166 protein-coding genes, 7 tRNA genes and 52 pseudogenes (1 of these 225 cut by a window edge) are annotated in these 230,686 nt (G+C 43.4%); 131 read left to right on the forward strand and 94 right to left on the reverse strand.

The window, feature by feature from the left end; all coding sequences use genetic code 11:
- From G7Y90_RS04925 to G7Y90_RS18865, 4 genes and pseudogenes are all read left to right on the forward strand, one after another.
- Nucleotides 1-84: the 3' end of a YggT family protein gene (locus G7Y90_RS04925; RefSeq protein ID WP_250163553.1), read on the forward strand. 483 nt of this gene lie to the left of the window's left edge; 84 of the gene's 567 nt are visible here — the last part of the coding sequence; its start codon lies off the left edge, out of view; it ends in the stop codon at nucleotides 82-84.
- 112 nt (nucleotides 85-196) lie between these two features.
- Entirely contained in the window at nucleotides 197-715 is a 519-nt protein-coding gene (locus tag G7Y90_RS04930) for a helix-turn-helix domain-containing protein (protein ID WP_250163554.1), read from the forward strand.
- Nucleotides 700-1,356: pseudogene (locus tag G7Y90_RS04935) on the forward strand (IS3 family transposase); the annotation flags it as partial. The gene G7Y90_RS04930 and the pseudogene G7Y90_RS04935, both read left to right, overlap by 16 nt.
- 43 nt (nucleotides 1,357-1,399) lie before the next feature.
- The gene (locus G7Y90_RS18865) at nucleotides 1,400-1,540 is read left to right on the forward strand and encodes an IS3 family transposase (RefSeq protein ID WP_502937417.1); all 141 of its coding nucleotides are present in this window, start codon (nucleotides 1,400-1,402) and stop codon (nucleotides 1,538-1,540) included.
- A gap of 69 nt (nucleotides 1,541-1,609) precedes the next feature.
- Here G7Y90_RS18865 and G7Y90_RS04940 read toward each other — a convergent pair.
- Nucleotides 1,610-2,413: pseudogene (locus G7Y90_RS04940) on the reverse strand (hydroxymethylpyrimidine/phosphomethylpyrimidine kinase).
- A 348-nt stretch (nucleotides 2,414-2,761) separates the two neighbouring features.
- Here G7Y90_RS04940 and G7Y90_RS04945 point away from each other — a divergent pair.
- The 3 genes from G7Y90_RS04945 to G7Y90_RS04955 all read left to right on the forward strand — a co-directional run bounded on the left by G7Y90_RS04945 (nucleotide 2,762) and on the right by G7Y90_RS04955 (nucleotide 3,997).
- A tRNA-Ser gene (locus tag G7Y90_RS04945) sits at nucleotides 2,762-2,851 on the forward strand.
- A 187-nt stretch (nucleotides 2,852-3,038) separates the two neighbouring features.
- Nucleotides 3,039-3,115 (forward strand) — tRNA-Arg (locus G7Y90_RS04950).
- 228 nt (nucleotides 3,116-3,343) lie between these two features.
- Nucleotides 3,344-3,997 (forward strand): RDD family protein, encoded by a 654-nt coding sequence (locus tag G7Y90_RS04955; protein WP_250163555.1) that lies wholly within the window; start codon nucleotides 3,344-3,346, stop codon nucleotides 3,995-3,997.
- Nucleotides 3,998-4,059: 62 nt separating this feature from the next.
- Here the strand turns inward: G7Y90_RS04955 and G7Y90_RS04960 are convergent.
- From G7Y90_RS04960 to G7Y90_RS05010, 11 genes and pseudogenes are all read right to left on the reverse strand, one after another.
- Nucleotides 4,060-5,039 (reverse strand): annotated as a pseudogene (locus G7Y90_RS04960) (calcium/sodium antiporter).
- A 295-nt stretch (nucleotides 5,040-5,334) separates the two neighbouring features.
- Nucleotides 5,335-5,715 (reverse strand): aspartate 1-decarboxylase, encoded by a 381-nt coding sequence (gene panD, locus G7Y90_RS04965; RefSeq protein WP_045443274.1) that lies wholly within the window; start codon nucleotides 5,713-5,715, stop codon nucleotides 5,335-5,337.
- A gap of 100 nt (nucleotides 5,716-5,815) precedes the next feature.
- The gene (pth, locus tag G7Y90_RS04970) at nucleotides 5,816-6,397 is read right to left on the reverse strand and encodes an aminoacyl-tRNA hydrolase (RefSeq protein WP_045443276.1); all 582 of its coding nucleotides are present in this window, start codon (nucleotides 6,395-6,397) and stop codon (nucleotides 5,816-5,818) included.
- Nucleotides 6,398-6,593: 196 nt separating this feature from the next.
- Entirely contained in the window at nucleotides 6,594-7,268 is a 675-nt protein-coding gene (locus G7Y90_RS04975; RefSeq protein ID WP_045443278.1) for a 50S ribosomal protein L25/general stress protein Ctc, read from the reverse strand.
- Between the two features lie 422 nt (nucleotides 7,269-7,690).
- Entirely contained in the window at nucleotides 7,691-8,638 is a 948-nt protein-coding gene (locus tag G7Y90_RS04980; protein ID WP_045452669.1) for a ribose-phosphate pyrophosphokinase, read from the reverse strand.
- A 106-nt stretch (nucleotides 8,639-8,744) separates the two neighbouring features.
- Nucleotides 8,745-8,820: transfer RNA gene (locus tag G7Y90_RS04985), tRNA-Gln, on the reverse strand.
- Nucleotides 8,821-9,063: 243 nt separating this feature from the next.
- Nucleotides 9,064-9,139, reverse strand: a tRNA-Gln gene (locus G7Y90_RS04990).
- A 165-nt stretch (nucleotides 9,140-9,304) separates the two neighbouring features.
- A complete protein-coding gene (gene ispE / locus G7Y90_RS04995) occupies nucleotides 9,305-10,195 on the reverse strand; it encodes a 4-(cytidine 5'-diphospho)-2-C-methyl-D-erythritol kinase (protein ID WP_250163556.1) in 891 nt (296 codons plus the stop codon).
- Between the two features lie 137 nt (nucleotides 10,196-10,332).
- A pseudogene (lolB, locus tag G7Y90_RS05000) lies at nucleotides 10,333-10,967 on the reverse strand (lipoprotein insertase outer membrane protein LolB).
- Between the two features lie 156 nt (nucleotides 10,968-11,123).
- Nucleotides 11,124-11,816, reverse strand: a complete 693-nt coding sequence (locus G7Y90_RS05005; protein WP_250163557.1) for a tetratricopeptide repeat protein — start codon at nucleotides 11,814-11,816, stop codon at nucleotides 11,124-11,126.
- Nucleotides 11,810-13,033: a tetratricopeptide repeat protein gene (locus G7Y90_RS05010; protein ID WP_250163558.1), complete on the reverse strand. Its 1,224-nt coding sequence runs from the start codon at nucleotides 13,031-13,033 to the stop codon at nucleotides 11,810-11,812. The genes G7Y90_RS05005 and G7Y90_RS05010 overlap by 7 nt, the downstream gene beginning before the upstream one ends.
- Before the next feature lie 584 nt (nucleotides 13,034-13,617).
- On the opposite strand from G7Y90_RS05010, the gene hemA reads away from it, so the two are divergent.
- From hemA to G7Y90_RS05030, 4 genes and pseudogenes are all read left to right on the forward strand, one after another.
- Nucleotides 13,618-14,973: a glutamyl-tRNA reductase gene (gene hemA / locus G7Y90_RS05015; RefSeq protein ID WP_201580773.1), complete on the forward strand. Its 1,356-nt coding sequence runs from the start codon at nucleotides 13,618-13,620 to the stop codon at nucleotides 14,971-14,973.
- A gap of 661 nt (nucleotides 14,974-15,634) precedes the next feature.
- Nucleotides 15,635-16,766: pseudogene (locus G7Y90_RS05020) on the forward strand (aminotransferase class V-fold PLP-dependent enzyme).
- Between the two features lie 160 nt (nucleotides 16,767-16,926).
- The gene (locus tag G7Y90_RS05025; RefSeq protein WP_055123579.1) at nucleotides 16,927-17,364 is read left to right on the forward strand and encodes a YeeE/YedE family protein; all 438 of its coding nucleotides are present in this window, start codon (nucleotides 16,927-16,929) and stop codon (nucleotides 17,362-17,364) included.
- 92 nt (nucleotides 17,365-17,456) lie between these two features.
- On the forward strand, nucleotides 17,457-17,876 hold the full coding sequence (locus G7Y90_RS05030) for a DUF6691 family protein (protein WP_250163559.1): 420 nt from the start codon (nucleotides 17,457-17,459) through the stop codon (nucleotides 17,874-17,876).
- 127 nt (nucleotides 17,877-18,003) lie between these two features.
- Here G7Y90_RS05030 and G7Y90_RS05035 read toward each other — a convergent pair.
- A pseudogene (locus G7Y90_RS05035) lies at nucleotides 18,004-19,667 on the reverse strand (AMP-binding protein).
- 432 nt (nucleotides 19,668-20,099) lie between these two features.
- Here G7Y90_RS05035 and G7Y90_RS05040 point away from each other — a divergent pair.
- Together G7Y90_RS05040 and G7Y90_RS05045 are read left to right on the forward strand one after the other, a co-directional pair.
- Nucleotides 20,100-22,235, forward strand: a complete 2,136-nt coding sequence (locus G7Y90_RS05040; RefSeq protein ID WP_193009237.1) for an NADPH-dependent 2,4-dienoyl-CoA reductase — start codon at nucleotides 20,100-20,102, stop codon at nucleotides 22,233-22,235.
- Between the two features lie 528 nt (nucleotides 22,236-22,763).
- On the forward strand, nucleotides 22,764-23,069 hold the full coding sequence (locus G7Y90_RS05045; protein WP_250163560.1) for a hypothetical protein: 306 nt from the start codon (nucleotides 22,764-22,766) through the stop codon (nucleotides 23,067-23,069).
- Between the two features lie 375 nt (nucleotides 23,070-23,444).
- Here the strand turns inward: G7Y90_RS05045 and G7Y90_RS05050 are convergent, their stop codons facing one another.
- The 6 genes and pseudogenes from G7Y90_RS05050 to lplA form a co-directional block, all read right to left on the reverse strand.
- Complete coding sequence (locus tag G7Y90_RS05050) at nucleotides 23,445-24,146, reverse strand: tetratricopeptide repeat protein (RefSeq protein ID WP_250163561.1); 702 nt, start codon at nucleotides 24,144-24,146, stop codon at nucleotides 23,445-23,447.
- Between the two features lie 416 nt (nucleotides 24,147-24,562).
- The gene (locus G7Y90_RS05055) at nucleotides 24,563-24,925 is read right to left on the reverse strand and encodes a hypothetical protein (protein WP_250163562.1); all 363 of its coding nucleotides are present in this window, start codon (nucleotides 24,923-24,925) and stop codon (nucleotides 24,563-24,565) included.
- On the reverse strand, nucleotides 24,925-25,677 hold the full coding sequence (locus G7Y90_RS05060; RefSeq protein ID WP_060490284.1) for a hypothetical protein: 753 nt from the start codon (nucleotides 25,675-25,677) through the stop codon (nucleotides 24,925-24,927). Before G7Y90_RS05060 ends, G7Y90_RS05055 begins: the two co-directional genes overlap by 1 nt.
- A 21-nt stretch (nucleotides 25,678-25,698) precedes the next feature.
- Nucleotides 25,699-25,899 carry a hypothetical protein gene (locus G7Y90_RS05065; RefSeq protein WP_250164040.1) on the reverse strand — a complete coding sequence of 67 codons (201 nt, stop codon included), beginning with the start codon at nucleotides 25,897-25,899 and terminating at the stop codon, nucleotides 25,699-25,701.
- A gap of 141 nt (nucleotides 25,900-26,040) precedes the next feature.
- Nucleotides 26,041-26,214, reverse strand: a pseudogene (locus G7Y90_RS05070) (PAAR domain-containing protein); the annotation flags it as partial.
- Nucleotides 26,215-26,434: 220 nt separating this feature from the next.
- Nucleotides 26,435-27,454 carry a lipoate--protein ligase gene (gene lplA, locus G7Y90_RS05075; RefSeq protein WP_250163563.1) on the reverse strand — a complete coding sequence of 340 codons (1,020 nt, stop codon included), beginning with the start codon at nucleotides 27,452-27,454 and terminating at the stop codon, nucleotides 26,435-26,437.
- A gap of 250 nt (nucleotides 27,455-27,704) precedes the next feature.
- Here lplA and G7Y90_RS05080 point away from each other — a divergent pair, with 250 nt between their 5' ends.
- On the forward strand, nucleotides 27,705-28,508 hold the full coding sequence (locus G7Y90_RS05080) for a DUF3592 domain-containing protein (protein ID WP_250163564.1): 804 nt from the start codon (nucleotides 27,705-27,707) through the stop codon (nucleotides 28,506-28,508).
- A gap of 132 nt (nucleotides 28,509-28,640) precedes the next feature.
- Here the strand turns inward: G7Y90_RS05080 and G7Y90_RS05085 are convergent, their stop codons facing one another.
- On the reverse strand, nucleotides 28,641-30,239 hold the full coding sequence (locus G7Y90_RS05085; RefSeq protein ID WP_250163565.1) for a GMC oxidoreductase: 1,599 nt from the start codon (nucleotides 30,237-30,239) through the stop codon (nucleotides 28,641-28,643).
- A 392-nt stretch (nucleotides 30,240-30,631) separates the two neighbouring features.
- On the opposite strand from G7Y90_RS05085, the pseudogene trpB reads away from it, so the two are divergent.
- The 3 genes and pseudogenes from trpB to G7Y90_RS05100 all read left to right on the forward strand — a co-directional run bounded on the left by trpB (nucleotide 30,632) and on the right by G7Y90_RS05100 (nucleotide 34,418).
- Nucleotides 30,632-31,856: pseudogene (gene trpB, locus G7Y90_RS05090) on the forward strand (tryptophan synthase subunit beta).
- A 217-nt stretch (nucleotides 31,857-32,073) separates the two neighbouring features.
- Nucleotides 32,074-32,916: a DMT family transporter gene (locus G7Y90_RS05095; RefSeq protein ID WP_250163566.1), complete on the forward strand. Its 843-nt coding sequence runs from the start codon at nucleotides 32,074-32,076 to the stop codon at nucleotides 32,914-32,916.
- A 398-nt stretch (nucleotides 32,917-33,314) separates the two neighbouring features.
- On the forward strand, nucleotides 33,315-34,418 hold the full coding sequence (locus G7Y90_RS05100; RefSeq protein ID WP_250163567.1) for an alkene reductase: 1,104 nt from the start codon (nucleotides 33,315-33,317) through the stop codon (nucleotides 34,416-34,418).
- Nucleotides 34,419-34,556: 138 nt separating this feature from the next.
- Here G7Y90_RS05100 and G7Y90_RS05105 read toward each other — a convergent pair whose 3' ends face one another.
- The 3 genes and pseudogenes from G7Y90_RS05105 to G7Y90_RS05125 form a co-directional block, all read right to left on the reverse strand.
- Entirely contained in the window at nucleotides 34,557-35,525 is a 969-nt protein-coding gene (locus tag G7Y90_RS05105; RefSeq protein ID WP_250163568.1) for a pirin family protein, read from the reverse strand.
- 266 nt (nucleotides 35,526-35,791) lie between these two features.
- Nucleotides 35,792-37,090 (reverse strand): annotated as a pseudogene (locus tag G7Y90_RS05110) (BaiN/RdsA family NAD(P)/FAD-dependent oxidoreductase).
- Nucleotides 37,091-37,312: 222 nt separating this feature from the next.
- Nucleotides 37,313-37,459: a hypothetical protein gene (locus tag G7Y90_RS05125; RefSeq protein ID WP_250163570.1), complete on the reverse strand. Its 147-nt coding sequence runs from the start codon at nucleotides 37,457-37,459 to the stop codon at nucleotides 37,313-37,315.
- A gap of 190 nt (nucleotides 37,460-37,649) precedes the next feature.
- Between G7Y90_RS05125 and acs the strand changes: the two genes are divergently transcribed.
- The 7 genes from acs (at nucleotide 37,650) to G7Y90_RS05160 (ending at nucleotide 45,030) form a co-directional block, all read left to right on the forward strand.
- Nucleotides 37,650-39,611 (forward strand): acetate--CoA ligase, encoded by a 1,962-nt coding sequence (gene acs / locus G7Y90_RS05130; protein WP_060490294.1) that lies wholly within the window; start codon nucleotides 37,650-37,652, stop codon nucleotides 39,609-39,611.
- A gap of 228 nt (nucleotides 39,612-39,839) precedes the next feature.
- Nucleotides 39,840-41,033 (forward strand): NAD(P)/FAD-dependent oxidoreductase, encoded by a 1,194-nt coding sequence (locus G7Y90_RS05135; protein ID WP_250163571.1) that lies wholly within the window; start codon nucleotides 39,840-39,842, stop codon nucleotides 41,031-41,033.
- A gap of 78 nt (nucleotides 41,034-41,111) precedes the next feature.
- Entirely contained in the window at nucleotides 41,112-41,537 is a 426-nt protein-coding gene (locus tag G7Y90_RS05140) for an MgtC/SapB family protein (protein WP_250163572.1), read from the forward strand.
- Nucleotides 41,538-41,670: 133 nt separating this feature from the next.
- Nucleotides 41,671-41,922 carry a hypothetical protein gene (locus G7Y90_RS05145; RefSeq protein WP_250163573.1) on the forward strand — a complete coding sequence of 84 codons (252 nt, stop codon included), beginning with the start codon at nucleotides 41,671-41,673 and terminating at the stop codon, nucleotides 41,920-41,922.
- Nucleotides 41,923-42,124: 202 nt separating this feature from the next.
- The gene (locus tag G7Y90_RS05150; RefSeq protein ID WP_250163574.1) at nucleotides 42,125-42,289 is read left to right on the forward strand and encodes a hypothetical protein; all 165 of its coding nucleotides are present in this window, start codon (nucleotides 42,125-42,127) and stop codon (nucleotides 42,287-42,289) included.
- Between the two features lie 810 nt (nucleotides 42,290-43,099).
- Complete coding sequence (gene pgsA / locus G7Y90_RS05155) at nucleotides 43,100-43,771, forward strand: CDP-diacylglycerol--glycerol-3-phosphate 3-phosphatidyltransferase (RefSeq protein WP_250163575.1); 672 nt, start codon at nucleotides 43,100-43,102, stop codon at nucleotides 43,769-43,771.
- A gap of 485 nt (nucleotides 43,772-44,256) precedes the next feature.
- Nucleotides 44,257-45,030, forward strand: a complete 774-nt coding sequence (locus tag G7Y90_RS05160) for a hypothetical protein (protein ID WP_250163576.1) — start codon at nucleotides 44,257-44,259, stop codon at nucleotides 45,028-45,030.
- A 92-nt stretch (nucleotides 45,031-45,122) separates the two neighbouring features.
- On the opposite strand, the gene G7Y90_RS05165 is transcribed toward G7Y90_RS05160, so the two are convergent.
- Entirely contained in the window at nucleotides 45,123-45,617 is a 495-nt protein-coding gene (locus tag G7Y90_RS05165; protein WP_193009253.1) for a pyridoxamine 5'-phosphate oxidase family protein, read from the reverse strand.
- Nucleotides 45,618-46,064: 447 nt separating this feature from the next.
- Between G7Y90_RS05165 and purL the strand changes: the two are divergent.
- Nucleotides 46,065-50,059, forward strand: a pseudogene (gene purL / locus G7Y90_RS05170) (phosphoribosylformylglycinamidine synthase).
- A 666-nt stretch (nucleotides 50,060-50,725) separates the two neighbouring features.
- On the opposite strand, the gene G7Y90_RS05175 reads toward purL, so the two are convergent.
- On the reverse strand, nucleotides 50,726-51,001 hold the full coding sequence (locus G7Y90_RS05175; RefSeq protein WP_250163577.1) for a hypothetical protein: 276 nt from the start codon (nucleotides 50,999-51,001) through the stop codon (nucleotides 50,726-50,728).
- A gap of 184 nt (nucleotides 51,002-51,185) precedes the next feature.
- The gene (locus G7Y90_RS05180; protein WP_193009257.1) at nucleotides 51,186-51,590 is read right to left on the reverse strand and encodes a hypothetical protein; all 405 of its coding nucleotides are present in this window, start codon (nucleotides 51,588-51,590) and stop codon (nucleotides 51,186-51,188) included.
- A gap of 348 nt (nucleotides 51,591-51,938) precedes the next feature.
- Here G7Y90_RS05180 and G7Y90_RS05185 point away from each other — a divergent pair, with 348 nt between their 5' ends.
- On the forward strand, nucleotides 51,939-52,883 hold the full coding sequence (locus G7Y90_RS05185) for an abortive infection family protein (RefSeq protein WP_193009258.1): 945 nt from the start codon (nucleotides 51,939-51,941) through the stop codon (nucleotides 52,881-52,883).
- A 138-nt stretch (nucleotides 52,884-53,021) separates the two neighbouring features.
- Here G7Y90_RS05185 and G7Y90_RS05190 read toward each other — a convergent pair whose 3' ends face one another.
- From G7Y90_RS05190 to G7Y90_RS05235, 10 genes and pseudogenes are all read right to left on the reverse strand, one after another.
- Nucleotides 53,022-53,198 (reverse strand): hypothetical protein, encoded by a 177-nt coding sequence (locus G7Y90_RS05190; protein ID WP_193009259.1) that lies wholly within the window; start codon nucleotides 53,196-53,198, stop codon nucleotides 53,022-53,024.
- 118 nt (nucleotides 53,199-53,316) lie between these two features.
- Complete coding sequence (tdh, locus tag G7Y90_RS05195) at nucleotides 53,317-54,297, reverse strand: L-threonine 3-dehydrogenase (protein WP_250163578.1); 981 nt, start codon at nucleotides 54,295-54,297, stop codon at nucleotides 53,317-53,319.
- Between the two features lie 107 nt (nucleotides 54,298-54,404).
- Nucleotides 54,405-55,595: a glycine C-acetyltransferase gene (gene kbl / locus G7Y90_RS05200; protein ID WP_250163579.1), complete on the reverse strand. Its 1,191-nt coding sequence runs from the start codon at nucleotides 55,593-55,595 to the stop codon at nucleotides 54,405-54,407.
- A 92-nt stretch (nucleotides 55,596-55,687) separates the two neighbouring features.
- Entirely contained in the window at nucleotides 55,688-56,434 is a 747-nt protein-coding gene (locus G7Y90_RS05205; RefSeq protein WP_250163580.1) for a pyridoxine 5'-phosphate synthase, read from the reverse strand.
- 47 nt (nucleotides 56,435-56,481) lie between these two features.
- Nucleotides 56,482-57,357 carry an N-acetylmuramoyl-L-alanine amidase gene (locus G7Y90_RS05210; protein ID WP_250163581.1) on the reverse strand — a complete coding sequence of 292 codons (876 nt, stop codon included), beginning with the start codon at nucleotides 57,355-57,357 and terminating at the stop codon, nucleotides 56,482-56,484.
- A gap of 202 nt (nucleotides 57,358-57,559) precedes the next feature.
- Nucleotides 57,560-58,342 (reverse strand): MOSC domain-containing protein, encoded by a 783-nt coding sequence (locus tag G7Y90_RS05215; protein WP_250163582.1) that lies wholly within the window; start codon nucleotides 58,340-58,342, stop codon nucleotides 57,560-57,562.
- A gap of 225 nt (nucleotides 58,343-58,567) precedes the next feature.
- Entirely contained in the window at nucleotides 58,568-58,981 is a 414-nt protein-coding gene (gene rsfS, locus G7Y90_RS05220) for a ribosome silencing factor (protein ID WP_250163583.1), read from the reverse strand.
- Between the two features lie 141 nt (nucleotides 58,982-59,122).
- The gene (locus G7Y90_RS05225) at nucleotides 59,123-60,037 is read right to left on the reverse strand and encodes a nicotinate-nicotinamide nucleotide adenylyltransferase (RefSeq protein WP_250163584.1); all 915 of its coding nucleotides are present in this window, start codon (nucleotides 60,035-60,037) and stop codon (nucleotides 59,123-59,125) included.
- A gap of 281 nt (nucleotides 60,038-60,318) precedes the next feature.
- Nucleotides 60,319-62,474 (reverse strand): annotated as a pseudogene (gene pta, locus G7Y90_RS05230) (phosphate acetyltransferase).
- A 215-nt stretch (nucleotides 62,475-62,689) separates the two neighbouring features.
- Nucleotides 62,690-63,922 (reverse strand): acetate/propionate family kinase, encoded by a 1,233-nt coding sequence (locus G7Y90_RS05235; RefSeq protein WP_055123535.1) that lies wholly within the window; start codon nucleotides 63,920-63,922, stop codon nucleotides 62,690-62,692.
- A 671-nt stretch (nucleotides 63,923-64,593) separates the two neighbouring features.
- On the opposite strand from G7Y90_RS05235, the gene lptM reads away from it, so the two are divergent.
- The 4 genes and pseudogenes from lptM (at nucleotide 64,594) to G7Y90_RS05255 (ending at nucleotide 68,525) form a co-directional block, all read left to right on the forward strand.
- The gene (gene lptM / locus G7Y90_RS05240) at nucleotides 64,594-64,878 is read left to right on the forward strand and encodes an LPS translocon maturation chaperone LptM (protein ID WP_250163585.1); all 285 of its coding nucleotides are present in this window, start codon (nucleotides 64,594-64,596) and stop codon (nucleotides 64,876-64,878) included.
- A 93-nt stretch (nucleotides 64,879-64,971) separates the two neighbouring features.
- Nucleotides 64,972-66,327, forward strand: a complete 1,356-nt coding sequence (lysA, locus tag G7Y90_RS05245) for a diaminopimelate decarboxylase (protein ID WP_250163586.1) — start codon at nucleotides 64,972-64,974, stop codon at nucleotides 66,325-66,327.
- A gap of 262 nt (nucleotides 66,328-66,589) precedes the next feature.
- Nucleotides 66,590-67,476: pseudogene (gene dapF, locus G7Y90_RS05250) on the forward strand (diaminopimelate epimerase).
- 14 nt (nucleotides 67,477-67,490) lie between these two features.
- Complete coding sequence (locus G7Y90_RS05255; protein ID WP_502937400.1) at nucleotides 67,491-68,525, forward strand: tyrosine recombinase XerC; 1,035 nt, start codon at nucleotides 67,491-67,493, stop codon at nucleotides 68,523-68,525.
- A gap of 41 nt (nucleotides 68,526-68,566) precedes the next feature.
- Here G7Y90_RS05255 and G7Y90_RS05260 read toward each other — a convergent pair.
- Nucleotides 68,567-69,467 (reverse strand): annotated as a pseudogene (locus G7Y90_RS05260) (nitrilase-related carbon-nitrogen hydrolase).
- Nucleotides 69,468-69,776: 309 nt separating this feature from the next.
- Here G7Y90_RS05260 and G7Y90_RS05265 point away from each other — a divergent pair.
- Together G7Y90_RS05265 and hpf are read left to right on the forward strand one after the other, a co-directional pair.
- Nucleotides 69,777-71,432 carry an RNA polymerase factor sigma-54 gene (locus tag G7Y90_RS05265; protein WP_250163587.1) on the forward strand — a complete coding sequence of 552 codons (1,656 nt, stop codon included), beginning with the start codon at nucleotides 69,777-69,779 and terminating at the stop codon, nucleotides 71,430-71,432.
- A gap of 428 nt (nucleotides 71,433-71,860) precedes the next feature.
- A complete protein-coding gene (gene hpf, locus G7Y90_RS05270) occupies nucleotides 71,861-72,229 on the forward strand; it encodes a ribosome hibernation-promoting factor, HPF/YfiA family (protein ID WP_045443369.1) in 369 nt (122 codons plus the stop codon).
- Between the two features lie 237 nt (nucleotides 72,230-72,466).
- On the opposite strand, the gene thiS is transcribed toward hpf, so the two are convergent.
- The 4 genes and pseudogenes from thiS to G7Y90_RS05290 all read right to left on the reverse strand — a co-directional run bounded on the left by thiS (nucleotide 72,467) and on the right by G7Y90_RS05290 (nucleotide 74,804).
- Nucleotides 72,467-72,667 carry a sulfur carrier protein ThiS gene (gene thiS / locus G7Y90_RS05275; RefSeq protein ID WP_250163588.1) on the reverse strand — a complete coding sequence of 67 codons (201 nt, stop codon included), beginning with the start codon at nucleotides 72,665-72,667 and terminating at the stop codon, nucleotides 72,467-72,469.
- Nucleotides 72,668-72,804: 137 nt separating this feature from the next.
- Nucleotides 72,805-73,181: pseudogene (locus G7Y90_RS05280) on the reverse strand (DUF423 domain-containing protein).
- A 63-nt stretch (nucleotides 73,182-73,244) separates the two neighbouring features.
- Nucleotides 73,245-74,109 (reverse strand): annotated as a pseudogene (gene rpoH / locus G7Y90_RS05285) (RNA polymerase sigma factor RpoH).
- A 239-nt stretch (nucleotides 74,110-74,348) separates the two neighbouring features.
- Complete coding sequence (locus tag G7Y90_RS05290) at nucleotides 74,349-74,804, reverse strand: sulfurtransferase TusA family protein (RefSeq protein ID WP_201603862.1); 456 nt, start codon at nucleotides 74,802-74,804, stop codon at nucleotides 74,349-74,351.
- A gap of 508 nt (nucleotides 74,805-75,312) precedes the next feature.
- Between G7Y90_RS05290 and G7Y90_RS05295 the strand changes: the two genes are divergently transcribed.
- Together G7Y90_RS05295 and G7Y90_RS05300 are read left to right on the forward strand one after the other, a co-directional pair.
- Nucleotides 75,313-76,104 carry a M48 family metalloprotease gene (locus G7Y90_RS05295; protein WP_250163589.1) on the forward strand — a complete coding sequence of 264 codons (792 nt, stop codon included), beginning with the start codon at nucleotides 75,313-75,315 and terminating at the stop codon, nucleotides 76,102-76,104.
- A gap of 10 nt (nucleotides 76,105-76,114) precedes the next feature.
- On the forward strand, nucleotides 76,115-76,978 hold the full coding sequence (locus G7Y90_RS05300; protein WP_250163590.1) for a tetratricopeptide repeat protein: 864 nt from the start codon (nucleotides 76,115-76,117) through the stop codon (nucleotides 76,976-76,978).
- 44 nt (nucleotides 76,979-77,022) lie between these two features.
- Here G7Y90_RS05300 and G7Y90_RS05305 read toward each other — a convergent pair whose 3' ends face one another.
- Together G7Y90_RS05305 and rpsU are read right to left on the reverse strand one after the other, a co-directional pair.
- Entirely contained in the window at nucleotides 77,023-77,478 is a 456-nt protein-coding gene (locus G7Y90_RS05305; protein ID WP_250163591.1) for a GatB/YqeY domain-containing protein, read from the reverse strand.
- Nucleotides 77,479-77,885: 407 nt separating this feature from the next.
- Nucleotides 77,886-78,098: pseudogene (gene rpsU, locus G7Y90_RS05310) on the reverse strand (30S ribosomal protein S21).
- Between the two features lie 408 nt (nucleotides 78,099-78,506).
- On the opposite strand from rpsU, the gene G7Y90_RS05315 reads away from it, so the two are divergent.
- From G7Y90_RS05315 to G7Y90_RS05340, 6 genes are all read left to right on the forward strand, one after another.
- Nucleotides 78,507-78,905 carry a hypothetical protein gene (locus G7Y90_RS05315; protein ID WP_250163592.1) on the forward strand — a complete coding sequence of 133 codons (399 nt, stop codon included), beginning with the start codon at nucleotides 78,507-78,509 and terminating at the stop codon, nucleotides 78,903-78,905.
- 84 nt (nucleotides 78,906-78,989) lie between these two features.
- A complete protein-coding gene (locus G7Y90_RS05320) occupies nucleotides 78,990-79,499 on the forward strand; it encodes a c-type cytochrome (protein ID WP_109591187.1) in 510 nt (169 codons plus the stop codon).
- Between the two features lie 331 nt (nucleotides 79,500-79,830).
- Nucleotides 79,831-80,889, forward strand: a complete 1,059-nt coding sequence (tsaD, locus tag G7Y90_RS05325; protein WP_250163593.1) for a tRNA (adenosine(37)-N6)-threonylcarbamoyltransferase complex transferase subunit TsaD — start codon at nucleotides 79,831-79,833, stop codon at nucleotides 80,887-80,889.
- Nucleotides 80,890-80,944: 55 nt separating this feature from the next.
- A complete protein-coding gene (locus tag G7Y90_RS05330) occupies nucleotides 80,945-81,301 on the forward strand; it encodes a CrcB family protein (protein WP_250163594.1) in 357 nt (118 codons plus the stop codon).
- Nucleotides 81,302-81,859: 558 nt separating this feature from the next.
- Nucleotides 81,860-82,057, forward strand: coding sequence for a hypothetical protein (locus G7Y90_RS05335; RefSeq protein ID WP_250163595.1), 198 nt, complete (start codon nucleotides 81,860-81,862; stop codon nucleotides 82,055-82,057).
- 253 nt (nucleotides 82,058-82,310) lie between these two features.
- Complete coding sequence (locus tag G7Y90_RS05340) at nucleotides 82,311-82,505, forward strand: hypothetical protein (RefSeq protein ID WP_250163596.1); 195 nt, start codon at nucleotides 82,311-82,313, stop codon at nucleotides 82,503-82,505.
- A 380-nt stretch (nucleotides 82,506-82,885) separates the two neighbouring features.
- Here the strand turns inward: G7Y90_RS05340 and G7Y90_RS05345 are convergent.
- From G7Y90_RS05345 to G7Y90_RS05370, 8 genes and pseudogenes are all read right to left on the reverse strand, one after another.
- Nucleotides 82,886-83,831, reverse strand: a pseudogene (locus G7Y90_RS05345) (LysR family transcriptional regulator).
- 108 nt (nucleotides 83,832-83,939) lie between these two features.
- Nucleotides 83,940-84,293, reverse strand: coding sequence for an ABC transporter permease subunit (locus tag G7Y90_RS18870; RefSeq protein WP_502937401.1), 354 nt, complete (start codon nucleotides 84,291-84,293; stop codon nucleotides 83,940-83,942).
- Nucleotides 84,278-84,655, reverse strand: coding sequence for a hypothetical protein (locus G7Y90_RS18875; protein WP_502937402.1), 378 nt, complete (start codon nucleotides 84,653-84,655; stop codon nucleotides 84,278-84,280). Before G7Y90_RS18875 ends, G7Y90_RS18870 begins: the two co-directional genes overlap by 16 nt.
- A 102-nt stretch (nucleotides 84,656-84,757) precedes the next feature.
- Entirely contained in the window at nucleotides 84,758-85,030 is a 273-nt protein-coding gene (locus G7Y90_RS05355) for an ABC transporter permease (RefSeq protein WP_250163597.1), read from the reverse strand.
- A gap of 59 nt (nucleotides 85,031-85,089) precedes the next feature.
- Complete coding sequence (locus G7Y90_RS05360) at nucleotides 85,090-85,518, reverse strand: ABC transporter permease (protein ID WP_250163598.1); 429 nt, start codon at nucleotides 85,516-85,518, stop codon at nucleotides 85,090-85,092.
- Nucleotides 85,515-85,637 (reverse strand): hypothetical protein, encoded by a 123-nt coding sequence (locus G7Y90_RS17740; RefSeq protein ID WP_284143834.1) that lies wholly within the window; start codon nucleotides 85,635-85,637, stop codon nucleotides 85,515-85,517. Before G7Y90_RS17740 ends, G7Y90_RS05360 begins: the two co-directional genes overlap by 4 nt.
- Nucleotides 85,638-85,877: 240 nt before the next feature.
- Complete coding sequence (locus tag G7Y90_RS05365) at nucleotides 85,878-86,249, reverse strand: ATP-binding cassette domain-containing protein (RefSeq protein WP_250163599.1); 372 nt, start codon at nucleotides 86,247-86,249, stop codon at nucleotides 85,878-85,880.
- Nucleotides 86,228-86,893: pseudogene (locus G7Y90_RS05370) on the reverse strand (ATP-binding cassette domain-containing protein). Before G7Y90_RS05370 ends, G7Y90_RS05365 begins: the two are co-directional and overlap by 22 nt.
- 491 nt (nucleotides 86,894-87,384) lie before the next feature.
- On the opposite strand from G7Y90_RS05370, the gene G7Y90_RS05375 reads away from it, so the two are divergent.
- The 3 genes and pseudogenes from G7Y90_RS05375 to G7Y90_RS18425 all read left to right on the forward strand — a co-directional run bounded on the left by G7Y90_RS05375 (nucleotide 87,385) and on the right by G7Y90_RS18425 (nucleotide 89,854).
- Nucleotides 87,385-88,023, forward strand: a complete 639-nt coding sequence (locus G7Y90_RS05375) for a carbonic anhydrase (protein ID WP_045443399.1) — start codon at nucleotides 87,385-87,387, stop codon at nucleotides 88,021-88,023.
- A gap of 150 nt (nucleotides 88,024-88,173) precedes the next feature.
- Nucleotides 88,174-88,754: pseudogene (gloA, locus tag G7Y90_RS05380) on the forward strand (lactoylglutathione lyase).
- Between the two features lie 115 nt (nucleotides 88,755-88,869).
- Nucleotides 88,870-89,854, forward strand: a pseudogene (locus G7Y90_RS18425) (mechanosensitive ion channel family protein).
- Between the two features lie 112 nt (nucleotides 89,855-89,966).
- On the opposite strand, the gene G7Y90_RS05395 reads toward G7Y90_RS18425, so the two are convergent.
- From G7Y90_RS05395 to ribA, 3 genes and pseudogenes are all read right to left on the reverse strand, one after another.
- Nucleotides 89,967-90,437, reverse strand: a complete 471-nt coding sequence (locus tag G7Y90_RS05395; protein ID WP_045452554.1) for a c-type cytochrome — start codon at nucleotides 90,435-90,437, stop codon at nucleotides 89,967-89,969.
- Nucleotides 90,438-90,858: 421 nt separating this feature from the next.
- Nucleotides 90,859-91,860, reverse strand: coding sequence for an oxygen-dependent coproporphyrinogen oxidase (hemF, locus tag G7Y90_RS05400; protein WP_250163601.1), 1,002 nt, complete (start codon nucleotides 91,858-91,860; stop codon nucleotides 90,859-90,861).
- A 30-nt stretch (nucleotides 91,861-91,890) separates the two neighbouring features.
- A pseudogene (gene ribA / locus G7Y90_RS05405) lies at nucleotides 91,891-92,560 on the reverse strand (GTP cyclohydrolase II).
- A 554-nt stretch (nucleotides 92,561-93,114) separates the two neighbouring features.
- Between ribA and dxs the strand changes: the two are divergent.
- Nucleotides 93,115-95,172, forward strand: a complete 2,058-nt coding sequence (gene dxs, locus G7Y90_RS05410; RefSeq protein ID WP_250163602.1) for a 1-deoxy-D-xylulose-5-phosphate synthase — start codon at nucleotides 93,115-93,117, stop codon at nucleotides 95,170-95,172.
- Nucleotides 95,173-95,520: 348 nt separating this feature from the next.
- Entirely contained in the window at nucleotides 95,521-96,348 is an 828-nt protein-coding gene (locus G7Y90_RS05415) for an inositol monophosphatase family protein (protein ID WP_250163603.1), read from the forward strand.
- Between the two features lie 53 nt (nucleotides 96,349-96,401).
- Here the strand turns inward: G7Y90_RS05415 and G7Y90_RS05420 are convergent, their stop codons facing one another.
- Nucleotides 96,402-97,841 carry a WS/DGAT/MGAT family O-acyltransferase gene (locus G7Y90_RS05420; RefSeq protein ID WP_250163604.1) on the reverse strand — a complete coding sequence of 480 codons (1,440 nt, stop codon included), beginning with the start codon at nucleotides 97,839-97,841 and terminating at the stop codon, nucleotides 96,402-96,404.
- A gap of 113 nt (nucleotides 97,842-97,954) precedes the next feature.
- Nucleotides 97,955-98,771, reverse strand: a pseudogene (locus G7Y90_RS05425) (thiazole synthase).
- A 161-nt stretch (nucleotides 98,772-98,932) separates the two neighbouring features.
- Between G7Y90_RS05425 and gspE the strand changes: the two are divergent.
- The gene (gene gspE / locus G7Y90_RS05430; protein WP_198329571.1) at nucleotides 98,933-100,486 is read left to right on the forward strand and encodes a type II secretion system ATPase GspE; all 1,554 of its coding nucleotides are present in this window, start codon (nucleotides 98,933-98,935) and stop codon (nucleotides 100,484-100,486) included.
- Nucleotides 100,487-100,662: 176 nt separating this feature from the next.
- On the opposite strand, the gene G7Y90_RS05435 is transcribed toward gspE, so the two are convergent.
- The 4 genes and pseudogenes from G7Y90_RS05435 to G7Y90_RS05450 form a co-directional block, all read right to left on the reverse strand.
- On the reverse strand, nucleotides 100,663-100,755 hold the full coding sequence (locus tag G7Y90_RS05435) for a RidA family protein (protein WP_250164042.1): 93 nt from the start codon (nucleotides 100,753-100,755) through the stop codon (nucleotides 100,663-100,665).
- Nucleotides 100,756-100,802: 47 nt separating this feature from the next.
- Nucleotides 100,803-100,922 (reverse strand): annotated as a pseudogene (locus G7Y90_RS05440) (hypothetical protein); the annotation flags it as partial.
- Nucleotides 100,873-101,148 carry a Rid family hydrolase gene (locus G7Y90_RS05445; RefSeq protein ID WP_250163605.1) on the reverse strand — a complete coding sequence of 92 codons (276 nt, stop codon included), beginning with the start codon at nucleotides 101,146-101,148 and terminating at the stop codon, nucleotides 100,873-100,875. The gene G7Y90_RS05445 and the pseudogene G7Y90_RS05440, both read right to left, overlap by 50 nt.
- A gap of 118 nt (nucleotides 101,149-101,266) precedes the next feature.
- Entirely contained in the window at nucleotides 101,267-101,968 is a 702-nt protein-coding gene (locus tag G7Y90_RS05450; protein WP_201580827.1) for a DUF4442 domain-containing protein, read from the reverse strand.
- A gap of 345 nt (nucleotides 101,969-102,313) precedes the next feature.
- Here G7Y90_RS05450 and G7Y90_RS05455 point away from each other — a divergent pair, with 345 nt between their 5' ends.
- The 29 genes and pseudogenes from G7Y90_RS05455 to G7Y90_RS17750 all read left to right on the forward strand — a co-directional run bounded on the left by G7Y90_RS05455 (nucleotide 102,314) and on the right by G7Y90_RS17750 (nucleotide 128,428).
- On the forward strand, nucleotides 102,314-102,991 hold the full coding sequence (locus G7Y90_RS05455; protein ID WP_250163606.1) for a hypothetical protein: 678 nt from the start codon (nucleotides 102,314-102,316) through the stop codon (nucleotides 102,989-102,991).
- 211 nt (nucleotides 102,992-103,202) lie between these two features.
- The gene (locus G7Y90_RS05460; protein WP_250163607.1) at nucleotides 103,203-103,442 is read left to right on the forward strand and encodes a hypothetical protein; all 240 of its coding nucleotides are present in this window, start codon (nucleotides 103,203-103,205) and stop codon (nucleotides 103,440-103,442) included.
- A gap of 82 nt (nucleotides 103,443-103,524) precedes the next feature.
- Nucleotides 103,525-103,770 carry a hypothetical protein gene (locus G7Y90_RS05465; RefSeq protein WP_250163608.1) on the forward strand — a complete coding sequence of 82 codons (246 nt, stop codon included), beginning with the start codon at nucleotides 103,525-103,527 and terminating at the stop codon, nucleotides 103,768-103,770.
- A 12-nt stretch (nucleotides 103,771-103,782) separates the two neighbouring features.
- A complete protein-coding gene (locus tag G7Y90_RS05470; protein ID WP_250163609.1) occupies nucleotides 103,783-105,378 on the forward strand; it encodes an McrC family protein in 1,596 nt (531 codons plus the stop codon).
- A 243-nt stretch (nucleotides 105,379-105,621) separates the two neighbouring features.
- Nucleotides 105,622-105,698, forward strand: a tRNA-Pro gene (locus G7Y90_RS05475).
- A 96-nt stretch (nucleotides 105,699-105,794) separates the two neighbouring features.
- A tRNA-Arg gene (locus G7Y90_RS05480) sits at nucleotides 105,795-105,871 on the forward strand.
- 39 nt (nucleotides 105,872-105,910) lie between these two features.
- Nucleotides 105,911-105,986, forward strand: a tRNA-His gene (locus tag G7Y90_RS05485).
- Nucleotides 105,987-106,518: 532 nt separating this feature from the next.
- Nucleotides 106,519-107,454, forward strand: a complete 936-nt coding sequence (locus G7Y90_RS05490) for an AraC family transcriptional regulator (RefSeq protein WP_045452534.1) — start codon at nucleotides 106,519-106,521, stop codon at nucleotides 107,452-107,454.
- Between the two features lie 290 nt (nucleotides 107,455-107,744).
- Complete coding sequence (locus G7Y90_RS05495) at nucleotides 107,745-108,812, forward strand: hypothetical protein (protein ID WP_250163610.1); 1,068 nt, start codon at nucleotides 107,745-107,747, stop codon at nucleotides 108,810-108,812.
- An 81-nt stretch (nucleotides 108,813-108,893) separates the two neighbouring features.
- Nucleotides 108,894-110,095: pseudogene (gene gspF / locus G7Y90_RS05500) on the forward strand (type II secretion system inner membrane protein GspF).
- A 797-nt stretch (nucleotides 110,096-110,892) separates the two neighbouring features.
- Nucleotides 110,893-111,310 (forward strand): annotated as a pseudogene (gspG, locus tag G7Y90_RS05505) (type II secretion system major pseudopilin GspG).
- 338 nt (nucleotides 111,311-111,648) lie between these two features.
- Nucleotides 111,649-112,134, forward strand: a complete 486-nt coding sequence (locus G7Y90_RS05510; protein WP_250163611.1) for a protein-disulfide reductase DsbD domain-containing protein — start codon at nucleotides 111,649-111,651, stop codon at nucleotides 112,132-112,134.
- A gap of 67 nt (nucleotides 112,135-112,201) precedes the next feature.
- Nucleotides 112,202-112,828, forward strand: coding sequence for a protein-disulfide reductase DsbD N-terminal domain-containing protein (locus tag G7Y90_RS05515; RefSeq protein WP_250163612.1), 627 nt, complete (start codon nucleotides 112,202-112,204; stop codon nucleotides 112,826-112,828).
- An 80-nt stretch (nucleotides 112,829-112,908) separates the two neighbouring features.
- Nucleotides 112,909-114,333, forward strand: a complete 1,425-nt coding sequence (locus G7Y90_RS05520) for a protein-disulfide reductase DsbD family protein (protein WP_250163613.1) — start codon at nucleotides 112,909-112,911, stop codon at nucleotides 114,331-114,333.
- A 460-nt stretch (nucleotides 114,334-114,793) separates the two neighbouring features.
- Nucleotides 114,794-116,140, forward strand: coding sequence for a phospholipase A (locus G7Y90_RS05525; RefSeq protein WP_250163614.1), 1,347 nt, complete (start codon nucleotides 114,794-114,796; stop codon nucleotides 116,138-116,140).
- Between the two features lie 95 nt (nucleotides 116,141-116,235).
- A complete protein-coding gene (locus G7Y90_RS05530; RefSeq protein WP_250163615.1) occupies nucleotides 116,236-117,018 on the forward strand; it encodes a ComF family protein in 783 nt (260 codons plus the stop codon).
- 364 nt (nucleotides 117,019-117,382) lie between these two features.
- A complete protein-coding gene (locus tag G7Y90_RS05535) occupies nucleotides 117,383-117,874 on the forward strand; it encodes a GspH/FimT family pseudopilin (protein WP_250163616.1) in 492 nt (163 codons plus the stop codon).
- Nucleotides 117,874-118,374: a type IV pilus modification protein PilV gene (pilV, locus tag G7Y90_RS05540; RefSeq protein WP_087814583.1), complete on the forward strand. Its 501-nt coding sequence runs from the start codon at nucleotides 117,874-117,876 to the stop codon at nucleotides 118,372-118,374. The genes G7Y90_RS05535 and pilV overlap by 1 nt, the downstream gene beginning before the upstream one ends.
- 11 nt (nucleotides 118,375-118,385) lie before the next feature.
- Complete coding sequence (locus tag G7Y90_RS05545; protein ID WP_250163617.1) at nucleotides 118,386-119,351, forward strand: prepilin-type N-terminal cleavage/methylation domain-containing protein; 966 nt, start codon at nucleotides 118,386-118,388, stop codon at nucleotides 119,349-119,351.
- 54 nt (nucleotides 119,352-119,405) lie between these two features.
- Nucleotides 119,406-120,098: a PilX N-terminal domain-containing pilus assembly protein gene (locus G7Y90_RS05550; protein ID WP_250163618.1), complete on the forward strand. Its 693-nt coding sequence runs from the start codon at nucleotides 119,406-119,408 to the stop codon at nucleotides 120,096-120,098.
- Nucleotides 120,085-120,222: a hypothetical protein gene (locus G7Y90_RS05555; RefSeq protein WP_250163619.1), complete on the forward strand. Its 138-nt coding sequence runs from the start codon at nucleotides 120,085-120,087 to the stop codon at nucleotides 120,220-120,222. The genes G7Y90_RS05550 and G7Y90_RS05555 overlap by 14 nt, the downstream gene beginning before the upstream one ends.
- Nucleotides 120,223-120,348: 126 nt before the next feature.
- Nucleotides 120,349-121,564, forward strand: a pseudogene (locus G7Y90_RS05560) (IS256 family transposase).
- 88 nt (nucleotides 121,565-121,652) lie between these two features.
- Nucleotides 121,653-122,705: a hypothetical protein gene (locus tag G7Y90_RS05565; RefSeq protein WP_250163620.1), complete on the forward strand. Its 1,053-nt coding sequence runs from the start codon at nucleotides 121,653-121,655 to the stop codon at nucleotides 122,703-122,705.
- Between the two features lie 554 nt (nucleotides 122,706-123,259).
- The gene (locus tag G7Y90_RS05570) at nucleotides 123,260-124,942 is read left to right on the forward strand and encodes a pilus assembly protein (RefSeq protein WP_250163621.1); all 1,683 of its coding nucleotides are present in this window, start codon (nucleotides 123,260-123,262) and stop codon (nucleotides 124,940-124,942) included.
- A complete protein-coding gene (locus G7Y90_RS05575) occupies nucleotides 124,896-126,131 on the forward strand; it encodes a pilus assembly protein (protein WP_250163622.1) in 1,236 nt (411 codons plus the stop codon). The genes G7Y90_RS05570 and G7Y90_RS05575 overlap by 47 nt, the downstream gene beginning before the upstream one ends.
- Nucleotides 126,131-126,685, forward strand: a complete 555-nt coding sequence (locus G7Y90_RS05585; protein WP_284143836.1) for a type IV pilin protein — start codon at nucleotides 126,131-126,133, stop codon at nucleotides 126,683-126,685. Before G7Y90_RS05575 ends, G7Y90_RS05585 begins: the two co-directional genes overlap by 1 nt.
- On the forward strand, nucleotides 126,685-127,131 hold the full coding sequence (locus tag G7Y90_RS05590; protein ID WP_250163623.1) for a type IV pilin protein: 447 nt from the start codon (nucleotides 126,685-126,687) through the stop codon (nucleotides 127,129-127,131). The genes G7Y90_RS05585 and G7Y90_RS05590 overlap by 1 nt, the downstream gene beginning before the upstream one ends.
- 325 nt (nucleotides 127,132-127,456) lie before the next feature.
- The gene (locus G7Y90_RS05595) at nucleotides 127,457-127,900 is read left to right on the forward strand and encodes a pilin (protein ID WP_250163624.1); all 444 of its coding nucleotides are present in this window, start codon (nucleotides 127,457-127,459) and stop codon (nucleotides 127,898-127,900) included.
- 114 nt (nucleotides 127,901-128,014) lie between these two features.
- Nucleotides 128,015-128,428 carry a pilin gene (locus G7Y90_RS17750; protein ID WP_284143837.1) on the forward strand — a complete coding sequence of 138 codons (414 nt, stop codon included), beginning with the start codon at nucleotides 128,015-128,017 and terminating at the stop codon, nucleotides 128,426-128,428.
- 109 nt (nucleotides 128,429-128,537) lie between these two features.
- Here G7Y90_RS17750 and fdxA read toward each other — a convergent pair whose 3' ends face one another.
- Both fdxA and mutS read right to left on the reverse strand, forming a co-directional pair.
- Nucleotides 128,538-128,861, reverse strand: a complete 324-nt coding sequence (gene fdxA, locus G7Y90_RS05605; protein ID WP_011279554.1) for a ferredoxin FdxA — start codon at nucleotides 128,859-128,861, stop codon at nucleotides 128,538-128,540.
- A gap of 206 nt (nucleotides 128,862-129,067) precedes the next feature.
- Nucleotides 129,068-132,208: a DNA mismatch repair protein MutS gene (gene mutS / locus G7Y90_RS05610; RefSeq protein WP_250163625.1), complete on the reverse strand. Its 3,141-nt coding sequence runs from the start codon at nucleotides 132,206-132,208 to the stop codon at nucleotides 129,068-129,070.
- Between the two features lie 505 nt (nucleotides 132,209-132,713).
- Between mutS and secA the strand changes: the two are divergent.
- Nucleotides 132,714-135,482, forward strand: a pseudogene (gene secA / locus G7Y90_RS05615) (preprotein translocase subunit SecA).
- A 287-nt stretch (nucleotides 135,483-135,769) separates the two neighbouring features.
- Nucleotides 135,770-136,303 carry a hypothetical protein gene (locus tag G7Y90_RS05620; RefSeq protein ID WP_250163626.1) on the forward strand — a complete coding sequence of 178 codons (534 nt, stop codon included), beginning with the start codon at nucleotides 135,770-135,772 and terminating at the stop codon, nucleotides 136,301-136,303.
- A gap of 72 nt (nucleotides 136,304-136,375) precedes the next feature.
- Here the strand turns inward: G7Y90_RS05620 and G7Y90_RS05625 are convergent, their stop codons facing one another.
- The 5 genes and pseudogenes from G7Y90_RS05625 to G7Y90_RS05645 all read right to left on the reverse strand — a co-directional run bounded on the left by G7Y90_RS05625 (nucleotide 136,376) and on the right by G7Y90_RS05645 (nucleotide 142,282).
- Nucleotides 136,376-136,843, reverse strand: coding sequence for a YsnF/AvaK domain-containing protein (locus G7Y90_RS05625; RefSeq protein ID WP_250163627.1), 468 nt, complete (start codon nucleotides 136,841-136,843; stop codon nucleotides 136,376-136,378).
- Nucleotides 136,844-137,305: 462 nt separating this feature from the next.
- Nucleotides 137,306-138,152: pseudogene (locus tag G7Y90_RS05630) on the reverse strand (DUF2382 domain-containing protein).
- A gap of 437 nt (nucleotides 138,153-138,589) precedes the next feature.
- Complete coding sequence (locus tag G7Y90_RS05635) at nucleotides 138,590-139,771, reverse strand: thiolase family protein (protein ID WP_060490355.1); 1,182 nt, start codon at nucleotides 139,769-139,771, stop codon at nucleotides 138,590-138,592.
- A gap of 96 nt (nucleotides 139,772-139,867) precedes the next feature.
- Nucleotides 139,868-141,226, reverse strand: a complete 1,359-nt coding sequence (locus G7Y90_RS05640; protein ID WP_087814861.1) for a homoserine dehydrogenase — start codon at nucleotides 141,224-141,226, stop codon at nucleotides 139,868-139,870.
- Between the two features lie 270 nt (nucleotides 141,227-141,496).
- Complete coding sequence (locus G7Y90_RS05645; protein WP_250163628.1) at nucleotides 141,497-142,282, reverse strand: DsbC family protein; 786 nt, start codon at nucleotides 142,280-142,282, stop codon at nucleotides 141,497-141,499.
- Between the two features lie 481 nt (nucleotides 142,283-142,763).
- On the opposite strand from G7Y90_RS05645, the gene G7Y90_RS05650 reads away from it, so the two are divergent.
- Nucleotides 142,764-143,693: a DUF808 domain-containing protein gene (locus G7Y90_RS05650; RefSeq protein ID WP_250163629.1), complete on the forward strand. Its 930-nt coding sequence runs from the start codon at nucleotides 142,764-142,766 to the stop codon at nucleotides 143,691-143,693.
- Between the two features lie 104 nt (nucleotides 143,694-143,797).
- On the opposite strand, the pseudogene G7Y90_RS18880 reads toward G7Y90_RS05650, so the two are convergent.
- Nucleotides 143,798-148,112: pseudogene (locus G7Y90_RS18880) on the reverse strand (Rne/Rng family ribonuclease).
- A 1,207-nt stretch (nucleotides 148,113-149,319) separates the two neighbouring features.
- Between G7Y90_RS18880 and G7Y90_RS05665 the strand changes: the two are divergent.
- A pseudogene (locus G7Y90_RS05665) lies at nucleotides 149,320-150,328 on the forward strand (RluA family pseudouridine synthase).
- 232 nt (nucleotides 150,329-150,560) lie between these two features.
- The gene (locus G7Y90_RS05670) at nucleotides 150,561-151,160 is read left to right on the forward strand and encodes an HAD-IA family hydrolase (RefSeq protein ID WP_250163632.1); all 600 of its coding nucleotides are present in this window, start codon (nucleotides 150,561-150,563) and stop codon (nucleotides 151,158-151,160) included.
- A 147-nt stretch (nucleotides 151,161-151,307) separates the two neighbouring features.
- On the opposite strand, the gene yihA is transcribed toward G7Y90_RS05670, so the two are convergent.
- Complete coding sequence (gene yihA, locus G7Y90_RS05675; RefSeq protein ID WP_250163633.1) at nucleotides 151,308-152,096, reverse strand: ribosome biogenesis GTP-binding protein YihA/YsxC; 789 nt, start codon at nucleotides 152,094-152,096, stop codon at nucleotides 151,308-151,310.
- Between the two features lie 407 nt (nucleotides 152,097-152,503).
- On the opposite strand from yihA, the gene G7Y90_RS05680 reads away from it, so the two are divergent.
- The 4 genes from G7Y90_RS05680 (at nucleotide 152,504) to G7Y90_RS05695 (ending at nucleotide 155,801) form a co-directional block, all read left to right on the forward strand.
- The gene (locus G7Y90_RS05680) at nucleotides 152,504-152,839 is read left to right on the forward strand and encodes a c-type cytochrome (RefSeq protein WP_109592356.1); all 336 of its coding nucleotides are present in this window, start codon (nucleotides 152,504-152,506) and stop codon (nucleotides 152,837-152,839) included.
- A 338-nt stretch (nucleotides 152,840-153,177) separates the two neighbouring features.
- Entirely contained in the window at nucleotides 153,178-153,846 is a 669-nt protein-coding gene (locus G7Y90_RS05685) for a c-type cytochrome (protein WP_045443487.1), read from the forward strand.
- Between the two features lie 446 nt (nucleotides 153,847-154,292).
- On the forward strand, nucleotides 154,293-155,303 hold the full coding sequence (locus tag G7Y90_RS05690) for a hypothetical protein (protein WP_250163634.1): 1,011 nt from the start codon (nucleotides 154,293-154,295) through the stop codon (nucleotides 155,301-155,303).
- A gap of 48 nt (nucleotides 155,304-155,351) precedes the next feature.
- Nucleotides 155,352-155,801, forward strand: coding sequence for an RnfH family protein (locus tag G7Y90_RS05695; protein ID WP_250163635.1), 450 nt, complete (start codon nucleotides 155,352-155,354; stop codon nucleotides 155,799-155,801).
- A 44-nt stretch (nucleotides 155,802-155,845) separates the two neighbouring features.
- Here the strand turns inward: G7Y90_RS05695 and G7Y90_RS05700 are convergent, their stop codons facing one another.
- A complete protein-coding gene (locus G7Y90_RS05700) occupies nucleotides 155,846-156,265 on the reverse strand; it encodes an outer membrane protein assembly factor BamE (protein WP_045455336.1) in 420 nt (139 codons plus the stop codon).
- Between the two features lie 327 nt (nucleotides 156,266-156,592).
- Between G7Y90_RS05700 and fur the strand changes: the two genes are divergently transcribed.
- On the forward strand, nucleotides 156,593-157,027 hold the full coding sequence (gene fur, locus G7Y90_RS05705) for a ferric iron uptake transcriptional regulator (RefSeq protein WP_055123484.1): 435 nt from the start codon (nucleotides 156,593-156,595) through the stop codon (nucleotides 157,025-157,027).
- 149 nt (nucleotides 157,028-157,176) lie between these two features.
- On the opposite strand, the gene G7Y90_RS05710 is transcribed toward fur, so the two are convergent.
- Together G7Y90_RS05710 and G7Y90_RS05715 are read right to left on the reverse strand one after the other, a co-directional pair.
- Entirely contained in the window at nucleotides 157,177-158,298 is a 1,122-nt protein-coding gene (locus G7Y90_RS05710) for a PilT/PilU family type 4a pilus ATPase (RefSeq protein ID WP_250163636.1), read from the reverse strand.
- Between the two features lie 168 nt (nucleotides 158,299-158,466).
- Nucleotides 158,467-159,521 (reverse strand): annotated as a pseudogene (locus tag G7Y90_RS05715) (type IV pilus twitching motility protein PilT).
- Between the two features lie 401 nt (nucleotides 159,522-159,922).
- Here G7Y90_RS05715 and G7Y90_RS05720 point away from each other — a divergent pair.
- Nucleotides 159,923-160,638, forward strand: a pseudogene (locus G7Y90_RS05720) (YggS family pyridoxal phosphate-dependent enzyme).
- An 11-nt stretch (nucleotides 160,639-160,649) separates the two neighbouring features.
- Here the strand turns inward: G7Y90_RS05720 and G7Y90_RS05725 are convergent.
- From G7Y90_RS05725 to G7Y90_RS05740, 4 genes and pseudogenes are all read right to left on the reverse strand, one after another.
- The gene (locus G7Y90_RS05725; protein WP_250163637.1) at nucleotides 160,650-161,384 is read right to left on the reverse strand and encodes a hemolysin family protein; all 735 of its coding nucleotides are present in this window, start codon (nucleotides 161,382-161,384) and stop codon (nucleotides 160,650-160,652) included.
- Nucleotides 161,323-161,769, reverse strand: a complete 447-nt coding sequence (locus G7Y90_RS05730) for a CNNM domain-containing protein (protein ID WP_250163638.1) — start codon at nucleotides 161,767-161,769, stop codon at nucleotides 161,323-161,325. The genes G7Y90_RS05725 and G7Y90_RS05730 overlap by 62 nt, the downstream gene beginning before the upstream one ends.
- A gap of 10 nt (nucleotides 161,770-161,779) precedes the next feature.
- Nucleotides 161,780-161,920 carry a CNNM domain-containing protein gene (locus G7Y90_RS05735; protein WP_250163639.1) on the reverse strand — a complete coding sequence of 47 codons (141 nt, stop codon included), beginning with the start codon at nucleotides 161,918-161,920 and terminating at the stop codon, nucleotides 161,780-161,782.
- 242 nt (nucleotides 161,921-162,162) lie between these two features.
- Nucleotides 162,163-163,822 (reverse strand): annotated as a pseudogene (locus tag G7Y90_RS05740) (NAD+ synthase).
- 827 nt (nucleotides 163,823-164,649) lie between these two features.
- Here G7Y90_RS05740 and G7Y90_RS05745 point away from each other — a divergent pair.
- From G7Y90_RS05745 to epmA, 3 genes and pseudogenes are all read left to right on the forward strand, one after another.
- Nucleotides 164,650-165,763, forward strand: a pseudogene (locus tag G7Y90_RS05745) (AI-2E family transporter).
- Between the two features lie 70 nt (nucleotides 165,764-165,833).
- Nucleotides 165,834-166,946 (forward strand): 4-phosphoerythronate dehydrogenase, encoded by a 1,113-nt coding sequence (locus tag G7Y90_RS05750; protein ID WP_250163942.1) that lies wholly within the window; start codon nucleotides 165,834-165,836, stop codon nucleotides 166,944-166,946.
- A gap of 72 nt (nucleotides 166,947-167,018) precedes the next feature.
- Nucleotides 167,019-168,044: an EF-P lysine aminoacylase EpmA gene (gene epmA / locus G7Y90_RS05755; protein ID WP_250163640.1), complete on the forward strand. Its 1,026-nt coding sequence runs from the start codon at nucleotides 167,019-167,021 to the stop codon at nucleotides 168,042-168,044.
- Between the two features lie 120 nt (nucleotides 168,045-168,164).
- On the opposite strand, the gene G7Y90_RS05760 is transcribed toward epmA, so the two are convergent.
- The 6 genes and pseudogenes from G7Y90_RS05760 to G7Y90_RS05785 all read right to left on the reverse strand — a co-directional run bounded on the left by G7Y90_RS05760 (nucleotide 168,165) and on the right by G7Y90_RS05785 (nucleotide 173,361).
- Nucleotides 168,165-168,803, reverse strand: coding sequence for an NAD(P)H-binding protein (locus tag G7Y90_RS05760; RefSeq protein WP_250163641.1), 639 nt, complete (start codon nucleotides 168,801-168,803; stop codon nucleotides 168,165-168,167).
- A gap of 174 nt (nucleotides 168,804-168,977) precedes the next feature.
- Nucleotides 168,978-169,427 carry a YaiI/YqxD family protein gene (locus G7Y90_RS05765; RefSeq protein WP_250163642.1) on the reverse strand — a complete coding sequence of 150 codons (450 nt, stop codon included), beginning with the start codon at nucleotides 169,425-169,427 and terminating at the stop codon, nucleotides 168,978-168,980.
- Nucleotides 169,427-170,783 (reverse strand): annotated as a pseudogene (locus tag G7Y90_RS05770) (5-(carboxyamino)imidazole ribonucleotide synthase). Before G7Y90_RS05770 ends, G7Y90_RS05765 begins: the two are co-directional and overlap by 1 nt.
- Nucleotides 170,784-170,973: 190 nt before the next feature.
- A complete protein-coding gene (gene purE, locus G7Y90_RS05775) occupies nucleotides 170,974-171,534 on the reverse strand; it encodes a 5-(carboxyamino)imidazole ribonucleotide mutase (protein WP_250163643.1) in 561 nt (186 codons plus the stop codon).
- Between the two features lie 96 nt (nucleotides 171,535-171,630).
- A pseudogene (locus G7Y90_RS05780) lies at nucleotides 171,631-172,596 on the reverse strand (metallophosphoesterase).
- Between the two features lie 157 nt (nucleotides 172,597-172,753).
- Nucleotides 172,754-173,361, reverse strand: a pseudogene (locus G7Y90_RS05785) (rhomboid family intramembrane serine protease).
- 374 nt (nucleotides 173,362-173,735) lie between these two features.
- On the opposite strand from G7Y90_RS05785, the gene G7Y90_RS05790 reads away from it, so the two are divergent.
- From G7Y90_RS05790 to G7Y90_RS05805, 4 genes are all read left to right on the forward strand, one after another.
- Nucleotides 173,736-175,361: a hypothetical protein gene (locus G7Y90_RS05790; RefSeq protein WP_250163644.1), complete on the forward strand. Its 1,626-nt coding sequence runs from the start codon at nucleotides 173,736-173,738 to the stop codon at nucleotides 175,359-175,361.
- Nucleotides 175,362-175,825: 464 nt separating this feature from the next.
- Nucleotides 175,826-176,374 carry a hypothetical protein gene (locus tag G7Y90_RS05795; protein WP_250163645.1) on the forward strand — a complete coding sequence of 183 codons (549 nt, stop codon included), beginning with the start codon at nucleotides 175,826-175,828 and terminating at the stop codon, nucleotides 176,372-176,374.
- Between the two features lie 5 nt (nucleotides 176,375-176,379).
- Complete coding sequence (locus G7Y90_RS05800) at nucleotides 176,380-176,553, forward strand: hypothetical protein (RefSeq protein ID WP_250163646.1); 174 nt, start codon at nucleotides 176,380-176,382, stop codon at nucleotides 176,551-176,553.
- Nucleotides 176,505-177,416, forward strand: a complete 912-nt coding sequence (locus tag G7Y90_RS05805) for an OmpA family protein (RefSeq protein ID WP_250163647.1) — start codon at nucleotides 176,505-176,507, stop codon at nucleotides 177,414-177,416. The genes G7Y90_RS05800 and G7Y90_RS05805 overlap by 49 nt, the downstream gene beginning before the upstream one ends.
- 123 nt (nucleotides 177,417-177,539) lie before the next feature.
- Here the strand turns inward: G7Y90_RS05805 and nagZ are convergent, their stop codons facing one another.
- A complete protein-coding gene (gene nagZ / locus G7Y90_RS05810; protein ID WP_250163648.1) occupies nucleotides 177,540-178,625 on the reverse strand; it encodes a beta-N-acetylhexosaminidase in 1,086 nt (361 codons plus the stop codon).
- A 575-nt stretch (nucleotides 178,626-179,200) separates the two neighbouring features.
- On the opposite strand from nagZ, the pseudogene G7Y90_RS05815 reads away from it, so the two are divergent.
- A pseudogene (locus tag G7Y90_RS05815) lies at nucleotides 179,201-181,365 on the forward strand (carboxy terminal-processing peptidase).
- A 563-nt stretch (nucleotides 181,366-181,928) separates the two neighbouring features.
- On the opposite strand, the gene G7Y90_RS05820 reads toward G7Y90_RS05815, so the two are convergent.
- Nucleotides 181,929-182,414, reverse strand: a complete 486-nt coding sequence (locus tag G7Y90_RS05820) for an FKBP-type peptidyl-prolyl cis-trans isomerase (RefSeq protein ID WP_045443514.1) — start codon at nucleotides 182,412-182,414, stop codon at nucleotides 181,929-181,931.
- Nucleotides 182,415-182,878: 464 nt separating this feature from the next.
- Here G7Y90_RS05820 and G7Y90_RS05825 point away from each other — a divergent pair, with 464 nt between their 5' ends.
- Together G7Y90_RS05825 and G7Y90_RS05830 are read left to right on the forward strand one after the other, a co-directional pair.
- Nucleotides 182,879-184,399, forward strand: coding sequence for a M61 family metallopeptidase (locus G7Y90_RS05825; protein WP_250163649.1), 1,521 nt, complete (start codon nucleotides 182,879-182,881; stop codon nucleotides 184,397-184,399).
- 101 nt (nucleotides 184,400-184,500) lie between these two features.
- A complete protein-coding gene (locus G7Y90_RS05830; RefSeq protein ID WP_250163650.1) occupies nucleotides 184,501-184,722 on the forward strand; it encodes a hypothetical protein in 222 nt (73 codons plus the stop codon).
- Nucleotides 184,723-184,901: 179 nt separating this feature from the next.
- Here G7Y90_RS05830 and copM read toward each other — a convergent pair whose 3' ends face one another.
- The 3 genes from copM to G7Y90_RS05845 all read right to left on the reverse strand — a co-directional run bounded on the left by copM (nucleotide 184,902) and on the right by G7Y90_RS05845 (nucleotide 186,598).
- Nucleotides 184,902-185,402 (reverse strand): CopM family metallochaperone, encoded by a 501-nt coding sequence (copM, locus tag G7Y90_RS05835; RefSeq protein WP_250163651.1) that lies wholly within the window; start codon nucleotides 185,400-185,402, stop codon nucleotides 184,902-184,904.
- Nucleotides 185,375-185,587, reverse strand: coding sequence for a hypothetical protein (locus G7Y90_RS05840; RefSeq protein WP_250163652.1), 213 nt, complete (start codon nucleotides 185,585-185,587; stop codon nucleotides 185,375-185,377). The genes copM and G7Y90_RS05840 overlap by 28 nt, the downstream gene beginning before the upstream one ends.
- Before the next feature lie 384 nt (nucleotides 185,588-185,971).
- A complete protein-coding gene (locus G7Y90_RS05845) occupies nucleotides 185,972-186,598 on the reverse strand; it encodes a pseudouridine synthase (RefSeq protein ID WP_250163653.1) in 627 nt (208 codons plus the stop codon).
- Nucleotides 186,599-187,043: 445 nt separating this feature from the next.
- Here G7Y90_RS05845 and icd point away from each other — a divergent pair.
- A pseudogene (gene icd, locus G7Y90_RS05850) lies at nucleotides 187,044-188,299 on the forward strand (NADP-dependent isocitrate dehydrogenase).
- A gap of 325 nt (nucleotides 188,300-188,624) precedes the next feature.
- On the opposite strand, the gene G7Y90_RS05855 reads toward icd, so the two are convergent.
- Nucleotides 188,625-190,844, reverse strand: coding sequence for an NADP-dependent isocitrate dehydrogenase (locus G7Y90_RS05855; protein ID WP_109592386.1), 2,220 nt, complete (start codon nucleotides 190,842-190,844; stop codon nucleotides 188,625-188,627).
- Nucleotides 190,845-191,578: 734 nt separating this feature from the next.
- On the opposite strand from G7Y90_RS05855, the pseudogene G7Y90_RS05860 reads away from it, so the two are divergent.
- The 5 genes and pseudogenes from G7Y90_RS05860 to G7Y90_RS05885 all read left to right on the forward strand — a co-directional run bounded on the left by G7Y90_RS05860 (nucleotide 191,579) and on the right by G7Y90_RS05885 (nucleotide 196,761).
- Nucleotides 191,579-192,960: pseudogene (locus tag G7Y90_RS05860) on the forward strand (GNAT family N-acetyltransferase).
- 61 nt (nucleotides 192,961-193,021) lie between these two features.
- Nucleotides 193,022-193,523 (forward strand): annotated as a pseudogene (locus tag G7Y90_RS18885) (chorismate--pyruvate lyase family protein).
- A 458-nt stretch (nucleotides 193,524-193,981) separates the two neighbouring features.
- A pseudogene (gene glyA / locus G7Y90_RS05875) lies at nucleotides 193,982-195,236 on the forward strand (serine hydroxymethyltransferase).
- Between the two features lie 90 nt (nucleotides 195,237-195,326).
- The gene (locus tag G7Y90_RS05880; protein ID WP_045455371.1) at nucleotides 195,327-196,067 is read left to right on the forward strand and encodes a type 1 glutamine amidotransferase; all 741 of its coding nucleotides are present in this window, start codon (nucleotides 195,327-195,329) and stop codon (nucleotides 196,065-196,067) included.
- Nucleotides 196,068-196,365: 298 nt separating this feature from the next.
- The gene (locus G7Y90_RS05885; RefSeq protein ID WP_045455374.1) at nucleotides 196,366-196,761 is read left to right on the forward strand and encodes a hypothetical protein; all 396 of its coding nucleotides are present in this window, start codon (nucleotides 196,366-196,368) and stop codon (nucleotides 196,759-196,761) included.
- A gap of 204 nt (nucleotides 196,762-196,965) precedes the next feature.
- Here the strand turns inward: G7Y90_RS05885 and G7Y90_RS05890 are convergent, their stop codons facing one another.
- The 5 genes and pseudogenes from G7Y90_RS05890 to G7Y90_RS05910 all read right to left on the reverse strand — a co-directional run bounded on the left by G7Y90_RS05890 (nucleotide 196,966) and on the right by G7Y90_RS05910 (nucleotide 201,333).
- Entirely contained in the window at nucleotides 196,966-197,139 is a 174-nt protein-coding gene (locus tag G7Y90_RS05890) for a DUF2164 family protein (RefSeq protein ID WP_250163656.1), read from the reverse strand.
- Nucleotides 197,140-197,322: 183 nt separating this feature from the next.
- Nucleotides 197,323-198,626, reverse strand: a pseudogene (gltS, locus tag G7Y90_RS05895) (sodium/glutamate symporter).
- An 89-nt stretch (nucleotides 198,627-198,715) separates the two neighbouring features.
- Nucleotides 198,716-198,904: pseudogene (locus G7Y90_RS05900) on the reverse strand (barstar family protein); the annotation flags it as partial.
- 177 nt (nucleotides 198,905-199,081) lie between these two features.
- Entirely contained in the window at nucleotides 199,082-199,762 is a 681-nt protein-coding gene (locus G7Y90_RS05905; RefSeq protein ID WP_250163657.1) for a guanyl-specific ribonuclease, read from the reverse strand.
- A 269-nt stretch (nucleotides 199,763-200,031) separates the two neighbouring features.
- Nucleotides 200,032-201,333, reverse strand: coding sequence for a glutamate-5-semialdehyde dehydrogenase (locus G7Y90_RS05910; RefSeq protein ID WP_201604682.1), 1,302 nt, complete (start codon nucleotides 201,331-201,333; stop codon nucleotides 200,032-200,034).
- 449 nt (nucleotides 201,334-201,782) lie between these two features.
- Here G7Y90_RS05910 and G7Y90_RS05915 point away from each other — a divergent pair, with 449 nt between their 5' ends.
- From G7Y90_RS05915 to G7Y90_RS05970, 14 genes and pseudogenes are all read left to right on the forward strand, one after another.
- The gene (locus tag G7Y90_RS05915; RefSeq protein WP_250163658.1) at nucleotides 201,783-202,106 is read left to right on the forward strand and encodes a hypothetical protein; all 324 of its coding nucleotides are present in this window, start codon (nucleotides 201,783-201,785) and stop codon (nucleotides 202,104-202,106) included.
- Nucleotides 202,107-202,488: 382 nt separating this feature from the next.
- The gene (locus G7Y90_RS05920; protein WP_045443533.1) at nucleotides 202,489-203,286 is read left to right on the forward strand and encodes an ABC transporter ATP-binding protein; all 798 of its coding nucleotides are present in this window, start codon (nucleotides 202,489-202,491) and stop codon (nucleotides 203,284-203,286) included.
- A gap of 311 nt (nucleotides 203,287-203,597) precedes the next feature.
- Nucleotides 203,598-204,398: a transporter substrate-binding domain-containing protein gene (locus G7Y90_RS05925; protein ID WP_173936682.1), complete on the forward strand. Its 801-nt coding sequence runs from the start codon at nucleotides 203,598-203,600 to the stop codon at nucleotides 204,396-204,398.
- 32 nt (nucleotides 204,399-204,430) lie between these two features.
- A complete protein-coding gene (locus tag G7Y90_RS05930; protein ID WP_109590919.1) occupies nucleotides 204,431-205,357 on the forward strand; it encodes a transporter substrate-binding domain-containing protein in 927 nt (308 codons plus the stop codon).
- Between the two features lie 159 nt (nucleotides 205,358-205,516).
- Nucleotides 205,517-206,366 (forward strand): annotated as a pseudogene (locus tag G7Y90_RS05935) (transporter substrate-binding domain-containing protein).
- A gap of 457 nt (nucleotides 206,367-206,823) precedes the next feature.
- Nucleotides 206,824-207,558, forward strand: coding sequence for an ABC transporter permease (locus G7Y90_RS05940; protein ID WP_045453595.1), 735 nt, complete (start codon nucleotides 206,824-206,826; stop codon nucleotides 207,556-207,558).
- Between the two features lie 12 nt (nucleotides 207,559-207,570).
- Nucleotides 207,571-208,295, forward strand: a pseudogene (locus G7Y90_RS05945) (ABC transporter permease).
- A 272-nt stretch (nucleotides 208,296-208,567) separates the two neighbouring features.
- Nucleotides 208,568-209,212: a fumarylacetoacetate hydrolase family protein gene (locus G7Y90_RS05950; protein ID WP_227697625.1), complete on the forward strand. Its 645-nt coding sequence runs from the start codon at nucleotides 208,568-208,570 to the stop codon at nucleotides 209,210-209,212.
- Between the two features lie 248 nt (nucleotides 209,213-209,460).
- A complete protein-coding gene (locus tag G7Y90_RS18890; protein ID WP_502937403.1) occupies nucleotides 209,461-209,841 on the forward strand; it encodes a hypothetical protein in 381 nt (126 codons plus the stop codon).
- Nucleotides 209,834-210,076, forward strand: coding sequence for an alkaline phosphatase PhoX (locus tag G7Y90_RS18895; protein WP_502937418.1), 243 nt, complete (start codon nucleotides 209,834-209,836; stop codon nucleotides 210,074-210,076). Before G7Y90_RS18890 ends, G7Y90_RS18895 begins: the two co-directional genes overlap by 8 nt.
- A 4-nt stretch (nucleotides 210,077-210,080) precedes the next feature.
- Entirely contained in the window at nucleotides 210,081-211,661 is a 1,581-nt protein-coding gene (locus G7Y90_RS05955) for a PhoX family protein (protein WP_502937404.1), read from the forward strand.
- A gap of 225 nt (nucleotides 211,662-211,886) precedes the next feature.
- Nucleotides 211,887-212,156, forward strand: a complete 270-nt coding sequence (locus tag G7Y90_RS05960; RefSeq protein ID WP_250163659.1) for a hypothetical protein — start codon at nucleotides 211,887-211,889, stop codon at nucleotides 212,154-212,156.
- Complete coding sequence (locus tag G7Y90_RS05965) at nucleotides 212,117-212,383, forward strand: hypothetical protein (protein WP_250163660.1); 267 nt, start codon at nucleotides 212,117-212,119, stop codon at nucleotides 212,381-212,383. The genes G7Y90_RS05960 and G7Y90_RS05965 overlap by 40 nt, the downstream gene beginning before the upstream one ends.
- Complete coding sequence (locus tag G7Y90_RS05970; protein ID WP_250163661.1) at nucleotides 212,368-213,279, forward strand: esterase/lipase family protein; 912 nt, start codon at nucleotides 212,368-212,370, stop codon at nucleotides 213,277-213,279. The genes G7Y90_RS05965 and G7Y90_RS05970 overlap by 16 nt, the downstream gene beginning before the upstream one ends.
- Nucleotides 213,280-213,472: 193 nt before the next feature.
- Here the strand turns inward: G7Y90_RS05970 and hslO are convergent, their stop codons facing one another.
- A complete protein-coding gene (hslO, locus tag G7Y90_RS05975; protein WP_055123454.1) occupies nucleotides 213,473-214,453 on the reverse strand; it encodes an Hsp33 family molecular chaperone HslO in 981 nt (326 codons plus the stop codon).
- Between the two features lie 323 nt (nucleotides 214,454-214,776).
- Here hslO and G7Y90_RS05980 point away from each other — a divergent pair.
- The 15 genes and pseudogenes from G7Y90_RS05980 (at nucleotide 214,777) to G7Y90_RS06050 (ending at nucleotide 230,541) form a co-directional block, all read left to right on the forward strand.
- Nucleotides 214,777-215,760, forward strand: a pseudogene (locus G7Y90_RS05980) (glutamate/aspartate ABC transporter substrate-binding protein).
- Nucleotides 215,761-215,856: 96 nt separating this feature from the next.
- Nucleotides 215,857-216,599, forward strand: a pseudogene (locus G7Y90_RS05985) (amino acid ABC transporter permease).
- Nucleotides 216,596-217,267 (forward strand): ABC transporter permease subunit, encoded by a 672-nt coding sequence (locus G7Y90_RS05990; RefSeq protein ID WP_060490392.1) that lies wholly within the window; start codon nucleotides 216,596-216,598, stop codon nucleotides 217,265-217,267. The pseudogene G7Y90_RS05985 and the gene G7Y90_RS05990 overlap by 4 nt, the downstream one beginning before the upstream one ends.
- Before the next feature lie 182 nt (nucleotides 217,268-217,449).
- Nucleotides 217,450-218,181 (forward strand): amino acid ABC transporter ATP-binding protein, encoded by a 732-nt coding sequence (locus tag G7Y90_RS05995; RefSeq protein ID WP_045443837.1) that lies wholly within the window; start codon nucleotides 217,450-217,452, stop codon nucleotides 218,179-218,181.
- 354 nt (nucleotides 218,182-218,535) lie between these two features.
- A complete protein-coding gene (locus G7Y90_RS06000; RefSeq protein ID WP_250163662.1) occupies nucleotides 218,536-219,135 on the forward strand; it encodes a DJ-1/PfpI family protein in 600 nt (199 codons plus the stop codon).
- A gap of 194 nt (nucleotides 219,136-219,329) precedes the next feature.
- Complete coding sequence (locus G7Y90_RS06005; RefSeq protein WP_250163663.1) at nucleotides 219,330-220,340, forward strand: FAD-dependent oxidoreductase; 1,011 nt, start codon at nucleotides 219,330-219,332, stop codon at nucleotides 220,338-220,340.
- Nucleotides 220,262-220,552 (forward strand): hypothetical protein, encoded by a 291-nt coding sequence (locus G7Y90_RS06010; RefSeq protein ID WP_250163664.1) that lies wholly within the window; start codon nucleotides 220,262-220,264, stop codon nucleotides 220,550-220,552. Before G7Y90_RS06005 ends, G7Y90_RS06010 begins: the two co-directional genes overlap by 79 nt.
- A 316-nt stretch (nucleotides 220,553-220,868) precedes the next feature.
- Complete coding sequence (locus tag G7Y90_RS17755; RefSeq protein WP_284143838.1) at nucleotides 220,869-221,315, forward strand: AMP-binding protein; 447 nt, start codon at nucleotides 220,869-220,871, stop codon at nucleotides 221,313-221,315.
- Between the two features lie 158 nt (nucleotides 221,316-221,473).
- Nucleotides 221,474-222,406: pseudogene (locus tag G7Y90_RS17760) on the forward strand (AMP-binding protein).
- Nucleotides 222,381-222,623 carry an AMP-binding enzyme gene (locus tag G7Y90_RS06025; protein ID WP_250163666.1) on the forward strand — a complete coding sequence of 81 codons (243 nt, stop codon included), beginning with the start codon at nucleotides 222,381-222,383 and terminating at the stop codon, nucleotides 222,621-222,623. Before G7Y90_RS17760 ends, G7Y90_RS06025 begins: the two are co-directional and overlap by 26 nt.
- A gap of 351 nt (nucleotides 222,624-222,974) precedes the next feature.
- Nucleotides 222,975-224,673 (forward strand): annotated as a pseudogene (locus G7Y90_RS06030) (AMP-binding protein).
- Nucleotides 224,674-224,808: 135 nt separating this feature from the next.
- Nucleotides 224,809-226,417, forward strand: a pseudogene (locus G7Y90_RS06035) (carboxyl transferase domain-containing protein).
- Between the two features lie 151 nt (nucleotides 226,418-226,568).
- A pseudogene (locus G7Y90_RS06040) lies at nucleotides 226,569-227,373 on the forward strand (enoyl-CoA hydratase/isomerase family protein).
- Between the two features lie 69 nt (nucleotides 227,374-227,442).
- Nucleotides 227,443-229,560, forward strand: a complete 2,118-nt coding sequence (locus G7Y90_RS06045; protein ID WP_250163667.1) for an acetyl/propionyl/methylcrotonyl-CoA carboxylase subunit alpha — start codon at nucleotides 227,443-227,445, stop codon at nucleotides 229,558-229,560.
- Nucleotides 229,561-229,605: 45 nt separating this feature from the next.
- The gene (locus G7Y90_RS06050) at nucleotides 229,606-230,541 is read left to right on the forward strand and encodes a hydroxymethylglutaryl-CoA lyase (protein ID WP_238048840.1); all 936 of its coding nucleotides are present in this window, start codon (nucleotides 229,606-229,608) and stop codon (nucleotides 230,539-230,541) included.
- The last annotated feature ends 145 nt before the right edge of the window (nucleotides 230,542-230,686 follow it).

The raw sequence follows: 230,686 nt of genomic DNA on the forward strand, positions 1-230,686 counted from the left end.
TCCAATGGTCGCCTTCATTGCTTTTATTTGCTTGAGATGTTTATTGGTGGCTTTGCTGCGAGCTTCATGCCGATGTTGGGTTGAGCTGGATTAATGGTCACTTGAAAGCCGCTATCTAAAATTACCAATAGCTATCTAAAAAAGGGCGCTCTTGAACTGAACCCCATAAGTTGGACACAACTTATGGGGTATTTTTATGCGTTACGATCTAGACTTTAAGATGCAAGTCATCGCATACTATCGGCAAGGCCATAGTAGTCACGCCACCGCTAAGAAGTTTAACGTCAATCCAGAGTTTGTACTCAAATGGGTTAAGCAATACCAAAGCGGTGGCATAAATGCCATTAAGCCAAAGACAAGTAAGGCCAAATACAGCAGTGAGTTTAAACATCACGTGATTACGACCATGCTTAAAGAAGATTTAAGTCAATCTGAGGTGGCACTGAAGTTTAACATCAGCTCACCGGCGCTCATTAGTCATTGGCACAAAGCTTATCGACTACAGGGTATGTCTGGACTCGTATCTAAACCTAAAGGTAGAACCGCCATGAGCAAAACCATTTATCACACGACACCAGATGATGAAAAGAGCTTAGCAGAGCTTAAGCGTGAGAATGAGTATCTACGTGGAGCGCGACTACCAAAAAAGCTAGATGCCTTGCTCAAACAGAAGAAGAAACAAGCTTTGAAAAAGCAAGGCTCATCGAAGGACTAAGAGAGCGCTGCTGTTTATCTGACTTACTTAAAGCCGCTGGTATGCCCAAAAGTGTCTTTTACTATCATAGAGCAAGACTTGAGCGTGATGACAAATACACTGAATTAAAACAGCGTATTGCTAAGCTGTATCATCAGCACAAAGGCAGGTATGGCTATCGCAGAATCACTGAGGCTCTAAAGCAGTTAGGTAGTCATTACAACCACAAGCTCATCGCTAAGCTGATGCGTAACATGAAGCTTAGCGCCAAGATAAGACGTCAGAAGTACCGCTCTTATAAAGGACAACAAGGTAAGATTGCAAAGAACTATTTAAAGCGCCAGTTTACTGCAGATAAACCGAACACACGCTGGCTCACCGATATTACTGAGTTTAAGGTGGGTGATCATAAGCTGTATTTATCACCCATACTCGATTGTTATAACAATGAGATCATCAGCTATACGCTCTCAAAGAGACCCACTTATGACTTAGTTGGTAAGATGCTAGCTAGTGCTTTAGATAAGACAAAGGCGTGCCGTGGTAAGAGATTAATGCTGCATTCAGATCAAGGGTGGCATTATCAAATGAAACCGTTTAGCACGACGCTTAAACAGCATGGAATTAAGCAAAGTATGAGCAAAAGGCAACTGCTTAGATAATGCACTGATAGAGGGGTTCTTCGGTACGCTGAAGTGCGAGACGATTTATATTGAGAAACCGAAGACTATTGAGCAGTTAGAACAACAGATTCATGAGTATATACATTATTATAATCATGAGCGTATTCAACTTAAATTAAAAGGACTGAGTCCTGTGCAATACAGAACTCAGTCCTTGTTATAAACTAAACCGTCCAACATTTGGGGGTCAGTTCATCTACGAGATATAGAGCGCCCTTTTTTTATTGCTTATTTAGAGGTTATGCTGAAAGTCTATAAAACGATTGGGTATTAATTGGGCTTGCTCATTATTAGGGTGCGGTGCATCAGCGGCTCGCAGCGTCTGGGTAATCCAGCTGTCTGCTGCTCTTACTGCATCGATAAGCGCATCACCCATTGCTAAGCGCCCAGCGATAAAGCTGGCAAGTGAACAGCCAGAGCCATGAAACTCGCCCGTTAAGCGCGGCAAGGTGCTTTATGTACCATCTCACCCTTTATGTACAAATACTGCTCTATATCGCCACTATCAAAGTCGTGTGAGGTTTACCAATACAGCATAGGTGCCTTGGGCGCATAGTTTTTGCGCGCCAATATGTAAGTCTTGCTCACCGCTTAATGCGCGTAGCTCATGAGTATTCGGTGTGATGAGGGTCGCGTATGGTAACAGTTCCCTAAATGCGCTAACGAGCGTCTTTTCATCGCCCAAACTGCCACCACTATTGGCAACCAATACGGGATCTAATACAAATGGCGTATCAGCGGTGATAAGGCGCTCGGCAAAAAACTGAGTCAGCATAGCGATATTATCAGTCGTACCCAACATACCTGACTTAATAACTGCAACAGGCAAATCATCGAGCACTGCGGTGGCCTGATCCTTTACCAAACTTGCTGCACAAGCTTCAAAACCAAAGACTTGCTGCGAGTTTTGTATGGTAATAGCTGTACAAGCAATGGCAGCATGCGCACCTGCTTGACCGATGGCTTCAATATCCGCTTGTAATCCAGCGCCGCCTGAAGGGTCTAATCCTGAAAAACACAGTACCACTGGTCGCATAAAAATTCCTTTGACATAATCTACAATGAGTAACAAATACTATAGACACCCACTGCTAAAAAAGCCATAGTAGGTGAGAGATGGTACATAGACAATCCATCAATTAATTAACAACAACCTAAAGCGTGCTGACTAACTTAAACATCGTTTTTACTGGTTTTTATTGATATTTGGGTTGCTCAAGAGGCTATGAAACCATATAAACACATAAATATGATAAAAAATGCATTAAATTTGTAGACAGTGCTTGCAATTCGTTTTGGCTTTGCTATAATAATCGCCCACGGGATAAGACGTATTATCAGCAATAATACTATTTTTTAGAACTTAAAAAGTCTTACGTCGTTTGGTGAAGTGGGTGAGTGGCTGAAACCAGTTCCCTGCTAAGGAACCATACGTTTGCGCGTATCGAGGGTTCGAATCCCTCCTTCACCTCCATTTATTCGGTTTTTAGTAGAGTAGTGACGCGATATAAAAGCGTTAATAATCTTCTGTTTTATTAAAGCAAAAAATAATTTGATTTTGATAAAAAAAGATGTTGACACAAGCGAAATTATCTATATAATAACCAACCTAATTTGCTGCAATTGTTTATTAACAACGCAGTAAATGATATGCAAAGTACGCGCTTGTAGCTCAGTTGGATAGAGCACTTGGCTACGAACTAAGGGGTCGGGAGTTCGAATCTCTCCAAGCGCACCATTTGCATTATCACTTCTTTAACCCAGTTAAAGAAACCTTAAAATAATCGCCTGTCTTATGACAATTTGGCGGTTTTTTTATGTCTGCAATTTCTGTGTGATAGTCTGATGAGTTGATGAGTCATACCACATTGTTATATGACTTACGGCATCTTAGGATAATGTACGATAAGACAGTGAATTACGGTACAATAGAGTCACTATTCACTGCTTGCTATGAGCTTGTACCATGTCAAAGAGTTTACCTAAACGACCTACCAAATCTGCTGCTAAAACTAAAGCATCAGCATACCCTGCCTCTGACGTTGAAGAGCTAACGATTGCTAAACCTGGCACCCGTATGGCAGCCATTCTCTATGATGGCATGTTAATTTTAGCGTTGTTGTTTTTGGTCGGTACCCTGCTAACCGTGATTGGTACATTGCTGACCATGAATACCGGTACAGACTCTTCTCAAGCGCAGTCGCTGCCAACGTGGTATCAAAACGTGATTATGACGCCGTCTTTTATACTGACGTTAGTAGGATTCTATGGGATATTTTGGCGTCGCGGTGGACAGACATTAGGTATGCAGACTTGGCGGTTAAAGACGGTCAATAGTAATGGTCATTTGCTAACGTGGGGACAGTCATTTAAGCGGATTTTAGCGGCCAGTATTATGCCACTTATATTTGGTATCATTGGTAGTGTCATCGATGGCTCGCGTGCTGTTTTATTGACCAGTGCCTTTTTGGGCTTTGTCTTTAACTATGCTTTTTGCCTCTTTAACCCACGTGGTCTCGCAGTGCAAGATATGCTATCGAATACCATTACCTTAAAAATGCCAAAAACAGAGAATGAAGGACTATGGCGGGTGATTAGAAATCGCAAGCAAGGAAAATAAACCATATTATCATCGCCATAGTCTGTTCATACATTTTGAGGTCTGTTAATACACTTTAAGCGTTACAGGTTGACGGTTTGTATCAGCCATAAAGTATAGCCGACAAAGAATAAGACCAAAGTCGACCCAGAAGTGCGACCGAATGGACGCTTACTCATAAAGGCAAACCCGCACAATACCAAGAGTAACAAGGTGACCAATCCCATCGCCACTATATCGCGTGATAAGATAATTGGGCTGACTGTGATTGGCGCTATAAGCGCTGCGAGACCAACGACGCCCAAGGTGTTAAATATATTAGAGCCAATAATATTACCCAGTGCCATGTCGTGTTCGCCTTTACGGGCGGCTGATAGGCTCGATACCAGCTCAGGTAACGATGTACCCACAGCAACAATCGTCAATCCAATCACCAGTTCGCTCACGCCCCACAGCGTTGCCAATTCTACTGCACCCCAAACTATAGCCCGCGAGCTAATGACCAGTAAAAGCATGCCGATAACTAAGCTGATGAGTCCCCGTGTTAGGGTTTGCTCGATATGTTCAGCATCGACGCTTTCTGCTATGGGTTCTCCTTCGTGCTCATGGTTGCCTTCACGTAAGCTTAGTACAATCTGAATGCCTAAAGTCACGACCAGCAGCGCTATCAACACAATCGCATCTGCTTGGTCTAATTGCCCATCACGCAGATGCCATGCGGCGACCATAGTAATCAATACCAATAGAGGTAAATCACGCTTGATGATGCCCTTACGAATGATAATAGGGCTAATCAATACGGTTGCACCCAATACCAGCGCAATATTGATGATGTTTGAGCCATAAGCGTTGCCTAATGCCAAATCAGGGCTGCCTTCTAGTGCCGCCAATACTGACACGACCATCTCAGGAGCGGATGTACCCACACCCAAAATCAACACACCTATTAAGAAACTAGGGACGTTGAATTTTTTTGCTAAGGCAGTGGCGCCATCAACAAAAGGTCTGCACTCCAAACAAGAATAGCTAGTCCGATCAATACTGCAATAACTGCCAACCACATCAGTTTGTTTCCTTATTAGTGTTAATACCAAACCTAAAAATACGCTTAGCCGTGTCAAACTCATTTAGCCTAAAAACTTAGCACTGACATTTATTTTTCTGACGACTTCATCTTTTAAGAGTGGTATAAAATGTGAATTTGCCATATAAAAATGGCATAAAAAAAAGCTGAATCAGAATGGAGATTCAGCTCTCATATTAGCATAGCGGTTTTGGTTGGATAATAAGAATAACTTCAACAGCTTAGTCGATTATTTATCCTTGCTTTATCCAAAAATCTTCGATGTTCCGGTGCTTTAAGCCACTTGTACCGGAATGATGTTTGCTGTGTCTTTTACGGTGTTATCTTCGTTGCAATACACCAGTTTTGGCTGATAGGTTGCCGCTTCTACTTCATCAAAATGAGCATAGGCACAGATGATAACGATATCGCCTAAATCTGCCATGTGAGCCGCCGCACCATTTAGCGAGATGATACCAGAACCCGCTTCAGCGCGGATAGCGTAGGTGCGAAAGCGCTTGCCATTGGTCACATTGTAGATATCGATAGACTCATTTTCGCGCAGACCAGCAAGATCCAATAAATCACCATCGATACCGCATGAGCCTTCGTAATGAAGTTCGGCATGGGTGACGCGAGCACGGTGTAATTTGCATTTAAGCATATTAAGTAGCATAGGTTGCTTCCTTAGCGTAACTGAGATTAATGATTCAAATCAAAAGGTTAATGGGGGATAACTTGCTAAAATAAAAGGCTGTTATAGTTAAAGCATGATTTTATTCTGGCAGTTTGAAGCCATTAATTTGTGAACGTGCTTTTTCAATATCGCCATTTAGTAATAATGGCAGCGCCTCAAACGCTGCTGTCAGAGCGCTATCAATGGCAATCTGTTCATCGGGCGCAGCTTTTGAGAGCACATGACCACTAACTTTAGACTTATGACCAGGATGACCAATACCAATACGCAAACGATGGAAGTCGTTGCCGATATGAGGGGTGATATCACGCAGACCATTATGACCGCCATGACCACCATTCGTCTTAAGTTTGATACTGCCAGCTGGAATATCGAGCTCATCATGAGCAATCAGTAACTCATCATTTTCAATGCCATAAAATTTCACCATCGGCACCACTGACTGACCAGACTTATTCATAAAGGTGAGCGGCATCAATAGACGTACGTCATGCCCATGAATCTGCCCACGTCCTGTGATTCCATGAAACTTTTTATCATGAGAGAGGGTAATGTTGAACTGCTGAGCCAAGTGATGGACAAACCAAAACCCTGCATTATGACGTGTAAACATATACTGCTGACCAGGATTACCAAGACCGACAATAAGCTTTATGGCCATAAAAACACCCTGCTTAAATTGAATAAATGAGGCATAAGGTTTGCGATTATGCTATTTATTCATAGCATATCTATTATTTTTCAAACCTTACTTACAAAAACAGCAGGAGATATTTATCACCTGCTGTTTTTTGACTAAACAAACCTTGTATTACATAGCAGACGCTAGATTGCGTGCTCTATGTAACCGTGGTTTATTATTCGCCGTCTTTGTCTTCAGTACCTTGCTCAGTAGCAGGTACGTCAGCAGCATCAACTTCTTCAGCGTCTGCGTCAACTTCTTCAACCGTTGGTGGCTGCATGTTAACGATAGTACGGTCGTGAGCATCTTCCATGTCAAGATCAAAGATGATAACGCCTTCAGGTAGTTTGATGTCTGATAGACGGAATAGATCACCGATTTCCATGCCTGATACGTCAATTTCTAGGTATTCAGGTAATTGTGATGGTAGGCAAACGATTTCGATATCAGATACTAGTGTTGATAGAACACCACCAGCTTTAGTACCAGGCGCTTCTTCACGACCAGCAAAATGCACAGGAACGTTCATGTTGATTTTCTGACCTTTTACAACGCGCTGGAAATCAGCATGCATTGGGAAGCCTTTAGCTGGATGGCGTTGCAAGTCTTTGATAACCGCTTGATGCTCTACGCCATCAACATTGATTGTCAAAATGTGTGAGAAGAAAGCTTCGAATTCAAGTGACTTTACTAGCTCGTTGATCTTGATTGAGATAGACGTTGGCTCTTCGTTACCACCATAGATGATAGCAGGAACTAGGTTCTGCTTACGTAGGCGGCGGCTCGCACCTTTACCTTGTTGCTCAGCAGAACGATCAACAGCGTTTAGTTCAAAATGATTAATGCTCATGGATATAATCCTATAAAAAGAATGATGAAGTGTCTGGTCATAAAAAAGTGGATTTGCGACCAATCCACTAATACGTGATGATAGCCAACATTTATGATTGCTAACAAAATTCACAATTGCTAAATGTAGCCATTTGCTCATCATAACGATTTTTTGGATAGTCATTATCATGACAATCGTTACTTTTGGGCATGATCAGCACTTTTGAGAATGCCAACCTAATTAAATCGAACAAATGGTTGGCACAGGCGCGCATTATACGTGATTTTGTAGTAATAATAAAGACCTACGCAAAATGACTGTGCAACACCAATAGGCAAAAAAAGCGTCAAGTAAAGATACTTGACGCTTTTTTTTAAACTTAAGCAGTGTTTTATAACGAGCATTGCCAACAGAAAGTAGAGCGAGTGCTCATTAAAAGTCTAAGCGTCAAACATGGCGCTGATAGATTCTTCGTTATTGATACGGCGTAAGCTTTCAGCAAGCATCGGTGCGATACTCACTTGGCGGATTTTGCTACAGGCTTTTGCCGCTTCAGACAATGGAATCGTATCGGTAACAACGACTTCGTCTAGCGCAGATTCGCTGATATTTTGTAGTGCGTTGCCTGATAGGACAGGGTGCGTAATATAAGCCAATACGCGACGTGCACCGTTTGCTTTCAATGCTTCAGCTGCTTTACATAGCGTACCTGCGGTATCAACCATGTCATCAACGATGACGCAATCACGATCACGCACGTCACCGATGATGTGCATGACTTGCGACTCATTGGCACGGGCACGGCGTTTATCGATAATCGCCATGTCAGTATCGCCCAACTGTTTAGCCATAGCACGCGCACGCACCACGCCGCCCACATCAGGTGAAACAACCATGATGTTGTCGTAATCTTGTTTTTGTAGGTCGTTAAGCAATACAGGCGTGCCGTAGATATTGTCTACAGGAATGTCAAAGAAGCCTTGAATCTGATCTGAGTGCAAATCAACCGTCATCACGCGATCGATACTGACGATGTTTAGCATGTCAGCGACGACTTTAGCAGAGATAGGTACACGAGCTGAACGAGGGCGACGGTCTTGACGGGCATAACCGAAGTAGGGCATGACTGCTGTGATGCGACCCGCACTAGAGCGACGCAAAGCGTCCGCCATCATCATGATTTCCATCAAATTGTCATTGGTTGGTGCACAAGTTGGCTGCATGATAAACACGTCTTTACCGCGCACGTGTTCTTTGATTTCTACGGCGATTTCGCCATCAGAAAAACGCGTGATATCAGCTTTACCAAGAGGTATATGGAGATGATCGGCTACGGTTTTTGCTAATTCAGGGTGGGCATTACCCGTAAAAATCGCCAAATAAGGCATGACAGAAGTCCTTGATTGACTCAAGCAGCGACCGCTAAGCAGTGTCAACTGCTCAAATTCAGAAAAGAGTGGTGAAAAGTTTGATGACTACTATTACAGTAAAAAATGGCAGGGGTAGCTGGACTCGAACCAACGGATGTCAGGATCAAAACCTGATGCCTTACCAACTTGGCTATACCCCTGTAATGTCTAGGCTGTGTACGTCGATATCTAAAAGCAACTTTTAATAAAAGTCATTGTTAGAATAGCGTCACGACCTGTTCGCTATATTATAAACGGATAAACCATTTAAAACATAACTTTCCCTAGCGGTGTCCATTGCGAACTATACCGAAACTGGGATAACGTTGTCAATGTCAATAAGATAAGCGGCTATTTATAAACCACCTATGATCACTGCATATTAAACGCTTCGTACTAAAAAATGGCAGGGGTAGCTGGACTCGAACCAACGGATGTCAGGATCAAAACCTGATGCCTTACCAACTTGGCTATACCCCTATTGAGGCGACCTATTATAATTAAATTTTCAGAATTTGCAAGTCATTTGCGCCTTTTTATGGCGTTTATTGAAAAATAGGTCAAAAACAACGAATATCGGGTCAATAAAACGCTTTACGTTGTATTTATAATCATTTTATTTGCACACTGCAGCTCAAACCTAACTCATAGATTACGAACTAAATAGGCAGAACAAGGCGCCTCTTCAATCCACTTTGCTAAAAGTGCTTTGTCAGTAGCCACGCTTGCATCCAAAGGCAAGAACACCGCGCTACCAGAGCCCGTCATTCGTGCTGTGCCGAGTGCTTGCGCCTCTAACCCTTGTAAGTAACGTAATGCTTCGCTGACGGCAGGAGCAAGACTGGTTACCACTGGCGTAAAGACATTTTGATAGGGCGTGGTCAGAGTTTGTACATAGTCGGCTTGTTTATTTTTAATTGTCTCAACCGATAGCACAGCGATATCACGTTGTAATTTAGGATGCGCGAACAGCTGGGCAGTATTAACGTGAGCATTGGGCGTCAATACTAAATATTGCTGGTCGGGCAACTTGATTGCGGTTAACTGCTCTCCAATACCCATCGCAATCGCATCTTGCCCAAAGATAAAAATCGGCACATCTGCGCCAATAGCGGCAGCAATTTTTATAAGCGTATCTTGATCAAAATTAAGCTGCCAAATTTCATTAAGTGTCATCAATGTCGTTGCGGCATTGGATGAGCCGCCACCCAAGCCTGCACCCATCGGCAAATGCTTATCTAAAGCGATATGCACCTGTGCTAACTGCTCAGGTAAGGTGTCTGACTGTATGGCAGACGCTATCAATGCACGCGCTGCTTTAAAAATTAAGTTGTCTTCTATATCGGCAGTTATAGTCTCTGCACCAGCCAATATTATAAGTTGGTGACAGAGCTCATTGGCATCTAAGGCATTATCTACCGTAGAAATCACCACATCATCCGTGACTGAAAAATGCAAATAATCGCCCCAATCGAGCAAGCGAAAAACGGTTGTTTTAATTATGATAGCCGTCAGCCCGTTGCCAGTAATGTGCAAAACAAGTTGATTTTTGCTGGCGATAAGCGAGAAATAGAAGAAGCAGGCAACACAGCTAAGTTCTTAATCATAAGTTTCAGTCATAAACGGCTATAGTAATCAATAATCAGCAATTTTCATCGTATTTACGTGACTAATCAATGATTGATCGTCATTACTACCTTATTGCCTCTTGTGGCAGTACGGCACTGATTTTATTTGGTAACTTGTCGGATCCTTTATAGGTGAAGCTTGCGGTCCATTCACCATTGACTGAGCTGATTAAACGATTTTGATCATCGAGCTGTGGTGCGCTATCGGAAGGCGCTGGGCGACCAGATATCCAATAGGGCATTTGTGAAATAGGCGCTTGCCACCCTGTGGCCTTTTTGAGCAAAGTCTCAGGATCATCAGCAGTTAAGGTACCTGTTTTTTCGCTGACTAAAGTGGCGGTTTGACCATTATACTCGATGTTGGTTTTACCAATGCCGAGCGCGCCGATCAGCTCAATGGCAAAGCGATCATTCTGCTGCCCCCATGCATAGAACGCACTGCCACCTTGAGTGCCTGTGGTGTCATTGGCGGGCATCGTTACACCGATTTTGCCAGTGATATTAAAGTTCTCAAGCTTTTGCGGTGGCTCAGCGTTTTGACCTTGTAAGGTCGCGCTGGGTTGGTTAGTAGCGTTTGCTGTTTTTAGTGATTGACAACCAGACGTGATGACGAGCGCGGTTGTCACGGCAGCGAATAGCGCCAATTTATTAGGCTTATTAGCATTGACCAATACTGACATGATGTTTCCTCAAAAATAGACAAATTTACGAAATCATTGTTTCGAAAATAGATTAGCTTAATGGTTGTATGTTACTCAGTTATGCGTGGCTGTTAGCATCTTATGAGTGCCTTGTAATCATAGCACGCAACGATTTGTCCACTATAAAACGGCGGGTCAGTAAAGTTGTATACGGTCATTGATATTGTGTTGCCCAAATGAGAAGCGCTGCTGCAAGTCTGCGAGTAATGCCTCGACTTTTTCATTGTTGCCTAAACCTTGATAAGCGCGTAGTAGTAAGCTGCCAGAGCGCAAGGTAGGAAACACATCGTAAGGGGTTTGCAGGTAGTCGATGACTTGTTGATAGTTTTCATTGGCCAATGCATTGCCAGCCAGCACATTCAGCGCTTGCAGGTGCAGCTCATTGTCATAACGTGGGTCATCATAGCGAATTTGAATGATGGCGGTGGCCAATGCCAATCCTTGTTCCGAACTGCGTTCATTGGCTAGCAATAGCTGCGCATAACTGAGCTGGTAGGAGAGGTTGGTTGGGTCAAGTGTTTGCAGATGATTGAGCAAGGTGCGCTTAACGATATAGTCGTCTTTGTCGTCAAGGAGCTGGGCGCGTGCAAACAAGAGCATTTCATTATCAGGATATTTGCGAGCAGCTTTGGTTAGTAGGCGCAGGGCTTCTTCGGACTCATTTTGCTGCCATAAAATATCGGCTTGTAGCACAAAGGTATCTGGCGCAAAGACGTTAAAGTCTTTACGCAGTTTTTCTAAAGTAGCAATCGCCGCATCTACATCGCCGTTAAGCAATTCAAAAGCCACTACTTTTCTACGAGCCTCTAATACCAAGTCTTCTAGCATGACACCATTAAGATAGTATTTGGCTTGGTCAAAGTGCTGCTGACGCTCGGCACTGATACCAAGATAATATAAGCTTGATCAAGGTAAGCGGGGTTTTTTGCGAGCATGTTGAGTAGCTCATCGGCACTGTTATATTCTTCGATATCTAAGCTCACCAACGCAGCCAACAAAGTAATCTCGGCATCATCAGCAAAGCGACCATGGGCATCCAGCAATAATTGCCACGCTTCTTGGCTTTGCTTTAAGTCAAGCAAGTAGCGAATCTCGTACAGATAGAGACTTTTACTATCGGGATTACGCAGGCGCGCTTGGCTCACATAATTGACGACGGTTTCAGCCGTGACGATTTTGCGCAGTATGTCTGCCTTTAGTGTAATAAAAGGTACATAGTCAGGCTGGCGTTCTAGCGCCCGATTGATATGGACAATGGCAATCTCAGGCTCGTTAAATTGGTAAAGCAACCCTGCTTTCAATACCGACAATGAGGCATTCTGCTCGCTATCTAGTGGTTGCAAAGCGGCAAGTAATTCACGTTTGTCTTCATCATTGTTTGGATAGATACCGATAAGGATTTCGCTTAAGTCCGCTCGAGGGTCATAAAGCAGAATACGATTCAAGGTTTCGCCAGCTAACAGATAATCGTGAGCTCGCAGAGCCAAATGCGCCACATAAAACCAAGCAGGCACGTGATCCGGATTTTGGTCTTGCCATGACTTGGCAAATTGTAACGATTTCTCAACCCTTTCGGTGCGTAAAGAAAGGCTGAGTGCTCTTTCAAACACGGCAGTTGCATCTTCTTTAAATGCTTGCTGCTTATAGATAGTAATCGCTCGTTGTCTATCACCGCGATCTGCTGCGAATTCTGCATCAAGCAGCGCATACAGGCTAGGCTCTTTGAGCTCAGGTTGCCATAAGGTAGTTGGCGCTAACCCATTAATATTGGCGACATTTTCTATTGGTTGTGTATTGGTAGGAGTAGTTGCTGATAGCGTTGAGCTATTATCAATGCCGTCGCTACTGAATGCCTTGTCGTTCTTATCAGCAATGGATAGTTTGGGTACATGGGCTTCGAGCGAGATATCAGGATGACTGGCATGAACGGAAGACGATCCTAAGCATAGGCAAAAGGCCAACGACAAGGTTAGCTTATAACGCTGGCACAGACGTTCGATAACCGCATGCAATAGAGCACGTAGATTAGATTGGTCGTCATGCACAAGTTGTGATCGAAATAATGACCCAAAAAAAATCATAGATAACCGTATTCGCCCATTGTTCATCTATATCGATAAGACAATTTTATTTTAATCATTTCAAACTAACTATTGGTAACGAGTACCCATGCCTGACATAAAAGCAGACTGATGCGATAAACAATAGTGCCCGTGTTACTCCGTTATTAATAGCAGCCGCTCTACCAAATCTTTGCTAACAAAGTAGGATTGGCTGATAACCTGTATCAACGGGGTCTTTCATTGGTTGTAAATCTTAGCTTAAATATTGTGAAAATATAACAAGTTAACGTCAAGTAAGCGAATGATTTCTATCCATTTCTATAAGCGCTCGCTAAAACATAGATATTGGTTTTAACAATCGTATCGGTAGTTGATTTGTTACTCATGTGCCCAGATACAAGCAAATAGCTATCATCGATAGCTGAGTGTTAATTAAAGCTGGCAATAATGATATAATAGGCGGCTTTTAGAGTCTTCCTTTCAGCGCTGTCGCCTACAACTGTCTTTTAAAAATAATGAGATAGCGTGGGCTGGCAGGTGAGCGTCATGTTTATGGTCTATCAATAATGAGATTAGTGGTCATTGGGGTCAATCACAAAACTGCACCAGTCGCTCTGAGAGAGCGCTTGGCGCTTGTGGGTGACGATGTGAATATCGCTCTCAAACAATTAGAGGCCTTTACTGATGGCAGTGTGATTGTTTCTACTTGCAATCGTACGGAAATCTATGCGCTTGTGCCGCAGCTAGCAGAGCCGCAAGATGTTCCCTCTATGTCTGCTAATGGCGCGGTCGGTGCTCAGACATCTTCGGCGGCTATTAGTGCTCATATCTTAAAAATTAAAGCGTGGCTTGCTGACTTTAAGCAGTTGTCACTGTCTGAGATTGATCCTTATCTTTATGTGCACCGTGACACTCACGCGCTGACCCATTGGCTTAGAGTTGCCGCAGGGCTTGACTCTATGATATTGGGTGAGCCGCAGATACTCGGTCAAATCAAGCGCTCAGTACAGCTCGCGCAAGAACAAAAAGCGCTGAGTAATCAGCTTGGCTGGATTATCGATCAAGTATTTGCTGCTGCCAAACGCGTCCGTAACGAGACCCAAGTAGGTGCTCAAGCAGTATCGCTTAGCTATGCGGCTGCCAAATTGGTGACGCAAATATTTGATGATTTGCCCAGTCGCACATTGCTGGTGGTCGCGGCAGGTGAGATGAACCGTTTGGTTGCCACCCACATTGCTGGGCTTGGTGTAGGTCGCGTGATTATTTGCAACCGCAACCCTGAGCGCGCTGAAGCGCTGGCAGTGGAGCTGCGCCGCGCAGGTCACTTGGTAGAAGTCAGACCCTTGCAAGAGTTACCACAAGTTTTAGCAGAAGCCGATATCGTTAGTAGCTGTAGCGGTAGTATGGACGTGTTGATTGATAAAACCATGACTTTGCGGGCGCTGAAACATCGTCGTTATCAGCCCATGTTGATGATTGACTTAGCCGTGCCGCGCGATATTGACTCGACCATTAGTCGTATTGATGATGTTTATCTCTACTCTGTCGATGATTTACAACACGTGATCGCTGGCAATATCGAACAGCGTAGGCAAGCGGCAGTCGATGCTGAACTGCTCGTTAGCCAATTAGTCGTTGAGATGGATCGCAGCTTTCAAGTGCGCCAAGTTGGTAAAGACATTCAGCAGTATCGCACGCATACGCAGGACCAAGTAGATAAACTCCTGCATGAATCCATTGCCAAGCTACAACAGGATAATGCCAGTCCTGAAGATATTATCATTGAGCTGTCACGCCGCCTGACACAGACGCTAACCCACGCACCATCGAAGCTCATGCGCAAGGCTGCCCGTGAAGGGGATAGTGAACTGCTAGACTTTGTGGTGTCTGGGCTGCAAGAGGCTCATCGCGGACGTCGATAGTCATTATTGACTGATCAAAAAAACGTAAGTGGCGCAAACCTTATTATTGCGCAAACATATCGTTGTCAACCTGCATTATCAGTGCTAATATCAAGCTGTTATGAGTATATTAAGCGATGATAATCTTTTGTTATACGCGAGCGGTTATTTTCTAAAAACCTTAGTGTATATGTTCTCGCTTGATGCCTATTCATCTCATCAGTTGTTAGTGACCATTATTAGCCTACCACCGCGTAGCCCCTATAGTGGCGCACCTGTTCTGTACGACTTTGTCTAAAATCAATAAAAACACGGCGTGCAAAACACAATCACCAACGGCAATAGCGCTAGGATAAAGTGCTATATCGTCAACCCTGCGTCATCTCGACTATTACCCCACATTAATATTCAGTTAATACTACCCATAGTAGTATCTAGCTGCTATGCAATCTAACGACTATGCTATTGGTCAGCAATGCTATTTGACAGCCATATTATTTAAAAAACGTTATTTGACAACAATGTTATCTAATAGAAGTATTATTTGGCTAAGTTGGCGAACAGTAGGTGTCTAGATTGGTTAGCGTTATTAAGGCAGGTTGGTTTAAGAGAGTATCTGGATTTTGCTATAGCCAATGCTTGAGAAAAATTAAACTATCTAACTATAAACTAGGAGCTTCCTATGACTGCATTACGTCAAGATATTGATCCAAACGGCTTATTAGAATACTCAGTGGTCTATACTGACCGCGCCTTAAACCACATGTCAAAAGTCTTTCAGCAAGTGATGAATGACTTATCTAGCGACCTAAAATCTGTATATAACGCCGAAGCAGTGGTCATTGTACCTGGTGCTGGTACTTATGGAATGGAAGCCGTTGCGCGCCAATTGGCCAATGATGAAGATTGCCTCATTATTCGTAACGGTTGGTTTAGCTATCGCTGGACGCAAATTTTAGAAAAAGGCAAAATCGCCAAGTCGTCTACGGTATTGACGGCACATCGTGAAGAGGGTGAGTTACCAAAACCATTTGCCCCTGTTGATATCGATGAAGCGGTTGCTAAAATTAAAGCAGAGAAACCAGCAGTAGTCTTTGCGCCGCACGTCGAAACCTCATCGGGTATTTTTATCATCAGACTATCTCAAAGCGCTAAGCGAGGCTGTACATAGCGTTGGCGGTTTATTGGTCATTGATTGTATCGCTTCAGGTTGTGTGTGGTTGGACATGAAAGACTTGGGTATTGATGTTCTCATCAGCGCCCCGCAAAAAGGGTGGAGCAGCACTCCGTGTGCAGGCTTAGTCATGTTAAGCGCTGCGGCAATCGAAAAAGTAGACAATACAGAATCAGATAGCTTTAGCTTAGACTTAAAGCAGTGGTTAAATGTCATGCGCGCCTATGAAAACGGTGGTCACGCTTATCATGCCACCATGCCAACCGATAGCTTACGTCAGTTCCGCGATACTATTTTAGAATCAAAAGAGATTGGCTTTGATAAATTGCGTGATGCGCAGTGGCAATTGGGCAACCGTATTCGTGAAGTATTAGCCGCTAAAGGAATTGAAAGCGTGGCGGCGAAAGGTTTTGAAGCGCCAGGCGTTGTGGTTGCTTATACCGATCGCGATGATATGCATAAAGGCAGTGCGTTTGCCGAAACAGGCATGCAAATCGCTGCTGGTGTACCGCTAAAAGTTGGTGAGCCAGATAACTTTAAAACGTTCCGCTTAGGTTTATTTGGTCTAGATAAATTGACTGATGTAGACGGAGCGGTACAGCGTTTTGAAACTGCACTTGATGAAGTATTGGCAAAATAATATCTTTATCTCGTAAGATGTTCTTTAAGTAAAAAGAAACTGAGCCCTTGTAACGAGGGTTCAGTATTTTTTTACCTATTTATTATATTTTATAATATAATGTATTTATATAAAACGACATCCAAAACTGTTTTGATAAAAATTGGCTTAGGTAAATATTATGAGTATACAAATAGATTGGCAGGCCTTTACGCCAATTTCCTTGGTAGGCGGTCTGATGCTAGGCGTTGCAACGGTCATCTTGCTATTGGGCATTGGTCGTATTGCGGGTATTAGTGGTATTTTCTCAAGTCTTCTTAAACCCAAGCGCGTCGAGATGTGGCAGGTGTTATTCATACTTGGTCTTGTTATCTCGCCATTACTTTATGGTCTGGTAAAACCGTTGCCCGATATAGAGATTAGTAGCTCTTTGCCACTGCTTATCGGGGCAGGATTACTGGTTGGTTTTGGGACACGTTTGGGTTCAGGTTGCACCAGTGGGCATGGTATCTGCGGTAATGCGCGACTGTCGCCACGATCGATGGCGGCGACGGTTACCTTTATGTTGTTTGGTATTGTGACCGTTTATATTGGTCGTCATGTCTTGGGTTTGATTTAATAGATTGTTTAGTCATTAAAATGCTAAAACTGTATTAAACACGACTTATAAAAGAAAAGTTTAGATTAACCAATGAAGTGCGAGACATAATAATGCTAAAAAATATGATTGGATTGTTTGCAGGATTGCTCTTTGGGGTTGGGCTATTAATCTCAGGTATGACCGATCCTGTTAAAGTACAAGGCTTTTTGGACGTCTTTGGTGCATGGGATATTTCTCTGGCACTGGTAATGGGTGGCGGTCTAATGGTGGCGATAGTTGGCGTGCAGTTGGCTAAGCGTCAAAAGACCAGTTGGATTGGGTCATCAATTGAGATGCCAACCAAAACTACCATTAATAAAAAACTACTGATTGGCGCGATGCTATTCGGTATCGGTTGGGGCTTAGTCGGTATTTGCCCAGGTCCCGGTATTGTGCTGCTTGGTACAGGACAATGGCAGGCTTATGTCTTTATCCCAGCGATGATAGTCGGGATGTTGGTGTATCAGTGGCTAGAACCTAAGCTTAATTAACATTGGCTTGGTTTTTTTAGCGCAATAAAAGGGTCAGTCTAATTCAATTAGGCTGACCTTTTTTTATCAATGATTTTTCATTAATATTAATGATACTTCCGTATTATTAAGGCTTAATGATAAAGTCTTACTTGGCGCTAGCCGTTACTTTTGGCGTTTCGTGTGCCAATGATTTAGCCGCTTGACGCAGCTCAAATTTCTGCACTTTACCGGTGCTGGTTTTTGGAATTTCAGCAAAGATAATATATTTGGGCACTTTAAAACCCGCCAAATGCTGCTTGCAGTGCTCCATCACATGGTCGCGCTGCAAGGTGCTGCCTTCGTGAATCTCGATAAAGGCGACAGGTACTTCGCCCCATTTATCATGCGGCGCGGCGACGACCGCACAGCTTTGGATTTCTGGCATTTTATATAAGACGTTTTCGACTTCGATACTAGAGATGTTTTCGCCACCTGAAATGATGATGTCTTTGAGCCTGTCCATGATTTTTATATAACCATCAGGATATTTAATGCCTAAATCACCAGTACGGAACCAACCATCAGCAAAGGCTTCTTCGGTGGCTTTACGGCTTTTTAGATAACCTTTCATCACCATATTGCCGCGCAATGCTAGCTCGCCCATTTCTTCGCCATCCGCGGCAACTGGCTCCGTGGTGCCTTGTTTAAATAGCTCAAAGCCAGTCATCAAATGTGACGTTACGCCCTGACGTGATTTTTTTGTGCACGAGTAGCGACATCCAGTTCATCCCATTCTGCTTGTTCCGCGCAGACGGTGACTGGACCATAGACTTCGGTAAGACCGTAAACGTGCGAGATATGAAAGCCCATAGCTTCCATGGCGGCGAGCATGGTTTCAGACGGCGGCGCACCAGCGACCCAGCCTTTGACTTCATGATTGATGGCGTCTTTATATTCAGCTTTGCCGCCAGCAATCATATTATGCACCACAGGCGCTGAGCAATAATGGCTGACTTTATGCTTGGCAATCAGTTGCAAAATCAAATCAGCATCAATCTTGCGCAAGCAGACGTTGACGCCCGCACGTTCGGCAATCGTCCACGGAAAGCACCAACCATTACAGTGAAATAATGGCAGCGTCCATAGATACATCGGGTGCTTGGGCATATCCCAATCTAAAATATTGGAGACGGCATTGAGTGTCGCGCCGCGGTGATGATAGACCACGCCTTTAGGCTTGCCAGTGGTGCCAGAGGTATAGTTGAGGGCGATAGCATCCCATTCATCTAATGGTTTTTCCCAATTATCCAAACTGTCTGCGCTGGCGATTAATGCTTCGTAGCTCATTTGCCCAAAGCGCTCAATATCGAGCGCTGCATCGGTCGCATGAATAACGATAAGATTAGGAAACGCTTCATCGATAATCTCAGCATGCTCAGCAAACTCGCTGTCTAAAATCAACACTTTGGCTTCTGAGTGTTGCAGACAGAAGGTCAGGGCATTGATATCGAGACGGGTGTTCAGTGTACAAAGCACACCGCCTGACATGGGCACCCCAAAAGCGCATTCGACCATCGCTGGCGTGTTCGGCATCATGACCGCCACCGTGTCATTTTTATCGATGCCTAATTTACGTAGACCATCAGCCAGTTGTCTGCAACGATCGTAAGTCTGTTGCCATGTTTGGGTCAGATTATTATGTTCAAGATCGTCATAGATAATAGCGGTTCTGTTAGGATAGACCTGAGCGCTGCGGATAATGAAGTCAATAGGGGTAAGCGGTTGATGGTTGGCAGCATTTTTGCCGAGACCTGTGTGGAAGTCTGTCATGGGGATAGTCCTTTATCTTGCTGTTATAATTCGGTGAATACGCTACAAACCTGCTATAAAGTTGGCTTCGTTATTTATCACTGCTTGCTAAGCTATTAATATTTTGCTGACCTTCCTTGTAGCAACTCGCCGATAGGTGACTCACGGTAAATATTTGTTCGTCCATTATAGACAATGCTCTGTGAAAAGCGAGTATGTTTTTAGCGCTTGCTTATATTGGATGGCATGATCAGTTAGCCTAATTCACATAGTGTTCACTCATCAGTCGCTTGTCTGCATAGCTGATGATAATAGCGGTGTGTTACGATACCAGTGATGTTAAATCCTATCGCTTAACTATTTCTAAAAGCCTCATTTTTAAAAATCTTAACTTTTAAAAAGCCCAGCCAGCTTTAACAAGCATTTCCACAAACCATTCATAAGGAAAATGATATGTCCGCCAGCCGCACTGCCAATACCATCGAAACTGCTAGCACCAATGAACACTACCCACATTTATTTGAGCCATTAGATTTGGGCTTTACGACGCTTAAAAACCGCATGGTGATGGGCTCAATGCATACTGGGCTTGAAGACCGTTTTTATAACTACGGTAAACTGGCGGCGTATTTTGCAGAACGTGCCAAAGGTGGCGTAGCGATGATGATTACCGGCGGTATCTCGCCCAATCGTGAAGGTTGGTTGCTGCCTGCTGGCGGTACCATGAATACGCGTGCTGACGTCATTAACCATCAGCGTGTGACCCGTGCGGCGCATAAATATGACAGCAAAATCATCATGCAAATTTTGCACAGCGGTCGTTACGGCTATCATCCGTTTGTCGTCTCCTCTAGTCCAATAAAATCACCAATTTCACCCTTTAAGCCGCGTAAGATGAGCATTAAAAACATCGAACAAACGGTAAAGGATTATGCCCGTTCGGCTAAACTTGCCAAGCAAGCGGGTTATGACGGTGTGGAAATCATGGGCTCAGAAGGTTATTTGCTCAATCAGTTTTTATCGCGTCATGTAAATCAACGTACCGATGAATATGGCGGTGATATTCAAGGTCGTATGAAGCTGGCGGTCGATGTCGTCAAAGCCGTACGCGAAGCTGCTGGTGAAGATTTTATTATTTTATTCCGCTTGTCAGTGATTGATCTGGTCAAAGACGGCAACGTGATGGACGAAGTTATTACCGTTGCCAAAGCGCTAGAAGAAGCGGGCGTGACCATCATGAATACTGGTATCGGCTGGCATGAAGCGCGTGTTCCGACGATTGTCACCAGCGTACCGCGTGCCGCTTTTGTTGATTTCACCGCTGAGATTAAAAAGCATATCAGCATCCCCATGATGGCGGCCAACCGTATCAATATGCCAGAAACGGCAGAAGAAATCGTGGCTAGTGGTCAGGCGGATATGATTCAAATGGCGCGTCCATTTTTAGCCGATGCCCATTGGGTCAATAAAGCCAAAGATGGTCAAGCCGATCGTATTAATACCTGTATCGCCTGTAACCAAGCCTGCCTCGACCATACCTTTGAAAACAAACGCTCGACTTGTCTGGTCAATCCACAAGCGTGTTATGAGACAGAATTGGTTTATAAGAAAACCAAGAAACCTAAAAAAGTCGCCGTCATCGGTGGCGGTGTTGCTGGTATGTCAGCGGCGCACGTTGCTGCCTTGCGTGGTCATGAGGTAACCTTGTTTGAAGCAAAAGATATCTTGGGCGGGCAGTTTAACTACGCCAAAGTTATCCCTGGTAAAGAAGAGTTCTTTGAAACCATTCGCTACTATATCAACGAGCTTGAGCATTTAGGCGTTGAGATTAAACTTAATACCAAAGTCGATAAAGCCATGCTTGAGAAAGCCAAATTCCACCATGTCATCGTTGCAACTGGTGTTGTTCCTAGAAGCCTTGCTGGCAAACTGGAAGGCGCGGATTTGCCACAAGTGATGAGCTATGCTGAACTGCTCTCTGGTGAAAAATCCGTCGGTGATACGGTTGCCGTCATCGGTGCTGGCGGTATCGGTTTTGATGTCAGTGAATATCTGACCGCCAAACATGGTCAGCCGCTTGATGAGCTGGGCCCTGAGCTGCTAAAAGACCCAAGCTATCGTCCAAAAGCGCAGTCTATCGAAGAGTGGCGTGAAGAGTGGGGCGTGACTAATGATACTAACTATCAAACTGAGGGTGGACTTATTAAGCCTGAAGCTATCAAACCTATCCGCCAAGTGTACTTGATGCAGCGTACCAAAGGTCGCTTGGGCAGTGGGCTGAATAAAACGTCGGGCTGGGTACATCGTGCCCATGTCAAATCACACGGTGTCATCCAAGTATCAGGTGCTCAGTACGATAAGATCACTAATGAAGGCATTTGGATCACCAATAACCAAGGTCAAAGCCAGTTGCTACGTGTTGATAGCGTCGTGGTCTGTGCTGGTCAAGAGTCAGTGGTTGAGCTGATGCCAAACGTCGGTGATGCACCTGACGCGCAATATCATCTAATCGGTGGCGCTAAGCTTGCTGCTGAGCTAGATGCTAAACGTGCTATAAGAGATGGTGCTGAGGTTGCGGCAGCGATTTAGGGTTTAGTTCAGAAGTAATGAGAGCGGCAAGATAGATTATCTTGCCGCTTTTTTGTTAGATAATATAGACTTGCTCAGTGTATAGATGATCGGAAAAAGCTATAAGTATCTTTAAATTACTATTTGGATAAAGGCTAAGAGGTATGAGAAGGAACACTTTCAATTTGGTGACGTAAATTTTAAATGGGGTGATAAGTTATCTGATATAAAAGCTCAGCTTCCTGAAAAAGATACGGTAACGCATTCTTATGAAGAAAGCTATATGCCTGAAACAGTCACTATAAAACTGTCTGAAATGTGGTCTCTTAAAGTTGCTTACTGTCATTTTAGTGCAGCAGATGATGACCGATTGATAGATTCAATATGGATCAACATCCCAGCACAACTATTTAATAGACAACCAATGATTAAAAAGCTAATAGCATATTTAGGATCAGAGTCAAACTACTCCTCCGATAGCCATTACTGTAGTGGTAACGTAGTAGAACACTGTGAATGGATATTTGATATTGTGTCATTGGCGTTAGCATGTATGGCGGCGTACGAGAGGAAGACGACGAAAGAATTATTGGCTGTTTATCTATATCATTAAGTGATGTAGAGCTTTTAGATTCATTGTATTCAAAGCCTATACGTGATGTAGAGTATAAAATGGCTGACGAGGTTGATATCAGCACTATCCAACTTTTTCAGACACAGCAAGCACAGAGTATGCGACGGTCAAGGGAAAGAGAAAAGTTTCCGAACCATCCTGCTGCTTTCGTCATCCGAGCATTCGATGGGCTGCACAAAGACATGCTTTTTCAAACCCCATTACTTGTTAGCTCAACATAACTGAATCTGAAGTTTGCACGTGGCAATCTATGACAGGAGATTAATTTATCGAACTATTGGCAAACTGTAAAACTAGAGAATAATATTTCATCTAAGTGGACTAATCTTACCCACTAAGTCTTTTGGTGTCTGCTATGTTCGATAGGAGGTCTGCTAATTATTGACGAAGATAGTAGACCTGAGACAAAAGTATTTGTTGAGCATATTGAAAAAAAATTAAGTCTAAGATAGCGTATTACGAACATATAACTGTTAGGTTACCTAAGTTAATATCTGGCTCATCATTATCATTGGCTCATGTTTTCAATATCACCTAATGTGAGACCAGTTCTTGGGTGCTATAAATAACGATACCTTCATCGTCAATTTTACCATTCATGACCAATTACCGATGCGATTGCTGGCTTCTTGATTGCCTTGGTCGGCGGCCTTTTGTACATTCAAAGCTTCGTCATAGTCTTGCGGCACGCCATAGCCATTCTCGTAGAGACCACCAATATTAAGTTGTGCCACATCTAACCCTTGGTCAGCCGCTTTGGCATACCACTCAAAAGCTTTGTCATAGTCTTGCGTCACACCATAACCGTATTCGTAAAAATTACCAATATTATTTTGAGCGTCAAAAGATCCATTGTTAGCTGCTAGTAGATACCACTGCATTGCTTTTTGATAATCTTGCTCAATACCAATACTCTCATGATACATAATTCCGAGATTGAATTGAGCATCAGAATCTCCTTGGTTAGCAGCTTGCTTAACCCATTCAAATGCTTTTTGATAATTTTGATCTACGCCTAAACCTTCATAATACATAATACCTAGATAATGTTTAGCAGGGGCATAGCCTTGATTGGCAGCTTTTTCAAATAGTTCAAAAGCTTTGTCATCATCTTCAGGGACTGAGTCACCTTCATAGTAGGCTAGTCCGAGTTTATATATTTCAGCAGGAGTGCTTTGATTTGACAGTATCTCTGTATTTGATGACTCTGCTGAGCAAGCAGCAGCCATCAAGCCACTAGAGAATAACGTGACCAGTAATAAAGACTGAATTAAAGGGGTGATTTTTCTTTGATACATCAAAACCTCATTAGGAAACTTTATTTAATTGGCTGATTCGGACTCACTTGCTCATAAGTTTTACCCTGTGGTACGGGTATGCAATCGACCTTTTTTTGCGATTGATCAATCAAGACATGGCTTTATAATTGAAACATCAGCTGAGTCACCTTCAAAATCAAGTTTCTGATTTAAACATTCAATTTTGCTAATCAACTGTTGTTCTTGTTCTTTACTTAGACTCTGTTCATCGTTGTAGTCTTTCTTAGGGTAGCGGTTGAAATCAAGTGCTAAACCATATTCTCTTCTAATAATATACTGCAAGTAATCTAACTGAAAATTTTTTCTTCTTATGTCTTCTGGTAAATCATTACTATCACAATCACATATAGTTTCATACCTATTTAGAATAAGTACCTGTGCGTCACCAGCTTTTACTAGTACTTTAGGCGAAGGATAGTAAATAGAAGCCGTACTATATCTATTCCATGCTGTACCATAGTTCTGCTGAGCAAACTCAATGTCTCCCTTTTTTCAAGATTAAGCAAAAATTGATAGCTTTCTTCTTTTTTAGCGAGGCTTTTAGGAGCTTTCCATCCATCAACGACATGACGTAAAATGGCTTCAGAATCTTCATATTCGTAAACTGTCGAATTTTCTGATGATGAGAGCTCGCTGTCTATTATGGACTTGTCATGGTCTTGAGAAACAATACGTGTCTGCTCATGATCAATATCATCGTTAGAGGTACATGAGGCAAGCGTTATTAGTACGCATAAAGTGAAGGCGACTTTTATCATTATATTTTCCTAATTATCAGCTTGCCTACGTATCTTAGATCAGTTCGACGATGACTTATTAAATAATCGTATATTTGATTCCATAACTTAAGATCTAGTACAGTAACGCAACCTTCAGAGATAGCACCTACATGTACGTAACGGTTATTAGTCTGATATTCTATAGGGAACCATACTTGATGACACTTTAAAGCAGGGTACGCAGGTTTATATTGTTCTGTATACTCTTTATCATGAGGAACATCAGGGACTAATATATTGTATGTTCCCTCGGGCAAAGGATTCAGTGAATCAGCTCCTATAGTAGTCAACGAAACGGTTGCTGTATTTCCCGTAAAACTTAAACGTGCAGGAATTTGCCTGATATCTTTACGAATTACAGAATATATGGTACGTTCTTTGCCCGAATATATAACTTCTATCACAGCACCAGAAGAGGATATGGTAGGTTTTTCTCCTGAAAGGTATAGCTTCGCATTTCCATCAGTAAGTGAAGCTAACTTACCCTTAAAACTCCCATCCATTATTCTAAAGTAAGTTCTTCCTTCTTTACTGTTAGTAATCTGAATTTTTGTTCTTTCACAAAGAGATGCAGATTTTGAATTATCCAATCTAACACGAAGCCAGCCACTATCAGTCCCGTCACTTTCCTTAGTGGATTTAATAAATCTTACTGGACTTACCTGCTGTCTAGAACCAGTATTAGTATTAGTCTTTGCTCTAATACCTAAAGTTTTTAAAAGCCCATCCATAATTAATCCCTACTTAAAATATTAAATAAAAATAATATTTATACTTTTTCCGATGTCAGTACTTACGCGTTTAGTCAAGCCTTCTGAATCGGTTGTACCAGTAGCCAAAACTTCTTGCGTTTCAGTGTCAAGAACTTGATAGTCCACGTTAGATATAGGTTGATCATTTTCGTCTAAAACTTGAAATTGTTCGTCATATTGTTCTTCGGAGGAATTACTCATATCCGACTTCGGAAACACCAAAGGCGCTGCCTGCGCAATACTGCCTACATCAAAACCTGACTCCGCAAATGACTGCTGAATAGCAATCAGCTTAGCGCCGCAGCTAGTAACATCGCCGCCACGTGCAATAGGCGCACCATCGACAATAAAGGATGCATCACCACTAAGAATGGTGGTGACCTTTTTGCATTTTTACATATAACTTTATCCGCCTTTACGCGCGACAGGGATACCGTTATGAGTGGTGTGCGCTGAGCCGGAGATGACCGTCCCACCGTGAGAGGTCTTTGCGCCGACGGTGATATAGGCTGCCATAGTGCTACCTTGCTTAAACGTTTAAAGTTTGGACTTTTATAGCGGATCTATTATTTGCATCACATTATAGATGGCTAAAGCGTAAAATATCAAACTTAAGTTTATCTAAGAGTATGATCTAGACAGAAAGACTAATCCGTGCAAAGTATAAAGGCGATTGAAATACTGACTGCAATAAGAGATTGAGCCTCTTTATTCATTATTAATAACAAGCAAAAATCTAACCTTCCATTTCCCTAAGCAGCCACACAGACACGTCATCAATCTGCGCTGCCAAATCAGAATGAGCCTTACCTAATTCGTCCAACTTGGCTTTAATAGGTTCTTTATTATATTTAACGCCAGTCAGGGCATCTTTTAACTGGTCAATCAGTTCAACGTTTAGCGCATCAGAGAAGATACCACATCGCGTATCACTGCTTGCTTCCACATCAAGGTGCAAGTCAATAATACCCCAATCAAAGCGTGTCTCAATATGATGGGAAAATTCAGGTGTTTTGCCAAAGCGCCAACCCCAATCTGCCATTTGCTGATAATATTTATTGAGTGTCGGCTGCTGCGCGAGACTGGCTTCATCCAATTCTTCTACTGGCGTAGTGTCGCCATAATCTTTGTCGCGATAGTATTCACAAAACGCTTCGATAATCGCATCTGATAAGCTCTCGTGATTAATCGACTCGTTAAACTCAACCAAGTTTGCGACGCGAGCGCGGACGGATTTAATACCTTTGGCTTTTAGTTTTAGCGGATGTGGATTCAGATAATCGCCCAGCTTTTGCATATTGGCATTGACCAATAATGTCCCGTGATGAAAGCTACGATCCGCCGCATGTTTAAAAGCGCTACCTGATATTTTCTTATCGCCGACCTGCATGTCGTTACGACCAGATAAATCCGCGTCTATGCCTAACTTTTTTAGCGCATTAATAATAATGGTGAAGTTCGCTGCTTGATCGTAGTCGGCTTTGGGCGATAAAAAGGTAAAGTTGGTATTGCCCAAATCATGAAACACCGCGCCACCGCCACTCTGACGCCGCGCCAAAAACACATTGTCGGCTTCCATCTTATCGATTTTGCATTCAACCCATGGGTTTTGCGAGCGCCCAATGACAACGGTTTCGCTATTGCGCCATAAGAACAGTGTGTGTGAGTCGGGATTAAGGGTATTAAATATCCAATCCTCGGTGGCGAGGTTAAACCAAGGGTTGGTCACGGCAGATTTTAAGATGCGCAGTTTCATGTTTGTCCTTTTTTAAGGTATGAGTTTAAGAGTTTTAAAATTAACAACTATTTTATACGGGTTAAAATAACAAAAAAAAGTTGGCAAAAAAATCTATAACTTTTACTGACTTTATGGAGTGACTAGGTATAATGCTACCTAACATAAGTTTGAGCGATTTTATATTGGATTAATGCCTACTAAAATGGTTTTTTATAACGTAGTAGAATCGCCCATAAAATACTCATTATTAAAATAGTGACACTCAAAAATGAATAGTACACCAAGGAAAGTCAAGTTCTCTACTATCATGAGCCTTCTAAAAAAGCCAATTGCACTGTTTTTTGGCTTACTATTTTCTTTTTTTGCCTTGCTGATGTTCGTTATTTTTACCCTGATATTCTCTTTTACGGGTAATGACAGTCCAAAAATAGACTATGAGTTAATCGACTCTCAAGGTATAGAAACGAGCGCTGAAGTCACTGATATTGAGGTCGAAAGCAACGTAACCATAAACGATGTTCATCCGACAATCATCTCATACCAATACTTCAAGAATAATGAGGCAGTTAGATCTAAATACAAAGTTCTGGAAGGTGAAAGGATCGAAGCGCTCCAAGTTGGCGATAATCTCGCTATTAAAGAACTAAATGGTCAATCAATCATACAGAATTTGAAGCCTTACCGCTTTCCAGTGGCGTTACTTTTTTTGATACCTATACCGTTTATGCTATTTGGCCTGCCATTTTTAATGTATTTATTTATTAGCACCAGAAAAGAGCTAAAGCTCTACAAGTACGGGCAAGTTGCTACGGCACGTATCGTTTCTATGATGCCAAAATACGCCATTCCTATTATCAATTTAGGACAAGGTGTCATCGTGCATTATGAATATGAAACGAGAAGTGGCAATAAAGTGATAGGAGAGTCGTTAACCACGGACTTCTCCATTATAAGTGATAAAAGAACAGGGGATGAGGTTTCTATCTTTGTAGCGACGAACAATGAGGCTCAGTCATGCCTCATTCCCAAGCTAGAATCGCTTCGCAATAACTGGGATATAGTCCCTGTGTAGGTTGGATAAATGAGCTACTGCTATGTTTAGCTATGCGGGGTTAGAGAATATTGGCTCCAATAAATCTAACAATAAAAAACGCTCATCAAGAGCGTTGTTTTATCTAACCCAGCTTTATAAACTTTCAACACCCTACCCAAAATCCTCTTTCAAAATACTCGCCAAATTACGCTCCGCAAGTCCCGTGATAAACACATATGGATTGACGCCAGCGCTACCGGGGATTAACGCGCCATCTTGCACGTAGATATTTTCGTGCCCTTTGACTCGTCCCACTTCATCAGTCGCTTTGCCTAATACGCAGCCGCCAAGCGGGTGATAGCAGAAATCATCGCCGAAGCCTTTGGTAAACAGTAAGCTTGAAGTCGAGCCACCATTTACTTTGGCGAGTTTTTCGATCAGCTCTTTGGCAGCATTTACTGAGTACTCGTTTTGCTCACGTTTCCAGTTGAGTTTGACGGTTTTGGTGGTCTTATCATAGTAATAGTTGCCGCGTTCTGGATTGTCAGTGATGGCGAGATATAGCGTCGTCCACGTCTCAAGTCCTAACGGTAATGGCGCGAGTTCGGCAAAGATTTTGTACTTCGAGCCGTCTCTATCACCGTCCCACATATTGATGCCTTTGACCGGAATGGTAGATTGGGTGGTGCCAGCCGCGTGGACGAAATTGCGTCCCGTCATGATGTTACCGTTGGGTCCCCAATGCTGTCCAATATGCTCGTTTAAGTTATTAAGCTTGCCTTCCGCTTGGCTTTTAAGCAGTAACTCTGAGGTGCCCGTACTGCCAGCATTAAGGAAGAGCTTATCGCAAGTGTAATGCTCCACTTCATCCACGCCGCGAGTTTTATTGATGACATGGACTTCTAAACGCAGTTGGTCGTTATCGAGCGCTTGAATGCTATTAACTTTGCGCAAGGTTTTGACCGTGACATTGCCTGTGGCTTCAGCGTTTTTTAGGTAGGTTAAATCCAGTGAAAATTTGCCCGCATTGTTGCCATAGATGACTTCACCGCCGAGCGCGGATTTATACACTTCGCCGCGGGCTTCTTTTTGCATATAGTCAAAATCGTAGCTATTACCGAAAAACTCTGTTTTTAGTCCCGCTTTTTCGGCTTGGCGTTCAGCCGAACGAGTAAATTCGTAGTGCTCGGATTGATTAAAAAATGACTCCGGAATTTGGCTGACTTTTAATTCTCGCATAGCACGCGGGAAGTAAGTGTCGTACATCTCATCAGCATCAATCCAAGGGAACGTTTCTTCAAAGTGCGAGCGTCTGGGCTGAATGGCAATCGCGCCATTGACGATAGAGCCGCCACCATAAGCACGCCCTGCGAAGACTTTCATATCGTCGTATTCGATTAAATCCAACACCCCAGGATATTTCCTGATTGGAATTGGAATCGGGATAGGAGCGTTTGGCATATTGCTAAACCAGCTTGAGCGTTTATCAGCGTTAATCATTTTGCAAAAGGTATCGTGTTTGGGGCTTCTATCCCAGCGCATCCCCATCTCAAGGATTAAAACCTTGTGACCTTTTTCGCTCAATCGCAGCGCCGATACCGCACCGCCATAGCCACTACCAACGATGATATTAGGAAAATGCCCAGCTTGAGTAATTTTGCTTGGTAGCTTTGGCTGCTTGGCAAGCGTTTGGCAACCACTCACCGCAGCGGAGGTGCTGATAGCGCCTAAGCTTAAACCCATGGCTTTAATCAGTTGGCGTCGTTGCATGGTGTATCCTAATTTGATATTTAAGCTAAAAAGCCCGTATGAAATAATATTAGCTTTTGACCGCAGAGATGCGCTAAGCCAAGCGATCATCATATTAGCAAACATAGGTTGCGTTATTATTTCAGTCACGCGATTGCTGTAATACTTATAGGCAAATCGGGCTTTCATTCAACGATTATTCTTGCCAGCTTTTAGTCAATGTCTTATCCAGTCACTTAGTCAATTGTTTTTAGAGTGACGTGTAAACTTGACCGAATAGAGAATTTCGCTTATCATCTTGTTTCAATGTACTAGAACACAAATACATTAAAATATTTTCATTACTAAAAATGCTAAATAATTCGGCAAAAATGCCAATACTAATACTCCATTTAAAATAACAAGGGTTAACTATGACAACGCAAAATACCACTACTGGCTACGGTTTACATCAATCAATTTTGCCCAATGACGATGGTTTATACGGAGAGTTTGGTGGCAAAATTGGTCATCCTGAGCTTGCCAAAGCCATGGCAGAAATCGAAGTAGGCTTTCGTGAAATCATTAAAAATGACGATTTTATCGCTGAGATGAAGCGCTTGCGTGAGACCTATGTTGGTCGTCCAAGTCCTATTTATCATGCGCAGCGTTTGACGAAGCATTGCGGCGGCGCGCAGATTTATTTTAAGCGTGAAGATTTAAACCATACGGGCGCGCATAAGATTAATCACTGTTTGGGTGAAGTATTATTGGCCAAGAAATTAGGCAAAACCAAAGTAATTGCCGAAACGGGTGCGGGGCAACATGGCGTAGCATTAGCGACGGCAGCGGCCTTGATGGGTATGGAGTGTGAGATTCACATGGGTGTGGTCGATATTAAAAAGGAGCATCCAAACGTCAGTCGTATGAAGATTTTGGGTGCCAATATCGTACCAGTCTCGCGTGGCGCGGGTACGCTAAAAGAAGCAGTCGATAGCGCCTTTGAAACCTATCTTAATGAGCTCGATACCAGTATGTTTGCGATTGGCTCGGCACTGGGACCTGCGCCCTATCCTGAAATGGTCAGCTATTTTCAGTCAGTGGTCGGACATGAAGCACGGTCGCAGTTTTTAACGACGACGGGTAAGCTACCTAATAAAGTGGTCGCTTGTATTGGCGGCGGCTCTAATGCTATCGGTATGTTTAGCGGCTTTTTTGATGATAAAAATGTAGAAAAAAGGCGTGGAACCCGCAGGTGAGGGCCTAGATACGCCCAATCATGCGGCGACGATGTCGCTCGGCGTCAAAGGCGAAATTCATGGTTTTAAATGCTACGTGCTGCTCGATGAAAAAGGCGAGCCAGCTCCCGTACATTCGATTGCCTCCGGTCTTGATTATCCTGGGGTTGGACCACAGCACTCGCATCTAAGAGATTTGCAACTCGCCACTTATGAGTCAGCGACTGACGCTGAATGTCTAGAGGCGTTTATGGCATTGTCACGCCTTGAGGGTATTATTCCTGCCTTAGAGTCGGCACATGCCATTGCTTATGCGATGAAAATTGCCAAGGATATGTCAGCGGATGAGACGATTTTGGTCAATTTGTCAGGGCGCGGCGATAAGGATATTGACTTTATTTTGGATAAAGTAAATTTGTAGAAGAAATCAGTGATAAATACAGAAAATACAACATCAATCGAGCAATTAAAAAGTTATCATCGAGGTTTTTTTATCACACGATACTTTTTACGAATGAGCCTTTTATAACTGCGCTTTTATGATGAATGTCTGCTAATAATCATTTCATAACGAGAAGTTCATAAATAGCCATTTTATAAGTAAGGAGCAATCGTCTAACGCTTGATAGGATCACCCCATGTCTAACCGCGACCTCATTATTTTTATCACCTTATCCTTTATGTGGTCGCTGTCTTTTATTTTTTATCGTATCGGCGTGCCTGAATTTGGCTCGTTAGCTTTTGCGAGCCTTCGTGTGGTCTTGGCTGGACTGACCATGCTGGTTTTTGTTTTGATCAGCCCAAAAAACAGAGAGGGTATACGGGATAATTGGAAAGTGTTGACGCTGGTTGGATTATTTTCTGCGGCTATTCCCTTTATCCTGTTTGCATTTTCAGCGCGCTCGGTAAACGCAGGGGTGTTGGCGGTGCTTAATGCGTCTGTGCCGATGATGAGCGGTTTCATCGCCAGTACCTTTTTTAAAGACAGGCTGTCAAGAACACAAATTCTCGGTTTAGTCATCGGTGTTATCGGTGTGATTATTTTGATGAGTGAAAACTTATTTGGCGGTAGCGGGCAGGGCGCTGAGTCAAGTTCAGGGTTGCTACCAATGGGCTATGCGTTATTGGCCTGTGTCGGTTATGCCGTCGGTGCCAATATCACCAGAAACTACTTATACAATGTCTCACCAGTCGCTATTACCGCAGGTTCGCTCATCATTGCCAGTATTATCATGTTGCCGATAGCAGTCTACGAATTCCCATATGGTAAAAGCATTAGCCTTACTGCTTGGGTTTCAGTCATTTGTATTGGCGTATTTTCAACAGCCATTGCCTTGATTTTTATGAATCAATTGATAAAAAGTATTGGTCCTATGCGTGCAACCAGCATTACCTTGGTGATTCCGATTTTTGCGATTATATTGGGTTACTTATTGCTTGGTGAAGCATTGGACCGCCTGCGATCATCGGCTCGATGGTGATATTGTTTGGCACTTACTTGTCTTTAGAGTTGTCCATTAAAAAGATGCTCAAGTTGTAAAAATCTCGATTGGGTCATCGTTCAACATGCTCCAAGTAGACTTTTGACTAAAAGGTTATGAGTACAGGTTATTGATAAAATATTATTTTTCTATTTATGTTTTTAAATGATTAAAGCCATTCGCTTAATAGGCTAATAAGAGGCGTTGAATAATGAGTATTATCAATACCGATATCATGCCATATTGATATTTTTGTTGGTCATTTTTCCTTGGAATTATCATGTTTGCCCCCTATAAAGACTACGGATTATAAATAGCGTATTGAAAAACGAGCGCGCTATTTATTCATTAATAACAAACCAATCATTATGGTTTTATAACAACAAATAAGGCTTTTTATGGCACACGATAATTTATTTGAACCCGTAGAAATGGGTACGCAAACCCTAAAAAACCGCATCATCATGGCACCGTTGACACGTCTGCGTTCGATCGAACCTGGTGATGTACCGACGGCACTTGCTGGAGAGTATTATTCACAGCGTGCGAGTGCGGGGCTTGTTATTACTGAAGCGACGCAGGTATCTTTTCAGGCAAAGGGCTATGCTGGCGCGCCGGGTATCCATACCCAAGATCAAATCACTGCGTGGAAAACCATCGTTGATAATGTCCATGCCAAAGGTGGCAAAATTGTCGTACAGCTATGGCACACAGGATTGGTCGCGCATGAAAGCGTGCAGCCTGATGGCAAAGCGCCGATCTCAGCGTCTGATGTGCATGTCGGTGTGCGTACGTCATTGCGTGATAGCAATAACCACGCCATTCGCGTTGAAGCGACCACGCCACGTCCAGCGACACTTGATGAGATTAAGCAAGTCATCGCTGATTTTGCCCAAGCGACCAAAAATGCTAAAGAAGCAGGCTTTGATGGAGTAGAGATTCATGGTGCGCATGGTTATCTATTGCATCAGTTTTGGGTTGAGCAAACCAATCAGCGTGATGATGAGTATGGCGGTAGCCGTGAGAATCGTGCGCGTCTGACCCTTGATGTCATTGATGCTTGTGTTGATGCGTGGGATGCTGATCATGTGGGTATTCGTATCTCGCCACTTGGCACGTTTAACAATGTAGAAGCAGGCTACAACGAAGACGAAAACATCTGGCTAGTTGAACAGATCAACAAGCGTGGTCTGATGTATTTGCATCTCTCTGAGCCTGATTGGGCAGGTGGTACGCCTTATAGTGATGCATTCCGTCAGCGTGTCCGTGATGCTTTTGATAATATGATTATCGCTGCTGGTGGCTATACGGCTGAAAAAGCGGAGAAAAATATCAAGGAAGGCTATATCGATGCGGTTGCTTTTGGCCGTGATTATATCGCCAATCCTGATTTGGTTGAGCGTATCCGAGAAGGGGCGGCGCTCAATGAGCAGCACCCAGAGAGTTTTTATGGTGGTGGTACTGAAGGCTATACCGATTATCCATTCCTGAATCAAGCATAATGGATAATCAGCTGCCTTTATGATTAGCTAACCTTAAGGTATGTTAAAAACACCCTCACCGTTAGCCGATACATAAGCACATAATAAAAAGCCACCTGACGAAGACCGTCAGGTGGCTTTTTGATGCCTGTATTTTAACTATTTAACAAAGTTGCCCGTTTGGTAATCCCGAAACGTTTGGCGGAGCTCTTCTTGGGTGTTCATTACAAAGGGGCCATAACCTGCGACTGGTTCGCCGATAGGTTCGCCGCTCAATAGTAAAAGCTTGACTGGTGCTTGCTCGTCATTTTCGGTAGCAGGATAATGCAGCTCAATGTTATCAGTAGCCAGTGTTTGCTGAGCTTGCCCATCAGTGCGGTGCTGAGTTGGCGCATCAAATTGAATCAAATTACCGGCACTGACTGACGTACCATTGACCAGTAGTTCACCTTCTTGTACCAGCAGTAGCGTATTGTGGGTGTTGGGCACTTTTAACGTCGTCGCACCCGCAGTATGCAGTTCAATATCCCATAAGTTAATCGGAGTAAAGGTATTTGCCGCGCCTGTGATTTCTTGCCATGCACCAGCAATGATAGCCGCCTTACCAATCGTCGTTTGGTGGTTAGGGGTGCTGCTGTCGATCAGCTCAACGATAGGCAGATCTGCCCGTTTGATGCTTTGATAGTTTGGGTCGGTCAGTTTGTGCGCACTTGGTAAGTTAACCCACAGTTGCACCATACTAAAGACGCCACCGCGTTGACCGAAAGCCTCGGAATGAAACTCTTCGTGCATGATGCCACGACCTGCGGTCATCCATTGCACATCGCCTTTTTGAATAATCCCTTGCCCGCCTACTGAATCGGCATGACTGATTTCACCTTCGTAGGCGATAGTGACGGTTTCAAAGCCTTTGTGTGGATGCTGTCCGACTCCATGCGGCTGTGTTTTATAATTGGGGTTCGGATCAAAGGTCGTCGGTTTGCCATAATCGAATAACAAGAACGGGTCAGTATGGCTATAATTAAAATGAGGGTTGTCGTCAAGATGGTTGATTAAGGTCTTTACATAAAAACCGTCACCTACCCAGTGCGGCGCTTTATCACCATGAATATTTTTAATAGGACGCATTTATTACCTAGTCAGACAAAACGTATTTTTAATAAAAAAGTTCTGTTAAGTTACGCTACATTTATAGCTACCTATTGTGTTTATTTTAATAATTTATCAAGGGCTAATATAGATAAAAGGCAACTTAAGTAGAATAAAAATAGGGATATCTCATTAGGGCGTGGTGGGCGTTTAGCCATGGCACTGTTTATAAGTGCTGTCTGTAAACACTGCTGATAAGCACTGTTTATGATTAAGCAATGCCAAATCGTTATGATTAAATGAGGTTAAACCACTTCACCGCAGACAAAGCCACTGGCCCATGCCCATTGGAAGTTATAACCGCCAAGCCAACCAGTAACATCTAGCACTTCACCGATAAAGTATAAGCCCTCTTGCATGTTGCTTTGCATGGTCTTTGAGGAGACTTCATCAGTTTTTACGCCGCCGCGGGTCACCTCAGCGGTACGATAGCCTTCTGTACCAGAGGGTTTGAGCTGCCAGCCATTCAAAGTCGCGCCAAGTTCCGTCAGCCGCTCATCTTTAATATTGGCAAGTTCGGTGTCTTTGATATCGTCCCAAAGATGGGTCTGTAATGCTGCCAGTAGTTTTTTTGGTAGTGCATTGTCTGTGTTTTCTGCCAATACAGTACGGATCAGCTGTCGCGGATGTAATTTTTTGCGTGCAAGCAAAATATCGGTGACATCTACCTCGGGCAGCAGGTTAATACTAATGCTCTCTCCCGTATGCCAATAGTTCGATAGCTGTAGCATAGCAGGGCCTGACAGTCCGCGATGGGTAAACAACATGGGCAATTTAAAAGAGATGCGCTCATTGCTAGCGATGACTGGCAAACTAATACCAGCCAAAGATCGGATAAGCTCACCCGTTTTATCCGTAAAGGTAAAAGGCACTAAGCTGGCATCGGTTGCAATCAGCGTGTGCCCAAATTGCTGCGCCAATTCATATCCTAAACCACTGGCTCCCATCGTTGGAATAGACAGTCCGCCCGTGGCGACCACGAGTGACTCGCAGCGGTAACCTGTTTGCGGCAGTTTGGTTTGATTGGCGGATTCTTTTCTCCTTGCTTTTCTTTTTTGCTAAGCTGCTTGCTGGTCAGTAATTCAAATTTGGCGTTCTTGTCATTTTCGATAGCTTGTACACTGTCAATCTGCGCATTCAGCTTTACTTGTTACGCCAGCTGCCGTACATTCCGCGAGGAGCATGGTCAAAATATCTTGCGCTGAATCATCACAAAATAGCTGACCGTGTTCGCGCTCATGGTAAGGGATGTTATGTGCTGCCACCATACCGATAAATTCCCAGCTGGGATAACGATGAGCGCGGATTTACAGAAATGTTGATTGGCACCGATAAAGTGCTCAGGCTCGACATAGTAATTGGTAAAGTTGCAGCGTCCGCCACCTGACATGAGGATTTTTTTGCCCGCTTATTGGCATGGTATATACCAGTACGCGGCGACCACGGCGACCGCGCTGAGATCGCACAGTATAGCCCTGACGCGCCAGGCCGATGATGATGACATCATAGTGGGTGTATTGTGATGCATTGCGGTGATTGCTCATGGTAGTCTCATAAAATAATAGGTTTAAAAACCAGCCACCAAATCCGTCATCGAATCAACAACGCCGATTGCTTATCTTTATAGCAGCAGGTCAATAAGAGGGTTTGGTGAATGGTGTATTTTGGCGTCGTATCTCGCGTGTAGCTATTGTCCATATTTCATACAAGGTTACAAGGGTTAAATGTCATATCATTATCTGATATCTGGACGGTGATGTCTTTGTTTATGCCAAAATCAAAATTTGTGCCAAAATCAAAAAATGTTTTAAATTGGTCAATACCAATACCAATACCAATACCAATACCAATACCAATACCAATAGTAAAAGCGAGTAGATGCAAAACCACACCTCGTCAATAAATTTTATCATGGGTGATCAAGTATACCGCTATATAGGCATATTGTTATGAATGGCTGTTGATACCTTGCAACCGTTCTGCTTATTTGTCAAACTAACCGTGAGTGTCACACATTATGGAAGATGACCCTTATCACCTGTACAGGCAGTCGTTTTCGACCGTTATGCGTGCAGGTCATAATAATTAAAAAGGACAAATACGATGACTCAAAAATCATTCCCCATTGCAGCCGAATTTATCGCTGCTGCCAATACTACCGCTGAACAATATCGCGAAGACTACGAAAAATCTATCGAATCACCTCAGGCTAATGATGCTTTTTGGGCGAAGCGTGCCGAGCTGATCGATTGGATAAAAAAACCGACCAAAATCAGCGACGTTAACTATGATTTGGATGATTTTCGCATAAAATGGTTTGAGGACGGCGAGTTGAATATCTCTGTTAACTGTCTCGACCGACATGTCAAAAAAAATCCTTACAAGCCTGCCATTATTTGGGAGGGTGATCACCCTTCACTGCACAAAATCATCTCCTTTAAAGAGCTACATCAAGCGGTCTGTCGCTTGGGTAATTCCATGCGTAAGCTTGGGGTCAAAAAAGGCGATCGCGTGACCCTATATATGCCGATGATACCTGAAGCAATGATAGCGATGCTGGCATGTACACGTATTGGCGCTGTACATTCCGTGGTCTTTGGTGGCTTTTCTGCTGAGAGCTTGGGCAATCGCCTGATAGACAGCCGCTCAAAAATCATCATTACGGCTGATGAAGGCTTACGTGGTAATAAGCATACGCCGCTCAAAGCCAATGTCGATCGGGCACTAGATATGGATGGCACTGACAGCGTCACCAACGTCATAGTCGTTCATCGTACGGGCAATTCTGTACCGATGAGTGGTCGCCGTGATGTTTGGTATCATAACTTGGTCGATGGCGAGTCAGAACATTGCGAGCCAGAAGTTATGAATGCCGAAGACCCGCTATTTTTATTGTATACCTCTGGCTCTACTGGCAAACCTAAAGGTGTGCTGCATACCACGGGCGGCTATATCACCTATGCTCTCTCTACTTTTCGAGATGTGTTCGATATTAAAGACGATGACGTCTACTGGTGTACTGCGGACGTAGGCTGGATCACAGGTCATACTTATGCAACCTACGCACCGCTTGCCAATGGTACGACGACGGTGATGTTCGAGGGTGTACCAGAATATCCCACATGGGCACGCATCGGTCATATTATCGATAAGCACGATGTGACCATTCTGTACACTGCACCGACGGCGATTCGAGCGATGATGAAGGAGGGCGATGTCTTTGTGCGGGAGTCTGATCGTTCAAGTTTGCGGCTACTCGGAACAGTCGGCGAGCCGATCAATCCAGAAGCATGGGACTGGTATTATCATGTCGTCGGCGGTGGCAAGTGTCCGATTGTAGATACTTGGTGGCAAACTGAGACAGGCGGCATCCTCATGGCACCGATACCAGGCACGGTCGCCCTCAAGCCGGGTGCAGCGATGAATCCTTTGTACGGTATCAAACCAGAGATTGTTGATAGTGACGGTACTATGCTAGAAGGCTCTGCTGAAGGAAACCTAGCAATTAACAGCAGTTGGCCGGGACAAATGCGTACCATTTATAATGACCATGAGCGTTTTTTACAGACGTACTTTAGTGAGTATCCCGGTTATTATTTCACTGGTGATGGGGCGCAGCGTGACGAAGATGGACATTACTGGATCACGGGTCGCGTCGATGATGTGCTTAACGTCGCAGGGCATCGTCTGGGAACAGCAGAAATTGAGAGCGCCGTGGTCGCGCATCCTGCGACAGCGGAGGCCGCCATTGTCGGGATGCCGCACGAGATTCGCGGCATGGGCGTTTGTGCCTTCATTATTCTAAAATCGGGTGAAAAAGAGACAGAAGCGCTAAAGGCTGAGCTGAATCGACATGTTCGCGCTGAGATTGGTCCGATTGCCAATTTGGATGCTATTCATATCGTTGAAGCGTTACCCAAAACCCGCTCGGGCAAAATCATGCGCCGTATTTTACGTAACCTTGCGGCAGGGCAATATGTTGGTTTGGGTGATTTGTCTACTCTTGCGGATAGCTCGGTGATTAATCAGCTGGTTGAGGTAGTCAAAGCTGCGCGAGGAGAGTAGGCTAAATTATCGATTAAAAGCACGTTCAGTAAATAGATGATTAGCGTTCAGAAAAGTCATGTTATGAAAACTAGCATGGCTTTTTTACGCAGACGATATTGATATCAACAAAATTTAAAGGTTCAATACTTTCTATAACCATCTTATCTAACGATAACCACATTATCTAAAACATTTCTACTATTATCACTCCCTTTTTTATCAAATTATATGAGGCCTGCTGTCATTATGACCAATCACTCTTTGCCCGCTGTCGCTACAGAATCACCAAAAATCGCTATCATTGGTGGTGGTTTGACAGGGCTGTTGACCACTACTCTATTAGAGCGTACCTTTGCTCAAAACATAGCACAAGATAGTGCGAAAACACCCTTACCGCAAATCACTGTCTTTGAAAAGTCACGTAGCGTAGGGCGTTTAGCCACTCGATATCGTACTGATAGCCACACTGGCAAAAACTGGCAATGGGCATTTGGGGCACAGTTTTTTACGGCTAAGACGGCAAGTTTTAAGCAATTCATTACGCCTTGGTTAGAGACGGGATTGCTACAGCCATGGTGCGCGCAGGTGATCGATTTAACACCAGCGAATAATGATACTCAATCGCCTGATATTCAAGCGCCCGATGTTCAGAGTAAGGAGCAATGGAACACCACGCAAGCCCGCTATATTAGTACGCCAAAAATGACCAGTTGGGGGCGTACACTGGCTGATGAGTTGCAGTACAGCACCATAAAATTTAAAACCCGCGTTGCGCCATTGGCTCAATTTGACAGGTCTATAGCGGAAAAGGTTGATAAAAAAACTGAGCTATTTGACGAGACTGGTGCGAGTCTAGGTCACTTTGACTGGGTGATATGTACCGCGCCAAACGGTCAGACCATAGAGCTAATGGCAGAGAGCGGCTTTACTGAGCAAGCCAAGATTTCTAAGTCAACAATGCTGGCGTGCTATACGCTGATGCTGGGTTGGGATAATTTTGATACATTACCAAAAATGTTAAGCGCTCAAGCAGAGCCACGCTGGGATGTGGCTTATCTCAATCACTCTATACTCGATAGAATATTTATCGAGCACCAAAAACCTGCTCGCGATGACCTGCTACCCAGTGTCACTATTCATGCGCGCAACGACTGGTCAGAGCAGCATGTCGATGACGATATGGAGAGGATCAAAGCGCAGTTATTAACAGCTGCCAAGCAAGCATTGAATTGGAATGATGACCATGCTCCTAGCCAAATAGATTGCCATCGTTGGCGTTATGCCGCCACTGTCACTGATAGTGATAAAGAAGCATTAGGCATTTTGATAGACGAGTCTCATCAATGGATTGTCAGTGGTGATTGGTGCGGACAAGGCAATATCGAAAGTTGCTATCAAATGGCGCAACAGACGGTTGAGGCAATCAACAAAGCAAAATAATGGCCAAGTTTACTTAGCGACTGCGCTATCCGAAACTGGACTTTAAGGGTGTTTTCTTAATATGAAAAGGTGATAACGATGTTTGGATTCGACATAGATTTAGAGCTGATGGGCTATCATTTTTTCCAGTTGGGCATCGCCTTTATATTGTCATTACCGATTGCCCTTAATCGTGAGATGAAAGACAATGGCGCGGGGTTAAGGACGTTTCCACTGGTAACCATTGCGTCATGCGCGTTCATGTTGGTTGGTATGGATATTTATGATGCTACTGGTGAAGCGAGAATCATGTATGCCATCATCACAGGTATGGGATTTATTGGTGGTGGGGCGATTTTTAAAAATGAAAAAGGCTCAAAAGGTACTGCCACGGCAGCGAGCTTATGGAATACAGGTGCCATCGGTATTTCGGTGGCTTACGGTCGTTATGAGATTGCCATTATATCGGTCGTTGGCTTTTTGATTTTGCAATTCTCAGAGCCCTTTAAAGTTAAAAAACACTAAGCGATGGGTACGATGAGTTAACCTGCATATACACTTAAATACTAAAGAGACTATAAATCAATACTATATAGTATTGATTTATCTATATGATATAGCAAGAAATCTATAAATTGTTGAAAATAAAGGATAGTTTATGAGTACCAGATTGAGAGGAAGTGGGCTGACTTGTGCCATGCTCGCACGAGGGGATAAGCAGGTTTTATGCGCGGTCAGTAATGAGAGCGACGAGCAAGCGATGGATAGTATCGATAGCGCTGAATATGATTTGCCAAGGCACATTATTTCTTTTGAAAATGATCAATTCTCCTGTAAAGAAGGCATTGAATGGCAATGCGCCATACCAGTAAAAAAAGTAGAACTTTTTTATGATGATATAAATCTATAGCTGCTTATAACTGAAAGTTTGTATATTAATTTGTAATACTTTAATTGAAAATAAAGCTGTCCAAATTGCTAAGAAACAGTTATATTCGTATAACATAATATACAAAATAGTACGAAGTTAGAGGTGAATATAGTGCTTAGAGGAAGTGAGCTGACTCGTTTAATGCTTGAGCATGGCTGCCATGAGATATGGTGTGCGGTAGATGATAAGTGATGAAGAAGCTATGTGTGATCAAGATTCAAACGATTTTACTGCGCAAATCGTGTCTTATCATAACAACAGATTCTATTGTACTGCTGGTACTGCGTGGCTATTCGCTGTGCCAATCAAAATAACGGCGATGACATTGAGTGATGTAAAGCTCTGAATATTTTTATTTGTCTTATTAAGCCATTGCCGACTCATCATTTGTATTATAAAAAACCCACCTTATGGTGGGTTTTTTATAATAAGCAATATGCCATTTTTTGAGATTAGTGATCAAACGATAAAGATTTTTGCAGATAGTCATACTTGTATATAACAAAAACCTTTAACTAACCATGAATTACAGGCAAAAAAAGAGCCCACAGAGGAGGAACTGTGGGCCGAGGAAAACTGATCGTGTAAAGGAACTACAGAGGCAGTGGTTGTGACCTATTGTTATTATGAGTTTTTCTATATTAACTAATATTAGGGTGGTGGTGATTAATTCAATAACTGCATATTTACTTACATATTTAAGTGTACAAGTGTTTTTGTCAGAATCGCTATCATAGCGCAATTAGCAGCGGTTTGGCTATTTTGGTTACATGACATTACGTTTAGAGCTCATGAGAGAGAAAATTAACGTCGTATTGTATCTCCAGTAGATGAGTCTTTTAGTCGTGTCATATCTAACATTGAAAAATGCGTATCAAAGTTTTGTAGTTGTATATGAAAGATTGATTAATTTTAATAGTCATTCCACTATAAAAATATTACTGCGTTAACCTCGCTTGAAATAGTAAAGATACATCTACACTCGGATGTCTTGTACTACTTTTAAATTCAACTGACTACTTTTAAATTCAACTGACTACTTTTAAATTCAACCGACTATATCGATAACTGAATAGCTAAAGAGATGGCATGACGACCTGCGTGAAAAATGCTAAGCTATCTACCATTAATATGTCTATATAAAACTGGGTTTGCCATGACTGAGAATACGCATTTGCATACGCAGGAGCCGCAAAATACCAAGAGTATTTTTAACTTGCCTAATAACCTTACTATCGCGCGGATTTTAATGATTCCGCTATTTGTCGCGATTGCTTATTGGCCACCTGCTATGGGAATTGGCATGCCTGCCATCTCAGACAATGTGATTGCGCGGGTCGGCATGAGCGAATTTAGTGATAGCTTGTTACGCCCTTTACTTTTGACTAGCGTCTTTATTATTGCAGCGATTACTGATTGGCTTGATGGATATTTTGCCCGTAAGCTTAATGTCATGTCAGCCTTTGGTCGTTTTTTAGACCCCGTCGCTGATAAGTTAATGGTGGCGGCGGCGCTTATTATCTTGGTGCAATGGCATCCCAATATTATTATGGCAATCGCCGCGATTGTGATTATCTCGCGTGAGATTGCGGTATCAGCGCTGCGTGAATGGATGGCAGAGCTGGGCAAAAGCACCAGTGTGGCGGTGTCGTATGTCGGCAAGCTAAAAACGACGTTTCAAATGGTGGCTATTACGGTACTCTTATTAAACTGGGAGTCGCTCGAAACGATCGGTTATGTGCTGATGGTTGCTGCTGTTATTTTGACACTATGGTCGATGATGATTTATCTGAGAGCTGCTTGGCCGTACCTAAAGCAAAGCGGGTAAATATATAACGCAGATATGGTCAACAAACAACATAGACAACAAAAAACGCCAGTCGCATTAGCCACTGGCGTTTTTTATGGTCTGTTTGAAATACGGCTGATGTTGCCTATTTGTCTTAGACATTGTTTGTATGGTTGATATATACTCAAAATTATTAGGGTCTGTTGAACATTCAAATATTAGGGCTGCTGATTGCTAAAATTGCACCAAACTAGGCGCAAACCGATGATAATGTCGAGACCTTAGCTAGGCTTGCAACAACGTTTGGGGTAATTTTAGCATCAGCCTTTCAGGGCAATACTCTTTTTTGCCAATATATGGCGAAATTGTTTAACCTAGAATGACTAGGCATCAAAAATTTCACTGCATATTGTCTAAAAAATAATGACTGCCAGCACCACATTTGAATTTTCAACAGACCCTGAACAAAATACAAGAAAACTGATCGAGTTATCATGAAACGGCATTCAAATAAGGAAATAAGCATGACATTACATCAGACACAGTCGGGCGTTGCCGTATTATTGTTGGCATTATTAACGGGGTGTTCTTCTGGCTCAAACATGCAGGAAGAGACCACTTCAACCATTCAGCGAGAAAAATCTATCCAAACAGACGCTACTGCAGAACGTTCCACTCAGGACGCGGCAGAATCGGAGCGTTTGGGCACAAAGTGGGGCGATGACGTCGACTCAAAAGTGACGACTGTTGATCTGCGCCGTACGAGCAGTGAGCCTATCGAGCAGATGCAAGTCCGTTATGCTGATAAGTCTTATAATGGACGTGCGGTTAATAGCATATCACTACTGGCGGGCAAGGTTGATTTTTCGATGGAAACGGACACAGATACGTTATCGATTTATCGAGATTCGGGTAATTACTACGTCCAAGGTCAAGCCGGTCAGGCTTACCGTTTGGTGTATCATAATAACAGCGACAACACTTATGAAATCGTCGCTAGTGTCGATGGAATAAATGTCCTCAATGGCAGCGCTGCCAGTCGCTATGACAGTGGATATGTGCTAAATCCAAATGATAATTTGGTGATTGAAGGCTTCCGTAAGAGCCAAAGCTCAGTAGCATCCTTTATATTTAGCAAGCCAGAGAGTGCTTATGCTGCCAATACCAGCTCAGGCTCTATCAATAACACAGGTGTAATAGGTACAGCAGTTTATGGCCTATATGATCCATCTAAGCCGAAGCCTCAACAGCCGCAAGCTTACCCTGCGGACAATGGTTATGCGAAACCACCGCAGTAATGCCTATCGATAGAAAATAGATAACGCGTAAAGAAACGCCAGTCGCATCAGCCACTGGCGTTTTTGTTTTTGCTATTTCTGCTTTAGATAACTTATAACGTCACAGAGTTATTTTCACCCAAATTGGTCGCTTTTTTGCCGTCCATTACGGCAGCAGTAGTCATCTTAAACATATTGACGACTGAGCTACCACTGAGCCAGTACTCTGCGCCGTGTGGTACGACTTTAATCAGCTGTACATTTGGATCTTCTTTACCTTGCTCATAAAAAGCATTGTAGATCGGCGACCATAGCTCATCTAATTTCTCTTGGTCTTCAACCAGTTCCGCTTTACCATTAATTGAGACATAATTTTTGGCATCTTGACTGACATAAGCCAAGTTTACTTGCGGATCTTTCTCAATGTCACTCACGGTTTCGGTACTCTTGTCACCGATGAACCAAATCTCTTTTGCACCGATGCTCGTCTCGCTCGTTGTCATTGGGCAGGCATGCAAATGACCTTCGTGAGTACGAGTTGTCATCATGGCAAACTTGATGTCTTTTACCAATTCTTGCACTTTATTGATATGGTCTTGTCTACTCATAGTAAATTTCCCTTTCTGTATTTTGATTAAGTCGTAGTGATCAAATAGTTGATTGTTTATAGTAGTTTTTATTCAGGCTAAGCGTTTTCCAAGTATCGAAAACTAGATGAATTTAGAAAAACAATCGTCGCCTTAACAACTGAAACTAGAATACCTAGTTGTGACCTTGTGTTTATAGGTTGCCCGTAAGGCGATGTGAGGGTTTGTAAGGATTATAAGCTTTAGGTAAAAATTGTGACGACATCGCTGTTAAGTTTCTGTGGTGAAAGTAGCCTGTTGTAAAAGTAACAAGGGTTTCAACGATGGCGAAGATTTCACTATTATTGAATAGCAACCATCAGCAATTTATCTTGGTTTTGACCTGCTTATTACAGGGCTTCTTGTTATAATACCCAGACCATTTACTTTGCATGGCAGAGATGCCTTGATCTTACGGATTATGCCTTTATGATGACCATCGCCGGACAACCGTTTCTTACCGATTTTCAGACGCAGCAACTCATCAGTCAGTTCCAGCAAAAAACCGAGCTAAATGTCAGCCAAATCCATACCCAGCAAGTGTATGTGTTATCACGAGAACTAGAAGGTGATGAGCATAAAAAAGCGCTAGACTTACTTGCTGTCGATAGTAGCACTGTCCTTGAAGCCCCAAAAAGCAATCAATTACAAGTCATCGTAGGTCCACGTTTTGGCACGATTTCGCCATGGGCAAGTAAAGCGACCGATATTTTTAATAACTGTGAAATTGCGATCAATCGCGTTGAGCGTGTCGTTGTTTATACCCTAACAATCGATGGTGAAGTCAGTGAAAAGCTGTCTACTGCCGCTGAGCAAGTATTGTTTGACCGTATGACGCAGAGCTTGGTCTATGACTTGAGTGATGTCAGTAAATTGTTCGACGATCAAGCGCCAGCATCACTGAATCATATCGATGTCATCGGACAAGGTCAGTCAGCGTTAGAATTAGCCAACACCCAGTTTGGTTTTGCGCTATCTGTCGAAGATATTGATTATTTGATGAATGCTTACGTCAATGAGCTAAAGCGTAATCCAACGGACGTTGAGCTAATGATGTTTGCACAGGCAAACTCAGAGCATTGCCGTCATAAGATTTTTAACGCTGAGTGGACGGTTGATGGCATTGTGGCGCCAAAGTCACTGTTCCAAATGATTAAGAATACTTATAAAGCCAATCCACAAGGTATCTTGTCAGCGTATAAAGACAACGCTGCTGTGATGGCAGGGTCTGAGGGTATGCGTTTTTATCCTATCCCGACTGACGCGATGGATGCTAATTCAATTCATCCTTATGACTTTCATCAAGAAGAAATCGATATTTTAATGAAAGTCGAAACCCATAACCATCCAACCGCGATTGCTCCTTATTCTGGTGCAGCGACGGGTGCTGGTGGCGAGATTCGTGATGAAGGCGCGACTGGTCGTGGCGGTAAGCCAAAAGCAGGTCTGACAGGCTTTCACGTATCACACCTACATATCCCAGAGCTCGCTGAGAAGTGGGAGCAGTCAGGTCAGTTGAGTACTCAGGCTTATGGCACGCCAGATCGTATGGCAACCAGTCTTGAGATTATGACTGAAGCGCCTCTCGGTTCAGCCAACTTCTCAAACGAGTTTGGTCGTCCTAATCTATGCGGTTATTTCCGTAGTTTTCAGCTTGATACCTCAGCGGCGAAAGACGGTAGCCAAATGCGCGGCTATCATAAGCCAATCATGCTGGCAGGTGGTTACGGCAATATCAAACGCAACTTGATTGAAAAAAATGCCATTCAACAAGGTGACCTGCTTATCGTCCTTGGCGGCCCTGCGATGCAAATCGGTTTGGGCGGCGGAGCAGCCTCTTCGGTTGATAGTGGTGACCTTGATGAAGGCTTGGACTTTGCCTCAGTGCAGCGTGATAACGCTGAGATGGAGCGTCGTTGCCAAGAAGTGATGGATCGCTGCTGGGCACTAGCAGGTAATGATGTCGATGCCAGCAATAATGGCAAAGACGGTAACCCAATCGTCTCATTGCATGATGTTGGTGCAGGTGGTTTATCGAATGCCATGCCAGAACTGGTCAATGACCACGAGATGGGCGCGGTACTAAATCTGCGCAAAATCCCATCGTTAGAAGCGGGCATGTCACCAATGGCGATTTGGTCAAACGAAGCGCAAGAGCGTTATGTCCTCGCGATTCGTCCAGAAAGCGAAGCCCAATTCGATGCAATCTGTGCCCGTGAGCGCTGCCCGTATGCCATCTTGGGATCAGCCACAGATGTGCGTCAGCTAGTCGTTGACGATACCTTGCTCGCTGAGCAGCCAGTTGATATGCCGATGCAAGTATTGCTCGGTGGTACACCAAAGATGAAGCGTAGCTTTGACCGTCATGACACCAGCTTACCTGCATTAGAGTTAGGTGAGGTCAATTTAGCTGAGTCAATCAAAGACGTGTTGCGTCACCCAACGGTCGCTAGCAAATCATTCTTGATTAGCATTGGTGACCGTTCTATCACTGGTATGGTCGTGCGTGACCAGTATGTTGGTCGCTATCAAGTGCCTGTATCTGATTGTGCAGTGACAGCGTCAGGCTTGATTGCGCTAGATGGTCAGGTGATGAGCGGTGAAGCCATGAGTATCGGCGAGCGTACGCCAGTTGCCCTAATCAGCCCTCAAGCTTCAGCACGACTTGCCATTGGCGAAGCGATTACCAACATTGCTGGTGCACGTATTGCTCAGTTGTCTGATATCACCATGTCAGCGAACTGGATGGCAGCTTGCGGTGATGATGCAGAAGATGCAGCATTATTCGACGCGGTATATACCGTCGGCGAAGAGCTGTGCCCAGCATTAGGTATCGCGATTCCAGTTGGTAAAGACTCGCTATCGATGCGTGCCAACTGGACTGACAGTAGTGAAGCAGGTGAGACGGATAAATCAGTTGTGTCACCAATGAGCCTTGTGATTACCGCGTTTGCTCCTGTGGTTGACGTGGCAAAAACGCTAACCCCTGAGCTAATCAATGGCGATAGCGCGTTCTACCGTATTGATTTGTCTAAAGGCAAGTTACGTCTAGGTGGTTCAATCCTTGCGCAAACGCTGAGCCAATTGGGTAACGACTGCCCAGATTTGGCGCAGCCAAGCGACTTGGTCGACTTCTTTAACTTTGTCCAAGCGGGCAACGCGCAAGGTGTCATCAGCGCTTATCACGATATCGGTGATGGCGGTCTATTGGCAACTATCGCTGAGATGCAATTCACCAGTCGTCAAGGTATCAAACTGTCATTGACTGATGATAACTTACTCGGTCAATTGTTCAGCGAAGAATTGGGCGCGGTCATCCAAGTGTTACCAGAAAACGTCGCCGCATTGATGCAATTGGCAGAAGAGTTTAATGTTGCTGATATGCTCAGCCTCGTCGGTCAAAGCTCAGAAGAAGACAGCCTCATTATCCAAACGCCAACGCTTATGGGTGATGATACTCTCAGCTTTAGCCGTACTGAATTACAGCAAGCGTGGACTCAGGTCAGCTATCAAATCGCGCGTCGCCGTGATAACCCAGCGTGCGTACAGCAAGAGTATGACTTAATCGCTGATGCAAGCCATCAAGGTCTCATCGCTGCGCCGAATTTTGATTTGAATCAGAAGGTTGAAGAACCATATTTAGCCAGTCGCGAGAATAAACCAAGAGTCGCTATCTTGCGCGAGCAAGGCGTCAATGGTCAGACAGAGATGGCAGCAGGCTTTACCCAAGCTGGCTTTGAAGCGGTCGATGTACACATGAGCGATCTACTGAGTGGTCGTATCAATCTACGTGACTTCGACGGTCTGGTCGCTTGTGGTGGCTTTAGTTATGGTGATGTATTGGGCGCAGGCTCTGGCTGGCGAACTCTATCTTGTTCCATGATGAGTTACGCATGCAGTTTGTCCGCTTCTTTGCCCGTCCTGAGACCTTCTCACTAGGTGTCTGTAACGGTTGTCAGATGATGGCTCAGCTAAAAGACCTCATCCCAGGTGCAGATAACTTCCCACGCTTCATCGCTAACGAGTCGGCTCGTTTTGAAGCGCGTACGGTCAATGTGAAAATCGAGCGTACCAAGTCTATCCTATTCAAAGGTATGCAAGACAGCATCTTGCCAATCGCTGTGGCACATGGTGAAGGCTATGCCACGCTAGACAACACAGGGATTGACGGTATGGCCAAACACGGTCAGCTTGCGATGCGTTATGTCGATAGCCAAGGTCATCCAACTGAGACGTATCCGCTCAATCCAAACGGTTCTGTCGGCGGTGTCACGGGTCTGTGCACTGATGGTCGTGTGACGATTATGATGCCGCATCCTGAGCGTAACCTAAAAGCTTATAACCACAGCTGGAAACCAGAAGAGTGGGATGAGGACGGTGCGTGGATGCGTATGTTCCGTAATGCTCGCGCTTGGTTGCGCTAGTCGCAAACCTAGATGCTTGATTAGCTTCGTCAAACTTGCTGAGCCTACGACATGTAGTGCTTGCGCATGTTTTCCTCGCTACTCAAACCTCTAGCAATTGCTTATAGTTTCAGACAGCTGTTTTTAAAATAAAAAGGTGGGCTTAGGCTCACCTTTTTTTGCGTTTGGAGTTTGGGTGTTTTTAAGAGTAGGGGAGCTATTTCCTGAGAAGCGTTAAAAAATTGCACTGCAATTTTAGCTTCGCAAGTGAAAATTTCTTAAAGGGAATTTTCTGTTCCACTTGTATCTGCCAGTCTGGGCGCGGCGCTGGCTACGGTTTGGGTCGTCGCTTGCTTCGCGTCGCCACCCCAAAACCTAGCCATCGCAACTTGCCCAAACTAGCAGGATACCGCTACAGTCGGGGCTAAAAAGCGCCTTCGAATAATCGTTTCATGATAAGTCAGTCTGAGCATTAACGTCAGTCTTACCGGTGGACTGGGTGAACCTTACGTAGTGTACTGTTATAGGAGGTTTTATTAAGTTACCACAAGACTGATACGGGTTATTTTTCCCAATCTTTTTCTATTTCTATATCATGCAGTTTTTTATCCAATCCTCTCGAAATACTAAGAATTTCTTTTTGAATGAAGTCACTCAAGTGTCCGAGAGGAATGTATTGGTTACGTACTATATCGGCTTTTGAAATTCAGGCAGATTTGATATGATTGAAAGGTATTCTTTGAGTTGCTCTGGGTGCGTTGTAGAGCGTTGTAACCGCTTCACGAAAGTAGAGGAAAAAGCTTTGATAGCCTTTTCATTATCATCATCATTTAATTCTAAATAAATTTTTTCAGCAAGTTTTTTTTGAGACCAACCAAGTCGTTCGCAAACTCTCTTAATTTCTAAGATTAATTGCTTACTCTCTTCCCATTTTCCTGTCCTATTTTCGCTTGTTGTCCTCATTTGTCTTTTTCCATTAGTTAATATGGTTTTGTCCTCAAGGACATCTACTTAATTTAAAGGAGTAATAACTATGTTGAAATTTACTAATGTACAAGCAGCAAGCAATACGCCACCAAACGGCCCAAGCACTACAGGTAATCCTTCTGGTGGTGGTCGTGGTAACAATTCACCGCGTGGCAAATAGTTAGTAGCAAGCAGCAATATTTTCCCTAAAACGAGAAACAAATTGTTTCTCGTTTCCTCCAATGTCACTTTGACTGATATCATCCATTGTTTTTTCTAATGCACATATGCACAGAGCAGTCTTTTCTTTAACAGAATCGCGAGATAATGCATGGAGTCGACCAGAAGAGCATGCATTAATTAACTCATATTCTGTTGCCACTGGGTATCGATCATCTGATATAAATTTTCCAACTTCATACCCTCCAAATGCAGATAAAGAGATAACGAAAGAGGTTAATATAATTGGCTTTTTAAAACGTTTATAAAAGTATCCTTCTAGTGTGTTTTTACAACTCGCACATGCTATGTTATTTTCATGCTCTAGTTGATTAATCTCTTTACAAGCAGGACACTCGATCTGCATGTTTTTTCCTTGTACTGGTTTGATATCTAAAAAATAGACTTTAGACAAAATGAATTGAGTAAGATATAAAGCTTCTTGACACTTTTAGTTGCTTCATTAAGAGCGACTAAGTTCGTTTAGAATACTATTCTTGATAGCTATTTTTTAAAATAAAAAGGTGAGCACTAAGCTCACCTTTTTTTTAAAGTAAAAATCTAATAGTTTAAGACAAAAATATAATCTTCCATACTACAGCTTCAAAAAAAGTCTACTATTGAGTTTAAAGTATAATACTATCTATGACTTTCAAATTTTGTAATATAGCGACTAAATACTACTGATATTGAAAATTACCATAAGAGAAAATATATGGCTATAACAGATTTATATTTTAAGCGCCGCATGCGTGAACGAGGTGAGTATGGTGATGTTTATCAGTATGAGAAACTGCCTCAAAAATTTAGAGTACAGATTGTTCATATTTGGAAAGAAACGATAGAACCTGACCCATCAATAATTCATAATAATACTAAAAGGTTGGTAGGTAGAGATATAGGTTCAAGACGAGCGTATGAAGAAATACATAGGATCTTGTTAAAAGAGCTAGGACTGTTCGAATTACCTATTAAGCATGAAACTTATGATAGTCATTTTCGTAAAATATCAAAATATTTTTTGAATGTAGATGATATCGAATTGGCTTTAACTGTATTAGAATTAATGTGCCAAGCGATACTATCATACCAAGGTAAAGATTTTGTAGATTATGATGAATCTACGGCAATTGAAGAGACGAATATTAGGTTTAAAGAAAATGGTATCGGTTATCAGTATGAAAATGGACAAATTATACGAGTAGATTCACAGCTAATTCATGCTGAAGTGGTAAAACCTGCTTTAGAGTTACTCAATAAATCGATGTATAAAGGAGCGCAAGAAGAATTTTTGAAAGCTCACGAGCATTATAGACATGGTGATTACGGAAACGTATTAAGCGAATGTTTAAAAGCTTTTGAAAGTACTATGTTAATCATCTGCGATACTCAAGGGTGGGAATACGATAAAAAAGCTACGGCTAATACTCTTGTTAATATTTGCATGGATAATAACTTGATCCCCGATTTTTGGCAAAGCCACTTTAATTCCCTTAAAAGTCTATTAACATCTAGTATAGCAACACCTCGCAATAAGCTTGGTAGCCATGGCAAAGGCAATGATGAGAAGGTAATTCCAGAGTATTTAGCAAGTTATATACTTCATATGACAGCATCTACAATATTATTTCTTGCAAAAGCGGAACAAGCTTTAGAGTGACTCCTTGGAAAGGAAGGTTATATTCTTGCGTGTAAATAATACGAAGAAGACATAGCATTTGGTTGCTGAACCCTTGCTTTTGGCCAGTACAAACATATTACTGGAATCCAGTGAAATAGTAGTTTTGCAATAAAACTACTACTTATCCTCTGAACGCTTTTTAGCCTCAGCAATCAACTCATGAATTTTAGCGCTTTCCTTTAGCACACAAGCATCATAGGCAGAGAGCGGCTCAGACGCTTGCTCTTTTTCCTGATCTTGTTTGGCTTTTTCTGCTAAATAACTTTCAAGTTTTTCGGCTTCAGAATCGCCCATAGTTTATCCCTCATATGATTTTTACCATAAAAAAACGGCACTGAAATCAGTGCCGTTTTATCAGTCGTGAGAATGTAAATCCTAATCACGACTCATCAAATACTGACGCACTACGTTATCAATCCCAGCTTAAAATCACCTTACCGCATTGCCCACTTTCCATGATATCAAAGCCTTCTTGAAAGTCATCAATGTGCATGCGATGGGTAATGATAGGCGATAGATCAATACCACTAATCAGCATTTGCTCCATCTGATACCACGTCTCCCACATCTCACGGCCATAAATACCTTTTAGGGTTAGCGCCTTAAAAATAATCTTGCTCCAATCTACCGTGGTGGTGTTAGGCAAAATGCCCAAGAGAGAGATTTTAGAGCCGTTATACATGTTACTCATTGAATCAAAAGCCTGAGGCGAGCCTGACATCTCCAGCCCAATATCAAAGCCGTGCATTTTTAACTCAGCAATGGCGCCTTCGATGGTTTCACCTTTGGCTGGGTTGACGGTCATCGTCGCGCCCATTTTTTTGGCAAGTTCCAAGCGATAATCACTGATATCACTCGCCACAATATTACGCGCCCCTGCGAATCGGCAAATCGCCGTTGCCATGGAACCAATTAGCCCCGCACCTGTAATCAGCACGTCCTCGCCAAGTAGAGGAAATGAAAGGGCAGTATGAGTGGCGTTGCCAAAGGGGTCCATAATGGCTGCCATCTCATCGCTGATACGCTCATCGAGTTTCATAGCATTATCGGCAGGTATCACCAAATATTCGGCAAATGCGCCATCGCGATCAACGCCCACGCCGATGGTGTTTTCGCAGACATGCAGCTTACCACGGCGGCAGTTACGGCAATGCCCGCAAGCGATATGTCCTTCGCCAGTGACTCGATCACCCACTTCAAAATGCTTCACGCCATCGCCCATTTCGCTAATGATACCGACGTATTCATGTCCGATAATCATCGGTGTCTTTATGGTTTTTTGTGACCACTCATCCCACTTATAAATGTGCAAATCTGTACCACAAATGGCGGTTTTTTTAATTTTAATTTTAACGTCATTGATGCCGACTGTAGGTTCTGGCACGTCTTGCATCCAGATACCTTTTTGGCATGGGCTTTAACCAGTGCTTTCATACTTTTCTCTTATTTAACGGTGTTGTACTTAATGGTTGAATCTAGCGAGTGAATATCGAACGACGCTTAATCAATCACCTTCATTTGCTTGGCGACTTTGATAAAGGCGGTGATACACTGGTCTAGCTGCTCGCGAGTATGGGCAGCAGAGAGCTGAACACGGATGCGAGCCTCGTCTTTGGGTACGACAGGGTAGAAGAAGCCAATCACATAAATGCCTTCTTTAAGCAGCTCATCTGCCATTTGCTGCGAGACATTGGCATCATAAAGCATGACCGCACAAATTGCCGATTCGGTAGGCTTGATATCGAAGCCCGCATCTTGCATTTTCTTCACAAAATAGGCGGTATTTTCATGCAATTTATCTTGTAGGATATTGTCTTGCGACAGCATCTCAAATGCTTTTACCCCAGCCGCCGCCACCATAGGAGGAATGGAGTTTGAAAACAGATACGGGCGTGAGCGCTGACGCAACATCTCAACGATTTCTTTTTTACCCGTGGTAAAGCCGCCAATAGCACCGCCAAATGCCTTGCCCAAAGTGCCAGTGATCAGCTCAATATCACCACGTAGATCAAACAATTCAGTCACGCCGCCACCAGTGTGACCGACCACGCCTGCTGAATGCGACTCATCAATCATCACCATGGCATCATATTTTTGTGCCAACGCATAAATCTCATCCATTGGCGCGACATTACCATCCATCGAAAACACACCATCGGTGACAATTAAACGAAAACGCTGTGCTTGCGCCGCTTGTAGTTGCGTCTCTAAATCTTGCATATCCGCATTGGCATAGCGATAACGTGCCGCTTTACACAGGCGCACACCATCGATGATTGAGGCATGGTTTAACGAATCAGAAATAATGGCATCTTCACTGGTCAGTAGTGGCTCAAAGGCACCGCCATTGGCATCGAAACAGGCCGCATAAAGAATCGTATCTTCGGTATTAAAAAACTTAGAAATCGCTGCTTCTAATTGCTTATGCAAATCTTGCGTCCCACAAATAAAACGCACCGATGACATGCCATAGCCTGAGTTTTCGATAGCCTCGATAGCCGCCTTTTTAATCTCAGGGTGGTCAGACAATCCAAGGTAATTATTGGCGCAAAAATTAAGCACTTCACGGCCATCAGTAATCTTGATGAGTGCATCTTGTGGAGAGGTGATCACGCGCTCGTTTTTATACAGTCCTGCTGAGCGTATGTCGCTGATTTCTTGTTGTAGGTGTTTCTGAAAGTCTTGATACATAAAGATTCCTTTTTAATATTATTGGCGTTTGCATTGATAATGCAGATATTAGGACTGCTGATAGAACCAAACTATTTGCTCATTGGTACGGACTAAGCACAGATGTCTAAATACTGACGCACGACATTATCCATGCCTTGCTCCAGTGATTCAATCGTAAATGCATGACCAATCGACACTTCAGCGATATCACTAAGCGCGAGCAAGTCAGCCAAATTATCCAAATTCAAATCATGACCCGCATTGACGCGGATACCGTTTTGATTGGCTAGGGTGATACAGTCGCTAAAGCGTTGCTTAACCTCATCGAACTCAATATTGTCATCGCTCTTAACATTACTGTAAGCGCGCGCCCATTCTTCGGTATACATCTCGATCGTCTGTACATCACTCTCGATGACTGCTTTGATTTGTTCGATATCAGGGTCGATGAATACCGCACAGCGCGTACCGAACGCTTCCAGCTCTTTGCTTAACGTTGATAAAAACTCATGATGAGTGATGATATCAAAGCCGTGATCGGAGGTCAGTTGATCGTCACTGTCTGGCACGAGCGTGCATTGATGCGGTTTTACTTCACGGATAATCTTTAAGAACTGCTCGTTTGGATTGCCTTCGATATTGAACTCAATCTCTGGGTAGTCCTTTAAGAATGCACTGATATCATAGACATCTTGGTATCTGATATGACGCTCATCGGGTCTCGGGTGTACAGTAAAGCCTTTAACCCCTAGGTCAATCAGCTTCTTCACAAAGTACAACAGGTTAGGGTAGTCAGTACCGCGCGAGTTACGGATTAAAGCCAATTTATTCAAATTTACGCTAAACAATGTGCTCATAGTATTTCCTTTTTCATTGTTATGGATAGATTTTTGGTGGTTAATGGCTAATAAAAATCGTCGCTATCAGCATACTTCTTATTCAATGCCTTTAAAATAGCATAAGTCTCTAAGTCTACCGTTCCTGTTGGGTTACGGGGTCTAAAGTGCAGCTGAAACGCATAGATGACATCGCGACTGGCTTTGTCCCACTCGTCGCTACTGTTAATCTGATAGCCATAGTCACGAAACTGCTGCTTGATCTCAGGTATCGTGGCTGCCGCAAACGCTTCTATGTCCGTAAACGCAAATTTATCAGCGTTATCATACCAAGCACCGATGCCATATTGCTTATACAGTTGCTCCCAAGGGAACTTGGCACCGGGGTCTATTTTGCGCGAGGGTGCCATATCAGAATGACCGATGATATTCTTTGGTGAAATGTCATATCTCGCCGTGATATCTTGCACCAACTCCGCGACCTTTTTAATCTGCAACTCATTAAATGGCACATAATGCTCATAAGGATGATACGCCAACTTGCCATCTTTTAGTGTATTTTGATACTCAGGCGCAATCCCTGCATTGACAATTTCGATGCCGATAGAGGTATCGTTCAGGATGGTTCTACCCGCAAAGCCGCCATCACCTGCATGCCAAGCGCGCTCGTTTTCTGGTACTAGATTATAGATTTTATCATCGTCATTATCTAACACTAAATAGTGTGCGCTGACCTTGCCTGTGGTCAGTGTTTTGATCGATCTGTCATTGTCTGAAACTGTATAGTGCAGCACAATGGTTTTGATGCGTTCGCTTTTGCCAGTGGCTTGATATGTCGTGCTATCCACGATGTAGTTCTCAGTACTTGCCACTGGAGAGGTCGTGGTCACGCAGCCAATCAAGGGCAGTGTTAAGCCAAACGCTAAAAAGATATTTTTTACCATGAAATGCTCTGTGTGAATAAAGGTGAGCTTTGATATAGTCGTTTCAATATAATTTGGATACAAGGAAGGCGAGCGAAAGTACTACAAATAGTAGACTAAGCGAGCCTGACACCGTATCTGATTTATATAGGATTGACTATACTTGCCTTTATTTTTTTATTGATAGTAGGTAGATGAGGTCGAGATATCTTTGAAAGCTTTTTTAATTCTTGCGAATCTTCTTCGCCAACACCTTTTTCCAACTCTCTTCCAAGCACTCAATCGACAGCCACGGCTCAATTACTTCGGCATCATATTTCTCTTTAGCATTAGCCAGTTGCCATAACTTTTCAAGCGTGGCAAACGGATAGGGACGTTCGATTAAATAGACGGGCCAATCAGCGCTAATCATGCCATCACGCACCACTTTGAAGTACCAACCAGCGATACCTTGTTTGCTGACCCATGCCGCGATATTTGGCACTCTGGTAAATTGTCCGATTTGGTCGTTGATTTTGTAGCAGGGGCGTCGCGGTTGAACGATACGCAGTTGTAAATTATCAACATCATCCGTACTAGTAGCCGTATCACCATATTCAAAAACGTCACCAATACAAACGGTGGACTCAGTCATTTCAGGTAGACCATTAACGGCTTCGGTCGTGAGGTTTTCGCCCAGCGTACCAACGCGGACTTTTAGACCAAATTCTGTATTGATCCTCTCATAAGTTGCAGGTGCCAGTTGATGCACAGCTTTTAGTGGGCCGCCATGATGCTTGCGATCGGCTTGCTCATCAGTGATCAGTCCCATGAAATTGACCGCGACAGGTGCGTTAATTGGCGCTTTATCGATGGCACTTAGTTGCTCACGGGTGAATGGCATGGCTTTGCCAGCGCGGACGCAGGTTAGATTGGCGATATGTAGCGGCAGGGTTTGGTTAAAGTCGGCTACATTTTTTGGGGTAGAAGATGTTAGCGTTGCTATATTTATAGGTTCTAAGCTCATAGGTTTTCCTAATCTATAGGGATTTATTAGGGGAGAGGCTACTTTAATACTGGTATTAATAATGCGTATTATCTTAGCTTAATCATTCATCTAATGCTAAGCATTCAGCCGCTTAAAATTTAGCAGTAGGTGAAAGGGTATTAGAACGGTAAATTTTAGACAAAAAAAGACCAGAATAGATATCTGGTCTTTTTGGTTTTCACAGCGTTATAAAAATAAATAAAATTATTTATTTTTATTGCGGCGACCAGCGGTTTTCTTTTCACGCGGTACAGCGACCAGCTCAGCCAATTGCTCAGGTGATGACCATAGACTTTCTAAGTCATAGAACTCACGGGCTTGCGGCGTCATTACATGCACGACGACAGCGCCCAGATCAATCAATGTCCAGTCAGAGTCGATACCGCCTTCGCGACCAAGTGGCATAAAGCCCGCTTGCTTCGCTTCAGCGCCGACATTGTCAGCCATCGCGCGTACATGGCGCTTAGAAGTACCGTCAGCGATAACGATGCGTTCGGTTACGTCAGTCAAATCTTCTACATTCATTACGGTGATGTTCTTCGCTTTCATATCATCTAGAGCGGTCTCAACAACGGCTAAGCATTCTTTTAAGCGTTCTTCAGTCATGGTGTTGGTCATAAATTTTGATCTCTTGAATCGTCAATATTAAAAATAAAAAGGTAAATCGTCAATTTGCATGCGTTGGCATTGTCGAATGGACTAGATGTCGCCAGTCAGCTGTAGAGACTGGATGGGCAAAATGACAAAGATAAGGCGATTTTAACGGAATTGAGCAGCAGAATATAGCTGATGGGCGATAATATATTGATAAACAGCAGGATTTAGCCATTTAGCTAATGGATTGGGTGCAGTATTGTCTATGATATCATTTATTGGTGCGATAGATGTCATTTGCCTTGCCGCTGCGGACATTATATTCGATCGATTTTCCGTCGGCTGCAACTGTTGGCGTATCTGTGTACTGGATATCGTGGCGATAGGATGCGAGTCTATATAAATGTGGCCTTGATGGGTGTTTTTCAAGAGACGGCTATTGGTCGATGCTTGAGAGGTGGGCGGTAATAAATCAATAGGCGCATCGATGCGTAAAGATTGCAGCTGCGCAGGTAATTGGATGTGCAAGTTCATCGTATCCTGCGTGCCTAACGTTTTGTTCGCGCAATGAGACGTGGTTGCCAACAGGCGATTATTTTTATTATTAATATCAGACAAGTCATCACGATTAAACACCCAAAGATTGACGTAATCCGTAAGCTCTAAACCGTTTTTCCATTTGCTCAAACTCAGCGCGCTATCCATACCGATAATGAATATTAGACTGTCATACGGATAACGCTGGCGCAACGTGCGTACACTATCGATGGTATAAACAGGCGGTGTTTGCCACAGCTCAAGCTCATTAATTTGTAGCGGTGTGTTGAGTGTCGCAAGCTTTAACATCGCCAGACGGTGTTTAGGATCTGTACTTTTTTCTTTAAAGGGAGAGCGCGCATTGGGCAATAGTGACACGTGCAGCGTGCGCTGTTGCTGCTTGGCTATCGGTAGCAAACGTTGATAAACAGTCATCGCCATTTGCAGATGACCATCATGTACGGGATCAAATGAGCCGCCAAGATAAGCACGAATGGCTGGCGCAGGTGTATTTTTTTGAGGATTTTTGCTGGTATTTGGCATAAATAAATGCGTAAAAATAGATAAGAGGCACGTTGTCGTTGATGCATTTTACCCTTTTATCAGCTGACCTTTTTAGGTTAAATGCTTCAATGGTAGCGCTATTGTAGAGGGCAAGCGAGCATCTGTCATTAAAAGCGCTGAAATACTAGGTAAAATGAGTGCTTAACTATCCGTAAGGAAAACGTTTTAAAAAGTCAGTCATGAACATAGCCAATAAAAAACCGACCATCATGTTGATAGTCGGTTACCTATAGCGCAATTAGTCCTACATTTTAATGCAATTAAATCGCGTCGCTATGAGCTTGAATAGCGGTAAGGGCGATGGTGTAGATAATATCATCGACCAAGGCTCCGCGAGACAAGTCGTTTACTGGCTTATTCAAACCTTGCAGCATTGGGCCAACACTCACTACATTGGCGCTACGTTGTACGGCTTTATAAGTGGTATTGCCCGTATTGAGGTCTGGGAAAATAAAGACATTGGCTTGCCCAGCAACCGGTGAGTCAGGCGCTTTTTGCTTGCCGACGCTCATGACAGAAGCGGCGTCATACTGTAGCGGCCCATCGACTTTTAGGTGTGGCGCACGCTCGCGGACGATTTGGGTCGCACGAGTGACTTTTTCGACATCTGCGCCAGTTCCTGATGAGCCTGTAGAATAGCTAATCATCGCGACTTTTGGATCAATACCGAAGGCAGCAGCAGACTGTGCTGATTGAATGGCAATCTCAGCCAGTTCTTCGGCATTTGGATCAGGATTAATGGCACAGTCACCGTAGACCACCACTTGCTCAGGCAGCAGCATAAAAAATACTGATGATACGAGCGAGTATTGCGGTGCGGTCTTAATCAACTGAAACGCTGGACGGACAGTATTGGCAGTGGTATGAATCGCGCCAGAAACGAGGCCGTCGACTTCGTCCATCTGTAGCATGGTCGTGCCTAGATATACGGTGTCTTTTAAGTATTCAGCCGCGACTTCTGCGCTGGTTTTACCTTTACGGCGTTCGACCACTGCAGCGATATACTTGCTCATATCAAGCGTGTCGGGGTCAATTATTTCAAGACCTTCAGGTAAAACTAAGTCGAGATTTTTAGCCACTTGCTCGACATCGCTACGCTTAGCGAGTAGTACACAGTTGGCGATACCGCGGCTTTGACAGATACAAGCGGCTTCAACGGTACGCGGCTCAGAACCCTCTGGTAGCACGATGCGTTTTTTGGCGTCTTGTGCTTTTTTAACCACTTGATGACGGAATGCAGATGGTGAGAGGCGCGGCTCATGATTTTGACTAAAATAGTCTTTAATCCAGCTAAGATTTAAATGGGCGGCGACATAACGAGCCACTTCTTCAGCACGTTCAGTATCATCACTTGGAATCTCTGCGCTCATGTGCATGAGGCTCTGTACGGTCTCATAGCTGTCGCTTTCGACACTCATGACAGGGATGCCTGTTTTGAGGGCAGATTGCCATAGCTCAGCGACGGTTGCACTCGGCTCGACGCCGCCAGTTAATACCAATCCTGCCAGCGGGATACCGTTGATACAAGCCAAACCTGCTGCTAATAGTAAATCATCTCGATCGCCCGGTACGACGATAAGGGTGCCACGTTTAAACACCTCATCGACGCGTGCGACCGAGCGTGCGGTTAGGCTAATGCGGTTAATACGGCGTGACTTAGCTTCACCGACATTAAGCCATTTGGCATCCAGCTCAGTGGCGATATCCCACGTACGAGGCACGGACAGTGAATCACTGAATGGCACCACCCCGATTAAACGGAACGCATCAGTATTAAAATGCGGTGATAGGCGCTGGACTTCTTGCATAAAGCCGTCATCTAAACTCACAACCGCTTCACCAGGGGCAACGATTTGATTTTCTACAGTGCTTTGCGCATTTGGCAAGTCATGTACACGCATCAAAATCGCGCCGAGCGTACGCTCATGGGCGATGCCGCCAAACTCACGAGCGTGAACGTCAAGCTTATCAGCCAGATAGGCTGGTTTACTGGTATCAGCGGTGCTAACAAAGATGATTCTAGCATCTAACGCATGAGCAATCGCACGGTTGATTTGTGGGCATAAGAGGTTTCTGTGGTCGGTACTAAGCCTTCACAGATCACCACATCATAATCATCGCCAAGAGTATGATAATTGACGACCACTTCTTCCATCAAGTCATCAAGGTTACCATCACCGATCATACGCTCAACACGCTGCCGACTGATAGATTTAGGTGGCGTCAGACCAAAAGCATGCATTGCTAACGCGCTTGAGCTGTCTAAACTGTTTTGCTTATCAAGTGTATCATCTTGCAAAAATGGCTTCATAAAGCCCGCTTTGATACCGTTGTAATCAAGAGCGCGAATCAATCCAAGCGCTGCTGACGTTACGCCGATACCACGGCTGATGGGAACTAGTAAAATGGTTTGCATAAAGTATCCTACGGTTTATTATATTTTTAAAGCTCACTTCATCCTTGCTGGAATGAGTAAAACGTCGCGCTTCTCATCATAGGCTATGTATAAGAAGCGCTGGGCAAAAAAATAACTTAACACGTCTAATGAATAAAAGCTTATAAGACGACTAAAAGCTTATGAGAAAATCACAAGTAACTTATAATATAAGCAACTTATAAAAAGCATTGAGCTTAGAGTAAGCCCAATGCTTCACGTGTTTCTTGAGCAATACGGCACTCTTCATCAGTTGGCACAACCCATAGCTCAATGCTGCTATCGTCTGCGTGGAAGCTGCCTTCGCTACCACCAAACAAGCTCGCATTTTTGTCAGCGTCTACTTTTATGCCGAAATGACGCATCACTTCTAAGATACTGGTACGGGTGGTGACTGAGTTTTCGCCGATACCGCCCGTAAAGACAATGCCTGTGAATTCTGGTAACGCGCAGCTTAAGCTGGCAAGATATTTACCGACGCGGTAACAGAACATCTCGATAGCGAGCTTGGCATCTGCGTGACCTTCGTTCGCCGCTTGTTCGACGGTACGTAAATCATTGGACAAGCCTGAGACACCCAATAGACCACTTTCATTATTGAGCATGGCATCAATCTCTTCCAAGCTCATACCGAGCTGGCGCTTTAGGTGTATGTGTAGACTTGGGTCAACATCACCACTACGCGTACCCATCATGAGCCCTTCAAGCGGGGTCAGACCCATGCTGGTATCGAAACTTTTGCCATCATAAACGGCAGTCGCCGAGCAGCCGTTGCCCAGATGCGCTGTAAGCCAACCATGTGGGCCTTTAGACTCAGTAATTTCACTGGCACGCTCTGAGACATAGGCATGAGACGTACCATGAAAGCCATAACGGCGGATTTTGTGTTCTTCGTATAGGGCTTTTGGTAGTGGGTAGCGAAAAGCAACAGGAGGCATGGTTTGGTGAAAGGCTGTATCAAAGACGACGACTTGAGGAATATCAGGATAAATCGCCTGTACCGCTTCGATACCTAAAGCATGGGCAGGGTTATGCAGGGGCGCGAGTATTTTTAAGCGTTTTACTTCGTCCAGTACATGCTCATCGACACGGACCGCTGCAGAGTACTCACGGCCACCATGAACCACACGATGACCAACGGCGATGAAATGATACTGTTCTAATAGCTCAAGAATTTTTTGTAATGCTAACTGATGACGACCACCTGAGATAGAGATTTCCAGCTTATCACCATTCAACGTCGTGTGTTTGATACGAGCAGTATCGAGTCCTAAGTTTTCGGCCAAACCAGTGATACGAATAGAATTGTCTTCGCTAATCAGCGCGTATTTGATAGATGAGGAACCGCAGTTGAGGACTAAAGTGGGATTGATTAGGTTCGATGTTTCGGTATTTTTGTCATCAAAAGTGGTGGTTAGGCTGGCGCTCATACTCTGTCCTTAGATTGTATTTTGTAAAGGGTGACTCATCACAGACGAGTACCGGTTGAATAAACAAAAACCAGCCGCATCCATGCCGACATAGGTCAAGCAAGTACATTGCTGATTCTGGTCACTCTTGGGCTGGCACTATTGATCAGTGCTTGTTAAGTCGCATGCTAGCGCCTCAACACAGTCGCAAGGTCTACACATAATGTACCATAGTTTTATGGCTATACCACGATAACTATAAGGGTTAAATCAAGAGAATGTGGTATAGACAATACAACTGTACACCGAGTGTCGCTAGGGTTTGTCGGCTGCTACAGCCAAATATAATAGCTCATAATAAATTGTAAGAAAATTTGTCTAAGTAAATATAATGGGCTGTTTTACCATTATAGCGATACATTAAGACCACTAGTATCAACGCTCGCTTAGTAAATGGCAGTCGCACAGTCTAGTAAAGCTTAGCAAAACCAAACTCGTCCAAATTTATTGATTAGGGATATTCAGTATGCACACACATATTAATAATGCTATTATCCAAAGCAGTAATATTGTCATTTTTTAGCGATGGCGATAGCTTTTGTTTAGCTGTCTATAGGGTTTGATCTATCGCCTTTATGACTCGTGTTTTTTATCATCCTCATGCCATTGCAAAGTCACAGGTTCTCTATTCTATGTTTACTATTAACCGCTTTTCGAAAACTGAGTACACTAATGTCGCTGATCTTGGTCGCCGTGTTATCTCCACTTTTATTATCAGTGGGGTGATGATGCTGGGTTTGACGGGTTGCGGTCAAAAAGGCAATCTATACCTCGCCGACGCTAGTAGCCAGACGGTTCAAGGAGCTACGGATAGCGCTGACATACAGGGTAGTACCTATTCGACACAAGATGATGATCATCAAGAAATGGATGGTTTTAAGCTACCGGAACCCAGTGAAGACCCTAATGATTATTGATTTTTATTAAAAACTCAATGCCGTCAACGAGATTTCGGTGTGTACCCTAAGATTTTTTAACTTTGATAACCTGATGAAATTAGAGATGTTTATATGAGTCATTCTGAGCAACAAACTGGCGAATCTGTCACGATCCAAACTGAGCAAGGCTTGTATGTTAATCCTCAAGCTTTAACCGCCCATTTACCCGCGCTAGATTATCGCGATGGTGCATTGTATATGGAGCAGGTGAGTATTGATGATGTGGTTAAACACTATGGTACGCCTTGTTATGTCTACTCAAAACAAGCCATTTTGGATGTCTATCAAGCTTATAGCGATAGCTTTGCCAGTTTAACGCACCAGATTTGTTATGCTGTAAAAGCCAATTCTAATCTTGCGGTACTTGGTATATTGGCGCAAGCAGGGGCAGGATTTGACATCGTCTCTCGTGGCGAGCTCATGCGCGTATTGGCGGCAGGTGGTGCTGCTTCGCGTGTGGTATTCTCAGGCGTCGGCAAAACCTATAGCGATATTGAATATGCGCTTAACCAAGGTATTGGTTGTTTTAACGTTGAGTCAATCAGCGAGCTGACTTTGATTAATGATGTGGCACAGAAATTGGATAAACCTGCGCCAATTTCATTACGGGTTAATCCTAATGTCGATGCCAAGACGCATCCGTATATCTCAACAGGGTTAAAAGACAATAAATTTGGTATCACCCACGAAGACGCGGTTGCCGTCTATGAGCAAGCGGCGCAGTTATCCCATATTGATATCGTCGGTATTGACTGTCATATTGGCTCGCAGTTGACTGAAGTTGCGCCATTTGTAGCAGCTTTAGATAAAGTGATTGAGCTGATACACAACCTACGTGATAAAGGTATTGAGCTGCGTCATATCGATTTGGGCGGTGGTTTGGGTGTGCGTTATATCGATGAGACGCCAGTATCTATCGACGAGTTTGCCCAAGCTTTATTACCGAAACTTAGCGAGCTTGGCTTAACGGTATTCTTTGAGCCGGGTCGCAGTATTGTGGCAAATGCTGGGATATTATTGACCAAGGTTGATGTACTCAAACCAACGGAACATAAGAACTTTGCCATTGTTGACGCAGCAATGAATGACTTGATTCGTCCGGCGTTATATCAAGCTGAAATGGCAGTCATTCCAAGTGTCTTGCCTGATAATGGCATCGACACTGATGGCACACAGCCATGGGATATCGTTGGCGCTATTTGCGAAACGGGTGATTTTTTAGCGAAAGACCGTTTATTGTCGCTCGCGGCAGGCGATGTTTTAGCAATCACAGGCGCTGGTGCGTACGGCTTTACCATGAGTAGCAATTATAATTCACGCCCGCGTGCTAGTGAAGTAATGGTCGCCGATGATAACCATCAACTGATTCGCAAACGCGAAATTATTGAAGCGTTATATGCAGACGAAGTATTGTGGCAAGGTAAATAAATCGATGACCAACAGATTTAGCCATTTTTAGCCCATTTAGGCGTTTTCGTTTAGATTGAGGGCATGCCCTAAATAAAAAGCCCATTGTCTTTATGATGATGGGCTTTTTTATGGCCTGCTCTAATGAGAGATATCAGTTTGGCTGTACAAGGTGGATTTAGCATCGTGTTAACTTAGTATTTGATAGCGGTGATAGTTATGATTGTATCTGACAGCGTGCTAAGATAAGCCATACATAAAAATAGGATAGGATAACAAGGATATGCTAATAGAATTTACGAAGATGCATGGTCTGGGCAATGATTTTATGGTCATCGATTTGGTGACTCAGCGCTTAGATTTGACCAAGGATTTGGTACAGTTACTGGGTGACCGTCATTTGGGTATTGGCTTTGATCAGCTGCTCGTCGTTGAGCCACCGATGCGTCCTGACGTTGATTTTAGTTATCGCATTTTTAATGCTGATGGGTCAGAAGTTGAGCAGTGCGGTAATGGTGCGCGCTGTTTTGCCCGTTTTGTGCAAGCGCGTAAACTTTCATTTAAACAGCGTTTGCGTGTTGAAACGGCAAGCGGCATCATTTCATTGACCACTGATCGTTATGGCTGGGTCGAAGTCGATATGGGTAAGCCGAAATTTGAACCAAGCGAGATTCCTTTTACCCCCAGAGCCACAACCAAAATCCAAAACGCCTATCATCTCGATGTAAATGGCACTCCTGTACAGCTTTATGTTGCCAATATGGGTAACCCGCATGCGGTTATCAAAGTTGATAACGTGCTCGATGCCGACGTTGAACCTTGGGCAAAGCCATCGAATCGCATCCCGCCTTTCCCGACCGCGTCAATGTCGGCTTTATGCAAGTGATGAACCAGCGTCACATTCGTCTGCGTGTCTATGAGCGCGGTGTCGGCGAGACACAAGCCTGTGGTACTGGCGCTTGTGCCGCAGTAGCGGTTGGTATCCGTGAGGGCTGGCTCGATGAAGGCGAAGACGTGCGTGCGCAGCTTTATGGTGGCAGTATGATCATCAAATGGCAGCCGGGTTATTCAGTGATGATGACCGGTCCGACCGCCTTTGTTTACGAAGGCGTATTTAGCCCAGATGGTCTGATGGCACAAGCGGGCATCAAGCCCAATCCAGAAGGCTAATGGATAATAGGGCTATGTCCAATAAAAACAATCATACGATGGAGCCTACCTCAGATTCTGAGGCAAAAGCATGGCTATCAGTCGAGCACGCCGCGGCTATAGAGTCGGATGCTGCATTACGTGATTTGTTAGCGCCCGTGCATCGTTGGCTTAATGTCTTGTCGGTGCGCAATCACTCGCCGCATACGTTGACCGCTTATTTTGCAGGACTGAACCAATTGGCGCTATTTTTACGTGGGAAATGCCTGACGTGGACGCGCTGCGATAAGCGCCAATTAGCCCAGCATATCAGCCAACGCTTGGATGAAGACAAGCTCGCACTTGCTAGCGTCCAGCAAGAGCTGTCAGCCATTCGCCATTTTTATGGCTGGTTGATAGAAGAGAACTTGGCACGTATTAACCCAACGACTGGCTATCAGCTCAAACGTAGTCCTCGACCGCTGCCGTCTATTGCTGATGTTGATTTGCTCACTCAGCTGCTTGACCAAGAGATGCCTGACACACCCGAACAAGCGCGCCTATGGCTACGTGATAAAGCGATGTTTGAATTACTATACAGCAGCGGTCTGCGCGTAGGTGAGTTGGTCGCGTTGGATATGGTCGATGTGGATTTGTCAGACCTGCGCGTGCGTGTGACAGGTAAGGGTAATAAAACGCGTTTGGTGCCGTTAGGTGTCAAGGCAGCAGAAGCGATTAGCCGTTATCTACCGCATCGTAATCTGTGGGTGGAGCAAATGGACAGCGCATTATTTATTAGTGAAAAACTAGGTACGCGTTTATCAACACGGGCAGTGCAGCAGCGTCTCAAAGTTGCGGCTACCCGTGCCGGCATCGCACAAAATATGTATCCGCATCTATTGCGTCATTGTTTTGCCTCGCACATGCTGTCGGGCAGTGGTGATTTGCGCGCGGTGCAAGAAATGCTTGGGCATAGCGATATCAGTACCACGCAAATTTATACTCATGTCGATTTTGCTAAACTCACACAAGTCTATGATCGCGCTCATCCGCGCGCGACTCATACACGGACTGAAAAAAATACTACCTAACATTCGATATTCAATACTTACTATTCAGTATTGAAACTGACTTACGCCAAACGATGACAATCAAAAATAGGCATTTTTTGGCGGCCTTGCTGTTGATTTTGTTTATCTAAGGTTGCCAATACCATAGCATAATCTTGGTTTTTTTCGTTACCCGTGGTTTTATCTAGTGCACTTGCATCATAGCTGTTAATAATTGTGCCATCAAAAGCTGTGATAGTGGTATGCCCCCACGTTTGGCGGATATCACCGTTTTTATAAACATGGTCGCCGCCTTGTGCTGAGCCAACGACCATGCACTGACTGTCTAACGCCCGCGCGCGAAGTAACAGCGACCAGTGTGCTTGCCCCGTTAAATAAGTAAATGCCGATGGCGCACTTAATAGATCAGCGCCTGCTTGACGTAAGCGCTGTGCCAATGCGGGAAAACGCAAATCAAAGCAAATCATCATACCGAGCTGATAGGCAGCATGATCACTCTCTACTGTTGCAACTACAGTCTGTGTGCCGGGCTCAAACGTCGCCGCTTCATTATAGCTGCCATGTTTATCTGCTACCGTCGCCGTGAATAGGTGAATTTTGTCATAGCGTGCCACTCGCGTGCCATCAGGGGCAAATAGTTGGACTGACTTGGCGCAGTCTGCCATCAGGCACGATGACGCCATCAGGGCGATAAAGGCAGGGCAGTGAGCCTGCCAGCACATAGACACCGTAAGTACTGGCATAGTTTGCTATCGTCGCTGATAGCGCATCAAAGCGCTCTGCGGTGGCAAATTGCTCGCCCATGCTACAGCAGTTTTCAGGTAAGACAACAAGGTGAGCACCTTGATGACTGGCATCGCTGATGGCAGATTTTATAGCCGCTACGTTTTTTTCGATGTCTTGCTGGCTATTCATTTGAATCGCAGCAGTGACAAGGTGCGGTTTATTTGCTTGGTCATTCATCGTATTATTCTCGGTTAATGTTAAGAGTGATTCAATTGGCTCGAAGGTTTTGGATCATGTACCTTGTGTTTTTTATATAGCCTTATTATTATCAACAAGATTTGTTTGTTGTTTAGCGGTTCATGCTAAAACGGTCAAATTTATAGGGTTTTATAAGTAGAGAGCAATAAACGTATTTGGCCGTCTATAAATTATCATAGCAAAATTGCCACGAAAAATGCTATCGTCATGTCCTGATAACGTTAACTCGCTACTTTAAGTGGCAACATATATAGACTATCACCAGTATCGGAGTGTAATAAGCCACCCATGAGTATGTCTTTCGGATTGGCGACCACGCTGAGCACCTCACAAAAACTGACCCCGCAAATGCAGCAAGCCATTAAATTGCTGCAACTCTCTAGTCTTGAGCTTGCGCAAGAAGTTCAGGCCAAGCTGGATAGTAATCCATTGCTTGAACGTATTGAGGATGATGAAGATGAATACGATTATGGCAGCGGCGATAGAGTAGATGAGTCATTGACACTTGATAGCTGGAACCAGAGTACTGATATTGACTCATTTAGCGTAACCTCTGAGAGTAATACCCATACCTCTGAACCAGATGAAGACTTTAGTGACAGCTTGGACAAATTACAGCAAGCCAGTATCGATGATGGTGCCATAGACAATCATACGATGGATAGTGACGACTATAGTAGCTTTGAAAATAGTGTTGATAGCAGCAACTATGCATCTACGCCGAGCAGTTCGGGGAGCAAAAGTGACGAGGATTTTGATAGTTATCAAGGCGGCACTTCTGCCACCATACAAGACCATGTGCGCTGGCAGCTGAACTTTAAGCATCTCTCAGAAGCGGACATGTTGATTGCAACCTATCTGATGGATTCTATGGATGACATGGGTTTTGTGCGGCTTGATATCGATGAGCTGTTGCAAAGCTTCGATACGATGGCAAGTTTTTATCAATGGGAAGAGTCTGTTGAGCACGATGAAGTCATGGCTGTTTTACGTGTTATTCAGTCTTGCGATCCGCTGGGTGTCGGGGCGCGAAATCTCAGTGAGTGCCTAGTGATTCAGTTGTCCAAGCTCGATGCAAATACTGACCATCTAAAAGAAGCGCAAGCATTATTGTCAGCCAGTGAGCATTTGGTGAGCAATAACATTAAAGCATTGACTGAGCGGACTGGACTCGCGCCTACACAGATTACCCCCGCGCTTAACTTGCTGCGTACCTTGAATCCGTCACCTGGATTGCTGTTTCAAAGCAGTCAACCAGACTATACTCAGTCGCCAGCCAGCTATGATATTCCTGATGTTTTGGTCACGCCTATACGTCACCATCAGAGTCAGACGAGTTCAGATACATCGACGCATGAGGACGGCTGGTATGTGCGCCTCAATCCTGACACCATGCCAAAGCTAAGAGTCAATCAAGAATATGCCAATTTGGTGAAGCGCGGTGATGACAGCCCCGACAATCAATATCTGCGTGAAAACCTCACCGATGCCCGCTTGTTTATTCGTAGTATTGAAGAGCGCAATCAAAACTTATTAAAAGTGGCAACCAGTATCGTGCGTTATCAGCAAGAGTTCTTGCAGCATGGCGCGACTGCCATGCAACCGCTCATCCTAAAAGCCATTGCGGAAGAAGTGGATTTGCACGAATCGACCGTCTCGCGTCTAACCACCAGTAAAACAATTTTGACGCCGCAGGGATTATTTTCACTCAAACATTTCTTTTCATCTCATGTCAGCAGTACCGACGGCGATATTTCATCGACTGCCATTAGCGCCATGATTAAGCAATTGATAGCCGATGAAAATGCCAAAAAGCCATTATCTGATAGTCGCATAAAAGATTGTTTATTATCCGAAGGTATCGATATTGCCAGAAGAACCGTGGCCAAATATCGTGAAGCAATGAATATTGGCTCGTCTACTCAGCGTAAACAGAAATATTAAATGTCACAATTCAATGAGTTAAGAGAAAAATAGTGCTATCGCTAATATATTTCTTGATAAATATAAAAAATAAAATTTTCTGATTATATAGAAACATTGAGGAAACAACCGTTTTTATTACATTTAATTACACTTTACTGTCTTGCTACTATTCGATATTCATGACAAATTAGAGTCATACCAACAACGAAATCTAAGTGTCGATTTAGCGTATTTACTTATCTCATTAATCAAAATGACAACGAAAGGACACGTTCGATTTTTGCTAAAAGTATCGATTACTAAAGGCGCTGATCAATAAAGACACACCATTCATTGTTGGTAAGGCAGGGTGAAAAAGCAGGAATGCTGGCTCATCTGTTGATTGTAAGTAACAACGCAAGCAACAACGTAGGCAACAATGTAAGTCATAATAAAAGGACAACAATATGAATGTTTCTATCAGTGGTCACCATATCAGTGTTACCGACGCTATGAACGCAGCTGTTCAAGAAAAACTTGATAAAATTGGTCGTCATTTTGATCAAATTCAAAGTATTCAAGTCATTTTATCATTAGATAACAGCGGTGCTATAAAGAGCCATAAGGCTGAAGCGATTATGCGAGTCTCGGGTAAAGAGATGTTTGTCCAAGCGCTTGACGATGATATGTATAAAGCCATTAACGAGATGGCAGACAAACTTGATAGACAAGTACGCAAGTACAAAACCAAGTTGGAGAGCAAAAAGACTCAGGGTGCTGGGCGTGATGGACGCTATGAAGAGCTGATGACAGACGATGCTGCTCCAGCAGTTTAATGTTATAGAGTTTAGGGTATTTAAAGGTTAATGATTACTGGCTGATGAAATAATAAATAGTATAAGTAGCCACATTTTTAGAGATCTCTAAATGACATTGCCTAAAACGGAAAAAGACCTCGAACGTTTGCTACGTTGAGGTCTTTTTTATGAGCAATTATTTTTTAAGAACTCATCTTTAAATACATTTCTTTAAGCACATTCATTTTCAAATCAACAGATCATTATTTTGGCTAATTAGCCACCACCGACTGCTTGTACCACTTCGATATTCATACCTTCAGCGATACTTAATTGAGCAAGCTCACTCTTTGGAATCAGTTCACCATCGACTTCTACTGCATAACGACCTTGGCTAAGACCAAGCTCATTGATGACCAATTGCACGGTCTGATGGGTAGTCTGTAGTTTCTTACCATTAACGATAACGGTACTCATAAAATATACTCCTTAATAATTTTTTATCCTTTTGTGCGTATTAATTGTGCGTACTAAGGCGTATCCTCATTTTTAGCTCCATTTTCAAAATGAGGATACGCTATAGAGTGCAACTTACTTATTGTTTGATCGATTGGTTATTTTGCGACCAATTTGTTCATCTTAAATGATGACACTGCTAGCCATAGCCAACCTGCAATCATTAGTACGCCTCCAATAGGCGTGATCGCGCCAAACCAAAGTGGTGCGCCAAGTGTCATCGCATATAAGCTACCAGCAAATATGATAATGCCAATTTGTAATAGCCATGCAGTGATTTAGTAGCATATTTCATGCGAATAAACAGACCAACCAGTAATAAACCCAGCGCATGTATAAACAAATAAAGTGTTGCAGTGTGCCACCATTCGAGTTGTTGAGCACTGGCGATGTTTTTTAGCCCATGCGCCCCAAACGCCCCTAAAGCGACGGCGATGGCCATATTGATCGCCGAAATACCTATCCAATTTAACATGACAAACTCGTATTATCTAAAAACTACCGCTGGTGAAAGACAGGCACTACTGATAGGTAATTGCTACTGAATATCATCTGGCAATATAACGCTATCAATGGTCATTGCCTCGCGGATTTTGTCCATGGCATTTTTTTCGATTTGGCGCACGCGTTCTGCTGAGATAGAGTAGACGGCTGCCAATTCGTGTAAGGTTGATTTTTGCTCAGAGAGCCAGCGCTGCTCCACGATATCGCGTGAGCGCTCATCAAGGGTATCCATTGCCGCGATCAATGCAGATGAGTTACTTTCTTCCCAATCTGCTTCTTCTAACTGCTCGGCAGGATCGATACCATCTTCCAAAAATAGCTGCGGCGCATAACGTCCATCGTCGTCATCGCTAGATTGCGCTTCAAACGAGGCGTCATAAGAGGTAAGCCGCGATTCCATTTCTAACACCTGCTTGCGTGTGACATTTAAGTCCTTGGCAATGGCATCAGCCTCTTCTAGCGTTAGCTGGTTGTTGGTTTTTTTGAGACTACGTAAGTTAAAGAATAATTTACGGTGAGCTTTGGTGGTCGCGACTTTGACAATGCGCCAGTTACGACACATCAAATTCATGAATTTCTGCTTTAATCCAATGCACTGCAAATGACACCAAACGCACGCCCTTATTCGGGTCAAAGCGTTTTACAGCCTTCATTAGTCCCAGATTGCCCTCTTGGATTAAGTCTGCTTGCGGCAAACCATAACCCGAGTAGCTACGGGCAATATGAATCACAAAACGCAGGTGCGACATCACGAGCAGACGCGCCGCTTCTACATCGCCTTCATCATAATAACGATGTGCCAGCTCTTGCTCTTGGATTGGTGTCAAAATTGGGATTTGGTGCACCGTGTTGATATAAGCGCCCAAATTGACCCCAGGCGCTGACAAATGAGTCGGCATCGCTGGCACTAAGTCACGGGTGCTAGTGTCGCCTAAGGCGCTAGCATCATAAGGTGGACGTTGGGCGGCAGCTTTTAATGCGGCATCACGTGCTTCGTTTTTATAGGAGCTGCCTCATCTTTTTATTCGTTTTTGCCGTATCAGTAGAATTATTAGCCATATTCTTGACCTTGATTAAATAGTGACGCAAATAGTCAGATAAAAATCTTTATAGTTGTAATTGTAAAGGATAGCGACACTTAGTTGCTATCAGTTTTAGTAATGATGAAGTGATATATTGTATCGAAACGCTGTGCTGATAAGCTATCCGCTGATGGCTGATCCGTCATGCTATTAACGATTAATCGCAGTTGACTTGCGGCATTTGCTTGCTGGCTTTGTTGACAAAAAGCGGTGATATCAGCCTGTGAGTTGGCATCAGTTGCGACCACATATAATGAACCGCCAGCTGTGACGTCACGTAGTGCCACTTTGGTTTTTAACAGTGGCATTGGACAAGCAAGTCCGCGACCATCGACGAAACGTTGGACATGAATAGGCTGCGTTTCATTCGCCTCATGATCTGTAGTGACAGTATGCGCTAGTAACAAGTCTAACAGGTTGTTGATGTCTTGCTGCTCAGTATCAGACAAATCTGCTGATAAGTTTATAGAATAAGGCGAATATACGGTGGTTGACTGACGATCAGCAGACATAAAATAAACCTTATAAATATTTTGGTTTGTACTAGATTGTATTGAACATTCGCAAACACGCAATGACAGTGCCTGTTCTTCATAAAAGACACTCGGCAGTGACCAGACCCTATAGTCATGAAATGTCATTATATCAAATAGCCGATATGTATTTGAAGTTGAATATAATCAACGTCACATTCAGTTCATTAGAATCACATATAGTCTGTCAAGATAATTTAGATAGAAGGAAGGCGAGCAAAAGTACTAAAAATAGTAGACTGAGCGCGCCTGACACCATATCCATTTTATATGGGATTGACTAAAGACATGTTGCACAATAGTGACGGGCAGCTGAGTTATTGGTAGTCGAATGCAGACTAGAATTGACCTTATATCAGCAAGCTCGTATAGTCGAAAAACGTTTAGTCAAAAAATCAGTCGAAAAAACCTTACTTCAAAAATATCTTATTTCAAAAACACCTTATTTCAAAAACAGTATCATTACTCACTTGCATAGGATACGCACTTGAACCATTTTAATAGACAATCGATACTTGGTAATGCGCCCATGACTCAGGGAAAAAAATGTAAAAGTGCCGCGTGTTCGATGGCATTATCGAGCGCTATTAAATTGGCGTTGTCGGCGGTACTAATGACGATGACCACTGCTGCCATGAGTGAGGATAGTTTTAATAATGCTAATACGAGCAGCAAAGCGAAGGCATCCAATTATAATTCATGGCAAACCACCGGCTCAGAAGAGCTAAATCTGCCCAATTTACGCGGACAAGGCTTGAGCTTCGCTGAGCAATATCAAAATAAATTGCTCGGCGAATGGTCGTTACGGAATGTCAATGGTCGTATCAAAATGGAGCATGATCCTTGGATTCAAGAAACGGTCAAAGACATGACTTGGCGTCTCAATGCGCAAGCAAGGCAGCAAGCGCCGATGGGTTTGGTTATCATTGATAACCCAAGTATCAATGCCTTTGCAGCACCAGGCGGTGTCATTGGACTTAATACAGGGACGATTCTGGCCGCTAGCAGTATGGATGAGCTTGCCAGTGTGGTGGCGCATGAAGTTGCTCACATCAGTCAGCGCCATTACGAAAGTGGTGCTGATGAGCGCAAAAAGGCCTTGCTGATGCAGATAGGCGGTATGCTGGCAGCGATTGCAGCATCAGCGGTCGATGGTGATGCAGCGGCGGCAGTGATGATGGGTAGCCAAACGGCAACGATGAACAGCACGATGGCATTTAGTCGAAATAATGAGCGCGAGGCCGATCGGGTGGGCATGCAAATAATGACCCAGCTATGACCCAAGGGCGATGCCGCGATTCTTTGCCACAATGAATCAACGCAGCCAGCTCAACCAAGTTGAAAATCGATTTTTACCAAGCTTCGTACGCTCGCATCCACTCAGTAACGAGCGCTTAAGTGAAGCACAAAGTCGTGCCCAGCATTATCCCTCATTGTCACTAAATCAGCAGCAACGCCATCAGGCTTTATTTGATCTGCTCTACTGGCGTGTCCAAAGTACGGGTAAACATGCCTCAGAGACAGTGCTAATGACGGCTGCTAAAAATAGCGTAGGTGCCAAATTGGCTCTGATGAACTGGTATGGCGAACAGCAACGCTTTACAGAGGCAAGCGATTTACTGGCTGAAATCAATCGACTGCCGCCTACGCAGCGCCAAAATTTAGAGCCTTTACTATCGATTACTCATAGCCAAATTCTAACGGAGCAGAATAAATGGTCACAAGCGGCGGACGTATTAGCCAGCCAGCAGCGTGTTTATCCTGAGCGTCGTGATCTGCGTCTTTATTTGGCAGAAGCGCTCACCAATAGCAATCAGCCAATCAGAGCCCAAGCATTACTCAAACCACTGACCGAGCAGCAGCCAAGCGACCGTTATGCTTGGCAAAGTCTGCAACTGGCCAATGAAAAACTGGCAAAAACGACCGACTCTGCGTCCCTGAAAAATATTGCCACCATTAACGCGCTACGCTATCGCAGTCATGACCAACTATGGAGTAGTCGTTACGAGAGTGCGTTGACGTCACTCACCCAAGCCAAACAACTGGCGGAAAAACTACAAACCACGGCTCAAGCCAGTAGCGCCCGTCCATTGCTTGCCAATATCAATGCAGAAATCAAAGCAGTAAAAACCGCCAAAGACTTTGAGCCTTAGGCGGTTATTTTTACACTGTCTTCATTAGCTTTTGATGACACTAATTACTGGCCTTGTAGCGCATCTTTCACCAGCTTAGAGATGAGCGCAGGGTCTGCGCGTCCTGCGGTTTTGTTCTTTAATACACCCATCACACTGCCCATGTCACGCATAGAGGTTGCGCCTTGTGCCGCGATTTCCGCATTGACCAAAGCCGCAAGTTCAGCATCATCCATTTGTTTTGGCATAAACTCATTGATGATATCAATCTCAATCAAATGCTCTTTGGTTGCCAGATCATCACGATTGTTTTCTGTAAAAATAGTCAATGACTCATGGCGTTGTTTTAGCTGCTTTTGCAATATATCTAAGACTTGAGCATCATCAAGCTCTATTTGACGGTCAATCTCAATTTGCTTGATAACCGCTTGCACGTTACGCAGTACTTTGACACGCTCAAGCTCACGCGCTTTCATAGACACTTTGACATTGTCTGATAAAGTCTGTTTAAGTTGGCTCATTGTTATTATCCTTATTTGTTAAGAGGTATTTATTCAAATGTTGAGTAGGGTCTGTTTGATGTTCAAACATTAGGGCTGCTGATCGCTAAAATTGCACCAAACTAGGCGAAAACTGACGATAATGTCGAGACCTTAGCTAGGTTTTTAACAACGTTTGGAGCGGTTTTAGCATCAGCCTTTCAGGGCAGTACTCTTTTTTGACAATATATGGCGAAATTGTTTAACCTAGAACGACTAGGCATCAAAAATTTCACTGCATATTGTCTAAAAAATAGTAACTGCCAGCACCACGTTTGAATATCAAACAGACCCTAATAATAAAAATTGTAGCATAAAAAACGCCACTGATATCAATGGATAACAGTGGCGTTAATGTAGCACTTGTACTTAATTAATCGAATTATCGATTAGTACATACGAGTGGTACGAATAGTTTCGCGTTGTAATTTTTCTTATAACGCTTTACGGCAGCAGCTTTTTTACGCTTACGTACTTGCGTTGGTTTTTCATAAAACTCACGCTTACGTACGTCTGATAATACGCCAGCTTTTTCAAGCACGCTTGAAACGACGGATAGCGATGTCAACTGGTTCGTTTTCTTTAACCTTAACTGCAGGCATGAAGACTCCTCGATTAGGATGAGATATAAGGGCATTAGTTTGGCTGTGTATTAGTATTTAGCCGTAATATCTCAAGATTACAGGCATCAGCTCAAACTAGGATAATCTTGCGCATGAGCACAAGGGCAAGCATTTTAATAAAAATGTCAGTTAAGTCAATGATTTTAGCACATTAATCCATATTTATCATTAAGTTGCAAGGTGCAATGCGCAGAGACAATTCTAAAAGTAGTTAGAACGCAGGTTTTTGCTCCAGCTTTAATGAAACTATAAATGCAAAGTATAAAATTACTATGAATAAAAAACCCTACTGTCTATAACGGTTTGGTTGGAGTTTATGCTATGATAATTTGCATATAATAGTCAGCATATTAACCATTTTATGTGTATTTTATTGAGGATGTTGGAATGAAAAAAACAGGACTAAATACAGCGCTAAGCACCGCATTTATCATTGCTCTTGGCTTTGGCATTAGCGCTTGTAGTGGTGAGAAAGAAGGCGAATCACACGAAGTATTGGCAAAAGATCGCGTTGATGAAGCCGCTGAGCTGGCTCGCAAAAACGCACCTGAAGCTGAAAAAATGGAGTTCCCAGAGACGGCTCCAGCGCCAGTAACTGAAGCTGATGGCACCGTAGATGGTGCTGCAACTGCTGAAGCAGGGACGACTGCTACTGATATGACAGATGCAACGGATAGCGATGCTGCTGTCGCTGACAGTGCAGATATGCCAGCTAGTAGTGCAGATGCGCCAGCTGCTGATACGGCGGCAACGCCTACTGCTGACGCTGAAACAGCTACGAACTAATCACGGTTTGTGTGTTGATAGGTTTTGAATTTATGCGCTGTCATAAACAGTCGCTAACATGAAATATCGAATAGAGGTGTGATCATGATAAGTAAACAGCAGCGTATGAATAAACTGGTCTTATCTGCCATTAGTTTAAGTGCGCTATTAGCAATCACTGCTTGTAGTGGTGACAATGCAGCGGTTGAAGAGCCTGCTGTTGTCAATGAATCTGCCGATACAACGGCAGTGGTAGAAGACGCACCTATAGTCGAACCTGAAGTCGTTACACCTGAACCTGTGGCAGATACCGAGACGACGGTCATTGAAGATAAGCCAGTGCAGGAAATCTCCGCGGAGCCTGAAGTGTTGGCTGCGGATGCAGGCGCCAAGCTTTATGAGACCAACTGCAAGGTTTGTCATGAAGGAGGGCTGCTGAACGCGCCGAAATACGGTGATAAAGCCGCGTGGGAGCCGCGACTGGCTAAAGGCACAGAGACGCTGCACATGCATTCGGCAAAAGGCTTTAATAAGATGCCAGCACAAGCCACCGATAAGGTCAGTGAAGCCCAAGTTTACGCGGCTGTAGATTACATGATTGAAGCAGTTAGCTGATCTGATATATTAAGAGATATTGACCATTGAAATTTGTTAAACTGACCGTCATTGTGACTGACAATGGCGGTTTTTTTTATGCACGTTTTTTAGCAGATACGAGGGCGTGTCCTCAATTCAATCGATTAACCTCTAAATAGGCTAGAAATGGCTAAACATTGTCAAACATTGTCAAATAGCTTATTAATATCTCGATAGTATTTACGCTGCTTTCCTTGTTTGACGGCAATTTATCTCATTTTTATCACCATTTTTAAAAAGAGGACACGACCTAAAAGATAGCAACGTTGTAAAAATAATACGCATACCAAAGTATGATAAAGGCAAAAATATGAAAGTATTGGGTTTAGAGACTTCTTGTGATGAGACAGGTCTGGCGATTTTTGACAGTGAGCAGATGAATAGTGACAATCAAGGGCTGGTTGGACAAGTCCTGTATTCACAAATAGAGCTGCACGCACTATATGGCGGCGTTGTGCCTGAGCTTGCCAGCCGCGATCATATTCGTAAGTTGGTGCCTTTGCTTAATGAGTTGTTAGAGCAGTGCAATGTGAAGAAAAGCGAGATTGATGCCATTGCTTATACTAAGGGACCCGGACTCATTGGCGCTTTGATGACGGGCGCATTATTTGGGCGCAGTTTAGCATATGGTTTGGATATACCAGCGATTGGTATTCATCATATGGAAGGGCATCTGCTCGCACCGCTGATGGGTGCCAATCCACCCGCCTTTCCGTTTGTTTCGTTATTGGTCTCAGGTGGGCATACATTACTTATCGCCGCACGTGGTGTCGGGCAATATGAGATATTGGGTGAGTCGATCGATGATGCCGCAGGTGAGTGCTTTGATAAAGCCGCCAAAATGCTAGGCTTGCCTTATCCGGGTGGTCCCAATATTGCCAAATTGGCTGAAACAGGCAACCCAACTGCTTACAATTTGCCAAGACCCATGCTACATCGCGGATTAGATTTTTCTTTTAGCGGTATGAAAACCGCCGTGCATAACCTTATTAAAGACACCGATGGTTCAGGTGGCTCAGGGAATAATGCGGATAGCGATCCGCAAGTTCGCGCCGATATCGCCGCCAGCTTTCAGCATGCAGTCGTCGATACGCTGGTGAGAAAGTGCGTGAAAGCACTGAAGCAAGTAGAGATGAGTCGATTGGTGATTGCAGGCGGTGTCAGTGCCAACACTCATTTGCGTGAAACTTTGGAGAGCGAGCTTGCTAAGATAAATGCCACTGTGCATTATGCGCCGCCTGCATTATGTACCGATAATGGGGCGATGATTGCTTATGCCGGTTATGAGCGCCTGCATACAGGGCAGTCTGATGATTTAGCGGTGAGCTGTGTGCCGCGTTGGCCGATGACTGAGCTACCAGCAGTGTAAAGACGGCTTTGCTCAATACTATTTCCGTTAACCTTTATTAACCTAAGGATGAACTATGCAGTGGCTTGCTATTGGACTAGGGGCTGCCATTGGGGCTTGCCTGCGGGCATGGTTGGCTCGCTTTAATCCGCTGCATCACTGGATACCCCTTGGGACGCTTGGTGCCAATGTATTGGGTGGACTATTAATAGGGTTGGCACTGGTGTGGTTTGAGCGCGTGGGCAGCAGTTTATCGCCCAATGTCCGACTATTTGTGATTACCGGTTTTTTGGGCGGATTGACCACCTTTAGTACTTTTAGTGCAGAAGTTTTTACCTTTATCAACGCTGGTAAATTATTAGCAGGTTTGGGATTGGGGACTACATCTGGGACTGACGTTGCTAGCAACGGCTACCGGATTTTACTTCTTTAAGCTGGTTTTATAAGCTTTGATAGATGTCATTCGCATAATGGTCTAATATAGTGGTTCCATTATACCAGTCTGTTTTAAGTGGTCTATTAATAGGTTTTCGAGACTTTTTAGCTGGTTCCCTTGGGGTATACTTTTAGTTACCTTCGATCTTGTCCATATTATTAGTCCCAATCACTTCGATTGGTTTGGTCGCTATGCGGCAAAAATGGTAAAAGTGAATTCCGTGTCGGTTATCGCCGTATTATTAGTATTATGTATGGTATATAAGTGCCATATTATGAAGCCGCATCTCTCTTTTATCATTACAAAACCAAACCCTCATTCACCTATTACCTATATTTAACGAGACATTATCAAACAGGTAATAAGTACGCGCTATTCAGCCACAGTCGTTACTCTTCTTTAACTTTCATAAATCTACGTAACACCATAATCCGTTATCATTTCCTTTGTCGACAGAACGAAGTTTGATCATACTGTTTGAGCGTCTTTCTCTCAAAAAAGATGGATAACAAAAACTAAGATTTATAGCCAGTGTCAATTAAAAAGGAAATAACGATGAAAATTATTATGTTTAAAAAAATCGCCGTAGGCTCAGTATTAGCAATCTCTACCTGCCTAGCCATGGTTGGTCAGGCACACGCGGCACCGTCTAACCCTACTCACTATGGAATGAATGTAAATGATGGTCCATTGTCTAAACTGAACCTAACCAAAAAAAAGCCAAATTCAAGCGATTCAAAAATCAAATCATAACAATGGTAAAAACGGTTATAAAAATAACCATGCGGCAATCTCAAAAGTACTGACCGTATCACAGCGTAATCAGTTAGAAAAAATGAGAGCTGGAAATAGAGCAAAACGTGGTCAATAAAATGGTCACAACCAAGGTAAATATAATCAAAATCAGAACCACAACCGTCATCGTTAATTAAAAAAGACAGGTTTGGCTTAAAATATGTTTTATCAGCATTATGATGAGCAATGGTATATATAAAGGATCGCGCTCATGAAGAATAATTTGGTTCGTATAAAATCCCAAGTATTATTTAGCTTAACATTATTTATTTTAGCCATGGTGCCTGTCACCTCTACTTTTGCCATCCTGCCCATGGCATCGGAAATTTTTCAATCTGAGTCATCTTTCACTGCGTTTAATGATGAAAAAACCCTAACGGCTGATGATTTTTTCTACCGAAAATAGTAAACAATTGAAAATCATAGGATTATTGCTTCTAGTGAGAGAGCAACATCCTCAAATTCCATTAATGAGTATAAGCATAAATCTGACCTTAAAAAGCAGTCAAATTTTATGAAGTATGATTGAGTTTGTAGAATAGTCGCAAGCGGTAATCACCCACGATAATAAGAACCCTTATAAAAGGTGTCCCTATCGCTGACTTGTGTTAATGCTTAAATGAAATTTCGCACACTCTTTATAATAAGTACTTTATTGTAGATACAGCCTTAAACTGTTCAGAAAGTACACTGCCACTATTTAGATAACTAAATTCGTTACCATCATTAGCCTACAGCCAAAGGTTCAAGTCCTCACTAGGGTACCGTTATTTACCATAACGCTCGTCATAGCGTAAGAAAGCGGATGATATTTCTCAACTGGAATAATTTAGTAGATAGTGAAATACTACAACTACACACAATACCTTCTAACAAATTCGCAAAACCTTGCATATAAGCGGTATCTTGGCTCGATGTGCGCGTCGCTGCATATAGCTGACAATGCACACCCGTACCCAATGGACGCGAGACGACCCAGCCTTTTTTCTCATATTCAGCAACCACCCAATCAGGTAACGCCGCCACACCGCGTTCACTAGCAACCAATTGAATCAGCATCGCCGTCAACTCTGTAGTGCGAATACTATCAAAGCTTACCTGCGCGGGGGTCATAAAGTTGGCAATAATATCGAGACGCTTGGCTTCCACTGGATACGCAATCAGGGTTTCATTGGTTAAATCATCTGGCTCAATAAATTCTGCGCCGCCAAATCATGCGTTGGTGATAGCACCAAGCGACTTTCATACTCAAATAACGGCTGATAGCTGATACCGTCTATCGGTAAATCGCTGGTGGTAATGAGTAAATCGATATCACCTTCCATCAATAAGTGGTGCGGCTCTGGCTCAAAACCTGTCGCAAAATCTAGCTCTACATCAGACCATTCGCGGCGGTAATGATTGAGTATCGGCATTAGCCAATCGAAGCAACTGTGACATTCAGAGGCTAGCCGTAATCTACCCGCTTGACCGTGAGCTAAGCGTTTAAGATTGGATTTGGTACGAGTGACCTGCGGCATGATGCTATCTGCCAATGCCAGTACCGTTTTACCTGCTGGCGTAAAAGCGGGCGTGTTCGGCGATTGACCAAGCTGATATCGTAATAATTCTCTAGCTCTTTTAACTGATGCGAGACCGCGGAAGCCGTGACGTGCAATTCATCGGCAGCCGCCGCCAATGAGCCATGCGCTCGTAGCGCGGTTAAGGTATTGAGATGACGAAGCTCTAACATAAGACAACCTAACCGCTAAAGTGAGAAAAATTCATTATAATTGATATAGCGCTGATTTTCATTCAAAGTCTGATTTTTAATCAGCAATGCTAAATGAGCAATGGCAAACTAGCGTCGACGTAATAATAGCTGCGAAATAATCACCAATATCAGCGAGGCAACCAGTAAAATTGTCCCAATGGCATTGACCTCTGGTTTGAGTCCTACTCGTACCATCGAATAAATCCGCAGCGGTAAAATCTCATAACTGGGCCCCGTGACAAAGGTAGAAACCACCACATCATCGAGTGATAAGGTAAAGGCGAGCAACCAACCTGCCATCACTGCGGGCAGAATGACAGGAATGAGCACGGTACGCACCATCGTTGATTCACTAGCGCCCAAATCGCGTGCGGCTTCCATCAAGCGTTCATCCAGACTGCTCAATCGTGCAAACACCGTGATGACTACAACGGTAAGCAAAAAGTAATGTGCGCGAGTAACAGCGAGACGAACCCTAATTGCAACCCTATTAATAAGAATAATGCCAATAATGAAATAGCGAGTACAATTTCAGGCGACATCATTAATACAAATAACAGCCCATTTAGTAAGCCTTTACCGCGAAAGTTATAGCGATGTAGCGCGAGAGCAGTTAGCGTTCCTATCAAAGTTGAGACGGTGGCTGCGACCAATCCCAATACAATAGAATGCCAAAAAGCATCGAGCATCGCTTGGTTATGCAGCGACTCATACCACTTTAAGCTAAAGCCGCCCCAGTTATAGCCGACTTTTGACTTATTAAAGGACATGACGACTAAGACGATAATTGGCAAATACAGCATAGTATAAATGAGACCAAGATAGCCTTTAGCCGCGATACTGCCAATCTTAATAGACGATCTTTTTTAGTTGCCGAGCTATTCAGTTGATGATTCAGTGAACTATCAGACATTAGGCCACCTCATTAAAGTCGGTCTTGCCAATGCGGCGACTACTGGCACGGTAGGCGAGAATAATACTGCCATTGCTAGTGTTAATAACACGCTGGCAGCTGCGCCAAATGGCCAGTCACGCGCATCCAAGAACTGGTTTTTGATGATATTGCCGACCAATAAATTGCGTGAACCACCCAAAATATCTGCCACATAAAACATACCCATTGCAGGCAGCAGCACCAATAATACCCCTGAGATAATGCCAGGCGTCGTCAATGGCAATGATATGCCAAAAAGTCTGAGTCTTTGATGCGCCCAAATCCTGTGAAGCGAGTAGCATGTCATGGCGCAAATCGGTAAATACTGCGTATAACGGCAACACCATAAATGGGAACAATAAATATGTCAAACCAGCAATCACCGCCACTTGCGTGTATAAAATCGATAGGAGTATCGATGATACCGATTGCCAGCAGTGATTTATTGATCAAACCATTATTGGCAAATAGCAGTTTAAGCGCATACGTCCGCACCAAAGAGTTGGTCCAAAATGGTAGGATTAACAGCATCATGAGTAGTGGCTGCCAACGCGTTTTGGCCTTGGCTATCAGCCAAGCAAAAGGGTAGCCAAGTAACAAGCAGATAATGGTTGTGATACCTGCCATCCATAACGAATGAATAAATACGCCAAAATATAGCGGATCAATCATGCGTATATAGCTGTCGATGCTGACAGGCAAGCTAATAAAAGCACTGCTATCGCGGCTCAAAAACTGACAGCGATGACTAAGATATTTGGTAATAGCGCAAATATTAATAACCAACCCCAAATCAGCCAGAGCGTTACGGTACGAAAAGGACTTTTGCTGCCTAAGCTATGACCTGCCATCAGCTAATATCCTTTTGAGCAGCTAAACTGGCAGCTTGATGATTGGCTTCATCATCAAGCGTACCGTCTTCTGGTAGTACCCACTCCCAGCCATCGACCCATGATACTTTGACACCTTCATTTAACTTGTAATCAAAGCTTGGATCATCCTCATCAAAGAATTCAGAAGCCTTAATAATGTGACCGTTTGCTAACTCAATAATCGAATCTAAGGTGCTACCTTTATAGTTGCTTTCTCAATCACTCGCCCGAGTAAGCCACCATGTTCTTTATCATTGGGGTCATAAATCGTAAATCTTCAGGGCGTAGCAATAAATTAACGATATCGCCCACTTGTACATCGTTAGCAAAATCAGGACGGCGTAAATTGCGTAAGGTGGTCGGACCGTCTTGCGCTTGTGCTTCACAAACTTCGACTTCGATACGGCCATTGGTCACGCGACCGTCGCGATCTGGTTGGTTAGGATAAACGCCTCTGACTTCCGCTTTAAACAAATTGGTCTCACCGATAAACTTGGCGGTAAATAAATTCGCTGGCGTTTCATAAATCTCAATAGGCGTGCCGATTTGCTGAAAAGTGCCATCTTTCATTACGGCGATACGATCCGACATTGATAGTGCTTCTTCTTGATCGTGGGTGACAAATACAAAGTGATGCCAAGCTCTCGTTGCAGCCGTTTAAGCTCAGATTGCATTTGCAAACGCAGTTTATGATCGAGCGCAGATAGGGGCTCATCAAGTAGCAACAGTTTAGGACGATTGATGACGGCTCGTGCAATGGCGACACGCTGCTGCTGACCACCAGACAAGTCTTGTGGTCTGCGATTGGCTAAATGCTCCAGCTGTACCATGGCGAGCATCTCGCGCACGCGGGTTTGAATCTCATCTTTTGGTACTTTTTGAGCTTAAGCCCGTAAGCACGTTTTGCGCGACACTCATATGTGGAAACAAGGCGTACTGCTGAAATACTGTGTTCACGGGACGTTTATCCGCTGGCAAGCCTGCCATCTGTACGCCGTCTAGAAAATTGCCCCAGCGTTTGGCTGCTCAAAACCAGCGATTAGGCGCAGTAAGGTTGTTTTACCGCAGCCTGATGGACCAAGCAGCGTCAAAAATTCACCGTGCTTGATATCAAGATTGATGTCTTTAAACTTCAGTTTGATCATAGGTTTTTTTAGACCAGTCAGTTGCAGTAGTACTTTGTCATCTTGAGGTGATGCAGAGGCTCTGTGCATATTTGGCGGTGAATTGGTCATAATATTATTCCGACGTGTCCGACATCGCAGTACAGCTATTTATTTAGGACACTGTGGTCAAGGTGATTTGATATGGATATAAGCGATGGGTGTAAACCCGATTTGGTCGCCGCGTATTATAACAAACCCTTGATATAAATCAGTGCAAGTTCGTTATAAGTTCTGCGAGCAACACGGTTACGCTGTCAATGGCTGTTGATGCTTGATAGTTTGGTGTTGTCTGTTTGATGCTCGGTTTTGGCTAACGCATTTCTGTTTTTCAGTTTCACTTCCAACTTTATAATTCTGTATGATTGGCAATAACTGCCATTCTATGACGATATTTAAACAAAATTTTTTATCATTTTTTGGTTTTTATTCCTATACAATCACGGTATGGCAGACAAACATAATGTGCCTGATAGGTTAGTAGCCATTCGCAAATCTATGTTTGAATACATGTGTGGAAAGCTGTTTATAACGCTAATATTATTAATGATAAAGGATGTCTTATGCCTAACGATACACGCCCGAAAACTGGTCAAGAAGCTCTTGCGCTTTTAAAAGAAGGCAATATGCGCTACATAGATAGTTTGACCACCACTGACCCAACAATGCAAAGACGACCTGAATTGGTTAAAGATCAAGATCCATTGGCCATTATTTTGGGTTGCTCGGATGCACGAGTACCAGTTGAGATTGTATTTGATCAAGGCTTGGGTGATTTGTTCGTTATTCGAGTCGCGGGTAATGTCGTCGCGCCTTCACAGATTGGCTCGATTGAATTTGCGGCCGAAAAGTTCGGTACAAAATTGGTGGTCGTGCTTGGGCACTCACATTGCGGCGCTGTCACGGCTTGTGTTGAGACACTGATCAATCCTGAGAAAAACTATTCACCCAACTTGCAGTCGATTGTCGATCGCATTCGCCCAAGCGTTTATAACTTGCATGAGCTTGCCACTGCCAATGGTCAAGATGTCGATGCCGACGAGTTGGTCGATCGCTCTATCCGCGCCAACGTCCGTATGTCAGTTAGCCAGCTCAAACATGGCTCGCGGGCATTAGAGGACTTAACCAATAGCGGTCAATTGCTGGTCGTGGGTGCAGAGTATGATTTGGAGACAGGAAAAGTACGTTTCTTAGACAGCTAATTAATAGGTTAAATGGGTAGCACCCAGTGTGCGCTCTTACAAAATCCACTCAATGCTTTCGCGATTTTTTATTATGATAAAAGGGTCAAGCGCGTAAAAAATTCACGCGCTTGCTTTTAAACTCTCTATTTTGTCAATATTAGGATGACTATGTCTATAGCAAATACTGGCTCAGCCACTGATAATAATAACGAATCACTTATCGCTCAACCAACGAGCAGCGTCAATACCGATGGTGTGCAGCCTATCTCAGCACAGACGACAGGTTTTACTTTTAACCACACCATGCTACGTGTCAAAGATCCTGCCAAGTCGTTGGCGTTTTATACCGGTGTCCTTGGTATGACTTTGCTGGCGGTAAAAAAATTCCCTGACATGGGTTTTGATTTATATTTTTAGCCAAGTTAACTGAAAGCGAGCGCGACAATTTGCCCGCGGGTGATGATTTGGAAATCTTTGCCTTCCGTCAACGCGGCATCTTAGAATTGACCCATAATTATGGTACCGAAACGAAAGCTGACTTTAGTTACCATGATGGTAATGGTGAGCCACAAGGCTTTGGACATATCTGTTTTAGCGTACCTAGTCTCGATGAAGCGGTTGCTTGGTTTGATAAAAATAATGTCGAATTCAAAAAACGTCCAGAAGATGGCAGCATGAAAAACATTGCCTTTATCAAAGATGTTGATGGCTACTGGATTGAAATTGTACAAGCAGATTTAATGGGCTAGCTTGACAGGCTGGTACGTCAATACGTCAGTTAATCTAGGACATACCCCAGTCAAACAATCAATTAATCGAGTGAATGGAAGCATAAAGCCAACCAACCAAAGGAGTGACGTCTAGATGCCTACCTCTGAGGCAGAAACGACAGTAAATACCAATATAGCGGCTGAACCAGTAACGACGGATGTACTGACATATCAAAGCATCATTGATTCAGCAAATGAGATAGTGGTTGGCTTTGTTGAACGCATTCCCTATTTTATCGCATCAATTATTGTTATTCTGATTTTTTGGTTTCTATCGATTGTCTTCAAAAAGTGGTATACAAACTTTTAGGCAGTCGCAGTCGGCATCAGAACTTGGTTAAAGTGTTTCAGCGAGTAGGCGGCGCACTCATCATTTTTATCGGTTTTATGATTGCTATGGTGATTGCCGTGCCCGGATTTACCCCTGCTAAGCTGATTGGTGCACTCGGTATTGGTTCCGTCGCTATTGGTTTTGCCTTTAAAGATATTTTTCAAAACTTGCTCTCTGGTATTTTGCTGCTAATCTCAGAGCCGTTTCGCATCGGTGATCAGATTGTCTCAGGCGACTATGAAGGGACGGTTGAGGATATTAAGATAGCGCCACGACTATCAAGACGTATGACGGTCGGCAAGTGGTTATTCCCAATTCTGATTTGTATACCTCAGCATTGACTGTCAATACCGCCTATAAGCAGCGCCGTTTGCAAGTGGCTGTTGGTATTGGCTATGAAGATGATATCGAAGCAGCAAAAGCTGAGATTCTGCAAGCGTTAGATAAAGTCGAAAGCGTATCGAAGAAAGCGCAGCCAAGTGTGATTGCTACGGGTTTTGGTGATTCAACGATTGATTTGATGGTACGTTGGTTTATCGAAGACGGCACCCAAGCCAACAAAGTGACCTCGATTCATCAAGTGATCGTTGAGATTAAGAGCGCACTCGATGCAGCAGGCGTCAACATTCCATTCCCGATACGCACGATAGATTTGAGTGATCCATCAGTGACATCGATTGTGAATAAATTGCATGAGCAAAAGGCGATCGATGTTAATAACGATGTTAATAAAGCAGCGGCAGAGTAATTTGTTTAGCGCGTTATTTTAAAGAACGGCCTTTTACACAAAATTTTCGAAATAAAAATCCGCCATATCAAATGACATGGCGGATTTTTTTACGATATCAATTTATGACAATTTAGTCAGTTTTGACTTTAAAATCGGTATGACATGATTTACAGCTGGCGCCGACTTCACCAAAGGCTGGTTTGACATCATCGATGCTAGTGGCTGTTTGTGCAGCAGCGTTCAGCTCAGCAGTGACTTTTTGAAAGTTTTCTGCTTCTGCGCGAAAACCATCGGCATTTGACCAAACGGCATCAGTCGCATTGCCAACGGCTTCTTTATTTTCAAAATGAGTCCAAGGCGTAGCAGCGTCTTCTGCTAAAAATGCGGCTTGCTCTTTGAATACGGCGGCATCAAAGGTGTCAGGTGCTTTCATCATATCACCCATGACACCCATCGCATCACCATAGCTTTTCATGCTATCTTGGCGGGCTTTTACATCAGGGTCAGTGGCAGTGCTACACGCTGTTAGACCTAGGGCGGCTGCCATCAATGTGATGCCAAAGATAGATTTTAATGATTGGTTGGTATGAAACTGTGCCATGTGAATTACTCCTGTAAAATTGGTTAGTAGTAGGCGCGCTTATAAACGCTGGCTTTACATACTATTTTTAAGTATCTGCCCTTAAAGGCTTCTTCTAAATCGAAAGGTTTCTTTTAAATACTGCTTTTAAATAAAGCGTATTGTTATAAAAATTACCTCATCATCTTTTGGAAACGCATTCGCTTCTAAAGGATTTTTCCAACAATAGTTTTCATTGTAACGGTTATCCGTGCAGTGGACGTAAATTTAGTTGTTATATCATCGTAATTTTTGAGTCAGTGACTTTCGCTCATATAAATTTGCGCCCATATAAATTTGCGCTCATATAAATTTGCGCTCATATAAAAAGGTCAGCGTGGATAGCTGACCTTCTTGATACTCTCTAAAGACAAGCTAATAAATACCTTAGCCTTTATTATATTCACACATATAGAGTCAACCAATCGCGTGGTTTTAGATAAAAATCGGTCAATGCAAACTCAGGCGAGCCTTCAGTCGGCTCAAAGCGATAATGCCAGCTGGCAAGCGGCGGCATACTGACTAAGATAGACTCGATACGACCATTGCTTTGTAGTCCAAATAGCGTGCCGCGGTCATAAACAAGGTTGTACTCAACATAGCGACCACGGCGATAGAGCTGAAATTCGCGCTGTGCCTCGGTATAAGGGGTATCTTTACGCTGCTCAAAGATGGGCATGATACCGTCAAGATAACCGTTGCCGACCGCCTTCATAAAATTAAAACAGGTTTCAAAGTCCCAGCCGCGACTTTCTGTATTGACATCATCATAAAACAAGCCGCCGATACCGCGTTGCTCATCACGATGACGTAGGTGAAAATACTCATCACACCATTGCTTAAAGTCAGGGTAGACGCTGTCACCAAAAGGCGCGCACAGATCATGACAGACTTGATGCCAATGCACGCAATCAGCGAGTACGGGATAAAACGGCGTCAAATCAAAACCACCACCAAACCACCAAATAGGGTCTTCGCCCTCAGCTTCAGCAACGAACAAACGCACATTGGCATGGCTGGTTGGGACGTTCGGGTTTTTGGGATGGACAACCAATGAGACCCCCATGGCTTGGGCTTTACGACCAGCGATATGGGGATGGCGTGCAGTGGCTGAAGCAGGCAAGTTATGCACGTGAATATGACTGAACATTACACCCGCTTTTTCAATCACCTCACCATCTGCTAGGACACACGAGCGACCGCCGCCGCCTTCAGGACGTTCCCAGTCATCAGGCACAAAGGTTGCATTGCCGCCACCATCGCGCTCTTGCGCCTCTAAGGCTTGACAGATACGAGCCTGCAAATCGACCAGAAATTCACGCACACGCATGATGTCGTTATTGGCTGGCACTGTTAAGTCTGTCGCTGATAGCTCTGTCTTATTATCTGTATTTGAAATACTCATAAAATATCTATTTATTTAGTGTATTGATGTCTATTTATTAAGATGTAACGCGGTATTGAAATCTTTATCTAATAAATGACCCATGCGGTCGCGCTTGGTCGCTAAATATTCAGCATTCATATCATTCACCCCAACCAATAAAGGCACGCGTTCCACGACATTAATACCGTGCTCGGTTAGATAAGCCACTTTGTCTGGATTGTTGGTGATGAGTCTGACGGCGTCAACACCGATATGAGCGAGCATCGGGCCGCACATATCATAAATGCGCGCATCAGCGGGTAAGCCCAACATGAGGTTGGCATCTAAAGTATCATGACCTTGGTCTTGCAGGGCGTAAGCGCGAATCTTATTGGTCAGACCAATACCGCGACCTTCTTGGCGCAAGTATAATATCGCCCCGCAGCCAGTTTCTTGTATTGCCTGCATCGCCGTGTTGAGCTGCGGTCCACAGTCACATTTTAATGAGCTAAAAGCATCGCCCGTCAAGCATTCTGAATGAATACGAATCAATGGAATGGTTTTTTGCTCGCGTGGCGTCCGTTTGACTCGGGGAGTTGTCCGCCGTATGTTGATCGACGACAGGCAGACCGACAGTCAGCATCACATGCTCTTGACCTTCGTCGTTTTCAAAGATATGAATATCAAACTCGCCATGACGAGTAGGTAGTTTGGCACTGGTAATAAATTGATATGACATTAATGTCCTGCATAAGCCGATAAGCGTGGCGGTAGAGGGTCTTTTTTAACCATATTAAAACAGCGATGACATCCTAGCTGCATGATGAAAGTAGGATTATGCCAGTATAATTCATTCGTAAAGAGTGCATGCTGATTGTCTTTATTATAAAAACACACAAAGTTCACAAACGACGCACGATGATTAAAGCGACAATTAAAAATAAATGCTATTATGCCATACTATTTTGACGGATACAGTGACAAGTCTTTGCCCTTACATTACTATGTCGTCACTAACATCCAATATTGATGCAGAATAATAAGGCATAATATTATCCCTTGTTATGAAAGCGCGAAAGCAAAGCTCCATCGCTGTCCATTACGGCAGCGTACGTGCTATTCGGCGCATCTTCTATATGTTTATATAAAGACATAGAGGCTGCCTGAATAAATTTATGAACAGTTATATGGTCGATTACACCAATAATGGTGTAGATATTATTGACGTCACTTAGGTAGCATTATGCACTAAGAGGCTGTCTTGTCAGCAGATTGGTAGGTATCGTACGGTTTATGCAGCAGTCACCTCATTCCCCACAGTCTCAGTCCGTATCTATGCCAGCTGTCGATTCTGCTGCCCAGCTGTCGAATTTACAGCAGACTTATACTGTGATTCCACGCGTCCGTCCTGATACGCCTTTGCTGGATAGCATTGCAGCGCCAGCTGATCTTAATACTCTGACAACCACTCAACTTATCACCTTGGCTGATGAGCTGCGGCTATTTCTATTGTATTCAGCAGGTCAAAGCGGTGGGCATTTTGGTGCCAATTTGGGCGTGGTTGAGTTGACCATTGCGCTGCATTACTTACTAGATACGCCGCAAGATCAAATCGTTTGGGACGTGGGTCATCAAGCCTATGCCCATAAAGTCTTGACGGGTCGCCGTGATCAGTTGGCGACGATTCGCTCAAAAGATGGTTTGACTGCTTTTCCTGAGCGTGCAGAATCCGTTTACGATACCTTTGGCGTTGGTCATTCATCGACGTCAATCTCAGCTGGTTTAGGCATGGGCTTAGCACTGCGCTATCAAGGTCGCGCGCAAACCGTTGCTTGTATCATTGGTGATGGTGCAATGACCGGTGGTATGGCGTTTGAAGCGATGAATGATGCGGTGCAACAAGATGCAGATTTATTGGTCATTTTAAATGACAATGATATGTCGATCTCTTGTTCTATCGGTGGTTTTTCACGGCATTTAGCGATGCTATGGGAGTCAGGATATCAGGTTGATATCTCTGATGCAGGCGAGCCAGTACTATGCCAGCGCCCTGATATGCAAGGCTTTGATCGCCGCAAGCGTCACAAAGAGATGCGTGATGTGCCGCAGTTAGAAGACAACTTATTTAAAGCGATTGGTTTTACCTACTTTGGTCCGTTTGATGGTCACAATATCCCTGAGCTACTGCGGGTATTGTCACTTGCCAAGCAGATAAAAGGGCCTGTGTTAGTCCATATTTATACCACCAAAGGCAAAGGTTTTGCCCCAGCTGAGTTAGATCCCGTCGGCTATCATGCTATCAGCAAGCTCCCTGTCGAAATCAAGACTGATGCTCAGGCTGTCACCACAGAAAAATCGCTGTCCAACACCAAACCTGCGTTAAAATACTCGCAAGTATTTGGGCAATTCTTATGTGATAAGGCTGCTGATGACGATAAGCTGCTTGCCGTCACACCTGCTATGGAAGAAGGCTCGGGCATGATTGATTTTGCCCGTCAATTTCCGGAGCGGTTTTTTGATGTGGCCATCGCTGAGCAACACGCAGTCACACTGGCTGCTGGTATGGCAACCCAAGGCGTCAAACCGATTGTGGCGATTTATTCGACGTTTTTGCAACGTGGCTATGATCAGCTGATTCATGATGTGGCTTTGCAAAACCTTGATGTGATGTTTGCTATTGACCGAGCAGGTTTAGTCGGTGAAGACGGTGCAACTCATGCAGGCGTATTCGATTTTGCCTTTTTACGCTGCGTGCCCAATATGCTGATCGCCGCGCCAAAAGACGAAAACGAATGCTACCATTTGCTCAATACGTGCTATGAATACCAAGGCTGCACGGCAGTACGCTATCCGCGCGGTGTCGGTACTGGCGCAGTTATTGCATCGCCAGCACAGACTTATAACGTTGGCAAGGCAGTGATAGAGTCGGTAGTAGGTAGTGAGGATGCGCCTAAAAAGCTAGCGCTACTCGCATTTGGTACCATGGTTGCGACGGCTCAGCAAGCGGCAGAAAGCCTAATTGACAATGATATAGCATCAGACTGTCAGGTACATGTCATTAATATGCGCTGGGTAAAACCTTTAGACACGGCATTATTAGAAAAATTATTAGAGCAAGGTATTACACACATTGCGACTTTGGAAGAGCACATGATTATGGGCGGCGCGGGCAGTGCGGTAAATGAGTATTTGCTTAACGAATCGCCAGCCTTTAAAAACAACCGCCCTGCCGTTATTAATATCGGCATTCCAGATCGCTTTGTCGCCCATGGCTCACAAGCAGAGCAAATGGTTGATTGTGGTTTAGATGTTAATGGTGTGGTAAGGCAGCTTGAACAGTTGCTGTTGTAAGTTTAAGTTATACCTTTTAACGTTTTTAAGATTTTTAGCTGTCATTTGGACAGAGTATTGGTTAAATAGATAAAAGCTCGATCGATAGAGCGAACGCCTACTTAGTCGTAGGTGCTGACTTTTTTACAACTTACGCAGTTTGTGATGACCACCAAAATTTGGGTTGGTTTGACGAACGTCATGGTTTTTTTGTTTGTTTTATCGAACAATTTTAGTATAATGCGATCATCGCTTTTAAATGGCGCATTTTTTAATCGTATAAATACAGTGTGAGCGGCTAATTGGCATGTTGTGGGCACAGAGTTCGTCTTATTTTTGACATTCATTCATCAAGCAAATAGGTTATTTATGGAACCCATGGTCGTCATCGCAGCACGTACTGCTGAAAAAGTTGGTAAAGAGATTTTATATGCGCATCAAAACCGCCATAAAATTGAATTGGATATTGAGTCAAAAGGGCTTGATGGATTGGTTACGCGTATTGATCGCTTTAGCGAAGAGCTGACCATTGAAACCCTAAAAGCCAGCTATCCAAATCACTCGTACTTGGGTGAAGAGTTTGGTATGCAAGAAGGTCGCGGTGAAGATGCGGACTGGTGCTGGATTATTGATCCGCTAGATGGCACCAAAAACTTCGTCCATGGTGTGCCGCAGTTTTGTGTGTCTATCGCTGTGCAGCATAAAGGCGTGACCCAACATGGCGTGATCTATGACCCTGTCCGTGATGAGATGTTCTCTGCTAGCCGTGGTAAAGGCGCGCGCTTGAACAATCGCCGCATGCAAGTGAGCGAGCGCAAAACGATTGATGGCGGTCTATTTACCACTGGTCATCCGCTTGAGCGTAAACGCAATGGCGAAGTCATCTCTTATGCCAAGCAGCATTTTGAGAGCTTACAGAAAATCTCTGAAGCTGGCGGTCAAGTGCGCCGTTTAGGCTCTGCTGCGCTTGATTTATGTTATGTCGCTGCCGGTCGTTTTGATGGTTATTTTGAGATGTCAATTAAGCCTTGGGATATCGCGGCAGGTGAGCTTATCGTGACCGAAGCACGTGGCGTGGTGGTTGACCATACAGGTGCACACAACTCAATGACTTCAGGCTCTATTTTCGCCTGTAACATTAAGTTATTGAAGCCATTGATGCAAGTGGTTGTTCCAACGTGGGGTGACGTGTTTTAAGCACCACTTAAGTATAATTATTAAGATAACTTAACACTAAAAAGCTGGTTCCATTATGGAGCCAGCTTTTTTGTTTTACCATTATTCTTATAGTCACCTTTATCTTCAACCGTAATGCCTTGGAACTTAAGCGCTTTACTGGTGGTTTCCAACAGTTGCAACTCTTCTTCGATAAGCGTCAGCATTTCTTGTACATGTGGTAGTGCTTTACTACAAGCCGTAATCCCAAATTCAATCTTATCTAGATAAATAGCAAGGGTGATATTCATTGCTTGACCATTGAAGACAATAGACGCAGGGTACAACGATTGCAAACGTGCACCATTCCAATATAGTGGTTTTTCAGAACCAGGCACATTAGAGATAATCAGGTTAAACGCCTGCTTTTTGGGAAATAGACTGGTCGCTAAATTGATACCTTCCCAAGCATAGGCAATCACGCTGTAGTTAATCACTTGGGCTTGATTCATACGTCGAAAGCGGCGCTTGCCGTTATTCATACTGCGATGAATCAGTTTGATTCGGCTCAAAGGATCATCTAAATGCGTGCCCAAATTGGCTAGTACAAAGGATAATTGATTGCCTGCCACACTGTCATCTGTACGCAGCGACATCGGTACAAAAGCAATGAGTGGCTTGCTAGGCAGCGCATCCATGGAGATGAGATAACGACGAATAGCACCCGCACATACCGCCAACACCACATCGTTTTTACTGATATTTAGTCGCTCAGCAATATCGTTAAAACGCTGAATATCATAAGACTGCGCGGCTATGCGCCGTGAGGCTGAGATGCGTTTATTGAGCACACTCATCGGCGCATCAAAAGTACCGACATAACTGTCATCACCATAATTTTTCAAATTATCCAGCAGTTCGGTAAATACAGGTTTAATGGTAGATATTTGCTCTTTAATGATGCGTAATGCGGAGCGCTCTTTGGGTAAAATCGCATCGACTTGATTACGATGGCGTGCCATTAATGACCAAATCGGTAGCGTTACTGGCTCAGTGGGCGATTGTGATAATGATTTTTTGACAAGGCGCATGGCAGCAATGCCATCAACCAACGAATGGTGAATTTTGAAATATAGGGCAAAACGCTCAGGGTCGCCTTCGTTTTCTGGTTGAATACCTTCAATCACATGACATTCCCACAATGGCATGGCACGATCCAACAGCCGACCATGTTCTCTTGAAACATACATCAATAACTCGCGAACCCGTGCAGGCTTTGGTAAGGCAACATGATGGAGGTGATGCTCAACATCAAAATGCTTGTCCTTTTTCCAAAAAGCAAAATGCTCAAGCACTTGGTTAAAAGGAAAGGTAGGCGACACATCAGAATCTTGCATCTGTTTGACCAATTGGCAAACAAAACCGCTACCCGCATTCTCTGGCAATTCGAATAGAAATAGACCTCCAACATGCATGGGCTGTTTACGCGACTCAAGAAGTAAAAACAACTGGTCGACTGCTGTGAGAAGCCGCATAATAAATCCTTTTATGACGATAAGTTGAGTAAAAGTTACTTCTTTTATTATTATTTTATAGCTGACTTTTTATTAAATACTATCAATTTAATAATGGTTATTAAATTTAAAAGCTATTGAAAAAAGTATCCTGTTTGCGGTGAGCTGGCAGTCGCCATTTTGCGCATTGGCATACGACCTGCCAAAAACGCCGCGCGCCCTGCCCAGATGGCATGCTTCATGGCATGGGCCATCATGACTGGGTTTTGCGCATTGGCAATCGCCGAATTCATCAGGACGCCATCACAGCCAAGCTCCATAGCCAGCGCTGCATCAGGCCGTGCCAACGCCTGCCCAATACCGGTACTTTGGCATTCTCGATAATAAGACTGAGGGTGTGACGATTCAGCAAACCCAGACCTGAACCAATCAGCTACCAAGTGGCATAATTGCCACACAGCCCATACTTTCTAATTCTTGAGCGACGATAGGGTCGTCTGAGGTATAAACCATCACTTCAAAACCGTCATCAATCAATACTTTGGCAGCTTTTAGCGTTTCCATCACATTCGGATAGAGGGTTTTTTCATCGCCCAATACTTCAAGCTTAACCAGATTATGCCCGCCTAACAGCTCGCGAGCAAGCTTACAGGTACGAATGGCAGTCTCGGCATCGAAACAACCAGCAGTGTTGGGTAAGATGGTGTATTTATCGGGGGAAATCACATCAAGTAGATTGGGCTCATTGCTGTTTTGGCCAATATTGGTACGACGAATAGCAACGGTGACAATCTCTGCTGCCGACGCGCCAATGGCGGCGCCCGTTTCAGTCATATCTTTATATTTGCCCGTACCGACCAACAGGCGAGAAGAAAAAGTACGACTCCCGACCATAAATGTATCTTGTAAAAGGGGCGTTGGCTGAGTAGCAGTGCTCGTGTTCTCTGACATAACTGAAAATCCTAATGGCAAGTAAAACAAAATGCTATTATAACAAAATCATGCAATCTTACTTGCAGTGTTTTTTGGTTTAGCCTGTTAAGCATAATACGTTTGCTATGCTTTGACACGAGTTTCTTTCTAAGTTTGTCTTTATCTATCAGGTCGCTTTTATGATGCAACTGCCGTACAGTTTTGCGAAACGCCATCAAATTTTGGCCATACTTGCCATTGATCCTGAGCTGCCAGCGACTTTGGTGCTGACCAAAGCCACGCCATTATCAGCGATTAATGAGGCAGTGCGATTTTTACAGCAGCAAGGGGTACGCGGTGTGCCCACTTATGAAAGCATCAGCGCCGATGACTTTGAAAAGCGCATGAACGCCGCTTATGCAGGCAATACTGGTGAGTCGCAACATATTGCCGCTGGACTCGAAGACCATCCTGATCTCGATAGTTTGGCAGATAGTGTCCCTGAAACTGAAGATTTGATGGATCAACAAGATGATGCGCCTATCATTCGTCTCATCAATGCATTGTTGTCCGAAGCGATACGTTTAAACGCCTCAGATATCCATATTGAAACCTTTGAAAAACGCTTGGTCGTTCGCTTTCGTGTCGACGGTGAATTAAAAGAAATCATTACGCCAAAACGCCAATTAGCACCGTTATTGGTATCGCGTATCAAAGTCATGGCCAAGCTCGATATAGCCGAAAAACGCGTGCCACAAGATGGACGTATCAGCTTACGGCTGGCAGGGCGTGAGGTTGATGTGCGGGTATCGACATTGCCATCGAGCTTTGGTGAGCGCGTGGTCATGCGTCTATTAGATAAGCAAGCTGGTCGCTTGAATATGACGTATTTAGGGCTGTCTGATAACGATTATAGCGAGCTAAAACGCTTGATTCATCGCCCACACGGCATTATTTTGGTGACAGGGCCGACAGGTTCAGGGAAAACCACGACGCTATATTCAGCATTGACCGACCTCAATGACCAAACCCGCAATATCTTGACCGCTGAAGATCCGATTGAGTTTCAGCTCGATGGCATTGGGCAAACGCAGGTTAATAACAAAGTCGATATGACTTTTGCCAAAAGTTTACGTGCGATGTTACGCCAAGATCCGGACGTGGTCATGGTTGGTGAGATTCGCGATTTAGAAACGGCAGAGATTGCCGTACAAGCGTCGCTTACTGGACATTTGGTTTTATCAACTTTGCATACCAACACCGCCATTGGTGCCGTCACGCGTCTACAAGATATGGGCGTTGAGCCATTTTTATTATCGTCATCGCTGATTGGTGTCGTTGCCCAGCGCTTGGTGCGTACTTTATGTACACATTGTCATGGCTGGCAGGCTGCTGATAGTGAGCAAGCCAAATTATTTACTGAAATTGGTATTGTGCCAGTCTCAGAGAATGGTGCTGAAAATTTAACAACTACACCTATCAATCTACCCAGACCAGTTGGCTGCGACAAATGCAATCAATCAGGGTTTAAAGGACGGACGGCGATATACGAAGTGGTGCCGGTTGATGATACCTTGCGCCGTATGATTCATAGTAATACCGCCGAGTATGAGCTAGAGGAGTACGCACGTCAGCAGACACCGTCGATTCGTGCGGATGGGCTACATAAAGTCATTGCAGGTCGTACGACGTTAGAGGAAGTGCTACGAGTGACGAAAGAGAGTGCCTTAGCTGATGACACGATACTTGTATAAAGTGCCTAGAGTGCATTGGTGATTGTTTAATCTACCTCAGCCAAAGGGTTTGTATAGCAGATAAAACATAACTGGCTCTGGTAGCCAGTTATTTGATGGTCATTCTTTACTGTTTTTAATACTTTAGTGTTTTGAATACTTCAGTGCTTTTAATAATTTAACGTGTGACATCGCTATTATTTTGCAGCGATACATTCAACTTCAACGCTGGCACCTGCCGCCAATTCAGCGACGCCAAAGGCTGAACGTACCGGATAAGGTTTGGCCAATTCCGCTTATAGACTTTATTAAAATCGTCAAAGTCATCCATGTCTGTCAGCATCGCCATACATTTGACGATGTCTGACTTTTGATAGCCATATGTTAACAAGGTTTCATTGATATTATCAATGCTGCTTGGCTTCGGCTTTGACACCACCTTTGACCAATTTGCCATCTTTAAAACCAATTTGTCCAGACATGTATAGCGTATCGCCCACCCGTACTGCTTCTGAAAAAGGATAATTGCCACCATCACCAAGAAATACAGGGCTAGATTTAGTCACACTTGCGGTATTTGCCATTGGCGCCGCATTCGCTGTCATAGCAAGGCCTAGTGAGCACGCGCCCACGAGCAACGCCTTAGTTAAATGGGTAGTCAATTTATGGGTAATCTTGGACATCGCTGTCTCCTTATTATACGTTTTTTTCACAATTTTTTTAAATTCACTATACAAGTTTAACAAACATAATGTCTCATCACACTAGATGACACATTATGTCTTACTTATGCTTAACCAGTTATTGGTCGTTTTGCTCAGCTTCGACTTCTGTTTTAGATTCAGTGTCAGCTTCTAGCGGCTTTTCGCTACTTTTGCCTTGACGGCGGGCTTCTAATTCAGACTTAGGAATCCAAGCCCATGTCATCTCAACCACGATAGGGTCACGATCACTGTCAGACTCACGGTCATGAATGACGCACGGAATTACCATTTCGCCTTTTGGTGTATTTAGGATATCTAAGCGCTGCTCATCCGATAAAGACGCCACTGCTGCAATTTGACCTTTTTTAATCGGGCGATAAAAATTAACCGAGTATGATTTAATCAATAGTACGCGGTCAGAGGGTAGGTTTAAACCCAAAATAAAACCAGTCGCTGTTTCGGCAAGTAAGGTAATGGCGACCGCATGAATAGAGCCAATATGATTTTGCACTGCTTTGGTGTTGTTTAAGCTCACGACGACTTGGTTGGGTTCGACCGTTTCATAATAGACGCCCGTTGTGCCTACATATGGAACCACTTTACCAAAGGCTTTGGATAAGATGCTCGAGCGTGCGCTGGCAGGTAAGTACTTGGTGATAGATAACAGTTTGGTAAATTGATTGCTGATGGGCTTGAGCGTGCTGTTGGGTTTTTCGACGGGCGATCTTGTGCTGTCAGAGGTTTTGGCTGGCAATTTATTGGTTAGCTTGCTAGGGAGTTTTTTTAATAATCCTGACATACAAAATTCCTTAATGTAGATAGATTAAATGACGCTTTGAGTGTTACATATTTCATCATAGCAGCTGATAGGATGCCTATTGTGCAAGCTGCCATGCTCACTATGGTACATTAACCGCCGTCTGCCTACTATTATTAGCATGAACTGTTGCGCTTATAAAATAGGGCTAACGTCATGATACTCTAGATGCTAGGAATGCTATCGCTCAACGCAACATCGTATCACTTAGATGCTTTCATAAACAGTGCTGCTGGATGCCATAAAGACAGCCACGCTATAATGATGATATTTTAGCGTATCTTATTGATTATTTTCTTATTTCCTTTTTCTATGCTGGATGAAGCTATGCCTGACACGTCAATTCATGTGCCGACCAATATCATTTATACAGGCGTTGCTGGTACGGGAAAAACCTATCGACTGTTACAAATTGCTAAGCGATATACCGACTATCTGCCGAGAGCCGATGAGGCAGATTTGTTAGGGCAGCTATTGCAAGCGCTTAGCTGGCGTGAAATCGTATGCTTGGTACTTTTGGATTTTCAATCTAAACACCAAGACTTGGTAAAAGTGCCTGAAATCGTCAATCATGCGTTCTTTGTCGCGAAAGCCGCACAGAATGCCCGCGAAAAAAACTTAAGCAATACGGCTTGGTCTGTCCTTCAAATGCATAGCCCTACCAATTCAAAAACTGTGACTTATAAAAACCGTGCCAGCCAAGCCTATTTTGATAAAGATGAGGGCGGTGCGTGGTATTTGCTGCCAGAAAGCTTTGAGTTATTAACAGAGCTATCGCAGCAACTTGCCGAATTTCAGCAAGCGCAGCGTGATAACAGTGTCAACCAAAGCCAAGCTAATCCAAATCAAGGTTTTAGCCAGCAGCGCTTTACCATGGTTAGCTTCCATCAAGCGTATGGCTATGAAGAGTTTGTCGAAGGCATTCGTCCTGTCATGGCAGCGTCTAATTATACAACAAGTAGCTTATCTCAAATGAATTACGCCATTCAAGATGGTGCATTTTAAAACTGTGTCAAAGGGCAGCAAATGATCCAGAGCAGCGTTATGCCATCTTAATTGATGAGATCAATCGCGCCAACGTGTCACGAGTATTTGGCGAGCTACTCAGTCTAATTGAGCCAGACAAACGGGCTGGCATGGCAAACGCGATGGCCGTTCATTTGGCCTATTCTGGACGGGTTTTTAGCATCCCTGCTAACATCGATTTTATGCCACGATGAACATCCAAGATCACTCGTTAGCACCACTTGATATGGCATTACGTCGGCGCTTTCGTTTTATAGACTGTCCTCCGCAGCCCAAGTTATTACCGATGATTCATGTACACCGAAACTCAGAAACTGACAGTCCAGCAGCAACGATAGATTTGGCAAAGCTCTTAGCTGGTTTGAATGATCGCATCACGCAAACAGTGGGAATGGAAGCGCAATTGGGTATGCTTTTTTATGGTCAGTGACGGATCTTGGACAATTGCAAGCGGCGTTGGTTGAACAAATTATTCCGCAGTTAATGCAGCGACGGGTGGGCAAGAGGGTACTTTGCAATATATCTTTAGAGACGAGCAGCAGCCACTGCGAGCGCAGTTTATTCATGATAGTCATGTATCCATCAATGACAGTGTGAATGATCAAGTGAATGCTAATAGTCAAAATCCGCTGTTTACTGGTCAAAACGCATTTTTCGGTCAGTCTATGCGCACTGCTGGCTATAAGATAAATGCCGACCTCATTGCGGGGGTAGGCGATTTTGCCACACCTACTGTCTATCAACGTTTATATCCATAAAGGTGCTCAGCGTTGATAAATAAAAGCTTTAGTCATAAAGTCATAGCCAATAATATTGACAGTACCGACGTTAATGCGCGTGATACCAATATCATCACTGTGTTTGAGCATCAGCGTCTAATAGCGCATGACTTCTTACGGGTATCTGATTTCCATTGGTTGATGGCGCAAGAGTTTGCGGTATTTAGCATTAAGCGAAGACAGGGACAATGGCAGTTAAAAGTCGGACATTATATAGGGGTTATTTTACTGCCTAGCGGCATGACGCTTGAGATTTTACCTAAACTTGCGGCAAAAACTTCTAGCGATCAAGTCGCGCAGCAATCATACCTTTCACAGAATACCAGTCATCGCCATGCCAGTCATCGCCCCGATATCAGGCAAGCTCGCCAATGGGTGCAGGGCATGCTATCGGATTTGACCAATAGCAGTCATGTCAAAAACAAGCTACCCAATACAAAAAATCTAGGTCAATTTAGCAGTCAATTGTCGCCGCTATCGATAGCTGTAATGCCATTGTCAGATTGGCTTATCACGCAGTTTTTGCAGCGGCTGGCTCATTATCGACCAAGCAAACACTATCAGACGCAGGTCGATAATCAAGCATCGATACAAGGTCGACTTCTCATCAAAGAACAAATTCGCCACAACAGCATGCAGCCGCATAAGTTTGTCTGTGAGAGCAGTATACTGAGCCAAGACATGCTAGGTAATCGGCTGATTAAGAGCACGTTGATTTTGCTGACACCTTTATTTTTTCAATCAACGCTATCGAAAGCAGATGCGCCTAAATTTTTGCAGGCTTGGCAGCGAGTAGCGGCGTTGAGTTATCAAGAGCTGACACAGTTAGAGTCGATATACAAGCAAGCAAAGCGTCAGTTAGCCGTGCAACCGCTTCGAGCACCGCAACTACAGGCTGCTCAGCAATTGTTAGATATGGCTTATTGGTTACTAAGGCAGTCCAATGTGACAACAGGTAATGGTATTGCGCTAAATAAACCATCTAGGCAAAATCTGTCCTCTCCGCGTTTATGCTTGCTGATTGATATGAATCAAGCCTTTGAGCAATGGGCAAGCCTGCGCATTGCCTCGATGTTTCAGCAAGTGAGTCAACAATATCAGCCGTTATATCAAACGCAAAGTATCTGGCTAACGGATGCAGAAGGGCGCGCATGTCTGTCTATACGACCTGATTTGCTCATATATAAAACTAATGCTAATGATAATTGTCACAATCAGAATGGCACTGCGGTTATTGAAGCTAGAGAAAAAGGTCACTATAGCCATGTCATCGATATTAAATGGAAGCATTTATCGCAGACAGCCAGCATTAGTGCCAGTGATGCTTATCAACTGATGAGTTACGCTCAGGCCTATCAAGCAGGGCAGGTGTGGCTGATTTACCCAGTACAAGATAATGAGCGGTTACCAGTTGCGCTCAGCCAACAAGTGCATGATTATAAAAAGACTGATGGCGCTAACAACCATGATAATAGCCATAATGCTACTGATGAAAAAGTGAGTCCTGCGGCATTGTGGCTCGTACCATTCAATGTTCTTACTGGTACGATAAATGGCAGCTTGCTTCCTGATTGGAATAGAGTATAATGAGCGCTGTCGATGAGTAAGTAGCACTTAGCATCGTGGAGAAAAGGATTTATCATAGTGGTTTTTATGATAAATGAGCGTTTTTTAAGTAATTTAGCAGTTTTTTTAAATTAATTAAAAATAGGTGTTGACACCATCGGCTTTTCCCCTTAATATGTGCACCTCGATAGCAAGGAACGTTAACAAGTTAGTGGCATTGCCAACAACAAGTTAATCAACAAACTATCGTGATAATAGACATTTCGGAGTGTGGCGCAGTTTGGTAGCGCATCTGGTTTGGGACCAGAGGGTCGTAGGTTCGAATCCTATCACTCCGACCATCTATTTTTAAGAGCCTTACAGGCTTTTTTTTATGTATAATGGTTTAGTTTTTGATATATTTAAAACTTACTTTAGTATATAAAAGTCCTCTAAGAGCGCCTGTAGCTCAGCTGGATAGAGCATCTCCCTTCTAAGGAGGTGGCCGCAGGTTCGAATCCTGCCAGGCGCACCATTTAGCCTGCAAATCTTGCCTCATCAGGCAATAGTTATGGCGGTTGTAGCTCAGTTGGTAGAGCCCCGGGTTGTGATCTCGGTTGTCGTGGGTTCGAGTCCCATCAGTCGCCCCATATTTTATTCTGCATTATCCTCTTCTTGTTCTATCTCATTATAAAAACCTTGTTCTAAATAATAATACTTGCCATTTTTGGCTTTTTTTTGTGCCTGTATGATTGGTTTTAACCTATCTTACCCCCTGCGATTAAAATTTGTAGACTCATCAACCATTTGATTGTCTATTGATTTACTGGCCTTTTGTCTCATTTATTTTTATTATGGGTTCTCTTTCGAGACGCTCGCTATCCCTGTACGTGCCTTAAACCTGCTTTGTTATTCTTTAACAGTCTTTATATAGGATAACAAAATATAGAATAACAAAGGCAACGCTTTTAGTGATGCATCATGATAAGGTCTTAAAGCCCGTTGATATATTAGGTCATCCATTAAGAAGTGATCCATTGAAGATGATGCAGGTGTTCAGAAAACCAAAGGTCAGTTAAAAAATATATTGAATAGATTAAGTAAGCCTAAGACCATAGTAGGGATGTGAGTGCTTGTCTGAGATGCGCTGCTATGGATCTTATATTATTGAGGAAGTGATTGATGGACGCATTGAGCGTATTGCTACAAAACGTACATTTGTTTGAAACCAAGTATTATCGTTTGAATGGGACTGGTAATTGGTCTTATTCCATCACTAGACAAGATACGATTTTGTTTTATTTAGTGATGTCTGGGAGCTTTTGCATCGATGTCGGCAATGGTTTGCGACAGGCGCACGCAGGCGATATGATTATGATTCCCAGTGCCCATAAGCATGTGAGCTATGCCTTAGATCATAATGGTGACGATGCGCTACCGCTAGATGAGTTGCTGACTCATTGTAAGGAAAATACCCTTGATATCGATGGCAACGGTGATCCTAACTCGTCTTTGATATTGATTGAATGCAAGTATGACAAAGAAATGATACGTCCTTTGCTGTCTGTGCTGCCTGCGATTTTGCCTGAAATCAACGATGAGTCTGACGGTAGATTTGAGGTCATTGATGTCGAGATTAAGCTGCTGACCTTAGAAGCCGAGCGTGAGCGCATGGGCAAGACCGCGATCATCAATCATTGGGCAAGTATTATGATGATTGAATGTTTGCGGGTTTATATTGAAAGTTTGCCTGAGGCCACAGAAAACTGGCTAAAAGCCATGAAAGACCCGTTTTTGACCAAGGCGTTAGCAGCGATGCATCAAGCGCCCAATCAAAACTGGACCATTCATAAACTGGCTGAAGTCGCAGGAATGTCACGCTCAAGCTTTGCGCAGCGCTTTAAAGATACAGTTGGTATGCCGCCGCTGACCTATCTCATTGATTATCGCTTGCGCTTGGCGGCCCGTTATCTACGCTTGCAGCAAAACAGTATTGGCCGTATCAGTGAGTTGGTTGGCTATGCGTCAGACTCGACCTTTAGTCAAGCATTCAAGCGCGTTTATGGGGTATCACCAAAAGCCTATCGCCAACAATATCAACAAGAAAACATCGCATAACGTATCGTTAATACACCATAAAAGCGTTAAGGTTGCCATTAGGCCCTTAACGCTTTTTTGTTTTCTCATGGTGAAGTATGAGACTTTTATGGAGATATTTCGTCTATGGTTGACAGGTGTCGACACGGAGTATTTTGACGATGGACAGCTGACAATGTGCTTGTGTTCAGGTACTATGGAATAATGAGTCATCTAGGCGCAAACGCTTGTTTTTAGCGTAAGATATGTCACTGTATGGTGGTCAGATCGTTTGTTCTAAATGATATTTATTTTGCTGCTGATGGTATGTTATGACTGAACCGACCGCAAAGCCACGCGCAGGAGCCAATAGCCAACAAGGCTCAGCTGTGTCCGCTAAAAAACAAAGCGATATGAATCCAAGCAACGTCAAGCGTGGTCGAAAAGACAAGGCGGGTGCGACACTTGACAAAGCCATGTTATTGGCACTGTTTACGCTGCCAGATATTGAAGAGGCAGTTGTTAAAGAGACAGTCGTTAAAGAGGTCGTTAAAGCCGCCGCTGATGAGTTGTCTAATACCCCTAGCAGGGTGCAACAGCCTGCTGCTAGCGAGATGAATATTGCCGAGCAGCGTGTGGCACTGTATCGTACCCAGCATGAGCGTACGCGATTATTATATATGGCATCCGCTGCCACGCGACCTACTTATTTGGTACAAACGCTCAAATCACAATTTGCAGAACATCAGCAATACTTGTTGGCACAGCAGCTTGATAAACGCGGCTTGATGGATACCGATGGATTAGAGCGTCTTTGGCAGCAGCTGCATGTGGTCGATGACATCATCGCTGATATTGTCCGTCATATGCCAGCTCAGCAGCCAGCAGGTTGGCAACTGACTACTCAGGATGGGCGAAATCCGCTATGCTTTGCCACCGTTGGCAAATTAAAGAACAGTAAGCCTATTCGTGATCAAGGCAGTCTAAATAGCTATGTGCTTGGGCACTTCGGCGTGAGTAGTTTTACCTATGATCGCGGCTATTATATTGGACATGTCGTTGGCTACTTATTCAGCTGTTATTTTTGTGCCCATCTATCTATTAGCTATGGTGTTACGGCACTTGGTCCGCAGGTTATAGCTGATTACGATTATGCCAGTCTTGAGACGCCATATATGGTTAGACTACTACAAGGGCTGGATGGCTACTGTAAAAAACGTATTTATCAGTTGGCAGTTATCTGTGCACGATTGAGTGTCTTTGCCAGTGACAAGCGTATCGAGAGAATGCTCATTGCTGAGGTCAACGACTTCGATAAAAAACTGCAGCAGCAGCACTTAGATGTTTTGTTATTGCAAGGTTTGATGCCAGACAGTAGCGATTCTACGCCGCTTTTTTAAGCCATTTAATCTCGATAGACCGCCTTTATAAGTCCTTGTTTATTACCTTTTATTATTGATCACTTTAGGATATTCGCTGCTATGCCCGCTTATCATTATAAAGCGTTAGATGACCATGGCAGTGTGCAAAAAGGCTTGCTCGAAGGCGATTCTGCGCGGCAAGTTCGCCAGCAGCTGCGTGATAAACAATGGACGCCCGTTGAAGTCAGTGCCGTCAATGATAGACAAAACCAGAATAAAAACCGCTAAAAAAACCGTCTGCTTACGAGTTGGCATTGCTGACCCGTCAATTATCGGTATTATTGGCAGCGGGTATTCCGTTAGAGGAAACGCTTGCCGCCGTCGCCAAACAGTCACCAAAAAATCACATTAAATCTCTCATGCTTGCCGTGCGCTCTCATGTATTAGAGGGTTTGAGCTTGGCGCGAGCATTGCAGCAAGCCGCCAGTTTTCCACCACTATATATCGCGACCATTGCGGCAGGGGAAAAGTCAGGTCACTTGGATTTAATCTTGAACCAGTTGGCAGATTACACCGAAAACCGCTTTGCATTGCAAAAGAAAATCCAAGGCGCAATGGTTTATCCGATTGTGCTGATGGTGATGGCAATTGGCGTTATTATGGGTTTGATGAGTTTTGTGGTGCCCAAAATTGTCAAAGTGTTTGAGCAGTCTGAACAGGCATTGCCGCTGATTACCCAAATTGTTCTTAGCCTATCTAACCTCATTACGCAGTGGTGGTGGCTGATGCTGATAGTATTGTCAGGAACGGCATTTTTGTTTTATCGTTTTGCGCAGACGCAAGCGGGTAAGTTAGCGATAGACAGCATCGTGCTAAGACTACCAATATTGGCGCGGTTATCAAAAGGGCTGAATGCAGCACGTTTTGCCAGTACATTGGCGATATTGGTACGCTCAGGGGTGCCGTTGATTGAGGCATTGCATATTGGTGCGGCGGTGACGACCAATTTACACATTCAAAAAACCATCATCACTGCGGCTGATAGGGTGACGGAAGGCTCAAGCTTATCGAGTCAATTAGAAAAGTCCAGTTACTTTCCGCCGATGATGGTGCAAATGATTAAAAGTGGCGAAAACTCAGGTGAGCTTGAGAATATGCTCAGCCGCGCCGCCAATATGCAGGAAGCAGAAGCCACCAACTTTATCAGTACCTTATTATCGCTACTTGAGCCGTTGATGCTAGTGCTGATGGGCGTGGTAGTCATGATTATCGTGATGGCAGTGATGCTGCCGATTGTCAATATGAATGATCTGGCAGGATAATGAGCACTCAAATCTTCTGAGCTTGTGTGCCTCCCGCTCACATTTCTATTGTAGCTATCTTACTAAATATTACGCTAGCTTTCTTAAGATTTGCTTACTGTTGTAGATTGTTGACTGAGCCAGGTTTTTACTAGGGTAAAGCCAGCCATCAAGCTATAGTAAGCGTCAGTCAAAAGTTATCCTTATAAATAGAGTCGGTTCAAGATAATTTAGATACAAGGAAGGTGAGTGAAAGTACTACACATAGTAGACTGAGCGAGCCTGACACAGTATCTAATTTATATAGGAACGACTATATTACTCGTCATGCTGTGGTTCAGTATTGATGCTTATAAAAGTCAAGGTTCATAACAATCTACTTGCGATGCTAGGGCGTTTCCTTATTTTAAAAATTGTGATAAAAATGAGATAAATTGCCGTCAAACAAGGAAAGTAGCGCAAATAATATCGAGATATTAACAAGCTATTTGACGATGTTTGGCAAAATTTAGCTGTTTTTAGGCCATTTAGAAAGTAAACGATTGAATTGAGGACACGCCCTAGATAAAAATAAAATCATGGTTTATAGTGATAATCGTTTCAGTGCTCATTAATACGCCGATCATTAATGTTACTTGAACGCCACTTTTCCTATTTACATCACCCTGATGCCAAAAGCGATGATAAAAGCGATGACTATAATTGACAAAATTCAAGTAACTACTATGCCAACAAGTGCTATGAGTGACGACCAGTTTCAGGCAAGTAATATGAGTGCCAGCAAGCCAGCTCCTACGAGAGCCAGTCAGCCACTGCCTATGCGTAATAACCAGTCTGGATTTACCCTCATCGAGATTATGGTCGTGATTGTGATCTTGGCAATTCTTGCAGGCTTAGTTGTCCCGAAAGTAGTGGGGCAAAGTGATAAGGCTCGCGTTAAGACCATGAAACAGCACTTGCTACAGTATCCAACGCCCTTGATATGTATAAAGTTGATAATTCGCGCTACCCGACTACCGCTCAAGGTCTAGAAGCACTTACCACACCTCCAAGAGGCCAAAAAACTACCCAGACGGTGGTTATATCAAAGGCGGCTACCCAACAGATGGCTGGGAAAACGAGATGCAATATGTCGCTCCAGGCAGTGAAGGTCGTCCTTATGATTTATTTTCGCTAGGTGCAGATGGCCAGCAAGGCGGCGAAGGTCAAGATGCTGATCTTTATGCTCAATTATAAGTATTAGCTTGATGAGCAATTAAAATATGGGTAGCTAACGATCCCTTACTCCATAGTATGTTATTGGTGACGGTCGCTCTAATGCTCTTAAATATCAACCAATAAGACCTTATTGGTTGATATTTTTATATCAGTAACTAAGTGGCATAGCATCCCATAGATAATGTCAAACCATCCATTTTTCCAAAAAGCTATACGTTTGATACTAGTCATATCGCCCCGCTCATTTGTCATTAAAATCAGCCAGTAGAGGTCATTGCTCATGTTTACCAACAAACTCAACTCACAAGCCGTCATTACAAATAAACGAGTCTCTAAGTGCCTCACGCACTGCAATTATGAGTACTTCATTGATGATAGGGTTGTCGATGGCATCTATGAGCGCTCAAGCTGCAGGTTTGGGCGAGTTATTTGCTAATAATGGTGCCGCACAATCGAAGTTTTTGCCTGTCGATAAAGCGTTTCAAGTTATTAGCAGCACTAAGGCCACGTCTAAGGGCACGCGCTTATCTATTAATTTTGATATTACGCCAGGTCATTATGTCTATAAAGATCAGCTTACTCTCAGTTTTCCTAAGGGCGTGAGTGCAACCCCCTTTACTTTTAGTCAGTCGCCGGTCTCCATTGACGACCCAACCTTTGGTAAGGTTCCCGTTTTTACCCAAAAAAACATGGTAGCAACCACGACTCTGACTACTAACAATGGTAAAGGCGCAAAAAATGCACCGATTGTCATTGGCTGGCAAGGCTGTGCAAAAGCTGGGCTGTGCTATCCGCCAGAGAAAATCAAAACCACGGTTGATATCGCCGTGACACGCAAATAGACCACAAGCCGATCGACTCAAATATTGGTAATAAATAGCATATTAGGTAATAAATAGGTAGCTCTTCATGTCCATCAAGACAATAGAAAAAACACCATCGCTAACGGTACATCGCTCGTCCAAAAAATCTTATCTACTAGCATTTGCGGTCTCTAGTAGCTCGTTGTTTACAGGACTGGCTGCGATGCCCATGATGACTCATGCGGCAGGGCTGGGTGATTTATTTAGCAGTGATAAAAATGCGGCACAGACGAAGTTTTTACCAGTGGACAAAGCTTTCCAAGTCAGTGATAACAGTAAAGCTACCAATAATGGCACGCGCTTAGCCATTAATTTTGACATTACGCCTGAGCATTATGTTTATAAAGACCAAATCAAACTGACGTTGCCAGCTGGCGTGACCGCCGCGCCTTTTACCTTTAGTCAAAAGCCAGTTTCAATCGATGATCCGACATTCGGAAAAGTACTGGTGTTTGACCAAGCGAATATGGTGGCGACGACGACCTTGAGCAGCAGTAATGGTAAAAGCGTCGACGATGCCGCCGTGGTGATTGGCTGGCAAGGCTGTGCCAAAGCAGGACTATGCTATCCACCTGAAAAAATTAAAACGACAATTGATATCGCTGCTGCAACACCACAAATTGCAGGAAATAGCGCCAGTACTTCTACTCAAGAAGCTGCTAACAACAACTGACAGATAATGACAACACCGCTGAGTCAAGTGCGACGGTTGCCGATAGTCTTGCAGCAGAGCAAGCGCTGACTGATGATGGGGTGATTGATTATGCCTTGTTGGATGATGAGGCTTTAGAGGGAGAGCTTGGCGCTACCAATACGATTTCTGGCGCAGATGAACAAGGCGTCGATGGCACTACGACAAGTGAAATTCCTGCGACAACCAACAATACTGTTGCTGGAAATAATGCCACTGATAGCGATCCTTTTGGTCTGGCTTCTCATCCTTGGTTGGCATTGGTATTATTGTTTTTAGCAGGGCTGGGTTTGGCATTGACACCATGCGTACTACCAATGTTGCCAATCGTTGCCAATATCGTTGCCCGTGAGGAGAATCCAACGGTGAAACGCGGTGTTATTCTCACCACCAGCTATGCTATTGGCGTGGCAACAGCTTATGGTATTTTGGGCGCAGTTATCGCCGTGTTTGGTGAATCATTAGGCATTATCGGCTGGCTACAAAACCCCATTATCCTGATTGGTTTTGCGATTGTTTTTGTCCTACTTGCACTATATATGCTGGGTGTGTTTAGTATCCGCTTACCGAGATTTATGAGTAATAAAATGCAAGGCTTGAGTCAAGCAGGGGATAGTAAGCTGGGTAGTACGGGCGGTAGTTTAATCGCGGGTTTCTTATCTGCGCTCGTCGTATCGCCTTGCGTTTCTGCGCCATTGTTTGGGGCACTGCTTGCCGTATCGACGATTGGTAGTCCACTACTGGGTTTTGCAGCTTTATTTATGCTGGGTTTTGGTTTATCCGCACCACTTATCTTAATTGGTGCCACCCAAGGTAAAATTATGCCGAAAGCGGGCGCGTGGATGAATTGGGTCAAGCAAGGTTTTGCCTTATTGCTCTTTGCCGTTGCTTTATTATTAATTGAGCGCGTCTTTATCTCACCCGTGATGCTGATGGTATGGGCGTTATGGTTTATGGTTGTAGCGATGTGGGCGTGGAGCTGGTTGGGTAAAGGTCGTATGCTGACCCAAGCATTGGGATTAATCGCTGGTATTTGGGCAACATGTTTAGTCATCGGCGCGGCGTTGGGTAACGATGATAGCTTGCATCCGCTGGCATCTTTGAGTGCTGCTCCGATGATGCAGACGACTGGTCAGCCAGCCATGAGTAATACAACAGATAAAACCGTCACAACGCTGACTGAGTTAGATGCCATTATCGCCGCCAACCCTAAAGTGCTTGTCGATGTCACTGCTGAATGGTGTATCGAGTGCCGTATTATGGATAAAAACTTATTTCATAATCGTCCAGCGCAGATGCAGGATTGGCAGTTGGTGAGACTGGATATAACAGAAACTACGGACGATTCTAAAGCAATCTTAGCGCGCTATAAATTGTTTGGTCCGCCAGCATTGCTGTATTATCAAGACGGTCAGTTGACCAATCAACAAGTAGGCGAGATTGATCGTCCAGAGTTTGAACAAGCATTGACGATGCTTAATAACTGATATCTTAATAACTGATACTTAATAAAACGAATAAGTCTTTTCTAAAGGCTTAACAATACAAAAGAGCCAATGTACTATTCATACAGTACGTTGGCTCTTTTATTTTTATCAATGGTTACCTGTCATCCTGACGCTAAGCATTTGGTTTAGCGTTGATTATTGATATTTACATTGGTATAGAGCAGCGATAACGCTAGTATAGTACACGCATTTTCATTACAATAAAGCAACAATGCTGAAGGCGCATTACTCGTTGTAACTGCTCACTTCTATATCTGAATGTCATTGGGTTTATTTTAGCGATGACGCTGATGGTCATACTCATTATCTTATATACTCTGCTGGCGATAATGTCAGTTAGATAAAGGACACTTATGTTTTCCCATATCACCGCACAGCGCCGCTCTATGCCTCTTATTACAGCGCGCAAAACACTTTATTTCAGACAAGAAAGCATTATTTGAATATTGCTGTTGGTCTAGCGCTAACCTGCTTGACCGTGCAAGTCCAAGCTGCCGATAAAACTCAGAGCGATAATGAGTTACCAGTACCGGAGGCAGCGTTTGAGTTTGAAGATTATCAGGTGTCACAGGATGCCAATACAGCTGCGCAAGATCGCCAAGTAGTCAGTAAAGAATTTATCGCCCAGCAAGCAAAATTGTTTTTTGAATGTACCCAAGTACAGACCAGTGCTGCACGTTTGGCTTGCTTTGACAAAGTGGCCGAAGAAGGTAAAACACCGAGTTACACCACAACTAAGCAGCCAGTAGATTTGGCAAAAACCTTTCAAAGTACGCTTTCAGGTAATCCGCAAGTTGTCTTTGTAGAAGAGAAATCTACCATTGCTGGTGCTAATAATGCCGCTACTGACTCAGTTGCGCGCGCGCCTGCTATTAATGAAGGTTTAGACACCGTTGGGCTGACACAAAGAGAAGCACAAGTTTTAGAAAATGTTGGGGTCACTCAAAAAGATATCGAAAAATATACACCGCTTAGTTTATCCTATGATCTAGATAAAAACAGTGAGCGTGGGACTTGGACCGTCAGACCATACCGACCAACCTATGTATTGCCAGTATTTTATACCTTTGACCCTAATCTTAGCCCAACTCCTAGTAATCCAGATGAGCCCGGTGAAACATTCACCTCTAATGACACCCGTAATACAGAGCTAAAGTTCCAGCTGTCATTAAAGACCAAAGTGATGGAAGATTTGTTTGATACCAGTGCCGATTTATGGTTTGGTTATACCCAAGAGTCACATTGGCAAGTTTATAACGAAGACAACTCGCGACCATTCCGTGCCACCGACTATCAGCCTGAAATATTTTTGACTCAGCCAGTGACAGCAGATTTACCTTTTGGTGGTCGTCTTCGTATGCTTGGTGCTGGTGCCATTCATCATTCTAATGGACAAGACGATCCGTTATCACGCTCATGGAACCGTGCTTATCTCATGGCAGGGGCAGAGTGGGGTAAGCTATCAATCGTACCGCGCCTGTGGGCTCGAGTGAATAGTGAAAGCAGCAGCAGTGAAGACAATCCAGATATCGAGGACTACATGGGTTATGGTGATATCAAATTCTTATATGATTTGCCTGATCAACAGAGCCTGAGCGGTACATTGCGCTACAATCCAAGCACCAATAAAGGGGCGGCGCAAGTCGATTATATTTATCCATTATCAGAGAATGTTAATGGCTTCGTTCAGGTTTTCCAAGGCTATGGCGAATCCATCATCGATTATAACCACGAAAATACCTCTATTGGTTTTGGTATCGTACTGAATGATTGGAAAGGTTTCTAATATCAGCGCACATTTTGATAATCGTCCATGCGACTTTTAGCGCCTTATCAAACTGGACTATGGCTGGCAGAGTATCTCGATATACGCTGCCAGTTGTGCCGTGTTTATCGCAGCACACCCAATCTCAGCTATCTCAAAATTACCTTTTATCAAATATTAGTAGCTTGCCAACGGCTGATTCTATACCGCACTCTCTAAACCCCTTGCCAAACGATCCTTCGTTTTTTGCTAATTTGCGCCAGCAATTCAACCACCGTTTTAACAGCGGACTACTTTGCTCGCATTGTCATGACAGTATCGCGTGGTTGCCGAAACCCTTCAATGTTGATATTGCTGCTGGTACGGTTTTATCTATCCAAACGGCGACTTATTATGAGTATCCGCTGCGTCAAGCGATCAGAGCTTTTAAGCATCATGAAGACATGACCAAATTGCCGTTATTGTTACATGCTATACGTCAGCTACCACGTCCTCATGGTTGTCATCATGATAATAGCGTGATTGTCGCCATGCCAACAACCGAGCAACGACTGGTCAAGCGTGGCTTCGATCCTGTTAGTATTTTATCCGCGCAATTGTCTAAGCATTGGCAGATACCTTTATGGCATGGTGTAAAGCGTATTGACGACACTGTCAGTCAGCAAGGGCTTACACGTGCTGAGCGCCTGAGTAATCTAGACAATGCTTTTGTTTTAATCGAAAAGCCTCCTGTGAAACGCTTATTATTGTTTGATGATGTTGCGACCACGGGTGCTAGTTTACAAGCATTGGGACGTACACTGCTTACCTCGGCTGAAACAGTCACCATGTCAGATATTCAAACCAATTATAAATACCATCTTTCTGCCTATGCTTTAGCGCATGGAAATCAGTCTTAAAATCTGTTCCTCTCTATTGCTAACTACTAATATGTTGCTAATATGTTGCCTTAACGATATATTATTAAAATAATATATGTTTATTGTTATTAATATTCCAAAATACTGTGCTTATCACTCAATAGCATTGCTTATAAAGATATTTTCTAAATAGCTTGCATAACTGCTATGGCTATTGTTATTTCTATGCAAACTTTTGTTAAATATTATGGAACATAAATTGCATAATTTTGATTGAATAACAATAAAAAGACGGGCAAAAATGATATGACAATATGAATTCATTGTTGATGTTTTTGGTTCAGTATTGGTATTAGACAAACAATAGTTATTATAAAATTGCCGTTATAAATAGGGATTTGATGTGAACGCATCTACAAATAATCTACCACTTACGCTACGAACAACCAACTCAGGATTTACCCTGATTGAACTAATGGTAACGATTGCTGTGCTTGCCATTATTGTCGGTATAGCAGCGCCCAGCATCAGTAATCAGTTGGCTAATCAGCGTGTCAAATCAACCGCCTCAATGTTGGAAAATGCATTAAAAGAGTCTCGTAATGAGAGCATTATTCGTCGCCAAGAAGTGACACTTTCTTATAAGAATAATGGAAATAATATGGGTGATATTACAATAACAGATAATAATTCAAATGTTATTTCAACTTATAAGTATGATGTTAAAAGTAAGATAAAACCTAATAATAATCAGGTTCAGTTCAAACCGAATAAAACAGTTGATTCAGGCAGGTGGATATATACTATCTGCGATGATAATGCAGCTGCTAATTCTAAACAAGTCAATATCACTAAGCTAGGCATTGTGAGTAGCAAGCTTGGAGGATCATGTTAATGAGTCAGTTTAGCCAACAAAAAGGTGTCGGACTAATAGAAGTATTAGTCGCTGTCTTATTGCTATCTGTTGCCGTATTAGGATTTAGTGCATTGCAGATGCGTGCTATAAGTGCAACTGATGAGAGCTTAATACGTACTCAAGCTTTAAGCATCATTCGGGGGCTAGCAGAAAATATGCGTGCCAACTCACAACAAATTGCTACCTATCAAGTTACCATTAATGATGCTTCTAAAACTCGTGAAAGCTGTACAGATTGTTCCGCTGAGCAAATAGCCATTAATGAGTCTAAAGACGCATACGATAAGCTATACAGCTATGGTATTAATGTGAAAATGGTAACTTGTCCTGGAACAGCTAATTTCTCTGAAGTGAAATGTATCATAGCAGCTTGGGGCGACACTACCGCTGCGATGGATGCTACTAATGCAAATGCTTGTGCTGATGCATCTGGTATCTATAAAAGCGGCAGTAACTGTATCATTGTGGAGACGTATTAATGAAACACATAATGATACAAGATATCAAATATCAGCGAGGCTTTACACTTATTGAACTAATGATATCGCTGGTTTTAGGGTTATTGATATCGGCTGCTATCATTCAAGTATTTATTACCAGCCAACGTGTGGATCGTGTACAGAGTGCTGGTTCTGAGATTCAGGATTCAGCAGTATTTGGCATTCAATCTATTGAACAACAATTAAGGCTTGCCAATCTTGGCAATGATGGCGTGCCTCTTAATGATAAAACTGTGATGGGCGGAGTTGTGCTGACGGCAAGCGCAACCAATGCTGATGCAGTAAATGTTGTAACAAGTACTCAATTAGAAGAAGGTTACTTGACGCGCAGTCATGACATGGATTCTGCAGGTGGGATTCATAAATGGGATGGTTCTTTATCTAACACTGGTGAGAAAAGTGATCAGCTTACATTCCAGTATACCAACACAACGGGTCAAATATTGTATGACTGTGAAGGTGAGAAAATTGAGTTAAACGAACGTGTCATTACCCGTTATTTTTTAACCGAAGACAGTGTAAAAACCAACAAAGATAGAAAAAATCTCAATCTCAACTGTGATGCTGGGCGTATAGCAAGTAATGGAGTGCTTACTAACTTTATGGAAGTAGGGCAAACTATTATAAAAAATGTCGATCAATTTAATATTCGTTTAGGTGTCAAACATTCAGTAGTTAATAGTGGTGTAGTAAGTTATAGCTATACTGAAATGAGTGTAAAAGATTACATGAATCTTACGACAGAAAAGCCCTATATTACCAATATCAAAGTCGCATTATTAACCCGCAGTACCTCTAATAGTCCTGATGATAGTGCAAGTGCCTTCAGTATACTTGGCACGACACAGACACTAAAATCAGAAACCAATGCACCAAAATATTTACGCCGTGTTTATGAAACCAATACCCTGTTACGTAATGCTAGAATTGTGAATGTGATTAACAGTGTTAGTTAAGTAAGGTTGATAATCTCTCTGTCCTGTACGTATGAATAAAGGTGAAAATTTGCCATGAATATCAGTCATTCTAATACTTATCCTTCATTAGATTCCAGCCAGCGCGGGGCAGTATTGATTGTGGTTTTACTGTTTTTAATACTGATTATGCTCGTTGGAGTCATAGCGGTACGCAACAGTAATACCGATTTAAAACTTGCAACCAGCGATCAGATAAACACTTTGCTTTTGCAGTCTGCGGACAGTGTCAATAATAAGATTGAAATATCGGTTAATGGTTCTCCAGCCAGTGAGCAATATAAGCAAATTATGGGTATTACAGGGATATTTGGCTACTATATCTTAGAAGATAACAACGATGATATTATCGATTTTTGTTACCGTCCACGTTCTTCTTTTTTCAATATTGATGATGCCGTTATACGTCGTAATACGGGTAAGTTGGTCGACAATACAACAGGTTATTGTGACCCTACCAAAGCTACTGACTATACCAGTAATCGTAATACGACAATGACGCAAGTTATGATAAAGAACGTTAGTGCTACTGCAAATAGTGGTAATTTTGAGCATATGAATCTCGGTACAGATTCTGATGAGAAAACCGCAAAAATGTTTACGTTCGATATTTATTCGACTTCAGTGCTACCTGCGTATGGAAAGGCGAAGGATGAAAGTCAAAGAATGTTTTGCAAAAAATGCTTCAGACCAAACAGATGGTGTGATGAAATGTATGAAAGACAATAATATTCCTAACAAGATGTTGGTAGAGCAAGTTGATTTGGCCAATATTCAAAGTAGTGAGCTATGTGACTACTTTGGTAGTGGGGGTAAAACAGACAGCACTAACCCTTTATGTAGAGATATTTGATAGGGACATATAAGAAAGTAGCGGTTATATAGTTGAATCGCTGCTATAGATCTATAACTGATTTAAAAGCGAGCCTTTCCTAAAAACTGTGTAACTGCTTATAATCCACTAACAGGAGAATAAGCAATGACTAACCAAACTGACATCAAGAAACTGGCTGAGCAAATGGCTGGTAGCATGAACAGCTTCGATGACATCAAAGATTTTCAAAAGCAGCTCATGCAATCCTTTATTGATACTGCCTTAGAAGCTGAGATGGAAGAGCATCTCGGCTACCCCAAGCATGAGAAAGCAGATAAACCAAACAAGCGCAACGGACACTACTAAAAAGACCGTCCGCAGTGATACAGGCGATCTTGAAATCTCTACCCCAAGAGACCGTCATGGCGTTTTTGAACCTACACTCGTGCGCAAGCATCAAACCCGTATTAGTGGCCTTGATGACAAGATCATCTTCCTTTACGCCAAGGGTCAAACCACCACCGAGATTGTAGAGAGCATTAAAGAGCTCTATGATGTCGACATCTCAAGCTCTCTTGTCTCAAGAGTCACTGACAACATATTAGAGGACATCACCGCTTGGCAGAACCGGCCGTTAAGCAGTGTTTATCCTATCGTCTATTTGGACTGCATCGTCGTCAAAGTACGTCAAGACAAGCAGATCATCAACAAAGCCATTTACTTAGCCCTAGGCGTTAACCTTAACGGTAAAAAAGAGCTGCTTGGTATGTGGCTCTCAGAGAATGAGGGCGCTAAGTTCTGGCTTGGCGTTCTCACTGAACTACAAAACCGCGGGGTACAAGACATCCTCATTGCCTGTGTCGATGGTTTAAAGGGTTTCCCTGATGCCATCAATACGGTCTATCCTAAAGCTCAGGTTCAGCTGTGTATCGTACACATGGTGCGCTATTCAATGAAGTTTGTACCGTGGAGGGATAAAAAGGCAGTAGCGGCTGATCTAAAGGCTATCTACGGCGCTGATACGCTTGAGATAGCAGAGGCCAATCTCAAGCACTTTGATGAGACTTGGGGCACAGAGTACCCGCATGTGGTTAAATCTTGGCGCAACAACTGGGAGGGCTTAACGGTGTTCTTTGGCTACCCTAAAGATATCAGAAAAGTCATATATACCACCAACGCTATTGAGTCATTAAATAGTGTGATTCGAACGGCGGTGAATAAGCGTAAAGTATTCCCCTCTGATCAAGCTGCATTCAAAGTGGTGTACTTAGCCACCCAGCAGGCGTCTAAAAAGTGGTCGATGCCAATCCGTAACTGGACGTCTGCTCTGAATCGTTTTATGATTATGTTTGATGACCGTATCAGTAAGCATTTAATCTAAATGGCAGTTACACAGAATCTGGGATGGTCTCTTAAAAGCTATATTTATATCGTCACGTCTATCGTAGCCGTGCTCAGGAGATAACATTATGAAACTCAAACACCTCAATCGTTATCGCGCGCCCAAAGTGACGGCTATCGAATCCGCTGCTCAAAAACATATTAACTCTTGGTGGCGCGTCTCTAGCTTAAGTGCTGCTGTACTCGGCATGATGTGTATGAGCATGTCTCAAGCCGCTGTCAATCAAGATGGCAAAGTAAGCAGTATCGGCGACCTAAGTATTTATCAGCCAGCTTCTGCTGCGCGTACTAACTTGATGATGATGATCGATACTTCAGGCTCGATGGGGATCAGCTCGTTGGTTCTTCCTAAAAACAATAAATATGGAAGCCCTGGTGATGTAGATGTACCATTATGCGATCGTGTTGTAGTAGGTGAATATGATAGGGATAGAAATACTAATAGTATTTTTGAGTGGGCTTATAACCTAAAAGATGCATCAACTAAAGGTCTAACGTCTAAAAAGAAAACGGTTACTATCGGTTCTGAAACGATTGATTATTATGTGCGTGGCTGTACAAAGACATTTGGACAGGGAGCGAGTGCCAAAACGGTTACAGAACTAGATCGGCTATCGCGATTAAAAGACGCATTAATACCATTGTTAGTAAGCGATCAAATTAGTAATAAAGTCTATATGGGTCTTGGACACTTTTCGTCCAAAGCTGAGTATGAGGAAGGAGGTAAGAAAAAAAATATAACCATTGGTACAGCAACCAACGTATTAGTTGATGGTCACTCTGGACGTATACTAGTACCTTCGGCACCTCTGAATATTGAACAACGCAAAAAAATTATTAAGGCATTGGCAGGTTTTAAATCACTTGACACCACCACGAATGAGGACGGTACGCCAAACTCTAACCTTAAACTCTCTAGTAATAGCTATCCAAACGTTACCAAATCTTCAAGTGGTACACCTACTGCCCACGCTTATGCAGAAGCCGGCGCTTATATGATGGGTACGGGTACTGGGGTGGATAGTAATACTGTCAAAACTGTAGGTGTTATTTATGACGGTTATATGGTTAAGCAAAAGGTGGTGATGACAAGCAGATCTACTTTGTCTGCGTTGAGCTAGGTCAAGATAAAACGTCAGCGATTGGAGCAGTCGTTGAGCAGTGTGTAAATAACTGGCCAGGACGCGATGGTAATAATATCGCAAAAAATACTGTTACTAATGGGATTTACTATCCGAATCCCGATGTTGCAGGAGCATGGGTAAAAATCGCTAGCCAAGCTGATTTTAAAACGAAGATAAAAAGTTTAACTGGTAAAGATATCTCTATAAACAATCTCTGGGATACTTATGAAGCTCTACCTGTTGGTTGGCGCTATGGCGGGTGGTTAAAAGTAGATCAAGAACCACTTGATATCGAACCTATCGTCGGTACTGTATGGGGTTATGGCGAAAGTATAAGAGGTCTAGTATCTTATCGAACCAGTCCATTTTCCCTAAGCCCTGGTACAGAAAACCTAGTAGGTGGTCTGAGATATTCAGCAGCAGACACTAAAAATGCTAATGGTACTGCTTATATTAAAGGCAGTAGTACAGAGTCCTGTGACAGTAATGGCATCTACTTCTTAACCGATGGCGCGCCAAACTCGACCAAGCCTGGTATGGCAAGTAGGATTATGAACAAATCATTATCAACCGATTTGTATAAAATTAATGGTGTGCCGTCTGGATTAGTGTCACCAAAATTGCAATCTAATCTATTTGCTGGTGAAACAGGTGGCTGGGAATATATCGGTGAATATGCCAAAAAACTGTATGACAAAACCAAGAATCCATCTGGAGCAAGTATTAGGACAGCAGTAGCAGGATTTGGTTCATCATTTGCTGGTATCCCTAAAAAATCCGACGGTACTTATAATTGTGACGCAACAACTAATATAGATGCAAAAAATGCTTGTAAATGGGGCGGCCCTGACTATGGCAATGGCGGCTTCTTTTACGCAGAAACCTCACTTGATATTGCTAATAGTGTGCAGAAATTTATCACGGATTTAAATCAAACTATTAATACCACACCAGCTGGTACGATTACTGTCCCAGATGACCCTTATCAAACCAGTACGACGTTGCCCTATGCCTATCTGCCTATGTTAGAGCCTAAAGTAGGAGATACGTTTAAAGTATGGCCAGGCAACCTTAAAAAGTATGAAACTAAAAACGGTACATTGTATGGTCAGGGCAACAGACGACTGTATAGTGATGCAGGTGGGACGCTAAATGATGCCGCAGCTGATCTATGGGCCCAGTCACCTATAAGTGCAGCAGGTAATTCTGCTGTAAATAGTGGGGGTTTTTATGCTCGCTTAGTAGCTCCAGACTTTAGTTCCCCTGCTAGCACACGCAATGTATTTTTCGAAAACTATAAAGGAATTGATAATACAAAAATTCCTGAGGGTGTGGTAAAAATTGGCGTTGGTGACAATGGAGTGCCGACCGGTTTTCCTCAGATAAATGACGGCGTGTATAGTTCTGGAGGCAAAACGCTTCTACAATCCAAGCGTATCATGCTTAACTTCTTAGGCTACAACGTTGATTACTTAACTGACTATAGAGATAAAGACGACCCTACTAAGCCGTTATATATTGATAAAATGAATATGAAGGAAGCAATATACTTCCCAACTCAACCAGTTCGTCAAGTTGGCGGTGTGGTGCACTCAAAGCCTGCATTGGTCTCTTATAGTGCCGAAGTGAATGAGTCAGGTAACATCACTGCAAATAACCGAGAAGATTATTTATTATTTGGCTCGATGGATGGTGCCTTGCATTTAGTAGATGCCAATACAGGCGAAGAAGAATGGGCACTGGTATTACATGAGATGTTCCGTAAACAACCAGAAGCTTTAGTAAAAGAAGCGATGGGCGATTTAAGCTTTGGGATTGATGCTCCATGGTTAGTCAGTGCCAAATATCGTTATAGCAGTACAACATCAGGCGATCAAAAAACTCGCAAAGTTTCCTTATATAAACCTGATAGCAGTAATGTAAATGACGTCACCAATACGAGCAATTTCTTGTCAATGGCGGCTTATGGTGGTTTCCGAATGGGCGGAGAAGGATTATATGCTCTAGACTTAGCTGACAAAAATACGCCAAAAATACTATTTAGTATTACGCCAGATATTACTAGTACAACAGCAAAACTGCATAGAAATGACACTGGTACTCAGGTCACTGTTAATAACAATGATTATAATAATGTTGGGCAGATCTGGAATACAGTCACCACGGCTCGAGTAAATGAAGGCGCTAGTGACACTAAATACAAAGACGTTATTGTATTTGGTGGGGGGTTATGACATGCAGTACGAAGATCCACAATTCGTACCAACGACGGCAGCCAAAGGCAGTTCTATCTATGTGACCGATGCAAAAACAGGCGAGAAGCTGTGGTCGTGGGACAATCCGTACAATCACAGTATCGTCGCTGGCGTTACGCCACTAGATCGCAATAATGATGGTTTATTTGACCATTTATACTTTGCCGATTTAGGTGGCAACGTCTTCCGTGCTGACTTCGTTAACGAAAAGAAAAAAGCGTTTAAAGAAGTACGCGTGGTTCGAGTGCTTAATGCTTCCGAAAATGTCACTGCATTACCATATCGCTTCTATGCTCGTCCAGTAGTGAGCTTTTATAGAGATAAGCAAAGCAAGATATTTGCCCTTGTCAATATTGCTTCTGGCGATCGCAGTTCACCATTAGCTAAGCGCCGCGATGTAACTAGTAGTGATAAAAGCAAAGCCAATCGTTTATATGGGATTATTGATACTGATGTAACTCGTAATGATCTTTTAGAAAGTAGTGCTACCTCAACACTCACTATCAAAGAATTAAACGAAAAAGATGATTTGATAGAGTTAGGCGGTAGTCACCTGTCTGAAAACACCAAAACGGCAAAAGCAGCAATGGTCGAAGAGCTTTCAGTGATAGATAGCTCAGAAGACAAAAGAGGTTGGTATTATCCGCTAACGCGTTTTGCAGGATTTGAAAACGTCTCACATGTAAAAGCCATGGGCGACTATCGTGTCATGAACAATTATTTATTTATGTCCGTATATGACCCTAACATGTCTTATGGCAACAATAGTATTTGTGAGGCACAAACGCTTGGTGGCTCAGAGCAACAAATGTATTGCCTGCCTTATGGCGTCTGTATGGATAACAGCTCTAAAACCGGTACAGGCGGCTTTACACCAGCAGGTAAAGGTATTCAAGAGCTGACACTTGGTGCGGTGAATGCTAATAACTTAGACACGACCGTGCTCATAGGTACGCAAAGCTTGACAGATCGTGCTAATGATCTTATTGATTATGGTGATGATAGTAAAAAAGGTAAGGGTCCCAAAGAGCCACCAGTAGGCGGCTATGTAGATGGTAATGACCCGTATGCTGGTATCACAAAAGACAAAGGCGATGGTTCTATGGCAAGCATATTATTCAAAGAGCGTTATGTGCTAAAACCAACGCAATGGTATGAGAGTAACTAATGCTTAATCATACTGATAAGAGACTTAGTGGCAAGAGCAGCGGTTTTACGCTCATTGAACTGATGGTTGTCGTTATGATTATCGCGATTCTTGCGGCAGTGGCGATACCGAGCTATCGACAGTATGTCATTAGAAATGCTGAAAATGATGTACAGGCAAAGATGCTACAACTAGAGCTACAGCTCGAGCGTTGGCGCTCATCCGCGTTGACTTATAAAGGCTTCCAACCGCAAGTTGTTGATAGTAGTAATAACGTAAGCTATGGTTATGATGCTAACAATACGACTATCTATGTACCACAAGGCAGTGATGCCACCAACTATCGTTATCAAATTACCCTTGTTGATGGTGCGACACCGACCAAGTCACTCATCAGTGCAGGACTCGATAACAGCACGGGTCGGACGTGGAAGATGCTTGCTGTCCCTAATAGTACGGGTACTTTCAAGAGTGCGAACAACATGCTGATGACCAGCTCAGGTTTGCGCTGTAAAAATACCACTACACTTGCGGTTACAGCGACCTCTTGTGGTACAGGTCAGGAGAACTGGTAATGATGGCAATAATAAATCAGAAGTTGGATAATTTAGTAATGTCGCAACGAGGCTTTACGCTCATTGAGATGATGATTGTCGTTGCTATTATCGCCTTGCTTGCATCTATCGCGTATCCAAGTTATCAGAGCTACATTATTAAGTCTAAACGTGCTGATATGATGAGCGAGATGCACAATATCGCTTCAGAAATAGAAAGTCGTAAGCTAGCGCAGGGTAATTATAGCAATGCTTTAATTACTGGTCTTGGCGGCGACTATCCTAAACAAGGTATCGCTCTCTATACGCTTGCTTTTACACCTGATCCTCTGACTTCTGAATGGACAATGACTGCCACCCCGAAAACTGGCACCCAAATGGCTGGCGATGGTGCACTCAGTCTTAACTATCAGAATATCAAATGTCGAGCAGCCGTTTGTGGCTCAGATAATAGCTGGAACGAGTAAAGAGAACCTATAAGTTAAATGTCGCTGACAAAAATTGTCATTACTGGTTACGTATTACTGTTACAGAGTGTGTGAATTGACAATTTTCAGTAGGCTAAGCGTAACATTTAGTGTAAGTTGTGAGAAAGAAGACAGCCATTAGCCGTAAACAACGCCTTTAGAAGGCATCTAATAGGCTAATGAAGGTAAAGACACACTACAAGTGATATTGGCACGTTATATGCAACATTTATAATAAGAGAAACAAACATATCATATCCCTAAAGATAAAATGCAACAGTATCAACAACAGCCTTTTATCTTTATATACCCAAAAGGAGTTCTTATGAACGCTCAAAAAGGTTTTACCTTAATCGAACTAATGATCGTTATCGCTATTATCGGTATCCTAGCTGCGATCGCTATTCCTGCATATCAAACTTATACTAAAAAAGCTCGTTTTGCTGAAGTAGTTTTAGCGACATCGTCAGTTAAAAGTGCTATTGATGTCTGTTATCAAACAAAAGGTGCAGATTTAACAAAGTGTGATACTGATGCTGAAGCTGGTGTGGATTTAACTGGTGCAGCTGCAGGAACATATGTAAAAAGCGTAGCTTTCGCAGGCGCTCCCACTGCTACTCCAACTACAATTGTAATTACTGGTACTGGTGAGGAAGCTGTAAGCAAAAATGCAACAACTCCAGCAACTTACATATTGACTGGTACTCCAGCAAATGGAACACTTACTTGGGCACAAAGTGGATCATGTGTTGAACAAGGTGTATGTTAAAAGCAATATAACAGTTTAGTAGATTCTTTTATTAAACTGATATTATAGAGTTTCTAAATAGGCTTATTATCTGACATAGATAGTAGGCCTATTTTTTATTACAAGGGATTTTTTATGCCTAAAGAACTGGGTTTTACTTTAATAGAATTGATGATTGTAATAGCAGTTATTGGTATTTTAGCAGCCATCGCTATCCCTTCCTATCAATCCTATACTAAAAAGGCGAAATTTACTGAGGTAATTTTAGCCGCTATAACTGTTAGACATAATATAGATAGTTGTTTTCAAGGACATGGTAATTATCAGCTCAATAATTGCGATACTATTTCGAAGGTTAGTATTGAGGCGTCAGGGTTGACATCAGCTAATCACGTAAAGGCGATTACTATAGAGAGTAATACGGCTAAAGTTACGGTGACAGGAGAAAGTAGCGTCGATGAGAAAACTTATACGCTGCTGCCAACAGTAGTCAACGATAATTTAACTTGGGAAGTGAGCGGAACTTGTTTTGCTGCTGGGTTATGCTAAGGAAATTTTATAATGGCTATTTCCATAATTGTAAATAAAAACCACCTAATGGCATCGGCTATTAAGTGGTTTTTTATTGTTTCGATATTGAGCGGTTGTTAAGTCTTAGCTACTTCTCTAAATACTGAATCTTGCCTTCTACGCCATCCCACTTCGCTGCTTCTGGCATTTGCTCTTTCATCTCAGTAATGTTTGGCCATTTTTGCGCCAGCTCTTCGTTTAGCTGAGTGAACATCTCTTGCCCTTTTGGCACTTCATCTTCTGAGAAGATGGCATTGGCAGGGCATTCAGGCTCGCATAGTGCGCAGTCGATGCACTCGTCAGGATCGATGACGAGGAAGTTCGGGCCTTCATAAAAGCAGTCCACAGGACAGACTTCCACACAGTCGGTGTATTTGCAAAGAATGCAGTTATCTGTAACGACAAAGGTCATAGTGAGGTCTACCTGTTATTGGATTGGCTGATATAGTTCATCCCTTTTAAAAGAGTTACTGTGCTCACCGCGCTTGAAGTATTATCGATACATCTGCACTTGGTTGCCATGATTTTCTTTTAAAGTGAATCAACGATAAGGGCTACATAGAATAGTTGGAAAATAAGGCACATTTTAACGCCTTTACGGCTAATTGACAATTCCCTTTAATGACTAATGATTTTCTTCAAATGATAGAGTAAATCATGCGCTTGCTTTGGCGTTAAGGTATCAGGATCAATCGCGCTAAGTTCATCCTGTAAGCTAAACAGCTGATTTTGTTGTGGAATATCAGCCATTATTTGAGATTGATTGGTGGTTTTTATATCAGCTCTCTCTATTTCATGACCATTCATATGATCGCATTTATCATTTACTGACTTAGCTAATTCATTTTTGTCATCAACGGTTCTTACGCTTTCTGCCTCAATAGGGTCTAATTTTAAGTTATCTGCTAAGTAGCGCTTGGCATCATCCAGTACTTGGGTAGGAATCCCTGCCATTTTTGCCACATGCAGACCAAAGCTAGAACTTGCTGCACCATCTTTGATTTGATGCAGTAGTAACAGTTGACCGTCGATTTCGCTAGCAGCGACATGGACGTTGCGGATAAGTTTGTCATTGCTGCCACTGCTTTCTTTATAGTTTTCCGCCAATTTTGTCAGCTCAAAGTAGTGAGTGGCAAATAATGTCAGGCAGCCAATCTCTAGCAATCGATTAACGCAAGCATGAGCAATGGCCAAACCGTCAGTGGTCGCTGTGCCGCGTCCGACTTCATCCATCAGCACCAACGATTTGTTGGTCGCTTGATTGAGAATATTAGCCGTTTCAATCATTTCTACCATAAAGGTGGATTTGCCGCCCGCCAAATCATCAGCTGAGCCAATACGGGTAAAGATACGGTCGATATCGCCGATATGAGCACGCGCTGCTGGCACAAAGCTGCCACAATGCGCGAGTAGAACAATCAGCGCGGTTTGGCGCATATAGGTTGATTTACCACCCATATTAGGACCAGTAATCATCAACAGTCTTTCATGATTTTTATGACTGCCTAATGCACAATCATTAGCGACAAAATGGCTGCTATGCTTGGCAGGAGTATTGCCGTGAGTATGAATAGGGTTTAGCGCGGCTTCGACGACGACATGACGACCTGCTTTAATATCAATACTGGTTTGACTTTTATGGTTCAAGCCATTTTTTAAGTGACTGTTTTTTAAGCCACTATCTTCTTTTGAGTCGTTACTCATTACTGGACGCTGCCAGTTATAAATAGTTGCAAGCTGTGCCCAATTACTGAGCACATCTATTTGCGCAACCACAGCGCTCAGTTGTTGCAGTTCGGCTAAATGGCTACTAAGTTCAGTTAAGAGTTCGTGATACAGCTGCTTTTCACGGGTTAATGCTAAGCTTTGCGCGCTTAGATATTCTGTCTCAACTTCTTTTAGCTCGTCAGTGATAAATCGCTCGCTACTTTTGAGCGTTTGCCGACGGATAAAATGCGCTGGTGCATTTTTTGCCTGCATTTTAGGCAATTCAAAATAAAAGCCGCTAACCTTGTTAAAGCCTACTTTTAGACTGGATAACTGGCTCTCTTGACGCGCGCGTTCTACCATCTCATCCAATGTCACTTGGATATTGTCATGCAGATGAGTCAGGCGATCAAACTCAGCATCAAAACCTGCGGCAAGCATGCCGCCATCACGAATATGGGCAGGTGGTTCTGCAATAATGGCTCGCTCAATCAGCTCAGCGACGGACTGTATGGCAGGTAACTGCGCAGGCAATTGTTGCATTAGCATCGGCAACAGTCCTGCTTGCTCATGGCGAATACCTGCATTCGTCAGTAGCATCGTAAGCTGGGCGCTACTAGCAATACCGTCAGCAAGTTTACGCAGGTCACGCGGCTTAGCACTCATTAGCCCAATACGGCTACTAATACGTTCCATATCACCGATAGCGTTTAAGGTTTCGCGTAAGCTGGTAACTAATGAGATATTTCCCGAGCTTTGCTCAGACTGTTTATCAGTATTTAACAAACTGGTTATAGCATCTAAGCGCAAATTGATACGCGCATGCTGACGTAGTGGGCGTTTCATTTGCTGCACCAGTAAGCGTCGACCCATCGGCGTTTGACAATGATTAAGGACAGATATTAATGACGTACCATTACTGCTAACGGGGGTAAATAGCTCAAGATTTTGCTGACTGTTGGCATCAATAATTAAATAATCGTCACTGTACTCAACGATAAGTTGATTGAGCTGTGGCACATGACGCTGCTGAGTTTGCCGAGCATAATGTATGAGCGCTGCACAGCTAGATTGGGCAAGAAGTGCGTCATTGATTCCTAGTCCATCGAGGCGTTGCACGTCAAACTGCTGGCAAAGAGTTGCGCTGGCATGCTCACGGTGGAAGTCATTTGCCGCCACTTCGATAATCGGACAGTCGAGATGTTGACGTAGCCACAGCAGCCAATCTTCGCCGATACGGTCGTTAAGTACTTCGCTAATGATACATTCACTGGGCGCAAAGCGTGCCAACACCGTCAGCATTTGCGTTTGCAAATTTTTGACATCATCAGGGCTGTTATTATAGCTGGAACTAAGCGTTTGCGTCGTTAGTGTTCCAGCGGCTAAATCCATTTGGCTAATGGCAGCTTGCACAGGTTGTTTGCTGTTCGATTTAGGTATCTCGATATCAATGGCGACCACAGTTGGCGTATGATTGGGCGCAATTAAAGCATCATCAGTAATTGTCCCTGCGGTCAGGGTTTTAACCACCTCACGGCGCATAATACTGCCAGCAGCAGATTTGCTTTTATCTTTTTTCTGCTTATCGCCCATCGTCGGAGCATTGGAAGGATTATTCGTGTTGTCAGTGCCAGTGGCTGATTCGTCAATTTGCTCACACACAACGACGGTTTGCCCAGCAGCTATCAACCTTGCCATGTAGCTATCGGCCGCATGAAAAGGCACACCTGCCATGGCAATGGTATTGCCCGCTTTATCCGTACCACGGCGAGTCAAGGTGATGTCTAATATTTGTGCCGCGCGCTTGGCATCATCAAAAAATAACTCATAAAAATCACCCATGCGGTACAGCAGTAACGCTTGTGGATAGTTGGCTTTCATGGTTAGATATTGCACCATCATCGGCGTATGATCTGCCAAGTGATAAACGGTATCGCCTACCATCAACTGATCGGAGGTCAAAGGTGTCGCGGTCTGTTGTTTTGATATTGCGTACTTCGACGGAGTAGGTTTGGCGGCGTTAAGGTTTTGAGCGGATGGCTTAGAGGTCATGCAGAGTCTCTTATAATGCTTAAATGGGTTTTTTAGTCAGCTGGCGTTAAATGGACGACGGTATATACAGATCAGCGTAAAAAAAAAATGAGAAAACACTCGCTTATGAGTGGTTGATTTGCAAGATTCTGGTTGATTTTTACCAAAATAGCTTTATTAAAGAATCATCATAGCGCGCAAATTTAGCAGTCAAAAAACTAAGAATTGTGAAAGTGTAAGTACTATTTTAGCACGTCCTGCCGCGCTTTTACGTCGGCAAATATCTACTCGCTGCCCTTGTATCCATCGGCGTCATAACCATATATAATGACGTCACACTTAATTGGGCGATACTTCATTAGGCGACACTTCATTAGGCAGTACCTTATTAATCAGTGCTTTGTTAAGAGGTGCTTTGTTAACAAAAGGTACTTAGTCAGGTGATGATTGTAATGACAAGGCGGCAGCGGGCGAAGCTTTGGCTAATGCGCACTAATTATCGAATATTTCCATAGGTCAAAAAATTATGTTATCAAAGATTATAGGCAGTGTGGTTGGCACTAAAAATGACCGCGAATTAAAGCGCATGCGCAAAGTGGTCAGCAAAATCAACGCACAAGAGGCTGCGGTACAAGCCCTGTCTGATGAGCAATTACAACAAAAAACCGAAGAGTTTAAAGCACGACACCAACAAGGTGAAAGCTTAGATGCACTACTACCAGAAGCGTTTGCCGTCTGCCGTGAAGCGTCATTACGCGTCAATGGTATGCGTCATTATGATGTGCAGCTGATCGGTGGTATCACCTTGCACGAAGGCAAAATCGCTGAGATGAAAACGGGCGAAGGTAAAACCCTAATGGGTACTTTGGCGATGTACCTCAATGCCATCAGTGGTAAAGGTGTGCATCTGGTTACGGTCAACGATTATTTGGCGGCACGTGATGCTGAATTGAACCGTCCATTATTTGGCTTTTTGGGCATGACCGTCGGTGTCATTTATTCACAACAACCACCGCAAGAAAAAATCGACGCTTATCAAGCGGATATTACTTACGGTACCAATAACGAATATGGCTTTGATTATCTGCGCGATAACATGGTCTTTAGTTTAAAAGAGAAAAAGCAGCGTCCATTAAACTTCTGTATTATCGATGAAATTGACTCTATTTTAATCGATGAGGCTCGTACCCCGCTGATTATCTCAGGTCAAGCCGAAGATTCTTCACGTATGTACGCGCTGATTAATACCATTATCCCGGTGCTGATTCGCTCAAAAGATGAAGAAGCCAATAAGAATAATGAAGAAGAATTTTTGGATTGATGAAAAAATCGTCAAATCGAAATCAGTGAAAAAGGCTATGAAAAAATTGAGCGCTTCTTAATCGAAGTCGGTGAGTTGGGTGAAAATGAAAGTTTATACAGCCCCAAGCCATTTGCCATTATTGGCTCACGTACAAGCTGCCATTCGCGCCCATCATGTATTTGTTAAAAACGTTCATTACATCGTCGATGATGGTGAAGTGGTTATCGTTGATGAAAACACGGGTCGTACCATGCCAGGTCGCCGTTGGTCAGAAGGTCTGCATCAAGCGGTAGAAGCCAAAGAAAACGTCGAAATTCAAGCAGAAAACCAAACGCTTGCGACCACGACGTTCCAGAACTACTTCCGTTTGTATGAAAAATTATCAGGTATGACAGGTACCGCTGATACCGAAGCAGCAGAATTTAAATCAACTTATGACTTAGATGTCATCGTGATTCCAACGCACGAGCCGATTGCTCGTATCGATATGGATGATCAGATTTTCTTAACCAAGTTAGGAAAATACAAAGGTATCATTCGCGAAATCAAAGAGATTCAAGCCAAAGGTGCCCCAGTCTTGGTTGGTACGGCGACGATTGAAGCCAGTGAAGAGTTGTCTTATTTGCTCGATCAAGAGGGCGTCAAGCATAACGTCCTAAACGCCAAACAACACGAGCGTGAAGCCGAAATCATCGCGCAGGCGGGTAGTCCAAAGGCTGTGACGATTGCGACCAACATGGCAGGTCGTGGTACCGATATTATCCTTGGTGGTAACTGGCAATCGTTTATTGAAGATATCGATTCGGTCAGTCCTGAAGAAATGGCACGCCTAAAAGCAGAGTGGCAAGTCAAACATGACCAAGTGGTCGCGGCTGGCGGTTTGCATATCATTGGTTCTGAGCGCCATGAGTCACGTCGTATCGATAACCAGTTACGTGGTCGTGCCGGTCGTCAAGGCGATCCTGGGATGTCGCGTTTCTTTTTATCGCTCGAAGATGACTTGATGCGTATCTTTGCTGGTGATCGCGTCGTAAATATGATGCGTGCCATGGGTCTTAAAGAAGATGAAGCCATTGAGCATAAGATGGTCTCAAAATCGATTGAAAATGCCCAAGGTAAAGTAGAAAGCCGTGATTTTGATGCGCGTAAAAATCTGTTGAAATATGATGACGTCGCCAATGAGCAGCGTAAAGTGATCTATGGTCAGCGTGATGACTTGCTAGCAGAGATGGACTTGCTTGAAGCCATTGAGATTATGCACGAAGAAGTTTATAACGCCATGATTAACCAGTTTATTCCACCAGGTTCTATCGATGACCAATGGAATATTGATGGCTTAGAAGACGAGCTTGAAAATGAATTTAAGATTGCGATGCCGATCAATGATTGGCTCGATGAAGATCGTCGCTTAGATGAAGAAGGGTTGCGTGCCAAAATCATCCAAACGGCTATCGATCGCTATCATAGCCGCCGTGAGCAGATGGGCGAAAAAGATGCTGCCCAGCTTGAGCGTCACTTTATGCTGCAAAGTTTAGACAAGCACTGGAAAGAGCATTTGACCCAAATGGATCAGCTGCGTAAAGGCATTCATCTGCGTGGTTATGCACAGAAAAACCCTGAGCAAGAATATAAGCGTGAATCATTTGAGCTGTTCCAAATGATGCTTGGCGCAATTAAATCTGAGACCGTTCAAGATTTATCACGTGTCCATATTCCGACCAAAGAAGAGCTAGAAGCGCTGGAAATACAGCGTGAGAATGCTGCTCATATGCAAATGCAGTTCGAGCATAGTGATATTGATAATATGGATAGCGGTGCTGAAAAAGCCGCCGCGCAAAATCGCAATCTTGCTGGTAGTGCGGTCGCAGGTGCTATGGTAGGTAGCGGTAGTAATGCCAATGAGGCAGACCCATACGCTGGTATGAATATCGTAACGCCCCATGCCCTTGTGGTTCAGGTCTTAAGTACAAGCAATGTCATGGTAAAATATAGCATTCATAAGCGAATATTGATAATAAACAGCTAAGCATTGCCGCTCATATATCTCTAATATTCGTTAGTCTCAAAAGCCCTTATCTACTTTAGATAAGGGCTTTTCTGTATTTGCTCATATTCTTTGTCTCTACATTATCTTGAATCGACTATATTATTTGTAGATAGTAAAGTTGACTCTTCACAAACGAGTTGGCTATATTTTGTATTGATTAATTACAAATTCAACATAGGCGTGAATTTATGGACACGTTATAGTGTTTAACATATTCATTGGGGAAAGTGTTATGACTATAGAATTATTAAAAAAATTGCGTACTTCTGTGGCGCTGACTGGGCTACTTGCTGGTGTCCTGACGCTTGGTGCTTGTCAGCAACAGTCAGACACAGAAGCGGGTATAGATGATGGTGCTCATAGCGAAGAAACGGTGCCGATGTCCGCTGAACCTGCTGAGCCTAATGAGGTGGTTGTCGATACAGCGGATGCATCGCTCAGTGAAGTACAGGATGATACCGTAGCTTCGGTAAATAGTGGTGTCAGTCAAATAGCTTATCTGTGCTCACCTGAGCTGAAAGTTAATGCAACTTATAAAGAAGATGCCAAGCAAGTAGTCATCGCGACTGATACGGGTACAGTGACATTAAATAAAACCAATGATGGCAGTAATCCAGAAGTGTTCGAAGTAGCAACCGCTATTGATGGCAGTCAGGGCTTTACCCAGTGGCGTGTAGCACATGAAGCGCGTGAGACGGGTGTGATGCGTACAGCAGGTACAGATGCGGCTAATGTCAGCACTTATGAATGTAAAAAAACCTCATAATAAGTAAGCAATCAAGAAAAAAGCAACGATAACGTTGCTTTTTTGATGTGTAGTTTTAATGAGTCAGCAAAATTATTTATGAGGAGTGGCACTAGACTCATGTGCCAAAAACCCTTCTTCCTTCACATCTAATTCTTCATGCTTAAGCACTACTTGGATACTATCTGTATGGGTATGAGTGGTTTTATTGATATCGATTTCTTGGATAGCATAAGTGTCTTTAGTAATGGTAGCCACTTGACGTGATAGGACAATTTCAATCGGTTCATCACCAATTTCGATCTGTTTGCCATTCACGGTAACGACCGCCTTGCTATCTAACGATGGCTCGATATGGCGCAATATATCCTTTTCATCATAATTGCCTGACAATAAGTCCTGACTTTTCGCATCGTGGTATTCAGTGCGAATAGTAATATATTCTTCTACCAACTCAATAGGCACGTCAATGGTCTTAGTACGAGCGTGCTTGGTCACCGTCACTTTACCGACATCTAAACGCTCTTTGTTGATGACAGGACGCTCTTCTAATAGCTCCAAGTGTCCAACATTATGATTGCTCTTATCTATGTCATTACTGCTTATATCATTACTTTCTATGTCATTAGCTACTGTCCATTATGAGTATCAATTGGGGCAGTTATAGCGTTTGGTGTCCCTTGCTTGTTATGTAAACCCTTTTGTAGAAAGCTATCGTTCTGGATACTGTCGTCGTGATTGCTAGTCATCCTAATGTCCTTATCTTTATGAAATAATCGTTATACAATATTTTAGAGCCATTTTGCAAATTTTGCAAGGTTAGCCTTATCAGATGTCATTAAGTATTTTTAATTTCTAAGTATTTTTAATTCCTAAGTATTTTTGAGTATAGTAAGCAAAAAAGACCAGAGGAATGCTCTGGTCTTAATTCACTAAGTAAAAATACTTAGCTGCTTATTACGGTCATGTATTGTTCGGCGTTCTTACTTTTTAATGAGAGCCAAACAGTCTGACGGTTTAGCGTTACATACCACGAGCGCGGCGTACGTCTTCTGCAGTAATACCATCACGGTCGATTATGTTGCCTTCACGGTCTACTACGTTGCCATCGCGATCGATATCCAATTCTTCACGTTGGATAGTCTCAACGATAGTTTCAGTATGACGTTCAGTGGTTTTACCGACGTTCACTTCTTCAGATACATAAGTGTCTTTACCAACGCGGGCACGTTCAGCCTCTAGTTCAACCTCAATGGTTTGATTACCATCAATGTCACCGATACGGCGATCTGTTGGACGATCTACGTTAGTACGCGATATTAGCATGCTCTTCTTCTAGCTCAACATCGACATTACGCTCTTCGGTCACTATATGCTTACCAACTTTAACCAAACCTGCCACGATACGATCTTTATTGACGGTCAAGCGCTCTTCTAGTAGCTCTAGTGTGTTTGGTGCTTCATATGCATGGTCTGCAATCTCCATACGCTCTGCAACTGGAACAGTATCAGCGACAAATGCTTGACGATCCTTTTGATACTGGTCTTTATAGCTATACTGATAATCATGGTCATATACTTCCATGGCATCAACTTGAGACTTGGTCAAGCTGTCAAAGAATACGTCATCACCAACAATACGTGCCAGACCAGCGGGTACTAATACTTCTTTTGAGCTGAACCAACCGCCTGCATCAACGATCAAATAACGAATGCGACCAGTGGTATCTTCTACTAATGCACCTTCAATTTTACCGATTTTTTCTTCATTGACACCATAAGCAGTTTTACCTGTTGGGTCATAATAATCATCACCGATTAAATCTTTATGAGTAGCTTGAATATCTTTTAAACGAATTAGTTGGCTCATTGTTGTCTTCCTTTTTATGAGTTAATCATTATTAATCATTATTAATTATTTTAAAAACAATCGTTGTTTTGGAAAAGTTAAATTTCTAGTAAAAATATTTTTATAATAAAAGGTGTAGCAAGCCATGTGAGTAGCCTCTACATCGACTTGTAAGAATCTTAACATCATGATTTTCGATGAGATATATGAGCAAGGTAGCAAAGTGTGCGCTTGGAGTAATTGCGTGTAATAGGCTGTAAGTGGCATAACATAGCTGGGGTCAAAGATTAACGTGTCTTTACACAGAGCAATATTTCTAGCTTATTTAAGAGTCATAGACACAGAAAAACCGCAAAGCAAATAGCGATACGGTTCCTGATATTTTGAAAATTTTGTAATAAATGATAATTATAGAGGTGAATTTAACATATCAATCGATTAATTAATCTGCTTGAGTGTTAAGCAAGTTCAATAGCAACAGCCACGGCTTCACCGCCACCAATACAAAGTGTCGCAACCCCTTTTTTGCCGCCAGTACGCTTGAGAGAGTTGATAAGCGTGATCAAGATACGAGCACCTGAACAGCCTACTGGATGACCGAGTGCACAAGCGCCGCCTTCAACGTTTACTTTGGCATGGTCGATTTTTAGCTCGTCCATCGCCGCCATAGTGACCATTGCAAACGCTTCGTTGATTTCCCATAGGTCAACATCAGCGACTGACCAACCAGCACTAGCCAATACTTTTTCAATTGCACCAATCGGAGCAATGGTAAATTCGCTTGGGTGACGAGAGTTTGATGCGGTTGCAACGATACGCGCTTGATAATCAAGGCCTTCAGCTTTCGCTTGCGATTCTTTCATGACTACAACCGCTGCCGCACCGTCTGAGATTGAGCTGGCATTTGCTGCCGTGATGGTGCCGTCTTTAGCGAAGGCTGGACGTAGAGTAGGGATACGCTCGGCATTAGCAAGCGCTGGTTGCTCATCGGTATCGACGGTTTGCTCGCCTTTACGGGTTTTAAAGGTCACTGGCGTGATTTCATCTTTGAAGTGGTCGTCTTTGATAGCAGTGAGCGCACGATTTAGCGATTCGATAGCAAACGCATCCATTTTCTCACGGGTATAACCTTTTTCATCAGCCATTTCCTGTGCGAACATACCCATCAGTTTGCCAGTTTCAGCATCTTCTAAACCATCTAGGAACATATGATCTTTGACTTCTTTATGTCCCATACGGTAGCCGCCACGTGACCCTGGCATGATGTATGGCGCATTGGTCATTGATTCCATGCCGCCAGCGACTGCCACATTGAAACTACCAGCTTTGATGCCGTCATGTGCTTGCATGACTGCTTTTAGCCCTGAACCACAAAGCTTGTTAATAGTGACAGCGCCAGTTGCATCAGATAAACCTGCATTACGCATCGCTTGACGCGCAGGGCCTTGACCCAAGCCTGCAGTCAAGATACAGCCCATAATGACTTCATCAATACTATCGACTGCCACACCTGAGCGTTCGACAGCGGCTTTAATGGCAGCACCACCAAGTTCCGTTGCGCTCATATCTTTTAGTGCGCCTTGGAAGCCGCCCATTGGAGTACGTGCGCCGTTTAAAATTACAATTGCATCATTTGACATCGTTATTATTCCTTTTTACGTATTTTAAATGAGTTTGTTTTAATTAAAACCAAACGCGGACTAGATAGCATCTTTTAGGCTCAATAACTGCGGGCTTTATGCTAGCTCATCTAAGCGAATGCGTACTACTTTATCAGTAATGGTCTCTAATTTTTCAATTTTTTCGATGGCTAGATTCATCTGACTTTCGACCACGGGCAGCGTCAAGATAATAACCGGAACTTGACCAACTTTGTGCGCAGGTTTTTGTAAAATCGCATCGATATTGATACCAGCATCGCTTAGAATGCGAGTAATATCTGCCAAGACACCAGGGCTATCATAAGCATGTACGCGCAGATAATAACCGGTAATCATCTGCTCAGCGCGCAATATGGGCGTGTCTGATAGCTGCTCAGGGATAAATGCTAAATGCGGCACATGGTGACCGTGGTTGTTTTGATTACTGTTGCTTTCATCGTTACTGTCTTTGCTACCTAGAACACGCACCAAGTCCATCACATCGGCCATTACCGCAGAAGCGGTTGCGCCAGCACCAGCACCATCACCGCAATATAGCGTCTGTCCAAGCGGATGAGAGTTGACCAGTACGGCGTTTTTTACGCCATTGACGTTGGCGAGTAACGCATCCTGCGGAATTAGCGTTGGATGCACGCGTAGTTCGATACCAGAAGCCTCATCATTACCTTGACCATCACGGCGTACGGCAAAGCCCAAATGCTTGATACGGTAGCCAAGCTCTTCCGCATAGTTGACGTCTTGTAAGGTGATACCTGTGATGCCTTCACAGTAGACCTTGTCAAATTGCAGCGGAATACCAAAGGCGATAGAGGCGAGTAATGCCAGTTTATGAGCCGCATCAATACCTTCGACATCAAAAGTCGGATCTGCTTCTGCATAACCCAATTCTTGTGCTTCACTTAGTACGTCGGCAAAAGGGCGACCTTTGTCACGCATTTCGGTCATGATAAAGTTGCCCGTACCGTTGATGATACCTGCTAGCCAATCGATTTTATTGGCAGCGAGCGCTTCGCGCATGACTTTAATAATGGGGATACCGCCTGCGACTGCTGCTTCATAAGCGACATGGACGTTATGCTCTTCAGCAAAGGCAAAGATTTCGTTGCCATGCTCCGCCAATAGCGCCTTATTTGCAGTCACCACATGCTTGCCGTTCTTAATGGCGTGCATGATGACATCTTTTGCTAAGGTTGTACCGCCAATCACCTCGACGACGATATCGACATTGTCGCTTGCAGCAGTTGCCATCAAGTCACTGTTTTGCATAATATTGGGATCAATATCATCACGATGACGGCGCGTACCAACTTCGGTAATGATAATGTCGCGTCCACTACGGCGTTTTAGCTCATTTAAGTTGTCATTGATTAGATTGATCACGCCCGTTCCGACGGTGCCCAGACCAAGTATCGCTAGTTTGATGGAATTACTCACAGTATCCTCAAGAGGTTAAATATAATGAACCAATGATAACGCTGTCACAGAGTCAAATGCGCATGCGCTACTAGCTGTAGTAGTTGCGTGCATTTTGACAGTCGCAGCTTTATCGATTTCTCATTACAGTTGAATAAAAAATACTCAAATAAAAAGTATGCTGCTGATTTTTCATAGCGCTTTATCGTATCATACCGACAAGCAGTTGTGACATCTACACAATGTCGCCACCGTCATAGATATCACAAATACCTGAAACAATAACAGATTTTAGCTAGCACCGACAGCTTGAGCCAACTCCGCCGCAGGTAGATAGCCGCCTACTTGCTGACCAGATTCTGTAAAGATAGCGGGAGTACCACGCACACCAAGTTTTGCACCCAATGCCATGTGTTCTTGTACAGGGCTGGCACAGCTAGGCGCTTGTACATCAGCGCCCATTTTTCCTTGATTCATGGCCGCCTTACGATCTTGACTACACCAAATGGCTTCCATTTTTGGCACCGATTCCTGACTGCGCGGCCATGCCAAATAACGTACTTCGATACCACGTGCATTGATATCATCCATCTCTTCATGCAGTTTACGACAATAACCACAGTCTGCATCGGTAAAGGCATAGACCACTGACTTCGTTTCGCCTATGGCTGGATAAATCACCATGTCTTTTTTATCGACGGCTTTTAGGGCTTCTTGTGCGGTACTAGCAACCAATGCCGCACTGATATCGACAGGCAGAGCCTCACCAACAGCAATAATCTGACCTTGGATAATGTGTTTGCCAGACTTATCAGTAAAGAAAGAAGGCAGTCCTTCCGCTGTGACCCAATAAATACCATCCATATCTGTTGGTACGGCTGAAATGATATTTTCTTCAATACCGGACGTATTCAAATTCGCCTGCAACGCCTTTACCACGGCAGCATCGCTATCAGCGGATGCCTTACTTGTACTGGTTTTAGCATCGGTATTATTGACGATACTGGTGTTGCTGGTCGCATCTGCTGCATTGTTTGAGCAGCCCGCAGCAACCACAACAAGCAGTGCACTCATCATAAAGCGAGATAAATTATTTCGAGAAAAGCGGTTTTGAGCAAAGGTGTTTTTGCAATCGGGGATGACATATATAGGTGTCCTGTAGGCATCGTGCCTAATCGTGAAGTCGTTTTAAGAAAAATGATACTAAATTTCTATATAAAGCAATACGTATCGATATTGCCTTAAAGGTTTAAAATTAAAAGGTTTTTTTACAATTTAATAATTATAAAAGGTAATTAATCATGTCGCCTATATTAACATATTTGTGGCAAATAACAGCCACAGGCTATGAGGTGATATAGGGAGGTGAGGGTAGCAATAATAGTAGTAGGCATAAACGTCAATTCAAAAAAATAAGATACATTTGTACTATTTAATATCGACGCTTGCCCTTGTAGTCTACGGCTAATAACAGTGTTTTTATAAAAATTCATATAAAACTATTGGTATCAGTTATTTTTAACCCTTTATTTCAATAAATTTTTGCTAAGGAGCACACATGGCAGGTGCCAGTTTATTAACCCTACTTGATGATATCAGTGTGATATTGGATGATGTTTCCGTCATGACCAAAGTCGCTGCTAAAAAAACCGCTGGTGTATTGGGCGATGATTTGGCGCTCAACGCAGAACAGGTTACGGGTGTCAAAGCCAATCGTGAGCTTCCAGTGGTCTGGGCGGTTGCCAAAGGCTCATTTATTAATAAGCTTATTCTAGTACCAGCGGCACTCTTGATTAGTGCTGTTTATCCACCGCTGGTCACTTTTTTACTAATGTGTGGTGGTTTGTTTTTGGTTTATGAAGGCGCTGAAAAAGTCATTCATCGATTTTGGCCACATGCTTTGCCGCATGATGAGGAGCAAAATGCTCGTCGGCAAGCCAATGCTGATGAGACTATAGATTTGGTCGCTTTTGAAAAAGAAAAGATCAAAGGTGCAGTACGTACGGATTTTATTCTTTCAGCTGAGATTATCGTGATTGCCTTGGGATCAACGGCAAGCGCCACTTTATTAGAACGAAGCTTGGTGCTGTCTATTTTAGCCATCGGTATTACGATTGGTATTTATGGCTTGGTCGCTGGTATCGTGAAAATAGACGATGCAGGTCTGCATTTAATGGAACAAGAAGGGGCGTTCAAGCAAAAATTGGGCAAGTTAATGTTTGCAGCGGCACCAAAACTGATGAAGTTTCTATCTATCGCTGGCACGTTGGCGATGTTTTTAGTAGGCGGTGGTATCTTAGTACACGGTATCGGCTTCTTACATCATGGAGTAGAGGATATCGCTGATTTAACGGGTATCTTTGAAAGCTTAACGACAACGATATTAAATGGCGTCATTGGTTTTATTATTGGTGCTGCGGTTGTGGCTATCTTAACAGTTATTAGTAAAATTCGTGGAAAGGACGACACAGCGTCATCTGCACACTAAGTCAGTTACCTGTGCTTTAGCTTTATATTTTTTGTAATTTTATTTCGTAAAAAAGCCCCAAAGTTGCTGACAACTTTGGGGCTTTTGCGTTGGGCGTTATACGATTAGCTTTCGCTATCTGAGTCATCAGCCTCTAGCTTTTCAGCTTGCGTGGGCTTTTTCTCCGTTTTAGGCTTACGGCTACGTGCCTTTGGTACTTTTGGCGTGGTCAAATTAAACATGCCAGTTTGCGGCAGCAGTTGTTCAGCCACATTCTCAATCATGTTTTTATAACTGGCAATCGTGGTTTTTGACTTAGCAGCCTGACTGTCGTCTTTGCCCGCTTCTTTGGTATTGATAGGTTGCTCTACCTTAGGCTCATCTGCTGGCTTAGTTTTTTCAACGTCAGCTTCTTGAGTATTAGCCTCTTCAATGTCAGCAACTTCGCTATCGTCATGTGCCCCATCAGTCTTTTCAGCTGCTACGCGCTCAACAATCACAGTGCCTTCATTCGACGGCTTGTTAGTTGCTTCTACTAGCCCCTGATCCACTTCTAGCAGCTGCTCGCTATGAGCACTGATATTATCAGCCTGAGCTTGATTGGCTAGAGCATTTGCCTCAATATCATGAGCATCCACATTGTTATCATCATGCTCAATAACCGCTTGCTCAGTATCAGCCGCTTGTTCGGTCGGTAGACTCAACACTGCGGGCTCCTGATAACTAGGATGTTGACCACGTGGATCGTTGCCAGCACGCTTACCAATGGCGCGTGGTTCGACGTCTGTTTTACCTTGCGTTGCCGCAAACTGACTGACCGCTTGTGTCATCGTTTCAAAGCGCGTCAGGTAATCTGCCGCCAATGGCTGATAGCCATAGTTGCTAAAGTCGAAATTGCTGTCCTCAACTTTGGTATCAGCAGTCGGTGTGACGCTCGTTTCAATGTTGGCTGATTTGTTAGCTGATTTTGCTTGCTGCGTATGTGCATCGATAGCAGCAATAAAGCAACTAATGACACCGTCATTTTTCAAACGACTTTCTGCATCTGCTAATGCTTTACGAACAAAATCACCAACAGTGCCACGAATAGTCGATGGGTTTACTACTGCAGGCTCAGCTACTGGTGGTTGTTGAGCTGATTGTGCTTGCTGACTACGAACCACACGTGGATCATTACTAGCCTGACCAAACTTCTCAGCAGTCACGTAGCGCTTGGCAAATAATGCTTCGTGCGTTAGCGCCAGTGCTGAGTTGTTCTTATCATTTGTGCTATGACCACTTGCGCTATGACTGTCATTGGCATTGCTAACATCGGCGTCACTGTCGATAGCGTCAACAGTGTCACTATTTGCTTTTTCTGTCGATTCTGATTCTGGCTGCTTTGGCGTTATTACTACGCTGTCCACGTCAGTATCCACAGATTTTGAATGGTCAGCTTGGTCTTTGGTAACGCTGTTAGATGTTGGTTGCTCATCTATAGCAGGTTTTTTGTCAGTAGCGTTACTGTCTGTTTTCGGGGCATTATTTTGTCCCTTGTCCTCAGTGGTGCTAACGTTAACATCATCAACATCAACATTAACATCATGAGTTGCTACAGTGCCTTCGTCGTTACCCTTCACAGCAGCTGTTTCAGGAGCAATTTTTTTGTCATTGCTCTGCTGATTGTCATTCTGCTGTGTATTAACTTCTTTTGTAATGCTTTCTTTATTAACATCATTCGCTGATTTTTGCTTTTCAGTAGATTGAGGTTTTGTCTGTGTAGACTTACTGTCATCTAGAGACAAGTGTACGACTTCTGGCGATTTCAGCTCAACAGGTGCTTCATTGACCTGTAGCACGACTTCATTAGGATCTTGATTTCGACGCGTGTTAGAGTGATTTTTTCGGCCGTTTGCACCTGTCGTCGCTTGCTGATTGGGTTGCTTAATATTTTCAACTGTTAGTGTCTCGCCGCGCTCTAACTTGCCACGTGAACCGCGTTGACTATGCGATTTACGCTTCGCACGAGTTTGCTCATCTGCCGTATTACTGTCTTTATCAGCATCATCATTGCGCTCGTTCGCATGGTGGCTACTGTCTTGACGATTACTGTTTTGCTGGTTATTGTCTTGACGATTGTTGCGGTTACGCTCATTCGTGCGTCTGGTATCCTGCTGACGTTTGTTTTGATTGTCAGCCTGCTTGTCATCAGCGTTATTTGCCGCATTATTTGAGGTGTTGTTCTCGGTATCGCCGCTTACTTCATTGCTCGACTCTTCTGCCTGATCTTTTCTTTGGCGAGGTTTAGAAGATCTAGATTTACGTGGCTTACGTCTTCTTCTATCTTCATTACTGCTATCATCATCGGTGTCGCTGTCTGAGCTACGACGTGCTTGTTGACGATTGACATTGTTGTCGGACGGTTGTTCGTCATTTTTCTGACTGTTCTGCTGATTTGTTGGTACACTGTTCGATGCACCCGTTGATGTATTACTCAGGGCACTGCTATCCACTTGTCCAAATGAGCCTAAGCTTTGTGCGCCATTATTTACTAGTGCTTCAATGGCTTCCGCTGCATCACGACTACTGACGCTAGGCGTCGTTGAGGCTTGTGGTGCTTGCGCAAATAAGTTTGATAACCACGCCACTGCTTGTGGCTGAGCTGCTGTCTCAATATGTGCAGGAGCTGTAGTCTGCTACTGGAGCAACAGGTGCAGGGGCTGCCACACTCTGGTTGTTGTTTGCTTGTGGCGCGCGCGCCGATGAAACGTTGGTCGTATTTTTATTGTTACGATGGTCGTTGCTGTGTTTACTATGCTCAGCTGTACTGGTCGGTTTGTTTGATTGGCTAGCAGTATCATTGCTCGCTATTTGACGTGGCTGGCGCGTTGGCTGTTGCTCTGGACGCTCTTTTTCAGCCGTTTGCCAGTCAACTTCATAACCCAAATCGCTATGTTCTTGGGCTGTATCCGTAATACGCTCATAACTTGAAGGCGCAAAGCCATCACGGTTAAAGTGTAGTTTAAAGTTAGGCGACTCTAAATGCGCGTGTGGCAAAATCGTGATACGCGTGCCACTGTCTTGCTCAAGATAAACTAAAGCATCACGTTTTTCGTTTAATAAGAAGGCGGCGATATCTGTTGGAACTTCTGCTTGTACTTCGCCTTGACGTTCTTTTAGCGCGATTTGTTCAATCTGACGCATAATTGATAGTGACAATGAGCGCAAGTCACGAATCATGCCATTACCATGGCAGCGTGGGCAGATATAGCCGGTTGATTCTTCTAGCGATGGACGCAGACGCTGACGGCTCATCTCCATCAAACCAAACTTAGAAATATCACCAAATTGCACACGTGCACGGTCATATTTGGTGGCATCGATCAGACGTTTTTCGACTTCTTTTTGATGCTTATTGTCATTCATATCAATAAAATCAATGACAATCAAACCACCCATATCACGCAAACGTAGCTGACGGGCAATCTCATCGGCTGCTTCAAGGTTGGTATGATACGCAGTTTCGGCAACGTCTGAACCTTTAGTCGACTTGGCTGAGTTGATATCGATAGAGACTAGTGCTTCAGTTTGATCAATAACGATTGAGCCGCCTGATGGCAGACGCACTTCACGTTGATACGCGGTTTCGATTTGCTTTTCGATATTAAAGCGCGAAAACATGGGCTCATAATCGGTATATTTGCGTAGCTTTTCTGCTTGTTTTGGCATTACCGCATCGATAAAACCTGCCGCTTCAATATAAGCATTTTCGTTATCGATCCAAATCTCAGCGATATCATCACGTAGATAATCACGGACAGCACGGGTTACGACGCCTGCTTCTTGATGTACCAAGCGCGGTGAAGGGTATTTCTGGTTTTGTTCTTGAATGGCTTGCCAGATATTCAGCAAGTGGTTTAAATCGTGCTGTAAGTCCTCTTGAGTTTTACCAATACCCGCGGTACGAATGATGACACTCATACCTTTTGGCAAATCAAGATTGCTTAGCATACGCTTCATGTCTTCACGAAGTTTGCCCGAGATTTGACGTGAGATACCGCCGCCACGAGGGTTGTTTGGCATCAATACCAGATAACGACCAGCTAATGAGACATACGTCGATAGGGCAGCGCCTTTGTTACCGCGCTCCTCTTTTTCGACTTGGACGATTAATTCATCGCCTTCTTTGATCAGCTTTTTGATGTTTTCGTCACGTGGATTACCGCTTAAGTATTCAGCAGAGATTTCACGAATTGGTAAAAAACCTTGGCGCTGTGAGCCATATTCGACAAATACCGCTTCAAGCGATGGCTCGACACGGGTCACATGACCTTTATATATATTGGATTTTTTTTGTTCACGAGTACGGTTTTCAAGATCGAAATCGTAAAGATGATTGCCTTTACATAAGGCGACACGAATTTCTTCGTTTTGAGTAGCGTTGATCAAAATGCGTTTCATATTTGTATCCTATGAGTACGCATAACAACGACGAGACGGGCTTTAGAGCGCAATGGCAAGTATGGCTAATATTTAAATTAGCATGGGCAGATGTTAATCAACGATAGAACGTAAATCATGGGTTAATAAAGCACTTGGGCTTTGTCAATGGCTTGTTTTTTACCTAAAGTGTGTTAGCAAAACTAACGTAAATATAAAATTTATAGGGTGTAAGGCTATCTATTTATATCCTATTATTGATAGGTTTGGTACAAATATTAATGCGTCAGCATGCGATTCAGTTGTACTATCAGCAAGCTTTATTGGTAGTCATGCCAGCTTACTTTGTAAGAGCAGGCGACGGGCAGTGACGAGATTCAATATACTGATATTCAAAAGGCGTTGTGCTGCTGCAATCCATCCATCAAAGTCTAGCAATAATATCGCTGTTATAAATACCATTATATGAAATGGTGATATTCAGCAATTATTTGTTTAGGTAAAGCAATTGGTCACTCTTTATTTATCGTTCTTTCTGGTATAACGTCAATAATATCTTGGGTGTTTTACGGTTAGGTGTCGCGGCTCCGGTGATCAGCGGGGCGTACTTGGCAAACAGAATAAATGACCAAACTATCGGTGTGGTGCTGTATTCATATCTTTTTTATCGTTATCTGTTTGACCACCAATACGTAGGCAGCTATCGATATACTTCTCGATCCTAATGCTAAACAACCCATACTTGCTCAACTACACTTGCGTAAAGGACCGCCAGATAACCAGTCATTAAATCATGAATAATTATCAAATAAAGTCGTTGTCATGCAGGTTGTGAGTCAATGTGTCATTATCGGTCAATAAACAGGCGCTTAGCCAAACTTATCAACGCTGAATTTATGAACACAAAGGTATTTAGTGTCACTATTTATTCTATGGTACTGAGTAAAGTCAGTACGATACTTTCATTTTACAATTTATGGGGACATATCTATAAATATCTACAAGTGATATTTCTAAACAGATACTGCGCCCTAAAATCCGATTAAACATACAATGTTGGCAGGGTATATCGCTAATACCTTTTCACTAAAAGTTCGTAAAAATGGTAATGCGCTATTTAGGACAACAACAATGATTATTGCTGCAGTCTCTGCTTAATTGTCGCTCAACATGCTAAACTATAGCAAATCTTTCTGTAAATACCTAACTAAAAATGACGAAGCCAAAAATGACTGACGACGCACCTACCCATGAAGCCCCTGCTATTTTAATAGTAAAACACGCCCGCAAAGCGCTGATGATGAAATCAGCAACTTTGGTAAGGTAAATTATCTTGAAGTAACCCGCCATCAACACGATCAGCGCTTGGATAACTTTTTGTTGAACCGTTTAAAAGGTTTGCCAAAACCGCATATCTATAAAATGATTCGCTCAGATGAGATTCGGGTCAATAATAAACGCTGCAAAGCGCATGATAGAGTACAGCGTGAAGACGTGGTACGTATCGCGCCAGTGGTACTTGCTACCCGCGAAAAACCAATTATCAGTGCCGAGTTTGCTAAAAGCTTGTTAGCGCGCATAGTATATGAAGACGAAGGAATGCTAGTGCTGAATAAGCCTTCTGGCATCGCCGTTCACGGTGGTAGTGGTTTGGACTTTGGTGTTATCGAAGCCATGCGTGAAGTGACAGGTAAAAATACCTAGAGCTGATACATCGCATTGATAAAGACACCTCAGGTCTATTGATGATTTCTAAAAAACGCTCAGCGTTAAAAGCGTTGCAACAGCATCTTGTCGATAAAACCATCCAGAAGCATTACTTATGTATCGCCAAAGGTCAGCCAGCATTAAATGAGCAACGCATTGATGCGTCATTGCTACGCTATACAGTTGCTAGTGGTGAACGCCGCGTCAAAGTAGATGCGCAAGATCCGCAATCTAAAGAAAGCCAGACCGATATCGTCGTTCATAGTCGTTTTATGATTGCTGATCAGCCAGTGAGTCTAATTGAAGCCAAACCACTGACCGGTCGCACTCATCAAATCCGTGTGCATTTGGCGCACATTGGTCACGCTATCTTGGGTGATGATAAATATAATGTGCATGATAAATCAGGCGTCCATCGCCTGTGTCTGCATGCGTGGCGTTTAGACATTCCAGGCTATGAAACTATTACTGCACCGCTACCAGATGACATGGCAGACTGGTTGCCAGAGCAAACCAAATTGCCTGAATAAGTCGCCAAATAAAATTTTTAAGCATTAACTTTAAACGTCACGAACGCTTATTTTTCTTAATAAGTCGCCGTGACGTTTTCGTATCTACCATTTATTATTGATATTCGTTAAGGTCTATTTATGAGCAATCAATCTGTCGCTAGTATCTCTAGCGCTTCCAAAGGAACTCAGTTATCAGCCAGCCATCGTTTCGGATAAGACGCTGATTATTTTTGATTGGGATGGGACGCTGATGGATTCCATTGGATTAATCGTTGAGTCAATGCATGTGGCAGGAGAGGCGCATGGGTTCCAGACCACCGATAAAGCTGTACAAGACATCATTGGGCTGAGTTTAATGAATGGCATTGAGATTTTGTATCCGCAAGCCAATGACACGCAAAAGCTTGCGATTCAGCAAAGCTATGCAGACCACTATATTGCCAACAGCCACAGTACACCGCTTTTTGCGCCGATAGAAGGGATGTTGCAGACCCTACAAGCCCAAGGTAAAAGTCTCGCGGTTGCAACTGGTAAAAAGCGAAAGGGCTTAGACCGCGTATTAGATGCTTCAGAGAGCCACCATTATTTTGTGATGACCCGCTGTGCCGATGAGGCAGGCTCAAAACCTGACCCGCAGATGTTGACCGATATTTTGGATTATACGCAGCAGCAAATCGCCGATGCTGTTTTCATCGGTGACAGTATCTACGATATCCAAATGGCAACGAGACTAGGCATGACCAGTATTGCGGTGAATTATGGTACAGCATCACCTGCAGAGCTCGCCGCACAGCAACCCACGTATCAGGTTGATACGCCACAAGCGTTGGCTGAGCTACTATGTGCTTAACTAAAAGCACTTAAATAAAAGTGCTTAAATAAAACACTTTTTGAATGCTAAAAAATGATAATAAAAAAAGGGTTTATCGATAATAGCGATAAACCCTTTTTACTTGGAGACGATGATATTTATTTGTTTTATTTTTGAGCACTATCCTTATTGAGTGCTATCCTTCTGAGCACTTTCCTTTTCAATAGCGCCTTTTTCGATGTTGTCTTTTTCAATCGCTTCTTCCAACTCAGCGCCTTCTAGTAACGCAAAAGAGGATTCAATAATTTTGTCTGCATCGAGCTGATACTCATACCAGTTGCCCATGACACCAGCCAGCTCATCAAGACCTTCTTTTCTCAGTGCTGAAAATAGCTGAATGCTACAGTTCAATCCCAGTTCTTTTAGTCTTTTACGAGTATTAAGTAACGCATTTTTAGATGCGCCATATTTCAATTTATCAGCTTTGGTTAGCAAGATATGTACTGGCAATTCGCCATCATTTGCCCAACGTAGCATTTGCTCATCAAAGAATTTCAATGGATGACGAATATCAGTCATGAGCACCAAACCTGCAAGGCTTGAGCGCGCCACCAAGTATTCTTCTAGCTCAACCTGCCATTCTTTTTTCATCTCAAGCGGTACCGCTGCGTAGCCATAACCTGGCAAATCCACCAAACGTCTATCAGCATCACCAATACTAAAAAAGTTAATCATCTGCGTACGACCAGGCGTTTTAGATGAGCGTGCCAGTTGGCGTTGGTTGGTTAAGGCATTAATAGCAGAGGATTTACCTGCGTTTGAGCGCCCTGCAAAGGCAACTTCTAAGCCCATATCGGGTGGGCAGAGACGAAAAGTAGGCGCTGACATCATAAACTCAGTTTGCTGAATTTTTTGACGAGATTTAGTGTTGAACAATGCATGTTCGGCGGCGACATCAGTAAACGGGGTACTCATAAATGGCTCATTAATCTTTAAGAAATTGGATACGGTTATAAAATTTTAATCAACTGGTTGTCGAGAAGACAGTGCATTAGACAAAAATCGTTACGAAGTTATTCATCATAACTTTCAATGTTTATTGGTCATAAACAGTCATTTCAAGTTATCGACTATTCTATACTATTACTTTATCTTACTTATTGAAATAACTATGATTAGCATCACATAAATGACAGAATACCATTAAAATAAGCGCTCATTAGAGCAAGTTGCCGCTTTTGTTCATGCGTTACCAAAGCCAAACTATATTTATCTATATTTATACGACATACATTGTTACAATGTTTAATAAGTTATACTGAACGAACGACGTTTAATAGCAAGATTGATTAAACGAGAGAAGCATCAAAAGGAGGTGTTCTATGGTTTCAATCAATGCACTTTTTAGCCAGACCTACCGAGTGTTAGTAGGTAGCGGAGCGGTATTACTGCTCAGTAGTGCTATCATGACTAGCGCTAATGCTGCTGATATTGCAGCCACCTATGATAACTCATGTGCTGCCTGTCACGATAGTGGGGCGCTGAACGCCATCAAAAAAGGTGATAGTGCCAAATGGCAACAGCTTATCAAACAAAAAAGCATGCCGACACTTATCAATTCCGTCAAAAGTGGTATGACGCAGATGCCTGCTGGTGGTCTTTGTAACAGTTGTAGCGACGATGATTATCGTAAGTTGATTGAGTACATGAGTAAGTGAGATGCTGACCGATAAAGCAACACAATACGACACACTATAAAACAACTTAAAAAAGCGCTGGGTTTTTTAGCCTGTAAGCGCTTTTTGTTTTTTGTTGGCATACTTGTCTATGTGTTAGAAAAACTGATGGATGTGACGATTAAGTAGGCAAATGCTACAAAGTCTTGCTATAATAATCGAAAATAAACCCTGATGTTAGTAAGTACTTTCAGACTGCTTGTGGCCAAGACCTTAAAACATATACCTACCTAACCAATAGTAGGGTGGTTTATATGAGGTATCTTATCAGTGCAATCACTCTAAATAATGCTTACGCCGAGCTAGTAGGATTTGTATCAATGAAAAAGTTAATCGCTGCTGCCAGCTTATGCGTTGCAAGTTTCAGCGTACAAGCTGCTATTATTGTTCCTGAGTACGACGTCAATGCCGGTAAGCAAATTGCAGAAACGGTTTGTGCTGCTTGTCATGGTGTTGATGGTGTCAGTGTTGTCCCTGCGCAGCCTAACTTGGGTGGCCAAAACGTAAAGTATCTTTACAAACAGTTGGTCAACTTTAAAGCAGGTTATCGCAAGAACGGTATTATGCAATCACAAGTTGCAAACTTATCGCAGCAAGATTTAGCCAACGTGGCTGGTTATTATGCTAGCCAAGCGCCTTGGGGCGTTGGATTTGGTAATCCTGCGACCAACCAAGAAGCCACTAAGCTATTCTTAGGTGGTGATAAGTCACGCGGTGTCATCGGTTGTGCAGGCTGTCATGGTCCAGATGCTGCTGGTAATACTTGGGCGGCATTTCCACGCTTAGGTGGTCAGCATGCACAGTACATCGCAACTCAGCTAAAACTTTTCCGTGCGGCTGGCCGTGTTGATGATGTTGATAGTGATGAGCAAAAACGTGTCAATGATGCTGCGAAAGAAGGCGATATGGGCATGATGCAGACAGTCGCATCGAAACTATCGGATCGTGATATTCGTATCTTGTCAGACTATATCAGTGCTGTTCACTAATTGATTGGTATCAGCTACGAGTGCCTAATACACCTTGCCTCACTGAAATTAATAAGCACTTGACCAGATATCCGCCATTGTTTCATTATTAAACCCCGATTTCGGGGTTTTTTTATAACTGTTCATCCCTTATATTATAGAGACCTTATAGTCATTCCATTATAAAAGAGTCGCCGCATTAACCTCGCTTGAAGTATTGAATATACATTTGCTTCTGGTTACCTTGTGCTTCTTCTAAATTGAATCGACTATATAAAATAAAACTGCTTACAGAGGCCTATCATTGCTCTGTATCATGATAAATTATCGTTATTCACTTTATACCAAACCCACAGACTATGATTGGCGGTGTCAAACTTGTTTCGTCTACAATGCGTAGTACGGGCACTCGTTTTCCCAGCTATTCTCATTTTTGTGAAAGGTATTAGATCGTTTGGATTTAGATTATGATGATCCGTTATGCTTCTTATTTTGTCGCGGCACTGCTACCGCTACTGCTGTTTCGTTGGTTTGCACCAGCATCCATTGGTGAGATTGACTTTTGGTTACTCTGGCTATTGGCTATGGTATTGGTATCCTTGCCCGTCGTTTATGCGGAAATTGCCTTAGCCTATCGTAGTGTCGATGCGCCATTAGCAGGGATGCAAAAGCTTACTCGCGAAGCAGATGCCAGCCCAATATGGCGTAGTTTTGGGTGGCTCGCCGCGCTGGTCTCTATTCTGATTGCGGCGTTAGTGATCTCAGGCGCGAGCACAGGTATTTTGGCGGCATTGACGGAGCTTAATAACGCTCCTGCTATACCAGATTTTGCGATCGCTGCTGGCCTGATGGTCATTGCTGTGTTACTCAGTTTATTGGGCGTTGCACCGTTACCGATTGGCCTGGGATTAATGGTGATAGGTTTGTTGCTGGGCGTGGCAAATGGCCTACCCAATATTGACTTTGCGATGACTGATATCAGCTTAAATGAATGGGCGCGTGCAGTCGCATTAGCGTTGGTTAGTGTGGGTGCAGGCACAGGCTTATACTGGTTTGGTCAAAACTTGGTAACCAACCAAGTGGCAACAGCGGTAGACACGGACAATATCAATGCGCAAAAACCTGCTCGCAGCCGTGCGACGAGTGAGTATCGGGCAACCAAATTGGTACTCCCGATTTGGATATTACAATTGATCGTTGGGGTTGTGGCGTTATCTATTAGTGGCATGGCATTGCCACCGATTGGACAGCTATCGTATTGGATAGGGGTGTTATTTGTCGCCAGCTATTTGCTGCATTATAGTACCCAGCAATTAGCGCACAAGTTTGGACTACTGGTCAGTTTGGTATTAACTTTTGTCTTGGCGCTTTTGTTAGTCGTTATCATACCAACTGTTTGGCTGGTCGGACTTTTAGTGATTATTAGCAGCATAGCGGTATTATTGCTGTCTCTTTGCGGGTTGGCAGATGAAAATTAGTCATCTGCGTAAGTCATTAAATTTTGGCAATGAAGCGTTTTATAACTTATGGCGAATAGCGATTCGTTTGATTGTGCCACTAGCACTGTTATTGGCATTGATAGGTTGGGTGATGCAGTGGTTGAGTTAACTGCTAATGGCGTTCAATCTGATAATAATTGTGCGCCGTCATCTGAGCAGACCATGCTAATGACTGTTTATTTGGCATACGCTGAAGATGCAAAATGTCAGCATTATTTAACCCTACAAGTTAATGATGAAACAAGTTTGTATGAGGCATTGAGGCAGGCAGGGTGGTTGGTGAAATTTCCAGCGTTAGCACGTTGGTGTGAGCAATTGGCAGATATTACCACGCCAACGGCGAAGCGTTGGCATGTGGGTATCTATGCACAAAAACAGCCGCTCAGCTATCGCTTGCAGCCTTTTGATCGTATCGAAGTATATCGCAGCTTAAGCGCTGATCCCATGTCTCAGCGCAAAAATAAATCTCGAGTTTAAGCGATGTTGCGCCATCTATCATCAAAGCCGGTTGCCGTTCTTGATTATGAGGCAGGTAGGCTTTCGATACCTTCAATACGATTGACCAAACCATTATTATCAAAGTAGATAATTAAGTGCTGACTGGCATTTTTGACATCAGCAATACCCTTGCGGCTACCTTCTGTCCCTGCTTTGTAATCGTAAATATAATCCCAACGCTTAGGTTCTAAGGTGTCTCTAATAGCTGGGCTACCAAGGATATAAAGGACTTGGTTTTGATTCATACCCACTTGCAGTTTTTGCGCTTGTGCTTGAGTGATGGCAGTGCCTTGTGGCAAATCAATCTTATAAACACTCAATAATGAGCAGCCAGACATAGCGACAGTAGCGCTAAGCATACTGGTTATGACAATCTTGCGTAATACGCTTGCAGGGCTTAACGGACGAAAAGTTAATGTCTTTATCATGGTAAGATGACTCATAAGAAATGAATTAGGCGCAGCCAGAGGTTGTTAATGCGAGTCTGGCCGACAATCTTGGACAAATGATACGTCATTTACTTGCAATTTCCTACCACTTACGACATTATTTACCAAATGCTACCTGAGTCATTTTATTATTTATATTTTAAATTCATAGACTTGCGTTAGGATTATTATAGAAAATAACAGGCTTGGACATGAGGTCAAATCAGCCAGTCTGCTGTTATTAAAATGTTTCATATACTATAAAAAATAATCGTTAACGATTATTTATCTCATATTTTTGGTTCTTTATTTGCTAAGACTGTCACAGTCAGAAGGGATATTATGGCTTCTTTTACCAATCAAGATTTACGTAAAGCGGGATTAAAAGTCACGTTACCTCGCATCAAGATTTTAGAGCTACTGGAGAGTGCAGAGTTGCATCATATGAGTGCTGAGGAGGTTTATAAGGCACTGATAGAGCAAGGTGAGGATGTGGGTTTAGCGACTGTCTACCGAGTGCTGACGCAATTTGAACAGGCTGGTATCGTCGAGCGTCATAACTTCGAAAATAATTTATCGGTGTTTGAAATTACCCAAGAAGGCCATCATGACCATTTGGTTTGTGACGTTTGTGGCAAGATTATAGAGTTTCATAACGAAGTCATCGAAGAAGAGCAACTTAAAGTCGCAGAAAAGCACGGATTTAAATTATCAGGTCATTCATTGGTGCTATACGGTATTTGTAATGACCAAGAGTGTCAGGATAGCATCAAGTAATTTTTTTAATTGGTGAGCATGATCTACCTTTGATATCGTTTTTAGTGCGTTATCGCCATATATAAAATAGGAAAAGCCCTCATAATAATATGAAGGCTTTCTTATAAGTTTTTATGGCAAAAACGAATAATAACGCTCAAAAGCCATGCTTAACTGATATCTAATGATAAGTTATCCGTACCTTCATCCAGATTGGCTGTGCCATTTTTACTGCTGAGTTTGATTTTTAGGCGCAAATCATTAGGAGAGTCAGCATGAAGAATGGCTTCTTTATAGGTGATTTCTCCTTGCTCATATAAGTCAAAAAGAGCCTGATCAAAGGTTTGCATGCCGCTATCCCGAGATCGTGTCATGACATCTTTGATTTCATGAACCTCGCCTTTACGGATATAGTCACTAATCAGCTGTGAATTTAACAAAATTTCGATAGCCGCACGGCGTCCTTTACCATCAGGAGTGGGAATGAGCTGCTGCGCAATAATGGCTTGCAAGTTGAGCGACAAATCCATAAATAACTGATTGTGGCGACTGGTTTCAAAAAAGTGAATGATACGGTCAATCGCTTGGTTGGCGTTGTTGGCGTGTAAGGTTGCAAACACTAAATGCCCTGTCTCAGCGTACTGAATCGCGTAACTCATGACTTCACGGTTACGAATTTCACCAATCAAAATAACATCAGGTGCTTGGCGTAACGTGTTTTTTAGCCCTGCCTCAAATGAATGGGTATCGATACCAACTTCACGCTGGGTAATAATACAACCACGATGTTTGTGGACAAACTCGATAGGATCTTCGATGGTAATGATGTGACCATGCGAGTTTTGATTACGGTGTCCGATCATAGAAGCAAGGGTCGTTGATTTACCTGTACCTGTTGCACCCACAAGCAGAATGATACCGCGTTTTTTCATTGCCAACTCTTTTAACGCGGGCGGCAAACGTAGCTCTTCGACAGTCGGAATTTTATTCTCAATTTTCCGTAAAATCATCCCTGCCATATCACGCTGTATAAAGGCACTGACCCGAAAACGTGCTTGCTGTGCTTCATCAGCAATGGCAAATTGGCACTCGTTGGTCTCTTCAAACTCTTTTTGCTGGTTGGGTGTCATGACGCCTTTGACCAATCGCATGGTTTGCTCAGCAGTTAAAGGCGTTTTACCGACAGGCAGAATTTTGCCATTCACTTTCATGGAAGGCGCTACATCAGCGGTAATAAAAAGGTCCGAGCCATTTTTATTGATCATTAACTGCAATAGTTTATCAATGTCCATATCGTACCTGCATTCGATGTAAATCGATTAAAAAAGTATTTAAAATCATGTTTTAAAAATCGCCAGTAGCAATAAAAGTAAGGCATATCATGGCTTATGAATGCTTGTATTATTGACTCACATATCAATCGTCAATCATTATAAGCCAGTAACGCACGATTAATAATATTACAAGAATGCCTCAGGCTGTTTGGCATAAGGACGGGCTACGTCTTTACTAATGGTGCCTTTCGCTACTAGATTTTTGAGCGTTTGATCCAGTGTAATCATACCTTCACCTGCGCCTGTTTGGATAGCAGAGTACATTTGAGCGATTTTATTTTCACGTATCAAGTTACGGATAGCGGGTGTGCCGAGCATGATTTCATGTGCGGCTACACGTCCGCCTGCTTGACGACGCAAAAGCGTTTGTGAGATAACGGCTTGTAGTGACTCTGATAGCATCGCCCGAATCATGTCTTTTTCTGCGGCGGGGAATACATCAATGACACGGTCAATGGTCTTGGCGGCTGAGCTGGTGTGTAGAGTGCCGAATACTAAGTGACCAGTCTCTGCTGCTGTCAATGCCAAGCGAATGGTCTCAAGGTCACGTAGCTCACCGACCAAAATCACATCGGGATCCTCACGTAGGGCCGAGCGCAATGCAGGCTCGAAACCTAAGGTATCGCGGTGCACCTCACGCTGATTAATCAAGCTCTTTTTGGAATCGTGGACAAATTCGATCGGATCTTCAATGGTCAAGATATGCTCTTTACGGCTCTCGTTGATATAGTCAATCATGGCCGCCAACGTTGTGGACTTACCAGAACCTGTCGGACCCGTGACCAAAACCACACCACGTTTAAAGTCTGACACGCGCTTGAATACATCACCCATCCCTAAGTCTTCCATCGTTAAGACTTTGGACGGAATGGTACGAAAGACAGCGCCCGCCCCACGGTTTTGATTAAAGGCATTTACTCGAAAACGTGCTAGATTAGGAATCTCAAAAAGAAATCCGTCTCATAAAATTCTTCAAAGTCAGCGCGCTGCTTATCGTTCATGATGTCATAAATAAGCTGATGCACAACCTGATGAGTCATCTCTGGCATATTAATACGGGTCATTTCACCATCAACACGTATCATTGCTGGCATACCGGCTGAAATATGTAAATCTGATGCTTTATGCTTAACCGTAAAGCGCAGCAAGTCTTCGATGCTTAAATTGTTTTTTTCAGCCATAATCGGATATTCCTATCAATAAATAAGGGTAGGACAAAGGAGCAAAAAAGGGGAGTGATTATCAATCGATAAACGATCTGATTAAAGTCGGTCACGTTAATAAAGGAGTAGCGATGGTCTTTACCATTACTATTATATTCAGTAGCATATGTTAAACCATGTAACAATATAATAACAAGACTACCGACAATTAACCATCTACTACAACAATAAAATGTAAAATTAGTCATTATGAGTGCCGATTTATTTATAGATTGATGCTTATTGAGTTTTTCTATATTAGAAGACATTTATAAAAAGTTTAACCATAGCTAATAAAAGTTTTATATAAGTCATTAAAAATATAAGTCATTAAAAGTGACTGATTAAAAAATGGATTAAATTATTCTCGTGAGTAATATATGAAAGAAATAGAAAATAACATTGATAGCCAAAATCTTATTGCGAGCTGGCAGCAAGTGAGCAAGCAAATGACTCAAGCGTGTGAGCATGCGGCACGACAAGCAGATAGTGTGACGTTGCTGGCAGTTTCTAAGACCAAACCAGCTGATATGATTGCTACTTTGGCTCAGCAAGGACAGCAGCACTTTGGTGAAAATTATTTGCAAGAAGCCATCGAAAAAATCGATACGCTAAAACGACAGCCAGAAACTAAAGGCATTGTTTGGCATTATATTGGTAGTATCCAGCGCAATAAGACCCGCGATATTGCTGAGCATTTCGATTGGGTACAAACGGTTGAGCGTGACATTATTGCTCAGCGTCTAAACGACCAGCGCCCAGCTGAGCTACCCCCACTGAATGTATTGATTCAGTTGAATATCGATAACGAAGAAAGCAAATCAGGCTGCCTGCCAGCACAGCTACCTGATTTGATAACTGCTATCAAGGGGTATGACAGGTTACAGCTGCGTGGTTTGATGATATTCCTGCTAAGGGAGGTACGGATGCTTTTACCCGTACCAAGCAGTTATTTGATGAGATTAAAGAGACTCATGCAGAGCTAGATGCTTGGGATACACTGAGCATGGGCATGAGCGGTGATATGACAGAGGCGATAGCCAGTGGTTCGACAATGGTGCGCGTTGGTAGCGCCATATTTGGCGCACGAGCTTAAATTTTTATTTATCAGACAGTCTCATCCATTCTGGTCACCAGCATCTGAGTGATTTTGAGATTGTCCGTTGCGATAATTTCAAATCGATAATTGGCATATTCGATAGTATCGGTTTTCTTTGGAATCTTGCGTAGCATGTACATCATAAAGCCACTAATAGTTTCATAGTTCTGACTGCGTGGCAGATTAACGATATCTAAAGCGCGTACGACGTCTTCGATAGGAGTCATGCCATCGATTAGCCACGAGTTGTCAGTACGTTGAACAATGGGCTGCTCCTCCAAGGTGACAAGCTCCCCCATGACGATACTCATCACATCTTTAAGAGTAATGACACCCACTACCAATCCATACTCATTCACGATGACGGCAAAGTCAGCGCCTGTAGATTTAAACATCTCTAACACTTCAAACAAGGACAAAGTGTCAGGAACGAAGAGTGCAGGTTTTAGTAGGGCTTTGTCAGTTAAGCTGACCTCTTGCTGGTTAAGAACCAATGCCAAAAAGCTGCGCGACTCTACATAACCAATAATGTGCTCTAGATCATCTTCCTGACAGACCAAAAACTTGTTATGTGGTTGTTCAATCATCACTTCAACGACTTTTTCAGTGCTCGTTTTGGTATCAAAATAAACAATATTCTCACGTGGATTCATCACCGACGTTACGGTGCGCTCTTGCATATCAAAGATATTTTCTATCAGATGATGTTCTTGTTTTTTGAGCACCAGCTTCAGCACCAGCATCCATGACAGCATAAATATCTTCTGGCGTCATATCGTCTTGTCGTATGGTTGAAATACCCAGTAATTCAAAAATGACATTTGCTGCACCATCAAATATCCAAATCACGGGTTTGAATATAAAAATCAATAGCATCATTGGTCGTACGAGACGTACAGCGATAGCTTCAGTGTTCGACATCGCCAATCGTCTGGGCATTAAATCAGCGAGCAGAGAAAACAAGCTGGTGATCAGCACAAATGATATGACGGATGACACTGCTTCATTCTTCACCAAAAGCTCTAGATAAGGGCTAATAGCTGACTCACCTACCGCACCAGCCGAGATAGCGACGGCATTCAAAACCACTTGTACGACAGTAATAAAACTGCCAGGGTGCTCTTGCATTTTAAGGACGTCAAATGCGCGGACATCCCCTTTTTGCCATGATTTGTAGCTTAATTTTGCGACCAGCAGCGATGGCAATTTCGGCAGCAGATACAAAGGCACTTAGGGCAAGCAATAAAAGAAGAAAGATACTAGCGGTTAGCAAACTCATGACATACTCGGTAAAAATATAGGGATTAAAATAATTGAAATTAAAGAATGAATGGGTTAGAAGTACAAAAAAGAAAGTGTTGTTTATAACAGCTTGGCATTAAAAATCGGTTTATAGAAACTAAAAAGCTGGGTAAGCACCCAGCTAATTATAATAAACTTGATTTTTTATAAAAGTATTGAATTAGCCATGTTGCTCGCGTTCTACATAAAAGTAGGGCAAGCAACAATGGCTAATCTAATTTAGCCTTTTACTGACCATTTATTCACTAATGGATAACGGCGTTCACGTCCAAAGGCTTTATGGCTAATTTTGGTACCGATTGGCGCTTGTAAACGCTTATATTCGCTATTGTCTACCATCTGGATGACTTTTGCGACCAGTTCAGCGTCAAACCCTTTATTAATGATGTCTTGATAGCCCATGTCTTCATCGATGTATGACATTAAGATGCCATCTAATACATAGTCAGGCAAGCTGTCTTGGTCTTTTTGGTCTGGGCGTAACTCAGCAGATGGCGGGCGAGTGATGACACGCTCAGGAGGGTGGGGTGTCTTCCAAGCGGTTGCGATAGCTGGCCAATTTATAAACCTGCGACTTATAAACGTCTTTTAACACATCAAAGCCGCCTGCCATATCACCATATAATGTCGAATAGCCGACTGCTAACTCAGACTTATTACCAGTGGTGATGACTAAGTGCCCAAACTTATTGGACAGCGCCATCAGTACCACACCGCGCGCACGCGCTTGGATATTTTCTTCAGTGGTGTCTGCTGGCGATTTGTTAAATAGTGGGGCTAAGGTATGACGGATGCCTTCAACCGCATCAAAAATAGGACAAACCGTATAAGAAACATTTAAGCGGCGAGCCTGTGCTTGAGCATCTTCTAGACTAATTTGAGAAGTATATTCATAAGGCATCATCACCGCATATACCTTGTCAGCACCCAAAGCATCAACAGCGATACATAGCGTTAAGGCAGAATCAATACCACCTGATAGACCGAGGATAATGCCAGTGAATCCTGAATGGTTAACATAATCACGCAGGCCAACGACCAGTGCTTGATACATCTCTGACTCACGGCTCAGTGTTAATGGCGCTTTAGTTTGACTATTAAACTTAGCAGTTTTGACGTCTAAAGTGGCAAGAAGTAACTGATTCATAAAACGTGGTGCTTCATGCGCAACGCTACCATCAGCTTGCACTGCCATAGAACCACCGTCAAATACCAAGTCGTCTTGACCACCAACGGCATTGACATAGACGATAGGCAAATTATTTTCACGGCTACGCTTAGCCAGCATCGTTTTACGATTGTCTTGTTTTTCGATCTCAAAAGGTGAGGCGTTCAAGCTAATAATCAGATCGGCACCTTGCTTTTTAAGCTCGGCAATAGGGCCTTTTTCCCACAAGTCTTCACAGATGAGCAGACCGATTGTGATGCCTTTATAGTCAAATAAAACTTGGTTACGACCTTTATCAAAATAACGACGCTCATCAAATACGCCATAATTTGGCAAGATTTGCTTATGATAAAAGCCTTTTTGATGACCATTATGCAAGATAGCAGCAGAGTTGAAAGTACCATGATGGTCGACATGTGGATAACCGACAATCATCACGATGTCATCGATATCACTTAAAGTAGACAAGGCGCTTTTGATGCGACCAGATAAGCTTGGGCGTAGTAATAAATCTTGCGGTGGGTAACCTAATAAAGCAAGTTCTGGGAAAATAATGACATCCGCACCTTGCTCGCGAGCTTGCAATGCGAGTGCACGCATTTTTTCCGCATTGGCAGTAATATCACCAACCAAGAAATGCGACTGAGCCAATGCAAAAGTAACGGTTTCTTGGGTTTTATTGGTCTTACTGACCTCAGTTGAGGGAGTTATATGGGATTATCATTGTCTTTTGACATTGTTATTGTTCCTATCGATATATGGTTTAAAATTTGTTGGGTCGTTGTTGATTTAAAATAAAATCAAAGTAAGTCCGAAATTCACTCAAAATAGCACTCTGTCATATCGAATTCTAATAGTGAACCGAGATGATGAGCTTGCTTACGCACAGTATCCAACGTTGTAACCCTCTACAGGTTTGATCTTATGATAGTCTATAGAAGGACGATAAAAGAGGGCTGTAGCGCATCGTCTGAAAAATGTTATATATGTAGAATGATCCAAATAAATAAGAACAAACGAATTTAATGCTATTAAAAAGCTTAAAATAATTGCTTTAGTATAGCATCAATTATCGTTGCAAATAGAACGCGCCAGTGAATTACCTTTCAATAGGTCAGTTTACAGTATGAATGTAAAATATCCTTTTAGTGCATTGTTTTTACATGTTAAATCTATGTGTCAACTTCTATCTATTAATGTCATCATCTAGTAAGCTTATGCAGAGAAAGTTGTAAGTAAAGATTACAACATATCGTTATATCATTGTCGTATTTTACGGCATAATAAGCCGTGATAATCGCTTAATATTTATCTTGCGTTAGTCAAAACTATCGTCCGTAAGTATGTTACGGTATGCTACGATTTGATGCTCTCAAAGCAGGTTTGCTGGCACTGATTGTTTACACCCCTCGCTAATGAATACCGCTAATGGACAGGGTCTTTTTATGGGCACCGTCTGTGAGTTGATCATCACACATTTATAAACTTGCCAGCAAGGTCGCGATAGATCTTCGCTGTCTGCTCTTGGTTTATACGCTATGATTGAAAATTGGACAAAAGAATTTATTATTCAGCGCTTATTGGCTATTACTCTGTTGGTGGTGCTGTTCGTAGTGTTTTCAAGTGGTACAGTTTTTTATTGTACCCGCATTATGGGCGGCGATTTTAGCGTATGTTACCTTTCCTATTTATAACTTTTTTTACGAAAAAGTAAAGCTGAGTCCTAATTTTAGCGCTGCTATTATGACGGTGAGTATCTCCTTAATGATAGGTGTGCCACTGGTTATCGGTATTTTTATTCTACAGCAAGAAGCCTTGAGCCTAATCAGTAACTTGATTTATCGTATAAAAGTGGGCTATTTAGATGTGCCTGATTCTATCAAAGATATGCCTATCATCGGTCAGCAAGTGAAAGATGTGCTGTGGAGAATCAATAAAAACCCAGAAGGGACGTTAGAGGCGTTTCGTATTTGGGTACAGTCACATTTATTATGGCAAAGTAGCATTTGATGTGGTGTTTAGCGGTCTTGCCAAGTTAGGTATGGCGCTGATGACGTTGTTTTTCTTTTATCGTGATGGTACCAGTTTGGTGCGTCAAATTCGCCAAGCACTGCGTAATATCATTGGTAATCGCATCGATGGCTATATTGATTCTGTGGGTACGACCACGCGTGCGGTGGTTTATGGCATTGGTTTGACGGCATTGGCACAAGCACTGCTCGCAGGTGTGGGTTACTACTTCGCTGGTGCACCAAGTCCTATCTTACTCACTATCGTAACCTTTATTATCGCCCTGATTCCGTTTGGCACGCCATTTGTCTGGGGTGGTGTATCCATTTGGTTGTTAAGCCAAGGTCATACTGTAGAAGGGATTGGCTTGGCACTATGGGGCATTTGGTTATCAGTGGGTTGACAATCTCATCCGTCCTTTGTGATAGTGCGCGACCAAAATCCCTTTTATTATTATTTTATTGGTGTATTGGGTGGTCTCCGGCTCTTGTTGGTTGGTGTTTATCGGTCCTGTGGTGTGCAGCCATCGGATTGGCGGTATGGCGAGAATGGATATCGCAGCATAAAAATGAGATATTTGCTCCGCAGGATTTGGTGTTGTCTGACAACCAAACGTTGCCACCAGTCAATGAATCAGAGTAGAGGCACGTAGAGGCACATAGTCATGTTAAATAAGGATACTGCAAACGCTATGCAAAATAGAGCGAATTCTATTGACAGCATTACTATCGTGGCCGATAGCAATATCGCGAGCTTGGATGCGTTTTTTAATGCTTCGATGCTTGGACAGGTATCTGAGCAGACGGTCAATATAATCACCGTCGCTGGACGCGATATCAATGCGCAGTTGCTCGCAGAATTACAACCTGATGTGCTGTTGATACGCTCGGTGACGCCAGTAGGCGAGGCATTGCTAGCCAATAATAACAGCGTAAAATTTGTCGGTTCGGCGACTATCGGTACCGATCATGTCGATCAAGACTATTTAGCGGCGCGAAATATCACTTTCGCCAATGCGGCTGGATGTAGCAAGCATTCTGTTGCGCAGTATGTCTTGACGGCGATTTTGACGTTGCGTCCGCACTATTGGCAGCAATCCACGAAGCCATTAACATTGGGCATCATCGGACTTGGTAATATTGGTAGTACGCTCGCTCAGTATGCCAATGATTTAGGCTGGCAAGTACTAGGCTATGATCCATTACTGCCTGCATCAAATACGAATAATGCCAGCCTTGAGCAAGTGCTTAGCCAAAGCGATGTAGTGAGCTTACATGTGCCTTTAACCGATAAAAAAGATACTACAAACCCTAGTGGCAGTGATTATCCAACAAAGCATTTGATTGACGCAACTACGCTGGCAGTGATGCCTGCGCATACTTTGCTGATTAACAGCGCGCGCGGATCAGTCATTAATGCGCGTGATTTAGAAGCAGATATTGAGCGCACAGATCGCCAAGTAGTGCTCGATGTGTTTGAATTTGAACCAGAGATTTCTGAGAGTTTATTGTCCAAACTGGCTATCGCCACTCCTCATATCGCAGGCTATACGGTCGAAGGTAAGCTGCGTGGTACGCAAATTATCTATGACGCGCTCTGTGAAAAATTGGCAGTGGCACCTGTTCAGTCCATGCATAGTTTACTGCCGCTCAATACTTACCTCTGGTCTGAGCTAAAAGCACATCCAGACAGATTACAGAAGTTTTACGATATCATGCACGATGATGCTGCACTAAGAAGCAAGCTGGCTGACGGTCAAATAAAGGGTGCTGACTTTGATCAGTTACGCCGAGATTATCACTTACGCCGCGAATGGCAGTGGTAAAAGTTAGGCAGCCTTCAACCCTAAAGTAGCATCTGAGAACTTATTCTTATCCTTAAATTGCAGTAAATAATAATGACCCAAGCAAGTAATTCTTCTTCAAAACCCAGCTATGCGCCGACCATGACATTGGCAATGGCTCAGCAGCGTGCGCAATTGATGAGCACCGTTCGTCAGTTTTTCGCCACGCATCAAGTGCTTGAAGTGCAAACACCGCTACTATCGCAGGCTGGCAATACTGATACTTTCTTACAATCAGTCGCCGCGCAAGTGACGTATCAAGATAAACCTTGTACTTATTATCTGCATACTTCACCTGAGTTTGCCATGAAGCGTTTACTTGCCAGCTGGCAAGTGCCTATATATCAAATTTGCTCCGTATTTCGAGATAATGAAATAGGCGTACGCCATAATATCGAATTTACCATGCTTGAGTGGTATCAGCCGAATTATAGTCTGGATGATATGGCGGCTGAATTAGGTGAATTATTAGCGGCGCTTTATGGGCATTCAGTGGTGATGAGTCATTACCGCTATGTTGATGCGTTTATGGATTTTGTCGGCATACATCCGCTGACAGCTAGCCTTGATGCCCTGCAAGCAGTAGCAGAAGATAAGGGTTTGACAGGTTTTGATTTCAATAGTGATTTGGATAACACAGAAGATGGCGAAGCAGATATTCGTCAAAGCTGGCTGGATTTGCTGTTTAGTCATGCGGTCGAGCCAAACTTGGGTCACGACTTACCGACCTTGATTATAGAATATCCACCTGCCACGGCGGCACTGGCAAAAACAGCGGTTGATAAAGAGGGCAATACAGTCGCTAAACGTTTCGAGCTGTATATCAATGGCATCGAGATTGCCAACGCTTATGATGAGCTAGCAGATGGACAAGCGTTAAGAGAACGGTTTGAGCGAGACAATCAACTGCGTAAGCGTCATAACCTACCACAAATGCCAATCGATGAGCATTTATTAGCAGCGTCTGATGCTTTAATACCCTGTAGCGGTATCGCCGTTGGTATCGATAGATTACTTATGGTAATCACAGGCGCGAATAGCTTAGAAGATGTGATTTCTTTTCCAAGCGGTTTGGCCTAGTCGATTATTGAGAGACTTAATATAGTTGCCACTTATTTATTTGACAAGCCTATTAGAAAAAAGCGAGTAACCCATTAGGCTTACTCGCTTTTTTCGTTTTAATCGCTGTAAAGTTGATTCTTATAATTTTGCAATCGCTTCATCAATCGCAGTCTCACCGTTATGCATACTAAACACTTTCTTGATGGTATTATTGGCATTTAAGACGGCTGCCAAAGTAGTCGCCACATCGGCAATTGAGTTTTCACCAGCATTATCAACGTTGACAGTGATTTTACCAGTTGCTTCGCGCTCTTTTAGTGCCCCTGCTTGAACGATAGTGTAGTTAAGGCTACTGTTATTAATCAACCACTGATCCGCATAGTGTTTGCAAATATAGTATTCTTTTAGGTCAGCAATACCAGCATTGTCCCATTTACTGGTGTCTAACGAAAAGACGGTGCTAAGCATAATATAGCGCTTAATGCCTTTGTCCTCTGCGGCTTGCATGGTTTTGACCGCCCCATGTAAATCCACTTCTAAGACGTCTTTACCGCCAGACCCTGCAACGAAATAGACAGCGTCAATGTCTTGATCAATTTGCTTTTGTATAGCCTCTTTTTCGGCAGTGATATCTAAATCGAGTTGGCTATAATTGTCATCGGTAAACAGTTTTTCTTCTTGGCGTGTCGTGCCAACAACTTGATGGTTATCCACTAATAATTGCTTAACTAAATCCGTTCCCACTCGACCACTTGCCCCAATTACTAAAATTTTCATTGTCATTCCTATTCTTATGTACGTTATCGTTGTTATAAAAACTGACTATAGCGTATCAAGAAAAAAAGGCACACTTCGTTATGAAGCGTGCCGATTGCATAGTGTTTGGTTATGGCGTGTATACAGTTTGCAAAGTGGATAAGATCAAAAAATCAAAGACAAAGCGGGTGAAAACTAGCGTACCAACTTGTTTAATCCATCAGCAAAAGCTTTTTTATCACGATCGCCATAAGATTTTTGACCACTCATTTCTTGTAGCTCGAGCACGCCAGTACCGCGCATGGTATCCATAAAATCACGCATATTGAGCTTTTGCTTGATATTATTTTTGTCATAGATCATTCCGCGAGAGGTCAAGACCATACCACCTTTGTCCAAAATATCATTAGCCAAAGGAATGTCGCTAGTAATAGCCAGATCGCCTGGCTGTATTTTCTCAACGATATAATCATCGGCTTTATCAAACCCTGATGGCACCACTGTCATGACAAGCAGTGGTGACTTACGCAGTTTGATCGGCTGATTGGCGACGAATATTGCCATGGTTTGTGTGCGTTCAGCGGTTTTGATAATCAAATCTTTGGCAATCAATGGTACCGAATCGGCATCTACCCAAATCTGCATTATTTCTTAACCTTTTCTGTTTTTGCCGTAGCGTCGATAGCCTGAGTTGTTTGGCTGTCATCGATATTGACTTCTATACTCTCTAAAATATTGTCATTGTTATTGTCAGTAGTGATTAGACTATCTGCCGCTTTTGGCTGGCTATCAATCGCAGATGGTTTTTTCTCAAGTCCCATTTTATTGGGTAGCGTCGCGACGAGCTTGGCCAAAGCAGGTTCTAAGTCGGCAACATCATTGGGCATCAAGGTAATATGCGCAATTTTGCGGTCATCGCGTTCTGCTTTGTGGTAGCTATGATAGTGTGCGCCATCGATATTTAGTACGTCGCTGATATCTGGATATTGTTCCAAGACATTGAGCATAATCGCTGGATGCACGTTGTCGGTATCACCTAATGGCAGATTGACGACGGCGCGGATGTGGTTTTCGAACTGGCTAGTGACAGCGCCTTCAATGCTCCAATGTCCTGAATTATGCACACGCGGCGCAATTTCATTAGCGAGTAGCATGTCATGGCCACGCGCATCTTTGGTCACAAAGAGCTCAAGTGCCATCACACCAACATAGTCTAAGTGGTTCATGATCTTGGTGATGGCATCGGTTGCTTGTTTGAATAAATGACTGGTGCCAACGGCAGGCGCTTGGGTCTTGGCTAAAATACCATTATGATGATGGTTTTCGACCAAATCGTAGCAACGAACCTGACCATTTTGTGCGCGTGCGGCGATAATAGAAAGCTCGCGGCTAAAGTTAATAAAACCTTCTGCAATCAAAGGTGCAGGCGTTGGCGTTAGTGAGCCCTTACCCGTAACTGCATCTTTAAGATTTTGCCATGCCGCCTTGATATCACTGTCTTGTCTAATCACGAACTGACCTTTGCCATCATAACCGCCACGGCTGGTTTTTAGGACGATAGGCAGTCCTAATTCATGACAGGCTTGCTGCAAATCCGCTTCAGAGTTGACAGCCATAAAGGGCACGGTAGCAATATCAAGTGAATTGAACATTTGCTTTTCTTTCAAGCGGTCTTGAGCGATATCAAGCGCAATCAATGGCGGAAACATACCTTGTTTGTTACCTGATTTTGACAGATCAGTCAGCTGTTCAACTGTCGCCGTCGGTGTGTTTTCAAACTCTAAGGTGAAAACATCTGCTGCTGCGATGAAGTCTTCCAATTGATCGCTATGAAAGACGCGACCGTATAGGCTAGCAGGGCAGTCAGCGCTGTCTTCTAAAAACACATTGGTAGCCAAGTGGCATCGCTGCTTCGGCAAGCATCATACCAAGCTGACCACCGCCTAAAATACCGATGGTACGAATGGTTTGGGTAACAGGGTAAGCGTTCGCTGTAGTCATGGCAGGCTCTTTGAGTTAAAAATGAATAATATTTTGGGTGTAATAAAAGGTAAAAAGTCATCTATTAAAATAGGAAAAGGTGCATTACATGCACCTTGTATTAAGTAAAACCCATCTAAAAATAAATATCAAGTAAATAGCCGCTATGTCTCAATAAAGGGATTCAAGAACCGCTATCAAAGACAGGTAATTAGCTATGGATAATGCCGGGCGTTGGGCTAGCAAGGATAGTATCAGTTTGCATTTGGCGCAGATTGTCCAGCTTAGCCGCAATGGTCTCATCATGCAGCGCTAACACTTGAATCGCAAGCAGGGCAGCATTGTAAGCGCCTGCTGAGCCAATCGCTAATGTGCCAACTGCGACGCCTTTAGGCATCTGTACGATAGACAAGAGACTATCCCAACCGCTGAGCATAGAAGATTTTACAGGAACACCAAACACAGGTAACGGCGTTTGACTGGCACACATGCCAGGCAGATGAGCAGCACCACCAGCACCAGCGATGATAACTTGTAGACCGTTATCTTTTGCGCTTTTTGCATAGTCAAACAATCTATCAGGGGTACGGTGTGCTGAAACCACTTCACAATCAAAAGCGATATCAAAGTCTGCGAGCAATTGCGCTGCCGCACTCATAGTTGCCCAATCAGATTGTGATCCCATAATAATGCCAACTTTCGGCTGACCAGCAGGGGAGGAGATAGGGCTGTTTTGATCCATCGTGTTAACAGTAGCTGTTGTGGTGCTCATGCTTTGATATCCTCAAAAAGACCATCATACAAAAGTTTTGTTGCCTTCGTAAAGCCAAGTTTGATTTTTAATAAAACGGGGGCAATAGTACCAATTTTATGGATTGGGGTTTACCGTTTTATCATGGCGATATTGGAGAAAGTTACTGGCTTTTAGTGGCAATGGTTGCTCAGTATTGAGCTGATAACAAGTCAGATATCCGCTGTCTACCGCCGCTGAATAATCAGTACAGGCAACTTGTGAACTCAGTGGCTCAGGCGTGCCAGTTAACCAATAATGACCGACAAATACCGCTTTATCCGTTTTCAGGGCGAAATCAATATTTTCAGCCAACACCTCTTTTGGAATCTGCGCCAATGCTGATGCAGGCGCACGCGCCACCTCATAAAGACGGCGTTTATTCAGCCCGTCAAGCCACCAGCATACTCGCACACGCTTGCGCTCAGTGCCTTCTTTATCGACCATGACCATGCCGTCAGGTAATGCTGTTTCTACACTTTAACACACCCGCTCTAGCGCGTCAAATGGCGCCGTATTTTCTTTGGCAGTGGCGACTAGCCCGTGCGGCGTTAAACAGTTATCGTCAGTCAATAGCGGCTGCAATACCGCCATACTATCGACATCCCAGCAGGCATGAACAAAACAAGCGTCGTCTGTTTCAATCCATAAAGGCAGCTCATATAACCGATTAAGCCAATATTGATGACGCTCTGAGCCAAAAGCTATTTCGGCTAAAAATGCCGCATGTTGGCGTATATGTATGTCATTGTGCGAGCGCAGATATTGGCTGGAGTTATCAGGGTCAAGTGTGGCAAAGGCGAGGGCATTATATTCATGATTACCCATTATCGCATCTGCCACGTTAGCATCTAACATGGCAAAAACAATCTCTAAGGTAGCCAATTGCTGTGGTCCTCGGTCAATCAAGTCGCCGATAAATAACACCCGATGCCCTGCTGGCGGTACAAAGTACGTGCCATTATGAACGTAACCTAGCTGCTCTAATAAGCCAATTAACTTGTCTGCGTAGCCATGAATATCACCGATAACATCTATCATCATAATAATTATCAAATTCTTAAATAGTTTGTTGAGTATAAGTTTGTGCAAAACATAACGCGACGTTAATCATCGCTTAATTACTTAAACTGTCATCATAACCCAAGTGCTCATTTCAATTTTTATCATTGAGCTTCATTAATAAACTTCATTACTAAATTTAAAGCCCAGGTGATAATAGCGCATTGATAAAATGCGGTAGGACTTGCGGTTCTAAAATAATCGTGGCAATAACCCCAAACGCGCCGCCCCACATATGCGCCATATGATTGATATTAGAGCCGCCCCGTTTGTCTGCATAGATACTATAAGCGATATAAGCGACGGCGAATAATATCGCAGGTATAGGAATAATCGCGAATAGGTAGATTTTTTCCCACGGTGCCAGCAAAATAAAAGCAAACAATACGGCTGATACACCGCCTGACGCGCCAAGGCTTAAATAGCTCGCATTATTTTTATTCTTGAGGTAGCTTGGAATCATCGCAATGATAATGGCCAATACGTAAAAGACCACAAAACCATAACCAAATAAGAACGGCTGATACAGTCCTTCAATAGCACGACCAAAAAAGTATAAAGTAAACATATTAAAGAGCAGGTGCATGCTATCGGCATGAATAAAGCCATGCGTGACAAAACGGTCCCACTGCCCATTATTTACCGCTGGCGGATAAAAATAAGCCGATTAAATACTGTTTTGTTTTGCCATGCCACTAAGCTGACAATAACCGTGATAATAATAATAAGGGTCGTATGATTGAACAAAGGAAAATCCTTAGGCTGCGCCTGATATGTGACAAGGTGATGAATAACAATGTTCAAAGCCTACGCATTATGGCTGAGTGCAAACTAAATAGGACTGACAAGCAATTATTAAGCATGAGCTATTTATAATAAAGTAATACTAACAGTAGTTATGACAATGCAAAAACTTATTATGTGACAAAATAGTGCATTTATATGCTTTTATAGTGAATAATATAGCAGGCTGTCAGGCAAATTGAGTAATGCTTCGTATCTTGACGGTAATGGCGGGTTAAATGAGAGCGGTATCTAAGAATGCAGATGCTAACGACAAGTAAAATAAACGTTTCATGCGTTGGTAAATTTAAAATAAAGGCCGAAAGAGGCAGTAATCTATGAGTATTATCGACCAATTAGAAAAGACCGTAACGCCAGCTGTCATAGGTGAGCGCAATAGTCAGGATAGTGTGGCTTACATCAGCTTATTGGAGCAGTTTTATGCCATCTTGGCATCGCGTCTCGCCTTGCCGCAAGTGTATGCACAATTTATCCGCGCCGAGCAAGGGATGGTTGATAGAGTCACAGAAAGTCCACTGTTCGAACAACTGTGGCAAGATAAAAGCATACAGCAGCTTATGATCCGAGAGCTGTCTGCTACCCATCATATTGATGAGTCTGCTACGTTACAGCTGCTCATCAATGCCGCGCCACTGGCTTATCGTGAGCTGACAGTATTGGCAAACGGACAGTTTTTGCCAGCGTTTTTGCAGGGAGAGCAGGCAGCATTGCGTCAGTATTTACCGATGTGGTCAGCAGCTATTATTACTGCTCCTCAAAACGTCAATAGCGCATCAGAAGCACACCCACACATCGTCGCGGATATTGATAGCGTACCAGTGCGTGACACCTCTTTGGATGGACGACAAAATTCTCATATAGGTACCAGTACGATCGCCGCAGCGACAGCCGCTTATAGACAAAATGCTGATACAGCAGATAAAAAAGATATTGGAAATACTGATGTAGAAAGTATGAAGATAGGCGATACCGATGGCCATTTTAGTGCTCATACTGGTGCCATTCATGCCAATCCATCCACGCATCATTTGGCAGAAAATAGCAGTATGAAGCAAGAAAAAGTGCGTACTCGCAATCAACGTAATGATTTACTGGTACGGGTGGGTTTATTAATAGTAGCCATTGCCGCGATAGGGCTTGCTGCTTGGGCAATATTAATACCGAACAACGCGCCGCCTGTAGAAGCCGCTGCGACAGTGCCTGTTGTGGTAGCACCAACGCCTGCACCAGTAGCGCAGGTAATGACTCCCATTGAGCTCATCGTTGGCGTAGATAACAGCGGTAGTCTGTATGCCTGTAGCGCTACCATTGGCGATGCAGCGCTACAAAGCACCTTGCAACAAGCGCTCAATACCAGCTTTGGTGAGCAAGCGAGTATTTGCGAATTAACAGTACAGGCTGGAGTTGCCAGTAGTATTGCCAATTTACCTGAGGAAGTACTGCCCAATGTCTTGACGATGATTAGGTCTACGCCATTTGCACGCCTACATTTGCAGAATGATCGCCTTATGTTAGAAGCGCCAGACAGTATGCTCTTGCAACGACTGGTTACGGATATGCGTACTTTGATACCTGCCATGGTCATCGATAGTACTGCACCATTACCATTGCCTGAAAATAACGATGCCAATGCAATGAATAATACGAATAATCAGTTTGAGAATGAGGGAGCTGCCAACAATCAGTATGCTAATGACTATAACAACGGTGGGTCTGGAGAGTTCCAAGCAGCAGATGATGATACAGGCGATCGTATCGTACCTAATCCTGTACCCAACAATTATAGTAACAATACCAACAATACTCCCAGTAACATTCCTAACAATATCCCTAACAATACACCGATGAATAACAGACCGTCAGGTTCTATTTCAGAATCGGAGGTAGATGATATGGCAAGCACACTCATCATCGCTGAACCTGCACAAGTAAGGAATAAATGATTGGATAATAGAGGTGTTTAAAGATTGTTTAATCATTTATCCATTGAAATAAGTTATCAAGTAAGGATGGCGGTATAAGTTGCTTATACCGCCATTTTTTCTGTTGATACCCAGTTGGAATTATGTAAAAGACCACAAAGTATCTGAAAAAAGGATGTATTTTCTCCATTTATACATAAGTTTTACTGATTCTTTTATGGGTTCTCACTGAGCTAATGATTGGTTATTTGCCATGTTTTTGGTTACGTGTGACACTTGAAATATTACCTAACGTATCATTTGTACAACAACCTGTTGATTGTTAACACTGACTTAATACTTTTATAATGATGAAAATTGAACAGGGTTAAGATGGTTTTAGCTGTCATGGTTCTTATTTCAAATCATTATTTTATCTGGCGTTTTTTGAATATTTTAATTATATAAATCGATACTAATATAGGCATTAATAGGAGAATTGTATTATGGATATTATCAGTCATTTGACGCGTACCGTTAGCCCAGCCGTGCTGGAAGATGATCATAGTCCCGCTAAAAAGGGGCTGCTTGAACAGTTCTACGCTATTTTTGCGGCTCGCTTAGCGGATAACGATACTTATAATCGTTTTGCAAATGAAAATATCACTCGTGACGACCAAGGGTTTTATGACCGTGTATGGAGCGATGATTCGCAACGTGATCGAATCGCTCGTGAGCTGGCAGGCAAGCATAATGTCGATGCAACGTCTTCGCGCGGACTGATAGCGATGGCAGCGCCACTGGCTTTTCACGAAATCAAAAGCTTGGCAGGTACCACACCAGTGCCGCAGTTTTTAAATGATAATCTCGATAGTTATCAGCGTTATATCCCTGCGTGGGCAAGCGCCGTTCTGCCAGTCGGTATGTTGGCAGCGACGCCTGCTGCTGGCGCACGTATCTCTGATACGGTGAGCACCGCTCCATTGCAACGCGAAGAAGAGCAGCAAGGCAGCTTTATGAAAGCATTGCTCCCCATTATTGGCTTGATATTTTAGGCGCATTGGCTTGGGCTTTACTTCGTGGTTGCCAAGAGAACCCTGAGCCTGTCGCCACACCGGTGGCTACTGCCCAACAAGCAGCGCAGGGAGAGGGTCAGTTGGCAGTGGCAGGTGATAGCCTGCATCATTGCGCATTGCGACTGGTGAAAATAGTGAGCTGTATGCTTGCCGTATGAATGTGGGCGACGAGACCTTGCAGACCAATGTAATGAATGCGTTAACCAGTGCATTTGGTGAAGAAGCCAATAAATGCCGTGCTGATGTCGATGATAATTTTGCAGTAGATATGCCAGCGGCGGCTCAGCTAGCTACTATCTTACCTATCGTCAAAAATGTACCAAATGCGAGCATGATCATCAAAGGCGATGTGATCACTGTCAATGCGCCTGATGCAGCGGCATTAGATAAGCTAGTGGCTGACTTACAAGCGGCTGTTCCTGCAATGACCATACAAGCCGAAGGGCCATTAGATTTGCAGGGTGAGATTGATAATAGTTTGGCAGCTGCGGATGTTGCTATGACCAATCTTGGTAAAAACCCAGATCCACGTGATGTGGCTCGTGCATTGAGTATTCAGGTTATCAACTTTGAAGTGGATGAGGCGGTCATTCCTGATGTCAATAAAGAGCTGCTTGACCGCGCTGCTAAGATCATCAACGAAGTACCGAATATGAAGCTGACGATTATCGGTCATACTGACAGTCAGGCATCAGATTCTTACAATGTAGAATTGTCTCGTGATCGCGCTGAGGCAGTGAAAGAGTATTTGGTATCTCAAGGTGTTGATGCTAGTAAATTGATGACGAAAGGCATGGGTGAATCAGAACCTATCGCTGATAACTCAACTGAGCAGGGTCGCTTCCGTAATCGCCGTATTGAATTTATAGTCAATGACGAGATGGCCAGTGCAAACGATGGTATGATTATTAGTAATGATGCGCTTGACCCAGACTTAAACCCTCTGGATAGCAATAACGATGACTTATTGCCTGATGGTGATGATGCCACTCAAGGTACGGCAGTAGATCCAGCCAATTAATGCACAGAAAATTGATTGAGTCATTACTAATTTAAAAAACCACATCTTATAAAGGTGCGGTTTTTTATTTTGTTAAGGCTGTTGTTTATAGGTGGCTAATGATAAGTATCTAATGATAAGCGATTACTTATAAGCGGTCGGATCTTTTAATTCAGTAGCGCTGCGAGTCGCTTGTGCCTCAGATTGAGGATTAAAAAAGGTTTGAGTCACGTTTTGCTTTGCCTGTTGCCAATAGTCAAATTGTTGGCAAGTTGATTCTAGATCACCTTCCCATGTTGGTATCTGTCCGCACATTGTTTTAATACGGTTTTGATTGGGATAAGGCAGCTCTTGTGCGGTCTCTGCGGCTTCATGGGCGGCGACGCGATCATTACAAACCAGCGCAATATCACAACCCGCTTCAATCGCGGCTTTCACACGTGCGCTGACATCGCCCGCGGCTTGAGCACCTGCCATACAAAGATCATCAGAGAATAAGACCCCATCAAACTTTAGCTGATCCCGTATGATGTCCTTGAGCCAAATTTTAGAAAAACCTGCTGGCTTATCATCGACTTGCGAAAAAATAACATGGGCAGGCATTAAGGCATCAAGCCACGGTAAGGTTTGGGCAAAAGGCTGCATATCGCTATGCATAATCTCATCTAAGCTACGCGTGTCGATGGCTTCAGCCACATGCGAATCAGGCGCAATGGCACCATGACCGGGGAAATGCTTACCTGTGGTTGCCATGCCAGCGGCTTTCATACCGCGCATAAACTGAGTCGCCAGCGCAATGATCGCTTGCGGCTCTTGATGAAAGCTACGATCTCCGATGACTTGGCTGATGCCATCTCTGTCAAGTACTGGGGCAAAACTGAGATCAATGCCCACGGCCAATACTTCTGTTGCCATTAGATAGCCACAATCGTAAGCACAGCTTAGCGCATGGTTAGGCTCTTGATTGAATAACTCCCCAAGCTTGCCCATGGCAGGTAGTGGGGTAAAGCCATTGCGTAGGCGTGCGACTCGTCCACCTTCTTGGTCGACACCGATTAATATGTCTGGGTTGTGATAACGTATGTCGTCACACAACGCCCGTACTTGTGCCGCATCTGCAACGTTTCGGGCAAATAAAATCACCCCGCCCACTTGTGCCTGTTTGATTAAGCTGACATCTTCTGCTGTCAGTGCGGTACTATCGATATCAATCATTAAAACGCCGTACATTGCGTAATCCTTATGGTGTTATATCTTGTTATATGATCGGTTCAGCTTCAAATAAATAAATGATGATAATTGGCAATGCGCCACTATTATCAAAACTGCTTTATTATGACAGTTATTATTAGATGAGCATAATGTGGCAGATGAATAGACTCAAATCAATTCGCGAGTGGGCATTGAATCGTCAATAAATGACCCAAATAATGATGAACAATAAATGTAATAGAAAGTTTGGTATGTGCAGGCGTAGCGTGTAAGATTGCTTATACAGTTTGAGACAGTTGGATATCTATGTGCATGATAATATTGAGTGATTTTTAACAATATATTAGCAAACAGCAATGGCATTTAGTGACCATAACTATTCAGAAAATAGCATTTTAGAAAGTATCATTGAATACATATTCGATTGATAGTGGTAGATAAATATTTCGTGACTTAAAGATAAAGCATTTATAGGCGGCGACTGATTTAATCACTTTTGATTTTTATAAAACAAATAATATTATTAACGTAAAATAACTAGGTATATATGATGAAAAAAACAACCAGCACAGTGGTTACTCAGTGCAGCGTCAGTGGGCATCGCCGGTATTATTCTCACCCAGAGCTACGGGACGGCAATGGCCGACACCAATACTGAAGGCTTTGTACAAACCCCTGAACAAAAAGTCACCACTCGCCAAGTAGCCGCATTGCTGGATCGTAGCCACTATTTAAATCAGCCGCTAGATAGCAAAACGGGCAGCGAAATCTTGTCTATGTATATTGATAGCCTTGACCCAAACCATACGTTGTTTTTGCAGTCTGATGTGGATGAGTTTAAGAAAAAATACGCCGATGAATTCGGTGCTCGCCTCAAGCGTGGCGACTTGTCTGCAGGAGTAGAGGTCTTTGAACGCTATCGCAAGCGCTCAAATGAGTATTTTGCGATGGCGAGCAAGATGCTAAAAACGGATATTGATTTGACGGGTGATACGATTGTACTTGACCGTGAAAAACTCAATCATTTTAAAACCAAAAAAGAGCAGCGTGATTATTGGACGCGTCAGCTTAAGTTTCAGCTGATAAGTATTACCTTGGGTCAAGAAGATGAAAAAGCCAAAGAAAAAGTATTCCTAAGCAATCCAGATATTACTCGTGGACAAGATTTGGTGCGCAACGACCAACGTACACCAAGCGAGATTTTACAAAATCGTTTATCGCGACAGCAAGAGCAGTTTAAGCGTCTCACAAACGATGAAATCATGGAAACCATCTTAAATACGGCGATGTTGACTTACGATCCGCACAGTAATTATTACGCACCGATTCAGGCCAACGAATTACAAATCCAATCTAGCCTGCAATTAGAAGGCATTGGCGTCTCTATTCGCCCTGATCGTAAAAACCCAGATTATACTCGCATCGTGACCTTGGTTGATGGTGGTCCAGCAGCCAAATCTGGTCAGATTAAACCCAACGATTTGATTATCGGTATTGCCAAAGATGGCGAGAACATGACAGACGTGGTTGGCTGGTCAACGCGTGAGATTGTGAGCTTGATTCGTGGTAAACGTGGTACGTCAGTGACCATCAAAGTGCGTCAGCCAAATACGCCTGATGCCAGTGCCCGTAACGTGACGGTGGTTCGTGACATTATTCAACAAGAAGAGTCAGGGGTTACCCAGCGCGTGGTAGAATTACAGCGCCCTAATATTGATAAAACGCCAAAACGCATCGGCGTCCTTGAGATACCAAGCTTTTATCTGAATTATCAGGCACGCCGTAACGGTGAGGATTATCGCAGCGTCAGTATCGATACCGAAAAAGCATTGAAAGCGTTGAATAAAGAAAATATTGATGGCCTCGTGGTTGATTTGCGCAATAATCCAGGTGGTTCATTGGATGAAGTAGCAAAAATGCTTGGCTTCTTTATCAAGAGCGGACCGATGGTGCAAATCCGTGACAATCGCGGCAACATTCAGGTCTACCGTGACGATGATGGCGGTGAGCAACTTTATGATGGCAAAGTGGTCGTTATTACCAACCTAGCGTCTGCCTCAGCCAGTGAGATATTTGCCGCGGCTATCCAAGATTACGGTCGTGGTCTAGTGGTTGGCAGTACGACAACGGGTAAAGGTTCAGCGCAGATTCAACTCGATAATTTGGCATTGGGTTCAGCCACTTTAACGCAGCGCAAATTCTATCGCATCACTGGTGGTAGTACACAGAATAAAGGTGTGGTACCTGATGTAGAGTTGGTCAATATCTACGATGATGCCACTTTTGGCGAACGTGCGCAGAAAAAAGCGTTGCCTTGGGATACCATCAAAACGGCGCCTTACAAGCCTGAAGGTAAGTTCACTGATACGACGCTGGCGACACTTAACCAGCAGTCTAAAATTCGTCAAGAGCAAACCCACAGTTTGTTTATCTCTCAGCGCTAAACAACATTCGCGATATGGAAGACGAGAAAAAACCAATTCCACTTGATATCAATAGCCGCCGAGCTAAGATGCAATTGATTGAAAAGCGTTCACTAGAGGCTGAAAATAAACGTCTTATTGCAACGGGTGAGCGCCCTTATGCCAATTGGAACACCTATCAAGCAGCAATGGATGCAAAATTTGAAGAGCGCAGCCGCATGAAAGCCAAGGAGCGCCCAGAGTTACCTGAAGACGAAGCGTTCATCAATGAAGCGGCCTATATTATGCTAAGCGCTGAACCTAAAGCATTGTTAAGCCCTGAAGAGAAGCTATAAACGGTCAGTATTGTCAGCCAAAAAGGCTGTGATTAAAATCCACGTAAGCATATGCTTACATGGATTGACGTTTATACCTCTTACTAACCATGAGGCAATCTGCGATTATAACTGTACGGCACGATTGAACGAAAAGGTTCATTGATACTAGGGATTGGTATCTCAAAGGTCGCATCAGGGATAGGTGGTTTGCTGATTAAGGATGATAAGGCTGGATGCCTGTCAGTTATAGGATACTCCGGGATTAGGTATCATGTAACGATAACATGGATGGTTAGTGATAAAAGCCGCATAACGCTTGTCGTTATGCGGCTTTGTTACGTCTGCTATATATTAATTGAGAAACACGACTAACTAGCTAATAGATAACTCAGTAGCATTGAATAGTTTGTAAGCCTGTCAGGTTGCTTAATGTAAGCCTAAGAGGCTCATATTTTAAAAGGTGATTGTGATAAATAATAGCCATAAAAAAAGGTCAGTAGACAAAGCCGCTGACCTTTTTTGACTAAATAATGGTCTTAATAAAGACTACCATTTAACATCTCACTATACTCTAGAAGAGATTAGTGCTCAACGCCACCAGCGCCATGGACATGACCATGGTTTAGTTCATCTTCAGTCGCTGCACGCACTTCTTGGATTTCAACATCAAACGTCAAACGCTTACCAGCCAATGGATGGTTTGCATCAACGGTCACTTCTTTGTCATTTACTTCAGTAACGGTAACTAGCATTACTTGTCCGCCAGCTTCTGACTGAAACTGCATACCCGGCTGGATATCTTCAACGCCTTGGAAGTTATCACGTGGTACATGTTGTACCGCTTGCTCTTGATATTCGCCGTAGCCATCAGCAGGTTCAACAACAGCATTAACTTGTTCGCCAGCAGATTTACCTTCTAGCTGTTGCTCAAGGCCTGGAATGATGTTGCTGTGGCCATGCAAATACGCAAGTGGTTGACCTTCTGGTGATTGGTCAAGAATGTTGCCTTCGTCGTCTTTTAGTGTGTAATTGAATTTGACGGCAGTGTCTTTTGCAATAATAGTCATAAGTTATCCTAAATATATCTATGTAAAAAATTAAATACGGTTGCAATAAACCTAAAAAATCCAATCAGCAAGCCAAATAGCCACGTCATTAGTCAATTATCATCAGTTTATTAAAGTAACTTTAGCAGTTAGCATCTTTAATTGAGATGGCTCATATAACTTTCAAGGTAGAAACAATAAAAAATGCTATTTTATACTGATAAATGGCATTTTTTATGAAAATAAACACAGTTTTTTGTGGTTTTAAGACCGTAAATGGATATTCGGGGTTTGCCAGTTGCGTTTTTGGACAATGGCTTTTACCATAATGATATAAATAAGGATAAAAAGACAATGACTTCTTATTTGCCAATAATTCAGGTAGTCAGCTATCAGATGCTAATACAATCAGCGATCACCATAAAGCAAAAGCTGATATCAATTATCGACTCAATTTCGAGCGTTTTTCTGAGCACTTGGTTGATGTGTCGCTCAATTTTACGGCAGTAAATGATGCGCCTCAACTTTGGATGCCAGCGTGGATACCAGGCAGTTATCTGATGCGTGAGTTTGCGCGCAACATTACCGCGGTGCATTATCAGGTGTTAGACAGCCAAATCAGAGATGATGATACTCATCCTAAGGTTTATCGCGCGCACAAAATAGATAAAAACACGTGGCAATTACCAAAAGCCAAGGCAGGGCAAGCCATCGGTGTCCACTATGAAGTCTACTGCTATGATTTATCGGTACGTACTGCCTATGTCGATCAGCAACGTTTGTATGGGAATTTCACCTCACTGGCATTGGCTGTAGAAGGGCAGGAGCATCGAGCTGTACAAGTCAGTTTGGCAGTGCCTGCAGCATTTTTAGCAGGTAAAGACGAGAGTCGGCTGCTATTGGCATGTGGGTTAGAGTCTACTCATCTACGCCTTGATGGGCAGCATAGCTATGGACTACAAGCAGGCAGTTATCACGACCTTATTGATTACCCTTTTGAGATTGCAGAACAAGATAAGTTTGACTTTATTATTCAAGACAGTACGCATCAGACGCTACATCATCGTTTTTACCTCTCAGGTAAGCACAGTGCCAATATGGGCAGGCTACAGCAGGATGTCACTCAGATCTGTCAGTGCTATTTAGATTGGTTGGGTGATGCGCCATTTAATGATTATACGTTTATGACCTTTGCCAGTGGTCAGGATTATGGTGGACTTGAGCATATCAATTCGACCAGTCTCATTACGCCGCGCCGAGCCGACTTACCAACTCTTGATGAGCCAAAAATACCAAGCACCGATTATCAGCGATTTTTGGGCTTATGCAGCCATGAGTATTTTCATTCGTGGTGGGTCAAAACGGTACGCCCAGATGTTATGTTGGATGTCGATTTGCGCCGCGAGGCATTTACACCACTGCTATGGGTATTTGAGGGCTTTACTTCGTATATCGATGACTTTATGTTACAAGCGTCGGGCGTGATTGATAAGCCAAGCTATCTCAAGCTACTGGCTGAGCAAATTAATCGTTACTATCAAACCGCGGGTCGCGCGTATCAAAGCGTTGCAGAATCGAGCTTTGATGCGTGGATTAAGCTATACCGTAACGATGAAAATACAGGCAATGCTGGTATCAGTTATTACAACAAAGGTGCATTGGTGGCGTTATGCTTAGATTTAACACTGCTCCAAAAGAGCAATGGTCGCTATCGTCTGTTTGATGTGGTCAAGGCTTTTTATACTCAAGCAAAGCAAAACGACAATAAACGCATTGGCATCAATAGTGCTGATATGGGTACAGTCATTGGGCAGTTCATGCCCATAGAGGATTGGGAAGACTTTGAGTATCGTTATGTCAATGGTGTTGAAGAGTTGCCAATTGAAGCGCTGCTGGCGGCAAACGGCATTAACATGCATAGCAATAGCAAAAGACGGCTGACAAGCATGTGCCTTGGGGCATGCGCTGTACTGAAACACCTGCTGGACTCAAAGTCAATCGCGTGACACGTGCTATGTCGCTGCTAGAGCGGGTATTCAGCGAATGATGTCATTGTGGCGCTTGACGGTATCAAGCTGACAGTAAACAATTGGCGTTGCTGAGTAATATGGAGCGTGACATTGAGTGTCATCTGTTTCGCCGTGATGAGTTGATGCGTGTTAATGTGCTGCCTAAAGCGGCTAATGAAGCCATTGACAAAGCATCTCCGCATAAAGTGAGCTTGCACTTGGCACAAGCAAATCAATCGTCAGAAGTCAGTGATAACTCTTCTCCAGTCGATGCAGGCTGGCAAGCATGGCTTAACGCTATAGAGCGTTATCAAAGTTAAATACATTGCTAAATGTATTAATGTGAATGTACTTGTTCTCACTATTCTGGTCAATAATTTATTAAAAATTAAAGCCCCTGCCAAATAATATTATTTGGCAGGGGCTTTGTGTAATGACTGGCAGTCTTTTAAGGTTTATTAAAAATTAACAGCTAAGTCAGCGTTTAGTAATTCAGCACCTAAGAAGCAGCTTGCTCAGATTGCTGATGATTATCACTTGTGCCCTGTGTCTCTTTAGCCTTGTTATCTGCATTAGCGTCTACAATCCATTGTTGCATATGCGCAATCTCAGTCTGCTGACCATCGATGATATCTTGTGCCAATTGACGCATCTCTTCGTCAGTGCCATAGGTTAGCTGAATCTTTGCCATCTCTACCGCGCCGATATGATGCGGTAGCATAGCGCGTGCAAATGCCATGTCGGGGACAGGATCAGCGATACCCAACACCATGTCGCCATTTAAGACATCCATGCTCCTCGCATATGCTTGTTGCATCGCTTCAGTATTGGGTTTAGGTTTGGCTGTATCAGGGTGGCTAGCAAGCCATTTATTCAAAATATCGATTTCAACTTGCTGAGCGGCGATAATCTCTTGTGCCAATTGACGCATCTCTTCGTCAGTACCATATTTCAGCTGAATTTTTGCCATTTCTACGGCACCGCGGTGGTGTCCAAGCATCGCTTTAGCAAAGGCTGTATCAGGTTATAACCCATACCGATTATCATCTCATCATGCATTCTAGTCATCGACCTTGTATAGTCTCTGAGTATGTCAGTCATTTGGCTCTCTTCTGCGCTGTTTTCGCCAGCTACTAGTTCGTTGTCAGCGTCAATGTCATTTGGAGCATCGACGATATCAGTCACAGGTGGGGTCGCTGCATTAGAATCTGTGTCATCGTTGTTTTTGTCGGCTGACAGGCGCTCAGTATAAGCGCTGTAGAAACGCTAGTGGCCAACAAGATCCAACGACGAGAAGCAAACATAACATATCCCTATAATAAAAAATCAAATGATAAGTGGATGAGACTTATGATACCTAAATAATGGTGTTCTGAAGCTTAGCAGATAAACCTTGCTCGTTCGAGACGCGATGTTTAGCAAGTCGTAATTGGGTTTAATTGCTATCAAAGCCAATGACTAAGACGTGTTCTTATTTAAAAAAGCTGATAGAAATAAGGATATGCCCTAATAAGCAGATGCCAGTCACGAGCAATCAGCAATGAGATACCAGTAGATTGATAGTAATAATTAATCGAGAATGCCTAATTGCTGACAGCGTTCGCTAGTGAGATGAATGCGCACAAACTCACCAACGGCTAAATCACCCAATTCAAACCCTGCCACTGACCAGCGTATCAAACGCAGGCATGGCAGTCCAACCTGCGCTGTCATACGTCTGACTTGGCGATTCTTACCTTCATAAATCGTCAGCATGAGCCATGAAGTCGGTATATTCTTACGCTCACGAATAGGCGGCTCACGTTGCCATAAATCAATGGGTAAGTTTGTCTCTTCTACCATGAGAGCCGTCGCAGGTAGTGTCTTGCCATCTTTTAAATGTACGCCAGAGGCAAGCTCATTCAACTGCGCTGGCGTTGCTGTACCTTCAACTTGCACCAAGTAAGTTTTGCCTTGCTTATGACGGTTTTTTGCAAAATTAGCAGCAGAAGGTGGCTGGGTAATGGCTTTATTGACTCGACCATCACTCGTTAAAATCAGCAAGCCCTCTGAGGTGGCATCAAGCCTACCAGCAATCCGTAAAGACTTATCGGTAAAATACTGTGATAGGGTGGTGTGATCATTGTTGCTGTCATCACGAAATTGACTTTGCACCCCATAAGGTTTGTTGAATAAAATCAGACTAGAGGTTGACATGGTTTGGGATTTCCTAAATTTGAATCATTATTTTGTGCATATTTTGAGGGTAGGGCGTGTCCTCAATTTACGATTTTTAAAACGAGGACACACCCTAATAAAACGTTGTTTTTTTAAATCAACGCTATAAGCTGCAAATTTGTTGATTTTATATAAAATATCTTTGTTATTTTGCGCGTTATTATAACAGTCTGTGTGGATGCTATTTTACTAAAGGGATTTTTACAGTATCGTTAAGTCAATAAATGATTATTCAGTGCATCACTATTTTACTTATTGATTTTTTAAATCATTTATCAGCATATCGCAACTTACCTATTGCTCAGAGTTTTTAGTTTGGCCAATCCGTGTTTAAAGCGGTATAAATAATCATAATAGAGTGGCTAGCATAACAGAGTGCTAAGGATGCTTGCGATATCTAACATACAACCAAGGAGTTTTATCCATGTCTTATGAGAAGGTTATCGTCCCAAGAGACGGCGAAAAAATTACCGTGAACGCTGATCTGTCGCTAAATGTACCCAATCATCCTATCATCCCGTTCGTTGAAGGCGATGGCATCGGGATCGATATCACGCCTGTCATGATAAAAGTGGTCAATGCGGCAGTGGAAAAAGCTTATCATGGCAAACAGTCCATCATTTGGATGGAGGCTTATCTTGGCGAAAAAGCCGCTAAAATATATGATGGTGACTATCTGCCAAGCGAGACGCTAGAGATTTTAAAAGACTATGTTATCAGTATCAAAGGCCCATTGACCACGCCAGTTGGCGGTGGTTTTCGCTCATTGAATGTGGCGGTACGTCAAGAGCTTGACCTCTATGTGTGTCAGCGCCCAGTTCGTTGGTTTGAAGGTGTACCAAGTCCTGTTCAGCATCCTGAGCTGACAGATATGGTCATTTTCCGTGAAAACTCAGAAGATATCTATGCAGGTATCGAATGGAAAGCGGGCAGTGAGGATGCTAAGAAAATCATCAAATTCTTAAAAGAAGAGATGGGCGTTACGAAGATCCGCTTCGATGATGATTGCGGTATTGGCATCAAGCCAGTATCCAAAGAAGGTTCGCAGCGTCTGGTGCGTAAAGCCATTCAACATGATCGATAATGATTTGCCCAGTGTGACTTTAGTGCACAAAGGCAATATTATGAAGTATACCGAAGGCGCATTAAGGAATGGGGCTATGAGCTGGCAGCAGAACGCTTCGATGCAGATTATTAGATGGTGGTCCTTGGATGACAATGAAAAATCCAAAAACAGGCAATGATATTATTATCAAGGATGTTATTGCTGATGCCTTTTTGCAGCAAATCTTGATGCGTCCTGAGGATTATTCAGTCGTTGCGACGCTAAACTTAAACGGTGATTATATCTCAGATGCCCTAGCAGCCGAGGTGGGCGGTATTGGTATCGCACCGGGCGCTAACAAAGGCGGTGCAATTGCGGTTTATGAGGCAACTCATGGCACAGCACCTAAATATGCGGGTCAGAATAAAGTAAATCCTGGCTCATTGATTTTATCGGCTGAGATGATGTTACGAGACATGGGCTGGACAGAAGCCGCTGATCTCATTATCAGTGGTATCCAAGGTGCGATTGCTAATAAAACGGTCACTTATGACTTTGAGCGCCTCATGCCAGATGCTATCTTGCTCAGTACTTCTGAGTTTGGTAAAGCGGTTATCAAGCACATGGATGTTTAAAAAGTATATAGAGCTGAGTCAGCAGTTATCAGAATTTTATACTATTGATAAAAGTATCAATATTCACAAAAGTATCGTTGAACTTATCAATGTCAAAAAGCCACCTACAGTTATGTAGGTGGCTTTTTTATTGGCAGTTTTTTGCTGTTTATAAGTGGTATTTTAAAAGTAACGTTTTAAACGTACTGTCTTATGTTCAAGCATAAAAAACACCGCTTAAGTCTGAGACCTAAGCGGTGTTTTTATTTTGCTTAACTGGGTTCAAAAGTCTTTATAAGTAAAGAAAATTAAGCCCAATTATCTGCTGTATGAGCACACAACTCAATTACAATGAGGCGATTGCTGCATTGAATAGCGTGCTTGGACGCATCGCTTGTTCAGCCAATGCTTCGTCTGCCAAGTAGTAACCTTTCAAGTCTACAGGCTTGCCTTGAGCTTCATTTAGCTCTTTGACGATAGCAGCTTCGTTGCTCTCAAGTTTTTCTGCCAGCGGTGCAAATTTTGCTTTTAGATCAGCATCTTTATCTTGTGCTGCAAGCTCTTGTGCCCAGTACATCGCCAGATAGAAATGACTACCACGGTTATCGATTTCACCTGTTTTACGTGATGGACCTTTGTTGTTTAACAACAGTTTCTCTGTCGCCGTGTCCAATGTATCCGCCAAGATTTGCGCTTTAGCATTGTTATCGTGACTGGCCAAATGCTCCAAAGAGACGGTCAAGGCTAAGAACTCACCCAATGAATCCCAACGTAAATGGTTTTCTTCTAGTAGCTGTTGAACGTGTTTAGGTGCAGAACCACCAGCGCCCGTTTCAAACAAACCGCCGCCTTTCATTAATGGTACGACTGACAACATTTTCGCACTGGTTCCTAATTCTAAAATTGGGAACAAGTCAGTCAAGTAATCACGTAAAATATTACCAGTTGCAGAGATAGTATCCAGACCACGGGCAACGCGCTCTAGCGTATAACGCATCGCACGAACCTGTGACATGATTTCAATATGCAGGCCTGTAGTATCATGATCTTTTAAGTAAGTTTGAACTTTTTTGATCAACTCGTTCTCATGTGGGCGATAAGGGTCTAGCCAAAAGATAACTGGTGTATCTGATTCACGGGCACGGCGTACGGCAAGTTTTACCCAATCTTGGATAGGCTCATCTTTAACCTGACACATGCGCCAGATGTCGCCATTTTCAACCTGCTGCTCAAGCAATACCTCATCAGTATCTTCATCGACAATACGAGCCAATCCTGAACCACTCGCCTCAAAAGTCTTGTCATGAGAGCCATACTCTTCGGCTTTTTGCGCCATCAAACCAACGTTAGGAACCGTACCCATCGTCGTTGGATCAAAATTGCCATGCCATTTACAGAAGTTAATCATTTCTTGATAGATACGAGCAAAAGTAGACTCAGGCATGACCGCTTTACAGTCATACATTTTGCCATCAGCGCCCCACATTTTACCGCCTGAACGAATCATCGCTGGCATAGACGCATCAACAATCACATCACTTGGTGAATGGAAGTTGGTGATACCTTTTGATGAATCAACCATCGCTAGGCGTGGACGATGCACTTGGCAAGCATGTAAATCGCGTTCGATTTCTTCACGCTTACTGGCAGGTAGCTCAGCGATTTTTTCGTACAAACTTGCCATGCCGTTGTTGACGTTGATACCTAGCTCGTCAAAGAAAGCGCCATGCTTATTAAAGGCATCTTTATAATAAGTTTTGACCGCATGACCAAACACGATAGGATGCGATACTTTCATCATAGTGGCTTTTACGTGCAGTGAAAACAAGATACCAGCTTCACGGCAATCTTCCATTTCACGCTCATAAAACTCAAGTAATGATTTTTTGCTCATAAACATCAAGTCGATGACTTCTTTGTCCAGCAAGGCAATGCCTGTTTTGAAGACATGAATAGTGCCATCTTCAGCGACACGCTCCATACGTACGCTACGTGCTTTATCCAAAGTGATAGATTGCTCACCAGCATAGAAATCGCCACTGTGCATGTGCGATACGTGGGTCTGTGACCATTGCTTCCATTCACCCATAGAGTGTGGATGCTTGCGTGCATAGTTTTTAACCGCTTTTGGTGCACGGCGATCTGAGTTGCCTTCACGCAATACTGGGTTGACAGAACTGCCCAAGCTTTTGCCGTAACGCTTACGGATCTCTTCTTCTTCTTCTGTCTTAGGATCATCTGGAAAATCAGGGATAGCGTAGCCTTTGCTTTGCAACTCTTTGATACAAGCTTTTAGCTGTCCAACAGAAGCACTGATATTAGGCAGTTTAATGATATTGGTGTCTGGATCTTGAGTCAGACGACCCAGCTCAGCCAGATTATCAGGAACGCGCTGCTCTTCCGTTAAGTACTCTGGAAACTCAGCCAACACACGGGCAGCAACAGAGATATCGCTGGTTTCAACTTCGATACCTGCTGTTTGAGTAAAGGCTTTTACAATTGGCAAAAATGATAAGGTTGCTAGCGCTGGTGCTTCGTCAGTTTTTGTATAAATAATTTTAGACATTAGTTGGGCATTCCTTTTAGTTGTAATTAATAATAAGGCTCAAATATAAGTTAATAATTCCATGCAGCTCTGATGTAATAATGGATCATGCAACGATACTAAATAATGTGTCGCGAGCTTTTTGTAGCCAGTTTCTTGGAGACCATCGAGTCTGCTTAGAATTTTTCTTCGTTAAGCGGCAGTTTGACTGTCTTGTCTGAACGACCTGCTCATATGAATGACTTAAAAATAGAGTGCGGACGCTACATCATAGTTAACTGATTATAAATCTGATACGATGTCAATATCGCATAATGAACTAAGTGTAGTGTTTTCGGTTGTTTCTAATATGTCTTAATTACATTAAGCTGTTAAGAGCCTTATTCTACCAGTCATCGATAAAAATTTCATCCTTTCTATACAAACACTGCCTGCTAATATTCATCATAAAACGATGAATAATACAATCATTATTCAAAAAACTGCCAGTCATATCATAGATATGAATCGTGACTAAGTGATTCTTACTCTTCTGTCAGACATGAGCTGACAAACCAAATTATCTATGTTTTTAGAGGTGACTTTACTGGGGTAGCTTTTATTATCGAGAGTGCATTGTTACCTATTTTATTCGTAATATCTGACAATTATGAGAGCATAATTGTGACAGAGTTTGAGTAGAATTTTGCTAGGCTAGTCATATACGAAACAAGGTATAAAAAACTACGCCCATATAAAAATAAATAGTGAGTATTATGAGTTTACAATATGCATTACTCAATGACACCAGCTGGCAGAGTCAAACAGACTGGCAAACCCCCGATACCCCTTTTATGTCGTTTGCTTTTTGGCAAGCGTTAGCTGACACTGGCGCGATTGGTGAGCAGGCAGGCTGGTTGCCGATATTTGTGTTGGTACATCGTGTCGCAGATAGTCAAAGCGGCAGCTCGATAGACCACGCTGATCATAGTGAAAACCATAGTGAAAACCATAGTGAAAATCATTCTGCGATTAACGAAGCTGCGCAAACAGTCGCGCATCCTGTGGCGGTGTTGCCAGTATTCCTCAAAGGTCATCATCGTGGCGAGTTTGTTTTGACCATTCATGGGCAGAAGCCTATGCGCGTTATGGGGTGGATTATTATCCAAGGCTGGTTACTAGCGTGCCCTATACACCGATTACGGGTCAGCGGCTTTGGTTGGCAAAAGGTGAGACGTTAACCACCGACATTATAAAGACAGCTATCGCAGGCGTCGATGATATTGCTCAGCAAGTAGGTGCCTCAAGCTGGCATGGATTATTTATTACGCCTGAGCTGGCAAAGATTGCGACGGCATCTATGCCTACTGATATTGATATAGCGCATTTGCTAGCCGCTCAAGATAATGGTTTAGAATCAACCGCAATTGACATGCCTATACTGGAACGTCAAGGCTGCCAGTTCTTATGGCAAAATAAAGACTTGCTACAAGACTGCCAACCGTTTGCTGATTTTGAAGCATTCTTAGCGACGCTAAAAGCCAAAAAACGCAAAACCATCCGTGCTGAGCGTCGTAAGGTTGCTGAGCAAGGCATCAGCTGCCAACGTAAATGCGGTGATGCTATTACTGACGAGGACTGGAAAGCCTTTTATCATTGTTATGTGATGACCTATGCAGTACGTGGACAACAGCCTTATTTGACGATAGATTTTTTTATGGCACTGGCAGCGACTATGTCTGAGCACTTAATGCTCGCACAAGCGTTAGATGCCTCTGGTGAAATTATAGCCAGTAGCTTGTTTTTATACGATGATCGCCATAGCGAAAATGCCACTCTTTATGGTCGCTATTGGGGGGCACTGGGTGAGTACGACAGCTTACACTTTGAGCTGTGTTATTATCAAGGTATTGAATTTGCCGTCGAGCAAGGGCTTAAGTATTTTGATCCGGGTACGCAAGGCGAGCATAAGCTGGTTCGTGGTTTTATTCCAACGACGACACACTCTATCCACCGTATTTATGACCCACGTTTTGTGCCAGCTATCGCCAATTTTTGCGCCCAAGACCGTGAGCATATGGCGCAGTATCGTCAGCAAGCGTTTGAGGCATTGCCCTTTAATGCGGATAATATGCCAGCCTTTGATACCACTCAATAGGCTTTGCTTAATACGCCTAACGCTCGCTTTCTTTTTTATTATTCACTATTAGCCGTTAACTATGTCCAGTACTCCTTTTATTTGTCTTACCCATTTGTCTCCTCCTAGTGAGCTACTCTCGTGGCTCAATGTCGCAGGCTCTCTCACGGCGGTGTTGGAAGTGAAAGCAGGGCAGCCCTTGCGCGTGGAGCGTAGCTTTGAGGGCTACCGATTGCTGTCATTGGCACAAAAAAACAATTGAATGTCACAGGTGCCATGCTAAATCGTCCCATGCTAGCATGGGTGCGTGAAGCGCAACTATATGGTAATGACGAGCATCCGTGGGTGGCCGCGCAAAGTATCTTTGGTTACCCAGTCTCAAAGGTCACGCCCGCCGTCTACAGCAGCTCAAAGGCACACCCATCGGTTATGTGTTATTTAAACGCAGTCGGACTTTGCCCAATCAGCGTTTTATCCAGCAGACAAGTGAGGGTTGGCAACGGCAAACACGTTATGATTGGTATGGTCGCCAGTTGCTGATCAGCGAAACTTTTTTGCCAGCATTTGTCGCTACTGACAGTTAAATATCCATTAAGTAGCCAGTCAATAGATAAATGTCTCTACTAATCTGCTGACCAACAACAGGGTAGGAGCAATATGATAGCGGTAAACCATTTATTTTATTGGCTATTTATCTGCGTTATATCACCATTTAATTCACTCAGCTTACAGTGAGGTTTTTTTGCGCTCACCGTACAAATTTTCATGTTACACTTAATGTTTAGCGATGATTTTGATGCCAACGCGTATCGAGTTTATTGCCGAATTGGACAAGTTAATGACAGGCCTATTGCCTCTGCTTACTCCTACTTACCTTTGCTAATAGACTCAATTCACAATAATGGTCATACCATAAAACTGAGCGTAAAAGTACCGCTGGTACTTTGAGCGACGTTGACACAGTAATTGTTTTATTGTGGGCAGCCTATAAGCTTCTTTTCAACGACATTTTTCAATGACAGTCACTACCTAGGACATCACTATGTTTAAAGATATTTCTATCAAAGATTTTGATCCAGTACTTGCTGAAGCGATGGCTGCAGAAAGCGTTCGTCAAGAAAACCATATCGAATTGATTGCGTCTGAAAACTACTGCTCGCAAGCAGTGATGGAAGCGCAAGGTACAGATCTAACCAACAAATACGCTGAAGGCTATCCTGGCAAGCGTTACTATGGTGGTTGTGAGCATGTAGACGTTGTAGAGCAATTGGCGATTGATCGTGCAAAAGAGTTGTTCGGTGCTGAGTACGTCAACGTCCAGCCACATTCTGGTAGCCAAGCAAACTCTGCCGTATTTTTAGCGTTACTTGAAGCAAATGACACCGTACTAGGCATGAGCTTAGACGCAGGTGGTCACTTGACTCACGGCGCGCACATTAACTTTTCAGGTCTTAACTACAATGCTGTACAGTACGGCTTGGTCGAAGGCACTGGTCTTATCGATTATGACCAAGTTGAAAGTTTGGCAAAAGAGCATAAGCCTAAAATGTATTGCTGGTTTTTCAGCGTATTCACAAGTAGTCGATTGGGCACGTTTCCGTGAAATCGCCGATGAAGTTGGTGCTTATTTGCTAGTAGATATGGCGCACGTTGCTGGTCTAGTTGCTGGTGGTGTTTATCCAAACCCAGTACCGTTCGCTGATGTGGTTACGACGACTACGCACAAAACCCTACGTGGCCCACGTTCAGGTATGATTTTGGCACGTGATGAAGTACTTGCTAAAAAGCTGAATTCTGCCGTATTCCCAGGTAACCAAGGCGGTCCGTTGATGCATGTCATCGCGGCAAAAGCGGTTTGCTTTAAAGAAGCGTTAGAAGCTAACTTTTCTACTTATCAGCAGCAAGTGGTCAAAAACGCTAAAGCGATGGCAAAAGTGGTTCAAGACCGTGGCTATGAAATCATCTCTGGTGGTACTGAAAATCATCTCATGCTGATCAGCCTCGTTAAGCAAGAAATGACAGGTAAAGAAGCAGACAAATGGCTTGGCGATGCGCATATTACTGTGAATAAAAACGCTGTACCAAATGATCCAAAATCTCCGTTCGTGACTTCTGGTATTCGTATCGGTACACCAGCAATCACTACTCGCGGCTTCAACGAAGCGCAAGCGGGTGATTTGGCAGGTTGGATTTGTGATGTACTAGATAGTCGCGGTGATGAAGCCGTCGCTACTGAAGTACGCGGTAAAGTAGAAGCGATCTGCAAAGAGTTACCGGTTTACGAAAAAAATCAGTAAGTCTTAACTGACTCTTTTTGAGAGCTGTATAACAGAAACCGCTTAGCTTTTGCTAGGCGGTTTTTTATTTTTTAATAAAAGGATAATTTGATGATGCTACGAATTCATGCTCTTTACCATGTTGATTTTGAAGAGCTCAGCCATATCAAGCAGTGGGCAGATAATCGAGACCATAGTATTACGGTCACACGTTTTTATAAAAATGAACCATTACCCGCGCAAGACAGTTTTGATTGGTTAGTCGTTATGGGTGGACCAATGAGCATTCATGATGAAAGTGACTTTCAGTGGCTAGCTGATGAAAAATCTTTCATTCAGCAAAGTATTAATGACGGAAAAACCGTGATTGGTGTTTGCTTGGGTGCACAACTGATTGCAGATAGCTTGGGGGCGAAAGTTGCGCCATCAGGCATAAAAGAGGTTGGCTGGCTGCCCATTCAATTGACCGAACAGGGGCTTGCGCATCCGCTGCTAGCAGATTTGCCAAAGAATGAATTCACTGTATTTCATTGGCATGGCGATGGTTTTGAGTGTCCCAAAGGCGCGATGCCAATAGCAACGTCACATACTTGGGCCAATCAAGGTTTTGTTTATCAAACATCAAAGCATAAAGAATTAGGTACGTGGGTGCTTGGTTGGCAATGTCATTTTGAAGTGACTAACAAGAGTATGGTAGATATGGTGTCGCATGGACAGACGTATATACAAGAAGCGATGATTGATCATCCTGACTCTGTGCAAGCGGCTGATGAGATCCTAGCACTAGGGGACACGTATATTGCAGATAACAATGCATGGCTCTCGACCATGCTAGATAAACTAGCTAGATAATTCAGTGAAACGCGATTAATAATCTGTAGCAGGTGAAAATTCAGTATAAAGAAAAGCGCTAAAATGACAGATGAGCAAACCAGTCAAGACTGTGGGTTTTACTTAACTTACATAATACTCGCTATTGATTACTTAACCTGCGACCTATCTTTTATTCAATCTCATTGAACTGAAGAAAGAACCATTTAGCTTCTGCTAGGTGGTTCTTATTTTTAATAACAGATAAGGAGAATACGATGCCTATTTCTACATCTATGTCATTTTTTTTTGTAGTGTTCGTGAGGAAAATTTAGCAAGTATGTTCAATGGTAGTATTACACTTGATGAGCTAAGAGAAAATCGCGATAACCAATACTTGGATGTGAAACAAGCATCTGTTGAACACTATACGGAAGAATTGATTGAGCTGTTGGGAGAGGGGTATTACGCCTTGTGCTATCTGTTATTTTTGACAGACAACAGCACGCCTCTGCATGATCAGCATGACGGGCTATTATATGATATGGCAGTCGTACCTAAGATTATCAGAGCGTTTGCCGCGACAGATTTAAAAAAATTGGTACACGACATCGGTTACTACGAAGCAGAGAGCCAAGAAGGTTTGAATACATTTCTTGAGAATTTAAATCATGTTCATAAGTTATTTGAGTTTGCAGAAGAGAACAAGCTCAATGTGATTGGGTTTACGCTTTAGTATATAAAAATTTGCTTTAAGTATTTGTTAATTGAAGTATTTTAAAATTTGAGCGTCTTAGTTTGATGTGAAAAACTGCTTAGCATTTACTAGGCAGTTTTTTTGTGATTAAAATTGGTAGTAGTTTTTGAGATTTGGGTTGAGCTTATGTTTTAATCTAGCTTTCATTTTTTGTGAAATGACAATGTTTTGACGCAACGCAAACTAATCCTTCTTCAGCGCATGACTGTCTTCTAATATGCCCATAAACCTCTCATATAACCTCTCAGCATCATCGATGGCTTGGTTATATATTTTAGAGCCAATCAAGTCCACTATAAAATCGAATAAGAACTTGGCAGGCAAATTACCGATATCCAAATCAAACTCTTCGCTCATATAATCTCTCAAATTATCTAACAGCGCTTCTTCTCCTCTTCTTTCGATAACTTGATAAGTTTATCTTACTCATATCATTCTCTCAATACTAGGTAATGATCTAGCTTAGTTCAATCATACCTTTATAGGAAGGTTGAATAACCAATAAAAAGGCTGGGTTACGATAGCGTAGCCCAGCCTTATTCAGGTTAATTCGACTTTATTGCTTATAAAATTACATAAACGGCAGTTAGTAAATATCTGCAAGATCGTCGCGTTGACGATATCGACAAAGAATGCACCAACCATTGGCACAATCAAAAACGCCTTAGGCGAAGGCAGATAGCGATCCGTGACCGCCTGCATATTGGCAATCGCCGTAGGCGTCGCACCCATACCAAAACCACAATGTCCAGCTGACAAGACCGCTGCATCATAGTCTTTACCCATCACCTTAAAGGTTATGAAATAGACATAAACAACCATAATGACCGTCTGTACCAGTAAGATAATCAACACAGGGCCTGCCAAATCAGTCAGCTGCCATAGCTTCAATGACAGCAGCGCCATGGCTAAGAACAGACTCAAAGAAGCGTTACCAAATACGTCGATAGAGCGATCAAACATATCAAAATTAAAGATAGTGGTTAAGACATTACGAATAATCACACCACCTGCCAACGCCCAAACGAAGGTAGGTAGCTCAACCACGTGCCTTGGGCAACAAGCGTCATGACATCGGCGAAGGCCAACGCTGTGGCAAACAATGCCAATGTCTCAATAGTAGAAGAGGCGGTGATAAAGCGCATGCTATCAGGTCTTTCGAAAATTTCTTTATTACTACTCGCTGAATCTTCATCGTGTTTGGTGCTATAAAGCGACTGCGCACCAGCGACTTTTTCGATATCACTAGGATTGGGATTGGCAGGTGTTGGTTTTAACCCCAGCTTTTGAATCAGGCGACGGGCAACAGGGCCACCAATGATACCACCAGCGACTAAGCCATAGGTAGCAACGGCGATACCAAGCGTCGTTGCACCGACCACACCGTAATCTTGCTCCAAGGTGATACCCCAAGCGCCTGCCGTACCGTGACCACCAGTCAGGGCGATAGAACCTGTCACTAATCCAAGTAGTGGATCAAGTCCCAACGCGCTTGCCATGGCCACACCAACGACATCTTGCAAGACGATAAAAACGGACACAACGATGGTAAAAATCAACAATGGCGTACCACCGGCTTTGAGTCTACTAAAATCAGCACTCAAACCAATAGAGGCAAAAAACATAAGCATGGTCGCCGTCTGTAATCCTTGATGAAAGTTAAAACTATATCCCCAAATGATATTTAGAATATAGACCACTATTGCTGCGACCAAACCACCAGCAACAGGCTCTGGAATGTTAAAATCTTCTAAGAATTTAATTTTCTTGACCAAAAAGCGCCCAAGCAGCAGCACTAGAGTGGCTAGTATCAGCGTGTAATAGCCGTTTAGGGTAATTTCCATATATTAATCCTTTCTATAAAAATAAATTAACCTGAATTCGGGATAAATATGGTTTTATCTCGAATTCAGGTTTGTGTGGTGATTGGCGACTAGGCATCATCCACGGACGGCATAATAACCCATAATTGCGGCTTGCCAAAATCTCTGTAGGCATCTTCAATGATACTTTTGAAAACATTAAAATCTTCGGTGTTTATTTTTTTCACCGCTGTTAGATCCAGCATCAGGTGAGTCACTTCGCTGTCCGTTAAACAGTCCCATGCGCTATCCCAGTTATGTGAAAAATAGCTGGGAAAATCACAGGCATTGGCTAAGTTTGTTAATGTGGTTTTATGAGTATCTCGTCTACCGGTATGTTAACAGTCTGAGCGGGCATGCTAGCATTTAGTGCTGTAGTTTTTTGGTTAATATCTTGGTCAAAACCCAGATTAATATAGTGGATGGCTTTACTCATATTATTTTACGTCCAGTCTGCGAAAGCTATCATAATGATCAACGGTTAAGTAATACATGGTCGGCGGATGACCACCTGTGACGATACGCCGTGCACCGCGATGTGACACGCCAGGGGTCGGCACGGTATATTCGCGGTAGTAGCCTTGCGACTGCGCGGGCAATCTGCCCTCACGATTATAAAATGTCGTGCCATCTTTATGAGGATAAGGAAAAGGCCCGCCTCCTTGAATAAGGGCAATGGTATTGTCTATCTGAGCATCGCCCGTGATGCCGCTTGTCTTTACTGGCTGGGTCTCGGATGAGGTTTGTGATACCGCTGTTGGGTCAATACTATTGGTCAAAAACCCAGACGACAAATCACCAAAAAAGTAAACAGCAACGGCAATAAGGGCAATCAAACTAAATAGGGTAGAGCCTAAGCTTCTCTTGTTTTGATTGCCACGCTGACTATGGCGATTGTCACGGGTAGTGTGTCGCGGGTTTTTGTTATTATCAATAGCGGTGTGTCGGCTGCTAGTATTTGAATAGTGATTGGTTATATTTGAGTCTGGAGTGGCTAAAATACTCAATTCGTTGGAAGTGACTTCAGTGGCTCGTAGTTGGTTTTTATCATTACGCTCACTATTAAAATAGACGCTTTGACCAACGGTTATCGGCTGTGATAATCGCACTTTACTCACATGAAAAAACACGTTTCACTTTGGTTGTCTACATCGATAAAGCCATAGCCTTTATCTGAATTCCAGTGCTTGATTTTACCACTCTGCATAAGCCCACTTTCCTATCGCTTGTTTCATTATCGTGCCGCATGACTTCTACCATACATATGTTTTAATACCGCATATATAACATATTTGACACTACTAAAAAACGCCAGCAATTGAGCTGGCGTTTTTTTGTGGATTATACGTTAAATCAGAGAGTGGATGATAGGCTAAGCGATAAGACGTTAGGCGCGAGTCTCACCATGACCATAAACGATCCATTTCTGTGAGGTGAGACCTTCAAGTCCTACTGGGCCACGAGCGTGGATTTTATCGGTCGAGATGCCAATCTCAGCACCCAATCCATACTCAAAGCCATCAGCAAAACGGCTAGAGGCGTTAATCATGACGCTCGCTGAGTCGACTTCACGGATAAAACGTTGCGACTTGGTATAGTTGTCGGTGATGATAACGTCGGTATGATGGCTGCCATGAGTGTTGATATGTTCAATGGCTTCGTCAATACCTGACAAAACTTTTACCGCTAAGATAGGCGCTAAATATTCGGTATCCCAATCCTCAGCAGTGGCTGCAGACAGATGACCAGCAAGCTTAGCATTGTCATTTAAGATGGCTTGCGACTTGTCATCAAGGCGCAATTGCATCGCATCATCAGCGGCGATGATGGCTTCGGCAATCTTTGGCAATAGCGCACCCGCGACTGATTCGTCGATCAATAGCGTCTCCATAGTATTACACGTACCGTAGCGATGGGTTTTTGCATTGACGCTGACCTTGATGGCGATTTCGGCATTCGCATCACTATCGATAAAGGTATGGCAGTTGCCATCTAAATGCTTGATGACAGGAACGCGAGCATCGCGGCTGATACGCTCAATCAATCCTTTGCCACCGCGTGGGACAATGACATCAACATAGTCTGTCATGGTGATCAGCTCGCCGACAGCAGCACGATCTGTCGTTTGTAATACTTGCACACTGTGCTCAGACAGCCCGACTTTTTGTAGTCCTTCCAAGATACACTTGGCAATCGCTTGATTGGATTCAAACGCTTCAGAGCCGCCGCGCAAGATAATAGCGTTGCCTGATTTTAGCGCCAATGAAGCCGCTTCTAAGGTCACGTTAGGGCGCGACTCATAAATCATGCCGACCACGCCGAGCGGCACCCGCATTTTACCCAAATGAATCCCTGATGGCTGATAGGTCATGTCAGTGACTTCGCCGATGGGATCTGGTAATGAAGCGACGTCTTTTAATCCTTGGAGCATGCCGTCAAAGCGGGCATCATTTAGCGCTAAGCGATCCAGTAAGGCTGCCTCTAAATCGTTGTTTTGTCCATTATCCATATCGATTTTATTGGCGGCCAAAATATCTGATTTGGCCTCTTTTAACACATCATGAATCGCCATTAATGCTGAGTTTTTGTCACCAGTGTTTGCCGCAGCCAGCACACGAGAAGCAGCTCGTGCCTGTTTGCCGACAGCTTGCATATACGCAGTAACGTCTGTGGTATTCGATTGACTCATAAATTATTTTCCTTATGTTATAAATGTTTTAAGCAAATGAAAGCGCCCAAAAAGGCGAAAATGTGGCAAAAAGATGATTTTGATACCTGTCAGGTATTATGCTATTTAACATAGAGGAGATTGAGGCGATAGTAAAGATGATTTTGTGAACAGTGCCTGCTTTACATAGCGTTTATGAGCATTGTCGTCGCGTCATTTTACTGACTTTACCATTACTGAGTCCTTGCCATTTCATGATACAAACATCACTTCAGAGAAAGCAAAAACGCAAGTTTGCGGTTACGTGGTTTTAACAGAACTGCGTTGTAACTACTAAGGTAGCTAGCATTAATCATACGTATAGTAGAGCTTAACGGTGCATCAAAAAGCAATTAAAGGGCAGACATTCATGTACGAATGGCTGCTCGTCAAATACAATTCAATAAATGAAATAATGATGGAGAATAAAAATGGCTATTAGAAATGACACTATCGACAACACCACGCGTAAAAGCTTGCTAACAGTTGGTTTGGTTGCTGCGGCATTGACATTGGGCGCTTGCGGTAAGAAAGAAGAAGCCCCTATGGAAACTGATCCAGCCGTTGATGCACAAACAGCAGTAGAGGATGAAGCTACTGGTGTTGCGACAGCAGGCGATGGCGATGATATTGCAGTTGCTAGCGCCGATGATGGCATGGCAGTGGGTAGTAATGATGATGTGGCGGTGGCAACAGCAGATGACGCCGAAGTGCTGGACGGCACTGAGAGCGAAGAACATGTCTCAACGTATTAAATCGCTATCTTGATTAACTGATTATCATTAGTTGATGATATAAGCGAATAAAACTAGATAATCAGATAAAACTACGCCCAGTACACGAAAGTGATAAAATAAGGCTCAGCGCTGTAAATACAGTCTGGGCTTTTTTGTGTTAGCTATTTAGTGTCTTATTAATATTTATTTACCACTGATTGAGCATCTGGTTCAATACAGGATTTGCCTTTTTGCTGTGTAATAAGAGACAATATGACATTTTTTCTATTTGTGTCACGAATCATAGCCTTATCACAATAATGCTATGATTGATGCTGATACTATTTATGCTGCCTATGCCGCTATTTTTATTTATTTTTATTCGTGTTTTCACTCATATTTATTGGAAGTCTGCTGAACCATGCTTGATATTGCAAAAGATCCGACTCGGCCTATCGCCTTAGATTTACAAGACGTCCATAAAAGCTATGGCTCATTGGCAGTGCTAAAAGGAGTGTCCCTTACCGCATATGACGGTGATGTCATCTCTATTTTGGGCTCATCAGGCTCAGGTAAATCTACCTTGCTGCGCTGCATTAATTTGCTTGAAAAGCCCAATCAAGGTCGTATTATTATCGGTAATGATGAGCTGATGCTCAAGCCTGCCAAGTCAGGTGAGCTGCAAGCGGTCGATATTAAGCAATTGGAAAACTTGCGCGCGCGCGTGGGTTTTGTCTTCCAAAACTTTAACTTGTGGCCGCACAAAACGATTTTGCAAAACATCATCGAAGGACCAACGCAGGTTTTAAAGATTAAAAAAGATCAAGCCATTAGCGATGCTGAAAAACTGCTCGATAAAGTCGGTTTGCTTGATAAAAAAGACGCCTATCCAGCGAATTTATCTGGCGGTCAGCGTCAGCGTGTCGCTATTGCCCGTGCCCTTGCCATGCAGCCACAGGTGCTACTATTCGATGAGCCAACTTCAGCCTTAGATCCTGAGCTGGTCAATGAAGTGCTCGCTGTCATGCGTGAGTTGGCAGAAGAGGGGCGTACTATGCTTATCGTCACCCATGAGATGCGTTTTGCGAGAGAAGTATCAAGCAAAGTGGTGTTCTTGCATCAAGGCGTGATTGAAGAGATTGGCACGCCTGAGCAAGTTTTTGATAATCCTACCTCTGAGCGTGTCAAAGACTTTATGGCATCGCATCGTCAGAACTAGCCTCGTATTTAGTATCCGTTTTATATGCAAAAATGGGGTGGTAATATTCTTACCACCCTATCGTCATTTTATTTTAAGCATAAAATTACTGCTTAGTAAGCAGCGTTGACCGTTTATTACTCGTTAATAACAGTCGGTATGTAAAACGTTTGTTTTTGATATTTTACTCAGGTATTATCAAAAGGTTTACAGGTGGTCGATAATGACGGCTGCTTGTGTATTCTGCTATCTATATTGCTTGTCTGGCAGGGACGTCAGAGAACAAAATATCAGAACCCTACATTAAAAACCCATCAGAATTTAAGGAATGTATGATGTCGAATTCTCGCCTATTGTGGTCATCGATGACCGTTACCGCCGCATTGATGCTGAGCGCCTGTAGTCAACCGGCTAATGAAACTACTGATAGCAACACTGACGCCACTGCAGCAGAAACGGCTGGCAAGACCATTCGTATCGCGACCGAAGGTGCTTATCCTCCTTTTAACTACACCAATGCTGATGGCAGCTTGGCAGGCTACGATATTGACGTTGCCAATGCCTTGTGTAAACAGATGCAAGCCAAATGTGAAATCGTCGCTCAAGATTGGGATGGTATTATTCCGGGTCTTTTAGCACAAAAATATGATGCAGTGATTGCGGGTATGTCTATTACACCTGAGCGTCAAGAAAAAGTCGACTTTACCGAGCCTTACTTTGCCAATACGATGGTTTGGCTGACCGATACCAAAGGCAGTTTTGATCCTATGGCGATCAAAAACTTGACACTTGGTGGTCAACGTTCAACCACGCCTGGCGCTTATTTACAAGATAACTATGAAGGCAAAGACGGCAATACTGTGCAGTTGTATGACAATTATGACAATGCTTATCTGGATCTAAAGTCTGGTCGTAGCGATGCAGTATTGGCGGAAAAAGTCTCTGCCAAATCATGGTTGGCAGACAACCCTGAAGGCTTTGGTATCGTTGGTGACGAAATTGACAATGACGACAATATTGCCATTGCTGTTCGTAAAGGTGACGCACTCAGAGACGACTTTAATAAAGCACTCAGCGAAATCCGTAGTAACGGTGAGCTGGCACGTCTTGAGCAAGCGAACTTTGGTCAATAATCTTCTGATTGAAAAATGAAGGAATAGCAAACATGACAATATCAATGACATCATCATTAAAAACTAAGGCGCTTTGGCTTGCGCCATTAAGTGCCGCGATGCTTATGCTGGCTGGTTGTAATAATAGCGCCACGCCAGAAGATGGGGCGGCAGCTGACACCACAGCCGATGCACCTATGAACATAAAAATTGCCACCGAATCAAGCTATAAGCCGTTCAGTTATACCGATGCTGATGGCAAGTTAATTGGTTATGAGATTGAGCTGGTCGACGCTCTGTGTGCACAAATGAAAGCAAAATGTGAAGTCATCTCACAAGATTGGGATGGTCTCATTCCTGGTCTAAATGCCCAAAAATTCGATGCAATTATCGCAGGTATGTCGATCACGCCTGAGCGTAAAGAAGTGGTTGAATTCACTGACCCGTACTTTCACACTGGCATTATCTTGATTGGTAAAAAAGGTGATGACATTCGCGTCGATGCATTAAAAGGTCAGCCCATTGCCTCACAGCGCTCAACCGTCGCTTCACAGTACTTGCAGGATGAACATGCAGATGCTGATATCAAGCTTTATGATACCCAGGACAATGCGTATCTGGATCTGACTTCAGGTCGCGTACGGGCAATGATGTCCGATAAAGTCACTGGCATCGATTGGCTAAAAACGGATGCTGGCAAAGATTATGAAGTAAAAGGACAAGAAATCAGCACCGACGAAGATGCCATGGGTATCGCGCTTCGTAAAGGCGATCCATTGGTCGCTAAGTTCAATAAAGCGTTGGCTGAATTAAAAGAAAACGGTACTTATGACCAAATCACAGGCAGCTATTTTGGCACCAGCTCTACTGCTGCTGCGCAAAAAGCCGTGGCAACCACCGACGTAAAAGAAGTGATGGTGGTTGAAGGTGATGATGCTGTTGAAGTGAAAGAAGAATCAGCTGAAGCGGCGACTAACTAATATCATAGCTCATCTCTGTGCTCGGCTGATATGGCTGTCACGTATGGCGATATTCACTCATAGAGATGAGTGTTACTTTACTCACAAACCCCAAGGATGATCATGAACAACCATTTTGACCAACACCGTGCAATCGCGAACGCATCCGTTATCAATGGCATCAAGGCGCGACGTTTTTCAGCGCCCTTGCTTGCGATGGCGGCGCTTTTAACCTTAGTAGGGTGTAGCAATGGTCAAAATGATGCAAATGATGATGTCAGCCCAGACGCCGCTGAGACCGCAGCGACGGGTGATGTCTTGCGTATTGGTACCGAAGGCGCTTATGCTCCCTTTAACTATACCAATGCGGATGGCACCCTTGGTGGTTTTGATGTTGATATTGCCAATGCTATCTGTGCCGATATGAAGGTAACATGTGAAATCACAGCGCAAGATTGGGACGGTATCATCCCGGGTCTAAAAGCGGGTAAGTACGATGCGATTGTGGCCGCCATGTCGGTGACGCCTGAGCGTGAGCAACAAGTCAGCTTTACAGAGCCGTACTTTAGCAATACCTTGGTGTTTTGGCCAAAAAAGACAGCAGCTTCGATCCCAATAATAGCGATGATATCAATGCGCATTCTATTGCCGCTCAGCGCTCGACCATTTCTTCGCAGTGGTTAGAAAAGGTTTATCCGAATGCTGACATGAAGCTTTATGACACGCTAAGTAATGCGTTTTTGGATTTGGGTTCGAATCGTGTTGATGCGATGGTGTCTGATAAGCTGCCAGCGCTAGAATGGCTTGGCTCCACCTCAGGCAGTCAGTATGCGCTCAAAGGTCAAGAGATTGACATCAATGATAATTTTGCCATCGCGGTGCGTCCAGGCGATGCATTGCAAACAAAAATTAATAAGTCATTGGTCAATAAAGCCGATGGCACTTACGATAAAATCAATCAAAATATTTTGCGATTCCAGCGTCAAGCTCAACGGTCACTACTGAGCCGGCAGAAAAACCTGCTGAATAAGTCTTAAAATACATTTAGTACTGTTGCGTCGTAACCGTGAGAATGGTGATTTTTAATAGGTTAATTTGAATTCCATTTCATAGGAAGGGTATTGCTTCAATAGCGATATCCTTTTTTTGTTTTTTATAAAAAATAGTTCGGTCTTGTGATATTGACTGTTCGGTTTGTAAAAATATGACTAATCTAATGTGTTTTAAGAAGATAAGCGTCTATTTAAGCACTGCTTTTACGTGTGAGTATTAACATAGCTGGCAGCGAATATGATAAAATCAGCGCTCATTTCTACTGTGTCAATTTCCGCCGCAATAATCGTATTGATTTGACGTCGATCTATGACGCAAAGCACCAAGGTCTATTTGGTATAAAATACGCTTATCAGCAGCGCTCAGCGATTGATGCTGATTCTTTTAACTCATATTTTGCAAATTGCTAATATAAAGAGACTGAGTGGATAATTGTGTTTGATTTACAAGGATTTGGCGCGCTACTACTGAGCGGCGCTACCGTCACCATCAAGCTTGCCATGACCAGTTTAGTCATTGGCATGGCTTTAGGGCTGCTCGGTGCCACAGCTAAGCTGTCCAATGTCTGGCTGCTGCGTAAAATTGCGACTGTATATACGGCGACAATGCGCGGTATTCCAGAGTTGCTATTGGTATTGTTTATCTATTACGGTGGCTCTATGCTGCTGATGACGATTCTCAAAAAATTCGGCTATAACGAATATGTTGAGATCAGTGCCTTTTGGGGTGGCGTGATGGCGTTGTCTATCGCGTTTGGCGCTTATGCGACTGAAATTTTTCGCATGTCGATCCAAGAGATTCCAATAGGGCAGAAGGAGGCGGCGCAAGCGATTGGTATGCGTCCTTTCCAGACGTTTTATCGCATTACTTTGCCACAAGTTTGGCAGATTGCGTTGCCAGGATTGGGCAATTTGTTTTTGGTGTTGCTCAAAGATACCGCATTGGTATCGGTCGTGGGTCTCAAAGACATCATGTATCAGGCATCACGTGCCGCCCAATCAACGCAGCAGCCATTTACTTTTTATATGGCAGCGGCGATTATTTATCTGGGTTTAACCATGTTGATTACTGGTTTTATGATGTGGCTCGAATGGCGCGCCAATCCAGCGGCACGCTACGCTAAAAAGCTGAGCCGTCAGTCAACCCACCGTCAATCGACCATAGGATAGAGGAGAGATACTATGGATTGGAATTGGCAGGTCATTTTTGATAGTATTCCTGATTTATTAAACGGGGCAGTATTGACCGTACAGCTGGTAGTTATCTCAGGTATTATCGGTCTATTTTTGGTTTGGTTTTAGCCCAGTTGCGCTTGTCAAAAAACTGGCTGGTACAGATACTACCATTTTCTTATATCTTCTTCTTCCGTGGCACGCCACTGCTGGTACAGATATTTTTGATTTATTATGGTCTAGGACAGTTTGAGGCTATACGGAATTCGTTCTTATGGGAACCTGTGCTCAGTCAAGCGTATTGGTGTGCCATCATTGCCTTTACCATGAATACCAGTGCTTATTTGGCAGAAATCATTCGCGGTGCGATTCAGACCATTCCTGTTGGTGAGCTCGAAGCAGCTGACGCTATCGGTATGTCGAAATGGCAAAAGCTTACGCGTATTACCTTACCCCGTGCCTTTGGTATTGTCATTCCAGCCTACAGCAATGAAGTGATCTTTATGCTAAAAGGCAGTGCGCTTGCGTCAACCATCGCTTTGATGGATATCACGGGTGTCGCTCGAACCATTAGTGCGCGAACTTATACCTTGATGGAGCTGTTCTTCGCTGCTGGTATTATTTACCTTTTATTATCATGGGTGATTTTGTTTAGCTTTAGGTTGTTTGAAAAAAGAATGAATCGCCACACAAGCTATGTACCGCCTGATGTAATGACCAACACCATACCTTAATGGTTTGGCTCAAAATAATGCTAAAAAATCAATGAAATAGCGGGTTAATATCTTAATATTAACCCGCTATTCTTTTGTTTAACTGCCATTTATCTCATTTTTATGGCTACTTTTAAAATGAAGATAAGCCCTAGAAAAATAGCGACAGATAGTGCAGTATGTATGACCAACCTATCAATAATCTGCTGTGAGTGCCTAGTATGAGCCAATCACCCCATATGTCTTTAATCAATGCGATTGCTGCCAGCGTCAATGATGACGCGAGCATCGCAATGGTTAACGATAGCGTACGTGCATCCATCGGCAAGGTGGTCTGTGTCGGTCGTAACTATGCGGAGCACGCCCGCGAGCTTGGCAATGAGATACCAAAATCACCCATCTTATTTATGAAACCAGCATCGTCATTGGTCAGTGTGCGTCATGATATCGTCCGTCCCAATCCAGCGATATATGGTGAGACCCATTATGAAGCTGAGCTGTGTGTACAATTAGCAGCAGACTTATCGGCAGCCACGCTTGAACAAGCACAGCAAGCGATTGGTGGCGTGACTTTGGGGCTGGATTTGACCTTACGTGACTTGCAAAGTAAGCTCAAAGAGAAAGGTCATCCGTGGGAGCGTGCTAAGTGTTTTGATGGTGCCTGTGTACTTGCCGATTGGATTGATCCGCAAGCGTTTGGTGATTTTAGTCATGTCGAATATCAGCTTTATATAAATGATGAGCTGAAGCAAGATGGTGATAGTGCTTTGATGCTATTCCCAGTTTATGAATTGCTGGCAGAGATTAGCCATGCCTTTAGCTTACAAGCAGGTGACGTGATTATGACTGGAACGCCAAGCGGCGTTGGCATATTACAAGCAGGCGATGCGTTAAAATTGAAGCTCGGTGCCCATGAATGGCAGGCGCAGGTTCAATAAATTTTTATAGCAGTACTATTTTATCAGTCGTCAAATGCAGCGACGCTATCAAAAAATCCCAAGTTAACGCTTGGGATTTTTTCGTTTTATGAGGTGCTTACACAGTGCTGTCATGAGACTGTCATCTATGTTTCAACGTTCTGTCATAAACTCTCGGTAGACTTAGGCGTAATTCGTATTTTGTAGTGATAATTGTAAAGCCGCGACCAACTCTCCGCCAATCCAGCCTAACAGCAAGGTGACTGATAATGACATTATTGAATAATAAACAACCACTTGCCCATGAAGTCGTTGAAGACTCTAATCCGACTGACAATATCGATTTTCAAACCATTATTAGTCGTCGTTTAAATCGTCGTAGTATCCTAAAGGGTGGCACAGGATTGACGGCGGCGGCTTTTTTTGGGGCGCTACCTTTGGTTGGCTGTAGCGATGATGATGACAGCAGTCCTATCAACAATACTGATAATAACGCGGCTATCCCTGCACAGGGCGATCTCAAACGTCCTGAGACTTTGAAATTTACGGCAGTGGCGCATTCAACTGCCGAAACGATGAGCGTGGCAGCAGGCTATAAAGCCGAGATGATTATTACCACTTGGTACGCCGCTGATATCTGGTATCGATGATTGGAAAGACAACCGAGAGCAGTCGGCAGAGTCATTCGAATGGCGCATGGGTGATAACCATGATGGCATGTGGTTCTTTGGTAAAAAGGGCGGCGCTTATGATGCCAAAGCGGCAGAGAATGGGCTGCTAGTGATGAATCATGAATATGTAAACAGTAATGAGCTGAGTCCGTTTGGCTATCATGTGATCCAAGATAACAACGCCGCGCCCATCTTTAAAAAGTCGACTTGCTAGTGATGTGCGCCGTGAGGTTAATTGCCATGGTGTTGCGGTGGTCGAGATGACCAAACGTACTGATGGTAAGGGTTATGAGATGGTGGCTGATTCGAAATATAATCGCCGTCTCACGAGTAGTAGTACGGCGCAGTTAACAGGGCCCGTTGCTGGCTCTGATTTGGTCAAGACTAAGTTTGATCCGACAGGCTTTCAGACGCGCGGCATCAATAATAACTGCGGTGCAGGTTTGTCACCTTGGGGCACCTATCTGACCACCGAAGAGAACTTTTTAGGGGTATTCGCCCGTGGGCAAGATGCTAGCCAATTAAGTGATGGGCAAAACTATGGTCGCGAGCGCTACGGTGCAACAGAGGATTTCCCAGGCTGGGAGTATCTGTGGCACACACCTGAAGCCAAAGATGCCAAGATAGCCGATGAATTTTCGCGCTGGGATATGACCGCCGTCGGTACCAGTGCTGCTGACGATTATCGTAATGGCTTTAATACCTTTGGCTATATCACCGAAATTGACCCGTTTGACCAAAACTCTATGCCGCAAAAACGTACGGCACTGGGACGTTTTGCCCATGAAAACTGTGCTTATGCGCCCGTTGAACAAGGCAAACCGGTGGTTTTTTATATGGGCGATGATGCTCGCGGCGAATATATTTATAAGTTTGTCTCCAAAGCCACATGGTCAAATAGTGATATCGGTGGTGGCTTAAAAGCGGGCGATAAATATTTGAATGATGGGACGCTCTATGTTGCTATCTTTAATGAAGATGGCAGCGGTGAGTGGAAAGCACTCGTCCATAGTCAAAACGGACTGGATGCTTCCAATACGGTATTGCCTTTTAATGGACAGGATGAGGTGTTGGTTTTTGCTCGTGCCGCAGCAGATGTGGTCGGCGCCACCAAAATGGATCGACCAGAGTGGGTGTCGGTTAGCCCTATGACTGGTGAGGTGTACGTCACATTGACCAATAATAAATACCGCGGCGTACGCGAAGATCAACCTGTGTCAGCCTCTAATCCGCGTAGCTATCAGGCAGGTGAAAAAGCGGCAGGTAATGACAACGGTCATATCATTCGCTGGGCAGAAGCAGGTGGTGATCATGCGGCCATGAGTTTTGAGTGGGATATTTATCTGTTTGCTACGCCTTATGATCTGGCCGCAGAAAATTTGTCACAGTTAAATGATAGCAATGATTTGTCTTCTCCCGATGGTTTGTACTTTGATCCACGTGGCGTATTGTGGATTCAGACCGATGATGGCGCTTATACCGATACCACCAGCTGTATGTTACTGGCGGCGCTGCCGGGTAAAGTCAGTGATGGGACAGCCATAACGACCTCAGCAGGACAACAAACACGAGTTGGGATGCCTGCTAGTAATGACAATATCAAACGTTTTTTTGTCGGTCCTGAAGGCTGTGAAGTCACAGGTATTACCATGGCTCCTGACTTTAAAACCTTATTTATCAATATTCAGCATCCGGGTAATACTTGGGGCGCTATTGCTGGAGGCAGTACGCCGCGCTCAGCGACCGTAATGATTACGCGTGAAGATGGCGACGTCATACTGGCAGAGTCGTTTGTCTAGTTAGACATTTGCATGAGTAATGTGTCTTTCTCAACAAAAAAATCCCAAGTCATGGCTTGGGATTTTGTATTTTGGAGGATAGTTATTAATATGCAAGCATTGGTATTAAAGGATAGCGCCTTTCTTTGACAATAAAGATACTTGATAGTTAAATCATTCTCTTCTGTTTATGACAATTACAGGATAGTATGGAAAATCCTTTCAACTGCTTGATATGTTAACACTATGACCAGTCCAAAACCTTTAGAAATCATTCATGATTTATTTGCCACCACTCGGCGTCCAACTGCTATTGAGTCGGATACTGGTGAAGGTTTTCAGGGCGATGTCTATGAAGAGTTGGCGAAACTCGAATATATCTATGTCGATGAGCTGAGCGCCGAGACGGTAGATAACAGCTATAGTAAACCGCATCAGCCCATTACTTTGGTTGATTTTTTGAAGGATTGGCTCAGTTGGCAACGATGGGCGTGGTGGAAGTCACTGATATTGTAGAGGCTATCCATCGTGAGATTCTGCTGCGTCCTTTAGGGCGGTTTAATAAAGGCAATATTGAGCACTGGCAGCGCGGTATCACGGGGCGGATTTATGGCACGGTGCGTTATACGATGCAATTGGTGGGCAATAATCTTGCCTCAGGGCTGCGTCTTTATAACACTGTTTCTAAACCCAAAAAATACAACCTTTACCCAAAAACTTACGTCGCTTGGTCAATATTCTAAATGGCGTCATGGGCGATCATCTTATCACTCATCACAATCCATTGGCAGTATCGATGGTGCTATACGATGAATACAATCGTGTACAAAGTGGCGCGCTGTCAGGGCGTGTTATTATCTTATGCCATGGGCTTTGTATGAGTCACTTGAGCTGGCAGGTATCTGGAGAAGGCAATTTGGGTGAAGCGTTGGTCAAGCACTTGCCAAAAGCGACGGTTCTGTATTTAAACTATAATACGGGTCGGCGTATTTCTAGCAACGGACGTAGCTTTGCAAAAGTTTTGCAAGATTTGGTTGAGAATAATCCCGACGTCACTCAGATAGATTTAATCGGTCATAGTATGGGCGGTTTGTTGAGCCGTAGTGCGCTATTTTATGGTAAAGAGCAGGGCTTTAGCTGGGTCAAACGCGTAGGCAATCTTGTCACCTTAGGCTCACCGCATCATGGCGCAAGCTTGGAGCAGATTGGACATTTTGTTCAAGATAAAATCGCTAAGCTGCCTTTTGCAGGATCATTGGCTAAATTGGGCGACTTGCGTAGCGCTGGTATTATAGATTTACGTTACGGCAGTATTCGCGATGCTGATTGGAAGTCTACCGAAGGGCGCAGCGTGCTGCCAGCAGAGTTTCGTCATCCCACGCGTTTGCCCCTGCATGTGAACACCTATTTAGTGGCGGCAGCTTTGATTGAAACTCATTATGAATCTAAGACCACAAGTTTGCTTGGGGACGGGTTGGTCTCAGTAGAGTCAGCGCTCGGCGAATATACCGAAGAGCATACGCTAGCAGTACCAGAGGGACATAAGGCGATTTTTTATGGAGTCAATCACATGAATTTAATCTACAGCGATAGTACATACATGAGCAAGTTATTGCTTGGCTGTTGGATAATAGGCTAGGCGATGCCCATGATGCAAAGTATGGGCTTGATAGTCGTATCTATTCTTATCCAGAAGTGGATGAAGTAGCCAATTAAGCGTGCTCGAAACCAGTTATATCGTCAGTCATAAATTTCAAGCCATGACATTAAAAACCCCCAAGCATGATACTTGAGGGTTTTTTTATTACTAAGCGAGCTGCACTAAATCCTAATTACTCAGAAAATATCGTGGTCACATCGTCTTTATTAAATTTATACATCTCGCCACAAAATCCGCAATCCATCTCAAAGTTACCGCCTTGCTCATCAATGATGTCTAAGGCTTCTGCTTCACCGATTTGCTCAATGGCCATCTCACATTTCTCACGTGAGCAGGTGCAACCAAATGATAATGCAACAGGATCGGGCGCGACGACATTTTCTTCATGATACAAGCGATAAAGGATTTCGTTGGCATCAAGCGTGGTCAACTCTTCAGCTTTCACTGTCCGTGTCAAAACGCTCAGACGCGTCCACAAGTCATCGTCGATACCCGCATCTTGGTTTTGCTCGACTTCATAGGTTTCTTCAGCAGTACGAGGAAGCATCTGTACCAACATGCCACCCGCTTGCAGACCATCAGATGCCAAATTAATCAAGGTTGGAATCTGCGCCGATTGCTTTTGGTAGTGCGCTAAGCAGTCTGCCAAATTGTCATGGCTGCGCTCGACGATGCCTTGATAGGCTTCGCCGCCTTCAGGTTGAATGTTAATAAACAACACGCCTTGACCCATCGCACCCAATTCAGCAAATGCCTCTTTGGCATGAGTCATATTTTCCCAAGCCTGTACTTGCTCATCAGTCTCACCCTTCCAGCTAGCAAGGGCACGGATGATACCGTCTTGATTGCATTCTGCCATTGCCCAGTTTAGCAAGCTATCGCTGTCTGATGATTGCAATTGAATCGACAGATGACCATTGATTTTGACCGTGCCGATAAGCAAACTCGCTGCTGTCAGCATCTCACCCAATAAGCGCTTAATCGCTTCAGGATAAGGCTTTTGGGCTATCGTACTGGCATAGCTGCGTGATAGGCGCACCACATCACCGCGCACTGGCGAATCTTCAATAAAGAAACGTTGACGTACGTCATTGTCACTATGGTTGCCAGCGTTCTGGCTGTCCGTATTAGGGACTTGAGTATCTTGTGTCATAGGTCATTTATAGTATTAAGAAGTTGATAGCTTTATGGGGATTCATCGTGATTTATCAATTGCCCGTTAGATATTGTTTAACAGATTAAAGGCGTTTATTGGATAGTTATGGTGATACTAAACCCGATATCCTTAAAAATAAGCCTCATTAAAAATTTTTTACCCACACCCGCTAATTTGTTGTACAGTAACATTAAGTTGCATTGTGATAAATAACAGCAACAACAACCGCATGGATGCGTGGCAATGAGGTCAATGAATAAGACCTGTGTCGTCCAAGCACTCATTTAATCTTGTGATAATGTGATAAAAGGATGTATCTCATGAGCTATCTATCTTCTAGGTCTTTCTCTAAACCTTTAACTCTCGCTGCTTTTATGGCGCTAGGTCTTGCAGGGTGTAATAACAGTAGCCAAACCAGCACTGATGTGCCAGCAGATGATGCAACAGCGACAGAAACCACTACCAACGGTACTCAAAAAAATCAAAGACTCGGGTACTATCGTGGTCGGTCACCGTGACTCTTCTATTCCATTTTCTTATATCGCTGACGACCCAAATCAGCCGATTGGTTATGCACACGATTTAGAGATGAAAGTCGTCGAAGCGGTTAAGCAAAAGCTAAACATGCCAGACCTCAACGTCCGTTATAACCTTATCACCTCACAAACCCGTATTCCCTTGGTACAAAACGGCACGGTCGACTTTGAATGTGGTTCGACCACCAACAACGAAGAGCGTCAAAAACAAGTGGCATTCTCCAACGGTTTCTTTGAAATCGGTACGCGTCTATTGACCAAAAAGACTCAGGTATTCAAGATTTCGAAGACCTAAAAGGTAAGACCTTAGTCACGACCGCAGGCACAACTTCAGAGCGTTATATTCGTCAGTATAACGATGACAACAAAATGGACATGAATATCATCTCAGCAAAAGACCACGGCGAAGGCTTCCTTATGCTAGAAAATGGTCGCGCGGATGCCTTTATGATGGATGATGTACTACTTGCTGGCGAAAAAGCCAAAGCAAAAAATCCTGATGAATGGGTCATCGTCGGCACGCCGCAATCGTTTGAGATTTATGGTTGTATGATGCGTAAGGATGATCCTGAGTTCAAAGCAGTGGTCGATGAAGCGTTAGCGAATGTCTTTAAATCAGGGGAAATCAACAGCATTTATGACAAGTGGTTCTTAAACCCAATCCCACCAAAGAACGTCAATCTAAACTTTGAGATGTCTGACAACTTAAAAGCCTTGATTGCCAGTCCGCATGACAGCGCTCAGCCGAAAGTTGCGACGGCACAGTAATTATTGTCCTGCAACATAGCTTGCTTACGTGTTCAGACTGATGTTGATGTCAATCTGAACACGTAGGATTTTCAGTCGCTGCTCGGAGAGACAACCATGAATTATAGCTGGAACTGGGGTGTGCTCTTTGAGCAGACTGGTATCGGTAATGAGCTTTATATCCATTGGATGATTACTGGTCTTGGCTGGCTACTATTGATTGGTAGTATCGCATGGGCCATTGCTATGGTCGTAGGTACTATCTTTGGCATTATGCGTACTTTGCCTAATAAGACCGCTCGTGCCATTGGCACCGCTTATGTGACATTTTTTCGTAATATTCCACTGCTTGTCCAGTTTTCTTTTGGTTTTATATTGCACCTGGCTGGCTCACGCCCACGATACAAGAATGGTGGTATAAGGATTTATCGCCCAACACGTCAGCCATGCTCTCAGCAAGTATCGGTCTTGGCTTATTACCGCCGCTCGTATCGTTGAACAAGTACGTACAGGTATTGAGTCGTTGCCCGAAGGTCAGATCAATGCTGCTTATGCACTAGGCTTTAGTATTCCGCAAGTCTACAAAGAGTACTGCTACCGCAGGCCTTTCGTATTATTCTGCCACCGCTCAGCTCTGAGCTGACCAACTGCTTCAAAAACGCCTCCGTTGCCTCATTAGTGGGGGTAATGGAGCTGATTAGTCAAACCAAAACCATCAGCGAATACACCCAAAACAGCATCGAGATTTATACCTACGCGACGATTATTATTTAGTATTTAACTTATCGTTGATTGCTATTATGGGGTTAATTGAGCGCAAACTGCGTGTACCTGGGCTCATTGCAGGAGGTCAGAAATGAACATGATGACCGAATTGGCAACAGCCTATCCTGGTTTGATGGGCGGCATGATTACCACCTTAAAGGTGCTGTTTTTGGCGATTATTGGTGGTATTAGCTTAGGAACGGTATTGGCGTTGATGCGCTTGTCTGGTATCAAAGCGCTTGAGATTCCAGCAAAGCTATACGTCAATTACTTCCGTTCTGTACCGCTACTACTGGTGCTACTGTGGTTTTACTTTGCCGTACCGATGATTTATTTTTGGATAGCGGGTAAGTACTTACAACTTGATGCTGCTTTTGCCTCTTGTGTGGTTGCTTTTATGATGTTTGAAGCCGCTTACTTTTCAGAGGTGGTGCGTGCTGGTATTCAATCGATTGGTAGTGGGCAGGTCAATGCCGCCAAAGCGCTGGGTATGACTTATGGGCAGACCATGCGTCTGGTTATTTTGCCACAAGCCTTTCGCAAAATGCTGCCGCTAATCTTACAACAGTGTATTATTTTATTCCAAGATACGACGTTGGTTTTCGCTATTGGTTTGACAGACTTTTTCCGTGCCGCCTATGTACGCGGTGAGCTTATGGGTTTGCTGACGCCTTACATTTTGGGTGCGGGTGCGGTGTATTTTATCATCAGTGTCAGTGCCTCCGTGGGTGTACAACAATTGCAAAAGCGTTTGCGATTCTGATAGATATTTATCTTGGCTTGCGCTTTTTGAGTGTTGAGGCTTTGGTTGAGTAGTTGATCTAACTTTTCTTAAATGACGATTATTAAAAACAATGTGGTTAGGAGCCAGTGATGAGCAAAGCTGATACATACTTAAATGCCTTTGGCGGACTGGTCACCAATAATGGTCATGCTAGTGATGAGATGGTCATTCAAATGTCCGATGTCAGCAAATGGTATGGGGATTTTCAAGTATTGAGTGATTGTACGGCGCATGTACATAAAGGTGATGTCGTCGTCGTGTGCGGGCCATCAGGTAGTGGTAAGTCAACCTTGATTAAGACGGTCAATGGACTGGAACCTTTTCAAGAAGGTGGAATCATGGTGAATGGTATCTCAGTTGGTGCAGCAAAAACCAATCTGCCGAAATTACGCAGCCGTGTCGGTATGGTCTTTCAGCATTTTGAGCTATTTCCGCATTTGACCATTATTGATAATTTAACGGTGGCGCAAATAAAAGTATTGGGTCGCAAAGAGAGCGAGGCCAAACAAAAAGCCATGGCATATTTAGATCGTGTTGGACTAACGGTACAGGCCGCGAAATATCCCGCGGAGCTATCGGGTGGTCAGCAGCAGCGTGTTGCAATTGCACGAGCGCTGGCAATGGATCCTGTAGCGATGCTCTTTGATGAGCCGACCTCTGCTCTTGACCCTGAGATGATTCAAGAAGTACTTGATGTTATGGTCGAGTTGACTCGCGATGGCATGACCATGATGTGTGTTACCCATGAAATGGGCTTTGCCAGTCAAGTAGCCAACCGTATTATCTTTATGGACGAAGGTCATATTGTCGAGAACTGTAGTAAGGATGAGTTTTTTGAAGGGGCAAAAAGTGATCGCGCGCAACTGTTCTTATCGAAGATTTTGAATCATTAAAACTCTCTACTGCGTTATTCGAATTATTTATAAATAGCAGATCTAAAAAGCACCTACTAAATAGGCGCTTTTTTTGTGCCCGCAGATTATTAGTAGATTTATATTCAAGGATATTATTGGTATAAGTAAATGATATAGTTGGTTTAATATAACGCGGGTACGAAAAGGGCAACTGACAGTATTATAAATAGTAGACTGAATAAGCCTGACAACGTATTTCATTATATAGGATCAACTATAGTGACAGGTTAGCTGTCTTTATCGTTTTTTAAGGCACGCTTTTGTGACTCTATTCTAGTATTTATACGCTTGTAATAAGTTGCATTTTATCTAACACTCATTCGAGGACAAAGAATGACATCAATGCGAACCGTTGGAATATTACTATTTAACGAAGTCGAAGTGTTGGACTTCGCAGGACCTTTTGAGGTGTTTTCATTGGCTGCCAATGCTACTAGTGATAAATACTTCAAAGTTATTACCATTGCTGAGCATCACGCGCCGATATCTGCTAGAAACGGTCTACGTGTTGTTCCTGATTACAGTTTTTCCAACCATCCAGACATTGATGTTTTAGTAGTTCCTGGTGGTTATGGTGCCGAAAAAATAGAGATAAACAATCCAGTGGTTATCGATTGGATTGTCACTCAAGCTAAGCTCGTTGATTTGACACTTTCAGTTTGCACGGGTGCTTTGTTGCTCGCTAAGGCTGGGTTATTGGCTGGCAAGTCTGCAACCACTCATTGGATGGACTTATATAATCTAGCATCCTATGCTGATATTGATGTGATCTCTCATACTCGTTTTGTCGACGCTAGTGATGAAAGTGCTAAGCTGATAACTTCGGCAGGAATAAGCGCAGGTATTCATGCCAGTCTATATTGCTTGGAGACGTTAATAGATACTAAAACCATGCAAGCAACGGCAAAACGTATGGAGTTTGATCTGGATTAAAATATTTTTTTAGAGCATCTATTAATAGGTGCTTTTTCTGTGCCAATAGAATATTAGTAGATTGATGCATTCAATCGCGACGTTGGTACGATTCACTACATAAGTGAAAAGGTGAGTGAATACCTGTTTACTGATACAATAGCGGTCAATATTTTTGATAATTAAAATAATTCATAAACCGTATTGGAGTTCATATGAGTGTAGAAAATTCATTAGTAGAGTCATCTAAAGGTATCGTCATTATCGGTGCAGGATTGGCTGGCTGGCATGTCATCGATGCCATTCGTGCAAAAGACAAAGGTATCCCGATTACCTTAATTACTGCCGACAGTGGCGATCGTTATCACAAGCCAATGCTGACCATGGCGATTAGCCAAAAGAAAAGTGCAGCAGATTTGGTCAGAGCAACGGGCATTGATGCCGCAGAAGCTGCAAATGTTAAGCTACTTGCCAACACGCAAGTGACGGATGTTGATACGACCACTCAACAGTTGCAGCTTATCTCTGCGCTGCGCTCAGATCCCGTTTATACCAATTACGCTACGATCGGCTATGACAAGCTGGTACTAGCGATGGGTGCGCATCCTATCTTCCCAAAAAGCTTGCCAGAGGAACTAGTCTGGCATGTCAATCATATTGAGCGCTTTGGACAGTTGCAAGAAAAGCTAGCAACTGGCAGTCAGCACGTTGCTATTGTCGGCGCGGGTATGGTTGGGACGGAGATTGCAGAAGACTTATTAAAAGCAGGTCATCAAGTGACGCTCATTGATCTAAACGATGCGCCACTATCACAAATGCTACCGCCAAAAGCAACTTCTCGTATCGCCCAAGCGGTCAATTCGCAAGGGATTAACTTTTTAGGAGGGTATCAGGTATCTGCTATTACTCGTCTCAGTGATGGAAAACTGCAGGTCAGTTATGAGGCGCTAGCATCAGCGACAGACAGCAGTACTGCTGAGCCAATCGAACCGCTCATCGTGGATCATGTGATTGCCAGTACAGGTCTGACGGTCGATGACAAACTGCCTACCGCAGCTGGTGTCGAGTTGACCGTCGCACTGGTATCGTGGTGGATGCGCCGACCTTGCGTACCAGTACAGCCAATATTTATGCGATTGGTGACTGTATGTCTATCGATGGCGTGCCGTGTCGTTACGTCGCACCGTTGCGCGCGCAGGCTGCTACCATTGCTGATGATGTATTAGGTCTAGAGCATAATGGCTACGATCATAAGCCGCCAATGATTCGCCTGAAAAATAAAGCAATCTCCGTCATGGTGACAGGTGTGCCAAAAGCGACTGGCAATTGGCAGGTCAAAATAGAAAGTGATGAAGAGTTGGTCATGGACTTGCTAAATGATAGTGATGAAGTCAGCGCAACGGTAACGATTAAATCGCCTGTAGTGCCTAAAGTATAATTGTAAAAGTATTATAAATTATAGCCAGTGTTGCCATCTTTATGCAGCACTGGCTTTTTTATGTCTATCGTATCTTTATATAAATAATCAACTTAATAAGATGGCGCAGCAATAGTAATCGATACGTCCTGTATCAATATTATTGACAGGCTTTCATTTAAGAGGCTATATTGGTTAGGGCTTGATTTAATTATAGTCTATGGTGACAGAGAATATTCAAGGAAGAATATGACATTTACCTTTGTAGTATTACCGCTCTGATAACAAACACCAAACAGCAAAACGAAAGGACTCGTGATGACTCAGATTACCGATTTTGACAGCATTATTAATGAAAGTACGCCTAATAACATTATTCTCAATAATATCCAAAGTTAATGTAGGCGTGCGTTCAGCAAATGCGCCACTCACCCAAAGCCATAAAGGTATTGATGTGCCGCTGATTGAAGCGACAATCGGTGATTTTTTTGATGCTATTGTCAAAAATATCCTGATCGTGAAGCTTTGGTTTCTCGCCATCAAATATCCGTTGGATCATCGTGAGCTACAAGAGAAAGTTAATCAGTTAGCGAGTGCCATGATTGAAATGGGGCTAGAAATCGGTGATCGCATCGGTATCTGGTCACACAATAATGCTGAATGGCTGCTGATGCAATTGGCAACCGCGAAAGTCGGCGTTATCCTCGTCAATATCAATCCTGCTTACCGTACCTTTGAGCTGCAATATGCACTGAATAAGTGGGCTGTTCGGCATTGGTATTAATGCGTCATTTCAAAAGCAGCGACTATACGCAAATGATTCGTGAGCTTTGTCCTGAGATTTATCATAAGAACTATCAGCAATTGGACTTGGTGGAGATTCCAACGATTGAGCGCATCATTTGGATTGACGAGCCAGCATCTGATGAAAATTTCAATTTTATGCAGAAATTCTCTGCTTGGATGGCAGAGGGTAATGCAAACGACCCTCGTTTAGCTGCGCGCCAAGCCCAGCTAAAGAATACCGATGCTATTAGTGTGCAGTTTACTAGTGGGACAACGGGTACACCAAAAGGCGCTACTTTAACGCATCGAAATATCTTGAATAATGGCTACTTCCTTGGCGAAGGTATGAGGCTGACAGAGGAGGATAGGCTATGCATTCCATTACCGCTTTATCACTGCTTTGGCATGGTAGGTGGTAATTTAGCTATTTTGACCCATGGTGGCTGCGCGGTGTATCCCAACGATGGTTTTGATCCGCTAACGGTATTGCAAACGGTGGAAGAGGAAAAATGTACCGCCTTGCTTGGGGTACCGACGATGTTTATCGCAGAGCTCGATCATCCAGAATTCGACAGCTTTGATTTGTCCAGCGTACTGGTATCATGGGCGGCTCTAGCTGTCCGATTGAGGTCAGCGCCGCGTCATGGATAAAATGCACATGAGCGAGGTGACGATTGCTTATGGCATGACCGAGACCAGTCCAGCTTCTTGTCAAACCAGCTCGCAAACACCCCTTGAAAAAAGGTTTCTACCGTAGGGATGGTGCGGCCCGCGCTTGAGGTCAAAATCGTGGATACCGAAACGGGTGATGTCGTCCCGATTGGAGAGACGGGCGAATTACTCACTTATGGCTACGCGGTGATGAAAGGCTATTGGGGCAGCCGCTTTAAAACACGCGCGGCGATTACGGATGGCTGGATGCATACGGGTGATTTGGCAGTGATGGACGAAGATGGCTACATCACTGTGGTGGGTCGTAGCAAGGACATGGTCATTCGCGGCGGCGAAAACATCTATCCAGTAGAAGTCGAAAACTATCTCTATCGTCATCCGAAGATTCGCGATGTACAAATCGTCGTGTGTTCCTGATAAAAAGTATGGTGAGGTACTCGCGGCGTGGATTATTACAAAAGAGCCAAATAGCTTAAGCGAAGAAGAGGTAAGGCAGTTTTGTTGTGACCATATTGCTCATTATAAAGTGCCGACCTACTTTCGTTTCGTTGATGAATATCCAATGACCATCACTGGTAAAATTCAGAAATTCAAAATCGTTGAGCAAATGATAAAAGAATTGGGTCTGGAGTGATTTGAGACTATTAATCACTGGAAAAGCCAGCTTTTTTCTATATGTGATAAGGCTGGCTTTTTTGATTTAAGTCATTCAAGAAATTCGTCATTTAATTATGACTGATGAATTTATCGTATATTATCATTTTAAATGATACATATTGTATTACTATTATTGACAGTCTTCGATTTAAGACGGTATAGTAGCTAACGATAGTCAAGACCTGTTCAAGGAAGAATGAATTGATGATAGGCGACTAATAAGTACCATAAAAAGTAAAACGAAAGGACTCGTTATGACGCAAATTCTGATTTCGATGCGACTCAAATTGATTTTGATACTATTCTAAATAGCATTCCTAGTATTAATATGGGCGCACGCTCAGCAAATGCACCGCTTACCCAAAGCTATGATAAAGGCCCTGATGTACCGCTCATTGAAGCGACTATCGGTGACTTTTTTGATGCAATTGTATCTAAGTATCCAGAGCGCGAAGCTTTGGTTTCTCGCCATCAAATATCCGCTGGACTTACCGCGAGCTACAACAGCAAGTCAATCAGCTGGCCAGTAGTATGATTGAGATGGGGCTGGAAATCGGTGATCGCATCGGTATCTGGTCGCACAATAATGTTGAATGGCTGCTCATGCAATTAGCGACGGCAAAAGTCTGGTGTCATCCTTGTCAATATCAATCCTGCCTATCGTACTTTTGAGCTGCAATATGCCTTGAATAAATTGGGCTGCTCAGCGCTCGTACTTATGCGCCATTTCAAAACCAGCGATTACGCCAGTCTCATCAGTGAACTGTGTCCTGAAATTTATCATAAGACTACACTCAGCTTGATTTGGTCGAGATTCCGACGTTGAGCGAAATCATCTGGATTGATGAGCAGCATCTGAAGAAACCTTTGGCTTTATGCAGAAATTCTCTGCATGGATGGCGGAAGGTGATGCCAATGATCCACGGGTTGCAGAGCGCCAAGCCCAGCTCAAAAATACTGACGCTATCAATGTACAGTTCACCAGTGGCACGACTGGTACGCCAAAAGGTGCAACTTTAAGCCATCGTAATATTCTTAACAACGGTTACTTCATCGGTGAGGCCATGAACCTTACTGAAGAAGATAAACTGTGTATTCCGGTGCCACTTTATCACTGCTTTGGTATGGTACTCGGTAACCTAGCGATTCTCACGCATGGTGGCTGTATCGTTTATCCGAACGATGGTTTTGAGCCACTGACGGTATTACAAGCGGTGGAAGAAGAAAAATGTACGGGTCTACATGGCGTGCCAACGATGTTTATCGCTGAGCTTGACCATCCGGAATTTAAAAACTTTGATCTATCGACTTTGCGTACTGGCATCATGGCAGGCTCTAGTTGTCCGATTGAAGTCATGCGCCGCGTCATTGATGAGATGCACATGAGCGAAGTCACCATTGCCTATGGCATGACAGAGACCAGTCCAGTATCTTGCCAGACTAATGAACATACGCCGCTTGATAAGCAAGTATCGACCGTTGGTTTAGTGCAGCCTGCGCTTGAGGTCAAAGTCGTCAATACTGAAACGGGTGAGATTGTCGCATTGGGCGAGACCGGGGAGTTATTGACACGCGGTTATTCAGTGATGAAAGGCTATTGGGGCAGTCGCTTTAAAACCCGCGCGGCTATCCAAGATGGTTGGATGCATACGGGTGATTTGGCTACGATGGATGAAGATGGTTATGTCAAAATCGTTGGTCGTAGTAAAGATATGGTCATTCGCGGCGGCGAGAATATTTATCCGGTCGAAATCGAAAACTATCTCTATCGTCATCCAAAGATTCGGGATGTGCAAATCGTCGGTATTCCTGATAAAAAATATGGCGAAGTACTCGCGGCATGGATTATTCCTAAAGAAGCAGACAGCTTGACAGAAGAGGAAGTTCGCGAGTTCTGTAGCGAGCATATTGCCCATTATAAAGTACCGACTTATTATCGTTTCGTGACTGAATATCCAATGACCATCACTGGGAAAATTCAGAAATATAAAATTATTGAACAAATGAAAGAAGAGCTGGGTTTGTAATCAGATGATGACTTAATCTGTAATACTAAAGACTATTTCAGATCTGTTATATTAAAAATTATTATTATGAGTCAAGACTAAAAGAAAAAAGCCACTCGCATTTACGTATCTACGTATTAAAGAAAAAGGGATATCATGAGCGCTATCATAACCAGTAAACTGAGTCCAAATGCCGCTGAATTTCAGCAAAACAGTGCCGCCATGCAAGCGGTGGTCGATGACTTATATGGTCACTTACGTAAAGTCGTGCAAGGCGGTTCAGAGCGTGCCCGCGCCAAGCATTTAGCCCGTGGCAAACTCTTGCCTCGTGAGCGCGTCGAGCGTTTGCTCGATGTAGGTACGCCATTTTTAGAAGTGGCACCGATGGCAGCGCATGATATGTATGGCGAAGAGATTCCAGCGGCGGGCGTGATTGCGGGTATCGGTCGTATCAATGGCATTGAGTGTATGATTGTCTGTAATGATGCCACGGTAAAGGGTGGCACTTACTACCCAATGACGGTCAAAAAACATCTGCGTGCGCAAGAAATCGCGCAAGAAAACAATTTGCCTTGTGTCTATTTGGTGGATTCAGGTGGAGCCAATTTACCCAATCAAGATGATGTATTTCCCGATAAAGAACACTTTGGTCGCATTTTCTTTAATCAGGCCAATATGAGTGCCGCCGGTATTCCACAGATTGCCGTGGTCATGGGCAGCTGTACGGCTGGAGGGGCTTATGTACCAGCGATGAGTGACGAGTCTATTATCGTGAAAGACCAAGGCACCATCTTTTTGGGTGGTCCACCACTGGTAAAAGCGGCGACAGGTGAAGAAGTCACAGCCGAAGATTTGGGCGGTGGCGATGTGCATACCCGTCTGTCAGGGGTTGTCGATCACTTAGCACAAAGCGACACTCTGCATTGTCGATTGCGCGCAAATCGTTAGCCATCTAAATCGTCCTGCGAAGCAAGTGCCCAATCAAATCAAACCACGTCAGCCACGCTATGACGCCAAAGAGCTATATGGCGTCATTCCAACGGATAAACGTAAGCCGTTTGATATCAAAGAAATCATTGCTCGTATCGTCGATGACAGTGCTTTTGATGAATTCAAATCACGCTTTGGCACGACGCTGGTTTGTGGATTCGCTCATATCGAAGGGATGCCAGTCGGTATTATCGCCAATAACGGTATCTTGTTTAGTGAGTCGGCACAAAAAGGTACGCACTTTATTGAGCTGTGCTGTAAACGCAAAATTCCATTAATATTTTTGCAAAACATCACCGGATTTATGGTTGGTCGTAAATATGAAAATGAAGGTATCGCTCGTCATGGCGCCAAGATGGTGATGGCGGTGGCGAATGCAAAAGTACCTAAGTTTACTGTTATCGTTGGCGGCTCATTCGGTGCCGGTAACTACGGCATGTGTGGCCGTGCTTATAGTCCGCGTTTCTTATGGATGTGGCCAAATGCGCGTATCTCTGTAATGGGCGGTGAACAAGCAGCATCAGTATTGGCAACGGTGAAGCGCGATAACTTTGACCGTAAAGGCGAGGCGTGGAGCGACGAAGATGAAGCGGCGTTCAAAGCGCCGATACGCGAAATGTATGAAGAGCAAGGTCATCCCTATTATGCCACTGCACGTTTATGGGATGATGGCGTGATTGATCCTGCTGATACCCGTAATGTATTGGCGTTAGGGTTGAGCGCCGCCTATAACGCGCCGATCGAAGAGACGACGTTTGGTGTTTTTAGAATGTAAGCATTTTCAGGCCTTCCCATAATAAGCTACTACTGCGTCAACCTCATTTGAAGTACGATTTGTACATCTACATTCGGCTTCCTTGTATTAACATTATTATGGATTGACCGAGCGTTTGTTTAAATATTTACATAAAAATACAGAGAAAGTTATGCAAAAAGACAGTGATAAAAATTATAAAAGCTTATTGGTTAAAGTAGAACAACACGTTGCTACGGTGACATTAAATCGTCCTGAGATACGTAATGCTTTCAATGATGAAATGATTGCTGAGCTAACCGATGCATTCAATACATTTGGTGCTGATGATGAGGTACGTGTCATTGTGCTAGCCGCTGCTGGCAGGCATTCTGTGCGGCGCGGATCTCAATTGGATGCGTGCCATGGCGGATTATAGCTATGAAGAGAATCTTGCAGACGCCGATAAATTGGCGCAAATGCTGAAGACTATTTATGAGTGCCCAAAACCAACGGTTGCTGCTATTCAAGGAGATGTATATGCAGGTGGCATGGGTTTGGTTGCCGTTTGTGATGTAGCAATCGCTGTGAGAATTGCCAATTTTTGTCTTAGCGAAGTACGTTTGGGCTTAGCACCTGCAACGATTAGCCCTTATGTGATACGTGCATTAGGTGCCAGAGCCTCGCAGCGTTATTTTCTCAGTGCTGAAGTATTCGATGCTAAAAAGCCCGGCAGCTTGGCTTTATCCATGAGCGTGTCAGCGAAGAGTCGTTAGACGATGCGGTTGCGACATTCTGCGCTAAAGTGGTCAAAAACAGCCCCGATGCGGTCAAGACCTGCAAGTGTTTATTGCATGAAGTCGCCGGCGCGCCGATTACCGATGAATTGATTGCAGATACCGTTAAAGGTATCGCTGATTCGTTCATCAAAGCAAGGCAAAGAAGGGGTACAAGCCTTTTTGCAAAAACGTAAGCCCAATTGGTTGACGGCAGATTGATAATGCACGAGAGATAAACGAATAAATAGACAAGACCTCAAATAAAAACGATAACACACAGGGATAGTTATGTTTTCTAAAATTCTAATTGCCAACCGTGGTGAAATTGCTTGCCGAGTGGCTGCGACTTCTAAGCGTCTTGGCGTCAGTACCGTTGCTGTTTATTCCGATGCGGATCGTGAGGCCAAGCATGTGGCTGTCTGTGATGAAGCCATCTATTTGGGTGGCTCAGCGCCGAAAGACAGCTATCTAAAAGGTGATGCGATTATCGCGATAGCGCTTGAGACTGGCGCACAAGCGATTCATCCGGGTTATGGATTTTTAAGCGAAAATGCTGATTTTGCGCAAGCTTGTCAGGATGCAGGACTGGTATTTATTGGACCTTCAGCCGATGCTATTCGTGCCATGGGTGGCAAATCCGAATCCAAGCGGTTGATGGAAACAGCTGGCGTGCCATTAATACCGGGTTATCATGGTGACAATCAAGACGCAGAATTTCTGCAGCAGCAGGCAGACGCCATTGGCTATCCTGTCTTGATTAAAGCCAGTGCAGGTGGTGGCGGTAAAGGCATGCGTATCGTCGAGCAAAGCCGCGACTTTGTGGATTTATTAGACTCATGTCGCCGTGAAGCCATTACCAGCTTCGGTGATGATAAAGTGTTGGTTGAAAAATACGCCTTAAAACCGCGCCATATCGAAATCCAAGTATTTGGCGATACCCATGGCAACTATGTGCATTTATTTGAGCGTGATTGTTCCGTACAGCGCCGCCACCAAAAAGTATTAGAAGAAGCGCCTGCACCAGGTGTTGACATTGCGATGCGTGAGGCGATGGGAACAGCTGCCATCGAAGCAGCCCGTGCAGTCGATTATGTCGGCGCAGGCACGGTTGAGTTCATCGTTGAGCAGCGCGAAAATTCTATGAATTTTTATTTCATGGAGATGAATACGCGGTTGCAGGTTGAGCATCCAGTCAGCGAAGCGATTACCGGTGTCGATTTGGTCGAATGGCAGCTTTTAGTCGCGGCAGGTCAACCATTGCCAAAGACCCAAGACGATTTGACTATCAATGGCCATGCAATTGAGGCGCGTATCTGTGCCGAAAACCCTGATAATAGCTTCTTGCCCGCGACCGGTACGTTGTTTACGTATCAAAAACCTGAACACAGCACTTTTATGATTGATAAAGATGGTACTGGCGTACGTATCGATGATGGCGTGCGCGAAGGCGATGTGATTAGTCCGTTCTATGACTCTATGATTGCCAAGCTAATCGTTCATGCGCCAACGCGAGAGCAAGCCTTAGCCAAGCTCGATCGAGCACTTGCGCAAACGCGTATCGTGGGTTTGCCGAATAATGCGGCATTTTTACGCTATATCTTAAATACAGAGTCTTTTAGCAAAGCCAATCTCGATACGGCATTGATTGAGCACGAGCGTGATGCGATTTTTAATCAGCAGCCTTTAGCTTTATCGACGCTCGTTGTGACCGCCATTACTCGTCAGCTTGCGAGCGAGATTGCAATGCAAGAGTCAGATATTGATCCATTTAGCAAACCTACAGGCTTCCGTGCTTATAGCGACTACACCAGATCATTTAGCTTGGTTTATGATGAGCATGCTTATACGGCCCGCATGAGCAACTGGCATAATGCAAGTTGTTCAGACAGCAAAAAAGGCGGTGATAACCTCAGTAGCTTTACGCTTGTTATTGAAAAAGAAGTCACGAATACACAGGATAATAGTAATATTAATGTCGCTGCTCAGACCGAAACGGTTTATGAAGGTCAAGTGAGCTATGCCAGTAGCGACGAGCACAATCATACATTATGGTTGGATGGTGCTCGTACTAGCGCGCAAAGCTGGGTGCTTAATGAGACGGTCTATGTATTCACAGACAGTGGTCGTGACGAGATTACGCTGATTGATATCATGGAACACGTGGGTGAAGAGTCCGCGGCAGTCGGCAGTTTAAAATCACCGATGCCAGGACAGGTTGTTGCCTTTAAAGTGGCGGTTGGCGATACTGTGAAAAAAGGCGAGCCGTTAGCGGTCATCGAAGCCATGAAGATTGAGCATACTATTACTGCACCGACAGATGGGGTAGTGGCAGAATTGCTATTTGCAGCAGGTGATTTGGTTGCTGATGGTGACGAGTTATTACGCATTAATACGGAAAGCGAATAGCTGACATAGCTTAATAATAGGTAAGTAACAATAAGGACGACAAGCATGAGCCACTCGTATCCAAACCATCCGTATCCAAAGCATGTCAGAATCGTTGATGTTAGCCCGCGTGATGGACTACAAAACGAGTCAATGACGGTACCGACTGAGGTTAAGCAAACGCTTATCAATGATTTGATTGCGGCAGGTGTCAAAAAGCTTGAGACGACAAGCTTTGTTTCGCCAAAGTGGGTGCCACAAATGAGTGATAACAGCGCGTTGCTCGATGCGCTAGCGCCGACGCGGCATGCGGATATTTGTTATTCAGTTCTAGTACCCAATATGCGCGGCTTTGAAAATGCCATCATTCATCGTCCTGATGAAATCGTTATTTTTGGCTCAGCTAGCGAAACCTTTAGTCAACAGAATATCAACTGTAGTATTGATGAGAGTATTGAGCGTTTTGCATCAGTTGCTGCTGCGGCAAAAGCGCAAGGTATCAAAGTACGCGGCGTTATCTCTTGTACGGTTGGCTGTCCTTATGAAGGCGACATTGACCCTAGCCAAGTAGCTTATGTGACTAAGCGTCTGGTAGAGATTGGTACTGAGCAAATTGGCATTGCCGACACCATTGGTGTGGGTACACCGCTCAAAGTGCAACGAGCATTACAAGCTGCATTAGAATATGCTGATATCTCTATGCTATCGGGTCATTTTCATGATACTTATGGTCAAGCATTGAGCAATACCTTAGCTGCACTACAAATGGGTGTCAGTGAGTTTGATACCTCGGTGGCTGGACTAGGCGGCTGTCCTTATGCCAAAGGCGCAACGGGTAACGTGGCGACCGAAGATGTGGTGTATATGCTGCATGGTATGGGTATCAGTACAGGCATCGATTTGGATAAATTGGTCGTGGCAGGCGAGCGTATCAGTGCGTTTTTAAAGCGTCCAAATGGCTCAAACGTGGCACGTGCTTTAATTAACAAACGTCAGTCTTAACTAATTTCATTAAGAATATAGTTAGTCATAAGCTAAATGAATAGATAGATAGGTTTATGGCTGGGACAAATTTTTTGAAGCTTCTGGAGTGACGAAGTTGCACAGCAAGCGAGGAAAATTTGTTCAAGCTATATCATCTATTTTT

This window comes from Psychrobacter sp. WY6 (assembly GCF_018448495.1).
GTDB lineage: Bacteria > Pseudomonadota > Gammaproteobacteria > Pseudomonadales > Moraxellaceae > Psychrobacter.

Excerpts from the sequence above, each read along its gene's own strand:
- G7Y90_RS05510 (WP_250163611.1), top strand. The coding sequence starts at position 111,649 with ATGAGTACTTCATTGATGATAGGGTTGTCGATGGCATCTATGAGCGCT.
- G7Y90_RS05690 (WP_250163634.1), top strand. The coding sequence starts at position 154,293 with ATGATGATCCGTTATGCTTCTTATTTTGTCGCGGCACTGCTACCGCTA.
- G7Y90_RS05650 (WP_250163629.1), top strand. The coding sequence starts at position 142,764 with ATGGCAGGTGCCAGTTTATTAACCCTACTTGATGATATCAGTGTGATA.
- rsfS (WP_250163583.1), bottom strand. The coding sequence starts at position 58,981 with ATGACCAACACCATGACTGAAGAACGCTTAAAAGAATGCTTAGCCGTT.
- G7Y90_RS05585 (WP_284143836.1), top strand. The coding sequence starts at position 126,131 with ATGCTTAATCATACTGATAAGAGACTTAGTGGCAAGAGCAGCGGTTTT.
- G7Y90_RS05890 (WP_250163656.1), bottom strand. The coding sequence starts at position 197,139 with ATGAGCGAAGAGTTTGATTTGGATATCGGTAATTTGCCTGCCAAGTTC.
- G7Y90_RS05025 (WP_055123579.1), top strand. The coding sequence starts at position 16,927 with ATGAGTATACAAATAGATTGGCAGGCCTTTACGCCAATTTCCTTGGTA.
- G7Y90_RS04975 (WP_045443278.1), bottom strand. The coding sequence starts at position 7,268 with ATGAGCATTAATCATTTTGAACTAAACGCTGTTGATCGTTCTGCTGAG.
- G7Y90_RS05065 (WP_250164040.1), bottom strand. The coding sequence starts at position 25,899 with ATGAGTAATTCCTCCGAAGAACAATATGACGAACAATTTCAAGTTTTA.
- G7Y90_RS06045 (WP_250163667.1), top strand. The coding sequence starts at position 227,443 with ATGTTTTCTAAAATTCTAATTGCCAACCGTGGTGAAATTGCTTGCCGA.
- G7Y90_RS05730 (WP_250163638.1), bottom strand. The coding sequence starts at position 161,769 with ATGCAAGAGCACCCTGGCAGTTTTATTACTGTCGTACAAGTGGTTTTG.
- G7Y90_RS05700 (WP_045455336.1), bottom strand. The coding sequence starts at position 156,265 with ATGAGTCATCTTACCATGATAAAGACATTAACTTTTCGTCCGTTAAGC.
- G7Y90_RS05645 (WP_250163628.1), bottom strand. The coding sequence starts at position 142,282 with ATGATGAGTGCACTGCTTGTTGTGGTTGCTGCGGGCTGCTCAAACAAT.
- purE (WP_250163643.1), bottom strand. The coding sequence starts at position 171,534 with ATGAGCACCACAACAGCTACTGTTAACACGATGGATCAAAACAGCCCT.
- G7Y90_RS05005 (WP_250163557.1), bottom strand. The coding sequence starts at position 11,816 with ATGCTAGAAGACTTGGTATTAGAGGCTCGTAGAAAAGTAGTGGCTTTT.
- gspE (WP_198329571.1), top strand. The coding sequence starts at position 98,933 with ATGATGCAACTGCCGTACAGTTTTGCGAAACGCCATCAAATTTTGGCC.
- G7Y90_RS05960 (WP_250163659.1), top strand. The coding sequence starts at position 211,887 with ATGACCAGTCCAAAACCTTTAGAAATCATTCATGATTTATTTGCCACC.
- fdxA (WP_011279554.1), bottom strand. The coding sequence starts at position 128,861 with ATGACCTTTGTCGTTACAGATAACTGCATTCTTTGCAAATACACCGAC.
- hslO (WP_055123454.1), bottom strand. The coding sequence starts at position 214,453 with ATGACACAAGATACTCAAGTCCCTAATACGGACAGCCAGAACGCTGGC.
- G7Y90_RS05760 (WP_250163641.1), bottom strand. The coding sequence starts at position 168,803 with ATGAAAATTTTAGTAATTGGGGCAAGTGGTCGAGTGGGAACGGATTTA.
- G7Y90_RS05420 (WP_250163604.1), bottom strand. The coding sequence starts at position 97,841 with ATGCGGCTTCTCACAGCAGTCGACCAGTTGTTTTTACTTCTTGAGTCG.
- lplA (WP_250163563.1), bottom strand. The coding sequence starts at position 27,454 with ATGAAACTGCGCATCTTAAAATCTGCCGTGACCAACCCTTGGTTTAAC.
- G7Y90_RS05620 (WP_250163626.1), top strand. The coding sequence starts at position 135,770 with ATGACTATAGAATTATTAAAAAAATTGCGTACTTCTGTGGCGCTGACT.
- G7Y90_RS05595 (WP_250163624.1), top strand. The coding sequence starts at position 127,457 with ATGAACGCTCAAAAAGGTTTTACCTTAATCGAACTAATGATCGTTATC.
- G7Y90_RS05315 (WP_250163592.1), top strand. The coding sequence starts at position 78,507 with ATGAAAAAAACAGGACTAAATACAGCGCTAAGCACCGCATTTATCATT.
- G7Y90_RS05855 (WP_109592386.1), bottom strand. The coding sequence starts at position 190,844 with ATGTCTAAAATTATTTATACAAAAACTGACGAAGCACCAGCGCTAGCA.
- G7Y90_RS05265 (WP_250163587.1), top strand. The coding sequence starts at position 69,777 with ATGAGTATGTCTTTCGGATTGGCGACCACGCTGAGCACCTCACAAAAA.
- panD (WP_045443274.1), bottom strand. The coding sequence starts at position 5,715 with ATGCTACTTAATATGCTTAAATGCAAATTACACCGTGCTCGCGTCACC.
- G7Y90_RS05320 (WP_109591187.1), top strand. The coding sequence starts at position 78,990 with ATGATAAGTAAACAGCAGCGTATGAATAAACTGGTCTTATCTGCCATT.
- G7Y90_RS05215 (WP_250163582.1), bottom strand. The coding sequence starts at position 58,342 with ATGAGCTTAGAACCTATAAATATAGCAACGCTAACATCTTCTACCCCA.
- G7Y90_RS05710 (WP_250163636.1), bottom strand. The coding sequence starts at position 158,298 with ATGGACATTGATAAACTATTGCAGTTAATGATCAATAAAAATGGCTCG.
- G7Y90_RS05790 (WP_250163644.1), top strand. The coding sequence starts at position 173,736 with ATGAGTATTATCGACCAATTAGAAAAGACCGTAACGCCAGCTGTCATA.
- G7Y90_RS05300 (WP_250163590.1), top strand. The coding sequence starts at position 76,115 with ATGCCGCGATTCTTTGCCACAATGAATCAACGCAGCCAGCTCAACCAA.
- G7Y90_RS05290 (WP_201603862.1), bottom strand. The coding sequence starts at position 74,804 with ATGTCTGCTGATCGTCAGTCAACCACCGTATATTCGCCTTATTCTATA.
- kbl (WP_250163579.1), bottom strand. The coding sequence starts at position 55,595 with ATGTATCAAGACTTTCAGAAACACCTACAACAAGAAATCAGCGACATA.
- G7Y90_RS05100 (WP_250163567.1), top strand. The coding sequence starts at position 33,315 with ATGGCACACGATAATTTATTTGAACCCGTAGAAATGGGTACGCAAACC.
- G7Y90_RS05305 (WP_250163591.1), bottom strand. The coding sequence starts at position 77,478 with ATGAGCCAACTTAAACAGACTTTATCAGACAATGTCAAAGTGTCTATG.
- G7Y90_RS05180 (WP_193009257.1), bottom strand. The coding sequence starts at position 51,590 with ATGCAGATCGAGTGTCCTGCTTGTAAAGAGATTAATCAACTAGAGCAT.
- G7Y90_RS06005 (WP_250163663.1), top strand. The coding sequence starts at position 219,330 with ATGAGTGTAGAAAATTCATTAGTAGAGTCATCTAAAGGTATCGTCATT.
- dxs (WP_250163602.1), top strand. The coding sequence starts at position 93,115 with ATGCAGCAGTCACCTCATTCCCCACAGTCTCAGTCCGTATCTATGCCA.
- G7Y90_RS05050 (WP_250163561.1), bottom strand. The coding sequence starts at position 24,146 with ATGTATCAAAGAAAAATCACCCCTTTAATTCAGTCTTTATTACTGGTC.
- G7Y90_RS06050 (WP_238048840.1), top strand. The coding sequence starts at position 229,606 with ATGAGCCACTCGTATCCAAACCATCCGTATCCAAAGCATGTCAGAATC.
- G7Y90_RS05185 (WP_193009258.1), top strand. The coding sequence starts at position 51,939 with ATGGCTATAACAGATTTATATTTTAAGCGCCGCATGCGTGAACGAGGT.
- G7Y90_RS18875 (WP_502937402.1), bottom strand. The coding sequence starts at position 84,655 with ATGCTGTATTTGCCAATTATCGTCTTAGTCGTCATGTCCTTTAATAAG.
- nagZ (WP_250163648.1), bottom strand. The coding sequence starts at position 178,625 with ATGTACGGCGTTTTAATGATTGATATCGATAGTACCGCACTGACAGCA.
- G7Y90_RS05545 (WP_250163617.1), top strand. The coding sequence starts at position 118,386 with ATGATACAAGATATCAAATATCAGCGAGGCTTTACACTTATTGAACTA.
- G7Y90_RS05135 (WP_250163571.1), top strand. The coding sequence starts at position 39,840 with ATGACCAATCACTCTTTGCCCGCTGTCGCTACAGAATCACCAAAAATC.
- G7Y90_RS05930 (WP_109590919.1), top strand. The coding sequence starts at position 204,431 with ATGACAATATCAATGACATCATCATTAAAAACTAAGGCGCTTTGGCTT.
- G7Y90_RS05225 (WP_250163584.1), bottom strand. The coding sequence starts at position 60,037 with ATGCCAAATACCAGCAAAAATCCTCAAAAAAATACACCTGCGCCAGCC.
- pgsA (WP_250163575.1), top strand. The coding sequence starts at position 43,100 with ATGACTGAGAATACGCATTTGCATACGCAGGAGCCGCAAAATACCAAG.
- G7Y90_RS04955 (WP_250163555.1), top strand. The coding sequence starts at position 3,344 with ATGTCAAAGAGTTTACCTAAACGACCTACCAAATCTGCTGCTAAAACT.
- G7Y90_RS05570 (WP_250163621.1), top strand. The coding sequence starts at position 123,260 with ATGAACAAATCATTATCAACCGATTTGTATAAAATTAATGGTGTGCCG.
- G7Y90_RS06025 (WP_250163666.1), top strand. The coding sequence starts at position 222,381 with ATGTACAAATCGTCGTGTGTTCCTGATAAAAAGTATGGTGAGGTACTC.
- G7Y90_RS05160 (WP_250163576.1), top strand. The coding sequence starts at position 44,257 with ATGACATTACATCAGACACAGTCGGGCGTTGCCGTATTATTGTTGGCA.
- G7Y90_RS05030 (WP_250163559.1), top strand. The coding sequence starts at position 17,457 with ATGCTAAAAAATATGATTGGATTGTTTGCAGGATTGCTCTTTGGGGTT.
- G7Y90_RS05150 (WP_250163574.1), top strand. The coding sequence starts at position 42,125 with ATGATAAGTGATGAAGAAGCTATGTGTGATCAAGATTCAAACGATTTT.
- G7Y90_RS05765 (WP_250163642.1), bottom strand. The coding sequence starts at position 169,427 with ATGCAGATTTGGGTAGATGCCGATTCGGTACCATTGATTGCCAAAGAT.
- G7Y90_RS05490 (WP_045452534.1), top strand. The coding sequence starts at position 106,519 with ATGGACGCATTGAGCGTATTGCTACAAAACGTACATTTGTTTGAAACC.
- G7Y90_RS05590 (WP_250163623.1), top strand. The coding sequence starts at position 126,685 with ATGATGGCAATAATAAATCAGAAGTTGGATAATTTAGTAATGTCGCAA.
- G7Y90_RS05205 (WP_250163580.1), bottom strand. The coding sequence starts at position 56,434 with ATGAGCACATTGTTTAGCGTAAATTTGAATAAATTGGCTTTAATCCGT.
- G7Y90_RS05415 (WP_250163603.1), top strand. The coding sequence starts at position 95,521 with ATGGAACCCATGGTCGTCATCGCAGCACGTACTGCTGAAAAAGTTGGT.
- tsaD (WP_250163593.1), top strand. The coding sequence starts at position 79,831 with ATGAAAGTATTGGGTTTAGAGACTTCTTGTGATGAGACAGGTCTGGCG.
- G7Y90_RS05885 (WP_045455374.1), top strand. The coding sequence starts at position 196,366 with ATGTTCAATGGTAGTATTACACTTGATGAGCTAAGAGAAAATCGCGAT.
- G7Y90_RS05820 (WP_045443514.1), bottom strand. The coding sequence starts at position 182,414 with ATGACTATTATTGCAAAAGACACTGCCGTCAAATTCAATTACACACTA.
- G7Y90_RS05255 (WP_502937400.1), top strand. The coding sequence starts at position 67,491 with ATGTCCAATAAAAACAATCATACGATGGAGCCTACCTCAGATTCTGAG.
- G7Y90_RS05990 (WP_060490392.1), top strand. The coding sequence starts at position 216,596 with ATGAACATGATGACCGAATTGGCAACAGCCTATCCTGGTTTGATGGGC.
- G7Y90_RS05950 (WP_227697625.1), top strand. The coding sequence starts at position 208,568 with ATGGTTAACGATAGCGTACGTGCATCCATCGGCAAGGTGGTCTGTGTC.
- lysA (WP_250163586.1), top strand. The coding sequence starts at position 64,972 with ATGAGTCATTCTGAGCAACAAACTGGCGAATCTGTCACGATCCAAACT.
- G7Y90_RS05995 (WP_045443837.1), top strand. The coding sequence starts at position 217,450 with ATGGTCATTCAAATGTCCGATGTCAGCAAATGGTATGGGGATTTTCAA.
- G7Y90_RS05685 (WP_045443487.1), top strand. The coding sequence starts at position 153,178 with ATGAAAAAGTTAATCGCTGCTGCCAGCTTATGCGTTGCAAGTTTCAGC.
- G7Y90_RS05565 (WP_250163620.1), top strand. The coding sequence starts at position 121,653 with ATGAAACTCAAACACCTCAATCGTTATCGCGCGCCCAAAGTGACGGCT.
- G7Y90_RS05725 (WP_250163637.1), bottom strand. The coding sequence starts at position 161,384 with ATGCTGGTGCTGAAGCTGGTGCTCAAAAAACAAGAACATCATCTGATA.
- hpf (WP_045443369.1), top strand. The coding sequence starts at position 71,861 with ATGAATGTTTCTATCAGTGGTCACCATATCAGTGTTACCGACGCTATG.
- G7Y90_RS05080 (WP_250163564.1), top strand. The coding sequence starts at position 27,705 with ATGAATAGTACACCAAGGAAAGTCAAGTTCTCTACTATCATGAGCCTT.
- G7Y90_RS05095 (WP_250163566.1), top strand. The coding sequence starts at position 32,074 with ATGTCTAACCGCGACCTCATTATTTTTATCACCTTATCCTTTATGTGG.
- pilV (WP_087814583.1), top strand. The coding sequence starts at position 117,874 with ATGAGTCAGTTTAGCCAACAAAAAGGTGTCGGACTAATAGAAGTATTA.
- mutS (WP_250163625.1), bottom strand. The coding sequence starts at position 132,208 with ATGACCTCTAAGCCATCCGCTCAAAACCTTAACGCCGCCAAACCTACT.
- G7Y90_RS05450 (WP_201580827.1), bottom strand. The coding sequence starts at position 101,968 with ATGTCAGGATTATTAAAAAAACTCCCTAGCAAGCTAACCAATAAATTG.
- G7Y90_RS05045 (WP_250163560.1), top strand. The coding sequence starts at position 22,764 with ATGTATGGCGGCGTACGAGAGGAAGACGACGAAAGAATTATTGGCTGT.
- epmA (WP_250163640.1), top strand. The coding sequence starts at position 167,019 with ATGACCCAAGCAAGTAATTCTTCTTCAAAACCCAGCTATGCGCCGACC.
- G7Y90_RS06010 (WP_250163664.1), top strand. The coding sequence starts at position 220,262 with ATGTCTATCGATGGCGTGCCGTGTCGTTACGTCGCACCGTTGCGCGCG.
- lptM (WP_250163585.1), top strand. The coding sequence starts at position 64,594 with ATGTTTACTATTAACCGCTTTTCGAAAACTGAGTACACTAATGTCGCT.
- G7Y90_RS05235 (WP_055123535.1), bottom strand. The coding sequence starts at position 63,922 with ATGAGCGCCAGCCTAACCACCACTTTTGATGACAAAAATACCGAAACA.
- G7Y90_RS05925 (WP_173936682.1), top strand. The coding sequence starts at position 203,598 with ATGATGTCGAATTCTCGCCTATTGTGGTCATCGATGACCGTTACCGCC.
- G7Y90_RS05915 (WP_250163658.1), top strand. The coding sequence starts at position 201,783 with ATGGCTATTAGAAATGACACTATCGACAACACCACGCGTAAAAGCTTG.
- G7Y90_RS05680 (WP_109592356.1), top strand. The coding sequence starts at position 152,504 with ATGGTTTCAATCAATGCACTTTTTAGCCAGACCTACCGAGTGTTAGTA.
- G7Y90_RS05060 (WP_060490284.1), bottom strand. The coding sequence starts at position 25,677 with ATGGATGGGCTTTTAAAAACTTTAGGTATTAGAGCAAAGACTAATACT.
- G7Y90_RS05175 (WP_250163577.1), bottom strand. The coding sequence starts at position 51,001 with ATGAGGACAACAAGCGAAAATAGGACAGGAAAATGGGAAGAGAGTAAG.
- G7Y90_RS17740 (WP_284143834.1), bottom strand. The coding sequence starts at position 85,637 with ATGGCAGGTCATAGCTTAGGCAGCAAAAGTCCTTTTCGTACCGTAACG.
- G7Y90_RS05555 (WP_250163619.1), top strand. The coding sequence starts at position 120,085 with ATGAAAGACAATAATATTCCTAACAAGATGTTGGTAGAGCAAGTTGAT.
- fur (WP_055123484.1), top strand. The coding sequence starts at position 156,593 with ATGGCTTCTTTTACCAATCAAGATTTACGTAAAGCGGGATTAAAAGTC.
- acs (WP_060490294.1), top strand. The coding sequence starts at position 37,650 with ATGACTCAAAAATCATTCCCCATTGCAGCCGAATTTATCGCTGCTGCC.
- hemA (WP_201580773.1), top strand. The coding sequence starts at position 13,618 with ATGAGATTAGTGGTCATTGGGGTCAATCACAAAACTGCACCAGTCGCT.
- G7Y90_RS05085 (WP_250163565.1), bottom strand. The coding sequence starts at position 30,239 with ATGCAACGACGCCAACTGATTAAAGCCATGGGTTTAAGCTTAGGCGCT.
- yihA (WP_250163633.1), bottom strand. The coding sequence starts at position 152,096 with ATGAGTACCCCGTTTACTGATGTCGCCGCCGAACATGCATTGTTCAAC.
- G7Y90_RS05375 (WP_045443399.1), top strand. The coding sequence starts at position 87,385 with ATGCCTAACGATACACGCCCGAAAACTGGTCAAGAAGCTCTTGCGCTT.
- G7Y90_RS05695 (WP_250163635.1), top strand. The coding sequence starts at position 155,352 with ATGGCGAATAGCGATTCGTTTGATTGTGCCACTAGCACTGTTATTGGC.
- G7Y90_RS05670 (WP_250163632.1), top strand. The coding sequence starts at position 150,561 with ATGGATTCCATTGGATTAATCGTTGAGTCAATGCATGTGGCAGGAGAG.
- G7Y90_RS05880 (WP_045455371.1), top strand. The coding sequence starts at position 195,327 with ATGATGCTACGAATTCATGCTCTTTACCATGTTGATTTTGAAGAGCTC.
- G7Y90_RS18890 (WP_502937403.1), top strand. The coding sequence starts at position 209,461 with ATGACATTATTGAATAATAAACAACCACTTGCCCATGAAGTCGTTGAA.
- G7Y90_RS05920 (WP_045443533.1), top strand. The coding sequence starts at position 202,489 with ATGCTTGATATTGCAAAAGATCCGACTCGGCCTATCGCCTTAGATTTA.
- G7Y90_RS05455 (WP_250163606.1), top strand. The coding sequence starts at position 102,314 with ATGCCTGACACGTCAATTCATGTGCCGACCAATATCATTTATACAGGC.
- G7Y90_RS05165 (WP_193009253.1), bottom strand. The coding sequence starts at position 45,617 with ATGAGTAGACAAGACCATATCAATAAAGTGCAAGAATTGGTAAAAGAC.
- G7Y90_RS17750 (WP_284143837.1), top strand. The coding sequence starts at position 128,015 with ATGCCTAAAGAACTGGGTTTTACTTTAATAGAATTGATGATTGTAATA.
- G7Y90_RS04980 (WP_045452669.1), bottom strand. The coding sequence starts at position 8,638 with ATGCCTTATTTGGCGATTTTTACGGGTAATGCCCACCCTGAATTAGCA.
- G7Y90_RS05445 (WP_250163605.1), bottom strand. The coding sequence starts at position 101,148 with ATGTCCAAGATTACCCATAAATTGACTACCCATTTAACTAAGGCGTTG.
- G7Y90_RS06000 (WP_250163662.1), top strand. The coding sequence starts at position 218,536 with ATGACATCAATGCGAACCGTTGGAATATTACTATTTAACGAAGTCGAA.
- G7Y90_RS05830 (WP_250163650.1), top strand. The coding sequence starts at position 184,501 with ATGGAGCGTGACATTGAGTGTCATCTGTTTCGCCGTGATGAGTTGATG.
- G7Y90_RS05550 (WP_250163618.1), top strand. The coding sequence starts at position 119,406 with ATGAATATCAGTCATTCTAATACTTATCCTTCATTAGATTCCAGCCAG.
- G7Y90_RS05460 (WP_250163607.1), top strand. The coding sequence starts at position 103,203 with ATGAACATCCAAGATCACTCGTTAGCACCACTTGATATGGCATTACGT.
- G7Y90_RS05190 (WP_193009259.1), bottom strand. The coding sequence starts at position 53,198 with ATGGGCGATTCTGAAGCCGAAAAACTTGAAAGTTATTTAGCAGAAAAA.
- G7Y90_RS05795 (WP_250163645.1), top strand. The coding sequence starts at position 175,826 with ATGGATATTATCAGTCATTTGACGCGTACCGTTAGCCCAGCCGTGCTG.
- G7Y90_RS05055 (WP_250163562.1), bottom strand. The coding sequence starts at position 24,925 with ATGATAAAAGTCGCCTTCACTTTATGCGTACTAATAACGCTTGCCTCA.
- copM (WP_250163651.1), bottom strand. The coding sequence starts at position 185,402 with ATGCTTGGACACCACCGCGGTGCCGTAGAAATGGCAAAAATTCAGCTG.
- G7Y90_RS05910 (WP_201604682.1), bottom strand. The coding sequence starts at position 201,333 with ATGAGTCAATCGAATACCACAGACGTTACTGCGTATATGCAAGCTGTC.
- G7Y90_RS05335 (WP_250163595.1), top strand. The coding sequence starts at position 81,860 with ATGAAAATTATTATGTTTAAAAAAATCGCCGTAGGCTCAGTATTAGCA.
- G7Y90_RS05140 (WP_250163572.1), top strand. The coding sequence starts at position 41,112 with ATGTTTGGATTCGACATAGATTTAGAGCTGATGGGCTATCATTTTTTC.
- G7Y90_RS05495 (WP_250163610.1), top strand. The coding sequence starts at position 107,745 with ATGACTGAACCGACCGCAAAGCCACGCGCAGGAGCCAATAGCCAACAA.
- G7Y90_RS05635 (WP_060490355.1), bottom strand. The coding sequence starts at position 139,771 with ATGTCAAATGATGCAATTGTAATTTTAAACGGCGCACGTACTCCAATG.
- hemF (WP_250163601.1), bottom strand. The coding sequence starts at position 91,860 with ATGAGTATTTCAAATACAGATAATAAGACAGAGCTATCAGCGACAGAC.
- G7Y90_RS05210 (WP_250163581.1), bottom strand. The coding sequence starts at position 57,357 with ATGGTAAAAAATATCTTTTTAGCGTTTGGCTTAACACTGCCCTTGATT.
- G7Y90_RS05515 (WP_250163612.1), top strand. The coding sequence starts at position 112,202 with ATGTCCATCAAGACAATAGAAAAAACACCATCGCTAACGGTACATCGC.
- G7Y90_RS05395 (WP_045452554.1), bottom strand. The coding sequence starts at position 90,437 with ATGGCACAGTTTCATACCAACCAATCATTAAAATCTATCTTTGGCATC.
- G7Y90_RS05145 (WP_250163573.1), top strand. The coding sequence starts at position 41,671 with ATGAGTACCAGATTGAGAGGAAGTGGGCTGACTTGTGCCATGCTCGCA.
- G7Y90_RS05040 (WP_193009237.1), top strand. The coding sequence starts at position 20,100 with ATGTCCGCCAGCCGCACTGCCAATACCATCGAAACTGCTAGCACCAAT.
- pth (WP_045443276.1), bottom strand. The coding sequence starts at position 6,397 with ATGGCCATAAAGCTTATTGTCGGTCTTGGTAATCCTGGTCAGCAGTAT.
- G7Y90_RS05125 (WP_250163570.1), bottom strand. The coding sequence starts at position 37,459 with ATGATAAAATTTATTGACGAGGTGTGGTTTTGCATCTACTCGCTTTTA.
- G7Y90_RS05365 (WP_250163599.1), bottom strand. The coding sequence starts at position 86,249 with ATGTCGGATCGTATCGCCGTAATGAAAGATGGCACTTTTCAGCAAATC.
- tdh (WP_250163578.1), bottom strand. The coding sequence starts at position 54,297 with ATGCAAGACGTGCCAGAACCTACAGTCGGCATCAATGACGTTAAAATT.
- thiS (WP_250163588.1), bottom strand. The coding sequence starts at position 72,667 with ATGAGTACCGTTATCGTTAATGGTAAGAAACTACAGACTACCCATCAG.
- G7Y90_RS04930 (WP_250163554.1), top strand. The coding sequence starts at position 197 with ATGCGTTACGATCTAGACTTTAAGATGCAAGTCATCGCATACTATCGG.
- G7Y90_RS05105 (WP_250163568.1), bottom strand. The coding sequence starts at position 35,525 with ATGCGTCCTATTAAAAATATTCATGGTGATAAAGCGCCGCACTGGGTA.
- G7Y90_RS05845 (WP_250163653.1), bottom strand. The coding sequence starts at position 186,598 with ATGTCAACCTCTAGTCTGATTTTATTCAACAAACCTTATGGGGTGCAA.
- G7Y90_RS05330 (WP_250163594.1), top strand. The coding sequence starts at position 80,945 with ATGCAGTGGCTTGCTATTGGACTAGGGGCTGCCATTGGGGCTTGCCTG.
- G7Y90_RS05340 (WP_250163596.1), top strand. The coding sequence starts at position 82,311 with ATGAAGAATAATTTGGTTCGTATAAAATCCCAAGTATTATTTAGCTTA.
- G7Y90_RS05735 (WP_250163639.1), bottom strand. The coding sequence starts at position 161,920 with ATGAGTTTGCTAACCGCTAGTATCTTTCTTCTTTTATTGCTTGCCCTA.